The 197,597-nt window shown below is 72.1% G+C and carries 179 protein-coding genes, 3 tRNA genes, 1 pseudogene and 1 riboswitch (1 of these 184 only partly in view); of the genes and pseudogenes, 112 read left to right on the top strand and 71 right to left on the bottom strand.

Going from position 1 to position 197,597, the window contains the following annotated elements; all coding sequences use genetic code 11:
- Nucleotides 1–2,145: DEAD/DEAH box helicase (locus ACGFZN_RS14505; RefSeq protein WP_393858988.1), on the bottom strand; the 2,145-nt coding region annotated here is incomplete at its 3' end.
- Between the two features lie 505 nt (nucleotides 2,146–2,650).
- On the opposite strand from ACGFZN_RS14505, the gene ACGFZN_RS14500 reads away from it, so the two are divergent.
- Nucleotides 2,651–3,388: a ferritin-like fold-containing protein gene (locus tag ACGFZN_RS14500; protein ID WP_393858770.1), complete on the top strand. Its 738-nt coding sequence runs from the start codon at nucleotides 2,651–2,653 to the stop codon at nucleotides 3,386–3,388.
- A 119-nt stretch (nucleotides 3,389–3,507) separates the two neighbouring features.
- Here the strand turns inward: ACGFZN_RS14500 and ACGFZN_RS14495 are convergent, their stop codons facing one another.
- The 4 genes from ACGFZN_RS14495 to ACGFZN_RS14480 form a co-directional block, all read right to left on the bottom strand.
- The gene (locus tag ACGFZN_RS14495; protein WP_393858769.1) at nucleotides 3,508–3,768 is read right to left on the bottom strand and encodes a hypothetical protein; all 261 of its coding nucleotides are present in this window, start codon (nucleotides 3,766–3,768) and stop codon (nucleotides 3,508–3,510) included.
- A 185-nt stretch (nucleotides 3,769–3,953) separates the two neighbouring features.
- Nucleotides 3,954–4,181 (bottom strand): DUF3107 domain-containing protein, encoded by a 228-nt coding sequence (locus tag ACGFZN_RS14490; RefSeq protein ID WP_330337942.1) that lies wholly within the window; start codon nucleotides 4,179–4,181, stop codon nucleotides 3,954–3,956.
- A 138-nt stretch (nucleotides 4,182–4,319) separates the two neighbouring features.
- Nucleotides 4,320–4,961, bottom strand: a complete 642-nt coding sequence (locus ACGFZN_RS14485; protein WP_330337941.1) for a TetR/AcrR family transcriptional regulator — start codon at nucleotides 4,959–4,961, stop codon at nucleotides 4,320–4,322.
- Nucleotides 4,962–5,117: 156 nt separating this feature from the next.
- Entirely contained in the window at nucleotides 5,118–5,342 is a 225-nt protein-coding gene (locus tag ACGFZN_RS14480; RefSeq protein WP_393858768.1) for a hypothetical protein, read from the bottom strand.
- Between the two features lie 192 nt (nucleotides 5,343–5,534).
- Between ACGFZN_RS14480 and ACGFZN_RS14475 the strand changes: the two genes are divergently transcribed.
- From ACGFZN_RS14475 to moeZ, 12 genes are all read left to right on the top strand, one after another.
- Nucleotides 5,535–6,518, top strand: coding sequence for an alpha/beta fold hydrolase (locus tag ACGFZN_RS14475; protein WP_393858767.1), 984 nt, complete (start codon nucleotides 5,535–5,537; stop codon nucleotides 6,516–6,518).
- 289 nt (nucleotides 6,519–6,807) lie between these two features.
- Nucleotides 6,808–8,520, top strand: a complete 1,713-nt coding sequence (locus ACGFZN_RS14470; protein WP_393858987.1) for a DUF3152 domain-containing protein — start codon at nucleotides 6,808–6,810, stop codon at nucleotides 8,518–8,520.
- A gap of 56 nt (nucleotides 8,521–8,576) precedes the next feature.
- Entirely contained in the window at nucleotides 8,577–8,672 is a 96-nt protein-coding gene (locus ACGFZN_RS14465) for an Ms4533A family Cys-rich leader peptide (RefSeq protein ID WP_393858766.1), read from the top strand.
- 189 nt (nucleotides 8,673–8,861) lie between these two features.
- The gene (locus ACGFZN_RS14460) at nucleotides 8,862–10,580 is read left to right on the top strand and encodes an ABC transporter substrate-binding protein (RefSeq protein ID WP_393858765.1); all 1,719 of its coding nucleotides are present in this window, start codon (nucleotides 8,862–8,864) and stop codon (nucleotides 10,578–10,580) included.
- A 4-nt stretch (nucleotides 10,581–10,584) separates the two neighbouring features.
- Nucleotides 10,585–11,631, top strand: a complete 1,047-nt coding sequence (locus ACGFZN_RS14455; protein ID WP_393858764.1) for an ABC transporter permease — start codon at nucleotides 10,585–10,587, stop codon at nucleotides 11,629–11,631.
- Nucleotides 11,628–12,626, top strand: a complete 999-nt coding sequence (locus tag ACGFZN_RS14450) for an ABC transporter permease (RefSeq protein ID WP_393858763.1) — start codon at nucleotides 11,628–11,630, stop codon at nucleotides 12,624–12,626. The genes ACGFZN_RS14455 and ACGFZN_RS14450 overlap by 4 nt, the downstream gene beginning before the upstream one ends.
- Nucleotides 12,623–14,215 (top strand): ABC transporter ATP-binding protein, encoded by a 1,593-nt coding sequence (locus ACGFZN_RS14445; RefSeq protein WP_393858762.1) that lies wholly within the window; start codon nucleotides 12,623–12,625, stop codon nucleotides 14,213–14,215. Before ACGFZN_RS14450 ends, ACGFZN_RS14445 begins: the two co-directional genes overlap by 4 nt.
- Before the next feature lie 284 nt (nucleotides 14,216–14,499).
- The gene (locus ACGFZN_RS14440) at nucleotides 14,500–16,251 is read left to right on the top strand and encodes a DUF3492 domain-containing protein (RefSeq protein ID WP_393858761.1); all 1,752 of its coding nucleotides are present in this window, start codon (nucleotides 14,500–14,502) and stop codon (nucleotides 16,249–16,251) included.
- A 557-nt stretch (nucleotides 16,252–16,808) separates the two neighbouring features.
- A complete protein-coding gene (locus ACGFZN_RS14435; protein ID WP_393858760.1) occupies nucleotides 16,809–17,888 on the top strand; it encodes a hypothetical protein in 1,080 nt (359 codons plus the stop codon).
- A gap of 477 nt (nucleotides 17,889–18,365) precedes the next feature.
- Nucleotides 18,366–19,325 (top strand): NAD-dependent epimerase/dehydratase family protein, encoded by a 960-nt coding sequence (locus ACGFZN_RS14430; protein WP_393858759.1) that lies wholly within the window; start codon nucleotides 18,366–18,368, stop codon nucleotides 19,323–19,325.
- Entirely contained in the window at nucleotides 19,313–20,062 is a 750-nt protein-coding gene (locus ACGFZN_RS14425) for a spherulation-specific family 4 protein (protein ID WP_393858758.1), read from the top strand. The genes ACGFZN_RS14430 and ACGFZN_RS14425 overlap by 13 nt, the downstream gene beginning before the upstream one ends.
- Before the next feature lie 63 nt (nucleotides 20,063–20,125).
- Entirely contained in the window at nucleotides 20,126–21,304 is a 1,179-nt protein-coding gene (moeZ, locus tag ACGFZN_RS14420; RefSeq protein ID WP_330337929.1) for an adenylyltransferase/sulfurtransferase MoeZ, read from the top strand.
- A 161-nt stretch (nucleotides 21,305–21,465) separates the two neighbouring features.
- Here the strand turns inward: moeZ and ACGFZN_RS14415 are convergent, their stop codons facing one another.
- From ACGFZN_RS14415 to ACGFZN_RS14405, 3 genes are all read right to left on the bottom strand, one after another.
- Complete coding sequence (locus ACGFZN_RS14415) at nucleotides 21,466–23,022, bottom strand: alpha/beta hydrolase (RefSeq protein WP_393858757.1); 1,557 nt, start codon at nucleotides 23,020–23,022, stop codon at nucleotides 21,466–21,468.
- 134 nt (nucleotides 23,023–23,156) lie between these two features.
- Nucleotides 23,157–24,707, bottom strand: coding sequence for an alpha/beta hydrolase (locus tag ACGFZN_RS14410; RefSeq protein WP_393858756.1), 1,551 nt, complete (start codon nucleotides 24,705–24,707; stop codon nucleotides 23,157–23,159).
- A gap of 73 nt (nucleotides 24,708–24,780) precedes the next feature.
- Nucleotides 24,781–27,681 (bottom strand): lysylphosphatidylglycerol synthase domain-containing protein, encoded by a 2,901-nt coding sequence (locus tag ACGFZN_RS14405; RefSeq protein WP_393858755.1) that lies wholly within the window; start codon nucleotides 27,679–27,681, stop codon nucleotides 24,781–24,783.
- 186 nt (nucleotides 27,682–27,867) lie between these two features.
- On the opposite strand from ACGFZN_RS14405, the gene ACGFZN_RS14400 reads away from it, so the two are divergent.
- From ACGFZN_RS14400 to nudC, 5 genes are all read left to right on the top strand, one after another.
- A complete protein-coding gene (locus ACGFZN_RS14400) occupies nucleotides 27,868–28,254 on the top strand; it encodes an MGMT family protein (RefSeq protein WP_393858754.1) in 387 nt (128 codons plus the stop codon).
- Between the two features lie 257 nt (nucleotides 28,255–28,511).
- Complete coding sequence (locus ACGFZN_RS14395) at nucleotides 28,512–32,045, top strand: ATP-dependent helicase (RefSeq protein WP_393858753.1); 3,534 nt, start codon at nucleotides 28,512–28,514, stop codon at nucleotides 32,043–32,045.
- 244 nt (nucleotides 32,046–32,289) lie between these two features.
- Nucleotides 32,290–35,994, top strand: a complete 3,705-nt coding sequence (locus ACGFZN_RS14390; RefSeq protein WP_393858752.1) for a UvrD-helicase domain-containing protein — start codon at nucleotides 32,290–32,292, stop codon at nucleotides 35,992–35,994.
- A gap of 53 nt (nucleotides 35,995–36,047) precedes the next feature.
- On the top strand, nucleotides 36,048–37,451 hold the full coding sequence (locus ACGFZN_RS14385) for a dipeptidase (protein WP_393858751.1): 1,404 nt from the start codon (nucleotides 36,048–36,050) through the stop codon (nucleotides 37,449–37,451).
- Nucleotides 37,452–37,593: 142 nt separating this feature from the next.
- A complete protein-coding gene (nudC, locus tag ACGFZN_RS14380; RefSeq protein ID WP_393858750.1) occupies nucleotides 37,594–38,538 on the top strand; it encodes an NAD(+) diphosphatase in 945 nt (314 codons plus the stop codon).
- Nucleotides 38,539–38,645: 107 nt separating this feature from the next.
- On the opposite strand, the gene ACGFZN_RS14375 is transcribed toward nudC, so the two are convergent.
- The gene (locus tag ACGFZN_RS14375) at nucleotides 38,646–38,888 is read right to left on the bottom strand and encodes a mycoredoxin (protein ID WP_330337918.1); all 243 of its coding nucleotides are present in this window, start codon (nucleotides 38,886–38,888) and stop codon (nucleotides 38,646–38,648) included.
- A gap of 183 nt (nucleotides 38,889–39,071) precedes the next feature.
- On the opposite strand from ACGFZN_RS14375, the gene ACGFZN_RS14370 reads away from it, so the two are divergent.
- The 5 genes from ACGFZN_RS14370 to ACGFZN_RS14350 all read left to right on the top strand — a co-directional run bounded on the left by ACGFZN_RS14370 (nucleotide 39,072) and on the right by ACGFZN_RS14350 (nucleotide 43,019).
- Nucleotides 39,072–41,324 carry an ATP-dependent DNA helicase UvrD2 gene (locus ACGFZN_RS14370; RefSeq protein WP_393858986.1) on the top strand — a complete coding sequence of 751 codons (2,253 nt, stop codon included), beginning with the start codon at nucleotides 39,072–39,074 and terminating at the stop codon, nucleotides 41,322–41,324.
- A 164-nt stretch (nucleotides 41,325–41,488) separates the two neighbouring features.
- A complete protein-coding gene (locus tag ACGFZN_RS14365; RefSeq protein WP_361977146.1) occupies nucleotides 41,489–41,809 on the top strand; it encodes a hypothetical protein in 321 nt (106 codons plus the stop codon).
- Nucleotides 41,810–41,981: 172 nt separating this feature from the next.
- A complete protein-coding gene (locus ACGFZN_RS14360) occupies nucleotides 41,982–42,350 on the top strand; it encodes a WhiB family transcriptional regulator (protein ID WP_023546912.1) in 369 nt (122 codons plus the stop codon).
- On the top strand, nucleotides 42,347–42,670 hold the full coding sequence (locus tag ACGFZN_RS14355) for a hypothetical protein (RefSeq protein WP_393858749.1): 324 nt from the start codon (nucleotides 42,347–42,349) through the stop codon (nucleotides 42,668–42,670). The genes ACGFZN_RS14360 and ACGFZN_RS14355 overlap by 4 nt, the downstream gene beginning before the upstream one ends.
- A gap of 136 nt (nucleotides 42,671–42,806) precedes the next feature.
- Nucleotides 42,807–43,019 (top strand): hypothetical protein, encoded by a 213-nt coding sequence (locus ACGFZN_RS14350; RefSeq protein ID WP_393858748.1) that lies wholly within the window; start codon nucleotides 42,807–42,809, stop codon nucleotides 43,017–43,019.
- Nucleotides 43,020–43,085: 66 nt separating this feature from the next.
- On the opposite strand, the gene ACGFZN_RS14345 is transcribed toward ACGFZN_RS14350, so the two are convergent.
- Together ACGFZN_RS14345 and ACGFZN_RS14340 are read right to left on the bottom strand one after the other, a co-directional pair.
- A complete protein-coding gene (locus tag ACGFZN_RS14345) occupies nucleotides 43,086–44,606 on the bottom strand; it encodes an ABC1 kinase family protein (protein ID WP_393858747.1) in 1,521 nt (506 codons plus the stop codon).
- A complete protein-coding gene (locus ACGFZN_RS14340) occupies nucleotides 44,599–45,810 on the bottom strand; it encodes a TOMM precursor leader peptide-binding protein (protein WP_393858746.1) in 1,212 nt (403 codons plus the stop codon). The genes ACGFZN_RS14345 and ACGFZN_RS14340 overlap by 8 nt, the downstream gene beginning before the upstream one ends.
- A 334-nt stretch (nucleotides 45,811–46,144) precedes the next feature.
- Here ACGFZN_RS14340 and ACGFZN_RS14335 point away from each other — a divergent pair, with 334 nt between their 5' ends.
- The 4 genes from ACGFZN_RS14335 (at nucleotide 46,145) to ACGFZN_RS14320 (ending at nucleotide 50,072) form a co-directional block, all read left to right on the top strand.
- Nucleotides 46,145–46,741, top strand: coding sequence for a M48 family metallopeptidase (locus ACGFZN_RS14335; protein ID WP_393858745.1), 597 nt, complete (start codon nucleotides 46,145–46,147; stop codon nucleotides 46,739–46,741).
- A gap of 129 nt (nucleotides 46,742–46,870) precedes the next feature.
- Nucleotides 46,871–48,607, top strand: a complete 1,737-nt coding sequence (locus tag ACGFZN_RS14330; RefSeq protein ID WP_393858744.1) for a TerD family protein — start codon at nucleotides 46,871–46,873, stop codon at nucleotides 48,605–48,607.
- 11 nt (nucleotides 48,608–48,618) lie between these two features.
- Nucleotides 48,619–49,299 carry an AIM24 family protein gene (locus tag ACGFZN_RS14325; RefSeq protein ID WP_393858743.1) on the top strand — a complete coding sequence of 227 codons (681 nt, stop codon included), beginning with the start codon at nucleotides 48,619–48,621 and terminating at the stop codon, nucleotides 49,297–49,299.
- Nucleotides 49,300–49,316: 17 nt separating this feature from the next.
- The gene (locus ACGFZN_RS14320; RefSeq protein ID WP_393858742.1) at nucleotides 49,317–50,072 is read left to right on the top strand and encodes an AIM24 family protein; all 756 of its coding nucleotides are present in this window, start codon (nucleotides 49,317–49,319) and stop codon (nucleotides 50,070–50,072) included.
- Between the two features lie 58 nt (nucleotides 50,073–50,130).
- On the opposite strand, the gene ACGFZN_RS14315 is transcribed toward ACGFZN_RS14320, so the two are convergent.
- Together ACGFZN_RS14315 and ACGFZN_RS14310 are read right to left on the bottom strand one after the other, a co-directional pair.
- Nucleotides 50,131–50,652 (bottom strand): NUDIX hydrolase, encoded by a 522-nt coding sequence (locus tag ACGFZN_RS14315; protein WP_393858741.1) that lies wholly within the window; start codon nucleotides 50,650–50,652, stop codon nucleotides 50,131–50,133.
- The gene (locus ACGFZN_RS14310) at nucleotides 50,649–52,097 is read right to left on the bottom strand and encodes a zinc-dependent metalloprotease (RefSeq protein WP_393858740.1); all 1,449 of its coding nucleotides are present in this window, start codon (nucleotides 52,095–52,097) and stop codon (nucleotides 50,649–50,651) included. The genes ACGFZN_RS14315 and ACGFZN_RS14310 overlap by 4 nt, the downstream gene beginning before the upstream one ends.
- Nucleotides 52,098–52,289: 192 nt before the next feature.
- Here ACGFZN_RS14310 and ACGFZN_RS14305 point away from each other — a divergent pair, with 192 nt between their 5' ends.
- The 4 genes from ACGFZN_RS14305 (at nucleotide 52,290) to ACGFZN_RS14290 (ending at nucleotide 55,508) form a co-directional block, all read left to right on the top strand.
- The gene (locus ACGFZN_RS14305; protein WP_393858739.1) at nucleotides 52,290–53,411 is read left to right on the top strand and encodes an SDR family oxidoreductase; all 1,122 of its coding nucleotides are present in this window, start codon (nucleotides 52,290–52,292) and stop codon (nucleotides 53,409–53,411) included.
- Nucleotides 53,412–53,546: 135 nt separating this feature from the next.
- Nucleotides 53,547–54,008 (top strand): molybdenum cofactor biosynthesis protein MoaE, encoded by a 462-nt coding sequence (locus ACGFZN_RS14300; protein ID WP_393858738.1) that lies wholly within the window; start codon nucleotides 53,547–53,549, stop codon nucleotides 54,006–54,008.
- Between the two features lie 178 nt (nucleotides 54,009–54,186).
- Entirely contained in the window at nucleotides 54,187–54,360 is a 174-nt protein-coding gene (locus ACGFZN_RS14295; protein ID WP_393858737.1) for a hypothetical protein, read from the top strand.
- A 50-nt stretch (nucleotides 54,361–54,410) separates the two neighbouring features.
- Entirely contained in the window at nucleotides 54,411–55,508 is a 1,098-nt protein-coding gene (locus tag ACGFZN_RS14290) for a PDZ domain-containing protein (protein ID WP_393858736.1), read from the top strand.
- A 116-nt stretch (nucleotides 55,509–55,624) separates the two neighbouring features.
- Here the strand turns inward: ACGFZN_RS14290 and ACGFZN_RS14285 are convergent, their stop codons facing one another.
- On the bottom strand, nucleotides 55,625–56,167 hold the full coding sequence (locus ACGFZN_RS14285; protein WP_393858735.1) for a PPA1309 family protein: 543 nt from the start codon (nucleotides 56,165–56,167) through the stop codon (nucleotides 55,625–55,627).
- Nucleotides 56,168–56,330: 163 nt separating this feature from the next.
- Between ACGFZN_RS14285 and ACGFZN_RS14280 the strand changes: the two genes are divergently transcribed.
- From ACGFZN_RS14280 to ACGFZN_RS14255, 6 genes are all read left to right on the top strand, one after another.
- Nucleotides 56,331–59,234 carry a UPF0182 family protein gene (locus ACGFZN_RS14280; RefSeq protein ID WP_393858985.1) on the top strand — a complete coding sequence of 968 codons (2,904 nt, stop codon included), beginning with the start codon at nucleotides 56,331–56,333 and terminating at the stop codon, nucleotides 59,232–59,234.
- Between the two features lie 41 nt (nucleotides 59,235–59,275).
- A tRNA-Met gene (locus ACGFZN_RS14275) sits at nucleotides 59,276–59,349 on the top strand.
- Between the two features lie 203 nt (nucleotides 59,350–59,552).
- Nucleotides 59,553–61,364: a sel1 repeat family protein gene (locus ACGFZN_RS14270; RefSeq protein ID WP_393858734.1), complete on the top strand. Its 1,812-nt coding sequence runs from the start codon at nucleotides 59,553–59,555 to the stop codon at nucleotides 61,362–61,364.
- A gap of 76 nt (nucleotides 61,365–61,440) precedes the next feature.
- Nucleotides 61,441–61,514, top strand: a tRNA-Met gene (locus tag ACGFZN_RS14265).
- A gap of 340 nt (nucleotides 61,515–61,854) precedes the next feature.
- Complete coding sequence (locus ACGFZN_RS14260; protein WP_393858733.1) at nucleotides 61,855–63,135, top strand: ricin-type beta-trefoil lectin domain protein; 1,281 nt, start codon at nucleotides 61,855–61,857, stop codon at nucleotides 63,133–63,135.
- Between the two features lie 91 nt (nucleotides 63,136–63,226).
- On the top strand, nucleotides 63,227–64,426 hold the full coding sequence (locus tag ACGFZN_RS14255) for a beta-1,3-glucanase family protein (protein ID WP_393858732.1): 1,200 nt from the start codon (nucleotides 63,227–63,229) through the stop codon (nucleotides 64,424–64,426).
- A gap of 71 nt (nucleotides 64,427–64,497) precedes the next feature.
- On the opposite strand, the gene ACGFZN_RS14250 is transcribed toward ACGFZN_RS14255, so the two are convergent.
- The 3 genes from ACGFZN_RS14250 to hisN all read right to left on the bottom strand — a co-directional run bounded on the left by ACGFZN_RS14250 (nucleotide 64,498) and on the right by hisN (nucleotide 66,416).
- Complete coding sequence (locus ACGFZN_RS14250) at nucleotides 64,498–64,914, bottom strand: Fur family transcriptional regulator (RefSeq protein WP_330337897.1); 417 nt, start codon at nucleotides 64,912–64,914, stop codon at nucleotides 64,498–64,500.
- Between the two features lie 156 nt (nucleotides 64,915–65,070).
- Nucleotides 65,071–65,466 carry a cyclic nucleotide-binding/CBS domain-containing protein gene (locus tag ACGFZN_RS14245; protein WP_393858731.1) on the bottom strand — a complete coding sequence of 132 codons (396 nt, stop codon included), beginning with the start codon at nucleotides 65,464–65,466 and terminating at the stop codon, nucleotides 65,071–65,073.
- 149 nt (nucleotides 65,467–65,615) lie between these two features.
- Entirely contained in the window at nucleotides 65,616–66,416 is an 801-nt protein-coding gene (hisN, locus tag ACGFZN_RS14240; protein ID WP_393858730.1) for a histidinol-phosphatase, read from the bottom strand.
- 203 nt (nucleotides 66,417–66,619) lie between these two features.
- Here hisN and ACGFZN_RS14235 point away from each other — a divergent pair, with 203 nt between their 5' ends.
- On the top strand, nucleotides 66,620–67,225 hold the full coding sequence (locus tag ACGFZN_RS14235) for a TetR/AcrR family transcriptional regulator (protein WP_393858729.1): 606 nt from the start codon (nucleotides 66,620–66,622) through the stop codon (nucleotides 67,223–67,225).
- Between the two features lie 33 nt (nucleotides 67,226–67,258).
- Here ACGFZN_RS14235 and ACGFZN_RS14230 read toward each other — a convergent pair whose 3' ends face one another.
- The 5 genes from ACGFZN_RS14230 to ACGFZN_RS14210 form a co-directional block, all read right to left on the bottom strand.
- A complete protein-coding gene (locus tag ACGFZN_RS14230) occupies nucleotides 67,259–67,537 on the bottom strand; it encodes a hypothetical protein (protein ID WP_393858728.1) in 279 nt (92 codons plus the stop codon).
- Nucleotides 67,538–67,870: 333 nt separating this feature from the next.
- Nucleotides 67,871–68,194 (bottom strand): DMT family transporter, encoded by a 324-nt coding sequence (locus ACGFZN_RS14225; RefSeq protein ID WP_393858727.1) that lies wholly within the window; start codon nucleotides 68,192–68,194, stop codon nucleotides 67,871–67,873.
- Nucleotides 68,195–68,281: 87 nt separating this feature from the next.
- Nucleotides 68,282–69,292 carry a ribosome small subunit-dependent GTPase A gene (rsgA, locus tag ACGFZN_RS14220; protein WP_393858726.1) on the bottom strand — a complete coding sequence of 337 codons (1,011 nt, stop codon included), beginning with the start codon at nucleotides 69,290–69,292 and terminating at the stop codon, nucleotides 68,282–68,284.
- 9 nt (nucleotides 69,293–69,301) lie between these two features.
- Complete coding sequence (aroA, locus tag ACGFZN_RS14215) at nucleotides 69,302–70,618, bottom strand: 3-phosphoshikimate 1-carboxyvinyltransferase (protein WP_393858725.1); 1,317 nt, start codon at nucleotides 70,616–70,618, stop codon at nucleotides 69,302–69,304.
- Nucleotides 70,619–70,725: 107 nt separating this feature from the next.
- Nucleotides 70,726–71,448 (bottom strand): M50 family metallopeptidase, encoded by a 723-nt coding sequence (locus ACGFZN_RS14210; RefSeq protein ID WP_393858724.1) that lies wholly within the window; start codon nucleotides 71,446–71,448, stop codon nucleotides 70,726–70,728.
- Nucleotides 71,449–71,553: 105 nt separating this feature from the next.
- Here ACGFZN_RS14210 and ACGFZN_RS14205 point away from each other — a divergent pair, with 105 nt between their 5' ends.
- From ACGFZN_RS14205 to ACGFZN_RS14160, 10 genes are all read left to right on the top strand, one after another.
- Nucleotides 71,554–72,369, top strand: a complete 816-nt coding sequence (locus ACGFZN_RS14205) for an SOS response-associated peptidase (RefSeq protein ID WP_393858723.1) — start codon at nucleotides 71,554–71,556, stop codon at nucleotides 72,367–72,369.
- Between the two features lies 1 nt (nucleotide 72,370).
- Entirely contained in the window at nucleotides 72,371–72,997 is a 627-nt protein-coding gene (locus tag ACGFZN_RS14200) for an alpha/beta family hydrolase (RefSeq protein WP_393858722.1), read from the top strand.
- 310 nt (nucleotides 72,998–73,307) lie between these two features.
- Nucleotides 73,308–74,003: an RNA polymerase sigma factor SigR gene (sigR, locus tag ACGFZN_RS14195; protein WP_393858721.1), complete on the top strand. Its 696-nt coding sequence runs from the start codon at nucleotides 73,308–73,310 to the stop codon at nucleotides 74,001–74,003.
- Nucleotides 74,000–74,302 (top strand): mycothiol system anti-sigma-R factor, encoded by a 303-nt coding sequence (rsrA, locus tag ACGFZN_RS14190; RefSeq protein WP_393858720.1) that lies wholly within the window; start codon nucleotides 74,000–74,002, stop codon nucleotides 74,300–74,302. The genes sigR and rsrA overlap by 4 nt, the downstream gene beginning before the upstream one ends.
- 119 nt (nucleotides 74,303–74,421) lie before the next feature.
- Nucleotides 74,422–75,732 (top strand): HD-GYP domain-containing protein, encoded by a 1,311-nt coding sequence (locus ACGFZN_RS14185; protein WP_393858719.1) that lies wholly within the window; start codon nucleotides 74,422–74,424, stop codon nucleotides 75,730–75,732.
- Nucleotides 75,729–77,021, top strand: a complete 1,293-nt coding sequence (locus ACGFZN_RS14180) for an HD-GYP domain-containing protein (protein WP_393858718.1) — start codon at nucleotides 75,729–75,731, stop codon at nucleotides 77,019–77,021. The genes ACGFZN_RS14185 and ACGFZN_RS14180 overlap by 4 nt, the downstream gene beginning before the upstream one ends.
- 100 nt (nucleotides 77,022–77,121) lie before the next feature.
- Complete coding sequence (locus ACGFZN_RS14175) at nucleotides 77,122–78,126, top strand: tetratricopeptide repeat protein (RefSeq protein WP_393858717.1); 1,005 nt, start codon at nucleotides 77,122–77,124, stop codon at nucleotides 78,124–78,126.
- Between the two features lie 87 nt (nucleotides 78,127–78,213).
- Nucleotides 78,214–78,864, top strand: coding sequence for a peptide deformylase (gene def / locus ACGFZN_RS14170; RefSeq protein ID WP_393858716.1), 651 nt, complete (start codon nucleotides 78,214–78,216; stop codon nucleotides 78,862–78,864).
- Between the two features lie 292 nt (nucleotides 78,865–79,156).
- Complete coding sequence (gene cyc1, locus ACGFZN_RS14165) at nucleotides 79,157–80,242, top strand: epi-isozizaene synthase (RefSeq protein WP_393858715.1); 1,086 nt, start codon at nucleotides 79,157–79,159, stop codon at nucleotides 80,240–80,242.
- A complete protein-coding gene (locus tag ACGFZN_RS14160; RefSeq protein WP_393858714.1) occupies nucleotides 80,239–81,645 on the top strand; it encodes a cytochrome P450 in 1,407 nt (468 codons plus the stop codon). Before cyc1 ends, ACGFZN_RS14160 begins: the two co-directional genes overlap by 4 nt.
- 27 nt (nucleotides 81,646–81,672) lie before the next feature.
- On the opposite strand, the gene ACGFZN_RS14155 is transcribed toward ACGFZN_RS14160, so the two are convergent.
- Entirely contained in the window at nucleotides 81,673–82,635 is a 963-nt protein-coding gene (locus ACGFZN_RS14155) for a GlxA family transcriptional regulator (RefSeq protein ID WP_393858713.1), read from the bottom strand.
- 93 nt (nucleotides 82,636–82,728) lie between these two features.
- Between ACGFZN_RS14155 and ACGFZN_RS14150 the strand changes: the two genes are divergently transcribed.
- Nucleotides 82,729–82,944, top strand: coding sequence for a hypothetical protein (locus ACGFZN_RS14150; protein ID WP_393858712.1), 216 nt, complete (start codon nucleotides 82,729–82,731; stop codon nucleotides 82,942–82,944).
- A 21-nt stretch (nucleotides 82,945–82,965) separates the two neighbouring features.
- On the opposite strand, the gene ACGFZN_RS14145 is transcribed toward ACGFZN_RS14150, so the two are convergent.
- The 7 genes from ACGFZN_RS14145 to nagB form a co-directional block, all read right to left on the bottom strand.
- Entirely contained in the window at nucleotides 82,966–83,922 is a 957-nt protein-coding gene (locus ACGFZN_RS14145; RefSeq protein WP_393858984.1) for a ribonucleotide-diphosphate reductase subunit beta, read from the bottom strand.
- A 68-nt stretch (nucleotides 83,923–83,990) separates the two neighbouring features.
- Nucleotides 83,991–86,366: a ribonucleoside-diphosphate reductase subunit alpha gene (locus tag ACGFZN_RS14140; protein WP_393858711.1), complete on the bottom strand. Its 2,376-nt coding sequence runs from the start codon at nucleotides 86,364–86,366 to the stop codon at nucleotides 83,991–83,993.
- Nucleotides 86,367–86,490: 124 nt separating this feature from the next.
- Nucleotides 86,491–86,623, bottom strand: a riboswitch (cobalamin riboswitch).
- Nucleotides 86,624–86,668: 45 nt separating this feature from the next.
- On the bottom strand, nucleotides 86,669–87,175 hold the full coding sequence (locus ACGFZN_RS14135) for a GNAT family N-acetyltransferase (protein WP_393858710.1): 507 nt from the start codon (nucleotides 87,173–87,175) through the stop codon (nucleotides 86,669–86,671).
- Between the two features lie 72 nt (nucleotides 87,176–87,247).
- On the bottom strand, nucleotides 87,248–88,876 hold the full coding sequence (gene mctP, locus ACGFZN_RS14130) for a monocarboxylate uptake permease MctP (RefSeq protein WP_393858709.1): 1,629 nt from the start codon (nucleotides 88,874–88,876) through the stop codon (nucleotides 87,248–87,250).
- Nucleotides 88,873–89,154 (bottom strand): DUF3311 domain-containing protein, encoded by a 282-nt coding sequence (locus ACGFZN_RS14125; RefSeq protein ID WP_393858708.1) that lies wholly within the window; start codon nucleotides 89,152–89,154, stop codon nucleotides 88,873–88,875. The genes mctP and ACGFZN_RS14125 overlap by 4 nt, the downstream gene beginning before the upstream one ends.
- A gap of 154 nt (nucleotides 89,155–89,308) precedes the next feature.
- Nucleotides 89,309–90,073, bottom strand: coding sequence for a GntR family transcriptional regulator (locus ACGFZN_RS14120; protein ID WP_330337871.1), 765 nt, complete (start codon nucleotides 90,071–90,073; stop codon nucleotides 89,309–89,311).
- Nucleotides 90,074–90,239: 166 nt separating this feature from the next.
- Nucleotides 90,240–91,025: a glucosamine-6-phosphate deaminase gene (gene nagB / locus ACGFZN_RS14115; protein ID WP_393858707.1), complete on the bottom strand. Its 786-nt coding sequence runs from the start codon at nucleotides 91,023–91,025 to the stop codon at nucleotides 90,240–90,242.
- A gap of 586 nt (nucleotides 91,026–91,611) precedes the next feature.
- On the opposite strand from nagB, the gene ACGFZN_RS14110 reads away from it, so the two are divergent.
- Nucleotides 91,612–93,087: a PAS domain-containing sensor histidine kinase gene (locus ACGFZN_RS14110; RefSeq protein WP_330337869.1), complete on the top strand. Its 1,476-nt coding sequence runs from the start codon at nucleotides 91,612–91,614 to the stop codon at nucleotides 93,085–93,087.
- 219 nt (nucleotides 93,088–93,306) lie between these two features.
- Here the strand turns inward: ACGFZN_RS14110 and ACGFZN_RS14105 are convergent, their stop codons facing one another.
- Together ACGFZN_RS14105 and ACGFZN_RS14100 are read right to left on the bottom strand one after the other, a co-directional pair.
- Nucleotides 93,307–93,564 carry a WhiB family transcriptional regulator gene (locus ACGFZN_RS14105; RefSeq protein ID WP_003992873.1) on the bottom strand — a complete coding sequence of 86 codons (258 nt, stop codon included), beginning with the start codon at nucleotides 93,562–93,564 and terminating at the stop codon, nucleotides 93,307–93,309.
- A 332-nt stretch (nucleotides 93,565–93,896) separates the two neighbouring features.
- The gene (locus tag ACGFZN_RS14100) at nucleotides 93,897–94,865 is read right to left on the bottom strand and encodes a diacylglycerol/lipid kinase family protein (RefSeq protein ID WP_393858706.1); all 969 of its coding nucleotides are present in this window, start codon (nucleotides 94,863–94,865) and stop codon (nucleotides 93,897–93,899) included.
- 147 nt (nucleotides 94,866–95,012) lie between these two features.
- Between ACGFZN_RS14100 and ACGFZN_RS14095 the strand changes: the two genes are divergently transcribed.
- Entirely contained in the window at nucleotides 95,013–95,459 is a 447-nt protein-coding gene (locus tag ACGFZN_RS14095) for a hypothetical protein (protein ID WP_393858705.1), read from the top strand.
- 17 nt (nucleotides 95,460–95,476) lie between these two features.
- On the opposite strand, the gene ACGFZN_RS14090 is transcribed toward ACGFZN_RS14095, so the two are convergent.
- The 3 genes from ACGFZN_RS14090 to ACGFZN_RS14080 form a co-directional block, all read right to left on the bottom strand.
- Nucleotides 95,477–96,574: an RNA polymerase sigma factor SigF gene (locus tag ACGFZN_RS14090; protein ID WP_393858704.1), complete on the bottom strand. Its 1,098-nt coding sequence runs from the start codon at nucleotides 96,572–96,574 to the stop codon at nucleotides 95,477–95,479.
- 17 nt (nucleotides 96,575–96,591) lie between these two features.
- Nucleotides 96,592–97,008, bottom strand: coding sequence for an anti-sigma regulatory factor (locus ACGFZN_RS14085; RefSeq protein WP_055705999.1), 417 nt, complete (start codon nucleotides 97,006–97,008; stop codon nucleotides 96,592–96,594).
- 324 nt (nucleotides 97,009–97,332) lie between these two features.
- On the bottom strand, nucleotides 97,333–97,593 hold the full coding sequence (locus tag ACGFZN_RS14080) for a UBP-type zinc finger domain-containing protein (RefSeq protein ID WP_393858703.1): 261 nt from the start codon (nucleotides 97,591–97,593) through the stop codon (nucleotides 97,333–97,335).
- Nucleotides 97,594–97,654: 61 nt separating this feature from the next.
- Here ACGFZN_RS14080 and ACGFZN_RS14075 point away from each other — a divergent pair, with 61 nt between their 5' ends.
- On the top strand, nucleotides 97,655–99,250 hold the full coding sequence (locus ACGFZN_RS14075; protein WP_393858702.1) for a Na+/H+ antiporter: 1,596 nt from the start codon (nucleotides 97,655–97,657) through the stop codon (nucleotides 99,248–99,250).
- Nucleotides 99,251–99,252: 2 nt separating this feature from the next.
- On the opposite strand, the gene ACGFZN_RS14070 is transcribed toward ACGFZN_RS14075, so the two are convergent.
- A complete protein-coding gene (locus ACGFZN_RS14070) occupies nucleotides 99,253–100,146 on the bottom strand; it encodes a 1-aminocyclopropane-1-carboxylate deaminase/D-cysteine desulfhydrase (protein WP_393858701.1) in 894 nt (297 codons plus the stop codon).
- Between the two features lie 180 nt (nucleotides 100,147–100,326).
- Between ACGFZN_RS14070 and ACGFZN_RS14065 the strand changes: the two genes are divergently transcribed.
- From ACGFZN_RS14065 to ACGFZN_RS14055, 3 genes are all read left to right on the top strand, one after another.
- Nucleotides 100,327–101,733, top strand: a complete 1,407-nt coding sequence (locus tag ACGFZN_RS14065) for a family 2B encapsulin nanocompartment shell protein (RefSeq protein WP_393858700.1) — start codon at nucleotides 100,327–100,329, stop codon at nucleotides 101,731–101,733.
- A gap of 112 nt (nucleotides 101,734–101,845) precedes the next feature.
- Entirely contained in the window at nucleotides 101,846–103,021 is a 1,176-nt protein-coding gene (locus ACGFZN_RS14060; RefSeq protein ID WP_393858699.1) for a family 2 encapsulin nanocompartment cargo protein polyprenyl transferase, read from the top strand.
- A gap of 463 nt (nucleotides 103,022–103,484) precedes the next feature.
- Complete coding sequence (locus ACGFZN_RS14055; RefSeq protein ID WP_393858698.1) at nucleotides 103,485–103,817, top strand: DUF952 domain-containing protein; 333 nt, start codon at nucleotides 103,485–103,487, stop codon at nucleotides 103,815–103,817.
- A 63-nt stretch (nucleotides 103,818–103,880) separates the two neighbouring features.
- Here the strand turns inward: ACGFZN_RS14055 and ACGFZN_RS14050 are convergent, their stop codons facing one another.
- Nucleotides 103,881–104,297: a VOC family protein gene (locus ACGFZN_RS14050; protein WP_330337857.1), complete on the bottom strand. Its 417-nt coding sequence runs from the start codon at nucleotides 104,295–104,297 to the stop codon at nucleotides 103,881–103,883.
- Nucleotides 104,298–104,373: 76 nt separating this feature from the next.
- A complete protein-coding gene (locus ACGFZN_RS14045; RefSeq protein ID WP_330337856.1) occupies nucleotides 104,374–104,772 on the bottom strand; it encodes a helix-turn-helix transcriptional regulator in 399 nt (132 codons plus the stop codon).
- A gap of 151 nt (nucleotides 104,773–104,923) precedes the next feature.
- On the opposite strand from ACGFZN_RS14045, the gene ACGFZN_RS14040 reads away from it, so the two are divergent.
- From ACGFZN_RS14040 to ACGFZN_RS14030, 3 genes are read left to right on the top strand one after another with little or no spacing between them, the layout of a single operon-like run.
- On the top strand, nucleotides 104,924–106,300 hold the full coding sequence (locus ACGFZN_RS14040) for a rhodanese-like domain-containing protein (RefSeq protein ID WP_393858697.1): 1,377 nt from the start codon (nucleotides 104,924–104,926) through the stop codon (nucleotides 106,298–106,300).
- A 40-nt stretch (nucleotides 106,301–106,340) separates the two neighbouring features.
- Complete coding sequence (locus tag ACGFZN_RS14035) at nucleotides 106,341–106,703, top strand: rhodanese-like domain-containing protein (RefSeq protein WP_393858696.1); 363 nt, start codon at nucleotides 106,341–106,343, stop codon at nucleotides 106,701–106,703.
- On the top strand, nucleotides 106,700–107,452 hold the full coding sequence (locus tag ACGFZN_RS14030) for a sulfite exporter TauE/SafE family protein (RefSeq protein ID WP_393858695.1): 753 nt from the start codon (nucleotides 106,700–106,702) through the stop codon (nucleotides 107,450–107,452). The genes ACGFZN_RS14035 and ACGFZN_RS14030 overlap by 4 nt, the downstream gene beginning before the upstream one ends.
- 38 nt (nucleotides 107,453–107,490) lie before the next feature.
- On the opposite strand, the gene ACGFZN_RS14025 is transcribed toward ACGFZN_RS14030, so the two are convergent.
- The gene (locus ACGFZN_RS14025) at nucleotides 107,491–107,772 is read right to left on the bottom strand and encodes a metal-sensitive transcriptional regulator (RefSeq protein ID WP_010358257.1); all 282 of its coding nucleotides are present in this window, start codon (nucleotides 107,770–107,772) and stop codon (nucleotides 107,491–107,493) included.
- A 78-nt stretch (nucleotides 107,773–107,850) separates the two neighbouring features.
- On the opposite strand from ACGFZN_RS14025, the gene ACGFZN_RS14020 reads away from it, so the two are divergent.
- Nucleotides 107,851–108,417, top strand: a complete 567-nt coding sequence (locus ACGFZN_RS14020; RefSeq protein ID WP_393858694.1) for a rhodanese-like domain-containing protein — start codon at nucleotides 107,851–107,853, stop codon at nucleotides 108,415–108,417.
- A gap of 208 nt (nucleotides 108,418–108,625) precedes the next feature.
- Here the strand turns inward: ACGFZN_RS14020 and sodN are convergent, their stop codons facing one another.
- Entirely contained in the window at nucleotides 108,626–109,021 is a 396-nt protein-coding gene (sodN, locus tag ACGFZN_RS14015) for a superoxide dismutase, Ni (RefSeq protein WP_330337855.1), read from the bottom strand.
- A 145-nt stretch (nucleotides 109,022–109,166) separates the two neighbouring features.
- Between sodN and sodX the strand changes: the two genes are divergently transcribed.
- On the top strand, nucleotides 109,167–109,601 hold the full coding sequence (gene sodX / locus ACGFZN_RS14010; protein ID WP_393858983.1) for a nickel-type superoxide dismutase maturation protease: 435 nt from the start codon (nucleotides 109,167–109,169) through the stop codon (nucleotides 109,599–109,601).
- Here sodX and ACGFZN_RS14005 read toward each other — a convergent pair.
- Entirely contained in the window at nucleotides 109,505–110,134 is a 630-nt protein-coding gene (locus ACGFZN_RS14005) for a CGNR zinc finger domain-containing protein (RefSeq protein WP_393858693.1), read from the bottom strand. The genes sodX and ACGFZN_RS14005 overlap by 97 nt on opposite strands.
- Nucleotides 110,135–110,230: 96 nt before the next feature.
- On the opposite strand from ACGFZN_RS14005, the gene ACGFZN_RS14000 reads away from it, so the two are divergent.
- The gene (locus tag ACGFZN_RS14000; RefSeq protein WP_393858692.1) at nucleotides 110,231–110,989 is read left to right on the top strand and encodes a class I SAM-dependent methyltransferase; all 759 of its coding nucleotides are present in this window, start codon (nucleotides 110,231–110,233) and stop codon (nucleotides 110,987–110,989) included.
- Between the two features lie 68 nt (nucleotides 110,990–111,057).
- Here the strand turns inward: ACGFZN_RS14000 and ACGFZN_RS13995 are convergent, their stop codons facing one another.
- From ACGFZN_RS13995 to ACGFZN_RS13985, 3 genes are read right to left on the bottom strand one after another with little or no spacing between them, the layout of a single operon-like run.
- The gene (locus tag ACGFZN_RS13995; protein ID WP_393858982.1) at nucleotides 111,058–111,810 is read right to left on the bottom strand and encodes an amino acid ABC transporter ATP-binding protein; all 753 of its coding nucleotides are present in this window, start codon (nucleotides 111,808–111,810) and stop codon (nucleotides 111,058–111,060) included.
- Between the two features lie 53 nt (nucleotides 111,811–111,863).
- Nucleotides 111,864–112,802: an amino acid ABC transporter permease gene (locus tag ACGFZN_RS13990; protein WP_393858691.1), complete on the bottom strand. Its 939-nt coding sequence runs from the start codon at nucleotides 112,800–112,802 to the stop codon at nucleotides 111,864–111,866.
- Between the two features lie 32 nt (nucleotides 112,803–112,834).
- Nucleotides 112,835–113,794: an ABC transporter substrate-binding protein gene (locus tag ACGFZN_RS13985; protein ID WP_393858690.1), complete on the bottom strand. Its 960-nt coding sequence runs from the start codon at nucleotides 113,792–113,794 to the stop codon at nucleotides 112,835–112,837.
- Nucleotides 113,795–114,352: 558 nt separating this feature from the next.
- Between ACGFZN_RS13985 and ACGFZN_RS13980 the strand changes: the two genes are divergently transcribed.
- From ACGFZN_RS13980 to ACGFZN_RS13965, 4 genes are all read left to right on the top strand, one after another.
- The gene (locus ACGFZN_RS13980; RefSeq protein WP_393858689.1) at nucleotides 114,353–115,576 is read left to right on the top strand and encodes an NADP-dependent malic enzyme; all 1,224 of its coding nucleotides are present in this window, start codon (nucleotides 114,353–114,355) and stop codon (nucleotides 115,574–115,576) included.
- 196 nt (nucleotides 115,577–115,772) lie between these two features.
- Nucleotides 115,773–116,738 carry a zinc-binding dehydrogenase gene (locus ACGFZN_RS13975; protein ID WP_393858688.1) on the top strand — a complete coding sequence of 322 codons (966 nt, stop codon included), beginning with the start codon at nucleotides 115,773–115,775 and terminating at the stop codon, nucleotides 116,736–116,738.
- Between the two features lie 107 nt (nucleotides 116,739–116,845).
- A complete protein-coding gene (locus ACGFZN_RS13970) occupies nucleotides 116,846–117,055 on the top strand; it encodes a helix-turn-helix domain-containing protein (RefSeq protein WP_111002852.1) in 210 nt (69 codons plus the stop codon).
- A complete protein-coding gene (locus ACGFZN_RS13965; RefSeq protein WP_393858687.1) occupies nucleotides 117,055–117,621 on the top strand; it encodes a Clp protease N-terminal domain-containing protein in 567 nt (188 codons plus the stop codon). The genes ACGFZN_RS13970 and ACGFZN_RS13965 overlap by 1 nt, the downstream gene beginning before the upstream one ends.
- A 30-nt stretch (nucleotides 117,622–117,651) precedes the next feature.
- On the opposite strand, the gene ACGFZN_RS13960 is transcribed toward ACGFZN_RS13965, so the two are convergent.
- Together ACGFZN_RS13960 and ACGFZN_RS13955 are read right to left on the bottom strand one after the other, a co-directional pair.
- Nucleotides 117,652–118,713 carry a PadR family transcriptional regulator gene (locus ACGFZN_RS13960; RefSeq protein ID WP_393858686.1) on the bottom strand — a complete coding sequence of 354 codons (1,062 nt, stop codon included), beginning with the start codon at nucleotides 118,711–118,713 and terminating at the stop codon, nucleotides 117,652–117,654.
- A 1-nt stretch (nucleotide 118,714) separates the two neighbouring features.
- Nucleotides 118,715–119,680, bottom strand: coding sequence for a DUF4097 domain-containing protein (locus ACGFZN_RS13955; RefSeq protein WP_393858685.1), 966 nt, complete (start codon nucleotides 119,678–119,680; stop codon nucleotides 118,715–118,717).
- Between the two features lie 155 nt (nucleotides 119,681–119,835).
- Here ACGFZN_RS13955 and ACGFZN_RS13950 point away from each other — a divergent pair, with 155 nt between their 5' ends.
- Nucleotides 119,836–120,822 carry a hypothetical protein gene (locus ACGFZN_RS13950; RefSeq protein ID WP_393858684.1) on the top strand — a complete coding sequence of 329 codons (987 nt, stop codon included), beginning with the start codon at nucleotides 119,836–119,838 and terminating at the stop codon, nucleotides 120,820–120,822.
- 176 nt (nucleotides 120,823–120,998) lie between these two features.
- Nucleotides 120,999–121,178, top strand: a complete 180-nt coding sequence (locus ACGFZN_RS13945; RefSeq protein ID WP_018544467.1) for a DUF6104 family protein — start codon at nucleotides 120,999–121,001, stop codon at nucleotides 121,176–121,178.
- A gap of 74 nt (nucleotides 121,179–121,252) precedes the next feature.
- Here ACGFZN_RS13945 and ACGFZN_RS13940 read toward each other — a convergent pair whose 3' ends face one another.
- From ACGFZN_RS13940 to ACGFZN_RS13925, 4 genes are all read right to left on the bottom strand, one after another.
- The gene (locus tag ACGFZN_RS13940; protein WP_393858683.1) at nucleotides 121,253–125,059 is read right to left on the bottom strand and encodes a multifunctional oxoglutarate decarboxylase/oxoglutarate dehydrogenase thiamine pyrophosphate-binding subunit/dihydrolipoyllysine-residue succinyltransferase subunit; all 3,807 of its coding nucleotides are present in this window, start codon (nucleotides 125,057–125,059) and stop codon (nucleotides 121,253–121,255) included.
- A 303-nt stretch (nucleotides 125,060–125,362) separates the two neighbouring features.
- Entirely contained in the window at nucleotides 125,363–126,490 is a 1,128-nt protein-coding gene (locus ACGFZN_RS13935) for an ATP-binding protein (protein WP_393858682.1), read from the bottom strand.
- Nucleotides 126,487–127,227, bottom strand: a complete 741-nt coding sequence (locus ACGFZN_RS13930; RefSeq protein ID WP_031163266.1) for a response regulator transcription factor — start codon at nucleotides 127,225–127,227, stop codon at nucleotides 126,487–126,489. Before ACGFZN_RS13930 ends, ACGFZN_RS13935 begins: the two co-directional genes overlap by 4 nt.
- Nucleotides 127,228–127,340: 113 nt before the next feature.
- Entirely contained in the window at nucleotides 127,341–128,018 is a 678-nt protein-coding gene (locus tag ACGFZN_RS13925; RefSeq protein WP_393858681.1) for a spermidine synthase, read from the bottom strand.
- 197 nt (nucleotides 128,019–128,215) lie between these two features.
- On the opposite strand from ACGFZN_RS13925, the gene ACGFZN_RS13920 reads away from it, so the two are divergent.
- Both ACGFZN_RS13920 and lon read left to right on the top strand, forming a co-directional pair.
- A complete protein-coding gene (locus ACGFZN_RS13920) occupies nucleotides 128,216–129,025 on the top strand; it encodes a rhomboid-like protein (RefSeq protein WP_393858680.1) in 810 nt (269 codons plus the stop codon).
- Between the two features lie 108 nt (nucleotides 129,026–129,133).
- A complete protein-coding gene (gene lon / locus ACGFZN_RS13915; RefSeq protein ID WP_393858679.1) occupies nucleotides 129,134–131,554 on the top strand; it encodes an endopeptidase La in 2,421 nt (806 codons plus the stop codon).
- 253 nt (nucleotides 131,555–131,807) lie between these two features.
- On the opposite strand, the gene ACGFZN_RS13910 is transcribed toward lon, so the two are convergent.
- Complete coding sequence (locus ACGFZN_RS13910; RefSeq protein ID WP_393858678.1) at nucleotides 131,808–134,177, bottom strand: SpoIIE family protein phosphatase; 2,370 nt, start codon at nucleotides 134,175–134,177, stop codon at nucleotides 131,808–131,810.
- A gap of 119 nt (nucleotides 134,178–134,296) precedes the next feature.
- Nucleotides 134,297–135,121 (bottom strand): lysozyme, encoded by an 825-nt coding sequence (locus ACGFZN_RS13905; protein WP_393858677.1) that lies wholly within the window; start codon nucleotides 135,119–135,121, stop codon nucleotides 134,297–134,299.
- Between the two features lie 238 nt (nucleotides 135,122–135,359).
- On the opposite strand from ACGFZN_RS13905, the gene ACGFZN_RS13900 reads away from it, so the two are divergent.
- Complete coding sequence (locus ACGFZN_RS13900; RefSeq protein WP_393858676.1) at nucleotides 135,360–135,851, top strand: MarR family winged helix-turn-helix transcriptional regulator; 492 nt, start codon at nucleotides 135,360–135,362, stop codon at nucleotides 135,849–135,851.
- 39 nt (nucleotides 135,852–135,890) lie between these two features.
- Here the strand turns inward: ACGFZN_RS13900 and ACGFZN_RS13895 are convergent, their stop codons facing one another.
- Nucleotides 135,891–136,679 (bottom strand): protein phosphatase 2C domain-containing protein, encoded by a 789-nt coding sequence (locus tag ACGFZN_RS13895; RefSeq protein WP_393858675.1) that lies wholly within the window; start codon nucleotides 136,677–136,679, stop codon nucleotides 135,891–135,893.
- 481 nt (nucleotides 136,680–137,160) lie between these two features.
- On the opposite strand from ACGFZN_RS13895, the gene ACGFZN_RS13890 reads away from it, so the two are divergent.
- The 5 genes from ACGFZN_RS13890 (at nucleotide 137,161) to ACGFZN_RS13870 (ending at nucleotide 143,560) form a co-directional block, all read left to right on the top strand.
- Nucleotides 137,161–140,694, top strand: a complete 3,534-nt coding sequence (locus ACGFZN_RS13890; protein WP_393858674.1) for a nitrate- and nitrite sensing domain-containing protein — start codon at nucleotides 137,161–137,163, stop codon at nucleotides 140,692–140,694.
- Nucleotides 140,691–141,185 carry a roadblock/LC7 domain-containing protein gene (locus ACGFZN_RS13885; RefSeq protein WP_393858673.1) on the top strand — a complete coding sequence of 165 codons (495 nt, stop codon included), beginning with the start codon at nucleotides 140,691–140,693 and terminating at the stop codon, nucleotides 141,183–141,185. Before ACGFZN_RS13890 ends, ACGFZN_RS13885 begins: the two co-directional genes overlap by 4 nt.
- The gene (locus tag ACGFZN_RS13880; RefSeq protein ID WP_393858672.1) at nucleotides 141,185–141,595 is read left to right on the top strand and encodes a DUF742 domain-containing protein; all 411 of its coding nucleotides are present in this window, start codon (nucleotides 141,185–141,187) and stop codon (nucleotides 141,593–141,595) included. The genes ACGFZN_RS13885 and ACGFZN_RS13880 overlap by 1 nt, the downstream gene beginning before the upstream one ends.
- On the top strand, nucleotides 141,576–142,235 hold the full coding sequence (locus tag ACGFZN_RS13875) for an ATP/GTP-binding protein (RefSeq protein WP_393858671.1): 660 nt from the start codon (nucleotides 141,576–141,578) through the stop codon (nucleotides 142,233–142,235). Before ACGFZN_RS13880 ends, ACGFZN_RS13875 begins: the two co-directional genes overlap by 20 nt.
- 71 nt (nucleotides 142,236–142,306) lie before the next feature.
- Nucleotides 142,307–143,560, top strand: coding sequence for a styrene monooxygenase/indole monooxygenase family protein (locus ACGFZN_RS13870; protein WP_393858670.1), 1,254 nt, complete (start codon nucleotides 142,307–142,309; stop codon nucleotides 143,558–143,560).
- On the opposite strand, the gene ACGFZN_RS13865 is transcribed toward ACGFZN_RS13870, so the two are convergent.
- From ACGFZN_RS13865 to ACGFZN_RS13850, 4 genes are all read right to left on the bottom strand, one after another.
- Nucleotides 143,533–144,585, bottom strand: coding sequence for an NlpC/P60 family protein (locus tag ACGFZN_RS13865; protein WP_393858669.1), 1,053 nt, complete (start codon nucleotides 144,583–144,585; stop codon nucleotides 143,533–143,535). The two genes, ACGFZN_RS13870 and ACGFZN_RS13865, sit on opposite strands and share 28 nt — an antisense overlap.
- A gap of 123 nt (nucleotides 144,586–144,708) precedes the next feature.
- A complete protein-coding gene (locus ACGFZN_RS13860; RefSeq protein ID WP_393858668.1) occupies nucleotides 144,709–145,011 on the bottom strand; it encodes a hypothetical protein in 303 nt (100 codons plus the stop codon).
- Between the two features lie 4 nt (nucleotides 145,012–145,015).
- Nucleotides 145,016–145,672, bottom strand: a complete 657-nt coding sequence (locus tag ACGFZN_RS13855; protein ID WP_393858667.1) for a TetR/AcrR family transcriptional regulator — start codon at nucleotides 145,670–145,672, stop codon at nucleotides 145,016–145,018.
- An 86-nt stretch (nucleotides 145,673–145,758) separates the two neighbouring features.
- Nucleotides 145,759–146,697, bottom strand: a complete 939-nt coding sequence (locus ACGFZN_RS13850) for a diiron oxygenase (RefSeq protein ID WP_393858666.1) — start codon at nucleotides 146,695–146,697, stop codon at nucleotides 145,759–145,761.
- Nucleotides 146,698–146,820: 123 nt separating this feature from the next.
- Here ACGFZN_RS13850 and ACGFZN_RS13845 point away from each other — a divergent pair, with 123 nt between their 5' ends.
- Nucleotides 146,821–147,930 carry a ferritin-like domain-containing protein gene (locus ACGFZN_RS13845; RefSeq protein ID WP_393858665.1) on the top strand — a complete coding sequence of 370 codons (1,110 nt, stop codon included), beginning with the start codon at nucleotides 146,821–146,823 and terminating at the stop codon, nucleotides 147,928–147,930.
- 128 nt (nucleotides 147,931–148,058) lie between these two features.
- Nucleotides 148,059–148,934: a hypothetical protein gene (locus ACGFZN_RS13840; RefSeq protein WP_393858981.1), complete on the top strand. Its 876-nt coding sequence runs from the start codon at nucleotides 148,059–148,061 to the stop codon at nucleotides 148,932–148,934.
- 24 nt (nucleotides 148,935–148,958) lie between these two features.
- Here ACGFZN_RS13840 and ACGFZN_RS13835 read toward each other — a convergent pair whose 3' ends face one another.
- From ACGFZN_RS13835 to ACGFZN_RS13815, 5 genes are all read right to left on the bottom strand, one after another.
- Nucleotides 148,959–150,416: a penicillin-binding transpeptidase domain-containing protein gene (locus ACGFZN_RS13835; protein ID WP_393858980.1), complete on the bottom strand. Its 1,458-nt coding sequence runs from the start codon at nucleotides 150,414–150,416 to the stop codon at nucleotides 148,959–148,961.
- 35 nt (nucleotides 150,417–150,451) lie between these two features.
- A complete protein-coding gene (locus ACGFZN_RS13830) occupies nucleotides 150,452–151,810 on the bottom strand; it encodes an FtsW/RodA/SpoVE family cell cycle protein (protein ID WP_393858664.1) in 1,359 nt (452 codons plus the stop codon).
- 421 nt (nucleotides 151,811–152,231) lie between these two features.
- Entirely contained in the window at nucleotides 152,232–153,482 is a 1,251-nt protein-coding gene (locus ACGFZN_RS13825) for an ATP-binding protein (RefSeq protein WP_393858663.1), read from the bottom strand.
- Nucleotides 153,479–154,237 (bottom strand): hypothetical protein, encoded by a 759-nt coding sequence (locus ACGFZN_RS13820; RefSeq protein WP_393858662.1) that lies wholly within the window; start codon nucleotides 154,235–154,237, stop codon nucleotides 153,479–153,481. The genes ACGFZN_RS13825 and ACGFZN_RS13820 overlap by 4 nt, the downstream gene beginning before the upstream one ends.
- Nucleotides 154,238–154,387: 150 nt before the next feature.
- Nucleotides 154,388–154,897, bottom strand: a complete 510-nt coding sequence (locus ACGFZN_RS13815; RefSeq protein WP_393858661.1) for a protein phosphatase — start codon at nucleotides 154,895–154,897, stop codon at nucleotides 154,388–154,390.
- 100 nt (nucleotides 154,898–154,997) lie between these two features.
- Here ACGFZN_RS13815 and ACGFZN_RS13810 point away from each other — a divergent pair, with 100 nt between their 5' ends.
- Entirely contained in the window at nucleotides 154,998–155,798 is an 801-nt protein-coding gene (locus ACGFZN_RS13810; protein WP_393858660.1) for an NERD domain-containing protein, read from the top strand.
- 213 nt (nucleotides 155,799–156,011) lie between these two features.
- On the opposite strand, the gene ligD is transcribed toward ACGFZN_RS13810, so the two are convergent.
- Nucleotides 156,012–156,899, bottom strand: a complete 888-nt coding sequence (ligD, locus tag ACGFZN_RS13805) for a non-homologous end-joining DNA ligase (protein WP_393858659.1) — start codon at nucleotides 156,897–156,899, stop codon at nucleotides 156,012–156,014.
- Nucleotides 156,900–157,028: 129 nt separating this feature from the next.
- Between ligD and ACGFZN_RS13800 the strand changes: the two genes are divergently transcribed.
- A complete protein-coding gene (locus ACGFZN_RS13800) occupies nucleotides 157,029–158,075 on the top strand; it encodes a Ku protein (protein ID WP_393858658.1) in 1,047 nt (348 codons plus the stop codon).
- Nucleotides 158,076–158,092: 17 nt separating this feature from the next.
- On the opposite strand, the gene ACGFZN_RS13795 is transcribed toward ACGFZN_RS13800, so the two are convergent.
- On the bottom strand, nucleotides 158,093–158,554 hold the full coding sequence (locus tag ACGFZN_RS13795; RefSeq protein WP_393858657.1) for an ALF repeat-containing protein: 462 nt from the start codon (nucleotides 158,552–158,554) through the stop codon (nucleotides 158,093–158,095).
- 316 nt (nucleotides 158,555–158,870) lie between these two features.
- Between ACGFZN_RS13795 and ACGFZN_RS13790 the strand changes: the two are divergent.
- A pseudogene (locus tag ACGFZN_RS13790) lies at nucleotides 158,871–159,053 on the top strand (hypothetical protein); the annotation flags it as partial.
- A gap of 304 nt (nucleotides 159,054–159,357) precedes the next feature.
- Nucleotides 159,358–159,738: a DUF6083 domain-containing protein gene (locus ACGFZN_RS13785; RefSeq protein ID WP_393858656.1), complete on the top strand. Its 381-nt coding sequence runs from the start codon at nucleotides 159,358–159,360 to the stop codon at nucleotides 159,736–159,738.
- Between the two features lie 80 nt (nucleotides 159,739–159,818).
- On the opposite strand, the gene ACGFZN_RS13780 is transcribed toward ACGFZN_RS13785, so the two are convergent.
- The 3 genes from ACGFZN_RS13780 to ACGFZN_RS13770 all read right to left on the bottom strand — a co-directional run bounded on the left by ACGFZN_RS13780 (nucleotide 159,819) and on the right by ACGFZN_RS13770 (nucleotide 161,590).
- Entirely contained in the window at nucleotides 159,819–160,448 is a 630-nt protein-coding gene (locus ACGFZN_RS13780; RefSeq protein WP_393858655.1) for a DUF4291 domain-containing protein, read from the bottom strand.
- Between the two features lie 193 nt (nucleotides 160,449–160,641).
- Nucleotides 160,642–161,391 carry a hypothetical protein gene (locus ACGFZN_RS13775; RefSeq protein ID WP_393858654.1) on the bottom strand — a complete coding sequence of 250 codons (750 nt, stop codon included), beginning with the start codon at nucleotides 161,389–161,391 and terminating at the stop codon, nucleotides 160,642–160,644.
- A gap of 127 nt (nucleotides 161,392–161,518) precedes the next feature.
- Nucleotides 161,519–161,590, bottom strand: a tRNA-Arg gene (locus tag ACGFZN_RS13770).
- Between the two features lie 116 nt (nucleotides 161,591–161,706).
- Between ACGFZN_RS13770 and ACGFZN_RS13765 the strand changes: the two genes are divergently transcribed.
- The 26 genes from ACGFZN_RS13765 (at nucleotide 161,707) to ACGFZN_RS13640 (ending at nucleotide 190,096) form a co-directional block, all read left to right on the top strand.
- Nucleotides 161,707–162,321 (top strand): response regulator, encoded by a 615-nt coding sequence (locus tag ACGFZN_RS13765; RefSeq protein ID WP_393858653.1) that lies wholly within the window; start codon nucleotides 161,707–161,709, stop codon nucleotides 162,319–162,321.
- A 185-nt stretch (nucleotides 162,322–162,506) separates the two neighbouring features.
- Complete coding sequence (nrtL, locus tag ACGFZN_RS13760) at nucleotides 162,507–163,550, top strand: ArgS-related anticodon-binding protein NrtL (protein WP_393858652.1); 1,044 nt, start codon at nucleotides 162,507–162,509, stop codon at nucleotides 163,548–163,550.
- 55 nt (nucleotides 163,551–163,605) lie between these two features.
- The gene (lysA, locus tag ACGFZN_RS13755) at nucleotides 163,606–164,997 is read left to right on the top strand and encodes a diaminopimelate decarboxylase (RefSeq protein ID WP_393858651.1); all 1,392 of its coding nucleotides are present in this window, start codon (nucleotides 163,606–163,608) and stop codon (nucleotides 164,995–164,997) included.
- 260 nt (nucleotides 164,998–165,257) lie between these two features.
- Complete coding sequence (locus tag ACGFZN_RS13750) at nucleotides 165,258–166,547, top strand: homoserine dehydrogenase (protein ID WP_393858979.1); 1,290 nt, start codon at nucleotides 165,258–165,260, stop codon at nucleotides 166,545–166,547.
- 6 nt (nucleotides 166,548–166,553) lie between these two features.
- Nucleotides 166,554–167,612 (top strand): threonine synthase, encoded by a 1,059-nt coding sequence (gene thrC, locus ACGFZN_RS13745; protein ID WP_393858650.1) that lies wholly within the window; start codon nucleotides 166,554–166,556, stop codon nucleotides 167,610–167,612.
- A gap of 544 nt (nucleotides 167,613–168,156) precedes the next feature.
- Entirely contained in the window at nucleotides 168,157–169,074 is a 918-nt protein-coding gene (gene thrB, locus ACGFZN_RS13740; RefSeq protein ID WP_393858649.1) for a homoserine kinase, read from the top strand.
- Nucleotides 169,075–169,478: 404 nt separating this feature from the next.
- Complete coding sequence (gene rho / locus ACGFZN_RS13735) at nucleotides 169,479–171,437, top strand: transcription termination factor Rho (RefSeq protein ID WP_393858648.1); 1,959 nt, start codon at nucleotides 169,479–169,481, stop codon at nucleotides 171,435–171,437.
- Nucleotides 171,438–171,671: 234 nt separating this feature from the next.
- Nucleotides 171,672–173,417, top strand: a complete 1,746-nt coding sequence (locus ACGFZN_RS13730) for a trypsin-like serine protease (RefSeq protein ID WP_393858978.1) — start codon at nucleotides 171,672–171,674, stop codon at nucleotides 173,415–173,417.
- Between the two features lie 195 nt (nucleotides 173,418–173,612).
- Nucleotides 173,613–174,749, top strand: a complete 1,137-nt coding sequence (locus tag ACGFZN_RS13725; protein ID WP_393858647.1) for an LCP family protein — start codon at nucleotides 173,613–173,615, stop codon at nucleotides 174,747–174,749.
- 172 nt (nucleotides 174,750–174,921) lie between these two features.
- Complete coding sequence (gene rpmE, locus ACGFZN_RS13720) at nucleotides 174,922–175,146, top strand: 50S ribosomal protein L31 (RefSeq protein WP_014675000.1); 225 nt, start codon at nucleotides 174,922–174,924, stop codon at nucleotides 175,144–175,146.
- Between the two features lie 108 nt (nucleotides 175,147–175,254).
- Nucleotides 175,255–176,322, top strand: coding sequence for a peptide chain release factor 1 (gene prfA, locus ACGFZN_RS13715; protein ID WP_393858646.1), 1,068 nt, complete (start codon nucleotides 175,255–175,257; stop codon nucleotides 176,320–176,322).
- Between the two features lie 43 nt (nucleotides 176,323–176,365).
- Nucleotides 176,366–177,211 carry a peptide chain release factor N(5)-glutamine methyltransferase gene (gene prmC / locus ACGFZN_RS13710; protein ID WP_393858645.1) on the top strand — a complete coding sequence of 282 codons (846 nt, stop codon included), beginning with the start codon at nucleotides 176,366–176,368 and terminating at the stop codon, nucleotides 177,209–177,211.
- A gap of 49 nt (nucleotides 177,212–177,260) precedes the next feature.
- Nucleotides 177,261–177,908: an L-threonylcarbamoyladenylate synthase gene (locus tag ACGFZN_RS13705; protein ID WP_393858644.1), complete on the top strand. Its 648-nt coding sequence runs from the start codon at nucleotides 177,261–177,263 to the stop codon at nucleotides 177,906–177,908.
- Complete coding sequence (locus tag ACGFZN_RS13700) at nucleotides 177,905–178,582, top strand: protein-tyrosine-phosphatase (protein ID WP_393858643.1); 678 nt, start codon at nucleotides 177,905–177,907, stop codon at nucleotides 178,580–178,582. The genes ACGFZN_RS13705 and ACGFZN_RS13700 overlap by 4 nt, the downstream gene beginning before the upstream one ends.
- A gap of 84 nt (nucleotides 178,583–178,666) precedes the next feature.
- Nucleotides 178,667–179,908, top strand: coding sequence for a serine hydroxymethyltransferase (glyA, locus tag ACGFZN_RS13695; RefSeq protein ID WP_393858642.1), 1,242 nt, complete (start codon nucleotides 178,667–178,669; stop codon nucleotides 179,906–179,908).
- Nucleotides 179,909–180,059: 151 nt separating this feature from the next.
- Nucleotides 180,060–181,379 carry an MraY family glycosyltransferase gene (locus ACGFZN_RS13690; RefSeq protein WP_393858641.1) on the top strand — a complete coding sequence of 440 codons (1,320 nt, stop codon included), beginning with the start codon at nucleotides 180,060–180,062 and terminating at the stop codon, nucleotides 181,377–181,379.
- A gap of 302 nt (nucleotides 181,380–181,681) precedes the next feature.
- Nucleotides 181,682–182,119, top strand: coding sequence for a hypothetical protein (locus ACGFZN_RS13685; RefSeq protein ID WP_393858640.1), 438 nt, complete (start codon nucleotides 181,682–181,684; stop codon nucleotides 182,117–182,119).
- A 273-nt stretch (nucleotides 182,120–182,392) separates the two neighbouring features.
- Nucleotides 182,393–183,163 carry a F0F1 ATP synthase subunit A gene (gene atpB / locus ACGFZN_RS13680; protein ID WP_393858977.1) on the top strand — a complete coding sequence of 257 codons (771 nt, stop codon included), beginning with the start codon at nucleotides 182,393–182,395 and terminating at the stop codon, nucleotides 183,161–183,163.
- A 78-nt stretch (nucleotides 183,164–183,241) separates the two neighbouring features.
- Nucleotides 183,242–183,490, top strand: a complete 249-nt coding sequence (gene atpE, locus ACGFZN_RS13675) for an ATP synthase F0 subunit C (protein WP_023546735.1) — start codon at nucleotides 183,242–183,244, stop codon at nucleotides 183,488–183,490.
- 39 nt (nucleotides 183,491–183,529) lie between these two features.
- Nucleotides 183,530–184,081: a F0F1 ATP synthase subunit B gene (locus ACGFZN_RS13670; protein ID WP_360155089.1), complete on the top strand. Its 552-nt coding sequence runs from the start codon at nucleotides 183,530–183,532 to the stop codon at nucleotides 184,079–184,081.
- Nucleotides 184,078–184,893 carry a F0F1 ATP synthase subunit delta gene (locus ACGFZN_RS13665; protein ID WP_393858639.1) on the top strand — a complete coding sequence of 272 codons (816 nt, stop codon included), beginning with the start codon at nucleotides 184,078–184,080 and terminating at the stop codon, nucleotides 184,891–184,893. The genes ACGFZN_RS13670 and ACGFZN_RS13665 overlap by 4 nt, the downstream gene beginning before the upstream one ends.
- Before the next feature lie 127 nt (nucleotides 184,894–185,020).
- Complete coding sequence (gene atpA, locus ACGFZN_RS13660; protein WP_393858638.1) at nucleotides 185,021–186,613, top strand: F0F1 ATP synthase subunit alpha; 1,593 nt, start codon at nucleotides 185,021–185,023, stop codon at nucleotides 186,611–186,613.
- Nucleotides 186,614–186,634: 21 nt separating this feature from the next.
- Nucleotides 186,635–187,552 (top strand): F0F1 ATP synthase subunit gamma, encoded by a 918-nt coding sequence (locus ACGFZN_RS13655; RefSeq protein WP_393858637.1) that lies wholly within the window; start codon nucleotides 186,635–186,637, stop codon nucleotides 187,550–187,552.
- Complete coding sequence (gene atpD, locus ACGFZN_RS13650; RefSeq protein WP_393858636.1) at nucleotides 187,553–188,989, top strand: F0F1 ATP synthase subunit beta; 1,437 nt, start codon at nucleotides 187,553–187,555, stop codon at nucleotides 188,987–188,989.
- Between the two features lie 129 nt (nucleotides 188,990–189,118).
- Nucleotides 189,119–189,493: a F0F1 ATP synthase subunit epsilon gene (locus ACGFZN_RS13645; protein WP_270081641.1), complete on the top strand. Its 375-nt coding sequence runs from the start codon at nucleotides 189,119–189,121 to the stop codon at nucleotides 189,491–189,493.
- Nucleotides 189,494–189,649: 156 nt separating this feature from the next.
- Nucleotides 189,650–190,096 carry a DUF2550 domain-containing protein gene (locus ACGFZN_RS13640; protein WP_393858635.1) on the top strand — a complete coding sequence of 149 codons (447 nt, stop codon included), beginning with the start codon at nucleotides 189,650–189,652 and terminating at the stop codon, nucleotides 190,094–190,096.
- Nucleotides 190,097–190,164: 68 nt separating this feature from the next.
- On the opposite strand, the gene ACGFZN_RS13635 is transcribed toward ACGFZN_RS13640, so the two are convergent.
- Nucleotides 190,165–191,985 (bottom strand): glycosyl hydrolase family 18 protein, encoded by a 1,821-nt coding sequence (locus ACGFZN_RS13635; protein WP_393858634.1) that lies wholly within the window; start codon nucleotides 191,983–191,985, stop codon nucleotides 190,165–190,167.
- 252 nt (nucleotides 191,986–192,237) lie between these two features.
- Here ACGFZN_RS13635 and ACGFZN_RS13630 point away from each other — a divergent pair, with 252 nt between their 5' ends.
- The 4 genes from ACGFZN_RS13630 (at nucleotide 192,238) to ACGFZN_RS13615 (ending at nucleotide 195,128) form a co-directional block, all read left to right on the top strand.
- On the top strand, nucleotides 192,238–192,933 hold the full coding sequence (locus tag ACGFZN_RS13630) for a response regulator transcription factor (protein ID WP_393858633.1): 696 nt from the start codon (nucleotides 192,238–192,240) through the stop codon (nucleotides 192,931–192,933).
- On the top strand, nucleotides 192,930–194,414 hold the full coding sequence (locus ACGFZN_RS13625; protein WP_393858632.1) for a sensor histidine kinase: 1,485 nt from the start codon (nucleotides 192,930–192,932) through the stop codon (nucleotides 194,412–194,414). Before ACGFZN_RS13630 ends, ACGFZN_RS13625 begins: the two co-directional genes overlap by 4 nt.
- Nucleotides 194,415–194,502: 88 nt before the next feature.
- A complete protein-coding gene (locus ACGFZN_RS13620; RefSeq protein WP_393858631.1) occupies nucleotides 194,503–194,910 on the top strand; it encodes a hypothetical protein in 408 nt (135 codons plus the stop codon).
- On the top strand, nucleotides 194,910–195,128 hold the full coding sequence (locus ACGFZN_RS13615) for a hypothetical protein (RefSeq protein ID WP_393858630.1): 219 nt from the start codon (nucleotides 194,910–194,912) through the stop codon (nucleotides 195,126–195,128). Before ACGFZN_RS13620 ends, ACGFZN_RS13615 begins: the two co-directional genes overlap by 1 nt.
- A 67-nt stretch (nucleotides 195,129–195,195) precedes the next feature.
- On the opposite strand, the gene ACGFZN_RS13610 is transcribed toward ACGFZN_RS13615, so the two are convergent.
- The 3 genes from ACGFZN_RS13610 to ACGFZN_RS13600 are packed head-to-tail and all read right to left on the bottom strand — an operon-like array spanning nucleotide 195,196 to nucleotide 197,329.
- Complete coding sequence (locus ACGFZN_RS13610; protein WP_393858629.1) at nucleotides 195,196–195,771, bottom strand: cob(I)yrinic acid a,c-diamide adenosyltransferase; 576 nt, start codon at nucleotides 195,769–195,771, stop codon at nucleotides 195,196–195,198.
- A 13-nt stretch (nucleotides 195,772–195,784) separates the two neighbouring features.
- Nucleotides 195,785–196,534, bottom strand: coding sequence for an ABC transporter permease (locus ACGFZN_RS13605; protein WP_393858628.1), 750 nt, complete (start codon nucleotides 196,532–196,534; stop codon nucleotides 195,785–195,787).
- A gap of 9 nt (nucleotides 196,535–196,543) precedes the next feature.
- Nucleotides 196,544–197,329 carry an ABC transporter ATP-binding protein gene (locus ACGFZN_RS13600; RefSeq protein WP_393858627.1) on the bottom strand — a complete coding sequence of 262 codons (786 nt, stop codon included), beginning with the start codon at nucleotides 197,327–197,329 and terminating at the stop codon, nucleotides 196,544–196,546.
- A gap of 89 nt (nucleotides 197,330–197,418) precedes the next feature.
- On the opposite strand from ACGFZN_RS13600, the gene ACGFZN_RS13595 reads away from it, so the two are divergent.
- Nucleotides 197,419–197,597, top strand: the 5' end (the start) of a protein-coding gene (locus tag ACGFZN_RS13595) for a TetR/AcrR family transcriptional regulator (protein ID WP_393858626.1). 463 nt of this gene lie beyond the right edge of the window; 179 of the gene's 642 nt are visible here — the first part of the coding sequence; its start codon is at nucleotides 197,419–197,421; its stop codon lies off the right edge, out of view.

The following is a 197,597-nucleotide window of genomic DNA, read 5'->3' as shown; positions in this document are numbered from 1 at the left end:
CGGCTTGGCTTCCGTGCCTTCGGCGGTGTCGACGGCCGTCTCGGCGGCGGCTGCCGTCTTCCGGGTGCGGCGGGGCTTGGCCTCGGCCTCGGGGGCGTCGGTCGTCTCCGGGGCGACGGCGGCCTTCTTGCGGGTGCGGCGCGGCTTGGCTTCCGTGCCTTCGGCGGTGTCGACGGCCGTCTCGGCGGCGGCTGCCGTCTTCCGGGTGCGGCGGGGCTTGGCCTCGGCCTCGGGGGCCTCCGTCGTCTCCGGGGCGGCGGCCGCCGTCTTCCGGGTGCGGCGCGGCTTGGTCTCCGCCTCGGCCTTCGCCGGGGCCGTCTCGGTGGCGGCGGCTGCCGTCTTGCGGGTCCGGCGCGGCTTGGCCTCCGTGCCCTCGGCCGTGGCCACGGCCGCCTCGGCAGCCGGCTCGGCCGTCTTGCGCGTACGGCGGCGCGGCTTGGCCTCCGCGGTCTCCACGGGCGCGGCCTCGGCCTGGGGCTCGGCGGCCACAGGGGCCGTCTCCGCCACGGGCGCGGGGGCCGTCTCGGTGACGGCCGGCTCCGCCGACTTGCGGGTACGGCGGCGACGCGGCTTCTCGGGCGCCTCCGGGGCCTCCGGCAGGGCCGGCCCCTCGGCCGTGTCCACCGCCTCGACGGCCGCGTCGGCGGCCTCGGCGACCTGCGCGGTCGCGGCGGCCTGGACGGCCGTATCCGGCTGGGCCGCCGCTCCGCCGCGCGTGCGGCGACGGCGGCGCAGCGTGCGCTGCTCCCCGGCCTGCTCGGTCACCTCGTCGGCACCGGACTCGGCGGCCGGCGTCGCGGTGGTCGCGGTCGCGTCGAGCGGGGCCCCGCCGCGGGTGCGGCGGCGCCGGCGCGGCGTACGGGCCGTACGCTCGCGCTCACCGGTGCCGGACTCGGGACGGCCGTCCCGCCCGGCCCGGCCACCGCGGCCGCGACCGCGGGCGCCGCGCCCGCCGGTCTCGCCGAGGTCCTCCAGCTCCTCCGCGTCCAGACCGGCACGGGTCCGCTCCGAGCGCGGCAGGGTGCCCTTGGTGCCCTCGGGGATCCCGAGGTCGGTGAACAGGTGCGGGGAGCTCGAGTACGTCTCCACCGGGTCGTTGAAGTCCAGCTCCAGCGCCTTGTTGATCAGCTGCCAGCGCGGGATGTCGTCCCAGTCGACGAACGTGATCGCCGTACCCTTCGCGCCCGCGCGGCCCGTGCGGCCGACCCGGTGCAGGTAGGTCTTCTCGTCCTCGGGGGACTGGTAGTTGATGACGTGGGTGACGCCCTCGACGTCGATGCCGCGCGCGGCGACGTCGGTGCAGACCAGCACGTCGACCTTGCCGTTGCGGAACGCGCGCAGCGCCTGCTCGCGGGCGCCCTGGCCGAGGTCGCCGTGGACCGCGCCGGCGGCGAACCCGCGGCGCTGGAGCTGCTCGGCGATGTCGGCGGCCGTGCGCTTGGTCCGGCAGAAGATCATCGCAAGACCGCGGCCCTCGGCCTGCAGGATGCGGGCGACCATCTCCGGCTTGTCCATGTTGTGCGCGCGGTAGACGAACTGCTTGATGTTCGCGACCGTCACGCCCTCGTCGTCCGGGGCGGTGGCGCGGATGTGCGTGGGCCGCGACATGTAGCGGCGCGCGAGGCCGATGACCGCGCCCGGCATCGTCGCCGAGAACAGCATGGTCTGCCGCTTGGCCGGCAGCATGTCGATGATCTTCTCGACGTCGGGCAGGAAGCCCAGGTCGAGCATCTCGTCGGCCTCGTCGAGGACCAGGCACTTGACGTGCTTCAGGTTCAGCTTCTTCTGGCCCGCGAGGTCGAGCAGCCGGCCCGGCGTGCCGACGACGACGTCGACGCCCTTCTGCAGGGCCTCGACCTGCGGCTCGTAGGCCCGGCCGCCGTAGATCGCCAGCACCCGCACGTTACGGACCTTGCCGGCCGTCAGCAGGTCGTTGGTGACCTGGGTGCACAGCTCGCGCGTGGGGACGACGACCAGCGCCTGCGGGGCGTCGGTGAGGGCCTCGGGGGCGGCGCGTCCGGCCTCGACGTCGGCGGGTACGGTGACGCGCTCCAGGAGCGGAAGACCGAAGCCCAGCGTCTTGCCGGTGCCGGTCTTGGCCTGGCCGATGACGTCCGTGCCGGAAAGGGCGACGGGAAGGGTCATCTCCTGGATGGGGAAGGGAGTGACGATACCGACGGCCTCCAGGGCCTCGGCGGTCTCGGGAAGGATCCCGAGGTCTCGGAATGTGGTAGTCAGGGTCATGCCTCTTCTGTGTGCGCGGTGCGAGGCGAGCGCGGGGGTCATGTGCGACCGTGCCGGGGACGTCGGCTGCCGTACGGGCGAGCCACTCAAGGCAAGCCGTATGACACGGGACCTCTGCCGACGCTCTAGCGCTCGTACCGCTGAGGGTGTCCCTCCGGTCGTCGCACGGACTGTGCCGTACGGCCACGGAGGGCTGTCGGGTCGGAGCCGATCGGGCCACCGACCGGGCATCCTCATACGTGCGGCCTGTGCGGAGACGTCGACCATCGTCGACGCACTCTGGCAGGCGCATTACCACCATACCCCGGAATCGCGCACATGCGATGGCCGATTTGGTCACGTCATGGTCGTCACACTGATCCGGCGGCGCCCACCGGCGCCACGCGAGCGGGCTATTGTGCGCCTCATGACTAGCTCTGACAAGCCTGAGAACGAGTCCGCCGCACCCGCCGGCGTCGCCGCCAAGGACTGGACCCAGGCCTCCGCCGACCCGCAGTACCGCGCCGCCGTCGTGGATCTGCTCGGCGCGCTCGCGTACGGCGAGCTCGCGGCGTTCGAGCGGCTCGCGGAGGACGCGAAGCTCGCGCCCACCCTCGCGGACAAGGCGGAGCTGGCGAAGATGGCCTCGGCCGAGTTCCACCACTTCGAGCGGCTGCGGAACCGCCTGACCGAGATCGGCGAGGAGCCGACGGCGGCGATGGACCCGTTCGTGGCCGCGCTGGACGGCTTCCACAAGCAGACCGCGCCCTCGGACTGGCTGGAGGGCCTGGTCAAGGCGTACGTCGGCGACTCGATCGCCAGCGACTTCTACCGCGAGGTCGCCGCGCGCCTCGACTCCGACACGCGTGAGCTGGTTCTCGCCGTCCTCGACGACACCGGGCACGCCGGGTTCGCGGTGGAGAAGGTGCGCGCCGCCATCGACGCCGACCCGCGCGTGGGCGGCCGGCTGGCGCTGTGGGCGCGGCGGCTGATGGGCGAGGCCCTGTCGCAGTCCCAGCGGGTGGTCGCCGACCGGGATGCGCTGTCGACGATGCTCGTGGGCGGGGTGGCCGACGGCTTCGATCTCGCGGAGGTCGGAAAGATGTTCTCGCGGATCACCGAGGCGCACACGAAGCGGATGGCCGCGCTGGGCTTGGCGGCGTAGCGCCCTGTGGGGGGTGGGTGTGGGGAGTTCGCGGCTGCGGGTGCGTCGTGGTTGCTCGCGCCCGCGCGGCGAAGCCGCACATCGAGCGGGGCCCCGCGCCCCTGACGGCTCGGCTTCGCCTACGCCGTCAATGATCGTCGGCGGAGCGGGCGGAGCAGGAGCGACAGGGACGCCGTCGAGATGACCGCGGCGCCCAGGAGGCTCAGCCAGGCGACGCCGGGGCCGAGGGCGGTGTGGGTGACGAAGTCGCCGAAGAGGGCGCCCGCGACGCCCGTGCACAGCACCAGCGGGCGGGCCGGCAGGCGGTGGGACAGCCGGTAGGCCGCCGCCGAGGCGAGGACGAGACCGAGCACAGCGGATCCGAGTGCTTCGAGGATCATCTCCGGGTCCCTCCCACGGCGAATCTGCCTTCGGCGCGTCTGCCTTGACGGTCGTCGTGCGTCCTACCCGTGACCTGCGGAGTTCAATCCTCCGCTGTGGAGGAGTTGTGCTCCGCTTGTGGGTATCTTCCACGCGAAAGGGCCCGGCGGCTCGCGGCCGCCGGGCCCTTGTGCATGATGTCCGCCTACAGCGCGCCGAAGCCCACCTTGCGGACGGTCGGCTCGCCGATGTCCACGTACGCGAGGCGGTCGGTCGGGACCAGGACCTTGCGGCCCTTCTCGTCCGTAAGGCTCAGCAGCCCCGTCTTCCCGGCCAGCGCCTCGGCGACCACACGCTCGACCTCCTCGACGCTCTGAGCGCTCTCCAGAACGATCTCGCGAGGCGCGTGCTGCACGCCGATCTTGACCTCCACGGCTATGTCCCTCCGACGGTCACTGATGTGCGCGATCTTCCGCGCCCTACTTCAGCACACATTAGCCCGGTGAGGGGACGCACACGCTCCCGGCCGGAACGCCATCAGCGAACAGCCGCCGGAGCCCGTACGCGCGCGTCAGTGGTGTTCGCTGCCGTGCAGCGGGAAACCGGCGATGCCCCGCCACGCCAGCGAGGTCAGCAGCTGCACCGCCTGGTCGCGCGGCACGCTGCGGTCGCTGTGCAGCCAGGAGCGGGCCACCACCTGGGCGAGGCCGCCGAGCCCGGAGGCGAGCAGCATCGACTCCGCGCGCGACAGGCCCGTGTCCTCGGCGATGACGTCGCAGATCGCCTCGGCGCACTCGTTCGTGACCTTGTCGACGCGCTCGCGCACCGCGGGCTCGTTCGTCAGGTCCGACTCGAACACCAGCCGGAACGCGCCGCCGTCGTCCTCCACGTAGGCGAAGTAGGCGTCCATGGTCGCCCGGACGCGCTGCTTGTTGTCGGTCGTCGAGGCGAGCGCGCTCCGCACGGACTGGATCAGCGACTCGCAGTGCTGGTCCAACAGGGCGAGGTACAGGTCGAGCTTGCCGGGAAAGTGCTGGTAGAGCACCGGCTTGCTCACGCCGGCCCGCTCGGCGATGTCGTCCATCGCCGCCGCGTGGTACCCCTGAGCGACGAAAACCTCCTGGGCGGCGCCCAGCAGCTGGTTCCGTCGGGCTCGGCGCGGCAGACGGGTGCCGCGCGGGCGTGCCGCCTCAGTTTGCTCGATGGCTGTCACGCCGCCTCCCAAAGTCGTCCATTTCGCGGTGTCGCCGCGCGGCCATCGTACTTTTCGGTAACCGTGCTGTGCGCGGTGCGAGCGCAGAATTTCACGTACCGGACGGCCGCGAAAGCCGCAGCGGCGTGCTCGTGAGGCCGGGGGAGTCGGTCGAGGTCAGCGGTAGTCGTCCTCGTCGAGCGCGACGACGCGCGTCTGTTCGACCAGATCGGCCTCGTTCGCCCGGTCCGGATCCACGGCCGTCAGGGGGTCGTCGCGGTCCGGCGCGATGTCGGCGTGCTGCTCGGCGGCGTCCACCTCGTTGGCTTCGACGCCGATCTCCGGAGCCGTCTCGGCCTCCAGGTCCTCGATCGTGTCGGGTTCGGTGGGGTCATAGGCCATGGTGGGCTCCCTTCCTAGGAACGTCCCTGGAAACAGCAGGGGCCACATACGGGTGCCCTCGATACGAGCCTAGGAGACAGCAGATCCGGACGCCATGCCGTCTCGCCCGTTCGCAGCCCCGACGGCGGCCGGGACTGCGCCTGTGACGGCGAACACATGAACCCCGACGTGATCACCTCGTAACATTGCCGCATGGCTTCGACCGAGTCGCCGTCCGTATCGGCCGCCAGTGTCCTTCCCAGGGTGGCGCCCGTCCGGGTCGGCGAGGGCGAGCGGCTGCGTTCCGTGAGGCTGCCCGGAGTCACCCTGTCGATCCGTTCCCGCCGTCCCGCCCGCGAGGGCCTGCCGGCCGCCCTGTACGTCCACGGGCTCGGCGGTTCCTCGCAGAACTGGTCGTCGCTGATGGCCGAGCTGGACGGCGTCGTCGACAGCGAGGCGGTCGACCTGCCGGGCTTCGGCGACTCCCCGCCCCCGGACGACGGGAACTACTCGGTCACCGGGCACGCGCGCGCGGTGATCCGCTATCTCGACGCGTCCGGCCGCGGCCCGGTCCACCTGTTCGGCAACTCGCTCGGCGGCGCGGTCACCACGCGCGTGGCCGCCGTACGGCCCGACCTGGTCCGTACGCTCACACTCGTCTCGCCCGCCCTGCCGGAGCTGCGCATCCAGCGCACCGCGGCGCCGACCGCGCTGCTCGGCGTGCCCGGGGTGGCCGCCCTGTTCACCCGGTTCACCAAGGAATGGACGGCCGAGCAGCGGGTGCGCGGCGTCATGGCGCTCTGCTACGGCGACCCCACGCGCGTGTCGCCCGAGGCGTTGCAGCACGCCGTGGCGGAGCTGGAGCGGCGGCTGCAACTGCCGTACTTCTGGGACGCGATGACCCGTTCCGCGCGCGGGATCGTCAACGCCTACACGCTCGGCGGACAGCACGGGCTGTGGCGCCAGGCCGAGCGCGTGCTCGCGCCGACCCTGCTGATCTACGGCGGCCGTGACCAGCTGGTCGGCTTCCGCATGGCCCGCCGCGCCGCCCGCGCCTTCCGCGACTCCCGCCTGCTGTCGCTGCCGGACGCCGGGCACGTGGCGATGATGGAGTACCCGGACGTGGTGGCCACGGCGTTCCGTGAACTCCTCGCGGACGCCGCGAAAGCCTCCGCCGACGCGGACACGAGGAGCTGAGGCCGGCGTGGGACGCCACAGCCGCCGCGGACCGGCCCCGAAGAACACCTCCACGGGCACGGCCGCCAGGCCCGCGGACCAGCGCGACTCCCGCGCACCCGGCACGGCCGCACCCGCGGCCCGCGGCGACCGGCCCCTGCTGCCGGGCCAGCGCCCCGCACCGACGCAGCAAGGCCCCGGCGCCACCCACGGACACCCCCCGCGCGGCCCCCAGAGCCCCCAGAGCCCGCCGACCGGCACGCGCGCCCAGGCAGCACCGCGATTCGACGGCACGACGCCTGGGGGTGGGGTGCCGCGTTTCGGTGATGGCACTCCGGCGCGCGGTGTGCCGAGGCTGCCGGACGGGACGCCCGCCCATGGGGTGCCGGGTTTCGGTTATGGCACTCCCGCGCATGGTGTGCCGAGGTTTCCTGATGGGACTCCGGCGCGTGGGTTGCCGCGTTTCGGGGATGGGACTCCGGCGCAGGGGGTGCCGCGTTTCGGGGACGGTACGCCGGCGCATGGTGTCCCGAGGCTGCCGGACGGGACGCCCGCGCACGGGGTGCCGGGTTTCGGTTATGGCACTCCCGCGCAGGGCGTGCCGAGGTTTCCTGATGGGACTGCGGCGCGTGGCGTGCCGCGTTTCGGCGACGGCACGCCCGCGCATGGTGTCTCGAGGCTGCCGGACGGGACTACCGCGCACGTTGCCCCTAGGCTGCCTGAGGGGACTTCTGCGCATGGTGTTCCCGGGTTCCGTGGGGGTGCTCCCGCTCGGGGTGGGCACCCCGAGCAGCGGGAAGGGGGCGGCGGCTGGGGGGAGTTCGCAGGGACGGCCGGGACCAGTCCGGTGTTTCCGCGGCAGCGGGCGGCGGGACCGGGCGCCGTGCCCGGCCCTCGGCAGGAGTATCTCGACGCGTTCACCGACGGCCATGACGGTCGGGACGGCCGCCGCGGCGGTGTCGGCCTGGACGACGACGTGAACGTCTTCGCACCCCGCGCGCCCCGCCCCGGCGGGCCTCGCGCCACCGAGGCGCACCCGGCGAACACACCGAGCACGCCGACCGAGCCGGAGGCGGACGGTGGTGACGGAGTCTCCGTCGGCCCGCCCGCGCAGCGCTCGCGCGGCGGCGACCCGGCAGGCGCCCGGGGAACCGGGCGGGCGACCGCCGCGGACGCGCAGTCGCCCGACGACGCGGACACCGCCCGGGAAACGGCGCCCGGCCAGGACCGGCGCAGCCCCGCGCGGGCCTTCACCGGCGTCGCCGCGGCCGCCATCACCACCGTGCTCGCGGTGGTCGTCGCCGGTCAGGTGACCGGGAAGCACGACACCGGCGCCGCGCAGGCGCGGTCCGCCACCGACCAGGCCCGCGCCGCACGCACCCCGGCCGGTGCGGCCCCGTCGGCCTCGCCCGGCACGGTGACGCTCTCGTACGAGCAGGCGATGGACCGGACGTACCCGCTCAGCCCGACACTGAAGGGCTCGGGGAAGTTCGACACGGTGCCCGGGTTCGACAAGGCTCCGGGCAAGGGGCAGAAGTACACCTACCGCGTCGACGTCGAGCAGGGGCTGGGCCTGGACGGCAAGCTGTTCGCCGAGGCCGTGCAGAAGACGCTGAACGACGACCGCAGTTGGGCCCACGGGGGCGCCCGTACCTTCGAGCGGATCTCCTCCGGCAAACCCGACTTCGTGATCACGCTGGCCAGCCCCGGCACGACCGCCACCTGGTGCGCGAAGTCCGGTCTCGACACCACGGAGGACAACGTCTCCTGCGACTCGGCCGCCACCGAACGCGTGATGATCAATGCATACAGATGGGCCCAGGGCAGCAAGACATACGGGGACAAAATCCACGCCTACCGGCAGATGCTGATCAACCACGAGGTCGGTCACCGTCTCGGCCACGGCCATGTGACCTGCCAGAAGAACGGCGAACTCGCGCCCGTCATGCAGCAGCAGACCAAGTTCCTCGACCATGACGGCATCCACTGTCTGCCCAACCCCTGGCCTTACCCGAAGAGTTGACAGGCGCCGCTCATGTCACATTGACATGAGCGGCCAGGTCGTACATATTTCTGCGCATGTGGTCTAGTCATGCCGAACAGGAGAGCGCAGCCATCGAGCTGGCGCTCATCGGCGTGACCGCGCTCTGCGTGGCCGACATCCACTGTCGCTGACGCCGCCGCCTGGCGCTCGCGTCGCGAATCTCTCTCACCTCCGCCCGTGACCTCCTCACGGCGTTCTCCGACGACCCGGCGCCGAGGCCGACGTCTGCCCGCAGTCGTCTCACTCCTCGTCCACTTGTCTCACTCATCGAGAAATCCTCGATCAGTTTCCTCACGTCACCCCGAGAGGTCGTCATTCCGATGCGTCAACCGTCCGTCATAGCGCGCCGCGTGGCAGCGGCATCCGTCAGCCTGGTCGTGGCAGCGGGCGCCGCCGCCTGCGGCCCGAAGGACAACGATGCCAAGGGCTCCGGTGGCGACTCCGCGCCCCACAAGGGCGGCACCCTCACGGTGCTGAACTCCGAGCCGCAGACCGACTTCGATCCCGCCCGCCTCTACACCTCCGGCGGCGGAAACGTCCCTTCACTGGTCTTCCGCACCCTGACCACCCGCAACCGCGCGAGCGGCGCGGCCGGCGCCAAGGTGGTCCCCGACCTCGCCACCGACACCGGCCGCCCCAGCAAGAACGCGACCGTCTGGACGTACACCTTGAAGAAGGGCCTGGAGTACGAGGACGGCACGCCGATCACCTCCGCCGACATCAAGTACGGCATCGAGCGCTCCTTCGCCCCCGAACTCTCCGGCGGCGCCCCCTACCTGAGGGACTGGCTGGTCGGCGCGGCCGACTACCAGGGGCCGTACAAGGACAAGAAGGGCCTGTCGGCGATCGGGACGCCGGACGCGCGGACCATCGTCTTCCACCTGAACAAGCCCGAGGGCGAGTTCCCGTACCTCGCCACGCAGACGCAGTTCACCCCGGTGCCCAGGAGCAAGGACGACGGCACCAAGTACGAGGCGCACCCGGTCTCCTCCGGCCCGTACAAGGTCGTCAGGAACGAGAACGACGGCGAGCGGCTGATCCTCAAGCGCAACCCCTACTGGTCGTCGGCCGTCGACGACCAGCGCAAGGCCTACCCGGACACCATCGACGTCCGCTCCGGCCTCGACTCCTCGGTGATCAACCAGCGGCTGTCCGCGTCCCAGGGTGCGGACGCGGCCGCGGTCACCACGGACACCAACCTGGGTCCGGCCGAACTCGCCAAGGTCAGCGCTGACAAGGAACTGGCCGCGCGCGTGGGCACCGGCCACTTCGGCTACACGAACTACATCGCGTTCAACCCGACCGTGAAGCCCTTCGACAACCCGAAGGTGCGCGAGGCGATCGCCTACGCCGTCGACCGGTCCTCGGTGGTCAACGCGGCCGGCGGCAGCGCGCTCGCCGAGCCCGCCACCACCTTCCTGCCGGACCAGAAGTCCTTCGGCTACACGCCGTACGACCCGTTCCCGGCCGGCGCGTCCGGCAACCCGGCCAAGGCGAAGGAACTGCTCGCCCAGGCGGGCTACAAGAACGGGCTCACCGTCACGCTGACCCACTCCAACGCCAAGGACTTCGAGACCAGCCCGGAGATCGCGACCTCCCTCCAGGACGCCCTGAAGAAGGCCGGCATCACGGTCAGGCTCCAGGGCCTGGAGGACAACGACTACCGGGACACGATCCACAGCGTGAAGACCGAACCCGGGTTCTTCCTCGCCCACTGGGGCGCCGACTGGCCCTCCGGCGGTCCCTTCCTCGCCCCGATCTTCGACGGCCGGCAGATCGTCAAGGACGGCGCGAACTTCAACACGGGCCTGCTCAACGACAAGTCGGTCAATGCCGAGATTGACGCGATCAACAAGTTGACCGACCTTGACGCGGCCGCCAAGCGCTGGGGCGCCCTGGACAAGAAGATCGGGGAGAAGGCCCTCGTCGTGCCGCTGTTCCACCCGGTCTACAAGCGCCTGTACGGCAAGGACGTCAGGAACATCGTCATCAGCGACTGGACCGGCGTGCTGGACATCTCCCAGGTCGCGGTGAAGTAGACCCGTGAGCGAGGCACTTGCCGCCGTCGAGACCGCCGGGACGCAGCCGTCCGTCCCGGCGGTCTCGGGGGCCCGTCAGTTCTGGCGGCGGCTGCGCGCGCAGCGCGCCGCCCTGGTCGCCGGCGCCGTCGTCGCGCTGCTCGTCCTGGTCGCGCTCGCCGCGCCGCTGCTCACCGCCCTGGAGGGCCAGGACCCCACCACCTACCACCCGTCCCTGATCGACTCCGCGCGCGGAGGGGTGCCCGTCGGCTCCCTCGGCGGCATCGGCGCCGGCCACTGGCTGGGCGTCGAGCCGCAGACCGGCCGCGACCTGTTCGCCCGGCTCGTCTACGGCGCACGGGTCTCACTGGGCGTCGCCTTCGCGGCCACGGTGGTGCAGATCGCCATCGGCGTCGCGGTCGGGGTGGGCGCCGCGCTCGGCAACCGATGGGTTGATCAACTGCTGAGCCGGGTCACGGACGTCATCGTGTCGATGCCGCTCATGATCATGTCGTTGGCCCTGCTGGCCATCGTGCCGGCCGGGTTTCCGCGACCGGTCCTGGTCGCCCTGGTCATCGGCCTGATCGCCTGGGGCAACATCGCCAAGATCGTACGGGCCCAGACGCTCTCCCTGAAGGGGCTCGACTACGTCCTCGCCGCCCGGCTGAGCGGCTGGGGCGCCTGGCGCGTCGCCCGCCGGGAACTGCTGCCCGGACTCGCCGCGCCCGTCATCACCTACGCCGCGCTGCTGGTGCCCACGAACATCACCGTCGAGGCGGCGCTGTCGTTCCTCGGCGTCGGCGTGAAGCCGCCCACCCCCTCCTGGGGACAGATGCTCACCGCCGCCGACGTCTGGTACCAGGCCGCGCCGCAGTACCTGCTGCTGCCGGCCGGCGCCCTGTTCGTCACCGTCCTCGCCCTCACCGTCCTCGGCGACGGCGTACGCACCGCCCTCGACCCACGCGCCGCCTCCCGCCTGCGCGTCGGCACCGGCCGCAAGGACCCGACCCCACCCGGCAAGCCCGAGGAGCCCGGGAAGCCGGGGGAGCCCCGGAAGGAGGCCACCGCATGAGCGGCTTCGGCGGATTCCTGCTGCGCCGCGCCGTCGGCGTCGTGGTGACCCTGCTCGCCATTTCGCTGATCGTCTACGTCGTCTTCTACGTCACTCCCGGCGACGTCGCCCAGATCACCTGCGGCCCGCGCTGCTCCCCGGCACAGGTGCACCAGGTCGCCCAGCAGCTCAAGCTCGGCGACCCCCTCTACCTGCGCTACTGGCACTTCCTGCAAGGGCTCCTGGCCGGACAGGACTTCTCCACCGGCACCGCCGTCGAGCACTGCGCCGCGCCCTGCCTGGGGGAGTCGTACCGCACCGACCAGCAGGTCCTGGACATCATCCTGACCAAGCTGCCGGTGAGCCTCTCGCTCGTGTTCGGCGCCATGGTCGTATGGCTCGTGCTGGGCGTCGGCACCGGTGTGCTGTCCGCGTGGCGGCGCGGCCGCGTCTCCGAGCGCGTCCTGACCGCGATCACCCTCGCGGGCACCGCCACGCCGGTCTTCGTCATCGGCCTGGTGCTGATGATCGTCGTCTGCGGCGAACTGCAGTGGCTGCCCTTCCCGCAGTACGTGAGCCTCACGGACGACCCCGAGCAATGGGCGTGGAACCTGCTGCTGCCCTGGCTCTCGCTCGCCCTCATCGAGGCGGCGGCCTTCGCCCGCCTCACCCGCGCCGCCATGCTGGAGACCCTCGCCGAGGACCACATCCGCACCTTCCGCGCGTACGGCGTCGCCGAGCGCTCCATCGTCGGCCGGCACGCCCTGCGCGGCGCCCTGGCGCCCGTGATCGCGCTGAACGCCAACAACGTCGGCTCGGCCGTCGGCGGCGCCGTCCTCACCGAGACCCTCTTCGGACTGCCCGGCATCGGCCAGGAGCTGGTGCACGCGGTGACCGTCGTGGATCTGCCGGTGGTCGTCGGCATGGTCCTGGTCATCGGCTTCTTCGTGGTCCTCGCCAACGCCGTCGCGGACGTCCTGTACGCGGTGGCCGACCGACGGGTGGTGCTCTCATGAGCCTGGTGGACGTCACGGACCTGACCGTCGGGTTCGGCCCGCTGCGGGCCGTCGACGGCCTCTCCTTCAGCCTGGCGAAGGGCGCCGCGCTGGCCCTCGTCGGCGAGTCCGGCTCCGGCAAGTCCACGGTCGCGGGCGCCCTGCTGGGTCTGCACCGCGGCACCGGAGCCCGGGTCACCGGCTCGGTCCGCGTCGCCGGCACGGACGTGCAGGCCGCCACGGAGGAGGAGCTGCGGCGGCTGCGCGGCGCCGGGGCCGCGATGGTCTTCCAGGACCCGCTGTCCTCGCTGGACCCGTACTACGCGATCGGCGACCAGATCGCCGAGGTGTACCGCGTGCACGCGCGCGTGTCGCGCCGTACCGCACGCGCGCGTGCCGTCGAGGTGCTGGACAGGGTGGGGATTCCCGACGCGGCACGGCGGGCACGGTCCCGCCCGCACGAGTTCAGCGGCGGCATGCGCCAGCGCGCGCTCATCGCCATGGCGCTGGCCTGCGAGCCGGAACTGCTGATCGCCGACGAGCCGACCACCGCCCTCGACGTCACCGTCCAGGCGCAGATCCTCGACCTGCTGCACACGCTGCGCGAGGAGACCGGCATGGGCCTGCTGCTCGTCACCCACGACGTGGGCGTCGCCGCCGAGAGCGTGGACGACGTCCTCGTCATGCGGCACGGCCGCGTCGTCGAGCACGGCCCGGTCGGCACGGTCCTCGCGGCGCCCGCCGACGCGTACACCCGTGAACTCCTCGACGCCGTCCCGCGCGTCGACGCCCGCCGCACCGCCTCCCAGGCCGCCGAGGAGGTCGTCCTGGAAGCCACCGGGGTGAGCCGCGCGTTCGGGCGCGGCAGGCGGGCGTTCACGGCGGTGGACGGCGTCTCGCTGTCCGTGCGCCGCGGCGAGACGCTCGGCGTGGTCGGCGAGAGCGGCAGCGGCAAGACCACGCTCGGCCGCATGCTCGTCGGACTGCTTGCGCCGACCGCCGGCGCGATCCGCTACGAGGGCCGCCCGCACACCGGTGTGAACCCGGCGGTCCAGATGGTCTTCCAGGACCCCGTGTCCTCCCTCAACCCCCGCCGCAGCGTGGGCGAGTCCATCGCCGATCCGCTCCGCGCGCGCGGCGACCGCGACGAGCAGCGCATCCGGGGGCGCGTGACGGAACTGCTGGAGCGCGTGGGGCTCGACAGGGCGCACTACGACCGCTATCCGCACGAGTTCAGCGGCGGCCAGCGCCAGCGCATCGGCATCGCCCGCGCACTGGCCGCCGAACCACGCGTCATCGTCTGCGACGAGCCGGTCTCCGCGCTCGACGTCACCACCCAGGCCCAGGTGGTCGGACTGCTCGGCGAACTCCAGCGGGAACTCGGCCTCGCCCTGGTCTTCATCGCCCACGACCTCGCCGTCGTACGGCAGGTCAGCGACCGGGTCGCGGTGATGCGCCAGGGGCGGATCGTGGAGTCCGGGCCGGCGGACGAGGTGTACGACAGCCCGCGCGAGCCGTACACCAAGCGGCTCCTCGCCGCCGTACCCGCGCTCGACCCGGAGCTGGCGGCCCGGCGGCGCGCGGCCCGGCGCGCACCGGCCGTGGCGTGATGCGTGGTTGAGGCGGAGCGCGGACCGGGCGCGGACCGGAGCGCGGCGCGAGTGCGCCCGGTCCGGGCCCGCCCGAGGCGTAACGTTTCGTGCACGGACGACGACGCCCTGAGCCCCTAGCGCGGCGGAACGCGACCCGCACGCGAAAGTTACGACCGTTCACCCCTTTTGGTGGCGCGATGGACAACCGTCCGTCGCGCCACCGCCTTGTCCGCTTACGTTCGTCCCGCTGCGAGCCACCGGGACAACGGCGGCTCACCGGACGGGAGATCGGGGGTGCACACGTGCGCATCGGACTGCTTACGGAGGGCGGCTACCCGTATGTGAGCGGTGACGCCGGACTCTGGTGCGACCGGCTCGTGCGCGGGCTCCACCAGCACGAGTTCGACATCTACGCGCTCAGCCGCAGCCGGAGCCAGGAGGACGACGGCTGGGTCCCGCTCCCGCCGCAGGTCGGCAGGGTCCGCACCGCGCCGCTGTGGACCGCCGAGGACGACGCGTGGAGGAGCCACCCGAAGGGCGCCCGTGGAGGCGCGGCCGCGGGAGACGAGCGGGCCCTCGGGCGGCGCGCGCGCCGGCGCTTCGCCGAGTGCTACGGAGAGCTGGTCGGGGCGGTGAGCGCCGGGACCGGGGCCCCCTCCGAGGGGGCGTCCGCCGATCTGGCGGACCGTTTCGGCACAGCGCTGTACGGGCTCGCCGAACTCGCCCGCGAGGAAGGCGGCCTGATCGGCGCCCTGCGCTCGGACACCGCCGTACGCACCCTCGAACGCGCCTGCCGCGCCCCCGGCGCGCTGCGCACGGCGCGCGAGGCGCGCGTACCCGAGCTGCTGATCGTCACCGCACAACTCGAACGCGCCCTGCGCCCCCTCTCCCTCGACTGGTACGGCGACGACGCTCTCGGCGCGGCCGATCTCTGCCACGCCACCGCCGGCGGCCCCGCGGCCCTGCCCGGGCTGCTCGCCCGGCACTTCTGCGACGTGCCGCTGCTCGTCACCGAGTACGGCGTGCAGCTCCGCTCGCACTACCTGACCCTCGGCCCCGACACCGCCGCACCCGCCGTGCGCGCGCTGCTCGGCGCCTTCCACAGCCGGCTCGCCGCCGAGGTCTACCGGCGCGCCGAGATCCTCACCCCCGGCAACTCCCACGCCCGCCGCTGGCAGGAACGGTGCGGCGCCGACCGGGCCCGGATCCGCACCGTCTACCCGGGCATGGACGCCACCCGCTTCGCGGAGGTCGGCGAGGCCCCGGACCGCGCCGCCCCGGACACGCTGGTCTGGGTGGGGCGCGTCGAACCCGCCAAGGACCTGATCTCGCTGCTGCACGCCTTCGCCGAGGTCCGCAAGGAGGAGCCCAAGGCACGCCTGAGGATCATCGGCGCGCCCGCCGGACCCGACGGCGCGTCCTACCTCGGCCACTGCCGGGCACTCGCCGCACAGCTCTTCCCGGACGAGGCCGAGGGCGTGCACGCCGTCGGCGACAACCCGGTGTCCTTCGAGGAGATCGGCGCCCCCGAGGCGCCCACGCTCGCCGAGGCGTACGCCGGCGGAGCCGTCGTCGTGCTGTCCAGCGTGGTCGAAGGCTTCCCGGTCGGCCTGATCGAGGCCATGTTCTGCGGCCGGGCCACGGTGTCCACGGACGTGGGTGCGGTGGTGGAGGTCATCGGCGGCACGGGGCTCGTCGTGCCCCCGCGCAATCCGCGGGCGCTCGCCGAGGCGTGCGTGGCGTTGCTGCGCGACCCCGAGCGCCGTGCGCGGCTCGGCGCCGCCGCACGCGCCCGCGCCCTCGAACTGTTCACCGTCGAGCAGAACATCGCGGCATTTCACGGCATTTACCTGCAGATCGTCTCCCGCTGGCCGGTCCGCCGCGTCGTCCTCGACGAGTCCGGCGAGCCACGGCCGTTCGCCAGCCCCGCCGAGTCCCACGTACCCGGCCACTGGACCGGCCCCACGGCCCGCGTACTCCCCCGGGGCCTCCCCGGCTGGGCCACGAGCACACCGGTACGCGCCACACCGCTGGCCACCGCGGAGGGGGCGTGATGGAGGTTCGGAACGACCGCAGCGAGGGCCGCGGTGGCGAGCACGGGGTGGGGGGCGGTGCTGAGCGGGGTGCCGGGCGCGGGGTGGGGGGCGGTGCCGGGTGCCGTCTTGGGCTCGGTGCTGTGGGCGAGTTGAGCGAGCGGGGCGTCGTGGGGGAGCCGGACGCGCTGCGGGCGGGGGTGCCGGGTGGGCTTGATGTGCTGGGCGCGCGGGTGCCGGGTGGGCTGGACCGGCCCGGGATGCCTCGTGGCGGCGAGCCCTGGGGCGCCGGGGCGGCAGAGCGGTCCGGGGAGGGGGACGGCGGCGAAGGAGACTTGTCCGGCGAGGACAGCCCGTCCGGCGAAGCCTTGTCCGGCGAGGAGACCTTGTCCGATGGGCATGGTTTGTTGCGCAAGCAGAGCGTGAGCAGCGAGGAGGGCCTGTCCCGCACAGAGGGTGCGTTGAGTAACGGGGGACCGGACGACACGAGGGCGGGGCGGGCCGGTGACGGGGATTCCGGGGGCTCGGACTCCGACCGGCGGCGCATCGCCGCACCCCGGCGGGGAGCCGTCGACCCCGTGAAGGCCCTGTTGCACCGGCACCGTGAGCTGTGCGAGCGGGCCGTGGACCCCTTGGAGATCGCCGCCGGGCTGGAGGCACACGGCGTCACCGACCGGACCGCCGCACGTTTCCGCCACCGCGACGTCTTCTCGCTCGCCGAGGAGCTGTACGCGCGCGTGCCGCGAGGCGCCGAGCCGAGCCCGGAACCAGAGCCCCTGCCCGTACCGCGGGTCCGCGCCGGCTGGGTCCTGCTCACGCTGCTGCCCGGCGTCCTCGCCGCCGCCACCGTCGCCGGGCTGCGCCTCACCCACGGCGAGCTCCGGCTGCTCGCCGTCGCCGCCGGCGTGACCGCCGTAGCCCTCGCCACACGTGCCGCGCTGCGCCACGGCCCCCTCGCCGCTCCGGCCGGCACGCGCGCGTGGCGCACGGCGAACGCCACGCGCGCGTGGACCCTCTGGCTGCTCGGGTACGCCCTTTTCGGCGACGGCCTCCTCGAAGCCGTGATCACGGGCGGCCCCGACACCCTGCCGACCGGCGCCCCGGACGGCCCGTGGCCCACGGCCGTCGCGCCCGTCCTGGCCCTCGTCCTGGCCTGCGCCCCGGCGGCCTGCTGCGCCCACCTGCTCACCGCGGGCGCCCGCCGCAGGCTCGCCGGCAGCCGGGGACTGGAGGACTTCACGGCCGCCGCCACACCGCTGCTGTTCGGCACGTTCACCCTGTTCCTGGGCGCGCTCACCGCGGTGCTCCTGGTGTGCGCCACCGTCCTGCACACACCCGCGGCCTACCCGCAGACCTTCGCCCTGGGTGCCGTGCTGCTGCTCGCCCGTCTGCTCGTCGTGCACCGCCACCGGCACGCCCCGGCCGTGGCGCTCGGCGCCGCGGCGGGCACGGAGGCGGCGGCGCTCGCCCTGCCCCTCGCCGGAAGGCTGCCGGGCTGCGCCGTTCTCGCGACCCCGGTGCAGGCCGTGGTGGACGCCTGGGGGGTGGGCGCCGTGCCGGCCCTCACCTGCGGTGCCGCCGCGCTGGCTCTGCTGTGCCACGCGGCCCGCACCCTCACCCGGGCCACGGCACACGCGCCCACGGGAGTCCCCGAATGACCGTCCGCCGCCGGCCCGGGTCACCGCCGGAGGCGACCGCACCACCCCTTTTGAAGGAGAAAGCCAGATGACCACCTCCCGACCCGGAGCGTCCGGGGCCCCCGGAACCGCCGGTGCGTCCCCAGCCGCCGCAGGCACAGGCGCCGCCGGGACCGCCGGAACCGGAGTCCGGGGAACCACCGGATCCGCCGGCACCGTGAACACGGGCGGACCCACTACATCGTCCGGATCCGCCGGCACCGTGAACACGGGCGGACCCGCCACACCGTCCGGCCCCACCGCACGGCCCTGGCCGACCGCACTCTCCTGGCCCACCACGCCGAACCGGCCCAGCGCAGGGCTGCGCGCCGGCGGTCACGTGGCCGACGCAAGTGGCGCAGGCCTCAGCGGGCACACCGCGCCTGCCGGTCGAGCCGCCACCCACCCCCGCCACCGGCCAGCCGGCCACACCGGCGCATACACCCCGGGAGCCGCCCGATGAGGGTTCTGCTGATCGGAGCCAACGGATACATCGGCCGCTTCGTCGCCGACCGCCTGCTCGCCGACCCGGCCGTCCAGCTCACCGCGCTCGGCCGCGGCGACGACGCCGACGTCCGCTTCGACCTCGCCACCGGCAGCCCCGGCGCGCTCACCCGCTTCCTCGACGCGGTCCACCCCGGCGTCGTCATCAACTGCGCCGGCGCCATCCGCGGCGGCGCCCGCGAACTGACCCGGCACAACACCGTGGCCGTCGCCACCGTCTGCGAGGCCCTGCGCCGCAGTGGCTGCGGGGCCCGGCTGGTGCAGATCGGGTGCGGCTCCGAATACGGGCCGAGCCAGCCCGGCTCCTCCACCGCCGAGGACGCCGTACCGCGCCCCGGCGGCCCGTACGGCGTGAGCAAGCTCGCCGCGACCGAACTGGTCCTCGGCTCCGGCCTGGACGCCGTCGTGCTGCGGGTCTTCTCGCCGGCCGGACCCGGCACCCCGGCCGGCTCCCCGCTGGGCCGGCTCGCCGAGGCCATGCGCCGCGCCATGCAGTCCGGCGACGGCGAACTCAAGCTCGCGGGCCTCGGCGTGCAGCGCGACTTCGTCGACGTGCGCGACGTCGCCCGCGCCGTGCACGCCGCCTCGCTCTCCGCCGCGCAGGGCGTGATCAACATCGGCTCCGGCCGCGCCGTCCGGCTCCGCGACGCCGCCGCCGTCCTCGCGCGCGTGGCCGGATACGGCGGCGCCCTGCACGAACTCGACGCCCCGCCCGGACCGCTGCGCAGCGCCATCGGCCACCCCCGCGGCGACGCCGACCACACGGCCCCGGTGGCATACCCGTACCCGGACGGCTGCGGCAGCTGGCAGCAGGCCGACGTGCGCACCGCGCGCGACCGGCTCGGCTGGCGGCCCCGCATCAACCTCGAAGAATCCCTGGCCGACATCTGGATGGAGGCGGCATGCCGCATCTGACCAGCACCACCGCGGGCGCCACGAGCACCGGCCTGCGCACCGCCCTCGGCATCCCCGGCTACGCCCACCCCCTCGTGGCCCCCGCCCAGTGGGACGAACTGGCCCGCCCGGGCGTCCCCCTGGACTGGGTGGTCCTGGACGTGGCCCAGGGCCCCGGCACCCGTCCCGACCCGCACTGCCTGGAGGCGGCGGGCCGGCTGCGGGGCGCCGGCGTCCGTGTCCTCGGTCACCTGGACCTCGTCCACGGCGCCCGCGCCTTCCCCGACCTGATCTCCGACGCCCACCGCCACCTCGACTGGTACCGGGTCGACGGCTTCCTGCTGGACCGCTGTCCCACCGAGCGGACCGTGCTCGCCGAGGTCCGCCGCGCGGTCACCACGCTCCGGGCGATCAGTGACTCCGCCCACATCGTCCTCGGCCACGGCAGCCATCCGCACCCCGGTTACGCGGAGAACGCCGACCAGCTGGTGACCTTCTCCGGCGCCTGGTCCGACTACCGCTGGTCGCAGGTGGCCGAGTGGACCGCCGACTATCCGCCGGACCGCTTCTGCCACTTCGTGCACGGCGTGCCGCGCGGCCACCTGGAGGAGGCCCTGCGCATCGCCCGCTGGCAGGGCGCCGCGACGATCTACTTCACCGACCGCACGGACCGCGGCGGCCGCGCCGACCCGTGGGAGACGATGCCCGGCTACTGGGACGAAATCGTCTCGCGCATCGGAACAGGTGTCTCGGAATGAAGAAGGCCGTGGCAGTGTTACGGGGAGAACAACTGTAGTGATTGACCGACCAACGGAGTCCCCGTGTCGCTGCCACCCCTGGTCGAGCCAGCTCCTGAGCTCACCGTAGACGAGGTCCGCAGGTACTCCCGCCACCTGATCATCCCCGACGTGGGCATGGACGGGCAGAAGCGGCTGAAGAACGCCAAGGTGCTCTGTGTGGGCGCCGGCGGCCTGGGCTCGCCGGCGCTGATGTACCTGGCCGCCGCGGGCGTGGGCACCCTCGGCATCGTGGAGTTCGACGAGGTCGACGAGTCGAACCTGCAGCGCCAGATCATCCACAGCCAGTCCGACATCGGCCGCTCCAAGGCGGAGTCCGCCCGGGACACCGTCAAGGGCATCAACCCGTACGTGAACGTGGTCCTGCACGAGGAGCGGCTCGAGGCCGACAACGTGATGGACCTGTTCAGCCAGTACGACCTGATCATCGACGGCACGGACAACTTCGCGACCCGCTACCTGGTCAACGACGCGTGCGTGCTGCTGAACAAGCCGTACGTGTGGGGTTCGATCTACCGCTTCGACGGCCAGGCCTCCGTCTTCTGGTCCGAGCACGGCCCCTGCTACCGCTGCCTCTACCCGGAGCCCCCGCCCCCCGGCATGGTCCCCTCCTGCGCCGAGGGCGGCGTCCTGGGCGTGCTGTGCGCGTCCATCGGCTCCATCCAGGTCAACGAGGCCATCAAGCTCCTCGCTGGCATCGGCGAGCCGCTCGTCGGCCGCCTGATGATCTACGACGCCCTGGAGATGACCTACCGCCAGGTCAAGGTCCGCAAGGACCCCAACTGCGCGGTCTGCGGCGAGAACCCGACCGTCACCGAGCTCATCGACTACGAGGCCTTCTGCGGCGTCGTGTCCGAGGAGGCCCAGGCGGCGGCCGCCGACTCCACGATCACTCCGAAGCAGCTCAAGGAGTGGATCGACGACGGCGAGAACATCGAGATCATCGACGTCCGCGAGCCGAACGAGTACGAGATCGTCTCCATCCCCGGCGCCCGGCTGATCCCGAAGAACGAGTTCCTCATGGGCACCGCCCTGGAGACCCTGCCGCAGGACAAGAAGATCGTCCTGCACTGCAAGACGGGCGTCCGCAGTGCGGAAGTCCTCGCGGTCCTGAAGTCCGCGGGCTTCTCCGACGCCGTCCACGTCGGCGGCGGCGTCATCGGCTGGGTCAACCAGATCGAACCGCACAAGCCGGTCTACTGATCCAACCCGCCGGCCGACCAGCACGGCGACGGAAGCCCACGGCCCTGCCCAGCGCGGACGCCGTGGGCTTCTGCCGTTTCCGGCCGCCGCCGACCGTTCCCGGACGGTGGCGGGGCGGAACCGTCGGCGGCGCTCCGGGCGGGTCCAGGCCTCCGGTCGGGTCAGGAGCAGACCGTGCCGTCCTTCGGCACCGTCCCGTTGAGCAGGTAGGCGTTCACCGTGGAGTCGACACAGTCGCTGCCGTTGCCGTACGCCCCGTGGCCCTCGCCCTTCCAGGTGAGCTCGATGCCGACGCCCTTGCCCAGTTCGTCGGCCATTCTGCGGGCGCCCTCGTAGGGTGTCGCCGGGTCGCCGGTGTTGCCGACCAGCAGGATCGGCGCCGCTCCGGGCGCGCTGACCTGCGGGGTGGCGTACTGGCCCGGTACCGGCCAGTCGTGGCACCAGCCGGCGGTGTCCCAGCCGAGGAAGTCCCCGAACACCGGCGAGATCTGCTCGAAGCGCGCCAGCCGCCGCTTGGTCTCGGCGAGCGTCGGCCGCTCCCTCTCGTCCAGGCACGATATGACCCGCTGGGAGTGGGACGTCGTGCCGTAGTGGCCTGCCGAGTCCCGTTCGTCGTAGTCGTCGGCGAGCGCCAGCAGCGACGAGCCGTCGCCCTTCTCCGCCGCGTCGAGGGCAGCGGTCAGCCTCGGCCAGCTGGACTCGCTGTAGAGCGGGAGGACGATCCCGGTCACCGCCAGAGTCTCGGTCAGCTTCCGCCCGGACGACGTCGGCAGGGGGCGCGCGTCGATCCGCTTCAGCAAGGCCGCGATCTGCCGGGTGCCCTGGCCGGGATTCCGGCCGGTGGACTCCAGGTAGTCGTCCAGCGCCCGCTGGAAGCCGCGGGTCTGGTTCTCGGCCTGGCCCACCGTGTCCGCGGTCGGGTCTACCACCGCGTCGAGGACCATCCGGCCCACCCGCTTCGGGAACAAGTGGGCATACACACCGCCGAGTTCGGTGCCGTAGGAGATGCCGAAGTAGCGGAGCCTGGCGTCGCCGAGGACCTGGCGCATCAGGTCCATGTCGCGGGCGGTGTCGGTGGTGGACACATGGGCCAGCAGCGGGCCGGCGGCCTTCTGGCAGCCCCTGCCGAAGCCGGCGGCGTCCTGGAGGAACGCCTTCTCCTCCTCCGGGGTGTCCGGCGTGGCGTCCACGTCCTCGGCGGCCTCGATCTGCCGGTCGCTGCGGCAGCGCACGCCCCCGCTCGCGCCTACTCCGCGCGGGTCCCAGCTCACCAGGTCGTAGCGCTCGTGGAGCTTGGAGACGGTGCTTGCGTAGTACGGCATCATCTCCAGGCCCGAGCCGCCGGGGCCGCCGAAGTCGAACAGCAGGGAACCGGCGCGGTTGCCTCCGGTCGCCTGGGCGCGGATCAGCGCGAGGCCGATCGTCGTACCGTCCGGCCGGGACCAGTCGAGGGGCACCTTGAGGGTCGCGCACCGCCAGTCGTCGCCTGGTGCGGGGGAGTCGCCCCGGGCCGTGCAGCGGTGCCAGTCGAGGCGCTGGGAGGTGAGGGAGGCGGGCAGGTCCGTCGCCGCAGCCGGCGGGGGAGCGGCGCTCGCCATCCCGCCGGGGGCGTCCCCGTGTTCCTTGGCGTCGCCGCCCCCGCCCGACGAACCGCCGCCGCAGCCGGCCATCAGCAGCGCCGCGGCCACCGCGGCCGTCCAGCGCAGGAATCGCCTCATGGGCACCCCCCTCACGGGCCCGTCGCGTCGTCCCGCGCCGGGCGTTCACGCCATGGTAGGCACAGTGGCCGGAGCCCCGGGCGGCCTGTGGATAACCGTCTGACCTGGGGTTTCCCGGTGGAGGAGGGTGGGTGTCAGGAGCAGACCGTGCCGGCCTTCGGCTCCCGTCCGTCCAGGAGGTAGCCGTTCACCGCGCTCTGCACGCATCGGTTCTTGCTGTCGTACGCACCGTGTCCCTGGCCCTTGTACGTCAGCTCGACGGCGACGCCCTTGCCGAGTGCGTCGACCATCTTCCTCGCCCCCTCGTACGGGGTGGCCGGGTCGCCGGTGTTGCCGACCACGAGAATCGGCGCGGAACCGGGGGCGCTGACGTCGGGGTGGTCGGCGGCGCCCGCCACGGGCCAGTCGGTGCAGCTGAGCATGCCCCAGGCCAGGAAGTCCCCGAACAGCGGGGAGGCGGAGCGGAATTCGGGCAGCTTCTGCTGGACCTGGCCGACGGTGTACCGCTGCTTCTCGTCCGCGCAGTTGATGGCGATGTTCGCGGCGGTGATGTTGCTGTACTCGCCGTCCTGGCTGCGGCCGTTCATGGCGTCGGACAGCAGCATCAGGACCCTGCCGTCACCGGCGTAGGCCTGCTCGAGGCCCTCGGTGAGGTACTCCCAGAAGTCCTTGGAGTACAGGGACTGCGCGATGCCGTTCGTCGCGGCGGTCTGGGTGAGCGGACGCGGCGGAATGCCCGGAATCGGCTTCTTGTCCAGGCTGTTCAGCAGTTTCGCGATGCGGTTCTTCACGTCCTGCGGGGTGGAGCCGACCGGGCATTCCGTGGTCTTCGAGGTGCAGTCCTCGGCGAAGTTGTCCAGCGCGAGCTGGAAGCCCTTGGCCTGCCCGAGCGCGCTCTGCTCGGGGTCCTGCGTGGGGTCGACGACGGCGTCGAGCACGGCCCGGCCGACGTGCCGCGGGAACAGGTGGGCGTACACGCCGCCGAGTTCGGTGCCGTAGGAGATGCCGAAGTAGTGCAGCTTCGCGTCACCGAGGACCTGGCGCATCAGGTCCATGTCGCGGGCCGCGTCGGTGGTCCCCACGTGCGGCAGGATCTTCTTGGAGTTCGCCTCGCAGGCGGCGTTGAACTGCTTGGTGCGCTGCAGCAGCGCGGCGCGCTCCGCGCTGTCGTCGGGGGTTGCGTCCTGCTGGAAGTACTCGTCCAGCTGGGAGTCGCTCTCGCACTTCACCGGCGCGCTGCGGCCCACCCCGCGCGGGTCGAAACTCACCAGGTCGTAGCGGGTGCGCAGGGTCTCGTAGTCCGAGGCGAACGCGGGCAGCGAGCTGACGCCGCTGCCGCCGGGGCCGCCGAAGTTGAACACGAGCGAGCCGATCCGCCGGCTCGCGGGGCCGCTGGCCCTGGCGCGGATCAGCGCGATGCCGATGGTGTCGCCCTTCGGCTTGCTCCAGTCCAGCGGCGCCCGCATGGTGGCGCACTGCCAGGTGCCGCCGTGGGGCAGCGGCGACGGGGCGCTGCCGCCGCCCTCAGCCTCGGACGGGGCCGGGCAGTCCTTCCAGTCCAGCTTCTGCGTCGCGAGGTCGCCGTCGCCGTCCTGGGCGCCGTTGCCGCATCCGGTCAGCAGGCCGGACAGCAGCAGGGCGGAGCCGGCCAGGGCGGCGGCGCGCAGCCGGGAGGGGTTCGCCATGCTCCCATCCTGGGGGCGCGCACGCCGGGGCGCGCGGGGCGCGGGCCGTACGAGGTACGTCCGCCGCGTGCCGTCACAGGGCTCCCTTGCGGGTGAGCTGGTTGAAGGCGAGCCAGCCCGGCAGCACCGGCAGCCACAGGGTCAGCAGGCGGTACAGCAGGACGGCCGGGGCGGCGACCTCCTTGGGCAGGCCGACGGCGATCAGGCCGACGGTCAGGGTCGCCTCGACGGCGCCCACGCCGCCCGGGGTGGGCGCAGCGGACCCGAGGGCGTTGCCGGCGAGGAACACCACCGCGACGCTGGCGATGCTGAGCGAGGCCGAGCCGTGGCCGAACGCGCGGATGGAGGCGTCCAGGCACATCACGAAGCAGAACGTCAGCAGGAGGATGCCGCCGATGCCGGTGATCAGTTTCTGCGGCCGCTGCAGCACGTCGAGTATGCGGGGCACGACACCTGCGAAAAGCGAGCGCACGCGCGTGACGACGAATTTCCGCAGGAACGGCACGGACGTCACGACGAGCACCAGCACCGCCACCGTCAGCAGGCCCGCGATGACCGTCCGGGACGGCGACAGGGACGGCGTCTTCTCGGTGCCGGTGAGGTAGCCGAAGGACAGCAGCATCAGGATGTGGAAGCCGAGCCCGGCCAGCTGGGAGGCGCCCACGCTCGCCACCGCGAGCCCCGGACGGATGCCCGCGCGCTGCAGATACCGCGTGTTCAAGGCGACGCCGCCGACCGCCGCCGGTGCCACGATCTTCACGAACGACCCGGCCACCTGGGCTCCCACGGCCCGCAGGAACGGCACCCGCTCGGGCACGAACCCCAGAAGCTGCATCGCCGCCGCCACGTAGCTGAGCGCCGAGAAGAGCACGGCCGCCACGACCCAGCCCCACTGGGCGCCCGCGATGAGCGGCCCGAACTCGATGTGCGTGAGCTGCGTCAGCAGGAAGTACGCGCCGATGGCGCCGGCGATGAAACTGATCAGCGTGCGCGGCCGCACCCGCTCCAGCCGGGCGGGCTCCACCGGCGCCTGCGGCCTGATCCGCAGCACCTCGTGGCGGATCTGCGTGAGCAGATCCTCCTCACGCGCTTCCTCCAGGGCCTCGTCGATGGCCCGCTTCTCGGCCCGCGCCTGCGCGCGTACGGCCTTCTTGTCGGCCTTCTTGAGGGCGTCCGTGCCCTGCGCACCGGCTTCCTCCGGGCGCGTCTGCTTGGAGTGCCGGGAGGCCTCCAGCACCGCCTCGCGCTCGCGCTGGGCCTGTTCCCGGGCCAGTTTGCGCAGCGTCGCGCGCGTGGAGCGCGTCAGCGCGATCGGCTGGAGCAGCGGCAGGCAGTCGGCGACCGCGTCGGGCCCGAGCACACGGACCGCCGAGGCCACCGCCCGCTGCGCGCCCACCCGCAGGGCGAGCGTCGTGACCAGCTGGGCCACGTCCATGCGCAGCAGCAGCTCACCGGCCGCGATCTCGCCGCCGCGCAGTTCGGTGAGGATCACATTGCCGGAACGATCCACCAGGATCGCGTCACCCGCGAGCCTGCGGTGGGCGATGCGCCGCGACTGCAGCGCCCGCACCTGCTGCCAGGCCTTGTGCAGCAGCTCGTCGGTGATCTCCTCGTCGGCCAGCGAGTCGAGCGTGCGCCCGCCGGTGTGCTCGTAGACGAGCATGACGGCGTCGGGGCCGAGCTCGGAGGTGGCGATCAGCTTGGGCGCGCTGGCGCCGGCGGCGATGGCCGCGTAGGCCAGCAGCGCCTCCTGTTCCAGCGCCTGGCGCAGCGACTGGAGGCTGGAGCGGGTGGCGAAGCCGCGCAGGGTGAGATTGCGCCACGCGCGGTAGAAGAAGCCCTGGGCCTGCTGTTCCCGGTCCACGACCGTGACGTCCAGCGGCGGGCCGTCCTCCAGGGTGACGAAGTAGCGCCGGCCGCGGTCGCCGTTCTCCGACTCCACGGCCTCCTCGCGGGCCGCGCTCACCGGGTGGAAGCCGACGTGCCGCAGGCCCGCCATGAGCGTCTGCCCGGTGGGGCGCACATTGGGGGAGCCGACCGCGTACAGCGTGCCGTAGGCGACGGTCCAGCCGATCAGCACCGTCAGGATGATCGAGAACGGGGTCGTGTAGCCGGTGACCAGCATCGAGAACGCGTCGAGCAGCAGGACGATCCACAGCACCGCGCGCCATCTGGGTCTGCGTGACATGCCGACGGCCGTCATATAGGCGATGACGGGCGCCAGATAGCCGTGTACGGGATCGGTCAGGGCGTGCAGGTCGCTCGGGGAGGGCTGGGTGAGCGCCTCCTGGATCGAGCCGGGGGCGGCGCGGGCGACCCACAGGTCGGTCGCCAGGGTCACCCCGTGGGCGAGGACCGCGGCGAGGACGCCGTCGGCGATGCGCAGACCGTCGCGTTTGATCAGCCGTTCGATCGCGAAGGCGACCGGCACGAGCAGGATCGCGATGCTGGACGCCAGCCCCGCGATCTTGATGAGCAGGTCGGGGGCCTGACCGGTGCCCTTGTTGATGTCCTGCTCGAAGCCCGAGGTGGTCCCGTGGGCGAACGCGGCGATCGCGAGCAGCACCGCGATGGCGAGCACGCCCACCAGGAGCCGCATGAGATCGGAGGGGCGGTGCACGCGCGCGGGGAGCAGCGGTTCGTCGCCCTCCACCGCCTCGGCGTGCGGATCGCCGTCCCGGCCCGGACCGTGATCGGCAGGCGCGTCCTCCGGGACGTGCGAGTCCTCGGTGTCAGCGTCGGCGTCGGTACGGTCCTCACGCGCGCGCGTGCCGTCGTCCTCGCCGGACGGCTCGTCCCCGGGCGTGGGCGGGCCGGCGTTCTCCGCGCTCTCGCGCGGGCGTGTGCCGTCGTCGGTGCCGGTGGCCGGACCGCTGTCCTGCCGCGCGTCGCCACTGCCCCCGGCCGCCTCGGAGCGCGCGGCGGCGTCAGGGGTGCCCGCCGCGCCTTCGGGGTGCACGCCCTGCTGCTTCATGGTCTCTTCTTGGTCTCGTATCACCAGTCACCGCCCGCACGATGGTGGCATGCCTGACCGGCACACGCGGGCATCAGGGTGCGGATGCGCGGGCGCACAGTCTGCCCCACGCGCCGTCCGCGGGCGAGAGGGCCGCTGCCCGCGGTCCGCGCGGCGATGTCGGTGGGGTGCGGCAGGATGGGGCGAATGAGCGAGCAGAGCCCTGCCCAGGACTCCCACGAGGAGCATGCGGACGCGCTTCCGGAGTACGCCGAGCGGGTCCTCGAGGTCGCCGAGCGGATCCCGCCGGGGCGGGTCATGACGTACGGCGACGTCGCCGAATGGCTCGAGGAAGGCGGACCGCGCCAGGTCGGCCGGGTGATGTCGCTCTACGGCGGCGCCGTCCCGTGGTGGCGGGTCGTCCGGGCCGACGGAGTGCTGCTGCCCGGCCACGAGCTGCGCGCGCTCGCCCACTACCGCGCCGAGGGCACGCCGCTGAAGCAGGCGGCCGCAAGCGCCGAGGGGCACCTGCCGCGGCTCGACATGCGGCGGGCCCGGTGGGACGGCGGGGCGAGTGCGGAGGGTCACACCTGACAGCTTCCGCCATCCGATGCCCCCGATGAGAGGCGCTAGCCCATTCGGGTGACGTCGGGGACTTCCGTGGCATGACGTACGTTCGAGGGATGTGGGACCCGCGTGGCCTGAGCGCTTCGAGGGAAGAAGCGGAAGCCCTGCTTCCGTCCGGTGCGGCGGCGTAGCGTCGGCTGCACGGGTCCCGCTCACCCCGCGGCCACCGTCACGCGCGCGTGACCGCCCGCCCACCAGCACGCACACCAGGACCGGCCGATCACGTGAGCTCCTCCTCCACCGCCAGGCGACTGCCGCACCCCCCGGCGCGGCAGGGGAGCCGTGGCGCGTACCGGCTGGTCCGGACCCCGCCGGCCACGGCGGCTCCCCCTCGTCTGGACGCGGCACAGCGCGCCGTGGTTGACCACCGCAGCGGCCCCCTCCTCGTCCTCGCCGGACCCGGCACCGGCAAGACGACCACCCTCGTCGAATCCGTCGCCGCGCGGATCGCCCGCGGCGCCGACCCCGAGCGCATCCTGGTGCTGACCTTCAGCCGCAAGGCCGCCGTCGAGCTGCGCGACCGCATGGCCCTGCGCATCGGCGCCGCCCGCGCCCCCCGGGCGACCACCTTCCACTCGTACTCCTACGCGCTGGTCCGCGCCCACCAGGACAGCGGCCTGTTCGCCGAGCCGCTCCGGCTGCTGTCCGGCCCCGAGCAGGACGTCACCGTCCGCGAGCTGCTCGCCGGGCAGCCCGACCTGCAGCGGCTCGGGCTGGCGCATGTGCGCTGGCCCGACGAGCTGCGCGCCTGCCTGACCACGCGCGGATTCGCCGACGAGGTCCGCGCGGTCCTCGCGCGCAGCCGGGAGCTGGGCCTGGGCCCCGAGGCGCTCGACGCCTTCGCCCGTCGCATCGGCCGCCCCGACTGGCGCGCCGCCGCCGCGTTCCTCGCCGAGTACCTCGACGTGCTCGACATGCAGGGTGTCATCGACTATGCGGAACTGGTCCACCGCGCGGTCCTGCTCGCCCGCCGCCCCGAGAACGCCGTACGGCTCGCCGCCCAGTACGACGCCGTGTACGTCGACGAGTACCAGGACACCGACCCCGCCCAGGTCCGGCTCCTGCACGCACTGGCAGGCGACGGCCGTACCCTGCTCGCCTTCGGCGACCCCGACCAGTCGATCTACGCCTTCCGGGGCGCCGACGTGAACGGCATCCTCGACTTCCCGGCGGCCTTCCCGCGCGCGGACGGCCGGCCCGCCCCCGTCGAAGTGCTGCGCACCTGCCGCCGCTCCGGCGCCGCCCTGCTGGCCGCCACCCGCCTGATCACCCAGCGCATGCCCCTGCCCCGGCTGCCCGCCGACAAGGTCCGCGCCCACCGCGAGCCGGCCGCCGTACGGGACGGGGGCCGCGTCGAGGTCTACACGTACCCGACGGCCGGTACGGAGCTGGACAACATCGCGGACATCCTGCGCCGCGCCCACCTGGAGGACGGCGTCGCCTGGAGCGACATGGCCGTCCTGGTCCGGGCCGGCTCCCGCAGCCTGCCCACCCTGCGCCGCGCCCTCACCGCGGCCGGCGTCCCGCTGGACATCGACGGCGACGACCTGCCCCTGCGCCACGAGCCGGCAGTGGCCCCCCTGCTGACGGCCCTGCGCGCGGTGGCCACGGCCGAGGCGCGGCGCCACGAGGAGCACACAGCCGCGGCCGGCGCCGAGAGCGACCGCGCGGCGGAGGAAGCCGAGGATGCCGAAGAGACGGCCTCGGAAGCGGAACGGGAGACCTCGGAAGCGGGGCGGGAGGCCTCGGAAGCGGGGTCGGAGGCAGCCGCCTCCGAAGAGGCCATCGCCGCGGGCAACGCCTCCGGGATGACCGCGCCCGAGATCCCCGCCGCCGAAGACGGCGCCGAGCCGGAGGACACCGCCGAGCCGGCCCCGGACCCCTGCTGGCTCGACACCGAGACCGCGCTCACTCTGCTCGCCTCCCCGCTGGCCGGCATGGACCCGGCCGACCTGCGCCGCCTGGGGCGCGCTCTGCGCGAGGAGGAACGGGCGGCCGGGAACCCGCTGCCGCCCCCGTCCGACGTCCTGCTCGCCCGGGCACTCGCCGAACCCGAACGCCTCGCCGTGCACGACCCGGCGTACGCGCGCGGGGCGCAGCGCCTCGGCGCGCTGCTCCGCAAGGCCCGCGAACGCCTCGCGGGCGGCGGTACGGCCGAAGAGGCGCTGTGGGAACTGTGGGAGGGCACGCCGTGGCCCGCCCGTCTGGAGCGGGCCGTCCGGCGCGGCGGCGCGGCCGGCCGCAACGCCGACCGGGACCTGGACGCGGTGTGCGCGCTGTTCGCCACCGCCGCCCGCGCGGAGGAGCGCACCGGAGGCCGCGGCGCGCTGAACTTCCTGGAGGAGATCGAGGCCGAGGACATCGCCGCCGACACGCTCACGCACCGCGCGGTACGCCCCGACGCCGTGCGCCTGATGACCGCGCACCGCTCCAAGGGCCTCGAGTGGCGGCTCGTCGTCGTCGCCGGCGTCCAGGAGGGGCTGTGGCCCGACCTGCGCCGCCGCGGCTCCCTCCTGGAGGCCGACCGCATCGGCCGGGACGGACTGGCCGAACCGCTCCCGCCGGGCGCACTGCTCGCCGAGGAGCGCCGGCTGTTCTACGTGGCCGCCACGCGCGCGCGCGAACGCCTTGTCGTGACCGCCGTGAAGGCGCCGGCCGACGACGGCGACCAGCCGTCCCGCTTCCTCACCGAGCTCGGCGTCGAGCCGAAGGACGTCACCGGCCGCCCCCGCCGCCCGCTGTCGGTGGCCGCGCTCGTCGCCGAGCTGCGCGCCACCACCGTCGACCCGCGCGCGTCCGCGGCCCTGCGCGAGGCCGCCGCCCACCGCCTGGCCCGGCTCGCCGCCCTCACCGACGAGGACGGCCGCCCGCTGGTGCCGTCCGCGCACCCTTACCGCTGGTGGGGCATGTACGACCCGACCGAGAGCAAGGTGCCGCTGCGCCACCGCGACCAGCCGGTCGTGCTCTCGGGCAGCGCCTTGGACCAGCTCGCCAACACCTGCGCGCTGCAATGGTTCCTCGGCCGCGAGGTGAAGGCCGACGCCCCGGCCACCACCGCGCAGGGCTTCGGCAACGTCGTCCACGTCCTCGCCGACGAGGTCGCCTCCGGCCGCAGCCCGGCCGACCTCGACGTCCTCATGGAACGCCTGGACTCGGTGTGGAACGCGCTCGCCTTCGACGCGCCCTGGAAGTCCCGGCAGGAGAAGGACAACGCGCGCGCCGCGCTCGAACGCTTCCTGAACTGGCATGTGCTGGACCGCACCGGGCGCACCCCGGTGGCGAGCGAGCAGGACTTCGACATCACCCTCGAAGCGGGCGACTACCAGGTCCGCATCCGCGGCCAGATGGACCGCGTGGAGACGGACGGCGAGGGCCGCGCCTACGTGGTGGACTTCAAGACCGGCAAACAGGCCCCCAGCGCCGCCGAGGTCGCCCGCCACCCCCAGCTCGCCGTCTACCAGCTCGCCGTCCGCGAAGGCGCCGTCGACGAGGCCTTCGACGGCGTGCGGCCCGAACCCGGCGGCGCCGAACTGGTCCACCTCAGACAGGGCGCCGCGCAGCGCGACGGCGGCGAGCGCCTGCCCAAGGCGCAGACCCAGGAGCCGCTGTCGGGGGAGTGGGTCGGTGAACTGCTGGCCACCGCCGCCGGCAAGGTCCTCGACGAGCGGTTCACGCCGACCACCGGCCAGCACTGCACGCACTGCGCGTTCCGCGCCTCGTGCAGTGCCCGGCCGGAGGGGCGGCACGTGGTCGAGTGAGGACGCGCGGTGCCGTACCGCTTCAGGGCCCTCGTCATAGGGGGCACGTACCGCGCGTACCGCACCCGGCCTTCCGTTCCCTGTGACGTCCGGCACCAGAGCCTCCGGCACCTGAGCGACGTCCCGCCCCTCGGCGTCCGTATCCGGGTGACGTACCGCACCACACGCCCTGACCTGCGCTTCTGTCTCTCCGCCGGGCCGATGCGTCCTCGACTGTCAGTGGCCGCCGCTAGCCTCTTTCGACATGCCCGCCCGTATCACCGACCCCGAGCAGCTCAAAGAGCTCCTCGGCATCCCGTTCACCCCGGAGCAGACGGCCTGCATCACCGCGCCGCCCGCCCCGCAGGTGATCGTGGCCGGAGCCGGTTCGGGCAAGACCACCGTGATGGCCGCGCGCGTCGTCTGGCTGGTCGGCACCGGCCAGGTCGCCCCCGAACAGGTCCTCGGCCTGACCTTCACCAACAAGGCGGCCGGTGAGCTGGCCGAACGCGTCCGCAAGGCGCTGATCAAGGCCGGCGTCACCGATCCGGACGCCCTGCCGTCACCCGACCGCCACCGGGCGGCGGCGCCCGGCGCCGACTCCTTCCTGCCGGACCCGGACAACCCGCCGGGCGAGCCGCTGATCTCCACGTACCACGCCTTCGCCGGCCGCCTCCTCACCGACCACGGCCTGCGTCTCGGCCTGGAGCCCACCTCCCGGCTCCTCGCCGACGCCACCCGCTACCAGCTCGCCGCGCGCGTCCTCCGCGAGGCCCCCGGCCCCTACCCCGCACTGACGCGCTCCTTCGCCGATCTGGTGAGCGACCTGCTCACCCTCGACTCGGAACTCGCCGAACACCTCGTCGAGCCCGAGGAACTGCGCGCCTGGGACGCGGATCTGCTGCACACCCTCCAGGGCGCCAAGCTGACCAACGCCGACCTGCGCAAGGTCCCCGAGACGGCCGCCGCCCGCCGCGAACTGGCGGACCTCGTCCGCCGCTACCGGACCGCCAAACGCGAGCGCGACCTGCTCGACTTCGGCGACCAGATCGCCCTGTCCGCCCGCCTCGCCCGCGTCCCCGAGGTCGGCCGGCTGCTGCGCGAGGAGTTCCGCGTGGTCCTCCTGGACGAGTACCAGGACACCTCGGTGGCCCAGCGCGTCCTGCTGGCGGGCCTGTTCGGCGGCGGCACCGGCCATGCGGTGACCGCGGTCGGCGACCCCTGCCAGGCCATCTACGGCTGGCGCGGCGCCTCCGTCGCCAACCTGGACGACTTCCCCGCCCACTTTCCGCACGCCGACGGCCGCCCCGCCACCCGGCAGGCGCTCAGCGAGAACCGCCGCAGCGGCGGCCGCCTCCTGGACCTCGCCAACCGTCTCGCCGAGCCGCTGCGCGCCATGCACGCGGGCGTGGAGGCCCTGCGCCCCGCCCCGGGCGCCGAATACGACGGCATGGTCCGCTGCGCCCTGCTGCGCACCCACGCCGAGGAACTCGACTGGCTCGCCGACTCCATCGCCCACCTCGTGCGCACGGGCACGCCTCCCGGCGAGATCGCCGTGCTGTGCCGTACGGCCACCGACTTCGCCGAGATCCAGGGCGCCCTCGTGGCCCGGGACGTCCCCGTCGAGGTGGTCGGCCTGTCCGGACTGCTGCACCTGCCCGAGGTCGCCGACCTCGTCGCGGTCTGCGAGGTCCTGCAGGACCCGGGCGCCAACGCCTCCCTGGTACGTCTGCTGACCGGCCCACGCTGGCGCATCGGCCCCCGCGACCTCGCCCTGCTGGGCCGCCGCGCCCGCCTGCTGGTCGCCCACGCGCGCGTGGACGGCGCCGACGACCCGGACCGCCGGCTCGCCGCCGCCGTCGAAGGCGTCGATCCGGCCGAGGTGATATCGCTCGCGGACGCCCTCGACACCTTCCTCGAAGCGCCCATGGACGCCGAGGCGGACGACGACGGGCTGCCGTTCTCACCGGACGCGCGCGTGCGCTTCGCCCGCCTGGCGGCCGAGCTGCGCGACCTGCGCCGCTCGCTGTCCGACCCGCTGATGGACGTGCTGCACCGCGTCCTCGCCGTCACCGGCCTGGAGGTCGAGCTGTCGGCGTCCCCGCACGCTCTCGCCGCCCGCCGCCGCGAAACACTGTCCAACTTCCTCGACGTCGCCGCCTCCTTCGCGGCGAGCGACGCGGAGGCCACCCTGCTCGCCTTCCTCGGATTCCTGCGCACCGCCGCGCAGTACGAGAAGGGCCTCGACAACGCACTGCCGGGCGGCGAGAACACCGTCAAGGTGCTCACCGCCCACAAGTCCAAGGGCCTGGAGTGGGACGTCGTGGCGGTTCCCGGGCTGGTCAAGGGCACGTTCCCCAGCGCGCAGGGCCGTGAGAAGTGGACGGCGCAGGCCAAGGTGGTGCCGCACGCCCTGCGCGGCGACGGTGACACCCTGCCCGACGTCGACAGCTGGGACGCGCGCGGCATGAAGGCCTTCCACGAGGCCATGAAGGACCACCAGCACACCGAGGAACTCCGCCTCGGCTACGTCACCTTCACCCGGCCCCGCTCCCTGCTGCTCGGCTCCGGCCACTGGTGGGGGCCCAGCCAGAAGAAGCCGCGCGGCCCTTCCGACTTCCTCCGGGCCCTGCACGACCACTGCGTCGCCGGGCACGGCGAGATCGAGGCGTGGGCTGAGGAGCCCGCCGAGGACGAGGAGAACCCCGCGCTGCACAGGGCCGGCGCCGACCAGGTGTGGCCGCTGCCGCTGGACGCCGGCGCGCTGGCCCGTCGCCGCGCGGCCGCCGAGACCGTCCTCGCCCACCTGGACGCCCTCGCCGCCGGAAGCGGCCACCCGCCGTCCACCCACGAGACCGCCGCCCCCGACGACCCGGAGTGGCCCCCGCCCCCGGACGACGACCCCTACGACGACCTGTACGCGGACAGTGACGGTCCGTACGGGGAAGGTGACTTTCCGTACGGTGAGGACCCGTACGGCGAGGATCCGTACTCCGACGCCGCTTTCCCGTACGACGACGTGCCGTACGAAGAGGGCGGCGCGGACGCGCCGTACGGCGAGACCGCCGGCGCCGCGGCCTCCGCCGCCTTGGCCGACGAGGAACCGCCGTACGCCGCCCCCGCCCCTGCGCCGCACGGCCCGGCCGAGCGGGGCGACCGGAGAGCCGACCGGCCCACCGTCCCGCACCAGGCGCCCGCCCCGGGGCACGGCGAGCGCCTCGCCGAGTCCCGAAGCTCGCACAGCCTCACCCCTGAGGAGGCCCGTACCGTCGCCTCCTGGGACCGTGATCTGGACGCGCTGACCGGAGAGCTGCTGCGCGCCCGGCAGGCCGTCACCGAGGTTCCGTTGCCCGCCACGCTCACCGCGTCCCAGCTGCTGCGCCTGGCCGAGGACCCCGACGGGCTCGCACAGGAACTCGCGCGCCCCATGCCGCGACCCCCGCAACCGGCCGCGCGCCGGGGCACCCGTTTCCACGCCTGGGTCGAATCCCGCTTCGAGGAACTGACCCTTCCCCTGCTGGAGCCGGACGAGCTGCCCGGCAGCGACGCCGAGATCACCGACGAACGCGACCTGGAAGCGCTGAAGGAGGCGTTCGAACGCACCGAGTACGCCCGGCGCACCCCCTACCGGGTCGAGGCGCCCTTCCAGCTCACCCTCGCCGGCCGTGTCGTGCGCGGCCGCATCGACGCCGTCTACAAGCACGGCGAAGGCCACACGGCCACGTACGAGATCGTCGACTGGAAGACCGGTCGCACCCGCACCGCCGACCCGCTCCAGCTCGCCGTGTACCGGCTGGCCTGGGCCGAGCAGCAGGGCGTCCCGCCCGAGTCGGTCACGGCCGCCTTCCTGTACGTACGCACCGGCGAGGTGGTACGGCCGCGGGACCTGCCGGACCGGAGCAGGCTGGAACGGCTCCTCGGCGACGGAACCGGAGCGGAAGACTCCGAAACGGCGCACCGCGTGGTCTGAGTGTGACGAACCGCCCGCCGAGGATGTCGGTGCGGGCCGATAGGCTCGTGAGCATGAGCCAGACCCCGGACAGCGCCGTCCGCACGTACATCGAGCAGCACCGCGCCGCCTTCCTCGACGACCTCGCCGCATGGCTGCGCATCCCCTCCGTGTCGGCCCAGCCCGACCACGCCCCCGATGTACGGCGCAGCGCCGACTGGCTCGCCGCCAAGCTCGAGGAGACCGGCTTCCCCACCGCCGAGGTCTGGCAGACCCCCGGCGCCCCGGCCGTCTTCGCCGAGTGGCCCTCGGACGACCCGGAGGCGCCCACCGTCCTCGTCTACGGCCACCACGACGTGCAGCCCGCCGCCCGCGAGGACGGCTGGGACAGCGACCCCTTCGAACCGGTCGTCCGCGGAAACCGCCTCTACGCGCGCGGTGCGGCCGACGACAAGGGCCAGGTGTTCTTCCACACACTCGGCGTCCGCGCCCACCTCGCCGCCACCGGCCGCACGGCCCCCGCCGTCCACCTGAAGCTGCTGATCGAGGGCGAGGAGGAGTCCGGCTCCCCGCACTTCCGCGCCCTGGTCGAGGAGCACGCGGCACGGCTCGCCGCCGACGCCGTGGTCGTCTCCGACACCGGCATGTGGTCCGAGGACACCCCGACCGTCTGCACCGGCATGCGCGGCCTCGCCGAGTGCGAGATCCGGCTGTACGGCCCCGACCAGGACATCCACTCCGGCTCCTTCGGCGGCGCCGTACCCAACCCGGCCGCCGCGGCCGCCCGCCTGGTCGCCGCCCTGCACGACGAGCACGCGCGCGTGGCCGTCCCCGGCTTCTACGACGGCGTCGTCGAGCTGACCGACCGCGAGCGCGAGCTGCTCGCCGAACTGCCCTTCGACGAGGAGCGCTGGCTGGAGACCGCCAAGTCCCGGGCCACCCACGGCGAGGCCGGATACAGCACCCTCGAACGGATCTGGGCCCGCCCGACCGCCGAGGTCAACGGCATCGGCGGCGGCTACCAGGGCCCCGGCAGCAAGACGATCATCCCGTCCTCCGCCATGGTGAAGCTGTCCTTCCGGATGGTCGCCGGCCAGGACCCCGAGCACCTGGAGAAGGCCGTCCGCGCCTGGGCCGAGGAGCAGATGCCCGCCGGGATCCGGCACGAGATCCGCTTCGGCGCGGCCACCCGCCCCTGCCTGACCCCGCTCGACCACCCCGCGCTCCAGTCCGTGGCCCGCGCCATGGGCCGCGCCTTCGGAAAACCGGTCCGCTTCACCCGCGAAGGAGGCTCCGGACCCGCCGCCGACCTGCAGGAAGTCCTCGGCGCCCCGGTGCTCTTCCTGGGCATCTCCGTCCCCTCCGACGGCTGGCACGCCCCGAACGAGAAGGTGGAGCTGGACCTCCTCCTCAAGGGCGTCGAGACCAGCGCCTACCTCTGGGGCGACCTGGCCGAGCACTGGCGCACCGCGCCCTGACCGGCCGGCGCCGCACGGGAGGGCACCGTGCGCGGGGCACACTGGAAGGACCGTCCCGCCCGCCCGGCCCGGTGGCACGCCGCCCACGCCCCGCCGAACCGTCCGCCGAACGAACCGCCGCACTGGGGGATTGGAAGCATCCGTGACCACCTGGACCGACGACACAGCCGACCGACCCATCTCGCTGACCGCCCCGAGCGGCATCGACCGCGCCGCCCACCACCGGCTCGACGAGGCCTGGCTCGCAGCGGCGTGGAGCCACCCCACGACCCGCTGCTTCGTGGTCTCCGGCGGCCAGGTGCTCATCGACGAGACACCGGACGGCCGGACCGAACTCGTCATGACGCCGTCGTTCGAGGCGCCGCTCACCGAAGCGCACCGCTACTTCCTCGGCATCGACGAGGACGGCGTCAGCTACTTCGCGCTGCAGAAGGACTCGCTGCCCGGCCGCATCGACCAGTCCGCCCGCCCCGCCGGGCTGCGGGAGGCCGGCCTGCTGCTCTCGGCACGCGACATCGGGCTGATGGTGCACGCGGTCGGCCTGGAGAACTGGCAGCGCACCCACCGCTTCTGCTCCCGCTGCGGCGAACGCACGGTCATCGCCGCCGCCGGCCACATCCGCCGCTGCCCGGCCTGCGGCGCCGAGCACTACCCGCGCACCGACCCGGCCGTGATCATGGCCGTGACCGACGCGGACGACCGCATCCTGCTCGGCCGCCAGGTCCACTGGCCCGAGGGCCGCTTCTCCACGCTCGCCGGCTTCGTCGAACCCGGCGAGTCCATCGAGCAGGCCGTGCGCCGCGAGGTGTCCGAAGAGGTCGGCGTCACCGTGGGGGACGTGGAATACGTCGCCAGCCAGCCCTGGCCCTTCCCCTCCAGCCTGATGCTCGGCTTCATGGCCCGCGCCACCACCACCGAGATCGAGGTCGACGGCGACGAGATCCACGAGGCCCGCTGGTTCTCCCGCGAGGAACTGCACGACGCGTTCGAATCCGGCGAGGTGCTGCCGCCCTACGGCATCTCCATCGCGGCCCGCCTGATCGAGATGTGGTACGGCAAGCCGCTGCCGACGCGCAGCTTCGTGTGACCCGCGCCCCCGCCGCCCGCGGCAGGGCCCGGACACGACAGGGCGGCCCCTGACCAGGTCAGGGGCCGCCCCGCTCGGCTGCGCTCACCGCGGACACCCGCGGCGCGTCACGCCGCGAGCTTCTGCTTCACCTGGGCGAGCGACGGGTTCGTCAGCGTCGTGCCGTCCGCGAAGAGCACGGTCGGAACCGTCTGGTTTCCGCCGTTCGCCTTCTCCACGAAAGCGGCGGACTCGGGGTCCTGCTCGATGTTGATCTCGGTGTAGGCGATGCCCTCCCGGTCCAGCTGGCTCTTCAGCCGCCGGCAGTACCCGCACCAAGTCGTGCTGTACATCGTCACAGTGCCCTGCATGTCTCTCGCGCTCCTCAGGCAGCTCGGAAAGTCGTACGGGGGAAGAACGCACGCGAGCCGCCGGCCATTCCCACCCGGGGTATCCACGTCACCCGGCCGCCGCCTGCTCCCGAAGGGCCGTTCCCGTCCATCCCCGCATATCCACAGGCCCCTGTGACGCCTGCCGCATTGGTACGACTATCGATACCCGCCTGTGGACAACCGGCACGGCAGTCCCGGGCGACCTGGCAGCATGGCCATGTGACAGCAGCAACGCACTCCACCCTCTTCCCGCAGGCACCGGTCTCCGCCGACGCGGTGCTGGACGGGCTCGACCCCGAGCAGCGCGCGGTGGCCACCGCCCTGCACGGACCGGTGTGCGTCCTGGCCGGAGCGGGCACGGGCAAGACCCGGGCCATCACCCACCGCATCGCCTACGGCGTACGCGCCGGCATCCTCCAGCCCTCCAGCGTCCTCGCCGTCACCTTCACCAACCGCGCCGCCGGCGAGATGCGCGGCCGGCTCCGCCAGCTCGGCGCCCACGGCGTCCAGGCCCGCACCTTCCACTCCGCCGCCCTGCGCCAGCTCCAGTACTTCTGGCCGAAAGCCATCGGCGGCAGCATGCCCCGGCTCATCGACCGCAAGATCCAGCTCGTCGCCGACGCGGCAGCCCGCCTCGGCACCCGGCTCGACCGGGGCGAGCTGCGGGACGTCACCGCCGAGATCGAATGGTCCAAGGTCACCCAGACCATCCCCGCCGACTACCCGTACGCGGCCGCGAAGGCCGGCCGCGAGACCCCGCGCGACCCCGCCGAGATCGCCCACCTCTACGCGGCCTACGAAGACCTCAAGCGCGACCGCGCCGTGATCGACTTCGAGGACGTCCTGCTGCTGACCGTCGCCATCCTCCAGGACCGGCACGACATCGCCGACCAGGTCCGCGCCCAGTACCAGCACTTCGTCGTCGACGAGTACCAGGACGTCAGCCCCCTGCAGCAGCGGCTGCTGGAGCTGTGGCTCGGCGACCGCGACAACCTGTGCGTCGTCGGCGACGCCAGCCAGACCATCTACTCGTTCACCGGAGCAACGCCCGACCACCTGCTCGACTTCCGCGTCCGCCACCCCGGCGCCACCGTCGTCAAACTCGTCCGTGACTACCGCTCCACCCCCCAGGTCGTCCGCCTCGCCAACGGCCTGCTCGCCCAAGCCCGCGGACGCGCCGCCGACCACCGGCTGGAACTGATCTCCCAGCGCCCCCCGGGCCCCGAGCCCGTCTACACCGAGTACACCGACGAGCCCGCCGAGGCCGAAGGCGCCGCCCGCCGCATCCGCGAGCTGATCGACGCCGGCGTCCCGGCCGCCGAGATCGCCGTCCTGTTCCGTACGAACGCCCAGTCCGAGACCTACGAGCAGGCCCTCGCCGACGCCGGCGTCCCCTACCAGCTGCGCGGCGCCGAACGCTTCTTCGACCGGCCCGAGATCCGCAAGGCCGGCATCGCCCTGCGCGGCGCGGCCCGCTTCGGCGGCAACGACTCCCTGCTGAACGACACCGTGGACCTGCCCTCCCAGGTGCGTGCCGTCCTGTCCCAAGAGGGCTGGACCACCGAGCCCCCGGCAGGCTCCGGCGCGGCCAGAGAACGCTGGGAGTCCCTCGCCGCCCTGGTCAACCTCGCCCACGACCTCGCCGCCGCCAGAGCCGGCGCCACCCTCGCCGACTTCGTCGCCGAACTCGACGAGCGGGCCAACGCCCAGCACGCCCCCACCGTCCAGGGCGTCACCCTCGCCTCCCTGCACGCGGCCAAAGGCCTCGAATGGGACGCCGTCTTCCTCGTCGGCGTCGCCGAGGGCATGCTGCCCATCAGCTACGCCCGAACGGACGAACAGATCGAGGAGGAACGCCGGCTCCTGTACGTCGGCGTCACCCGGGCGCGGGAACGGCTGCACCTTTCCTGGGCGCTGTCCCGCTCACCCGGCGGCCGCCCCAACCGCAGACCGAGCCGCTTCCTCGACGGGCTGCGCCCCGGCACCACCGCCACCGTCGGCCACACCGGCGCCGCCGCCACCGGAGGCATCGAGCGCGGGACGGCCGGAAGCACCACCCCCGCCCCGCGGCGCGCCCAGCGCAGCCCCGCCCGCTGCCGGGTCTGCGGCCGCACCCTCACCGACGCCGGCGAGATGAAGCTGATGCGCTGCGAGGACTGCCCCTCGGACATGGACGAAGCGCTCTACGAACGGCTGCGGGAGTGGCGCGCGGTCCAGGCCGAGCGCACCGGACAGCCCGACTTCTGCGTGTTCACCGACCGCACCCTCATGGCCATCGCCGAGGCGCGACCGGAAAACTCCGCCGAACTCTCCCGCATCCCCGGCGTCCTCAGCCGCAAGCTGCGCAGCTACGGACCCGACGTTCTGGCCATCTGCGCAGGCCAAGAGACCGGCGACGGAGACGAGGACGACTGATGCGAACTCGTCGAAAAAATAGTTTGCGCGGGCCCCGGCAATCCCCATAGGTTCTAGGCACGGAAGCGGCGGCCTTCTCCAAGGCCCCGGTTCCGTGATGTACTTGCACATCCGAGCGGACTGGCTCACCCCAGTCCCCAAGACGCCGAGAGGAGGCGAGTCCAGTGATCAGCATCAACACCAGCACCATCAGCACGGCCAAACTGACCGATCGCTCGGCCGTCTCCCTGTGCATGCTCGGCGCCTCTCACCAGGGCACCGGTCTGTCCGGCATTCGTGCCGTCCGTCCGGCGTCCTCCCACGCTCTCGCGGGCCTTCCCGTCCGTGAGCGCAATGAGCGACCGACCAAGGCACTGGAAGCGGTAGCGGCACAGGCGCAGGCCTATGCCTTTGCGGCGGCCGGTGCCGGATTCCGGAAGCAGACGACGCAGCACCACCTGATGTGGGCCTTCCGTGGGCCAGAACCCTGGAGTGATCCAGCCTGATCCGATCAGGCCGGCGCCTTCAGGGCCGCGGAACCCCATCCGGGATCCGCGGCCCTTCTGTTTTCCCCGAACGGGGACGACGGAGCGAAGGGGCCTCGGGACAAGAAAAGAACCCGGTACCAAGCCGACACCCGGTCAACCGGCCGGAACGACCAGACGAGGAAGACACACCGTGCAACTCGAAGCGCACGCCCCGTCCGTACCGCCTTCGCAAACGATCCCCCCGCCCGGCCTCACGGAGGACTCCACCTTGACCCCCCTGACCGCGCTCACCGCGCTCGACGACGCCATCGAGAACCTCGGCGTACCCGTCCCCTGCCGCTCCTACGACCCGGAGGTCTTCTTCGCCGAGTCGCCCGCGGACGTCGAGTACGCCAAGTCCCTCTGCCGCACCTGCCCGCTGATCGAGGCCTGCCTCGCCGGCGCCAAGGAGCGGCGTGAGCCCTGGGGCGTCTGGGGTGGCGAGCTGTTCGTCCAGGGTGTCGTCGTCGCCCGGAAGCGGCCGCGTGGCCGCCCGCGCAAGAACCCGGTCACGGCATGAACACCACAGGAACGATCGACCGCCCCCTCACGCACGACCCCCAGAAGCAGGCCCCGATGAAGCCGTCCACCAACGAGCCCGCAGGCTCCGCGACCGAAGACGTCACCACCACCGGCGCGACCGAAGCGCGCCAGAACAGGAACCGAGAGATGCAACTCATGCAAGAAGCCCTGGCTCGTGCGCATATGCACAACCGACTCCATGACGCCTCGCGGGAACGCCGGGCCATGCGCCTGGCGGTCGCCCAGCGGATGCAGCGCCGGGCCGAGCGCGCCTCGCTGCGCGCCCGGCGCGCGCTCGCCATGGCCGTCATGCAGTAACGATCACGCCGACCGAAGCGGTGGCCTCCCGAGCCGGGAGGCGAAGTCTTCGTGGCGGGGGCCGGTCCGGCCGAACGGACCGGCCCCCGCGGTGCGTTGTGCGGCGATCGGCCACCGGCGGAGTTATGGTCGCCAGGTGACGAGTCTTCCCGGAGGAAGCGATCAGGGCGGCCCCGCCGCGGAGCGCCGCATCCACGTCTGCGCCCGCTGCGGCACCGCCGCCGACGGCCCCCCGCCGGCCACCTGGACCTGCTCCGTGGAGAACGGCGTCCGCGAGTACTTCTGCGACGCCTGCTCCCGGCAGAACCTGAGAGCGATCGAGGGCCGCCTGGACTCGGCCTGGTGGTGAACCGCCTCTCCCGGGGGCCCCTCCCCCCCGCCCCTCCCCCCCGCTCCGCACCCCCGCATCCGGGGATCACGCCTCCGCTGCGGACTCCTCCTCGGGCAGGTCGGCGTCCGTGTCGTCGGGACCGCCGGCGATCTCGGTGACGCCGCTCACGCCCGCAGCGCCCGCCGTGCTCTGAGTGACCGCAGTGCCTTCCGTGGCGTCCGTGCCTCCTGTGACCTCTGTGACACCGGTGTCCTCGGAGACGAAGCCCTGGTCCTCCGAGAGGAAGCCCGGCAGCCACTCCTCCAGCTCTTCGCGGAGCCGTACCGTGGCGCCGAGCTGGCACAGGACGCCGATCGTGCTCAGGGTCACCCGGTGGATCAGCAGGTAGGCAGGCGGCAGGTTGAGCCGCTTGCCCAGCTGGTACGCGGGGGAGCGCGGGTCGGCGATCCGGGCGGCCTGGTTGCGCATCCAGCCGCGGCTGAAGGTGAACGCCTCGACCCGCGCCGGTTCGATGATCGGCAGCAGGTAGTCGAGGACCGCGTCGGGGTCCAGCTCTATGGACTCCTTCACGAAGCCTTCCTCGCAGAGGAGTTCGTAGACCGTCTCGGCCTCGCCGTTCAGCGTCATGCGCAACGAGACGCCGATCGGCAGCGGCAGTCCGCCGGGCAGCCGGTCCACGGTGCCGAAGTCCAGGACGCCCAGGCGCCAGTCGTCCTCGCCGGCCGGGCCGCCGGGCAGCAGCCGGAAGTTGCCGGGGTGCGGGTCGGCGTGCAGCAGGCCGGTGCGGGCCGGGCCCGAGAACAGGAACCGGGCCAGGAGCTGCCCGGCGCGGTCCCGCTGCCCGGGGGTGCCGTCCGAGATGATCTCCGACAGCGGGATGCCGTCGATCCACTCGGTCACCAGGACCTGCTCGCACTGGTGCACGACCGCCGGGACCACCACGTCGGGGTCGTCCGCGAACTCCTCCGCGTGCGCGGTCTGGGCCTGGGCCTCCAGGGCGTAGTCCAGCTCCTCGGAGACCCGGTCCCTCAGCTCCGCGATGAGCGGCTTGATGTCCATGCCCGGAATCAGCGGCCCGAGCAGCCGGGCGAAACGGCTGAGTTGGCCGAGGTCGGAGAGGAGGGCCTCGCCGGCGCCCGGGTACTGCACCTTGACGGCCACCTCCCGGCCGTCGTGCCACACGGCCCGGTGCACCTGGCCGATCGAGGCCGCGGCGGCCGGCTTGTCCTCGAACTCCTCGAACAGATCGCGCCAGTCCTCACCCAGCCGCTCCGCCAGCACTCCGTGCACCGTGCGGGTCGGCATGGGCGGGGCCGCCTCCTGGAGCTTGGTCAGCGCCGCGCGGTAGGGACCGGCGATCTCTTCGGGCAGCGCGGACTCGAAGACGGACAGGGCCTGCCCGAACTTCATCGCACCGCCTTTCAGCTCGCCCAGCACCTTGAACAGCTGCTCCGCCGTGCGCTGTTGCAGTTCCCGGCCGACGATCTCCGCGGACTCGCCCACGATCCGCTTGCCCAGCCCCCAGGTGGCCCGGCCGGCGAAGCCGAGCGGGAGCGCGGCGAGCTTGGCGGTCCGGGTGACCGCCTTCCGGGGAAGATCAGACATGCGCCCTCCAAGTCACAGTCGGCCGCGCCGCGCCCGCTGTGCGTCGTTGCGTCGACGGCCGTCGCACCGCCATTGTCGCGCGTGCCGCGCCGTCGGTTGAGGAGTGCTCCTCCTCAGGTCTGTCCGCAGCGCCGCATCCGCATGCCGGATGCGGCCGCACCGGTCGGGTCCGCCAGTCCAGAGCGGGGGTGGAGACCTCCCAGCGGGTGCCGGTACCGGACGGCGCGTGCCCGTCGAGGAAGGCGAGGGCGTGTGCCGCGGCCAGTCCCGCGACCGCTGTGGCCAGCGTCACATCGCAGGCTCCGGCGCGGCGCGATCTGGCGCACCGCCACTGGGCGGTCAGCCGGGGCCAGGCCGGATCCCGGTCCGTGCGGTCGAGGTGCAGGCAGCCGGCGCAGCCGGATTCGCCGGGCAGGACGAGCGGCCCGACGACACCGGTGCCCTCGACGACGCCCGCGTACAGGTGGGGCGTGCCGGAGGCCATGAGCGGCTCGGCGTCGGCCGGGTCGGGGGCGTGCACGGCCACGTCGTCGCGGGGGGTGAGGATCACGAGGGCGTGTCCGGGGTCCGGGGCGCCGGATCCGGGGGAGTGGGCGCGGCGCGGTGGGCGGTCGGGCGCCGCGCGGCGCACGGCGGCCCGGGCCGCCGTCTCCCGGCGCTCGCCGACCGCATCGGCGGGCAGCCCGCCCGGCGCCACGTCCCACGGCTCCACGCGACCGGTGTCGCGCACGTCGACCTCGCCGACCCCGGCGGCCGACAGCACCGACGCCAGGAGCGCGCCGACCCGGCCCGCGCCCCGTACCTGCACGCGCAGGGCGCGGCGGGCGGCCAGCCGGGCGAGCGCGCCGCCCGGCTCGGCCGTGGTCAGGGACAGCGCGGCGAGGTCGGGGCGCAGCCGCCGCAGGACGTCCGTCCGCTGGCGCAGCGCGTCCGCGGCGGGCCCGCCGCCGCGCGCGTCGTCGATCAGGCCTGCCCGGGTCAGCCGCTCCAGCAGGGTGTCGACCCGGCCGGCGGGGAGGTCCATGCGGCGGGCTTCGTCGCGCAGCAGCGGCAGCCCGCGTGTGCCGTTGAACAGGTCCAGGAGGTCGTGCGTCGCCGAGTCCATCGGTCCCAGTGTCAGCGCGTGCCCGGGCGTCATCCCGAACTGGACGGTGTGGCGGTCACGCCAGCCGCGCCGCAGCGCGGGCTTCACCACCGGATGCATGACGGTCCCCCGTATCCGTTGAAAGCATCCCGGAGCATCTGGAACGTCCGGAACCTCGCTTCACCGGCGGAACCGGTCATGTTCCGCCGACGCCTGCCAGCATGCCCTGTCCGGGCGCCGGGTGCCGAGAGTTATCCACAGGCTGGGGGTATTGGTCGTACAAGCCGACGGCGTGAACGCGGCGGTGTGAGCCCGGTGAGCGGGCCCGGTAAAACGGATAAACCGGATGTGTGATCAGTCGCGGAATCACAGGAATCAAACGCATGGTGGGGGATCGGCATCGAACCGTTCCGGAGCCGGGACTTCGGCCGTGCCCAGCGGGTAACGTCGGGGCGTGCCCGCCGACCCTCTGCACCGCGCCGGAATGCCACAGCGCAGCACGACGAGCCAGCCGCCCGGCGGCTCGGGGGCGAGCGCGATCGAGGTCCGCAGGAGTTCCCGGCGCCGCCGGACGGTCTCCGCGTACCGCGAGGGCGATCGCACCGTCGTACTGATCCCCGCCAGGATGTCGAAGGCGGAGGAGCAGCGCTGGATCACCGTCATGCTCGACAAACTCGCCGCCCAGGAGAGCAGGCGGCTGCTCGGCGACGCCGAACTGGCCCGGCGGGCCGAGCGGCTGTCGGCGCAGTACTTCGACGGCCGGGCCCGGCCCGCCTCCGTGCGCTGGGTCACCAACCAGAACACGCGCTGGGGTTCGTGCACCCCGGCCGAGGGCAGCATCCGGCTCTCGCACCGGCTGCAGGGGATGCCCGAGTACGTCGTCGACTACGTCCTCTGCCATGAGCTGGCCCATCTGCTGGTCCCCGGTCACGGGCCGGACTTCTGGCGGCTGCTGGAGGCGTACCCGCGCACCGAGCGGGCCCGCGGCTACCTGGAAGGGGTCGTCGCGGCGGACCGGCTGCCGCATGTCCCCGGGGCGCGCCGGCGGTGAGCCGCCGTCCCTGAGTCCGTCTCCGGGCGCGGTTGTGTACCGGGTCTGTACCGGTTGCGTCCGATCCCGCACCGAGCCGTTAGCCTGACGCGACGCACTCACATTCGGGATGGGGGACGGTCGTTACGCATGGCCAGGGAATTCCAGCGCGGCCACAAGGCCAGGATCAGTGACCTCACGGCGGGCACCGATCTGTACGTAGGCGTGCAGATCTCCGCCCCCGGGCTGACCTTCGACATCAGCTGCTTCGGTCTGGACGCCGACGAGCGCCTCTCGGACGACCGGTACTTCGTCTTCTTCAACCAGCCGAAGTCCCCGGAGGAGTCCATCCAGCTGCTCGGCGCCCAGGCGGGCGACACCGAGTCGTTCCGGGTCACGTTGGACCGGATCCCGCCCCACATCCACAAGCTGTCCTTCACGGCGACCATCGACGGCGCCGGGCAGATGTCGCAGGTCGCCCCCGGCTATCTGCGCATCGTGGCGGGCGGTGAGGAGGTCGCGCGCTACTCGTTCAGCGGCGCCGAGTTCTCCACCGAGCGGGCCGTGATGCTCGGCGACATCTACCTGAAGGACGTGTGGCGGTTCGCGGCCGTCGGACAGGGCTTCGACGGCGGACTGGAGGCGCTGCTGAAGAACTTCGGCGGCGAGGTGCTGGAGGAGGCGCCCGCCGCCCCGCAGCAGCCGCAGCCCGGCGCCGCCCCCGGCTTCGCCCCGCCCGCCCAGGCCACGACCCCGCCCCCGTTCGCCGCACCGGCCGCCCCCGTCCCTGCCCCGGCGGCCCCCGCCCCCGCGGCCGGCGTGCCCGCGCCGCAGCCCGCCGCGCAGGGCTTCGCCCCGCCGCCCGGAACCGCGCCCCCGCAGGGCTTCACGCCGCCCGGCCACACCCCGCCGCCGGCGTCCGCGCCGGACGTGCACGCCGCGCCGACGGTCATCGCCCCCCTGACCCCGCCCGCCGGCGGCCCGGTCCCCCCGCCCGCCCCGGCCCCCGCGCCGTACGGCGGGCCCGGCCCGCAGCAGCCGTACGGCCACCCGCCCCAGCAGCAGCCGTACGGCGGCCCGCCGACCGCGCCGATGCCGCCCGGCTACGGCCCGCAGCCGCCCTCGCCCGGCGGACAGCCGGCCGCGCCCATGCCCCCCGGATACGGGCAGGTCCCCGGCCAGTCGCCCGGCGCCTACGCGGTGCCGCAGGGCGCGCCGCAGGCCGGCGCCGGTGTCACGGCCGCGCTGCAGATGTACAAGGAGACGCCGACCGGGCAGCGCTGGACGCAGCAGAACAAGAAGCTCATGCGCGTCGACCTCGGCGTCGGCGGGCAGCCGGTGCTGGCCAGGCAGGGCAGCATGGTGCTCTACCAGGGCAAGGTCGACTTCGGCTACAAGGGCGCGGGCTTCGCCGGGCGGATCGTCGGCAACGCCACCGGCCAGGAGATGCAGCTGATGCGCTGCACCGGCAACGGACAGGTGTTCCTCGCCGAGAACTCCACGCATCTGCACCCCGTGGAACTGCAGGGCGACGCGATCTGCGTGTCCGCGGAGAACGTCCTCGCCTTCGACGAGAGCCTCCAGTACGAGGTCCGCCGCATCGAGGGGCACGGCATCCCCGGCGGCGCGCTGTTCACCATGCAGTTCCAGGGCACCGGCACGATCGTCGTCAAGACGCACGGCACCCCCGTGGTGCTGCCGGTCACCCCGACCACCTTCGCCGACTGCAACGCCGTCGTGGCCTGGTCGGCCGCCTCCCAGGTGATCGTCTCCAGCCAGGTCCGCATGCGCCGCAACGCCTACCCGGGCGACACCGGCGAGAGCGTCAACCTGCAGTTCCGGGGCGCGCCCGGCAACTTCATCGTCGTCCAGCCCTACGAGGTCTGAGGGAGCCCGTCATGAACCAGCCGCTCGCGGGCTTCGCCCCCGCACCCGTCACCGCCCGCATGGAGAACCACGGCAGCCACATGCTGAAGGTCGCCATGCAGACCGGAAACGACCTCCTCGCGCGCGTGGGGTCGATGGTCGCCTACGAAGGCTTCGTGCAGTACGAGCCCAACCCGCCCGCCGTCCGCCAGATCGCCCGCGACTGGATCACCGGCGAGGGCGCACCCCTGATGAAGTGCTCCGGCGACGGACTGCTCTACCTCGCCGACTACGGCGCCGACGTCGTCGTGATCAATCTCAATGGTGACGGCATCTCCGTCAACGCCACCAACCTGCTCGCCTTCGACGCCCACCTCACCTGGGGCGTGGAGCGCGTGAAGGGGCTCGCCAAGTTCGCCGGGCAGGGCCTGTGGAACACGAGGATCTCCGGGCAGGGCTGGGTCGCGCTGACCTCCCGGGGCACGCCGATCGTCGTCGACTGCGGCGGCGGCGAGGACGAGACCTACGTCGACCCGGACGCGCTCGTCGCCTGGTCGCCCAACCTCAAGGTGAAGGGCAAGCGCAGCTTCAAGGCGCAGTCGCTGATCGGCCGGGGCAGCGGCGAGGCCTACCAGATGGCCTTCTCCGGTCAGGGCATCGTCGTCGTCCAGCCCAGCGAGGACAGCACCGACCGTCTCCGGGTCCGGGGCTGAGGGGGAGTCAGAAAACCATGCAGAGCCCCCTTTTCGCGTACAACGACCTCCAGACGCAGGAGCGCTGGGCGTTGCAGAACGCGCAGCTGCTCCGGGTCACCCTGGAGGGCCACGACGACATCCTCGCCCGCAAGGGCACCATGGTCGCCTACCAGGGCCTGGTCGAGTTCGACGCCGAGTACCGCAGCAACAGCCAGGCACGCGCGCGTGCGTACACCGGCGAGGGCCTGGACCTGATGCGCTGTCACGGGCAGGGCACGGTGTACCTCGCCAACCTGGCCCAGCACGTGCACATCATGGACGTCGAACAGGACGGGCTGACCGTCGACAGCTCCTACGTCCTCGCCATGGACTCCTCGCTGCACCACGAGGTCGTCGCCGTCGACAGCCTCTACGGCATCTCCGGCTCGGGGAAGTACCAGCTGAACATCACCGGGCGGGGCAAAGTCGCCCTGATGACCTCGGGCGCGCCGCTGCTGATGCAGGTCACGCCGGACAAGTACGTCAACTGCGACGCGGACGCGATCGTCGCCTGGTCCACCGGGCTGCGCGTGCAGATGCAGGCCCAGACGCACTCCTCCGGCGTGTGGCGCCGGCGCGGCAACACCGGTGAGGGCTGGGAGCTGAGCTTCATGGGCTCCGGGTTCGCGCTGGTCCAGCCCAGCGAGCTGCTGCCGCCGCAGAACGCCGTGATCGGACAGGGCCTCGCCGCGCAGTTCGGCATGGGGCAGCACGGCGCGCGCGGGCAGAACCAGGGCAACGTCTGGAGCTGAGCGTCCAGCGAGCGAACGAAAGGGGGCGACCGCCGAGGAGGTCGCCCCCTGCGCGCGTTCAGAGCCTGGCGCGGGCCGCTTCCAGCAGGCGTACGACCGACTCGTCGGCCACGCCGGGCACCTCGTCGTAGGGGAACCAGCGCAGGTCGAGAGATTCGTCGCTGATCGCCTGGACGGCTCCGGGCGGTGCCACGGCCGCGTACTGCACGTCGAAGTGCCAGTGGCAGGGCGCCGGGATGGGGTGCCGGTCGAGCCGTACCGGGCCGCCGGGCAGCAGGGTCAGCCCGGCGACGCCCGACTCCTCGGTGGCCTCGCGCAGGGCCGCGGCCCGGAGGGAGGTGTCCTCCGGCTCGCAGTGGCCGCCCATCTGCAGCCACATCCGCAGCTTCTTGTGGAGGGTCAGCAGCACCCGCCCGCGCGAGGGGTCGATCACCAGCGCGCTCGCCGTGAGGTGCCCGGCCCCGCAGGCCTTCCACATGCCGTCCGGGTGCGCCTGCAGGTGGTCCAGGTAGGCCTGGCGCAGCTCTTCCTGGTCCCCGTACTCCTTCAGCACGAGGACCGCGTCGTCGTGGAGGCTCACTCGGCCTCGTCGCCCTCGGCCTCGCCGTCGCCCTTCTTGCGCAGGTCCGGCTTGCCCTGGTCGGGCTTGTTCGCCGCCTCGCCGAGCATCTTGTCCAGCTCGGAGAAGTCCAGCTGCTCGCGGTGGACGAAGCCGTCCGGGTCGTCCAGGTCGGTCGCCGTCGGCAGCATGTCCGGGTGGGCCCACAGGCCGTCCCGGCCGTCGACCCCGCGCGCGTCCGTGAGCGAGGCCCACAGGCGGGAGGCGTCGCGCAGCCGGCGCGGGCGCAGCTCCAGGCCGATCAGCGTGGCGAACGTCTGCTCGGCCGGGCCGCCCGTGGCCCGGCGCCGGCGCAGGGTCTCCCTCAGGGCGTCGGCGGACGCCAGGCGGGGCTTCGCGGCCGCGTGGACCACCGCGTCCACCCAGCCCTCGACGAGCGCCAGCGCGGTCTCCAGACGGGCCAGGGCGGCCTTCTGCTCGGGCGTGTCCTCCGGCTGGAACATGCCCTGCTGCAGCGCGTCCTGCAACTGTTCGGGGTTCTGCGGGTCGAACTGGCCGACCACGTCCTCCAGCTTGGCGGTGTCGACCTTGATCCCGCGCGCGTACCCGTCGACCGCGCCGAACAGGTGTGAGCGCAGCCACGGGACGTGCGCGAACAGGCGCTGGTGGGCGGCCTCGCGCAGCGCCAGATACAGCCGGACCTCCTCCTGCGGCACGCCGAGATCCTTGCCGAACGCCTCCACGTTGGCCGGGAGCAGCGCCGCCTTGCCGGCCGGGCCGAGCGGCAGGCCGATGTCGGTGGAGCCGACGACCTCGCCCGCGAGCACGCCGACGGCCTGCCCGATCTGCGTGCCGAACATGGCGCCGCCCATCGAGCGCATCATGCCGATCAGCGGGCCCGCCATGGCCTGCATCTCCTCCGGCAGGACGTCGCCCATGGCCGCGCCGACCCGCTCGGCGACCGGGTCGACCAGCTCCTGCCAGGCGGGCAGCGTCGCCTCGACCCACTCCGCGCGGGACCAGGCCACCGCCGAGCCCGCGCCCGACGGCAGGGACGTCGCGTCGTCCAGCCACAGGTCGGCCAGGCGCACGGCCTCCTCGACCGCCCTGCGGTCGGCCGGGCCCACGCTCGCGTCCTTCGAGCCGTCCTGGGCGCCCTGGGCGACCGTCTGGCGGGCGATCTGCTTGGCCATGTCCCAGTTCACCGGGCCGCCCTCGTAGGAGAGCATCTGGCCCAGCTGCTGGAACGCGGCGCCCAGATCCGTGGGGTTCAGCGATCCGAACATCGCTGCGAGCGGATTGTCGGCGCCGGGGCCGCCAAAGCCTCCGGCTCCGGGCAGGCCGCCGAAGCCGAACGGGTTGGCCGGTCCCTGCCCACCACCGCTCTGCTGGTCCTTCTTCTTGCCCTCGTCGCCGTCCTCCGGCTCCTCCGGCGGAAGGCCGAAACCGAATGGGGTGTCACTCACGGGAATCCTCGGCTGGTAAGGCCGCCGGTCTCTCTCCGGCGGCGCGGCTGCCCGACAACACCACCCAGCGTAGACACCCGGACCCGATCGGGCCTCGGTGCTTCGCCCACAGCAGGCCTGCGGCAGGATGGATGCACCTGGTACGTACGCGTCACTCGCGCTCGTACTGAAGACAACCGCTGGAGACGCCCGGTGAGTTCCCCAGATCCTCAGGTTCGCGCAGCGCGAAACGCCTCAACCCCGTCCGCGGCCCCCGGCGTGCGCGGACCCGTCGTCGCGGTCACCGGAGCCGCCCGCGGCGTCGGCGCCCAGCTCACCGAGCGGCTCGCCGCCTCCGAGGAGATCAGACAGGTCGTCGCCATCGACGAGCGGCGCGGCGACTGCGCCGACGCCACCTGGCACATCCTCGACGTGCGCGACCCCGCCATCGCGGACAAGCTGCGCGGCGCCGACGTGGTCGTCCACCTCGCGCTCGACCTCGATCTGGAGACCGATCCGGCCGCCCGCAGCGCTTACAACGTCCGGGGGACGCAGACCGTCCTGACCGCCGCGGCGGCGGCCGGCGTGCACCGGGTCGTGCTGTGCACCTCGGCGATGGTCTACGGCGCGCTGCCGGACAACGAGCTGCCCCTGTCGGAGGACGCGGAGCTGCGCGCGACCGCCGAGGCCACCGGGGTGGGCGACCTGCTGGAGATCGAGCGGCTGGCCCGGCGCGCGCCGCGCGCGCACCCGGGGCTGAACGTCACCGTCGTACGGCCCGCCGTGCTGGTCGGCGGCACGGACACCGCGCTGACCCGGTACTTCGAGTCGCCGCGCCTGCTGGTCGTCGCGGGGTCCCGGCCCGCGTGGCAGTTCTGCCACGTCGAGGACCTGTGCAGCGCCCTGGAGTACGCCGTCCTGGAGAAGGTCGACGGGGAACTCGCCGTCGGCTGCGACGGGTGGCTGGAGCAGGAGGAGGTCGAGGAGCTGAGCGGGATCCGGCGGATGGAGCTGCCGTCGGCGGTCGCGCTCGGCGCGGCCGCCCGGCTGCACCGGATCGGCCTCACCCCGTCCCCGGCGGGTGACCTGGCCTACACCATGTACCCGTGGGTGGTCAGCGGCAGCCGTCTGCACGACGCCGGGTGGCGGCCGAGGTGGACCAACGAGGAAGTGCTCGCAGAGCTGCTGGAGGAGGTCTCCGGACGGCACACGGTCGCCGGTCGGCGCCTCGGGCGCAAGGACGCCACGGCCGCCGGCGCCGCCGGCGCGACGGTGGCCCTGCTGGGCGCCGCGGCCGTCGTACGCCGGGCCCGCAAGGCCCGGCGCCGGGTGTGAGGCCGCCGCACGGCTCCGTCGCAGGGAACCCCACCCGCCGCGCGGCCGTGTCGTAGGAGACTCCGAAACCGTGCACGCGCGCGCGTGGTGAATCTCGTATTCCCCGCTGTCACAGGCGTGCGGCACGATGGGGGCATGGCACACACGAACGAGCACCCCGGTGAGCAGGCGGCGCAGGATCCCATCAAGCTGATCGCCGTCCGGGAGACCGCGCTCTCGGTGGACGAGGTGTTCCAGGCCGTCGGGGACGCCGCCGCCGGGGGCATCGCCCTGTTTGTGGGAACCGTGCGCAACCACGACGGGGGCGCGGACGTGGACGCGCTCGGCTACTCCTGCCATCCCAGCGCCGAGGCGGAGATGCGGCGCATCGCCGAGAAGGTGGCGGCCGACCATCCGGTGCGGGCGCTGGCCGCCGTGCACCGGGTGGGGGACCTGCGGGTCGGGGACCTCGCCGTGGTCGTCGCCGTCGCCTGCCCGCACCGGGCCGAGGCCTTCGACGCCTGCCGCAAGCTGATCGACGACCTCAAGCACGAGGTCCCGATCTGGAAGCACCAGAGGTTCTCCGACGGCACGGAGGAATGGGTCGGGGCCTGCTGAGGTGCGGGCCCGCTGAGTCCGGTCACGCTGCGTGCGCGGGCGGCCCGGGTGTACGTCACCTGGAGCACACGGGCGATCCCGTGTTGCGTAACCGGACCCCTCGCGTGAGCGTTGTCACTGCGGACGGTTAATCTGCTCATCAGTCAGTCGCGGACGCTCACAGCGTTGGGAGGTCGGCATGGGGGCGCTTGTCTGGCTGCTGATCCCGCTCATCGCCGCGATCGGCGGCGGGCTGTGGGGCAGTTGGGCCAACAGGACGCGCAAGGTGCGCGGTGACGGTCCCGAGCTGGACGGTTATGCCCGGTTCCGGGAGGCCATGGAGCGGTCCCACACGGGCGCCGGCAGACCGTGACGAGGGAGCCCTGAAGGTGCGCTGACAGAGGCGTCCCGTACTGTCGTGACATGCCACGCCGCACCGCGACGATGCTCGCCTCCACCCTGATGCTGATCGCGCTCCTGTGCGCGGGAGTGCTCATCCCCGCGCCGTACGCGGAGATGTCCCCCGGCCCGACCGTGAACACGCTGGCGGACCACGACGGCGAGCCGGTGCTGCAGATCTCCGGGCACAGGACCTACCCGACCGACGGCAACCTGAACATGACCACGGTCCGGGTGACCAGCGCGGACTTCCGCATGAACCTGGTGGAGGCGGTCTACGGCTGGCTCGACCACGACACCAAGGTCGTGCCGCACGACACGCTCTACCCGGACGGCAAGACCGAGCAGCAGTCCACGCAGGAGAACGCCGAGGAGTTCAGCCAGTCCCAGGAGAGCGCCAAGGTCGCCGCGCTGAAGCAGCTGGGCATCCCGGTGAAGTCGTGGGTGATCGTCTCCACCGTCGTCAAGGGCACCCCGGCCGAGGGCCGGCTGCATGCCGGTGACGTGATCAAGGCCGTCGACGGCACGGCCGTCAAACAGCCCACCGACGTCGCCAAGCTGGTCACCAAGCACGAGCCCGGACAGAAGGTCGTCTTCACCGTCGTCCCCGCCAAGGACCAGGCCGCCGCCGTGAAGGCGCACAAGACGGCGACCGCGACCCGGGACGTCACCCTCACCACGAAGACGTCCGACGACACCGGGCCCAAGCGGGCCATCGTCGGGATCTCCGCCGGGACCGACCACACCTTCCCGTTCACCATCGACATCAAGCTCGCCGACGTCGGCGGCCCCAGCGCCGGGTTGATGTTCGCCCTCGGCATCTACGACAAGCTCACCCCGGGCAGCCTGACCGGCGGCAAGTTCGTCGCCGGCACCGGCACCATCGACGACAACGGCACCGTCGGCCCGATCGGCGGCGTCGAGATGAAGACCGTCGGCGCGCGCGCCAAGGGCGCCCAGTACTTCCTGACGCCGGCCGACAACTGCGCGGCCGCCGCCAAGGACACCCCGAGCGGGCTCCGGCTGGTGAAGGTCAAGACGATCAAGGACGCGCTGGACGCGCTGAAGGACATCCGCACCGGGAACACCGCGGCGCTGCCGCAGTGCACCACCGAGGGCTGACCGGCACGCACGCGCGGCCCGGCGGGGACGGGAACGCTCCGTCGGCCGGCACCCGGCACGGCTGGGGGCGCCCCATGAGCACGAGGGGCGCCCCCATCGCCGTACCGCGTGAGGACTCAGTCCTCGAAGGTCGCCGTCAGGGCCTCGGCCAGCCCGGGCACCAGGTCCGGGCCGGTCAGGACCTCCGTCGGGGAGTCCTTCTCACGCAGCCGCAGCGCCGAGTCGCGGCTGCCGTCGCGCAGCACCGCGACCGTCATGCGCACCTCCTGGCGCTCGGGGTGCTCGGCCACCCACTTGGTCAGCTGGGCCTCGCTCAGGTCCTTCGGGACCTGCGCCTCGGCGGACGGCGGCAGCATCAGCCGCTCCACCGAGAGTGCGCAGCCGGTCACCGCGTCGGGCCAGGCGATGGTGCCGAGGAACTCGTCCAGCGGCTTGCCGGCCGGGATCTCGTCCTGCTCGATCGGGGTGAGACCGGCGGACGCGGACTCGTCCTCGAGACCCAGCTGGGCCGCGAGCGCGGGTTCCTGGGCCCGCAGCCGTGCGGTGTCGACAAGGGCGAAGAGGCGGGCGGGCTGGTCCCAGCCGAGGCCGGAGACGTACTCGTCGATCTCGAGTACGGCCCGGGTGAGGGGGCTCGCTGCCATGGGAGTGTTGGACATGGTCACAATCCTGCCTCGTTCAGGGCCGGAATCGGGAACCGAGCAAACCGTGAGTAAGTTGCATAGGTGTGGGTCCGCGATCACGGGGGGCCACGGCCGGCCCGCGACCAGTCGGGCCTGACGGATCGACAGCGACTTCGAGGTGCGCACCTTGGCTTTCCAGATGCCGGACCGCGGCGGAGGCCCGACGGGGCCACGGATCAGAGCGGGCCGCCCGTCCCGGGGGGTACGGACCCTGCTCATGACACTGGGCGTCCTGGCCGTCCTCGGCATGGCGTTCACCATGTTCGCGGGCTTCTGGACGGACTGGCTGTGGTACCGGTCGGTGCACTACTCGTCCGTGTTCACGACCACGCTGTGGACCAAGATCGGCCTCTTCTTCGTCTTCGGCCTGCTGATGGCGGTCGCCGTGGGGGTCAACATCTGGCTCGCGCACCGCCTGCGGCCCCCGCTCAGCGCCATGTCCATGGAGCAGCAGAGCCTCGACCGCTACCGGATGGGCATCGCGCCGTACAAGAAGTGGCTGCTGCTCGCCGTCACTGCGCTCGTCGGGCTGATCGCCGGCGCCTCCGCGGCCGGCCAGTGGCGGACCTGGCTGATGTGGGTCAACGGCGTGCCCTTCCACCAGAAGGACCCCCAGTTCCACCTCGACGTCTCCTTCTACGCCTTCGACCTGCCCTGGTACCGCTTCCTGCTCGGCTTCGGCTTCGCCGCCGCCGTCCTGTGCCTGATCGCCGCCGCGCTCACGCACTATCTGTACGGCGGGCTGCGCGTCACCAGCCCCGGCGCGCGGGCCACCGCCGCCGCGACCGGGCACCTGTCCGTGCTGCTCGGCGTCTTCGTCGCCCTCAAGGCCGTCGCCTACTGGCTCGACCGGTACGGCCTGGCCGTGAAGTCCAGCGACTTCAAGGCGACCGGCCAGTGGACCGGCCTGCGCTACGTCGACGCCAACGCCTATCTGCCGGCGAAGACGATCCTGTTCTGCATCGCCGTCATCTGCGCGCTGCTGTTCTTCGCCACGCTGTGGCGGCGCACCTGGCAGCTGCCGGTGATCGGCTTCGGCCTGATGGTCCTCTCCGCGATCCTGATCGGCGGGCTGTACCCGGCGATCGTGCAGAAGTTCCAGGTCGAGCCCAACGAGCAGGCGAAGGAAGCGCCGTACGTCCAGAAGAACCTCACGGCGACCCGCGCGGCGTACGGCATCGACGACACCAAGGTCACCGAGTACGACGGCAAGTCCACGACCACGGACAAGGCCAGGCTGCGAGCCGACGCGGACGACGCGGCCAGCATCCGCATCATGGACCCGAACATCGTCTCGCCGACGTTCCAGCAGGCGCAGCAGATGAAGAAGTACTACGCCTTCCCGACCAACCTGGACGTCGACCGGTACCCCGCGAAGGACAGCGGCGGCGGGGAGCAGGACACGGTCATCGGGCTGCGCGAGCTGAACCTGGACGGCGTCCCGAGCAACAACTGGATCAACGACCACTTCCGCTACACGCACGGCTACGGCGTGGTCGCCGCCAAGGGCACCGAGGCGGACGACCAGGGCCAGCCGGTCTTCACCGAGTCCAGCCTGCCGTCCAAGGGCGACCTCGGCAGCTACGAGCAGGCGGTCTACTACGGCGAGAAGACCACCACCTACTCGATCGTCGGCGGACCGCAGAAGGAGGTCGACTACTCGAAGGACGACGGCACCGAGAAGACCACCAGGTACACCGGCAAGAGCGGCGTCAACCTCGACAACCCGCTCAACCGGGCCGCGTACGCGGTGGCGTTCGACGAGCCGCAGATCCTCTACTCCGGCGCGATCGGCAAGGGTTCGCGGATCCTGTACAACCGCACGCCCAAGGAGCGCGTCGAGGCGGTCGCCCCCTGGCTGACCATCGACGGCGACGCGTATCCGGCGGTCGTGGACGGCCACATCCAGTGGATCGTCGACGCCTACACGACGTCGAACGGCTACCCCTACTCCTCCCGCACGACCCTGGGCGACACCACGGCCGACTCGCTGACCGCCGCCAACAACAACCGCGCGGTGGTGGCCCAGCAGAACCAGGTCAACTACATCCGCAACTCGGTGAAGGCGACCGTCGACGCGTACACCGGTGAGGTCAAGCTGTACCAGTGGGACACCCAGGACCCGGTGCTGAAGACCTGGATGAAGGCGTTCCCGGGCACGGTGCGGCCGAAGAGCGCCATCTCGACGGACCTGCTGGCCCATCTGCGCTATCCACAGGACCTGTTCAAGGTCCAGCGCGAGCTGCTCACCCGCTACCACGTCACGGACGCACAGACGTTCCTCACCGGCAGCGAGGTCTGGCAGGTGCCCGACGACCCGACCAACGACTCGGGCAGCGCGGTGCCGCCGTACTACCTGAGCATGAAGATGCCGGACCAGAAGGCGCGGGCGTTCTCCCTGACGACGACGTTCACGCCGAACGGCCGGGACAACCTCAGCGCGTTCATGGCGGTCGACTCCGAAGCGGGCACAGGCGACTACGGCAAGATCAGAATCCTGAAACTGCCGGCCAGCACGACGGCCGACGGCCCGCGGCAGGTGCAGAGCCAGTTCAACTCCCGCCCGGACATCGCCGAGACGATCAGTCTGCTCACCCGCGGGCACTCCAAGGTCGAGTACGGCAATCTGCTCACCGTGCCGCTCGACGGCGGACTGCTGTACGCGGAACCGGTCTACGTCCTCGGCGGCAACAAGCTGAAGTACCCCTTGCTGGGCAAGGTGCTGGTCACCTACAACGGCAAGACGGCGTTCGAGGACACCCTCGACGAGGCGCTCAACAAGGTGTTCGGCGTGGCGGGTTCGACCACTCCGCCACCGGACACCGGCACCACCAGACCGCCGTCGTCCGCCAACCCGTCCGTCCAACAGGCCCTGTCCGACGCCCAGAAGGCCTTCGACGCGGGCCAGCAGGCCCTGAAGGATCCGAACGGCCCGGACTGGACCGCGTACGACAAGGCCCAGAAGGACCTGAAGGCCGCGCTGAAACGGGCCGCGGACGCGGAGGCCAAGGCCGGCAGGAACGGGACCGGGAAAAAGAGTTGATCAAGAGTCCCCCGCGCCGTGATACGGTTGACAGGCAACGGCGCGGGGTGGAGCAGCTCGGTAGCTCGCTGGGCTCATAACCCAGAGGTCGCAGGTTCAAATCCTGTCCCCGCTACTGCGATCGAAGGCCCGGATCCATGGGATCCGGGCCTTCGTGGTGTGCGAACTCATGTGCTGAGGGGAGGGACGGCCGCGCCGCCGTGGGGAGTTGACCGGTCTGTGTTTGACTTGTCGTCCTGTGGGCATGTCGACAAAACGCTGAAGTGACCTCACGGGCTGCGGTATACCGGGTGTACCAAGGTTGCAGGTGGTGCGACGATGGACGTTATGGGGGACAAGGCAACTCTGTTCGAGTCAGGGCGATTTGTGCAGCCTTCCGGCGAGGAGCCCACCCGCGACGAGCTGAGCGAGATGGGGGACGCCGCGGAGGAGGTGCGCCTCGGGCTGGCCGCGCAGGGCGGCGACGCCGAGGCGGCGAGCGTCCTCGGAGCCCTGCTGCTGCGCCGCGGCGACCTCGACGGAGCCGAACCCCATCTGCGCGCCGCCACCGCGGCCGGTGACCGGGCGGCCGCCAACAACCTGGGCGTCCTGCTGCACCAGCGCGGCTACCCCGAGGAGGCCGCCGGCTGGTGGCGCATCGCCGCCGTCGCCGGGTCCGCGGCCGCCGCGCACGCACTCGGCCGCTACCACCGTGAGCGCGGGGACGAACCCGCCGCCGAGTACTGGCTGCGCCAGTCCGCCGAGCAGGGCCATGTCCTCGGCGCGTACGCGCTCGCCGACCTGCTGGAGCACCGCGGGGACGTCGGCGCCGAGCACTGGATGCGGGCCGCGGCCGAGCGCGGGCACCGCGAGGCCGCCTACCGGCTGGCCCGCGCACTCGACCGGCGGGCCGGACGCGAGGACGGCTCCGCGGCCGACAACGCTGTCGCCGAGGCCGAGCAGTGGTACCGGCAGGCCGCCGCGCGCGGCCACCGGCGGGCCGCGCTGCACCTCGGCGCGATCCTGGAGAAGCGCGGCGAGCTGAAGGAGGCCGGGCGCTGGTACCTGACCTCCGCCAAGGACGGCGAGCCCCGGGCCGCCTGCGCGCTGGGCTTCCTGCTGCGCGACGCCGGGGACACCGAGAGCGCGGCCGTGTGGTGGCTGCGCGCCGCCCAGGAGGGCGACGGGAACGCGGCCAACGCGCTCGGCGCGCTGCACGCCGAGCGCGGCGAGACGCAGACCGCCGAGCGCTGGTACCGGGCCGCGCTGGACGCCGGCGACGACAACGGCGCGTACAACCTCGGGCTGCTCTGCGCCGAGCAGGGGCGCACCGCGCAGGCCGAGCAGTGGTACCGGCGGGCCGCCTACGCGGGCCACCGGGAGGCCGCGAACGCGCTCGCCATCCTGCTGCTCCAGGGCGGCGACGCGACCGGCGCCGAGCCCTGGTTCTCCAAGGCGGCCGAGGCGGGGAGCGTCGACGCGGCGTTCAACCTGGGCATCCTCTACGCCGGCCGCGGCGAGGAGGCCACGGCGCTGTGCTGGTACGAGCGGGCCGCCGCCGCCGGCCACACCGAGGCCGCGCTGCAGGTCGGGATCGCCCGGCTGCGCGAGGGCGAGGAGCAGGAGGCCGAGCGGCATCTGCGGTGCGCGGCGGGCGGGGGCAGCGCGGAGGCGGCGTACCGGCTGGCGGCGCTGCTGGACGCGCGGCGGCCGCCGGAGCCGGCGCACGAGCTGGGCGAGATCGTGCACGAGAAGACCGAGTGCGAGGAGTGGTACGAGCGGGCGGCGTCCCAGGGGCACCGGCGGGCCCAGGTGCGGGTCGGGATGCTCGCGGCGGCGCGGGGCGACGTGGTCGAGGCGGCGCGGTGGTACCGGGCGGCGGCGGAGGCCGGGTCGCGCAACGGCGCCTTCAACCTCGGGCTGCTGCTGGCACGGGAGGGCAGCGAGCCGGAGGCGGCGGTGTGGTGGGCGCGGGCCGCGGACGCCGGGCACGGACGGGCGGCGCTGCGGCTGGCCCTCGTCTACGCGCGTCGGGGAGAGCTGGCGGAGGGGCAGCGCTGGGCCGACCGCGCCGTCGAGCTGGGTCCCGCGGAGGTCGCGGAGCGGGCGGGGCGGCTCCGGGACGCGCTGCGGGAGGAGCTTTCGGCCTGAGCACGTGAGCCCTGCCACGTCACCGGTATCCGATTTGCTTCCACCGACCCCCCTCACGTAATGTCGTGTTCACCGACGCGGGGTGGAGCAGCTCGGTAGCTCGCTGGGCTCATAACCCAGAGGTCGCAGGTTCAAATCCTGTCCCCGCTACTGAACGCCGAGGGCCGGAATCCAGAGATGGGTTCCGGCCCTCGGCGTGTGTGCGTGTCCGGGCCCTTCGCGGCCCCCTGGCGCCTTAAGTGAGCTTTAAACAAGTCTTAAACCTCTTTCGGGCTCGCTCTATTATCCAAGGTAACAGCAGGTCAGAGCCCATTTGGAGATATCGCGTTCCGCTTGGCAGAGGTGCCGGTCGTGCGTATCGTCTGGCTTCGCCGACGGCCGTCCGCCGCAGTCAGAGAGCGCTCTCAGAACGTGTCTGCCCGCGCACTCAGCGCAGCGCCCGGTGCCGGCCGCGGAAATCCCCCACGACGACGACAAGGTGAATGCCCCCATGGCTGCTCATCGCGCCCGCAGATGGTCGTTAGGAGGGCTGGCGGTCCTGCTGTCCGCCGCCCTCGCCGGCGCCGTCCTCATCAGCACCTCCGACTCGGCGACCAACCGCGCGAACGCCGCCACCACCATGACGTGGTCCGACGACTTCGACGGAGCCGCGGGCAGCGCGCCCAGCGCGTCGAAGTGGACCCTGGAGACGGGCGGCGGCGGCAACGGCAATCACGAGCTGCAGTACTACACGAACAGCACGGACAACGCCGCCCTCGACGGCAACGGCCACCTGGTCATCACCGCCCGCAAGAACACGGACCCCGGACTGCGGTGCTGGTACGGCACCTGCCAGTACACCTCGGCACGACTGAACACGGCACGCACCTTCACGCAGAAGTACGGCCACTTCGAGTCCCGCATCAAGATCCCGCGGGGCCAGGGCGTGTGGCCGGCGTTCTGGATGCTCGGTGACGACCTCGGCAGCGCGGGCTGGCCCAACAGCGGCGAGATCGACGTCATGGAGAACGTCGGCAAGGAGCCCGGCACCGTCCACGGCACGATCCACGGCCCGGGTTACTCCGGTTCGGGCGGCCTCGGCGCCGCGTACACCCTCCCCAACGGCAAGTCCTTCGCCGACGACTTCCACGTCTTCGCCGTCGACTGGAGCCCGTCCGCGATCACCTGGTCCGTCGACGGCCAGGTCTACGAGACCCGCACCCCCGCCGACGCGGGCGGCAACAAGTGGGTCTTCGACCACCCGTTCTTCATCATCCTCAACTTCGCGGTCGGCGGCGACTGGCCCGGCAGCCCCGACTCCGGCACCTCCTTCCCGCAGACGATGACCGTCGACTACGTCCACGTCACCACCTCGGACCCCGGCACCGGCACCGGTTCCGGCGGCACCACCCGCACCGGCGCCATCAAGGGAATCGGCGGCATGTGCGTGGACGTCGCAGGGGCCGGCACCGCCGACGGCACCCCGGTCCAGCTGCACGACTGCACCGGCAACGACGCCCAGAAGTGGACGCCCGGCGGCGACGGCACCGTGCGCGCGCTGGGCAAGTGCCTGGACGTACAAGGCGGTTCGCACGACGACGGCGCCGCCGTGCAGCTCTACACCTGCAACGGCACCGAGGCCCAGCAGTGGACCTACACCGCTGCCCGCGACCTGACCAACCGCGGCGCCGACAAGTGCCTCGACGCCAAGGACGGCTCCTCCGCCGACGGAACCCGTCTGCAGATCTGGACCTGTTCGGGCAATCCCAACCAGAAGTGGTCCTTCGGCTGAGCCTCCCCCGCCGAAGCGCCCCACCCCCCACACGTCCCCACGAGCGGCCCGGCTCCCTCCCCAGGCGCCGGGCCCCGAAGGAGCACCCCTCATGGCACCTCGCCACCAGCGCAGCCTCACCCGCCGCAAGATGCTGTTCGCCCTCGGCGGCGCGGCCGTCGCCGTCCCGGCGACAGCCTCCCTCGCCCCGTACGCCCTCGCCGGCCAGAGCTCGGGCCCGGCGACCGCGGCGAGCGGCTCCCTCCCGGTCACCGTGGTCAACAACAGCGGGTCGTTCGGCAACGGCTCGGTGCACCTGTACGTCGTCGGCAACGCCGACGGCAAGCAGGTGCGGCTCACCCCGGACGGCACCGTCGCCCCCGTCGCGCTCTCGGACAACGGCGCCGACGGCTTCACCGACTACGCGATCCCGCTCGCGAGCAGCGGCGAGACCAAGCTGTCCCTGCCCTACATGTCGGGCCGCATCTACGTCTCACTCGGCCAGAAGCTCAAGTTCAAGGTCGTGACCGACGGCAACGGCAACGCCGCTCTGCAGTACCCGGCCGGCTGGGTCACGTCGGACCCCAACTACGGCATCCTGCACGACTGCGCCGAGTTCACCCACAACGCGTCCGGCATGTTCTGCAACACCACGATGGTGGACATGTTCAGCGTCCCGATGAGTCTGCGCCTCACCGGCGACAAGGACCAGACGACGGGCGCCCTGCGCGACGGCGGCCGCGCCGCGGCCTTCGCGGCGGTCAAGAAGGTGGCCGAGTTCGCCCCTCTGGTCGTGGACGACACGCGGATCATCGCCCCCGGCCACGGCCTGGACGCGGGCATCTTCCCCAAGGACTACTTCGCCTCGTACATCGACGAGGTGTGGAGCACCTACACCGGCAAGGACCTCAAGGTGACCACGAACGCGGGCACGTTCACCGGCCGCGTCCGCGGCGAGCGCCTCACCTTCGACGGCCCGGCGTCGGTGTCCTTCGCCAAGCCCTCCACCCGTGACGTCCTGTTCTGCGACGGCAACCTCGCCGCCCCCAACGACGGCACCACCGGACCGGTGGCGGCGGTCCTGGGTGCGGCGTTCAACCGCTCCACCCTCGTCAGCAACCCCGCGCAGCCCACCACCGACCCGGCGACGTTCTACCAGGCGGCCCTGACCAACCACTACGCGCGGGCCGTGCACGCGGCCACCGTCGACGGCAGGGCCTACGGCTTCGCCTTCGACGACGTGGCGGACTTCGCCTCCTACATCCAGGACACGAATCCCTCGGCCCTCACCCTCACCCTGACGGCGTTCTGAGGGACGCCGGCCCACGGCGGAAGGGCACCGCACTCGGGGAGTGCGGTGCCCTTCCGGTGGGTCGTGAGAGGTTACGCGGCGGCGCAGTCCGGGCACAGGCCGCGGTACGTCACCTCGACGTCCGACACCGTGAAGCCGAAGCGCTCCGTGTCGGGGAGGTCGGCGAGCGGGTTGCCCGTCGGGTGGACGTCGCGGATCGCGCCGCAGTGGGCGCAGACCAGGTGGTGGTGCGGCCGGTGCGCGTTCGGGTCGTAGCGCTTGGCGCGCTTGTCCGTCGTGACCTCCAGCACCTCGCCGAGCGAGACCAGCTCACCCAGCGTGTTGTACACGGTCGCCCGGGAGATCTCCGGCAGCTTCGCGACAGCCCGCGCGTGGACCTCGTCGGCCGTCAGATGGACGTGCTCGCCGTCGAGGACCTCGGCCACGACGCGTCGCTGCGCGGTCATCCGCCATCCGCGTCCACGCAGCCGTTCCAGAAGGTCGCTCATGGCTACCAGCCTAACAGCAGGCGGGACCAGGATGGGAACAGGTGTGATATTGGATCCGCAATGGACTTAGAGCGTGTCCAAGGTAGGATCTTGGTGCCGAGAAACGGCTGCCGGGCCGGACCCCACGGTGCTCGGGGTCCGGCCCGTTCCGCATGCTCAGAGCACCGGCGCCGGCTCGCGGGCCGGGCTCCAGCAGCGGATGATGTCGCGCACCGAGACGATGCCGGCGACCTCGCCGCGGTCGAGGACGATCAGGTGCCGGAAGCCGCCGTGGGTCATGGCGCGGGCGGCCTGCTCCAGGGTCCAGGTCGGGGCGGCGAAGACGACGTCGGTGGTGGTGTGGGCCGAGGTGTGTTCGGTGTCCGGGTTCTGGCCGAGGCCGACGGAGTTGAGGATGTCGCGTTCGGTGAGGATGCCGATGCCGCCGGCGTCCGGGTCGTGGACGACGGCTGCGCCGACGCGGCGGGCGGACATCAGGTTCGCCGCCTGGCGGAGTGTGTGGGCGGGGCCGACGGTGAGGATCACCGTGCTCATGGCGTCGCGGACGAGCATGGGTGGGGCCACCTCCTAGGAATCCGTGAAGCTCGTTCAAGGATTCACAAGTTCACAAGTGGGGGTGGGCCCAGACTGCCAGGTAAAGCAGGGGTCAACAAGAGGGCGCGCGTGGTGAGTTGAGGGCGTGCCCGGGTTCCTCTCGTGGCTCAGTGGCGCTGGTTGAGATACCCCAGCAACTCGTCGTGCAGCAGGCCGTTGGATGCGGCGGCGTTGCCGCTGTGCGGTCCCGGGCGGCCGTCGAGGCCGGTGAAGACGCCGCCGGCCTCCGTGACGATGATCGCGTTCGCGGCCATGTCCCACAGCGACAGCTCCGGCTCCGCGCAGATGTCCACGGATCCCTCGGCGACCATCATGTACGGCCAGAAGTCGCCGTACGCGCGCGTGCGCCACACCTGGCGGGTCAGGTCCAGGAACCCGCCGAGGCGGCCCTGCTCCTCCCAGCCGGAGAGGGAGGAGTACGCGAACGAGGCGTCCGCGAGCCTGCCGACGCCGGAGACACGCAGGCGGCTCGCGGAGGTCAGACTGCGGCCGGTGAAGGCGCCGTGCCCCTTCGCGGCCCACCAGCGGCGGCCGAGCGCGGGCGCGGAGACGAGCCCGACGACGGGCTGGTAGCCGCCCTCCGCCGCCTCCATCAGGGAGATGAGCGTCGCCCAGACCGGGACGCCGCGGACGTAGTTCTTGGTGCCGTCGATGGGGTCGATCACCCAGCGGCGCGGGCCGGAGCCCTCCACGCCGTACTCCTCGCCGAGGACCGCGTCCCTCGGGCGGGCGCGCTGGAGCTGGCCGCGGATCAGTTCTTCCGCCGCCTTGTCCGCCTCGCTCACCGGCGTCATGTCCGGCTTGGTCTCGACCTTCAGGTCGAGCGCCTTGAAGCGGTCCATGGTGGCGGCGTCGGCGGCGTCCGCGAGGACGTGGGCGAGACGCAGGTCGTCGAGGTAGTCCGGCATGAAGGGAACGGTATCCGCCATGCTCGGCACGGGGCCACCAGGGCGGGCGCGGCGTGGCGGCCCCGTGCCCCGGGCGGGGGCACGTGAGGCGCGCGCGGACACCGGGCCCGCCGCCGTACGGCCGACAACCCTCCCGAACCCTTGACAGTGCATACAAGCGCGTCAAATCTGGGCGCAGAGCCGCTCCGCCCAGGGAGGCGACGATGCCTGCTGCCCGGGATTCCCTACTGGACGCCGCCTACACGGCGCTCGCGCGCCGGCCCTGGTCCGCGGTGCGGATGGTCGACGTGGCGGCGACGGCGGGGGTGTCCCGGCAGACCCTCTACAACGAGTTCGGCAGCAAGGACGGGCTGGCCCGGGCGCTGGTGCGGCGGGAGGCGGACGGCTACCTCGCCGGAGTGGAGCGGGCGCTGGCCGGTCCGGGCGAGCCCACCGCGCGGCTCACCGCCGTCGCCGAGTGGACCGGCTCCGCCGCTTGGGACAACCCGCTGGTACGGGCCCTGCTCACCGGCTGCTGGAGCGAACGGCTGCCCGCCCCGCCGCTCGCCGCCGTGCAGTCGGTCTCGTCGGTGCCGGCGCAGCGCCGCGCGGACGGGCCGCTGCCGACGCCCCACGACCTCGTGCGGATCGTCCGGGACCGCGCGGTCGGCGCCCTCGCGGGTCCCGGCACCACCCCCGCCGACGCCGCCGAGCTGGCCCGCTCCTGCGAGCTGGCGGTGCGCCTCGCCCTGTCCTGCGTCGCGGCGCCCCCGGCGGAGGGCGGCATGGCGGACCTGATCCGCGCGGTCGCCCCGCGCCAGACGGTGTGATCCTCTCCGCACGGACTCCGGCCGTCCGCACGGTCACCCGCAGCCTCGTCTCCGTCTCCCTACGGCCTTCCCGGCACGGCCGGCGCCGCGCCCGCGGGCGGCGTCCGAGCGGTCGGCGGGAGCCGAGCGGCCCGACAGGGTGCGCAGGCGTTCCAGGCCGGCCAGCACCTCGGCGCGGTGGCCGGACTCCTTCATCCACCGGGGCAGGCGCGGGAACATCGCCTGCGTGGCCCCGGTCCCGCCCTCACGCAGCATGGCGCCGGCATAGGCGGCCAGCGCGTCGACGTGCTCCTCGTCGTACGCCCACAGCACGCGCCCCGCGCACCGGGTCCGAAGCCACAGGGGGCCCGGAAGAACGGGTCCTCGGCGCCGCCCAGCCGCACTCCGATCAGCGCGCCGTCCCTCAGCTCCGCCCGCCACTCGGCGGTCGCACCGCACCCCTGGCAGACGAGCCGGCGCGGCCGGAACCTCAGCTCGCTGCAGTACCTCAGCGGGGGCAGGCCGGGGCGCTGGACCACCTCCGCCCGCCCGCCGCAGCGGGGGCAGACGACCAGGATCCGGCCGGCGTACCGGCTGAGCCCCTGCCCGCGGTCCCGGTGCCGGGCCGGGCCGGCGTGCTGCCGCTCGGAGTCCACGCGGCCGCCCTCAGTGCGCCGATCCGGACAGCTGCAGCCCGATCACCCCGACGATGACCAGGCTGATGGAGACGATCTTCAGGGTGGACACCAGGTCGCCGAGGAAGACCATGCCGTAGATCGCGGTGCCCGCCGCGCCGATGCCGGTCCACACCGCGTACGCGGGGCCGACGTCGAGCTTCCTCAGGGACAGGGTGAGCAGGCCGAAGCTGCCGAGGGCGAAGGACGCGAAGGCGACCGTGGGCCACAGGCGGGTGAACCCGTGCGAGAGCTTCAGGCACACGGCGAAGCCGGTCTCCAGCATCCCGGCCACGATGACCAGCAGCCACGCCATGTGCGGTCCTCCCGTTGATCCGGATCTCCGGCTCGGTGCGATTATGCACTTACCGAGCCGGGGCCCCGGCAAACAATGGGAGGCCCGTCAGTCGCCCTCCTTGCGCTCCCGCGTGGCCAGCAGGCGGCGCAGCGAGTACAGGCGCGCCGGGTCCGTGTGGCCCTCCTCGACCCAGGCGTCCAGCGCGCAGTCCGGCTCGTCGTGGCTGCACGCGCGCGGGCAGCCCTCCGTGCCCGGTTCCAGGTCCGGGAAGGCGTGGATGACGCGGGACGGGTCGATGTGCGCCAGGCCGAAGGAGCGGATGCCGGGGGTGTCGACGACCCAGCCGTCCGCACCGGACAGCGGCAGGGCGAGGGCGGACGTCGTGGTGTGGCGGCCGCGGCCGGTGACCGCGTTGACGTGTCCCGTCGTACGCCGCCGGTCCTCGGGGACCAGCGCGTTCACCAGTGTCGTCTTGCCCACGCCGGAGTGGCCCACGAACGCCGTGACCCGACCGGCGAGGTGCTCCCGCACCCGGTCCGCGGCGTCGCCGTTCTCCAGTTCCCCGCGGCTGGTGACGACGTGGGGGATGTCGAGCGGGCCGTACAGCTCCAGCAGTTTGTCCGGCGGGGCCAGGTCCGACTTGGTCAGCACCAGCAGCGGCTCCAGGCCGCCGTCGAAGGCCGCGACCAGGCAGCGGTCGATCAGGCGGGGGCGCGGCTCCGGGTCGGCCAGGGCGGTGACGATCGCCAGCTGGTCCGCGTTGGCGACGACCACGCGCTCGTACGGGTCGTCGTCGTCCGCGGTACGGCGCAGCACCGACGTGCGCTCCTCGATGCGGACGATCCGGGCGAGGGTGTCCTTGGTGCCGGACAGGTCCCCGACCAGGGCCACCCGGTCCCCGACCACCGCCGCCTTGCGCCCCAGCTCGCGCGCCTTCATCGCCAGGACGGTCCGGTCGCCGACCAGGCAGGTCAGCCGGCCGCGGTCGACCGTGAGCACCATGCCCTCGGCGGCGTCCTCGTGCTTGGGCCGGATGTGGGTGCGCGGCCGGGTGCCCCGGCGGCCGGGACGGCTGCGGATGTCGTCCTCGTCGGTGTGCTTGCCGTAGCGGCGCATGGTGTGTCCCTACTGCCCGAGCATCCCGGTCCACAGCTCGGGGAAGTCCGGCAGGGTCTTCGCCGTGGTCGCCACGTTCTCGATCCGCACGCCCTCCACCGCGAGGCCGATGACCGCGCCGGCGGTGGCCATGCGGTGGTCGTCGTAGGTGTGGAACACGCCGCCGTGCAGCCTCCGCGGGCGGATGTGCAGGCCGTCGGCGGTCTCGGTGACGTCACCGCCCAGCTCGTTGATCTCCTTGGTGAGCGCGGCCAGCCGGTCCGTCTCGTGCAGCCGCAGATGGGCGACGCCGCGCAGGGTGGAGGGGGAGTCCGCGAGGGCGGCGACCGCCGCGATGCCCGGGGTCAGCTCGCCGACGTCGCCGAGGTCCACGTCGATGCCGTGGATCGCCCCCGCACCGGTGAAGACCAGGCCGTACTCGGTGAGTTCGCAGGAACCGCCCATCTCGGTGAAGATCTCCCGCAGCCGGTCACCCGGCTGGGTGGTCCGCTCCGGCCAGTCCGGGATGAGCACCTTGCCGCCGGTGACCAGGGCCGCCGCCAGGAACGGCTGCGCGTTGGACAGGTCCGGCTCGACCGTCAGGTCCCGGCCGAGCAGCGCGCCCGGCGTCACCCGCCACACGTTCGGCTCGCCGCCCGACTCCGGGGTGTCCACCTGGGCGCCGACCGCGCGCAGCATGTCCACTGTCATCCGGATGTGCGGCAGGGAGGGGAGCGTCGCGCCGGTGTGCCGTACCTCGACGCCCTGGTTGAACCGCGGACCGGAGAGCAGCAGGGCGCTGACGAACTGGGAGGACGAGGACGCGTCGATCGACACCGGTCCGCCGTCCAGGGCGCCGCCGCCGTGCACGGTCAGCGGCAGCGCGCCCCTGCCGTCGTCGTCGATCCGGGCGCCGAGCTGCCGCAGCGCGTCGATCACGCCGTGCAGCGGACGCTCGTACGACCGCGGGTCCCCGTCGAACCGGACGGGGCCGTCGGCCAGCGCGGCCACCGGCGGCAGGAAGCGCATCACCGTGCCGGCGTTGCCGACGTCGACGGTGGCCGGGCCGTGCAGACCCGTCGGCAGCACCCGCCAGGCCTCGCCGGTGCCGTCCGGGCCGACCCCTTCCTCGATCTCCACGCCCATCGCGCGCAGCGCACCGGCCATGAGCAGGGTGTCGCGGGAGCGCAGCGGGCGGCGCACCCAGCCCGGCTCGGAGGCGAGGGCCGCCAGCACCAGGGCGCGGTTGGTGACCGACTTGGACCCGGGCACGTGGACCGTCGCGTCGACGGCTCCGCTCGCGTGCGGGGCGGGCCAGAGGGCGGTGTGTGCGGGGTTCTCGGTCATGCGCACCACTTTAGTGGCTGGGGACGGCCACAGATCTCGATCAAAAGCGGCGAAACCCCAATGAAAAAGGGGCGTGAACGGTCGCGCGCGGGCGCCCGCGCCGGTGTTCACACCTCCAGCAGCCAGCGCCCCCCGCCGATCAGCGAGCACAGCGACACCGCGTGGAACAGGAACAGCCACAGCCCCGCCGGCACATGCGTCAGCCGGGCCAGCTGATCGGCGTCCGAGTCCCCGGCCCCGCCGCCCGACCGCTTGCGCTGCAGCTCGAACGGCGGCCGCACCCCGCCCAGCAGCAGGAACCACACCACCGCGTACGCGAACGCGGCCTGCACCTGCGGCCCGGTCAGCCAGGACACCAGCAGGAAGGCGCCCCCGGCCAGCACCACGGTCAGCACGCCGTAGGCGTTGCGGATCATCACCAGCATCGCCGCCAGCATCGCCGTCGCCGCCCACAGCATCAGGGTGATGCGGCCGGCCGCCAGCAGCGCGGCGCCGCCCAGACCCAGCAGCGAGGGGGCGGTGTAGCCCGCGGCGGCCGTGAGGATCATGCCGAGCCCGTACGGCTTGCCCCGGCTGAGCGTGAGGCCGCTGGTGTCGGAGTGCAGCCGGATGCCGGTGAGCTGCCGGCCGGTGAGCAGCGCGACCAGTCCGTGCCCGCCCTCGTGCGCGATGGTGATCGCGTTGCGCGCCATGCGCCACAGGGTGTGCGGGACGACGACGGCGAGCGCGGCCAGCGCGGTGGCGAGGACCACCCACACGTCGGGGTCGGGCTGGGTGCCGGTGAGCCGGTCCCATATGTCGGGCAGCGCGGTGGCGGCGAGGCTGTCCATGTGTCCGAGTGGCTCCCTGTCCTGGAGATCAATAGGGGTCGGCGCGGAGCGCCGTCGTTGAGGGGTGGTGGCCGGGTGACGGGTGGGCCTGGCAGTGTGGCACGTATGTGCGGACGGTATGCATCGAGTCGTAGGCCCGAGGATCTCGCAGGAATCTTCGACGTCGAGAAGTGGGAGCCGGAGGAGACCCTGGAGCCGGACTACAACGTGGCTCCCACCAAGGACGTCTACGCCGTCCTGGACCGCCCCCTGAAAGACGCGGACTCCCCGCGTCCGGTTCGCCAGCTGCGCAAGCTGAAGTGGGGACTGGTGCCCTCCTGGGCCAAGACGCCCGAGGGCGGCGCCCGGATGATCAACGCGCGCGCCGAGACCGTGCACGAGAAGCCCGCCTACCGCCGCGCCTTCGCGGCCCGGCGCTGCATCGTGCCCGCCGACGGCTACTACGAGTGGGTCACCGGCAAGCAGGAACGGGACCTGGAGGTCGAGGGGAAGAAGAAGCGGCCGCGCAAGCAGCCGTACTTCGTGCTGCCCGCCGACGGCTCGGTGTTCGCCATGGCCGGGCTGTACGAGTTCTGGCGCGACCGCACCCTGCCCGACGACCACCCGCAGGCCTGGTGGGTGACCTGCTCGGTGATCACCACGGAGGCGGAGCAGAGCCCGCTGGCCGTGGCCCCCGCCGAGGGCCCGCACGCTCTCGCCGACATCCACCCCCGCATGCCGCTGATGCTCACCCCCGACCGCTGGGACGCCTGGCTCGACCCGGGCCGCACCGACCCCGACGACCTGCGCGAGCTGCTCGCCCCGCCGCCGCCCGGCCTGATGCGCGCCTACCCGGTCTCCACCGCCGTCAGCAACGTCCGCAACAACGGCCCGGAGCTGCTGAAGGAGCTCGCGGCGCCGGAAGAGGGCACACTCTTCTAGCGTGATCGAGATTGTCGAGACCGACGCCGGATGCGCCCGCATCACCTGGCGCCGGGCGGAGGACCCCCGGCTGGTCCTCGCCGTGAGCCACGGCGCGGGCGGGGGCGTCGAGGCCCGGGACCTGCAGGCGCTCGCCCGGGTCCTGCCCGCGCACGGCGTCACCGTGGCCCTGGTGGAGCAGCCCTGGCGGGTCGCGGGCCGGAAGGTCGCGCCCGCGCCGAAGACCCTGGACACCGGCTGGCGCGGCATCTGGCCGGCGCTGACCGGGATGGAACTGCCCGTGATCTCCGGCGGGCGCAGCGCGGGAGCCCGGGTCGCCTGCCGTACGGCGGCGGAGCTGGGCGCGCACGCCGTGCTGGCGCTGAGCTTCCCGCTGCATCCGCCGGGCCGGCCGGAGAAGTCCCGTGCGGCGGAACTGCTGGGCGCCGGGGTGCCGACGCTGGTCGTCCAGGGCGGCAACGACCCCTTCGGCAGGCCGGAGGAGTTCCCCGAGGGGCCGTACCGGCTGGTGGAGGTGCCGTACGGCGACCACGGGTTCGCGGTCCCGAAGCGCGCGGAGATCACCCAGGAGCGGGCGCTGGAGATCGTCGCCGAGGGTGTCGTGGAGTGGATCGCGTCACTCGGGTGAACCCCGGGAATGTTGCGCGGTGACCCTCTGTTGTGGCGGACAGAAGTGCTGAGGCCTCGGCACCGACGTCGCAGGAGAGGAAGTCCGCCGCATGGGTTCGACCATCTGCCCTCCCGTCGCCCACCACCGCCCTTCCGGCGACGCGCTGCGCGCGGCCTCCCCCGATTCCCGCAGCAGCCGTTCCGAGCTGGACTGGACGGTGCTGCACGCGGCCAAGGCCGCTCCTATTCGAGGGGCGGCAGGCACGGGTCGTGTTCTATCCTCCGAATCGAGTGGGACCGCTCTCGGTCCTGCCCGGGATCTTGAGGAGGTGGGTCCGGTCACCGGTACCGACGCAGGGACCGACAACGGCCAGGCGGAGCAGCCCGAGGGCCAGGGCGTGAACGCGGAGGCGGCCGACGAGTCGACCGCTCAGCGCAGTGCGCGCTTCGAGCGGGACGCGCTGGAGTTCCTCGACCAGATGTACTCGGCCGCGCTGCGCATGACGCGCAACCCGGCCGACGCCGAGGACCTGGTGCAGGAGACGTACGCCAAGGCGTACGCGTCCTTCCACCAGTTCCGCGAGGGCACCAACCTCAAGGCGTGGCTGTACCGGATCCTCACCAACACCTTCATCAACTCCTACCGCAAGAAGCAGCGTGAGCCGCAGCGCTCCGCCGCGGAGGAGATCGAGGACTGGCAGCTCGCCCGCGCCGAGTCGCACATGTCGACGGGTCTGCGCTCCGCCGAGTCGCAGGCGCTCGACCACCTGCCCGACTCGGACGTGAAGGAAGCGCTCCAGGCGATCCCCGAGGAGTTCCGCATCGCCGTCTATCTCGCGGACGTCGAGGGGTTTGCCTACAAGGAGATCGCGGACATCATGGGGACACCCATCGGTACGGTGATGTCCCGGCTGCACCGGGGCCGCCGTCAACTGCGCGGCATGCTGGAGGACTACGCCCGCGAGCGCGGGCTCGTCCCCGCCGGCGCCGGGGAGTCGAACGAAGCGAAAGGTTCGGGCTCATGAGCTGCGGCAAGCCGCACGAGACGGACTGCAGTGAGGTCCTCGACCATCTGTACGAGTTCCTCGACAGTGAGATGCCGGACGTCGACCGCGACAAGTTCCAGCAGCACTTCGAGGAGTGCTCGCCGTGCCTGGAGAAGTACGGCCTGGAGCAGGCCGTGAAGAAGCTGGTCAAGCGGTGCTGCGGCCATGACGACGTGCCCGCGGACCTGCGTGCCAAGGTCATGGGACGGATCGAGCTGATCCGCTCCGGCCAGACCGTGCCCGAGCACGACGTGACGAAGACGCCGCAGGAGAGCTGACCGTCCGGTCAACCCCCGCCGTCACCCGAACGTGCTAATCCTCAGGTCATAGGCCCCGCACCCCCGATCCCCGTCCTAGGCTCCGATGCCCGGGACAGGCATGGTCGGGGAGGGGCGCGATGGAGGCGGTACCGGCGCGAGCGCGCGGCTGTGTGGCCGCCGCCGCCCTGCTGGCGCTGCTCTGCCTGCTGCCGCTGCCGGCGACACACGCCCCCTGGTGGGCGCTCGCCCTGCTCTGCGCGCTCTACGCCGGCTGCGAGCAGGTCGTCCGCCGCCGCTTCGGCGGCACCTTCTGCCCCGTGCTGCTCGCCGGTGCCTTCCTGCTGCCGCCGCCGGCCGCCGCGCTGGTCCCGCTGCCCGCCGCCCTGCTCCTGCCGGGCGGACAGCCGGGCGCAGACGGCCCCGCACTCCCGCGCCGCCTGTGGCGGGCCGCGCGCCCCGCGCTCGCGGTGTGGGGCGCCGCCCGGGTGCACTGGGCGCTCGGCGGCCGGGACGCGGTCGTCGCCTCCGACTTCCCCTACGCGCTGCTGCCGGCCGGCGCGGCCGTCCTCGCCTTCTGCCTGGTCCTCACCGCCCTGGACGGCGGCATCCGCGCGGCCGCGCTCGGCGTCCCGCTGCGCCGGGCCTGGCGCGGGCTGCTGTCGCGCTCCCTCGCGCCGGTCGCCGTGCACGGGCTCGCCGGACTGATGATGGCCGTGCTGTGGCGCAGCCCGTACGGCCCGCTCTCCGCGCTGCTCGTGCTGCTGCCGATGTGCGTGTCCTGGTGGATCTTCGCCCAGTACCACCGCGAACGCGCCGCCCACCAGGCCACCATCCGCGCCCTCGTGCAGGCCGTCGACATCAAGGACGGCTACACCCGCGGCCACAGCGAACGCGTCGGCCAGGCCTCCGTGATGATCGCCCGCGAACTCGGCATGGACGACGAGCGCGTGGAGGTGCTGCGCTTCGCCGGCATCCTGCACGACGTCGGCAAGCTCGGCGTCCCGACCCGGCTGCTGCGCAAGGACGGCCCGCTGACCCCCGAGGAACGCCGGATCATCGAACTGCACCCCGAGTACGGCCACGAGATGGTCCGCGGCATCTCCTTCCTCGGCGAGGCCCGCGCCGCGATCCTGCACCACCACGAACGCCTCGACGGCAGCGGCTACCCGTACGGCCTCGTCGGCGACCGCATCCCCGAGTGCGCCCGCGTCGTCGCCGTCGCCGACGCCTTCGACGCGATGACATCCACCCGCTCCTACCGCCGGGCCCGGCCCGTCGAGGCGGCCGTCGCCGAGCTGGAGCGGTGCGCGGGCACGCAGTTCGACCCGCGCATGGTCACCGCGCTCGCCCGCGCGCTCGGCCGCCACGGCTGGCGCCCCACCGTCACCGCCGAGGAGACGCCCGGCCCGAGCGAGGGCCCGAGGGCGGTCACCGGGACACCCCGATGACCCCGCTGCGGCTCGTGCACGGCGCCGCCGCCCTCGCCGCGGCCGGCTCCCTTGCCGTCACCCTGTCGACCGGTCTCGACGACCGGGGCGTCGCGCTCGCCTTCGGGGTGCTGGTCGTCCTGGGCGAGCTGACCCGCTGGAGCGACGCCGGGACCCGGCAGGCCGCCCCCGTCGCCACCGCGGGATCCCTGTCGTACGCGCTGCTCGGCGCGGACGCCGGACACCCCGCGCACCACGGCCCGGCGCAGGTCGTCACCGTCGTCCTCGCCGCCGCCCTGCTCGGCGCCGTCCCGCACATCTGGTCCGGGCGCACCCCCACCCTCGACCATCTCGCCCGTCGCGTGCTCACCGTCGGCTTCGCCGCCGTCTGCTTCCAACCCCTGTACGCCAAGGGCCTGTTCCCCGCCTGGGACGGCCCCGCCTACGCCCTTCTGCTGGTCGCCCTGCTCGGCCTGACCGCCCTGTGCGACGCCGTCCTGGCCGCCGCCCTCGCCCACGCCCGCACCGGCTGGCCGTTCGGCCCGCTGCTGCGCGAGGAGCTGCGCGGGCTGCTCGGCATCGGCTCCGCCGTCTGCGCGACCGGCGCGGTCATGGCGCTCGGGGTGGCCGTCGCCGGGCTGTGGGCGCTGCCCGTGTTCTGCCTGCCCCTGCTGCTCACCCAGCTGTCCCTGCGCCGGTACGCGGCCGTCCGCGCGACCTACCGGCAGACCATCGCCTCCCTCGCCCGCGCCACCGAGATAGCCGGCTGCACCCCCGCCGGGCACGCCCGCCGGGTAGCCGCGCTCAGCCTCGCCGTCGGCCGGGACCTCGGCCTGACCGGGCCCGAACTGACCGTCCTGGAGTACGCGGCCCTCATGCACGACATCGGCCAGCTCAGCCTCGTCGACCCGGTCCCGGCCGGCGCCACCGCGGGCCTGCCCCCGCAGGCGCAGCGCAGGATCGCGCTGCTCGGCGGGGCCGTCGTACGCCAGACCGGGGTGGCCGCCGCCGTCGCCGTGGTGGTGGAGCGGCAGGCGGACCCCTACCGCGAACAGCCGCTCGCCGCCCGGATCGTCCGCGCCGTGAACGCCTACGAGGAGAAGACGCAGGACGCCGGCCCAGAGGGGCCCCTGCGGGCGCTGGAGGAGCTGCGCCTGGGCACCGCCGAGGACTACGACCCGGACGTGGTGGAGTCCCTCGCCCGGGTGCTGGCTCGCCCGCGGGCCTGGGGGGAGAGCGCGCCGGCGGCGGGCGCCGGGAGACGCACGGCACTGTCTGACCCCGCGCCCGGCTGGGTAACCCATGGGTAATGAGCGCCTTTCCCGGCGTACGTGGTTGGATGCGAGGGAGAGGGTGTCCGGGGGCACAAGCCAGCCCACTGTGCGGAACTGGAACTGGCAGGCGGGAATCGTGAGGATCTTCGGCAAGGGACGGCACCGGCCCTCCGCCTCCTGGCGGCAGGCCACCGACCGGGCGTTCACGCTGATCGGCGACGGCCGGTACGAGGACGCGGGCGAGCTGCTGACACGGGCCGCCGATCTGGAGCCCTGGCTGTCGGAGTCCTGGTTCAACCTGGCCCTGCTGCACAAGTTCCGGCACGACTGGGAGCAGGCGCGGGCCGCGGGGCTGCGGGCGGTCGCCCTGCTGGACCGGGAGACCGGGGCGCCCGACTGGTGGAACGTCGGCATCGCCGCCACCGCCCTGCAGGACTGGCCGCTGGCCCGCCGCGCCTGGCAGGCGTACGGCCTGAAGGTGCCTGGGGGCGCCTCCCGGCCGAAGGCTGGGGGAGGGGCCGCGGCCGGGGAACCGGTCGGCATGGAACTGGGCAGCGCGGCCGTGCGGCTCTCCCCGGAGGGCGAGGCCGAGGTCGTGTGGGGGCGCCGGCTGGACCCCGCGCGGATCGAGGTGCTGTCCATCCCGCTTCCCTCGTCCGGGCGACGCTGGGGCGAGGTCGTGCTCCACGACGGCGTCCCGCACGGCGAACGCACCACGTCCACCGGGCACGCGTACCCGGTCTTCGACGAGATCGAGCTGTGGGCGCCCTCGCCGGTGCCGACCTGGGTGGTGCTGCTGGAGGCGGCCACGGAAGCGGACCGGGACGCGCTGGAACAGCTGGCCGCCGACGCGGGGTTCGCCGCGGAGGACTGGTCCTCCTCCGTGCGGCTGCTGTGCCGGATGTGCTCGGAGTCGCGGATGCCGTCCGACGAGGGCGAGGGGCTGCAGCTGGACCCGCACGACCACAGCGAGCCGGGGCACCCCGGGCCGCTCGGGCACCGCACGGACGGGCAGCTGTGGGTGCCGGAGCGGGAGTGCGGGGTGGCCGCGCCGGCCTCGCTGGTGCGGGGGCTGCTGGACGGGTGGGTCGCGGACAGCCCGGACTCGCGGGACTGGCGCGATCTCGAAGAGGTTTGCTGAGCCTGAGGTGACCTGCCGCCTTTAGGCTGTACCCCGAGACTTCTCACTCGGACTTTTCGCAGGTTTGCAGGAAGGCGTACGTCGGTCATGGCGCAGCAGGACACCGATCAGCAGCACGCGGGCGTGCTCCCCGTCGACGACGAGGGGTACGTCGTCGACACGGAGGACTGCGAGGGGCGCGAGAAGGCCTGGCGGGAGCGCGGGACCTCGCGGCCGATCACGGTCGTCGGCAATCCGGTGCTGCACACGGAGTGCAAGGACGTCACCGAGTTCGGCGAGGAACTTCAGCAGCTGGTCGCGGACATGTTCGCCAGCCAGCGGACCGCCGAGGGCGTGGGCCTGGCCGCCAACCAGATCGGCGTCGACCTGAAGGTCTTCGTCTACGACTGCCAGGACGACGAGGGAGTCCGGCACGTCGGCGTGGTCTGCAACCCGAAGCTGGTCGAGCTGCCCGCCGAGCGGCGCCGGCTGGACGACAGCAACGAGGGCTGCCTGTCCGTGCCGGGGGCGTACGCGCCGCTGGCCCGTCCCGACTACGCCGAGGTGACCGGCCAGGACGAGCGGGGCAACCCGGTCAAGGTCCGCGGCACCGGCTACTTCGCACGGTGTTTGCAGCACGAGACCGACCACCTCTACGGCTACCTCTACATCGACCGGCTGTCCAAGCGGGACCGCAAGGACGCGCTGCGGCAGATGGCCGAGAACGAGCCACGTTATCCGGTGGTCGCCAACGACTAGCCGCCGCCTTGCGGTCGGGGCGCCCGGCCGGGGATCACCCCCGGTCGGGCGCCCTTTGCGTTGCCCCGGTTCGCTCGTCCGTGCGTCGTACAACCGGTCTCTCCCGTGCGTCTAGTGATCCTTAATCGGTCACGCAAGAGGGGATTCTCGGCACCTTGGGGTAGTGAGTGGAGCAAATCCGTTCCCATGGCGGTCAGTTGTGGTGCTGAATGGAGTTGCGGGGATACGCAACGGCGCACGCCCGGTACTACGGCAGGGGTGTGCGCTCCTGGCGGCGGAGAGGGGTTTGTACGTGCATGCTTTCCGACACGGCACCACAACGACGCCCACGGCGGTCGTAGTACCACCCTCGCTGGCACTCCCGGTGATCGAGTCCGCGTTTCCTCGGCAACTGCACCCGTATTGGCCGCGACTGCAGGAGAAGACGCGGCTGTGGCTGCTGGAAAAGCGGCTCATGCCGGCGGACAAGGTGGAGGAATATGCCGACGGCCTGTGCTACACGGACCTCATGGCGGGCTACTACCTCGGTGCCCCCGACGACGTCCTGCAGGCCATCGCCGACTACAGCGCATGGTTCTTCGTCTGGGACGACCGGCACGACCGGTACGTCGTCCACGGCCGGCCCGACGACTGGCGGCGCCTCAGGCACCGCCTGCACACGGCACTCGACGCACCCCGGCACCATCTGCACCACCCGGACCCGCTGGTGGCGGGGTTCGCCGACAGCGTGCTGCGGCTGTACGGCTTCCTGCCGCGCACCTGGAACCAGCGGTTCGCCCGGCACTTCCACGCGGTGATCGAGGCCTACGACCGCGAGTACCGCAACCGCACCGAGGGACGCATACCCGGCGTCGAGGAATACCTCGCCCTGCGCCGGCACACCTTCGCCCACTGGATATGGACGGACCTGCTGGAGCCGAGCGCCGGGTGCGAACTCCCGGATGCCGTGCGGAAAAACGCGGCCTATCGCCGGGCCGCACTGCTCAGTCAGGAATTCGCCGCCTGGTACAACGACCTGTGCTCGCTGCCGAAGGAAATAGCGGGCGACGAGGTGCACAATCTCGGTATCAGTCTCGTCACGCACGAGAATCTGACGCTCGAGGAAGCGGTGGACGATGTCAGGCGGCGCGTCGAGGAATGCATCAGTGAATTCCTCCGGGTCGAGCTGGAAGCGCTGCGATTCGCCGACGGCCTCGACGACGGCACGGTCCGCGGAAAGGAACTGAGCGGCGCCGTGCGCGCCTGCGTCGGCAATATGCGGAACTGGTTCAGCTCCGTCTACTGGTTCCACCACGAGTCCGGCCGGTACATGGTCGACACCTGGGACGACCGGTCCACGCCCCCGTACGTCACGAACGAAGCGGCAGGTGAGCAATGACCGTCGAGTCTGTGCAGCCCCAGACCCCCGGGACGTCCGGGACCGCGGAGGCGCCCGACGCCTCCGGGACCACCGCACTGCGCGAACCGCCGCTGGCCCCGGGCGCCGCCCCAGGCCTCGGACACGGCCTGAAACTGGTCCGCGACCCGCTCGCGTTCATGTCCCGGCTCCGCGACCACGGCGACGTCGTACGCCTCAGGCTCGGCCCCAAGACGGTGTACGCCGTCACCACCCCGGCGCTCACCGGCGCGCTCGCCCTCAACCCCGACTTCAAGATCGCCGGACCGCTGTGGGAGTCCCTCGAAGGGCTGCTCGGCAAGGAGGGAGTGGCCACCGCCAACGGCCCCCGGCACCGGCGCCAGCGGCGCACCATCCAGCCCGCGTTCCGGCTGGACGCCATCCCGGCCTACGGCCCGGTCATGGAGGAGGAGGCGCACGCGCTGACCGAGCGCTGGCGGCCCGGCTCGACCGTCGACTGCACCTCCGAGTCCTTCCGGGTGGCCGTCCGCATCGCCGCCCGCTGCCTGCTGCGCGGCGAGTACATGGACGAGCGCGCCGAGCGGCTCAGCGTCGACCTCGCCACCGTCTTCCGCGGGATGTACCGGCGCATGGTCGTCCCGCTCGGACCGCTGTACCGGCTGCCGCTTCCGGCCAACCGCGAATTCAATCGCGCTCTGGCCGATCTGCATCTCCTGGTCGACGAGATCGTCGCCGAGCGAAGGGCATCTGGTCAAAAGCCGGACGATTTGCTGACGGCATTGCTGGAGGCAAAGGACGACAATGGCGACCCCATCGGGGAACAGGAGATCCACGACCAGGTCGTCGCGATACTCACCCCCGGCAGCGAAACCGTGGCGTCCACGATCATGTGGCTGCTCCAGGTCCTCGCGGAACACCCGGAACACGCACGGAAGGTACGCGACGAGGTCGAATCCGTGACCGGCGGCCGGCCGGTCGGATTCGAGCACGTGCGCTCACTCAGGCACACCAACAATGTCGTCACCGAAGCCATGCGGCTCAGGCCGGCCGTATGGATTCTGACGCGGCGCGCGGTGACCGACACGGCACTCGGCGACTACCGCATTCCGGCCGGGGCGGACATCGTCTACAGCCCCTACGCCATCCAGCGCGACCCCCGCTCGTACGACCGCCACCTCGACTTCGACCCCGACCGGTGGCTGCCGGAGCGGGCCGGGCAGGTGCCGAAGTACGCCATGAGCCCGTTCAGCGTGGGCAACCGCAAGTGCCCCAGCGACCACTTCTCCATGACCCAGCTGAGCCTGATCACGGCGGCGGTCTCGGCGAGGTACCGCTTCGAGCAGGTGGCGGGGTCGAACGACAGCACCCGCGTGGGCATCACGCTCCGCCCGCACAACCTGCTGCTCAGGCCCGTGGAGTGGTGACGGGCGACTCCTGATACCGGCGCGCGCTCAGGCGGCCTGAGGGCCCCGGAACGCGCGCCGGTAGGCGTTCGGGGTGGTGCCGAGCGCCCGGACGAACTGGTGCCGCAGCGCCGCCGCCGTACCGAACCCGGTGCGCCAGGCGATGGAGTCGACGGTCTCGTCGGTCGCCTCCAGCAACTCCTGCGCCCGCAGCACCCGTTGGCGCAGGATCCACCGGTAGGGCGTGGTCCCGGTCTCCTGCTGGAAGCGGCGCGCGAAGGTGCGCGGCGCCATGTGCGCGCGGGCGGCGAGCTGCTCCACGGTCACCTCCTGGTCGAGGTGCTCCTCCATCCACACCAGCACCTCGCCGACGGTGTCGCACGGCCCCTTCGGCAGCGGCCGCTCGATGTACTGCGCCTGCCCGCCGTCCCGGTGCGGCGGTACGACCATCCGGCGGGCGATCTTGTTGGCGACCTCCGGGCCCTGCTCCTTGCGCACGAGATGCAGACAGGCGTCGATGCCGGCGGCGGTGCCGGCCGAGGTGATCACGGGGTCCTCGTCGACGTAGAGCACGTCCGGCTCGACGGTCAGCCGCGGATACTGGCGGGCCAGCTCCTCGGCGTGGTGCCAGTGCACCGCGCAGCGCCGGCCGTCCAGCAGCCCGGCGGCGGCAAGCACGAAGACGCCCGAGCAGACGCTGAGCACCCGGGCGCCCCGGTCCACCCCGCGGCGCAGGGCGTCGAGCAGCTCGGGCGGAAACTCCCGGGAGTCGTAGCGGGACCCGGCCGGCACCGCGATCAGGTCGGCCGACTCCAGCCGCTCCAGGCCGTGCTCCACCGTCAGGGAGAACCCGGCGTTGCAGCGCAGCACCGGGCCCTCGGCCGAGGCGACCGCGAAGTCGTACACCGGCAGGCCGTCGTCGCTGCGGTCGATGCCGAAGACCTCGCAGACGACGGCCATCTCGAAGGGGTTCACGCCGTCCAGCAGCACGGCCACCACGTTCTGCAGCATGCGGCCAGTGTGCCTCGCCGGTGGCAGTAAATCGAGGGCATACGGCAGTCCTGCCACTCCCGGTAAGGACTGTCCGGAGCGACAGTGGTGTCCATGAACGGGACACAAGCAGAAGGACTGCTCGGAATGATCGCCGTGATCGGGATCCTGGGCCTCCTGGTCCTGCCGGCGCTGATCGGCGTCGTCCACGACGCGATCATCGACCGCCAGATCAGGAGGGCACAGCGAGAGGAGGTGGCGCAGAGCCCCGCGGAGCCGGCCCGGCCGCACCGGCCGCACCGGCGCCATGGCGCGGCCCGCCCCGTCTGAAAGACGTCAGGTCACCGCCGGTCAGAAGTCCTCGTCCAGGTCCACGGTGCCCTCGACCGCGACCTGGTACGCCGACGGGCGGCGCTCGAAGAAGTTCGTCAGCTCCTGGACACCCTGCAACTCCATGAAGGAGAACGGGTTCTCCGAGCCGTACACCGGGGCGAAGCCCAGCCGGGTGAGCCGCTGGTCGGCGACGCACTCCAGGTACTGCCGCATCGACTCGGTGTTCATGCCCGGCAGGCCGTCGCCGCACAGGTCGCGCGCGAACTGCAGCTCGGCCTCGACGGCCTCCTCGAGCATGCCGGTGACCTGCTGCCCGAGCGCGTCGTCGAACAGGTCCGGCTCCTCCTTGCGGACGGTGTCGACCACGTCGAAGGCGAAGCTCATGTGCATGGTCTCGTCGCGGAACACCCAGTTGGTGCCGGTGGCGAGGCCGTGCAGCAGGCCCCGGCTGCGGAACCAGTAGACGTACGCGAACGCGCCGTAGAAGAACAGCCCCTCGATGCACGCGGCGAAGCAGATGAGGTTGAGCAGGAAGCGGCGGCGGTCGGCCCTGGTCTCCAGCCGCTCGATCTTCTCGACCTCGTTGATCCACTTGAAGCAGAACCCGGCCTTCTCGCGGATGGAGGGGATGTTCTCCACCGCCGCGAAGGCCGCCGCCCGGTCCTCCGGGTCCGGCAGGTAGGTGTCGAGCAGCGTCAGATAGAACTGGACGTGCACGGCCTCCTCGAAGAGCTGCCTCGACAGGTACAGCCGCGCCTCGGGGGAGTTGATGTGCTTGTAGAGCGTCAGCACCAGGTTGTTGGCGACGATCGAGTCGCCCGTCGCGAAGAACGCGACCAGCCGGCCGATGAGGTGCTGCTCCTCGGGGGTCAGCTTCGCGAGGTCGGCGACGTCCGAGTGGAGGTCGACCTCCTCCACGGTCCAGGTGTTCTTGATCGCGTCCCGGTAGCGCTCGTAGAAGTCGGGGTAGCGCATGGGGCGCAGGGTGAGTTCGAAGCCCGGGTCGAGCAGGCTCGCGTTACGGGTGGCGGTCGGAGGGGTCGTCACTGGCAGGCCTCGCAGGACTCGGGGTTCTCAAGGGAGCAGGCGACCGCGTCGGGGTCGGCGACCTGCTGCACGGGGATGGTCTTCTGCGCCTGGGCGGCGCGGGCGATCCGGGTCGCCGGGCGCGAGCGCAGGTAGTACGTCGTCTTCAGGCCCGACTTCCAGGCGTACGCGTACATCGAGGAGAGCTTGCCGATGGTCGGCGTCTCCAGGAAGAGGTTCAGGGACTGCGCCTGGTCCAGGAACGGGGTGCGGGCCGCGGCCATGTCGATCAGACCGCGCTGCGGGATCTCCCACGCCGTGCGGTACAGCCGCCGTACGTCCTCGGGGATCCAGACGAAGTCCTGCACCGAGCCGTTCGCCTCGCGCAGCGCCTCACGGGTGCGCGCGTCCCACACGCCGAGCTTCTTCAGGTCCTGCACCAGATAGGAGTTGACCTGGAGGAACTCGCCCGACAGCGTCTCGCGCTTGAACAGGTTCGACACCTGCGGCTCGATGCACTCGTACACGCCCGCGATGGAGGCGATGGTGGCGGTGGGCGCGATGGCGAGCAGCAGGGAGTTGCGCATGCCGACCGCCGCGATCCGCTCGCGCAGCGCCGCCCAGCGCTCGGGCCAGGTCAGCTCCACGCCGTAGTGGTCGGGGTGCAGCACGCCCCGGGCCGTTCGGGTCTTCTCCCAGGCCGGCAGCGGGCCGTTGCGCTCGGCCAGGTCGGCGGAGGCCTCGTACGCGGCGAGCATGATCCGCTCGGCGATCCGCGTGGACAGCGCCCTGGCCTCCGGCGCGTCGAAGGGCAGGCGCAGCTTGAAGAAGACGTCCTGCAGCCCCATCGCGCCGAGGCCGACGGGACGCCACTTGGCGTTCGAGCGGCCCGCCTGCTCGGTCGGGTAGAAGTTGATGTCGACCACGCGGTCGAGGAAGGTGACGGCGGTGCGGACGGTGTCGTCCAGCCGCGCCCAGTCGATGTCGCCGGCCTCCGTGTCGACGAAGGCGCCGAGGTTCACCGAGCCCAGGTTGCACACGGCCGTCTCGCCGTCGTCCGTGACCTCCAGGATCTCCGTGCAGAGGTTGGAGGAGTGGATCACGTGCCCCGGCAGGGCCGTCTGGTTGGCGGTGCGGTTGGCGGCGTCCTTGAAGGTCATCCAGCCGTTGCCGGTCTGCGCGAGGGTGCGCATCATCCGGCCGTACAGCTCACGGGCGGGCAGGGTCTTCTTCGCCAGGCCCGCCTGCTCGGCCTTGCGGTAGGCGGCGTCGAACTCCTCGCCCCACAGGTCCACCAGCTCCGGCACGTCGGAGGGGGAGAACAGCGACCACTGCGCGTCGTCCTGCACCCGGCGCATGAACTCGTCCGGCACCCAGTGCGCGAGGTTCAGGTTGTGCGTACGGCGGGCGTCCTCGCCGGTGTTGTCGCGCAGCTCCAGGAACTCCTCGATGTCGGAGTGCCAGGTCTCCAGGTAGACCGCTGCGGCGCCCTTGCGCCGGCCGCCCTGGTTCACCGCCGCCACCGAGGCGTCCAGCGTCTTCAGGAACGGGACGATGCCGTTGGAGTGCCCGTTGGTGCCGCGGATCAGCGAACCGCGGCCGCGGATGCGGGAGTAGGACAGGCCGATGCCGCCGGCGTGCTTGGAGAGCCGGGCCACCTGGTGGTAGCGGTCGTAGATGGAGTCCAGCTCGTCCTTGGGGGAGTCCAGGAGGTAGCAGGAGGACATCTGCGGGTGCCGCGTGCCGGAGTTGAAGAGCGTGGGGGAGGAGGGGAGGTAGTCGAGGCGGCTCATGAGCCCGTAGAGCGCGGCGACTTCGTCCACCGAGCGGGCGGTGTCGTCCTCGGCGAGGCCGGCGGCGACCCGCAGCATGAAGTACTGGGGCGTCTCGACGACCTTGCGGGTGATCGGGTGCCGCAGCAGGTAGCGGCTGTGCAGGGTCCGCAGCCCGAAGTAACCGAAGCGGTCGTCGGCCGCGCGGTCGACCAGCGCGTCGAGCCGCTCGGCGTGCAGCCGCACGAACGCGGCGGTCCGGTCGGCGATGAGGCCCTCGCGGTGCCCGACGGCCACCGACTCGGTGAAGGACGTCACGCCCTGCGAGGCGGCCTCGGCGCGGATGGAGCGGGTCAGCAGCCGGGCGGCCAGCCGGGAGTAGGCGGGGTCCTCGGAGATCAGCCCGGCGGCGGCCTCCGTGGCCAGCTCGCGCAGCTCCGCCTCGTCGGCGCGGGCCGACCGGCCGCGCAGCGCGGCGGCGGCGACCCGGCCGGGGTCGGCGTCGGGGAGGTCGGCGGTCAGCTCGGTCAGGGTCCGCAGCAGCGCGGCGCCGGGACCGTCGGTCTCCACGGCGGCCGGGATGCCGCTGTCCGAAGCCGGATCTGCTGGCGCGATGGTCACGTGGGGCTCTCCCTCGCTCGGCACGGGGGCCTTCGCGAGGGCAGGGGGCAGCCACGAGCGCACACGGCGTCGCGTCCACCGGCCCATTCCACGAGGCCCGGACGTCTGGGGGCACCCGGACCGGACGGCCGGGTGCGCTGCCGGCAGGTCCTCGGACTGACTCCTGGGCGCAGACGCGCACAAGTACACCGTTGCGGGACAGTTCCGGATTCGCACCGGATTCCCCTGCGGCGACAGCGAGCATGAGCATACATGTAGTGCCGGGCTGTCGCGTCACCCCCAGATGTTGTGTCGGGGCGGTGTCACAGTGTCAACTCATAGGTGAGCAGGGTGATGTCGGCCAGCTCCGGCAGGGGCTTCCAGTCCCGCTCGGGAGTACGGACGAAACCCAGGCGTTCGTAGATGCGGTGGGCGGCGCGCATGGTGCGCTGGGTGGACAGGACCACGGCCCGGCAGCCCCCGGCGGCGCGTGCGCGGTCGACGCAGGCCCGCACGAGGGCCTCGCCCGCCCCCTGGCCGCGGGCGGCCGCGGCGACGGCGAGCATCCGTATCTCGGCCTCGCCCGGGCGGGCGATGTCGGCCATCGGACCGGGGCAGGGCACGAAGGTGACCCCGCCGAGGAGGGTGCCGTCGCGCACCGCCGCGAGAACCTCGGCTGCTGCCGCGCGCCGTGCCACGTCTCGCAGTTCACCGAGGTAGGCGTCGCTCTCGCCGAAGTCCAGGAGACCGTCGTGGAGATAGGCCCGGGCGGTGATCTCGCCCAGGGCGTCGTACTCGCCGGGCGTGGCCCGCCGGATCACGATGTCCATGGCACCGAGTGTGCCGGAAGGGTACGACGAGGGGCCGCCGGAATGTCCGGCGGCCCCTGGTACGGCGGTCGGTCAGTGACCGGCGCCCGCGGTGGCGGGCGGCAGCTCCACCTGGACTCCCGGGTCGCCGGCGTCCGCCGTGTAGTCGTCCGGGCTGGTCTCGTCCACGCCCTCGGGGGCCTTCACGGCCCTGAGGACGACGGTGAGGACCACGGTGACCACGACGTTGAGGACGAACGCGGTCAGGCCGATGTAGCCGATCTCGCCGATGCCCGGGATCTCCTTGGCCGAGCCGCCGAAGTGCTTCTGGGTCGGGGAGGCGACCCCGTACGCGGCGAGCGTGCCGTACACCATGCCGACCGCCCAGCCGGCGAGCAGCGCCCAGCGGTGGAACCAGCGGGTGAACAGACCGCCGACCAGCGCGGGGAAGGTCTGCAGGATCCAGATGCCGCCCAGCAGCTGGAAGTTGATCGCGACCGTCTTGTCCATGGTGAGGACGAAGACCAGCGCGCCCACCTTCACCAGCAGCGAGACGACCTTGGAGACCTGCGCCTCCTGCTTCGGCGTGGCGTCCGGCTTGATGAAGTCCTTGTAGATGTTGCGGGTGAACAGGTTCGCCGCCGCGATCGACATGATCGCCGCCGGCACCAGCGCGCCGATGCCGATCGCCGCGAAGGCCACGCCCGCGAACCAGTCCGGGAACATGTCCTCGAACAGCTGCGGGATCGCCAGCTGCCCGTTGGTGACCTTCACCCCGGCCGCGATCGCCATGAAGCCCAGCAGGGCCAGCAGGCCGAGCATCAGGGAGTACAGCGGCAGGATCGTGGTGTTGCGGCGGATCACCTCACGGCTCCTGGAGGAGAGCGTCGCGGTGATCGAGTGCGGGTACATGAACAGGGCCAGGGCCGAGCCGAGCGCCAGCGTCGCGTAGGTCCACTGGCCGGCCTCCGGAGGCGCGAGCGCGCCGCGCGGCTTGCCCGTCGCCGGGTTGACCTGGCTGAACGCGTGCCCCGCCTTGGCGAAGACGTCGTCGAAGCCGCCCAGCTTGATCGGGATGTAGATGATCGCCACCGCGATGACGATGTAGATCAGCGCGTCCTTCACGAACGCGATGAGGGCCGGGGCCCGCAGGCCCGACGAGTAGGTGTACGCGGCCAGCACACCGAAGGCGATCAGCAGCGGGAGGTCCTTCACGAACCAGTTCGTGTTGTCGCCGCCGCCCACGCCCATCACGTCCAGCACCGCCTGGATGCCCACGAGTTGCAGCGCGATGTACGGCATCGTCGCCAGGATGCCGGTCAGCGCCACGGCGAGCGACAGCCCCTTGGAGCCGAAGCGGCCCCGGACGAAGTCGGAGGTGGTGACGTAGCCGTGGCGGTGGCTGACCGACCACAGGCGCGGCAGGAACGTGAAGATCAGCGGGTACACCAGGATCGTGTACGGCACCGCGAAGAAGCCGGACGCGCCCGCCGCGTAGATCGCCGCCGGCACGGCGACGAAGGTGTACGCCGTGTACAGGTCGCCGCCGAGCAGGAACCAGGTGATCCAGGTGCCGAACGACCGTCCGCCCAGGCCCCATTCGTCCAGCGTGTGCTCGTTCTCGGCCCTGCGCCAGCGAGCGGCGAGGAAGCCTATGACCGTGACGGCCAGGAAGAAGAAGATGAAGACGCCGAGCGCGACGCCGTTGACACCGGTCTTCACTTCGCCTCACCGCCCGTCGCGGCGGCGGAGGAGCCCTGCGCTGCGCGGGAGCGCTGGTCGTGCTGCCACAGCTTGTACGCGGTCATGGTGAGCGCGGTGGAGATCAGCACCCAGGCCATCTGGTACCAGTAGAAGAACGGGATCCCGATGAAGGCGGGGTCCGTCTTGGCGTAGGAGCCGACCCACAGCATCGCCACGAAGGGCGCGACGAGGCACAGGCCGATGATCACCCGGACCGGCGTCACAAGCGGAGGTCTCACTTCAGGACTGCTGGACATGGCACGGCTCTCCGTCCCCTCGCTGATCACCTGATGTAATGCGCAGGCAATCTAGGTGACGGTGTCCCGCCAGCGGAAGACCTCGTTCACATATCGGTATATCGATTCAGCGAAGGCCCGCGCGCCCCACTCCGCGGGCCTCACATCACGCGTCTCACTCGGCGGGCCGCTTCAGCCGCGCCACGAACTTGTAGCGGTCACCCCGGTACACGGACCGCACCCACTCCACCGGCTTGCCCTCGCGGTCCAGGGAGTGGCGGGAGAGCATCAGCATCGGCAGGCCCACGTCGGTGCCGAGCAGGCCGGCCTCGCGCGGGGTGGCCAGCGAGGTCTCGATGGTCTCCTCGGCCTCCGCGAGATGGACGTCGTAGACTTCGGCCAGCGCCGTGTAGAGGGAGGTGTACTTCACCAGGGAGCGGCGCAGGGCCGGAAAGCGCTTGGCGCTCAGGTGCGTGGTCTCGATGGCCATCGGCTCGCCGTTGGCCATGCGCAGCCGCTCGATGCGCAGCACCCGTCCGCCGGCGGCGATGTCGAGCAGCCCGGCGAGCCGGTCGTCGGCGGTGATGTAGCCGACGTCCAGCAGCTGCGAGGTGGGCTCCAGGCCCTGGGCGCGCATGTCCTCGGTGTAGGAGGTGAGCTGGAGCGCCTGGGAGACCTTGGGCTTGGCGACGAAGGTGCCCTTGCCCTGGATGCGCTCCAGGCGGCCCTCGACCACCAGCTCCTGCAGGGCCTGGCGGACCGTCGTGCGGGAGGTGTCGAACTCGGCCGCCAGCGTGCGCTCCGGCGGGACCGGCGTGCCCGGCGCCTGCGTCTCGGTCATGTCGAGCAGGTGCTTCTTCAGGCGGTAGTACTTGGGCACGCGCGCCGTACGGACGGTCGTCCCGGCCTCGTTCTCCGCACTGCTGACGTCGGTGCTCATGCTCTGCCTTCCCGGCTCCGGTGCCGACAGCGACCGGCAGCCCACCGGTCACGGCTCACATCGTGGCACGGGTTCTTCTGTCAGGACTCCACCCGCACGCTCCGTGATTTCCTCTATATACAGTGGTGACCAAGGCTGGTCTAGTCCAACCGGCGGCCGGGTGGGGTCAGATGCCCTGCCAGTCCGGCTTGCCCGCGTAGGTGTGGCGGAAGTAGTCGGCCAGCTTCAGCTTGGACGCGGCCGCCTCGTCGACGACCACCGTGGCGTGCGGGTGCAGCTGGAGCGCGGAGGCCGGGCAGACCGCCGCGACCGGCCCCTCGACGGTGGCGGCGACCGCGTCCGCCTTGCCCTCGCCGGTCGCCAGCAGCACCAGGTGCCGGGCCTCCAGGATGGTGCCGATGCCCTGGGTGATGACGTGGTGCGGGACCTGCTCGATGTCGCCGTCGAAGAAACGCGCGTTGTCGATCCGGGTCTGCTCGGTCAGCGTCTTGATCCGGGTGCGCGAGGCGAGCGAGGAGCAGGGCTCGTTGAACCCGATGTGCCCGTCGGTGCCGATCCCGAGCAGCTGCAGGTCCACCCCGCCGGCCTCGGCGAGCGCCCGGTCGTACGCCGCGCAGGCCGCCTGGACGTCCTCGGCGGTGCCGTCGGGCCCGAGGAACTTGTCCATGCCGATGCCGAGCGGCTCCAGCACCTGGCGGCGCAGCACCGAGCGGTAGGACTCGGGGTGGTCGGCGGGCAGCCCCACGTACTCGTCGAGCTGGGCGATGCGCGCCCGCGAGGCGTCGACGGCGCCGGAGCGCACCTTGGCGGTCAGCGCCCGGTAGACGGGCAGCGGGGTGGAGCCGGTGGCCACGCCGAGCAGGGCGTCGGGCTTGCGTCGCAGCAGCTGCGTCATGGCCTCGGCGATCAGCTCGCCACCCGCCGCGGCGTCCGGAACGATGACAACTTCCACGCTGGGCCTGCCGTTCTGAAGTGGGCTCTGGGCGTCACTATGTGGTTTAGACCAATCTAACAGAAGGGGGTCCGCCGGACACGACCCCCGCCCTGTTCTCGATCGTGCCACCGCGCCGGACCGCGCGCCCCCGGCCTCCGGGAAGCGCCGCGGGCATGTCCGGGCGGAACCGCGACGGCGTGCGCCGGCAGGCGCCGGGGCGCTCGCGGAAATTGCCGCGGCCATCTGGCCCCGCGGCCGACCGAGGCGGGCTAGGCTGCATGGCATCGGGTGCCATGCGCCGGGTCGTTCAGGGGGCGCCATGCCGGTCAGGGCATGGACACAGCCATGTGGTCTAGTCCACAATCGACACCGGGCAGCCAACTGAACAAGCCTCCGCCTTCCCCGCACAGGAAGGCGGACCGAGGAACCGGAGCTCTCTGCCCTGACTGCCCCGGCTCCTCGACCTTCGGCCGACCGGGACCGCACACCCCACGGCCGATGATGCTCCGGGCTGCGGTGCCGGGAGGGTTGAGGGTCCCTTCCAGGCGCCGCGGCCCGCGGGTGTTTTTCGGCCACGTTCGAACGTGCGGGTACGCTCGCAGACGTGCCCTCCATGAACGAACTGGTCCGCCAGCACACCGCCCTCGACGACTCCGACCTCGAGTGGCTGCACCTGCTGGTCTCGGAGTGGCAGCTGCTCTCCGACCTGTCCTTCGCCGACCTGGTTCTGTGGGTCCCCACCCGGGACGGCACCCGGTACGTCTCGGTGGCCCAGATGCGCCCCAACACCGGCCCCACCTCCTACCAGGACGACATGGTCGGCCACCTCGTCCCGCGCGGCCGCCGGCCCATGCTGGACGCGGCGCTGGACGAGGGCCGGATCGTGCGCGAGGGCGACCCGGAGTGGCGCGAAGAGGTCCCCGTACGGGTCGAGTCCATCCCCGTCCGGCGCGAGGGCCGTGTCCTCGGCGTGATCGCCCGCAACACCAACCTGCTGACCGTGCGCACCCCGAGCCGGCTGGAGCTGACCTACCTCCAGAGCGCCTCCGACCTGGCGCAGATGATCGCGGCCGGCTCCTTCCCCTTCCCCGACCAGCAGGTCGACATGGACGCCTCGCCGCGCGTCGGCGACGGCCTGATCAGGCTGGACGCCGACGGGATCGTCCAGTACGCCTCGCCGAACGCGCTGTCCGCCTACCACCGCCTCGGCCTCGCCGCCGACCTGGTCGGCCACCACCTCGGGCAGACCACCGCCGAACTCGCCCCGACCCGCGGCCCGGTGGACGAGGCGCTCGTCAAGCTCGCGAGCGGCTGGGCGCCGCGCGAGTTCGAGATCGAGGCCAACGACGGCGTCATCCAGTTCCGGGCCATCCCCCTCAAACCCAAGGGCACCCGGATCGGTTCGCTGGTGCTGTGCCGGGACGTCACCGAACTGCGCCGCCGCGAACGGGAGTTGATCACCAAGGACGCCACCATCCGGGAGATCCACCACCGGGTGAAGAACAACCTCCAGACGGTGGCCGCGCTGCTGCGGCTCCAGGCCCGGCGCATCGACTCCGAGCGCGGCCGGGAGGCCCTGGAGGAGGCCGTCCGCCGGGTCGGCTCCATCGCCATCGTCCATGAGACGCTGTCTCAGAACCTGGACGAGCGGGTGGAGTTCGACGACATCGCCGACCGCGTGCTCGCGATGGTCGCCGAGATCTCGCCGGGCAAGGTGACCGGCCGGCGCAGCGGGCGCTTCGGCATACTCGACGCCGAGGTCGCCACCCCGCTGTCGATGGTCCTCACCGAGATCCTGCAGAACGCCCTGGAGCACGGCTTCCGGCAGGGCGACACCGGCACGGTCGAGGTCTCCGCGGTCCGCGGCGGTACGGCGAAGGAGGCCCGCCTGCTGGTCACCGTCCAGGACGACGGGGTCGGCCTGCCCGAGGGCTTCGACCCGCACCGCTCGGGCAACCTGGGCCTGCAGATCGTGCGCACCCTGGTAGAGGGGGAGCTCGGCGGCGCCTTCGACATGGTGCCGGCGCCGGGGCGGGGGACCAGGGTGATCCTGGACATCCCGGTGCGGGCGCAGAAGTAGCCCGCCCCAAACGGCGTACATCCGGGGCCGGTTGACCACCCGGGCCCGTCCGGGCACAGCAAAAAGCCCCGGACCGCCGTCGGTCCGAGGCTCGTGCTCGTTGCTGCTCCGCGTAGTGCTAAGCGCATCGGGGGTTACTGCGCGCTGCGGCTCGGGGGCGGGAGATGCGTGCGTGCTGCACGCGCCGCCAAGCTCAGGCTGTCAGCAGGGGTGGGTGTGTCAGGCGGAGGCCTGACGAGCCCGGTTGCGGGCGGCGCGGCGCTTCATGGCGCGGCGCTCGTCCTCGCTGAGACCACCCCAGACGCCGGAGTCCTGACCGGACTCGAGCGCCCACTGCAGACACTGCTCGATCACCGGGCAGCGACGGCAGACGGCCTTGGCTTCCTCGATCTGCAGCAGCGCAGGACCGGTGTTGCCGATGGGGAAGAAGAGCTCGGGGTCTTCCTCGCGGCAAACGGCGTTGTGACGCCAGTCCATGGCTGCTACCTCTCCTAGGTTCTCTGTACGTATGACGTGCAGGTTGCTTGTGAATGTGAACGCTTTCACGAATCCCTCAACAAGTGAAGGGCCGACCGCCGAGTCTTCCCCGGCGTGGTCCTGTGATGTGAAGAGGGGTTCCGGTGATCAGTGGAGGCCGGTGTTGCGGGCCGTCCCGATCGCCACGTAGAGACTCGCAAACCTCAGCGGCGGATACAACCCCTTCCGGAAAGTTTTTTTTGATTCCTCGGTGTCGACTAGGTCACAGCCGTACTTCCATGGGGTGGATCCTGGCCTAAACGTTCGAGTGAAAGGACTTTTGCCTCTTCCGCTCACACAATCACACGCAGTGCACGGCGTACACCTGTGAACGTCACGCTCGTACGCAGTCCCAGGTGGTCTCCGTCCATCTGCAGGGGCAGAGGAGCCTTCGAATGCAAGGTGAAGTGATCCAGATCGTGCAGTGAGACCACGTGCTTGCCATGGGGTCCACGCTCGGGGGACGAAGTGAGCAACTGGGTGCCATACCGGGCAACCGCGGCCGTCGACAGACGGCTGAGACCGAGCACGTCGACGCCGGTGTCGAACGAGGCCTTGGGTGACGTGTACATGGGGCGATTGCCGAGATACGTCCACGGGGACGTGTTCGAGACTATGGCCACCACCAGATCGGTGACCGGGTCCTCGCCGGGCCGCTCCAGGGTGATCGTGCCGTGCCGGCGGTTCGGCTCGCCGAGGAACTGCCGGACCACCTGACGCACGTACAGCGCATGGGTCGACTTCTTCCCGCGCTCCCGCTGCTGCTCGACCCGTCCGACGACCCCCGCGTCGAACCCGAGCCCCGCGTTGAAGGTGAACCAGCGGTCCGGGACCGCCTCGTCCTCGGTGCCGGGCGTGCCGGAGGTCAGACCGAGCCCGACGATCCGCTCCCTGCCCTCCCGCAGCGCGTCCAGCAGGGCGCCGGTGGCCTCGACCGGGTCGTTCGGCAGGCCCAGGGCGCGCGCGAAGACGTTCGTGGAGCCGCCGGGCACCACCGCCAGACCGGGCAGGCGGTCCAGTGCCGGACCGGCGTGCAGGAGACCGTTGACGACCTCGTTGACCGTGCCGTCGCCGCCGAGGGCCACCACGAGGTCGATGTCCTCGCTGTCCGCCGCCTGCCGGCCGAGGTCGCGCGCGTGGCCGCGGTACTCGGTGGTGACCGCCTCCAGCTTCATCTCGCTCGCCAGCGCGTGGATCAGCACGTCACGTCTGCGTGCGCTTGTGGTGGTTGCCGCCGGATTGACCACGAGAAGTGCACGCATGCAGGGCAGCGTACCTACTGGGGGGTACCTGGCCCAGACCGAGGTAGGGATCCGGTAAGAGACGCAGGCGTGAGCCTGGCCACGTGGGGCCCCGCCGCGCCGGAGCCGCCCGTCGGACACCGCCCGGGCCCCGGCTACCCTGCTGGGGTGAGCAGTCAGCAGAAGCCCGCCCAGGACACCGCCGAAGCCCCCGCCGGCCCCCGGCCCCGCCGGCTGACCTATGCCGCCGTGCTGGCCGGGCTGGAAGGCGTCGCGCTGGTGGCCGGCGGCCTGTGGGTGCTCGTGCTCGGGATCGCCGGCGACCCGGACGACCGGCAGCAGGCCGTGACCCTCGGCGTCACGCTCGTCGTCCTCGCCCTGCTGCCGCTGCTCGCCGCGCGCGGACTGCTGCTGCGGCGCAGCTGGAGCCGCGGGCCGGCGGTGATCACCCAGCTCATGGCGCTGCCGATCGCCTACAACCTGCTCAAGGCGGACAGCATGGCCATCCCCGCCGGTGCCGTCATCGCGGTCGTCGCCGTGGCGGCGCTGGTGCTGCTCGTCAACGGCGAGACGACCCGGGCCCTCGGCATCAAGGGACCGGGCCGCGCCGAGTAGCCCGCGCTCTCGTCCTGCTACTCCTCCACCAGCAGCTTCTCCCGCAGCTGGGCCAGGGTGCGGGCCAGCAGCCGGGAGACGTGCATCTGGGAGATGCCGACCTCCTGCGCGATCTGCGACTGGGTCATGTTCCCGAAGAAGCGCAGCAGCAGGATCCGCTTCTCGCGCGGCGGAAGGTCCTCCAGCAGCGGCTTGAGCGACTCCCGGTACTCCACGCCCTCCAGCGCCTCGTCCTCCGCGCCGAGGGTGTCGGCGACCGCCGGGGACTCGTCGTCGGTGTCGGGGACGTCCAGGGACAGCGTGGAGTACGCGTTGGCGGACTCCAGGCCCTCCAGGACCTCCTCCTCCGAGATCGCGAGCTTCTCGGCCAGCTCGTGGACCGTGGGGGAGCGGCCGTGCAGCTGGGACAGCTCGGCCGTCGCCGTGGTCAGCGACAGGCGCAGCTCCTGCAGCCGGCGCGGCACCCGGACCGCCCAGCCCTTGTCCCGGAAGTGCCGCTTGATCTCGCCGACCACGGTCGGGGTGGCGTACGTGGAGAACTCCACGCCGCGCTCCGGGTCGAACCGGTCGACGGACTTGATCAGACCGATCGTGGCGACCTGGGTGAGGTCGTCCAGCGGCTCGCCGCGGTTGCGGAACCGGCGGGCCAGGTGCTCCACGAGCGGCAGGTGCATACGGACCAGCTGGTTGCGCAGCTCCGCGTACTCCGGGCTGCCCGGGTCCAGCGCGCGCAGCTTCACGAACATCGCCCGCGCCCCGCTGCGGTCCGCCGGGTCGTGCTGCACGGCCGGTACGGCCTCCGTGTTCAGCGCCTCGTCCCCGGCGTACCGCTCGTGCTCGCTCATCGTCCCGCCCGTAGCCCTTCTGCGAGCCCTGGCCCCCGTGCGGCCGCGGGGCCCTGCCGGTGGTGCGTCCTGGACGGCGCCGTCACCACCGATCCGCGCGGAGTCGTCCTCCGGATGCGGCCTGGCCTGCTCGGGGATGCCGTCGACGCCGTCCGTCATGCGCCGGGACATGCCCGGGGCAGCCGCCCCGGAGACGTCGTCCGTGCTCGGCCAGGGGGCACCCCCGTCCCCGGCCGGCAGCTCCCGTGTGCCGCGCTCTTCGTCCCGCACCGGACCGTCCCCGTTCCTCACGCCGGGCCGGGGCCCGCGCCGCGCTGTTTGTAGAGGCTGATCGACACGGTCTTGTCCTCGTCGACGGCGGACGAGACCTTGCCCGCGAGGGCCGAGAGCACGGTCCAGGCGAAGGTGTCCCGCGACGGGGCGTGACCGTCCGTGGTCGGCGCCGAGACCGTGACCTCCAGCGAGTCGTCGACGAGCCGGAAGACACAGCCGAGCACGGAGCCGGGCACGGCCTGTTGGAGCAGGATCGCGCAGGCCTCGTCCACGGCGATGCGCAGGTCCTCGATCTCGTCCAGGGTGAAGTCCAAGCGGGCCGCGAGACCGGCCGTGGCCGTCCGCAGCACCGACAGGTAGGCACCCGCGGCCGGCAGCCGGACTTCCACGAAGTCCTGATTCGCCGCGGGCTCGCCTGCGATCTGGGACACCCTCACCTCCATGGTGGTACAAGCTCTACGGGGCCGAGGGTCGCCCCCCGGGGTAACGCGTACGTGGTTCCGCGGTGACGCTATCGCGCTCCGAACGGTCCTGTCCCGGGACCCCAACCCCCCTGGCGTCACTCACAGTAAAGCTGTGTATACGCTCCGTGTCTAGAGGGTTCGCGCCCCCAAATGGGAACAGCGCGCGCCGGATTGACGTACCCAGACGTCAGACGCCCGAACCGTCGCCAGGCGGCCACCGCATGCAGTGTCACACGACGACGGGGTCGAACGGGAACACGATCCCGGGAATCCCGCCGACGGCCGGGGCGCTCAGACCAGCACGTGGTCGACGAAGCACCACCGCCAGTCCTCGCCGGGCTCGAACGTCCGCATCACCGGGTGACCGGAGTCCTCGTGGTGCCGTGTCGCGTGCCTGCCGGGCGAGGAGTCGCAGCAGCCCACGTGGCCGCAGGAAAGGCACAGGCGCAGCTGGACCGGGTGCGTGCCGTCCCGGAGGCACTCCGGGCAGGTGCGGTCGAGCGGCTCCGGCTCCGGGTGCGGCAGCGCGTCGGCGTGCGTGCACTGTTTCATGATTGCCAGATTACGACGGGCGTGCGGGTGACCGCGCGGAAAACGAGGGTGGGCGAGGTCCATGGACGTGATGCCGCTGCTGTTGCTGGTGGCGGGCAGTGCGGCGGTCGCGGGGGCCGCCCGGCGCACCCCGGTGCCGGCGCCGCTGCTGCTGGTCGCCGCGGGCCTTGCGGTGTCGTACCTGCCCGGGGTCCCGCACTACACCCTGGACCCGGACATCGTCCTGCCGCTGGTGCTGCCGCCGCTGCTGTACAAGGAGGGCACCGAGAGCTCCTACCTGGATCTGCGCGCCCAGATGCGGCCCGTGGGGCTGCTGTCGATCGGGTACGTGCTGTTCGCGACCTTCGCCGTCGGCTGGGTCGCCTACCTCGTCGTACCGGGGCTGCCGCTGCCCGCCGCGCTGGTGCTGGGCGCGGTGGTCGCGCCGACGGACGCGGTCGCGGCCGCGTCGATCGCGCGCCGGGTCGGCCTGCCCTCCCGGATCACCACCATCCTGCAGGGCGAGTCGCTGCTCAACGACGCCACCGCGATCACCGCCTACCGCGTGGCGCTGGCCGCCGCCGTCGGCGAGGGCGCCACCTGGGCGGGCGGAATCGGCGAGTTCCTGCGGGCCGCCATCGGGGGCGTCGTCGTCGGCCTGGTGCTCATGGTGCCGATCCACTGGCTGCGCACCCACCTGAAGGAGGTCCTGCTCCAGAACACCCTCTCCCTGCTGATCCCGTTCGTCGCCTACGGCGTCGCCGAGCAGTTCCACGGCTCCGGCGTCCTCGCGGTCGTGGTGGTCGCGGTCTATCTCGGGCACCGCGCGTGGGAGGTCGACTTCGCCACCCGGCTGCAGGAGGACGCGGTGTGGCGGATGGTCGCCTTCCTGCTGGAGTCGGCGGTGTTCGCGCTGATCGGCCTGCAACTGCCCACCGTCCTCAAGGGACTGGGCGACTACCGGGGCGCCGAGGCTGCCTGGTACGCGATCGCGGTCTTCCTGGTGGTGGTCGCGGCCCGCTTCGCGTGGGTGTTCCCGGCGACGTTCCTGCCCCGCGCGCTGTTCCGGCGCATCAGGGAGCGGGAGCAGGACACCACCTGGCGGGCGCCGGTGGTGACCGGGTGGGCCGCCATGCGCGGGGTGGTCTCCCTGGCCATCGCGTTCTCCATCCCGCTCACCGTGCACGGCGGGGCCCCCTTCCCGCAGCGCAACCTGATCCTGTTCCTGACCTTCACCACGGTCATCGGCACCCTCGTGGTGCAGGGCCTCACCCTGGCGCCCCTGATCCGGCTGCTGCGGTTCCCCGGCCGCGACCCGCAGGCCGAGACGCTCGCCGAGGCCAACGCCCAGGCACAGGCCTCCCTGGCCGCCGCGAAGCGCCTGGACGACCTTCTCGCCGACGAGCGCAACACCCTGCCCCCGCCGCTCGCCGACCGGCTGCGCACGGTCCTGGAGCGCCGCCGCAACGCCGTCTGGGAGCGCCTCGGCCAGACCAACCCGATCACCGGGGAGTCCGTGGACGACACCTACCGGCGGCTGTCCCGCGAGGTGATCGGCACCGAACGCGCGGTCTTCGTCAGGCTCCGCGACCACCGCTACATCGACGACGAGATGCTGCGCGCGCTGCTCAGGCGCCTGGACCTGGAGGAGGCGGCGGCCTACCGGGAGGCGGAGTAGCGCTACGGGAACGGGCGCCCGGTGACGACGGCGGCGACCGTCGTCCCGCGCGGGAAGGCGCCCTCCTCCGCGAGGGCGACCAGTCCGTAGAGCAACTTGGCGACATAGAGACGTTCGACGGGCAGGTCGTGACGGTCCTCGAAGTCGTCCGCGAACGCGTGCAGCGCGGGCGTCGTACGGGCGTACCCGCCGAAGTGGAAGCGCTCGTCCAGGGACCAGTCGCCTCTGCGTCCGCCGAAGGCACGTTCCTGCAGCGCCTCCACCTCCGCGCCCAGGAAGCCGCCCTTCAGGACCGGGACGCCGAGCGCGCGCTGCCCCGGTCCCAGGCCGGCGGCCAGGCCCGCGAGCGTGCCGCCGGTGCCGCAGGCCACGGCGGCCACATCGGCGTGCCCGCGCAGTTCCTCGCCCAGCGCCCGGCACCCGCGCACGGCCGCGCCGTTGCTCCCGCCCTCGGGCACGACGTACGCCCCCTCGGCGCCGGCCGCGCGCAGGAGGGACGTCAGCGTCTCCGGCTCGTGCTTGTGCCGGTACGTCGATCTGTCGACGAAGTGCAGCCGCATGCCGTCCGCGGCGCACCGGGCCAGGGAGGGGTTCAGCGGCCGGCCGGCCAGTTCCTCGCCGCGGACCACGCCGGTGGTGTCCAGGCCCAGGATGCGGCCCGCGGCGGCGGTGGCCCGCAGGTGGTTCGAGTACGCCCCGCCGAAGGTGACCAGCGGCCGGCCCCGCGCCGCCTCGATGTTCGGCACCAGCTTGCGCCACTTGTTGCCGATCAGCTCCGGGTGGATCAGGTCGTCGCGCTTGAGCAGCAGCCGCAGTCCGCGCCGCCCGAACCGCTCGTCGTCCACCTCGTGCAGGGGGGAGGGCAGGCGGGGGCTGAGCGGGGCAGGGCTGGTCACCGGTCCATTGTCCGCACCCGCACACACGGTGCGCGAGATCCCTCTTCCTGCCCAGTAGTCCGATGATCCATTCCCGCTCTTTCAGGTAATTGAGCGATGACGCTCCGTGCTGGAAGGCTCGGTGCCGAGACCGGTGCCCCCTGCGATTCGGCGCCGGGCATACCTGGGAGGCAATTCTCTATGTCGGTAGGCGAAGAGGTCCGCACGGATCAGGGCAAGCCGCAGCAGTCCCTCGGGACGGCGGCAGCGCGGAACCTGGCCACCACCACCAAGTCCGTTCCGCAGATGCAGGAGATCAGCTCCCGCTGGCTGCTGCGCACACTCCCGTGGGTCGACGTCCAGGGCGGCACGTACCGGGTCAACCGGCGGCTCGCGTACGCCGTCGGCGACGGCCGCATCACCTTCGTGAAGACCGGGGACCGGGTCGAGGTGATCCCGGCCGAACTCGGCGAGCTGCCGGCCCTGCGCGGCTACGAGGACGAGGAGGTGCTGGCGGAGCTGGCCCGGCGCTGCCGCCAGCGCGACTTCGCCCCCGGTCAGGTGATCGCCGACTTCGGCAACCGCACGGGCGAGGTGTACCTGCTGGCGCACGGCAGGGTCGAGAAGATCGGCACCGGCCCCTACGGCGACGACGCCGTCCTCGGAGTCCTCGCCGACGGCGCCTACTTCGGCGACCAGGCGCTGCTGGACCCGGACGCCATCTGGGAGTACACCGTCCGCGCGGACACCCCGACCACCGTGCTGATCCTCAGCCGCGACGACTTCGAGCGGATCGCGGAGCGCGCCGACAGCCTGCGCGACCACCTCCAGCGGCTGCGTTCGACGCCGGAGCAGCGGACCAACAAGTACGGCGAGAAGGAGGTCGAGCTGGCGGCCGGCCACTCCGGCGAGCCCGACATCCCGCACACCTTCGTCGACTACGAACCCCGGCCCCGCGAGTACGAGCTGAGCATCGCCCAGACCGTGCTGCGCATCCACACGCGCGTGGCCGACCTGTACAACCAGCCGATGAACCAGACCGAGCAGCAGCTCAGGCTCACGGTCGAGGCCCTCAAGGAGCGCCAGGAACACGAGCTGATCAACAACCGCGACTTCGGCCTGCTGCACAACTGCGAGTACGACCAGCGGATCCAGCCGCACGACGGCGTGCCCGGCCCGGACGACATGGACGAGCTGCTCAGCCGCCGCCGCAGCACCAAGCTGTTCCTGGCCCACCCGCGCGCGATCGCCGCGTTCGGGCGCGAGCTGAACAAGCGCGGACTGGTCCCGGAGACGATCGAGATCGCCGGCAACCGCATCCCGACCTGGCGCGGCGTGCCGATCTACCCGTGCAACAAGATCCCGGTCAGCCCGCAGCGCACGACCTCGATCATCGCGATGCGCACCGGCGAGCAGGACCAGGGCGTCATCGGCCTCAGGCAGTCGGGCATCCCGGACGAGATCGAGCCGAGCCTGTCCGTGCGGTTCATGGGCATCAACGAACAGGCCGTCATCAAGTACCTGGTGACGGCGTACTACTCGGCCGCCGTGCTGGTCCCCGACGCGCTCGGCGTGCTGGAGAACGTCGAGATCGGCCGGTGGAGGTGACGTTTCCGCACTTCGCGGCCGTGTCCCCGCCCGCCGGGCGGGGTAGACCCTCGGAATATGCGTCCGGCCGGGCCGGCGACGCCGGTGTCCGCGGACCTGTCGAGGGGGAGACATGGCCGAGTTCATGACGGAGACCGAACGGCGTTCCCCCGCCGTGCCGCACCCGGGCACGGCGGGGGACCGGCGGGCAGGGACCGGCGACACCGGTGCGGGCCCGCTCGACCGGCACGCCGGGGGACGGCGCGAAGGACACCCCGACACACCGGAGGCGGCGGTGCTGCTCGAGCGCACCCGGGCCGCCGTCGACCCGGAGCTGCGCGCGGCCCTCGCCTCGCTGCCCGGACCGCTGCGCCGTATCGCGCTCTACCACTTCGGCTGGCAGAACGCGGACGGCACCGCGGCGGCCGGCAACGCGGGCAAGGCGATCCGGCCCGCGCTCGTCCTCGCGGCGGCCGAGGCCCTCGGCGGACCGGCGGCCCGCACGGCGGCGGTCCGGGCGGCGGTGGCGGTGGAACTGGTCCACAACTTCACGCTGTTGCACGACGACGTGATGGACCGGGACACCTCCCGCCGGCACCGGCCCACCGCCTGGACCGTGTTCGGCGCGGCCGACGCGATCCTCGCCGGCGACGCCCTCCAGGCGCTGGCCCTGCGGCTGCTCGCCGAGGACCCGCACCCCGCCTCCGGGCCGGCCGCGGCCCGGCTCGCGGGCTGTGTCGTGGAGCTGTGCGCCGGACAGCACACCGACACGGACATGGAGCACCGGGCGCCGGACGAGGTCACCCTCGACGAGGTGCTCGCCATGGCCGAGGCGAAGACCGGCGCCCTGCTCGGCTGCGCCTGCGCCCTCGGCGCGCTGTACGCGGGCGCCGGGGACGACGAGGTGGCGGCGCTGGACGGCTTCGGCCGTCAGGCGGGGCTCGCCTTCCAGCTGATCGACGACGTCATCGGCATATGGGGCGACCCCCGGCACACCGGGAAGCCGGCCGGCGCCGACCTCGCGGCCCGCAAGAAGTCGCTGCCCGTGGTGGCGGCCCTCGCCTCCGGCACCGAGGCGGCGGCCGAACTCGCCGAGCTGTACGGCAAGCCGTACGTCTCGGGTGACGACGAGGGCATCGCGCGCACCGCACGGACCGTGGAGCGGGCGGGCGGCCGGGACTGGGCCCAGGCCGAGGCGGCCGACCGGATGGCGCGCGCCGTGCAGGAGCTGTCCCGCGCGGTGCCCGTCCCGGAGGCGGCGGGCGGTCTGCTGGCACTCGCCGAGTTCGTGACCCGGCGCAGCAGCTGACCCCGAGAACCCGGAGCCCGGGCGCGCGCGGAACCTGACCCCGCACGCCCGTGCCTCCGGCCGGGCGGCACCCACCACCCCCTCCCGGCGCTCCGGACGGTTCCGGCCCTTTGCGCGGGCACCGCGTGAGCGGCGGACCCGCTCCGTGGGGTGTGCGGGGACGTGGGCGCGCGGGTTCGGCGGCGCGCTGGATCGCTGCCCGGCCTACCCTTGAGGGTATGGACGGCGAGGATCACGTCTGTCCCGTCTGCGGGCAGCCCGTCGACACGGTCGTAGGGCGGCGCAAGACGCTGGGCGCCTGGGTGCCGGTCTGGGGGCCCGGCCCCTGCCGGAACCCCGGCTGCGCCGCTTCCCGGGAGCCTTCCGGGGCCCCGGTCCGGGCCGACGGAACCGGGCAGCCGCGCCCCGGCGGTTCCGCGGCCGGAACCTCCTGAGCTCACGGCAGACGCCGTAGCGTGGGCGCATGCCGAAACTGCCCCGCATCTTCCACATCACCGAGCGCTCCCTGTGGGAAGCGGCCCGTGAGCGCGGCGCCTACGAGGTGTCGACCCGTGGCCGCACCCTGCGGGAAGAGGGCTTCATCCACTTCTCCACCCGCGAACAGCTGCCGCGCATCGCCGAGTTCCTCTACGGCGGCTACGACGGCCCGGACGAGCTGGTGGTCCTGGTGGTGGACCCCGCGCTGGTCGGAGCGCCGGTGAAGTACGAGGCCGCGGAACCGGGCGGGGAGGAGTTCCCGCACGTCTACGGGCCGGTGCCGGCGGACGCCGTGGTGGAGGTGGAGCCCTGGGGATGACCGGCGACGGGCCGCCTCAGGGCTCGGCGTGCGGGCGCGAACTCCCCGTACCCGCCGGGGGTTTCACTCCGCGGGCCGCTGGAGGAAGCGCAGCTGGTTGCCCGCCGGGTCCCGGAAGGCGCAGTCGCGCACCCCGTACGGCTGGTCCGTCGGCTCCTGGAGGACGTCGGCGCCGGACGCCCGCACCCGCTCGAAGAGCGCGTCGCAGTCCTCGGTCGTGAAGATGACCCCCCTCAGCATGCCCTTGGCCAGCAGCTCCGCGAGCGCCTGCCGGTCGGCGGGGGAGGCGTCCGGGTTCGCGCCGGGCGGCTCCAGCACGATCTCGACGTCCGGCTGGAGCGGCGAGCCCAGCGTCACCCAGCGCATGCCCTCGAAGCCCACGTCGTTGCGGACCTCCAGGCCGAGCACGTCACGGTAGAAGGCGAGCGCCTTGTCATGGTCGTCCACCGCGATGAAGCACTGCTTGAGTTTCACGTCCATGGCCACACGCTAGGCCCATCCGCGCGGGTGCGCGCGCGAGTGGACGAGGCGGGCGCGGACGCCGGGCACCGGACGCTCAGTAGGGCCTGCGGCGGGGCCGGGTGAACGTACGGGCCACGCAGGACGGGATCACCGCGCTCTCCTGGTGGTCGCGGGCCCGGTAGGCGCTCGGCGTCTCCCCGACCAGCTCGGTGAAGCGGGAGCTGAAGGAGCCGAGCGACGTACAGCCCACGGCCAGGCAGACCTCGGTGACGGTGAGGTCGCCCCGCCGCAGCAGCGCCTTGGCCCGCTCGATCCTGCGGGTCATCAGATAGCTGTACGGCGTCTCCCCGAAGGCCTTGCGGAAGCTGCGCTGGAAGTGGCCCGGGGACATGTGGGCGCCGCGGGCCAGCTCGGTCATGTCGAGCGGCTCGGCGTACTCACGGTCCATACGGTCGCGCACCCGCCGCAGCCGTCTGAGGTCGTCCAGGGTCACGTCGACAGCTTGGCACACGGCACCGACAGCGCGGCCGTGCCCGCGTTCACGACCGTCATCGAAAGGCGCCGGAATACCCCCCTGGGTATAGCTGTTAGGGTGGGGGACAGATACCCCCGGGGGTACTTCCTTCCGAAAGGAGCCGTGCGCCGTGTTCTTCGTCGACACCCTGGAGGCCAAGGGCCTGGGAAACCGCAGCTACCTGGCCGGCGGCCCGCGCACCGCGGTGGTCGTGGACCCGCCGCGGGACATCGACCAGGTCATCGCCGCGGCAGCCCGCCGCGGGGTGCGCATCGCCTTCGTGGCCGAGACCCACGTGCACAACGACTACGTCACCGGCGGCCTGGAGCTGGCCCGCGTCACCGGCGCCCGGTACCTGGTGCCGGCCGGGGCGCACGTGTCGTTCGCCCGTACCCCGATCGCCGACGGTGACACCGTGACGGTGGACGAGGGCCTGGTCCTGCGCGCGATCGCCACTCCCGGGCACACCCCGCACCACACCTCCTACGCCCTGACCGAGGACGGGCACGGCGTGGCGGCGTTCACCGGCGGGTCGCTGCTGATCGGCACCGTCGGCCGCCCCGACCTGGTGGAGCCGCGGCTGACCGGTCAGCTGGCCCGGGCCCAGCACGCCTCCGCCCACCGGCTGGCCGACGAGCTGGCTGACGAGGTGCCGGTGCTGCCCACCCACGGGTTCGGCAGCTTCTGCTCCTCGTCCCAGGCCGAGGGGGACGCGACCACCATCGGCAGGGAGCGCGAGACGAACGACGCGCTGACCCTGGACGTGGACACCTTCGTCACCCGGATGCTCGCCGGGCTGGACGACGTGCCCGCCTACTACGCGCACATGGGCCCGGCCAACGCCGCGGGCCCCGCACCGGTCGACCTCACCGCGCCGAGCCCTGCGGACGCCGAGGAGATCGCCTCCCGGCTGGCCGCCGGGGAGTGGGTGGTGGACCTGCGCAGCCGCACCGCCTTCGCCGAGGGGCACGTGGCCGGTTCGTTCAACTTCGAGGGCGACGGCAAGCTCGCCACCTATCTCGCCTGGCTGATCCCGTGGGGCAAGCCCGTCACCCTGCTCGCCGCCACTGCGGAGCAGCTCGCCGCCGCGCAGCGGGAACTGGCGCGGGTGGGCATCGACCGCCCGGCCGCCGCCGCCACCGGCGACCCGGCCGGCTGGGTCCGCGAGGGCGAGCGGCTCGCCTCCTTCCCCCGCGCCCGCTTCGCCGGCCTCGCCGCCGTCCGCGAGCGAGGCGACGACGTGGTCGTTCTGGACGTGCGCCGGGACTCCGAGCGCGCCGGCGGCCACATCGACGGCTCGGTCCACATCCCGGTCCACGAACTGCACGGCCGTATGGGCGAGGTGCCGGACGGGGTGGTGTGGGTGCACTGCGCCGGCGGGATGCGCGCGGCGATCGCCGCCTCCCTGCTCGACGCCGCCGGCCGCGACGTGGTCGCCGTCGACGACGGCTTCGAGGCCGCCACCGAGGCCGGACTGACCCTCGTCCGCCCCGAGCGCACCGACTGACACGCCCCCCACGCGCCACCCGCACGAAAGTGATCGCACGATGTTCTCGTTCCTCCGCCGCGGCCCCGGCCGCCTCACCCCCCGGCAGGCCCGTCAACGGGCCGGCGACGGCACCGCCGTCCTGCCGGACGTCCGGCACACACCGGAGTGGCGCGCCGGGCACGCGCCCGGCGCGCCGCACCCGCCCCCTTCCCGCCTGACGGCCCGGGCACCGCTCCCGGCGGTCGCGCAGGGCAGGCCGGTGGTCACGGTCCGCCGCTCCGGTCACCGCTCCCGGCAGGCCGCGCGCCTGCCGGCCCGGCGCGGCGCTCAGCCCACGGACGTCATCGGCGGCATGACCGCCCGGGCGGGTGCGGGCCTGCCGGTCACCGGCCAGGGCGGCAGCGGCGGGGGCATGGCGTGAGCGCGGTGATCCTGGCCCTGATCGCGGGGGCGGTGGTCGGGCTGGCGCTCGGCGCGCTCGGCGGGGGCGGCAGCGTCCTGGCGGTACCCGCGCTGATCTACCTGCTCGGTTTCACCCCGGCCGCCGCCACCACCGCCGGCCTGGTCATCGTCACGTCGACCTCGCTCACCGCCCTGTACGCCCACGCCCGCGCCGGCAACGTCCGCTGGAGAGCCGGCGCCCTGTTCGCCGCGGCCGGACTCCTGCCCGCCGCCGCGGCCGGAGCCGCCGCGGGCCGCCTGCCCCAGCCGGTGCTGACAGCCGCGTTCGCCGCCGTGGCAGCGCTCGCCGCCGTCCGGATGCTGCGTCCCGGCCGCACCGCCACCGGCCCGGCGGCCGGCGGGTCACGGCCCGCCAAGGCCGCCGGCACCGGCGCGGGGCTGGGCGCGCTGACCGGTCTGCTCGGTGTCGGCGGGGGCTTCCTCGCCGTCCCGGCCCTGGTCACCGTGCTGGCGTTCGAGATGCAGGCCGCCGTGGGCACCAGCCTGCTGGTGATCTCGGCGAACTCGCTGGCGTCCCTGGCCACCCGTGGCGCCACCACCGCCGGCATCGACTGGGCGGTGACCGGCCCCTTCACCGGGGCGGCGATCCTGGGCGCCTGGGACGGCAAACGCCTGGCCGCCAAGGTCACCGGCACCCTGCTGCAGCGCACCTTCGCCGTCGTCCTGCTGGCCGTCGCCGCCTTCATGCTGACCGACGCCCTCACCTGAACGGCCGGACTGATGACTCGGCGCCGGGGCGGCGCGGCTCACGCCAGGGAGAGGAACAGCTTCTCCAGCCGGGTCCGCATCTGCTCCCGGTCGCCGGAGGCGGCCATGTCCGCGTCGGTCAGGCAGTGCTGCAGTCCGGTGGCGATGATCGCGAAACCCGCCTTGTCCAACGCCCGGGACGCCGCCGCGAGCTGCGTGACCACGTCCTCGCAGTCCCGCCCCTCCTCGATCATCTTGATCACACCGGCGATCTGGCCCTGCGCCCGGCGCAGCCGGTTGACCACCGTCTTCAGTTCCTCAGCAGCCATCGCCAGTTCCACAGCCCCACGCTCCTTCGAGATACCCCCGCGGGTATCCTATCGAAGGGGGTAACCCGAACCATGCAAAGGAAAATCCCCGTGGCACCCATCACCGCCCTCACCGTCGACCAGGCCGACGCCCGCCTGCACGAGCTGACCGTCATCGACGTGCGCACGCCGGGCGAATACGCCTCCGGCCATCTGCCCGGCGCCCACAACATCCCCCTGGACCACCTCGATGCGGCCGTGCCCGCCCTGAAGGCCGCCGCGGACCGCGGTGATCTCCTCATCGTGTGCGCCTCCGGCGCCCGTTCCGCGACCGCCTGCCGGCGCCTGGCCGACCAGGGCATCGCCGCGGCCACCCTCACCGGCGGCACCGCGGCCTGGACACAGCTCGGCCACGACACCCACCGACCCGCCGGCGCCCGCACTCCCTGGGCCATGGACCGCCAGGTCCGGCTCGCCGCCGGAACGCTGGTCCTGACCGGCCTGATCGCCGGACGACGCTGGAACGCGGCCCGCTGGCTCTCCGCGGGCGTCGCGGGCGGTCTGGTCTTCTCCGCCCTCACCGACACCTGCGGCATGGCGAAGATCCTGGCCAGGCTCCCCCACAACCAGCCGAGGGCCACCGACCTGGACGCCACCCTCGCCGCCCTGACGGGCTGACGCCACGACGCGCGCCCGGCCCGCGAGTTACACGCCGTCAGTTCACCGTGGCGGCGGGCGAGCCCGTCAACTGCAAGACCGCACCCGGTCCGTGCTGCACGCCGTGTTCGGCGGACAGCCGCCCGCCGTGCTCGGCGGACAGTGGACCGGGTGCGGACCGGAAGACCTGGCGACCAGGAAAGTCGCCGGCCGACGGCATGATCCGAGATCAGGCCTTCTTCGTCTCCCAGAAGATCTTGTCGATCTGGGCGATGTAGTCCAGAGCCTTCTGGCCCGTCGCCGGGTCGGTGGACGCCTTGGCGGCCGAGAGGGCCTTCAGGGTGTCGTTGACCAGCTGGTGCAGCTCCGGGTACTTCTCGAAGTGCGGGGCCTTGAAGTAGTCGCTCCAGAGGACGGAGACGTGGTGCTTGGCCAGCTCCGCGCGCTGCTCCTTGATGACGGTGGCACGCGCCTGGTAGTGGGGGTCGTCGTTGCCGGCCATCTTCTCCTGGATGGCCTTCACCGACTCCGCCTCGATGCGGGCCTGGGCCGGGTCGTACACGCCGCAGGGCAGGTCGCAGTGGGCGCTGACCTTGACCTTGGGGGCAAACAGGCGGGAAAGCATGGAGCATTCCTTCCTCGTGATCGTCTTCTCAGGTGCGACATTACTCCCTGGGGAAGGCGATTTCTCGGGTGCCCCCTAGGGCTTAGGACAAAAGTCCAGGGTCAGACTGAGACTGGTGGAGGAACGGACCGGGGAGGTGCCGGGCATGCCGGAGCTGTCGCAGGAGACGGAGCGGGGGAGGGCCGTTGCGCCGTTCGGACTGGCCGAGGTGACGGGCCCGTCCATGGTGCCCACGCTCCTGCACGGGGACCGGCTGCTGGTGCAGTACGGCGCGCTGGTCAGGCCGGGGGACGTCGTCGTCCTGCGTCATCCCTTCCAGCAGGACCTGCTCGTCGTCAAGCGCGCGGTGGAGCGCCGCGACGGCGGCTGGTGGGTGCTCGGGGACAACCCGTACGCGGGCGGGGACAGCACGGACTACGGGGTCGTGCCCGACGAGCTGATCCTCGGGCGGGCGCGCTTCCGTTACCGGCCGCTGCCGGGCGGTCAGCGCTCGCCGCTCGCGCTGGTGCGCTGGGCGCTGTCCGCGGCGAGGCCGCTGCTGCCCGACCGGTCGGCCTCCAGGCGCTTGCGGGCGCGGTAGGCGGCCACGTTGGCGCGGGTCGCGCAGCGGTCGGAGCAGTAGCGCCGCGAGCGGTTGGTGGACGTGTCCAGGAAGGCGTTGCGGCAGGGGGCGGCCTCGCACAGGCCCAGGCGGTCCACGCCGTACTCGGTGAGGTGGAAGGCCAGGCCCATCGCGGCGATCGCCGCGTACCCCGCGGTCGCGTTCGACGGGTGGTCGGCCAGGTGCATGTGCCACAGCGGGCGGCCGTCCTCGTCCCGGTAGTCGTGGCCGGAGATCTGCGGCGAGACCGGGAACTCCAGCAGCAGGGAGTTCAGCAGGTCCACCGCGAGGGTCTCGTCGCCCTTGTCGGCCGCCTCGAAGACCGCGCGCAGCCGCGCCCGCACCGAGCGGAAGCGGGTGACATCGGCGTCGGTGGCGCGGCGGGCCGCCGACGCGTTGGCCCCGAAGAGGTCGCGGACGGCCTCGACCGAGGTCAACGAGTCCTTGCCCCGGGCCGGTTCCTCGCTGTTGACGAGACGGACGGCGTAATCCGAGTAATAGGCCAGTTCCACTTGTAGTCCTTACGAGGGCGCTTTATGGTCGTGTCTGCGGTCGGTAACAGCCGGTCGTGCTTCCAGGGTATTACGCAGGCGAGGGGGGCAGGCTTCATGACGACGACTACGGGCACCGACTGGGCCGCGTGGCAGGAGAGCTGGGACCGGCAGCAGGAGTGGTACATGCCGGACCGCGAGGAGCGCTTCCGGATCATGCTCGACATGGTCGGGGCGCTGGTGGGCACGGCCCCGCGCGTCCTCGACCTCGCCTGCGGCACCGGCAGCATCACCGCCCGGCTGCTGCGCCGCTTCCCGCAGGCCACGAGCACCGGCGTCGACCTCGACCCGGCCCTGCTCGCCATCGCGCGCGGCACCTTCGAGGGCGACGAGCGCGTCCGTCTCGTCACCGCCGACCTCAAGGACCCCGGCTGGACGCAGCGGCTGCCGCACGACTCGTACGACGCCGTGCTGACCGCCACGGCCCTGCACTGGCTGCACAGCGAACCCCTCGCGACCCTCTACGGCCAGGTCGCGGGGCTGGTCCGCGACGGCGGTGTCTTCATGAACGCGGACCACATGATCGACGACAGCACGCCCCGGATCAACGCGGCGGAGCGCGCCCAGCGCCACGCGCGCATGGATCAGGCCAAGCGGGACGGCGCCCTGGACTGGGCCGAGTGGTGGCAGCTGGCTGCTGAGGACCCGGTCCTCGCCGAGCCCACCGCCCGCCGCTTCGAGATCTACGGCGAGCACGCCGACGGAGACACGCCGAGCGCGGCCTGGCACGCGCGCGTGCTGCGCGAGAAGGGCTTCGCGGAGGCCCGGCCGGTGTGGTGCTCGCCCTCCGACACGCTGCTGCTCGCCCTCAAGTAGCGGCCGGCCCGGGCACACGCGAAGGGGCGGCACGCCCATGGCGTGCCGCCCCTCGCCGTGCGGGCCCGCTACAGCACCTTGGACAGGAAGGACTGCGTCCGCTCGTGCCGCGGGTTCGTCAGGACGTCGCGGGGGTGGCCCGACTCGACCACCACGCCCTCGTCCATGAACACCAGGCTGTCGCCCACCTCGCGGGCGAAGCCCATCTCGTGGGTGACGACGACCATGGTCATGCCCGACTCGGCGAGGTCCCGCATGACGTCCAGGACGTCGCCGACCAGCTCCGGGTCGAGGGCCGAGGTCGGCTCGTCGAACAGCATCAGCTTCGGGTCCATCGCGAGCGCACGGGCGATCGCCACCCGCTGCTGCTGGCCGCCGGAGAGCTGCGAGGGATAGTGCCCGGCCCGGTCGGCCAGGCCCACGCGCTCCAGCAGGGCCATCGCCCGCTCCCGCGCCTCGGCCTTGCTCCGGCCCTTGACCTGCACCGGCGCCTCCATGACGTTCTCCAGCGCCGTCATGTGCGGGAACAGGTTGAAGCGCTGGAAGACCATGCCGATGTCCCGGCGCTTCATGGCGACCTCGCGGTCGCGCAGCTCGTACAGCTTGTCGCCCTGCTGGCGGTAGCCGACCAGCTCGCCGTCGACGTAGAGCCGGCCCGCGTTGATCTTCTCCAGGTGGTTGATGCACCGCAGGAAGGTCGACTTGCCGGAACCGGAGGGGCCGATCAGGCAGAACACCTCGCCCGGCTTCACCTCCAGGTCGATGCCCTTGAGCACCTCGACATGGCCGAAGGACTTGTGCACGCCCTGCGCCCTGACCATGGGGACCGAGCCCTTGGACGGCACGGTGTCCTGCGTCTTGCCCGGGTTGCCGGTCATGCCATGCCTCCCTTCGGGCGGCCCAGGGAGAACATGTTCGCCTTCACCTTCTGCCACGGCGTCGGCGGCAGCTGGCGGCTGGAGCCGCGGGCGTAGTAGCGCTCGATGTAGTACTGGCCGACGCTCAGGACGGACGTCATGATCAGGTACCAGGCGGCGGCGAGGAAGTACATCTCCACCGGGGCGCCGGAGTTCTGGCCGATGTCCTGCGCGTAGCGGAACAGCTCGGGATACTGGACGGCCGCCACGAGCGAGGTCGTCTTCAGCATGTTGATGACCTCGTTGCCGGTCGGCGGCACGATCACGCGCATCGCCTGCGGGATGATCACCCGCCGCAGCGTCTTGCCGTGGCTCATGCCGAGCGCGTGGGCCGCCTCGGTCTGGCCCTCGTCCACCGCGAGCAGGCCCGCCCGGCAGATCTCGGCCATGTACGCCGCCTCGTTCAGACCCAGGCCGAGCAGCGCCGTCAGCAGCGGCGTCATGAAGTTCGACCAGTAGTCCTTGTAGAACGGCATCAGGTTGACGTACTCGAAGACCAGGCCCAGGTTGAACCACAGGAACAGCTGGACCAGGACCGGGGTGCCGCGGAAGAACCAGATGTAGAACCACGCGATCGACGAGGTCACCGGGTTCTTCGACAGCCGCATGACGGCGAGGACGATGCCGCCGACGATGCCGATCAGCATCGACAGGACGGTCAGCAGCAGCGTCTTTGAGACGCCGGTCATGATGCGGTGGTCGAAGAAGTAGTCCGGCACCGCATGCCAGTTGATCTTGCCCTGGCCGAAGGCGTAGACGATCGCGACGAGGATCGCGATGGCTATGAGGGCGGAAACGTATCGCCCGTAGTGGCGGACCGGGATGGCCTTGATGGCCTCCGGGCCGCCGGCCGGGGCAGCGCTCTCCTGCCCGGCCGTCTTCTCGATGTCAGTCACGGGTGGTGCCTCTCAGTGGCCGCCGGCGCGGGTCACTTGCCGCCGTTGATCACGGACTCCTTGACGGCGCCGTCCTGGGCGCCCCACTTCTGGAGGATCTTCGCGTACTCGCCGTTCTTGATGATCGCGTTCATCGCGGCCTGCAGCGCGTCGCGCAGCTGGGTGTCCTTCTTCGCCACGGCGATGCCGTACGGGGCCGCCTCGACCTGCTGGCCGACGATCTGGAAGTCCTTGCCGCCGCCGGAGGTCTTCACCGCGTACGCGGCGACCGGGAAGTCGGAGGAGGCCGCGTCCACCCCGCCCGAGCGCAGCCGGGTCTGGGACTGCTGGTCGTCGTCGAAGGGCTCGATGGTGAGCTTCTTGCCGCTCGGACACTTCTTGGCCTCCTGCTTGGCCAGGTCCTCCGAGACGGTGCCGCGCTCGACGGCGATCTTCTTGCCGCACAGGTCCGACCAGCCGGTGATGCCCTGGGTGTCGCCCTTGCGGGTGTAGATGGAGACGCCGGCGGTCAGGTAGTCGACGAAGTCGACGCCCTCGCCGACCTTCTTGCCCGTGTCCGGGTCGACGCCCTCCTGGCGGTTCTTGTTGTCCGTCATCGCCGACATCGCGATGTCGTAGCGGCCGGAGCGCAATCCGGTGAGCAGGGCGTCGAACGTGCCGTTCTGGAACTCCAGCTTCACGCCGAGCTGCTTGCCCATGGCCGCCGCCAGGTCCGGGTCCAGGCCGACGGCCTTGCCGGAGGAGTCCTTGAACTCCACGGGCGCGTACGCGATGTCCGAGCCGACCTCGATCCTGCCCTTGTCCCGGATCTCCTTGGGGAGCTTGCCGGCCAGCGGCGCGGAGGCCGTCGACGCGCTGCCGGAGCCCTTGGTGTCGTTCTTGGTCTGGTCACCGCAGCCGGTGAGCAGCAGGGCGCCCGCGACCGCGATCGCACCGGCCGCTGCCAGACGGGAGCGAGCGGCGGTCGTACGAGGGGTGGAGCTTGCGGTCATCGTGGTTCCTCCGGCGGCTGGGAAGACGTGCGATGGGTCGGCGAGAACACACACCTTCGGGTGTCGCGACCTCGTGGGTTTACCGCATCTTGCCATTCGGACTACGCCATCCAGGTGTGTGCCTATGTCAAAATCGGATAACGGGTCACCCCCGAACCGCATCAGTTCGGTACATCCTTGGTCGTTCACCACCGAACCATCTGCGGAACTCCAGCCCTCCGGCCGGAAAATCTTCGGTGCATCTCACGATGCGGTCAGCGTGTGCGTCCGCATACCGGTGCCTTCCGTGCGCTTGTCGCGGCCGTCAGCCGCGCGTCATCTCCGTGTGGCTTTCTGGTTCCGAGATGTGACCTTGCACCTAATGGACTCGTCGTGAGCGCCGTCCGTCCGGTAAGAAGGTTCTTTACACCCCTCATCCGGGGCTCAGGGCGCGTGTGCGGCGCGCCCGTCGCGTACGGCCCGTACGTATCAGCAAATCCGGGCGGTACGCGGTGCCCGCCCACCCCTCACCAGGAGTGGTCGACCCTCAAACCATGCATACCTAAGGGGTACAACGAAGTGGCAGCGGAGATCGTCAATCCTCGCAGCGACAGCACAACGGACCAGGACGGCGGGGCCGAGCCCCTCGATTCCTTCGATCCGGCGTTCGCGCTGCACCGCGGCGGCAAGATGGCCGTGCAGGCCACCGTGCCGGTCCGCGACAAGGACGACCTTTCCCTCGCGTACACGCCCGGCGTCGCGCGCGTGTGCACCGCGATCGCGGAGCAGCCGGAGCTTGTCAACGACTACACATGGAAGTCCTCCGTCGTCGCCGTCGTCACCGACGGCACGGCCGTGCTCGGACTCGGGGACATCGGTCCCGAGGCCTCCCTCCCGGTGATGGAGGGCAAGGCCATCCTGTTCAAGCAGTTCGGCGGCGTCGACGCGGTCCCGATCGCGCTCGACTGCACCGAGGTGGACGACATCGTCGAGACCGTCGTCCGGCTCGCCCCGTCCTTCGGCGGAGTGAACCTGGAGGACATCTCGGCCCCCCGGTGCTTCGAGATCGAGCGCCGGCTCCAGGAGCGCCTGGACATCCCGGTCTTCCACGACGACCAGCACGGCACGGCCGTCGTGACGCTCGCCGCGCTGCGCAACGCGGCACGGCTCAGCGGCCGGGAGATCGGCCAGCTGCGGGCCGTCATCTCGGGCGCCGGCGCGGCCGGTGTCGCCATCGCCAAGATGCTGGTCGAGGCCGGCATCGGCGACGTGGCGGTGGCGGACCGCAAGGGCGTCGTGTCGGCCGGCCGGGAGGACCTCACCCCGGTCAAGCGCGACCTCGCCGGGTTCACCAACAAGGCCGGCCTCACCGGCTCGCTGGAGGACGCCCTCGCGGGCGCGGACGTCTTCATCGGCGTCTCCGGCGGTACGGTCGCGGAGGAGGCCGTCGCCTCCATGGCGAAGGGCGCCTTCGTGTTCGCGATGGCCAACCCGAACCCCGAGGTGCACCCGGACGTCGCCCACAAGTACGCGGCGGTCGTGGCGACCGGGCGGTCCGACTTCCCGAACCAGATCAACAACGTGCTGGCGTTCCCGGGCATCTTCGCGGGCGCGCTGCAGGTGCGGGCCACCCGGATCACCGAGGGGATGAAGATCGCCGCGGCCGAGGCGCTGGCCGCGGTGGTCGGTGACGACCTCGCCGCCGACTACGTGATCCCCTCGCCGTTCGACGAGCGGGTCGCTCCGGCGGTCACGGCGGCGGTCGCGGCTGCCGCTCGTGCCGAGGGCGTCGCCCGTCGCTGACGTCGCGCCGCATGGCCCCGTCCGTTCGGGCGGGGCCATTGCTTTTCCGCCCGCCCGCCCGAACCTTTGCGTGGCAGAGGCGCCCTTCGACGGCGCCGGGGGCGGCCTGCGCTGGACGGGTGGCCTTGCGCAAGAGGGCATGTGTCACAGGCCCGCGCGGTTCCGCTGGCTGATCGGCGCACCTATCGTCGGCTGCATGTTCGCTGTCTACGCCGCCCGAATCGACCGCGACCAGCCGCTCACCGGCCTGGAGTTGGGGGAGCGTCCGGCCCCCGAGGCACGGCCCGGCTGGAGCACCATCGATGTGCGCGCCGCCTCCCTCAACCACCACGACCTCTGGTCCCTCAAGGGCGTCGGCCTGCCGGAGGACCGGCTGCCGATGATCCTCGGCTGTGACGCCGCCGGAATCGACGAGGACGGCAACGAGGTCGTCCTGCACTCCGTCATCGGCCAGACCGGCCACGGCGTCGGCCCGAACGAGCCGCGCTCCATCCTCACCGAGCGCTACCAGGGCACCTTCGCCGAGCAGGTGGCCGTCCCGACCTGGAACGTGCTGCCCAAGCCCAAGGAGCTGTCCTTCGCCGAGGCCGCCTGTCTGCCGACGGCGTGGCTGACGGCGTATCGGATGCTGTTCACCAACGCCGGGGTACGGCCCGGCGACTCGGTGCTCGTGCAGGGCGCGGGCGGCGGGGTCGCCACGGCCGCGATCGTGCTCGGCAAGGCGGCGGGCCTGCGGGTCTTCGCCACCAGCCGCGACGAGGCCAAGCGGAAGCGGGCCCTGGAGCTGGGGGCCGTGGAGGCGGTGGTACCGGGGGCGCGGCTGCCGCAGCGGGTGGACGCGGTGATCGAGACCGTGGGCGCCGCCACCTGGTCCCACTCGGTGAAGTCGCTGCGGCCCGGCGGCACGATCGTCATCTCCGGGGCCACCAGCGGCGACCGGCCCTCGCATGCCGAGCTGACCCGGATCTTCTTCCTGGAGCTGAAGGTCGTCGGCTCCACCATGGGCACCAAGGACGAGCTGGAGGACCTGCTCTCCTTCTGCGCGGCGACCGGCGTCCGGCCCGTCATCGACGAGGAACTGCCGCTGGACCGGGCCCGCGAGGGCTTCGAACGCCTCGCGTCCGGCGAGCAGTTCGGAAAGATCGTGCTCACCCACTCCTGACTGCGGTCGGAGGTTCGAGGCGGGCCGGGGTGTTCCGGCCCGCCTTTTCCGTACCCCGCTCGTCAACCTTGGTTGACACCGGCCGATTGTCAACGTAGGTTGACATCATGACCGAGGCAACCGATCTCGCCGAGCGTGCCGGCGACCGTGATCCGCGGGTGGGACTGCGTGCCGTGGCCGCGCTGCGCAGGCTGCTGGAGCAGCTGGAGGCGGTGCAGGTGCGCAGCGCGCGCAATCAGGGCTGGTCGTGGCAGGAGATCGCCGCGGAGCTCGGCGTCAGCAGGCAGGCCGTGCACAAGAAACACGGGAGGCAGTGATGTTCGAACGCTTCACCAAGGACGCCCGCGAGGTCGTGAAAGGCGCGTTCCTCCACTGCGAGAACACGGGCGAGCAGACCGTCGGCGCGGAGCACCTGCTGCTCGCCCTGCTCGACCGCGAGGGCAGCCGCGCCTCCTTCGCCCTGGGCGCGCTCGGACTGTTCGGCCGCCGGGCGTCCGTACGGGAGGCGCTGGACGAGGCGCGGCGGCGCGGCGGGCTGTCCCGGGCCGACACGGACGCGCTGGCGGGCCTGGGGGTCGACGTCTCCGAGATCGTCGCCCGGGTCGAGGAGGCGCACGGCGTCGGCGCGCTGTCCGGTGACCCGGAGGACCGGCGCCGACGGCCGGCCCGCCGGCCCGGCTTCGGCCGGGACGCCAAGGCCGCCTTGGAGAGGGCGCTGCGCCTCGCCGTCGGCCGGCGCGACCGGCACATCGGCGACGAACACCTCCTACTGGCGCTGACCGTCCTGCCCGGCCCGGCGGGCGAGGTGCTGGCAGACCACGGCGTGACATACACCGCGGTGAACCGAGTCCTGTACGGCCGACAAGAAACACAGGCCGGCTGAGACCCCGACGGGCCCACGCCTCTTGGGTGGTCAGGCCTCCTGGTCGGCCTTCGGGGTGCGTAGGACTGCGGCGATGTGGGCCGCTGCCGTGGACAGGTGGCGCCGGGTGTCGCGGAGTTGGTCCGGGGTGACCCCGTGGTCGCGGGCCGCGTCGCGGATGTCGTCGCGGAAGCGGTCCAGCAGGCGGTCCAGGTCGCGGGCCGGGTCGCCGGTGAACTCCTCGTGCGCCCAGGCGGGTTCGTACTCGGCGGGGAAGTCCTCGGCCGGGAAGTGCGGGGCCGTCGGGACGTCGTGGTCCCGCACGCGGCCGGTGTGCTTCGGGGCCGGTTCCCCCGAAGTGCGGGAGGAGTTCCAGTACTTGCCGAGGTCGCCCAGTTCCTTGGCCAGTTCGGACAGGCCCTCGCGCAGGCCCGTGGGCCAGTCGCCCTGGGCGAAGTGGTCCTGGACGCGGTCCTGGACCTGGCGGGCGATGCGCTGCACCTCCTCCTGCGCCTGGGCCCGCGCCCGCGCCTGCGCCTCCTGGGCCTGACGGCGCGCCCGCTGGGCCTCCTCGCGGGCCCGGCGGCTCTCGTCCTTGGCGCGGCGCGCCTGCTCCTTCCACTCCTGCCTGACCCGGCGCATCTCCTCCTTGGCGGCCTTCCAGGCCTCCTTGTCGGTGAGGTCGCCGTACTCCCCGAAGGGGCCCGGGGAGCCGCTCCTGGCCCGGCGGGCCTCGGAGGCCGCGGCGCGCATCTCACGGCGCAGATCGCCGGCCGCGCCGCGCACGTCGGCCTGTATCTCGGCGGCCAGTTCGGCGACCGACTCGCGGATCTCCAGCTCCAGGTCGGCCAGTTCGCCGCTGCGGTCGGCCAGTTCGGCGCGGCCCGCGTCCGTGATGGCGTACACCTTGCGGCCGCCCTCGGTGGTGTGCCTGACCAGGCCCTCGGCCTCCAGCTTGGCCAGCCGGGGGTAGACGGTGCCCGCCGACGGGGCGTACAGCCCCTGGAAGCGCTCCTCGAGCAGTCTGATGACCTCGTAGCCGTGGCGGGGGGCCTCGTCGAGCAGCTTGAGCAGGTACAGGCGCAGGCGCCCGTGGGCGAAGACGGGGGGCATGTCAGAGCACCTTCTTGTCGGTCGTGCCGTCGGAATTGTCCCCCGAGGCGGACGGGGCGCCGGCGCCGGGGCCGGTGCCGGGGCCCTGTGGGGACCCGGACGGGCCGGAAGGGTCTGCGGGACCGGCGGGCTCGGACTCCCACGGGGTGTCCGGCTCGTCCTCGCGTGGCGGGCGGCGCAGCAGGGCGATCGAGCCGGAGATCGTGGTGGCCTTCAGTCTGCCGGTGCCGGCGCCCAGCCGGCCGGTGATCTTGTGGGCGCCCCACTGGCCGTGCACCCGCAGCCCGTCGAAGGCGTTGGAGATCGTGCCGCTCGCGGTGTTCGCCTCCACCTCGGCGTCCGCCGGATGCGGCAGGCGGATGGCGATCTCACCGGAGACGCTGGTCAGGGTGACGTCCGTCGGGCCGTCCGGGTCCAGGTCGACGATCATGGAGCCGCTGACGGAGTCGGCGCGGACGGAACGGCCGGAGCCCTCGACCACCGTCAGGTCTCCCGAGACCGAGTTGAACCGCAGGTCGCCGGTGACCGCCTGGGCCTCCACGTTCCCGGACACGGTGTCCGCGCGGACCTGGCCCGAGACGCCGACCAGAGTCGTGTCGCCGGTGACCCCCTTGACCACGGCCGGGCCGCGGATGCCGGAGACGACGGCGCCGGCGCCGATCACGCCCACCTCCACGCGGGTGTCGGCGGGGACCGCCAGGGAGACGACGGCGCTGCGCCGCCAGCCCTTGCGGTCGAGCCACTTCAAAAAGCCCTTCCAGGGCAGGTCCTCGTAGGCCACCGTGAGGGTGTCGCCCATCTGGGTCACCACCAGGGGTGGTCCCTCGATCTCCGAGATCTCCAGGCGCGCGGAACCCTCGTCCGTGCCCACCACGTTCACCGTTCCGTTGACGATGCGGACCTGAAGGTCGCTCACGCGGGTGTCGAAGGTGAGCTTCTGGGGCTCGCTGACGGACCACTCGGGCATGGGACCTCCTCGGTCGGGCAGGGTGCGCGACACGCCATATCGCGTCCTCTGTGAAACACGATATATCGTGGCCCTTGGAAGTCAAGGCACTCTTTCGCGTGAGCACCTGCGGCTCATATCGGGCGTGATCGGGACGGCATGCCTAGCGTGTTGGCATGTCGACGCGTGCGTTCCACCGCGGCTCGCATGCCGCCCCCGCCACCGGTGCGCTGCTTCTCTGCCGGGCCGAGCCGGACTCCGTCGGCCTTCTCGCGCCGCTGCTGCGCGAGCGGATGGCGCTCACACGCGCGGGCGAGCAGTGGAGCGTGCTGGTGCCGGAGGGCCGGCCATGGCGTGCGGACGGCGCCGGGAGCGAGCCCGTCGACCGCGTGCTCACCGGATGGGCCTCCGCGCTCGCCGTCGGATCGTCCTGGCCCGTGCTCGCGCTGTGGTGGGACGCCGACCGGGTCGGTTACACCCTCGCCTCCGGCTTCCGCCGCCCGGTGGGGTACGTCTGGCTGGCCAACGGCACACCGGCCGGGGAGCACGAGGCGATGCACACCTTCGCGGAGCGGCTGGGTCTGGATCCGGTACGGGATGTGCGGGCCCTGGACGCGCTGACGGCGCCGGCCTCCGACGCGGACGGCCCGGCACGGCTGCGGAACCTGGTCGCGGTCCTCACGCACGCGGGAGTCGCACTGCCTCCGGGCCTGTCCCCGGGAGAGAGCGCCGACCGGCTGCTGCACGCCGTGACCGAGGCGCCGGGCGGGGTGCGGTGGATGCCGGGGGCCGACCGGGCGGAGACGGCAGGGCCGGTGCCGGTGGCCGGAGAGGAGGGCAGTGGCGGGCGGCGGGAGGCGATCCGGGCGGAGCCGGAACGGACGCCGGCCGAGAGGGACGGGGGCGGCACCTGGCAGGCGGCGGTACGGCCCCGACCGGTGGCAGGGGAGAAGGCCGGCGGCGGCACGGGGCTCGGGGCGTGGGCGCCGGGGTCCGGGGATCCGCGGGCCCGGTGGCTCGGGATCGCCCAGGTCGGGGTGGGGCTGCCGGTGACCCTGTGGGGGATCCGGCGGCGGAGCGGCGGATGGGTGGCGGCGGGGGCGCTGCTGCTGGCGCACGGGGCACTGGCGATGACGTACGAGGGCGCGCGCGGGCGCGGATGACGGTCCACCCGGGGCGGGCTCGCGGACCAGTCACAGCGCACCCGCACCCGGCAACGGCCCACCGGCCCCGCTCGGACCCTCAGACCTCGGACGCTCAGCCCCGCACGGTCCGCCCCACCGTTGCATACGCTGTCCCTGTAGCCACCACCGGCATGTTCACGCAGGAGACGCACCCCATGTACTTCACCGACCGCGGTATCGAGGAGTTGGAGAAGCGGCGCGGCGAGGAGGAGGTCAGCTTTGAGTGGCTGGCCGAGCAGCTTCGCACGTTCGTCGATCTGAACCCCGACTTCGAGGTGCCCGTAGAGCGGCTGGCCACCTGGCTCGCCCGGCTCGACGACGAGGACGACGAGTAGGACAGGCCCAAGGGCCCGGTACCGAGCGAGAACTCGGTACCGGGCCCTTGGCTGCCTCGGGCGGTCTCCGGGGCCTACGCCTCGAAGACCTCGCGCACCAGCTGCTCCTGCTCGGCCTGGTGGCGCTTGGCGGAGCCCACCGCCGGCGACGAGGAGTGCGGGCGCGAGATGCGCCGCAGCCGCTCGCCGTGCGGGACGTCCGCGCCGACCGCCAGGTCCAGGTGGTCGATCAGGTTGAGCGCGATGAACGGCCAGGCACCCTGGTTCGCCGGCTCCTCCTGCGCCCACAGGTACTTCTCGGCGTTCGGGTACTTCTTGATCTCCGCCTGGAGCTCGGCACCCGGCAGCGGGTACAGCCGCTCGATGCGGATGATCGCGGTGTCCGTCGCGCCGCGCTTCTGGCGCTCGGCCTCCAGGTCGTAGTAGACCTTGCCGGCGCAGAAGACGACCTTGCGGACGGCGGCCGGGTCGACCGAGCCGTCGCCGATGACCGGGCGGAACTCGCCGCTGGTGAACTCCTCCGCCTTCGAGGCCGCGGCCTTCAGACGCAGCATCGACTTCGGGGTGAAGACGATCAGCGGCTTGTGGTGCGGGTTGTGCACCTGCCACCGCAGGAGGTGGAAGTAGTTCGACGGCAGCGTCGGCATCGCGACCGTCATGTTGTTCTGCGCGCAGAGCTGCAGGAACCGCTCCGGGCGGGCCGAGGAGTGGTCCGGGCCCTGGCCCTCGTAGCCGTGCGGGAGCAGGAGCACGACGCCGGAGGTCTGGCCCCACTTCTGCTCGGCGGAGGAGATGAACTCGTCGACGACCGTCTGCGCACCGTTGGTGAAGTCGCCGAACTGCGCCTCCCACATCACGAGCGCGTCCGGGCGGGCCAGCGAGTAACCGTACTCGAAGCCCATGGCCGCGTACTCGGAGAGCAGGGAGTTGTAGACGTTCAGGCGGGCCTGGTCGTCGGAGAGGTACTGCAGCGGGGTGTACTCCTCGCCGGTCTCCCGGTCGATCAGCACCGCGTGGCGCTGGCCGAAGGTGCCGCGCTGGGAGTCCTGGCCGGCGAGCCGGACCGGGGTGCCCTCCAGCAGCAGGGAGCCGATGGCCAGGGTCTCGCCCATGCCCCAGTCGATGGTGCCGTCCTCGACCATCGCCGCACGGCGCTGCAGCTGCGGCTGCAGACGCGGGTGGACGCTGATGCCGTCGGGGATGTTGACCTGGGACTCGGCGATCCGCTTGACGACCTCGGCGGAGACCGCGGTCGGGACCGCGACCGGGAAGCCGTCCTGCGGCGCCTGGGCGTCCGCGGCGGCCGGCTGCGAGGTGGCCTCGCGGACCTCGGTGAAGACCTTCTCCAGCTGGCCCTGGTAGTCCTGCAGCGCCTGCTCGGCCTCTTCCAGGGTGATGTCGCCGCGACCGATCAGGGACTCGGTGTACAGCTTGCGCACCGAGCGCTTCTTGTCGATCAGGTCGTACATCAGCGGCTGGGTGAAGGCCGGGTTGTCCGACTCGTTGTGACCGCGGCGGCGGTAGCAGATGAGGTCGATCACCACGTCCTTGTTGAACGCCTGGCGGAACTCGAAGGCCAGCCGGGCCACGCGGACCACGGCCTCCGGGTCGTCGCCGTTCACGTGGAAGATCGGGGCCTCGATCATCCGCGCCACGTCCGTCGCGTACATGGAGGAACGCGAGGACTCCGGGGCGGCGGTGAAGCCGACCTGGTTGTTGATGACGATGTGGACCGTGCCGCCGGTGCGGTAGCCGCGCAGCTGGGACATGTTCAGGGTCTCGGCCACCACGCCCTGGCCCGCGAAGGCCGCGTCGCCGTGGATCGCCACCGGCAGGACGGTGAAGTCCGTGCCGCCCTTGTTGATGATGTCCTGCTTGGCGCGGGAGACGCCCTCGAGGACGGGGTCGACCGCCTCCAGGTGGGAGGGGTTGGCGACCAGGGAGACCTTGATCTGCTCGCCGTCGAGGCCGGTGAAGGTGCCCTCGGCGCCCAGGTGGTACTTCACGTCGCCGGAGCCGTGCATCGACTTCGGGTCGAGGTTGCCCTCGAACTCGCGGAAGATCTGCGCGTACGACTTGCCGACGATGTTCGCCAGCACGTTCAGGCGGCCGCGGTGGGCCATGCCGATGACGACCTCGTCGAGCCGGGACTCGGCCGCGGAGTCGATGACCGCGTCGAGCAGCGGGATGACGGACTCGCCGCCCTCCAGGGAGAAGCGCTTCTGGCCGACGTACTTGGTCTGCAGGAAGGTCTCGAAGGCCTCCGCCGCGTTCAGCCGGCGCAGGATCCGCAGCTGCTCCTCGCGCTCCATCTTGGAGTGCGGGCGCTCCACGCGGTCCTGGATCCACTTGCGCTGCTTGGGGTCCTGGATGTGCATGAACTCGATGCCGGTGGTGCGGCAGTACGAGTCGCGCAGCACGCCGAGGATGTCGCGCAGCTTCATCATCGACTTGCCGGCGAAGCCGCCGACGGCGAACTCGCGCTCCAGGTCCCACAGGGTGAGACCGTGCTCGACGATGTCCAGGTCGGGGTGCTTGCGCTGCTTGTACTCCAGCGGGTCGGTGTCGGCCATGACGTGGCCGCGGACCCGGTAGGAGTGGATCAGCTCGAAGACGCGGGCGGCCTTGGTGACGTCGTCGTCGTGGCTGGCGTCGATGTCCCTCAGCCAGCGGACCGGCTCGTAGGGGATGCGCAGGGCCTCGAAGATGTCGTCGTAGAAGCCGTTCTCGCCCAGCAGCAGGTTGGCGACCTGGCGCAGGAACTCGCCGGAGGCGGCGCCCTGGATGACCCGGTGGTCGTAGGTCGACGTGAGCGTCATGACCTTCGAGATGCCGAGCTTGTTCAGGGTGTCCTGGCTGGTGCCCTGGAACTCCGCCGGGTAGTCCATGGAGCCGACGCCCATGATCACGGACTGGCCGGGCATCAGGCGCGGCACGGAGTGGACGGTGCCGAGGCCGCCGGGGTTGGTCAGGGAGACGGTGACGCCGGTGAAGTCGTCCATCGTCAGCTTGCCGTCGCGGGCGCGGCGGACGATGTCCTCGTAGGCCTGCCAGAACTCGAAGAAGTTCAGCGTCTCGGCCTTCTTGATGGCGGCCACGACGAGCTGGCGGTCGCCGTTGGGCTTCACCAGGTCGATGGCCAGGCCGAGGTTGACGTGGTCCGGCTTGACCAGGGTCGGCTTGCCGTCCTTCTCCGCGAAGGAGTAGTTCATCGACGGCATGGCCTTGATGGCCTGCACCATCGCGTACCCGATGAGGTGGGTGAAGGAGATCTTCCCGCCCCGGGCGCGCTTGAGGTGGTTGTTGATGACGATCCGGTTGTCGAACAGCAGCTTCACCGGGACCGCGCGGACCGACGTGGCGGTCGGCAGCTCCAGGGAGGCGTTCATGTTCTTCGCGACCGCGGCGGCCGGACCGCGCAGGGTGACCAGCTCCGGGCCCTCGGGGGCCTCGGGGGCCTTCGCGGCGGGCGCGGCGGCCTTGGGCTTCGGCTGGGCCGGCGCCTGTGCGGGCGTCGCCGGCCTGGCCGGGGCGGGGGCCGCGGCCTTCGCCGCGGGGGCGGGGGCCGGTGCGGGGGCCGCGGCGGGCTTCGGGGCCGCCGGAGCCGGTGCGGGGGCGGCCTGCTGGGGCTGCGGGGCCGAGGTGGGGGTCTCTGCGGCCCCCGTGGCCGCAGCACCCGCCGGAGCCGGGGTGGCAGGAGCACCGGGCTTGTAATCGGCGAAGAAGTCCCACCAGGCGCGGTCTACCGAATTCGGGTCCTGGAGGTACTGCTGATAGATCTCGTCGACGAGCCACTCGTTCGGACCGAACGCGGCTGCGGGGTTCTTCCCGGCTTGGTCGTCGGTGGAGACACTCGGGTTACTGGGGGACTGTGGCGACACGGCGGCAACCGCCCTCTTCCGCTTCACAAGGTGATGGACAGCGGGAATAAAGGCTACGCCTCCCCGGCGGTGAAGGTCAGGTCGGGCAAGGTCATCGTCGCGTAAGTCACACCAGAAATCTTGTTTCAGGGCTTGATATGGCGGGAAACAAGCGTGGTTCCGCAGATGAGAGGGTGTGTCGGCCCGGACCCGGCGCATATGCGTTCGACCGATCGCGCGGGCCTGCCCCTGATCACACGTGTCCAGCTGCGCGACTGCGGCGCGGACGCTCGTGGATCTTGTGCTTCCGGTTCGAACCCTACGTCAACTCGAAGCGGAGGGGAGTCCCGGAAGGGTGACGATGATCCGGCAGCCGCGCTCGGATTCGGCCACACCGATCCGGCCGCCGTGCAGATCCACCGCCCAGCGGGCGATCGCCAGACCGAGCCCCGTGCCGCCGTCGCTGCCCGGCCCGTGCGGCCGGGTCACGGCGCCCCGGTTGAACCGCTCGAACACCCGGTGCCACTCCGACCGGGGGATGCCGGGCCCCTCGTCCAGGACCTCCAGCTCCAGCGACTCCGGCCGCGGTCCGCGCCGTGCCCGCACGGTGACCCGGCCGTGCGGCGGGCTGTGCTTGACCGCGTTGTCGATCAGGTTGGCCACGACCTGGTGGATGCGCTCGGGGTCCGCGTGCGCGGTCAGCTCCGGCGGCGAGACGTCGAGGTGCAGATGCACGTCGGTGCGGGTGTGGCTGCCGGATCCGGAGGCGATGCCCGCGCGCGCCGAGGCCACCATGTTGGCCTCCTTCAGCACGCCCGAGAGGTACGGCCACACCTCGAAGCGGCGCATCCTCAGCGGTACGACGCCGTTGTCCAGCCGGGACAGGTCCAGCAGGGTCTCCACCAGCCGGCCGAGCCGCTCGGTCTGCTTCAGCGCCGTGCGCATGGTCTCGGGGTCGGCCTCGGTGACCCCGTCGACGATGTTCTCCAGCACCCCGCGCAGCCCGGCGATGGGGGTGCGCAGCTCGTGGGAGACATTGGCCACGAGTTCCTTGCGCTGGCGGTCCTGGGCCTCCAGCTCGTCCGCCATGACGTTGATCGTGCGGGCCAGGTCGCCCAGCTCGTCCCGGCGGCCCTCGCTGACCCGGCGGGTGTAGTCGCCCTCCGAGATGGACCGCGCCACCGTGTTCATCTCGTCCAGCGGCATGGTCAGCGAGTGCGCCACGAACTGCGTGATCAGCAGCGTGGCGATCATCGAGAAGACCGTGATGAAGCGCAGCTCGGTCTTGGTGTGCACCGCGATCACCGAAAGACCGGTGGTGATCAGCACCGCGATGACGACGAGCGCGCCCAGCTTGGTCTTGATCGAGAACGGGCGTACGCCGCCCCAGGGGTGGTCCTCGGCGAGGTTCCCGGGGCTCCTCCGTGCGGCCTGGCGCCCGTCACCGCTCATGGGGTGGGCGTCTCCAGGGCGTACCCGACGCCGTGCACGGTGCGGATCCGCTCGGCGCCGATCTTCCGGCGCAGCGCCTTGATGTGGCTGTCGACCGTGCGGGTGCCGGAGGCGTCCGCCCAGTCCCACACCTCGGCCAGCAGCTGCTCACGGGAGAGCACCGCGCGCGGGGTGTTCGCCAGGCACACCAGCAGGTCGAACTCGGTGGGCGTCAGATGGACGTCCTCCGACTTCACCCGCACCCGGCGCTGGGCGTGGTCGATCTCCAGCTCGCCGAGCCGCAGGATGCCCGAGCGCGGGGTCGCGGCGGCGAGGGCCGCCCGCTCCACGCGGCGCAGCAGCACGTGCACGCGCGCCGCCAGCTCCCGCATCGAGAACGGCTTGGTCATGTAGTCGTCGGCGCCGACGCCGAGACCGACCAGCATGTCCGTCTCGTCGTCCCGCGCGGTCAGCATCAGCACCGGCACCGGGCGCTGCGCCTGCACCCGCCGGCAGACCTCGAGGCCGTCGAAGCCCGGCAGCATGATGTCGAGGATCAGCAGATCGGGCTGCCAGGCCTCGGCCGTGTCGACCGCGGCCGGGCCGTCGGACGCCGTCTGCACGAGAAATCCCTCGGCGCGCAGCCGGGCCGCGATGGCGTCGACGATCGTGGGGTCGTCCTCGACGACCAGCACCCGGCGCTGTGCGCCCGGGGTGGTCGTCGCCGCGCCGCTCTGGGAGGTGTGTGTCTGCTCCATCGCCCGCCCCTGCTTGTTGCTTTCCGGAACCCGTGGGGTGATCCCATGTCTGCGATTGACGCTTGAAAGATCCGCGTCAGGGCAGCACATTACGGGGATCCACCGCGCTGTCGCTATCCAGGTCGGACGGCGATGTGCACGGCGTCCGGAACGCCCCGGGCAACGGGCACCTCTTCGGTACGCACCTGACGGAACCCGGCATTCCGCAAGGTTCCTTCAAATTCCGGAGAGGGTTCGGCGGACCATACGGCCAGCACTCCGCCCGGGTTCAACACCCTTGTGCAGGAGGCGAGTCCGGCCGGTGAATAGAGCGTGTGGTTGCCGTCGGTGACGGTCCAGCCCGGGCCGTTGTCGATGTCCAGACAGAGCGCGTCGAACGTGTCGGATGTCTCATTGACGAACGCCACGAGGTCGTCCTGCACGATCTCGGTGCGCGGATCGCGGAGCGCGTCGGCGGACAGCTCGGCCAGCGGCCCGTCGCGGTGCCAGTCGACGACGGCGGGCTCGCGCTCCACGACGGTGATCCGCCCCCACCGCGGGTCCGCCGCGGCGTGGGCGAGCGAGAACCCCACGCCCAGCCCTCCGATCAGCACGCTCGGCTCCGGGCGGCCGTCCAGCGCCTCGTACGCGGCGTCGACCAGCAGCCGCTCCGAGCGGCCGTCGGAGGTGTCCATGAGGAAGCAGCCGTTGGCGATGATCTGCAGCAGTCCTCCGTGCCGGCGCAGCACCACCTCGCCGTAGGGGCCGTCGCGCCGGTCGAGGACCACGGGGGAGTCGTACACGGCAGTCATGACCCTCATCCTGCTCGAACGCACCTCGGCCGGCACGGGAATTACGGGGGCGCACTGATGTGCCCCCGGGGGAGCGGGAGCGCGGACGCGGCCGGAACGTAGGAGGTTGCTGTGAATCGCCTCTCGCGTGGCGTCGGTCATAGACAGCGGCCCCGGGAGCGCCAAGGGTTGACCCGGACGGAAGGAGTGCCGCGAACGTGGAACGGACCGCGACGGGCCCCGCGACGGCCGCGTCCCCGCCCCCGACGGGCGCGCCCCTCCCCGGTGGCTCCGCCGCCACGGTCCCCGTGATCGCGGACCTCCTGGACGGCATGCCGCGCCAGCGGGACGCCCCGGCTCCCGCTCCCCGGCCCGCCGCCCCGGCCCCGGCCGCGCCGCCGCGGCTCGCGTTCCCCCGGCTGTGGCGCCTGCTGCCCACCCCCGCCGGCGCCCCGTTCACCTTCGGCTACACGGCTCTGCTGACCCTCACCTCCGTGGTCGCCGCCCTCGCCGACCCCGCCCTGGTGCACGCCCTCTACCAGGCCTCCAGTACGGACGTGGCCCACCTGGTGCGCTCCCCGGCCGTGGTGCTGCTGGCGAGCGCGCTGTGGATCGCGGGCGGCGTGCTGTCGCCGTTCGCGCTCGCGTTCTTGCTGGTCCTCACGGCGCTGGAGCGGCGGATAGGCGGCGCGAGAGCCGCCTGCGTCTTCCTCGCCGGGCACGTCCTGGCCACGCTCGCCACCGAGGTCCCGGTGGGCCTGGCCGTCCTGGCCGGCCATCTGCCGGCCACGTCGCTGCACCGCCTCGACTACGGCATCAGCTTCGGCGTCGCCGCCTGCATCGGCGCCCTGTCCGGCCTCCTGCGCCCCTGGCTCGGCCTGCCCCTCCTCGCCCTGACGGCCGCTGAACTGGTGAGCGACCTGGTCGCCTTCCAGGACCCGATGACGAACTGGGGCCACCTGATCGCGCTGACGGCGGGAGTGGCGAGCCGGCCTCTCGTACGCCGGTGGGCGCGGGCATCCGCCTGAGCGGGCCCGCGCGGATCTGATCGCTCACAGCGAACAAGTGGAGGGAACACCTGCCTGCGCCCGGCAGTTGAGTCGGTACAACTCAACTTGACTGCCGAAGGGGAGATCATGGCTGCTGAGTCACCGGCGTTCACGCTCGTCCTGCCCGTGCTGCCCTTGGACGACGAGGTCGTACTGCCCGGCATGGTGGTTCCGCTGGACCTGAGCGACGCCGAGGTGCGGGCCGCGGTGGAGGCCGCGCAGGCCGCCGCCCGGTCGGAACCTGGCAAGCCCAGAGTGCTGCTGGTACCGCGGATCGACGGCACGTACGCGAAGACGGGTGTGCTGGGCACGGTCGAGCAGGTCGGCCGGCTGGCCGACGGCGACCCGGGGGCTCTGATCCGCGGCCGGAGCCGGGTGCGGATCGGCGCCGGCACCACCGGTCCCGGGGCGGCCCTGTGGGTGGAGGGCGCGCGCATCGAGGAGACCGTGCCGGACCCGCTGCCCGGACAGGTCGCCGAACTCGTCAAGGAGTACAAGGCGCTCGCCACCGAGTGGCTGAAGAAGCGCGGCGCATGGCAGGTCGTGGACCGCGTCCAGGCCATCGACGACGTCTCCGCGCTGGCCGACAACTCCGGCTACTCGCCGTTCCTGACCACCGACCAGAAGGTCGAACTGCTGGAGACCGCCGACCCGGTGGCCCGGCTGAAGCTCGCCACCCAGGCGCTCCGCGACCACCTCGCCGAGCAGGAGGTGGCCGAGACCATCGCCAAGGACGTCCAGGAGGGCGTGGACAAGCAGCAGCGCGAGTTCCTCCTGCGCCGCCAGCTGGAGGCCGTCCGCAAGGAACTGCGCGAGCTGAACGGCGAGAAGGACGGCGAGGAGTCCGACGACTACCGCGCCCGCGTGGAGGCCGCCGACCTGCCGGAGAAGGTCCGCGAGGCCGCCCTCAAGGAGGTCGACAAGCTCGAGCGGGCCAGCGACCAGTCCCCGGAGGGCTCCTGGATCCGCACCTGGCTGGACACCGTCCTGGAGATGCCCTGGAACGAACGGACGGAGGACGCCTACGACATCCAGGGCGCCAAGGAGATCCTGGACGCCGAGCACGCCGGCCTGGACGACGTGAAGGCGCGCATCACCGAGTACCTGGCCGTCCGCAAGCGGCGCAGCGAACGCGGCCTGGGCGTCATCGGCGGCCGGCGCGGCGGAGCCGTCCTGGCCCTCGTCGGCCCGCCCGGCGTCGGCAAGACCTCGCTCGGCGAGTCCGTCGCGCACGCCATGGGCCGCAAGTTCGTCCGCGTCGCCCTCGGCGGCGTCCGCGACGAGGCCGAGATCCGCGGCCACCGCCGTACGTACGTCGGCGCGCTGCCCGGCCGGATCGTGCGGGCGATCAAGGAGGCCGGGTCGATGAACCCGGTGGTGCTGCTCGACGAGATCGACAAGGTGGGCTCCGACTTCCGCGGCGACCCGGCAGCGGCCCTGCTCGAGGTCCTGGACCCGGCGCAGAACCACACCTTCCGGGACCACTACCTGGAGGTCGAACTCGACCTGTCCGACGTGGTCTTCCTCGCCACGGCCAACGTCCTGGAGGCCATCCCCGAGGCGCTCGCCGACCGGATGGAGATCGTCCGCCTGGACGGCTACACCGAGGACGAGAAGATCGTCATCGCCCGCGACCACCTGCTCCCGCGCCAGCTGGAGCGGGCCGGCCTGGACCGGGACGAGGTCACCATCAACGAGGGCGCGCTGCGCAAGCTGGCGGGCGAATACACCCGCGAGGCGGGCGTGCGCAACCTGGAGCGTTCCGTCGCCCGTCTGCTGCGCAAGATCGCCGCCCAGCACGAACTGGGCGAGCGGGAACTGCCGTTCACGGTGACGCCGGACGAGCTGCGCGGCCTGCTCGGGCGCCCGCACCACGTGCCCGAGTCCGCCCAGGACCCGGCCGAGCGCCGTACGGCCGTCCCCGGCGTGGCGACCGGCCTCGCGGTCACCGGCGCGGGCGGCGACGTGCTCTTCGTCGAGGCGTCCCTCGCCGACCCGGAGACGGGCGCGGCGGGGCTGACCCTGACCGGCCAGCTCGGCGACGTGATGAAGGAGTCGGCGCAGATCGCGCTGAGCTTCCTGCGCAGCCACGGCGCCGAACTGGAACTCCCGGTCGGCGACTTGAAGGACCGGGGGGTGCACATCCACTTCCCGGCGGGCGCGGTGCCCAAGGACGGCCCGAGCGCCGGCATCACGATGACGACGGCCCTCGCCTCGCTCCTGTCCGGCCGGCTGGTCCGCACGGACGTGGCCATGACCGGCGAGGTCTCGCTGACCGGCCGGGTGCTGCCCATCGGCGGTGTGAAGCAGAAGCTGCTCGCCGCCCACCGCGCCGGGGTGACCACCGTGATCATCCCCAAGCGCAACGAGCCCGACCTGGACGACGTCCCGGCGGAGGTGCTGGACAAGCTCGACGTCCACGCCGTGACCGACGTCCGCCAGGTCCTGGAGCTGGCGCTCGCGCCCGCGACGAGCGGTGCGGCGCCGGAGGTTCCCGTGGCGGCGTGACGGACGCCGCGGGAGAGGCGGGGCCCGGGTTCCGTGAGGGATGCCCGGGCCTCCGCCATGCCCGCCCGCGCATCCGAGCCGCATGCCCATAAGCGGATCACTCGGTCGAATCCAGACGTGAGTTGACGCGTAGGCCGAGGCCGCGACGGCCGGTCGGTGGGGGCGCGACGCGCAAGTCCGGAGGGGAGCGGGGTACCGGCTGGATGCCGGTCGTGTGGTCGTGGTCGTGGGGCGGGACGGCGGTGGCGGCGGCTCAGCCGGTGGCCGCGGACAGTGACTGTTCTGCCCAGACCGTCTTGCCCACCCGGTCGTGCCGGGTGCCCCAGCGGTCGGCCAGTTGGGCGACCAGCAGCAGGCCGCGGCCGCCCTCGTCGAAGATCCGGGCGCGACGCATGTGCGGGGTGGTGCCGCTGGCGTCGTACACCTCGCTGATCAGCGTCGCGTCCTGGTGGATCAGCCGGAGCCGGATGGGCGGGCGGCCGTACCGGATGGCGTTGGTGACCAGCTCGCTGACCATCAGCTCGGTGGGGAAGGCGGCCTCGCCCAGGCCCCACGCGGACAGCTGGCCGCAGGCGAGGTGGCGGGCGCGGGAGACGTCTTCGGGGTCGTCCGCCAGCTCCCAGGCGGCGACCCGGTCCTCGTGCAGCACCCGGGTGCGGGCGACGAGCAGGGCGATGTCGTCGTCCGGGCGATGGGTCAGCAGCTCGGTGAGCACGTGGTCGCAGACGGCGTCCAGCGACCCGGCGGGCCGGACCAGCGCGGCGAACAGCTTGTCCAGCGCCTCGTCGATGTCGTGGTCGCGGGCCTCGAACAGCCCGTCGGTGTAGAGGACGAGCAGGCTGCCCTCGGGCAGTTCGCTCTCGACGGCCTCGAACGGCAGCCCGCCGAGCCCCAGCGGCGGCCCCGCGGGCACGTCCAGGAAGCGCGCGGCGCCGTCCGGCATGACCACGGCGGGCGGCGGATGACCGGCCCGGGCGGCCGTGCAGCGGCGCGACACCGGGTCGTAGACCGCGTACAGGCACGTGGTGCCGATGCCGCCGGCGGTCTCCGCGGCCGGGTCCGTGCTGCCCTCGTCGGCGGCGAGCCGCAGCACCAGGTCGTCGAGGTGGGTGAGCAGCTCGTCGGCCGGGAGGTCGACGTCGGCCAGGGTGCGTACGGCGGTGCGCAGCCGGCCCATGGTGGCCGAGGCGCGGATGCCGTGGCCCACCACGTCGCCCACCACGAGCGCCACCCGCGCGCCGGACAGCGGGATCACGTCGAACCAGTCGCCGCCCACCCCGGCCCGGGTCGCGGCCGGCAGATAGCGGGTGGCGATCTCCAGGGCCGCCTGCTCGGGCAGCGTGTGCGGGAGCAGGCTCCGCTGCAGGGCCATCGTCGTGGTGCGGTCGCGTGCGCCGGTGCGGGTCTGCCGGATGCCGGCGGCCGCCTTCCCCGTGAACTCGCCGGCCAGCCGCACATCGTCCGCGCCGAACGCCTCACGGCCCGGGCACCGGCCGAACAGCGCGACCCCGAGCGTGCTGTCCTGGGCGACCAGCGGCAGCACCAGCAGCGAACGCGCCCCGGACGCGCGCAGCCAGGCCGCGCCCGGATCCGTCGCCGCCCACTCGGCGACCCGCGGGTCCGCCGTGTCGTACAGCAGCGGGCGGCCCGCCGCCAGGCACTGGGCCGGCGGCGAGTCCACCGGGCAGACGACCGCCTCGCCGACACCGGAGCCGTGGGCGGCCGGGACGCTGTCCGGCACGGCGCGCAGGGCGGCGCGGCGCAGCACGAGAGGACCGGGCGGCGGGACGGGTTCCGCGCCGGCCTCGCGCGGGGAGTCGAGCAGGTCGACCGCCATCACGTCGGCGAGCCGGGGAACCGTGACCTCGCCGAGTTCCTGCGCGGCCCGCGCCTGGTCGGCGGCCGGGCCGACCGGCGTGCCGTGCTCGGCCGGCGGCCGCTGCCCGGCGCCGGAGTCCCGCGCGGGCGCCTGCGTGGACAGGCAGACGGCGCGCACCTGGCCGCCGGCGTCCTTCAGCGGGGTGAGCACGGCGCCGGAGCCGAGTTCCACGCCGAGCCGGGCCTCCTGCGGGCGGCCGGTCTCCAGCGCGACCCGCATCGACCGGGCGGCCCCCTCTCCGGCGGCGCCGGGCATGATGTGCGGCAGCCGCAGTCCCCGCATCGCCGACTCGGGCAGGGCGAGGGCCTGCTCCATCCGGCGGTTGGCGCGCACGAGCCGCAGGTCGGCGTCGAAGATGGCCAGCGGGAAGGGAGACTGCAGGAAGGTCCACTCCTCCAGCGGCTCGCCCCGGGGCGGCTGTGTGCGGGCGGTCACCGCGCTCACCACGAGCCAGTCGCCGGCGCCGGCGCCGGAGGTCCTGCGGTGGGCGAGCACGCCCAGCTCCACCCGCCGGCCGTCGCGGTGCCGCAGCGGCACCGTGCCGTTCCAGCGGTCCCGGCCGGCGAGGATCCGGCGGGCCGCCGTGCCGCCGGTGGCGAGGAGCGCGCTCGCGGGGCGGCCGAGGACGGCCGGTGCGTCGTAGCCGAGCAGCTGCTCGGCGCCCGCGCTCCAGCCGGTGAGGATGCCCCGCTCATCGATGGTGGCCGTGGCCGTGTACGCCGACTGTCGCTCCTGTCGCTCCATCGCCGCTCATCCGCCCTCGCTCGGCAGGCTCTCCTGACCAGCATGATCCCGGGCGGCGCGGAGCACCAACGCAGCACGGTGCCCCCTGCCCGCACCGGGCAGGGGGCACCGGAGAAGCGTCAGCCGTTGGCCAGGGCCTGGACGCGGTCGAGGGCTCCGTTGAACTTGTCGTGGTCGCCGACGGTCGGGCCGGAGGAGGTGTACTGCCACATCGTGTAGTACGACCAGCCGGCCGGCAGGGTGCCCGGGTCCGAGGCGTAGCGGGCGATCCACAGCGGGTTGTTCGCGGCGAAGCCGCCGTAGTTGCCGGTGCAGTCGCTCCACCAGCTGGTCGCCGTGTAGATCACCGCGTCCCGGCCGGTCAGGGACTTGTAGGTGTTCAGGAAGTCGGCGATCCAGCTGACCATCGCGCTCGCCGACTTGCCGTAGCACTCGGCGCCGTACGGGTTCCACTCGATGTCGAGCGCGCCGGGCAGCGTCTTGCCGTCCCTGGACCAGCCGCCGCCGTGGCTGACGAAGTAGCTCGCCTGGGTGGCGCCGCTGGTGGTGTCCGGGGTCGCGAAGTGGTAGGCGCCGCGGATCATGCCCACGTTGTACGAGCCGTTGTACTGCTGGGCGAAGTAGGGGTTCGTGTAGTACGTGCCCTCCGTCGCCTTGGTGTAGGCCCAGCGCACCCCGCCGTTCCACAGGGTGGACCAGGCGACGTTGCCCTGGTAGCCGGAGACGTCCACGCCCTCGGTCTGGGTGACGTCACCCGATGTGGGGGTGCCGGCCCTGCCGTCGTGCGCGAGGACGCCCATGCCCATGTAAGCGGAGCCGCGGGCGGGGGTCGTCGCGGCGTGCGCGGAGGTCAGGGGCAGGGTGAGGGACAGTGCCGCGAGCAGGGCCGTCACCAGGACGGCGAGGGGGCGCGGGCGGATGGAGCCGGGTCTGTGCACGGGCATGACGTGCCTCCGGGGAGTGGGGTGGGGAGAACGTGACCGTGACCGTGTACCGGATGCCGCACTGGCGTGGGCATGCCATTTCCTTGCCTGCTGAAGAAGCTACGCACGTAGACAACGGCGTGGGAAGAGGGTCCGGACACCGCCGTTGGTCTAGCCCTGCGAAATACTGACGGAGCTGCGGCAATGACGACTTTTGGCAGAAACTTTCAGGACCGCGAAACCGAGCAGGGGTGCTGACGTGCACGAGGACGGAAACGGCGACGCACAGCGCGGCGCCGAGGAGATGACACCCAGTGGTGCAGACCGGGAATTCCTGGCTCTGGAACGGGAGTTGACCGTGCTGCTGAGGCGGGCCAGGGCCAACCAGGGCGAGATGGCCCGCGAGGTCCACCCCGACCTGGAGTCCTCCGCGTACGGCCTCCTCATCCGCCTGGACGAGTGCGGCGGCCGGCGCGCCACGGAACTCGCCGCCTACATCGGCGTCGGCAAGGCCACCATGTCCCGCCAGCTGCGCGCCCTGGAGGAGCTGGGCCTGATCGCCCGCGAACCGGACCCGGCCGACGGACGCGCCTGGCTCGTCACTCTCACCGACGAGGGGCGCCGCCGGGTCGGCAAGGTCCGCGAGGCGCGCCGCGCCCGTTACGTCCGCCAGCTCGCCCACTGGGACCGCCGCGAGGTCGCGGAACTGGCCCGGCTGCTGCACCAGTTGAACGGCGGCATGGAGAAGTAGGCCCGCCGCGGGGCCGCACGGGAGCGGACCGGCGGGCGCTCACAGCTCCGCGTACACCGCCGTGGCGTCGTCGTGCGTCTTGCCGCGCTGCAGGAACGCCCGCTCCCGCCGGTCCGCCGTCTCCAGCTCCCGCACCCGGTCCACCAGCGACCGGGCGCCCTCCTTGGCGACCAGCTCGAACAGGGCCTGCCAGTCGCCCTCGCGGAACACTTCCGTCCAGCGGGCCGCGCCGTCCGTGAGCGCGGCCAGCGCCCGCACCTCCCGGCGCGGCAGCGTGCCGGCGACCGCGCGGGCCGCCACCGAGGGATCGGCGGCGGCCGTGAAGAAGCCGCCCTCCCGGTTGCGCAGGGTGGCGTCCACCAGGGCGTCGGAGGCGAGCGCGGAGCGCGGGAGCCGGGCCAGCCGGTCGTCCAGGACCGCCGTGACCGTGCCGTCCGGGTCCTGCAGCAGCAGCGCGGAGTCGGACAGCACCAGGTACTCGACGGTCTCGGCGGACCAGCGGGCCAGGGCCACGGTTGCCTGGGGGGTTCGCGGGTGAGAAAGCTCACAGGTGTCCGCGTGTGCCCCGGCGGTCCGGGTGATCGCCCGCGCGAGAATCTCCGGGAGCGTCAGATCTGTGGCCGAAACGGTCAGTTCGGTCAGCGCGCCGCCCAGTCGCCCGGTGAACCAGGGGACGGAATGCAGACAGCCCGTCTCGCCCCGCGGCGGAGTCACTCCGTCCAGGACCACCACGCAACCTCCCTGTCCGCAGGCGGGTAGTCCGACGGCGGCGAAGTCCTCGTTGGGTCGGTGGGCGTCGCCGGGTTCCGAAACGAGATCGGTTCGCATTCAGCCAGTCTGCACGAGGCCTTCACAGGATGCTCCAAAGGCTGGCAACCGCCGCCGAATTGACGCGTCCATGCAGGTCAGCCGCCTGGTTTGGGGTGGAATGGTGTACTCCGGGAAGGCGTGGTGGCGAATACTGCCAAAGCCAGCCGCGCGCGTCCAACCGGCGTGCCGCCGAACCGCCTCGCACACGCCGGAGGAACTTGCCCGCCAACTCCCCTCCGATGTTCACTCCTTCGGGTGGCGGGTCAGGTGATGCGCGACCACTGCCCACCGGCGCTGGGAGGGTCGGGAACCGTACGAACCGGGTGTAGGCACCACTTGGCAGCCGAGATGGCCGGGCCCTGCCGGGCACCGGACATGACAGGACGCCACCCGGGCCCTTGGGTAGACGAGTTCAGGAATGCGAGCACCGGTGCAGATGAAGCGGCCTCGGCGCACAGGCAGGCAGACGGCCCCCACGGGGACCGCCCAGCAGACCCCCGTGGGCACCGGCCGCCCCACGCATGTGCGCACCCGGCTCATCGTCGCGGTCGCCGTGGTGGCCGCCGCCGTCGCGGGAGCCGGCGCGCCCTCCCTGCTCACCGCCTCCCAGGACCTCGGCGACTCCCAGGACCTGGTGACGCTGGCCTCGCGCACGCAGGACGCCCTCGCCCTGGCGAACTCCCTCGCCGACGAGCGCGACGAGGTCACCTCCTACATCGCCTCCGGGCGTGACAAGTCCAAGGCGCCCGACGAGGACCGCAGCGCCCGCGTCGACCGGCAGGTCGAGGACCTGCGCGCCGAGGACGACACCCCGGCGAGCCTGCGCGGCGACCTCGACGGCATCGCCGCCGTCCGCCGGGCCGCGCTCACCGGCAAGACCACGGCCCTGCAGACCCAGCAGGCCTACTCCGACACGATCGCCGAACTGCACCGGCTCGCCGAGCAGCTCGCCGACCGGACGCCCCCGCGGGCCGGCTCCGGCGCGCACGCGCTGGCCGAACTCGACACCGCCGTCCAGCAGTCCGCAGCCGCCCGCGGCCTGCTGCTCGCCGCGCTGAACGTGCCGTCCACCACCCGCACGGTGATCAACCCCGTCACCGGCGTGGCCACCACGACCTCCAGCACCTCCGCGGCCGACCGCAGGCAGCGCGACCAGCTGACCGCCGCCGCCCAGCAGGCCCGGCTGCGCGCGGACGCGGCCCTCGCCGGCTTCCGCGCCGACGCGCCCAGGTCGGCCGTCGAGTCGTACGACTCCACCGTCACCGGACCCGAGGTCAACTCGGCCGAGAAGTACCTCGCCACGCTCACCGACCAGCCCACGCTGGCAGACAGCGAGCTGACCACCAGCACCAAGAAGCTGGACGCGGCCCTGTCCGCCCGCGTCGACCTGATGCGCGGCGCGGAATCGGCCCTCTACGACCACCGCACCAAGGAGCTGGCGAAACTCCGCGACGACGATGTCACGGCCCTGGAGATCCGCATCGCCGTCGTCGGCGCGCTGATGCTGGTCGCCGTGGGCCTCGCCACCGCCATGGCCCGCACCCTGACCCGCCCGCTGTCGGTGCTGCGCCGCGGCACGGCCCGGCTCGCCGAGTCCGAGGACCCGGCGGCCCAGGAACCCATCGCCTTCACCGGCCGCAACGACGAGTTCGCCCAGGTCGTGCGCTCGGTCAACGCCCTGCACGGACACGCGGTGGCGCTGCGCGACCGGGCTGCGGCCCTCCAGGACCGCGTGGCCACCCTGGAGACCGACCGCAAGCACCTGGTCGGCCAGCGCCAGCAGATGGCCGACGCCCGCGAGGAACTGCGCGCCGAACTCGCCGAGTCCGCCGCCCGGCTGGAACGGCTGCGCACCAGCGTCGGCGGCACGTTCGTCAACCTGGCCCTGCGCACCCTCGGCCTGGTCGAGCGCCAGCTGGGGGTCATCGAGGGCCTGGAGGAGCGGGAGCAGGACCCCGAGCGCCTCGCCACGCTCTTCAAGCTGGACCACTTCGCCACGGTCATGCGCCGGCACAGCGAGAACCTGCTGGTCCTCGCCGGTGCCGAGCACGTGCAGCAGCATCACGCACCGGTGCCGCTGGTCGACGTGGTGCGCGCGGGCGTCAGCGAGATCGAGCGCTACGAACGGGTCCGGATCGCGGCGCTGCCCCCGCACGCGCATGTGGCGGGCTTCGCGGCGGACGACCTCTCCCACCTCCTGGCCGAACTCATGGAGAACGCCACCTCGTTCTCCCCGCCGGACCTGCCGGTGGAGATCTCCGGCTGGCTCCTGGAGTCCGGCGAGGTGATGCTCTCGGTGCAGGACGAGGGCATCGGCATGGCGGCCGACCGCCTGGACCGGCTCAACGCCCGGCTGGCCGACTTCGACCCCGAGTCCGGCTACGACGACGACGGCGACGACGGCCTCGGGCTCGGCCTGTACGTCGTCGCCCGCCTCGCGCACCGGCACGGGGTCCGGGTGCAGCTGCGCGAGCAGAAGCAGGGCGGTGTCGCGGCAGTGGTGGTCCTCCCGGCCGCCCTCGTCACCGACCCGCCGTCCACCGCGTTGCCCCCGCACGCCGCGTCGCCCAGCGGCACCGGCACCTTCTCCCTGCCGGGCGCCGACGCCGAGGTCAACTCCAACGTCCTGCACGCCCGCACCAAGCACCAGGACCCCCTGGTCACCCTGGCGGAGGAGGCAGTCCGCCAGGCCTCCACCGACTCCCTTTCCCGCACACAGGAACCGCCCGCCTCCGGCGATACGACGGAGAGCCCTGCGAGTGCCTTCGGCGATCCGGCGGAGGGTCCTGCGAGGCCCTTCGGCGATGCACCGGAGGAGTCGGCGAGCGCCTTCGGCGGCGCAGCGGAGCGGTCTGCGAGTGCCTTCGGTGATGCGGCGGAGGGGCCTGCGACGGGCTCCGACGACCGGGCCGGCGGGCACGCGTCCGGCTTCGCCGATGCGGGTGAGCGGTCTGCGAGTGCCTTCGGCGATGCGGGTGAGGGTTACGCACCGGTCTCCGACGACCGGGCCGGCGGGCACGCGTCCGGCTTCGCCGATGCGGGTGAGCGGTCTGCGAGTGCCTTCCGTGGCGCGGCCGAGGGGCCTGCGACGGGCTCCGACGACCGGGCAGGGGGCGACGCGACCGCGTCCGGCGATGCGAGCGTGCGGCACGGGGGTGCCTTCGGTGTCGGCGCCGAGGAGCCCGCGGATGCCTTCGGCGATCGCGCCGGGGATACCGCCGCATCCGGCAGCCCTGCGTCCGAGCGCCGGGCCGCCGCCTCCGGCGATGCGGCAGACGGGTCCCAGGGTGTCTCCCGTGACCTGACCGGCGAGACCGGCGCCGGACGGGCGCACGGCGAGACCGCGCACGCCTTCGGCGGGCAGGCCGGGGAGCGGGCGGTGCCGGGCCTCTCCCGCACCCCGGCGGACCACGGCTCCGGTGCCGGTCCCGGCGGGCAGGGCAATGACGCGGCGCGGGACGCCTTCCGCACCCCGGCGGACCGGGGCGCCGGTGCCGGTCCCGGTGGGCCGGACGGTGACGCGGTGCGGGACGCCTTCGGTGGGCCGGCGGAGCGTACGGCGGGCGGTGCCGGTGAGCGTGCCGTACATGAACAGGCCGGGGCCGGGGGCCGGGACACGGAGACGCGGCCGAAGGCGCCGGTGGAGACCTTTGCCGAGACGACGATGGAGCTGCTGCTCCCGGACCTGACGCGGGAGCCGACCGGCCCGCAGGGGGACGGCGGTAGCGGTGCCCCGCAGGAGCGGCCCGCAGCCGACGACGGCGGCCGCGGCCACGCGCGCGCCGAAGATGAAGCCGAGGCGGAGCCCGAGGAGCAGGTCACCGCCAAGGGCCTCCCCAAGCGCACACCGAAGATCACCGTACCGACCCAGGCCCCGCGCCAGCGGCCCCGCTCTGTGGACGCCGAAGCCCTTCGCCGCAGGCTCGGCGGCTTCCGCCAGGGCGCCCAGGCCGGCTACCGCGACGTAGAGGCAGAGATCGCGGAACGTACCGAAAACGTCACGGGGGGCACAGCCGAGGAGGCAAGCAGTTGACCGCGCCGAGTACCTACGGACTGAGCAGCGAAGCCCGCAACCTGCACTGGCTGCTGACCAACCTGGTCGAGGAAGTCCCCGGCATCCAGTCCGTCGCCGTGGTCTCCTCGGACGGACTGCTGCTGCTGTCGTCCGACCCGGCCCACACCGAGCAGTCCCGTCAGAACCGCCCCGCGAAGGGTCCCCGCGGCTCCGCCGCCGACCTGGCCACCATCGTCTCCGGCATCGGCAGCCTCACCGTCGGCGCCGCGAAGCTGATGGACTTCGGCGGCGTCAAGCACACGATGATCGCGATGGAGGAGGGCAGCCTGTTCGTGATGTCGATCAGCGACGGCTCGCTGCTCGGCGTGCACGGCAGCGCCGAGTGCGACATGAGCGTGGTGGCGTACCACATGGCGCTGTTCGTCGGCCGCGCCGGACACGTCCTCACCCCGGAACTCCGCAGCGAGCTGCGGAAGTCCATGGAGGCCGACTCGGCGGGGAGCGCCTGATGAGCGGCACATCGAAGAAACTCCCCGTGCGCGGCGGCGAGCGCAAACCCGCCCGCGTCCGCCCCTATTCGCTCACCGGCGGCCGCACCCGCTTCGGCCACGTCCTCCTCGTGGAGACCTTCGTCGCCGCGCTGGAGGCCCCGGAGGAGCGCAAAGAACTGACGAACGGTTCCCTCGCCACCGGCGTGATGCCGGAGATGCGGGCCATCGTCGAACTGTGCCGCCGTATGCGCACGGTGGCCGAGATCGCCGCGCTGCTGAAGATGCCGCTCGGCGTGGTCCGCGTGCTCCTGAGCGACCTCGCGGACCAGGGAAAGATCCGGGTGTACGGCACCGGAACCGGTCACGGCACCGGCCGCCCGGACCGCGCTCTGCTGGAAAGGGTGCTGCATGGACTCCGCCGTCTCTGACGCCGCCGCCTCCGCCGTCTCGGGCGCCCCGCTCGTCGCCGGGTTCGCCGAGCCCGACGAGGACCTGAAGTCCTGGCAGACGGACCGTACCCGGGCCCCCATCGCCACGAAGATCGTGGTGGCGGGGGGCTTCGGAGTCGGCAAGACCACGCTGGTCACCTCCGTCTCGGAGATCACGCCCCTGCAGACCGAGGCGCTGATGACCGAGGCGAGCGAGGGGACCGACGACCTCACCGCCACGCCGGGCAAGCTGACCACCACCGTGGCCATGGACTTCGGCCGTATCACGCTCGACGACGACCTGGTGCTCTACCTGTTCGGCACGCCGGGCCAGCAGCGGTTCTGGTTCATGTGGGACGACCTGGTGCGCGGCGCGATCGGCGCCGTCGTCATGGCCGACACCCGCCGGCTGAAGGACTGCTTCCCGGCACTGGACTACTTCGAGAGCACCGGGCTGCCGTACGTCGTCGCGGTCAACCACTTCGACGGCAGCGAGCTGTTCGAGCCGGAGGACGTACGGGAGGCGCTGACGATACCCGCGCACATCCCTGTCATGATCATGGACGCGCGGCGCAGGATCTCGGTCATCGAGACACTGCTGGCCCTGGTCGGCCACGCGCTGGACGAAACCCCCGAGTAGTCCGGCCCGGCGGCCGCCGCGCGGTCCCCAGTGCAGTCCCCGAGCAGTTCCCGTAAGGAGTCCCCACCCGCATGCGGAAGATACTCGTCGTCGGAGCCGGCCAGTCCGGCCTCCAGCTCGCCCTCGGCCTGCAGTCGCACGGCTACGAGGTCACCCTGATGTCGAACCGGACCGCGGACGAGATCCGCAGCGGCCGGGTCATGTCGACGCAGTGCATGTTCCACACGGCGCTGCAGCACGAGCGCGATCTGAAGCTGAACTTCTGGGAGTCCCAGGCCCCGAAGATCGAAGGACTCGGCGTCTCGGTCGCGGCCCCCGGCTCGCACGACCCGGGCCCCACCCAGCGGGCGATCGACTGGGTCGGCAAGCTGGACGGGTACGCCCAGTCCGTCGACCAGCGCGTGAAGATGGCCGGCTGGATGGAGACCTTCGCCCAGCGCGGCGGCCAGCTGGTCATCCACGGCGCGGCGGTCGGCGACCTCGACTACTTCTCCCGTACGTACGACCTCGTCCTGGTCGCCGCCGGCAAGGGCGAGCTGGTCCAGATGTTCGGTCGCGACGCCTCCCGCTCGCCGTACAGCGAGCCGCAGCGGGCGCTGGCGGTGTCGTACGTCCACGGGCTGGGCCCGCGCCCGGAGCACCCTGACTTCCTGGCCGTCCGCTGCAACCTGGTCCCCGGCGTCGGCGAACTGTTCGTCATGCCGACGCTCACCACGTCCGGCCCGGCCGACATCCTGTTCTGGGAGGGCATACCCGGCGGCCCGCTCGACGTCTTCAACGGCGTCAAGGACCCGGCGGAGCACCTCTCCCTGACCCTGGAACTCATGGAGAAGTTCACGCCCTGGGAGTACGCGCGGGCCACCAAGGTGGAACTGACGGACGCCGGCGGCACGCTGGCCGGCCGCTACGCCCCGACCGTCCGCAACCCCATCGGCCGGCTGCCCGGCGGCGGCCTGGTGCTGGGCGTCGCGGACGTCGTCGTGGCCAACGACCCGATCACCGGCCAGGGCTCCAACTCGGCCTCCAAGTGCGCGGCCGCGTACCTGGCGTCCATCCTGGAGCACGGTGACAAGCCGTTCGACGAGGAGTGGATGCAGGCCACCTTCGACCGCTACTGGAAGACGGCCCAGCACGTCACCAAGTGGACGAACGCGATGCTGGCCCCGCCGCCGGAGCACGTCCTGAACCTGATCGGCGCGGCCGGACAGCTGCAGCCGGTGGCGGACCGCTTCGCCAACGCCTTCAACGACCCGGCCGACTTCGAGAACTTCTTCTACGAGCCGGAGAAGGCCGAGGCCTACCTGGCGTCGGTGGCGGGGGCCTGACCGTCCGGTCGTACGGCGCCGAGCACCGGATACGACGCCAGGGGTGACACCTGGATCCTCGCTCCGGGTCTCGGCGCCTGTACGACCTTCCCGTTCCCGACGTACATCGCCACGTGCGTCGCGTCCCGGAAGTACACCACCAGGTCGCCGGGGCGCAGCCGGGCGAGCGGGACGCGGCGCAGTCGGCGCCACTGCTCCTGGCTGGTGCGGGGAATCGGCCGGCCCGCGTGCCGCCAGGCCTGCGCGGTCAGGCCCGAGCAGTCGTAGGAGCGGGGGCCCTGGGCGCCCCACGCGTACGGCTTGCCGACCTGGTCCAGGGCGTAGCGGACCGCGCGGGCGCCCTCCGGGGAGGCGGTCCGGTTCGCGGGCAGGGAGCCCGCGGTGGTGAGCTTGTGCTGGGCCTCGGCGACGCCCCGCTGTTCGAGCGCGGCGACCGCGGCCAGCTGGGCCGGGGTGAGACCGGCCAGCAGGCGTTCCACCGCGGCCAGCTTGGACCGCACCGCGTCCTGCTGCTTCTTCTGCTGCTCGGCGAGGGTGAGCTGGGCGTCCAGGGCCCTGCGGGCGGCGCGGGCCACGGCGTCCCTGGCCCGCTCGGTGGCGCTCAGCCGGTTCACGGTGCGGGCCTGCGCGCGCGCCAGCTCGCCGACGACGTGGCCCTCGTCCAGCGCGGTCTGCGGATCGGGCGCGAGGAGCACGCGGACGTAGGGGCCGAGGCCGTCGGCGCTCTGGTACTGCCGGCGGGCCAGCAGGCCGGCGTCGGACCGGCTGTCCAGCAGGGCGAGGCGGGCGCGGGCCAGTTCGCCGTCGAGACGGGACACCACCGCGCGCTGGCGGGCCAGCTTCACCGCGGTGGCGTTGTAGGTCTCGGTGGCCTGCTCGGTCTGCCGGTACAGGGTCTGAAGATCCGTCAGCAGCTGGGAGACGGACTGCTGGGGCTGCGGCGCGGCGGCGGCCGGTGCGGGCACGAGGACGGCCTGGGTTGCCACCGTGGCCGTACAGGCCAGGCGCAGAAACGTTCCTGACACGTCATCACCTCGGGTGCGGGGGAGAATCCCGGCGGGCGGGCTGGTCGCCTCCTATCGCACCGCGATAATCAGATGTATGCGTGGGGGGCGCGCGCCCGGTGTGCGCGGTTCGGCCCACGTCTGTCACCCGTCGGTGTCATCCGCCCGGCCCGGCGGCGTGGCGCCCGGCCTCGACCAGGGCCACCGCGGCTTCCCGCCGGAGGCGTCCTCCGGGTCGTACCGGTACTTCCACCCCTGGACGAGCCCCAGCCTCCTGCTGTGCCCGCGCGGCACCCGGCGGTAGACGAGCACTGTGGGCTCCTTGCCGTCCGGGTCCGGGACGGGGATGCGGTACGTCTTCGGGGGGTGCCCGGTGGGGCCGACCAGCACCGGCAGCACGCGCCCGTCCATCGGGCCGCCCTCGAAGGGGGTGTCCTGACTCTTCACCGCTTCAGTCTCCGCCATCCGCGGCCAGCTCGCCGACGACCGCGGCCGTCTGCTGGTCCCGGGCGGCGGTGACCGTGAGGATGGCCACGAACTGCTCCACCAGCCAGTCGCGCAGCTCCTCCACCGGGGGCTGCTTGCCCTCGTCCAGCCAGATCAGGGAGGCCGCCTCCACGGCCGTGATCCAGGTCCGCACGCTCATGCGCAGCCGCGGGCCGGGCCCGGCGACGCCGAGGTGGCGGTAGATGTGCTCGGCGGCGGCCCGGCGCACCCCGTCGACGATGGCCGTGGTCCGCGAGGTCTCCACCACGCTGCCGCCCTGGAGCAGCGCGCTGAAGCCGGTGTCGTGCTCGTCCACGAAGCTCAGGTACCGGTCCAGGGCCCGCGACAGCCGGGGCAGCGGCGGGCCCTCGCGGGGCTCGTCGAAGCACAGCTGCAGCTCCTCGGCGGCCGACCGCAGCGCGGCCTCGTACAGCTGCTGCTTGCCGCCTGGGAAGTACCGGTACACCAAGGGCCGCGACACTCCGGCCGCCTCCGCCACGTCGTCCAGCGACACGTCCTCCGGGGCGCGGTGGGCGAACAGGCCCAGGGCGGCGGCGAGGAGCTGGCTGCGCCGCTCCTCGACGCTGAGGCGGCGGTAGGCGGGGGTGGCGGCGGGGGTCATGGCCGTCAGCCTAATCGCCGCGGCGATGCCGTCGGCTGCGCGGCGCCTCACCGCGAGCGGTGCGCGACCCCCTGCCCGGGCCGGCCCTACGCCAGCAGCCCGGACGACTTCCACAGCCGCCGGCCGACTCCCCGCAGGACCCCGATGTCGTCCAGGAAGTCGGTCAGTCGCTTGGCGCCGGTCTGCATGACCTCGCGGCGGTGTCCGCTCGCCTTCACCTGGGCCATCGCCTCCCGCTTGTCCAGGCCGACGTTGGTGTAGACCTCGGGGTTCACGAACGCGACCGAGAAGACGCGGGCGAACTCGCCGGAGGTGATCCGGGTGAACTCCTGGGACCACTTCGGCGCCGTCACCATCTGGCGCCGCAGCTCCTCACGGGCGTACCGGACGTGCCGGGCCTCCTCGACCACGTGGATGCGCGTCACGCCCCGGATCAGCGGCTGGATCCGCTCGTCCGGGAAGGTCAGGCGCTGCATCCAGTCCAGCACCTCCTCGCCGAGCAGCGTGGCGGTGAAGGAACCGGGCGTGGTGGAGATGGTCTTGAACAGCCGGCCGAGGTTCTGGTGGACCTTGCTCACCGGGTACCAGGGCGTGCCGCCGTGCGAGATCAGCCGGGCGAACATCTTCGAGTGCCGGCACTCGTCCTCGATCTCGGTCAGGGCGTAGCGGACGTGCGCGCTCGTCGCGGCCTTGTCGTAGATGTGCCGGACGAGCAGCTGCATCAGGATGATCTCGAACCAGATGCCGAGCGAGGCCAGCGCCGCCGCCTCGTGCTGGGAGAGCAGGATCCGCTGCTCCTCGCTCATCCGCTTCCACATCGGCGTGCCGTACAGCGAGACCAGCTCCGGCGGCCAGAACCACTTGCCCTCCTCGAAGGGCGCGTCCCAGTCCAGCTCCTCGTCCGGGTCGAAGGAGTGCTTGGCGGAGGAGACCAGCAGCCGCTCGGCCACCTGCTCCCGGTCCTTGAGCAGGCCGAGCGCATCGCGCAGGCCGTCCAGCGCGTCCGCTTCCGTCAGGGTCGTCATGGCTCCGTCACCTCGTTACCCGGGGGTAGTCTTCCTTCCTCTTATGAGACTGCCTGTCAGCAAGGGCGTCAATCCCTTGCGCATGACTTGTTGACTTCCCGTCTACGTGTGAGCCTGCGGGGTATGCCGACCCATGACCTGTACGCCAACGCCCCCTCAGACTCCCCCTGGCAGGTGCCCGCGAGCGGTGCGGCCCGGTTCAGCTGGGAGTACGACGACGGCCGCGAACGCCTCCTCGCCCTGTACCAGAAGGGCAAGGACAAGCAGTGGGACGGGCAGCAGCGCATCGACTGGGACCTGGAGGTCGACCCGTACGACGCCCTCGGCACCCCCGACGAGGCGATGAGCCTGTACGGCACCCCGTACTGGGACAAGCTGACCGAGAAGGACAAGGGCGAGCTGCGCCGGCACTACGCCTCCTGGCAGTTCAGCCAGTTCCTGCACGGCGAGCAGGGCGCGATGATCTGCGCCGCCCGGATCGTGGAGTCGGTGCCCGACCTGGACGCCAAGTTCTACTCCGCGACCCAGACCATGGACGAGGCCCGGCACGCCGAGATCTACGGCCGCTTCCTGCACGAGAAGATCGGGCTCGTCTACCCGATCAACGACAACCTGCAGTCCCTGCTCGGCGACACGCTCAGGGACAGCCGCTGGGACATGCCCTACCTCGGCATGCAGGTCCTCATCGAGGGGCTGGCGCTGGCCGCCTTCGGGATGATCCGGGACACCACGAACAAGCCGCTGCCCAAGCAGATCCTCACCTACGTCATGCAGGACGAGGCACGGCACGTGGCCTTCGGCCGGCTCGCCCTCAGGGACTACTACAAGCAGCTCACCGACGCCGAACTGCGCGAGCGCGAGGAGTTCGTCATCGAGGGCTGCTACCTGATGCGCGACCGGCTGCGGGGCGTGGAGGTCCTGGAGAACTTCGGCATCCCCAAGGCCGAGGCGGAGGCCCTCAGCGAGCGCTCCGAGTTCCTCCAGCTGTTCCGCAGGCTGCTGTTCAGCCGGATCGTGCCCTGCGTGAAGGACATCGGCCTGTGGGGCAAGCGCCTGCAGCAGGCCTACGTCGACATGGGCGTCCTCGAACTCGGCGACTCCGACCTGGACCTGCTCATGAGGCAGGACGAGGAACTGGCCGACCAGCTCGACGCCCAGCGCTTCGCCACCGAGGAGCGGGAACGCGTGGCGGAGGTGCAGGAGGCCATCGAGGCGGGAGCGGCGGAGAGCTGAAGTGGCGGGTTCCGGGGTGGTGGAGAGCTTGAGGCGGCGGGGTCCGGGGCGGCGGAGGTCTTGAGGCCGCGCATTCCCGGGCGGCCGCGGGGCCGTTCACCCGGGTGCAGTAGCGTTCCGGCGTGTCCATGCCTCCGCCACCGCAGCAGCCGTACCCCAACGGCCCCCAGCAGCAGCCGAACCCGTACGGCCCGCCCCCGCAGGCCGCCCCGGGGCCGTACGGCCCGCAGCCCCCGCAGGCGCCCTACGGTCAGCAGCCGCCGTCGCCCGCCCCCGGCCCCTACGGCTCGCCCTACCCGCCGCAGCAGCCCTACCCGCCCCAGCCCTACGGTCAGCAGCCGTACGGCGGCTGGGGCGCCCCGTCCATGGCCCCGCTGCCGAAGAAGCGGCGCGTCGGGCTGATCCTCGGGATCTCGGGCGGCGCCGTCGCGGCGATCGTCGTGGCGCTCGCCGTGATCGGGATGGCGGTCGACAGCGGCTTCCCGGAGGCGAAGAACAAGCTGACGCTGCCCAAGAGCCTCCTCGACGACAAGTACCGGCTCGCCCAGGACATGTCCGGCACCGAGGGCAGGAAGGTCGAGAAGGAGGCCGACGGCGCCTGGGACGCCAAGGACATCCACGCCGTCACCGCCCGCTACAGCCCCGGCGGCGACAGCACCAAGGGCATGCTGCTGGTCTCCGGCATGTACGGCCGGTTCAAGAACAAGGACGCCGTGCGGCGCAGCATGCTCAAGGGCGCCACCGAGGCCGAGAGCGTGACCGTGGAGCAGGCGCCGCGGGACGTCACCCCGTCCGGCTCCGACGTCACGATCAGCTGCGAGGTGCTGACCCAGAAGGCGGCCCTGGTGACGATCACCTACCCGGTGTGCGCCTGGGCGGACGGCAACACGGCGGCCGTCATCGGCGAGGCCGCCCTGCCGGCGCCCGACCCGTCCGACGTCGACCTCGACGCCGCCGCCCGGCACACGCTCCAGGTCCGTTCGGAGATGCTCCGGCCGGTCTGACCGGCCCGGCCCCTGGGCCGGTGCTCACCGGCCCAGGACCGCCCGCATCACGTCCCGCGCGATCGGCGCCGCGTCGCCGCCGCCGCTGATCTCGCCCCGGTTCGCCGACGCGTCCTCCACCACCACCGCGACCGCCACCTGCGGCTCCAGACTGTCGTCGGCCTGCGCCCAGGAGACGAACCAGGCGTACGGCACACCGGAGTTGCCGACCCCGTGCTGCGCGGTGCCGGTCTTGCCGCCGACCAGGGCGCCGCGGATGGCCGCCCGGGTGCCGGTGCCCTCCCGGACCACGTCGGCCATCAGCTCCTTCAGCCGCTCGGCCGTCGAGGGGTTCATCACCTGCCGCACCGGATGCGGCCCGCTCCCGTCGACCGGCTCGCCGTTTCTCCGGGTCGTCCGCTCCACCAGGTACGGCGTCCGCAGCTGCCCCCGGTCGGCGACGGCCGCCGCCACCATCGCCATCTGCAGGGGCGTGGCCCGCGTGTTGTACTGCCCGATCGACGACAGCGCCAGCTGCGCCTGGTCCACCCGTGGGTCGAAGGTGCTCCGCGCCACCCAGAAGGGGATGCGCAGCCCGGTGTCGTTGAAACCGAATGCCTCCGCCGTGGCCACCATGTCCTTCACCCCGACGTCCACGCCGAGCTTGGCGAACACCGTGTTGCAGGACCATTCGAAGGCCGACCGCAGCGAGGCGTCCGCGCAGTCGTCGGCCTCGTTGGTCAGCCGGGTCCTGGTGCCCGGCAGCCGGTAGGGGTCGGGAGAGTGGGTGCGCGCGTCCACATCGGTGACCACCCCCGCGTCCAGCGCCGCCGCCGCGGTGACCACCTTGAACGTGGAACCCGGCGGATAGGTCTGCCGCACCGCCCGGTTGAGCATCGGCTTCTCCGGGTCGTGGGTGAGCCGCGCCCACGCCGACGCCACCGCCTCGCCGTTGCCGGACAGCTCCCCGGGGTCGTACGACGGACTCGACACCAGCGCCAGGACGCGGCCCGTCGTCGGCTCGATCGCGGCCACCGCGCCCTTGCGCCCGGCGAGACCCCGGTACGCCGCCTCCTGCGCGGCCCGGTTCAGCGTGGTGACGACGTTCCCTGCCGGGCTGGCGCCGCGTGTCACGTCCTGCCACAGCGGCAGCGGCGACAGCATCGGATCCCTGCCGGAGAGCACCCCGTCCCCGGAGTGCTCCAGGAACGCCGTGCCGTACGACTGCGAGGAGAAGCCGGTGACCGGCGCGTACAACGGGCCGTTCTTGTAGGTGCGTTCGTAGCGCAGCTGCTCGCCGGTGTCCACGGAGCCGGTGACCGGCTCGCCGCCGACGAGGATGTCGCCGCGCGGCCGGGCGTAACGGGCGATCTCGGCACGCCGGTTGTACGGATTGTCGTCGTACACCCCCGACTGCACCACCTGCACCCGGGCCGCGTTGGCCAGCAGCGCCGCCAGCAGCAGCGTGCAGAACGCGCAGGCGTGCCGGATGTACCGGCCCATCGGGCGCTCGCCCTCGTGGAAGCCGCCGTACCCGCTCACCGCGCCTCCCGACCGTCGTACTGGTGGCGCGCCTGGTCGCTCACCCGGATCAGCAGCGCCACCATCACCCAGTTGGTGACCACCGACGAGCCGCCCTGGGCGAGGAACGGCATCGCCATGCCGGTCAGCGGGATCAGCCCGGTGACGCCGCCCGCGATCACGAAGACCTGCAACGCCAGGATCGAGGCCAGCCCGACCGCGAGCAGCCGGCCGAAGGGCTCGCGCAGGGCGAGGCCGGCCCGGTAGCCGCGCTCCACCAGCAGCGCGTACAGCAGGATGACCGCCGCGAGCCCCGCGAGCCCCAGTTCCTCGCCCGCCGTGGCCAGGATGAAGTCCGACTTGGCGGCGAAGCCGATCAGGACGGAGTGGCCGAGCCCGAGCCCGGTGCCGAGGACCCCGCCCGCCGCGAAGGCGAACAGCGACTGCGAGAGCTGGTTCGGACCCTGCCCGGCCTCGATGGTGGCGAAGGGGTGCAGCCAGTCCGTGATCCGCTGGTGCACATGCGGCTCGGTCCGCCCCACCGCCGCCGCGCCGACGACCGCGAGCAGCAGCCCGACCGCGATCCAGCCGGTCCGGCCCGTGGCGACGTACAGCAGCACCACGAACAGCGCGAAGAACAGCAGCGAGGTGCCCAGGTCCCGCTCCAGGACCAGGACGCCGACGCTCAGCAGCCAGATCGTCACGATCGGCCCGAGCACCCGCCCGGTGGGGAACTGCAGCAGCCACAGCCGCCGGCCCGTGTAGGCGAGCGCGTTGCGGTTGGCGGCCAGATAGGCGGCGAAGAACACCGCGAGCAGCACCTTCGCGAACTCGCCCGGCTGAATGGAGAACCCGGCGATCCGGATCCAGATCCGGGCGCCGTTGACCGGCGGGAACAGGATCGGCAGCGCCAGCAGCCCGAGCGCGACGGCGACGCAGACGTACGCGTACCGCTGGAGCACCCGGTGGTCGCGCAGCACCAGCACCACGCCGATGAACAGCCCCACCCCGAGCGTGGACCACACGAGCTGCGCCGGGGCGGCCTCGCGACCCGGTGTCTCCAGGTCCAGCCGGTAGATCAGGACCAGCCCCAGCCCGTTGAGCAGCACGGCGATCGGCAGGAAGAGCGGATCGGCGTACGGCGCCCGGATCCGCACCGCCACATGCGCGCACAGCGCCAGCACCCCGAGCCCGGCGCCGTAGCCCACGGCACCGGGCGGCACGGCGCCGGCCCGGGCCATCCCGACCGCGCAGTAGCCGTACACGGACAGCAGGACGGCCAGCATGATCAGGGCGAGCTCGATGCCACGGCGCCGGGGAAGGCGTACGACGGGCGGGGAAGCCTGCGCCGCCAGGGTGGTTCCGGCCTTGGTCATGCCCGGAACCTACCCAAAGCGGATTTCTCCGTTGCTCGGACGCGCCTCGAGAGCCCCGAGACCGTATCAATGTGCGGCACCCCGCCGGGAAGGGGCGCGGGGAACGGCGCGGGAAGCCACAAGGACTCGCACCCGGCGACCCACCGGCGGACCCGAGCTCTCTCCCGCTGCCCGCCCCGTTCGGCAGGACGAGCGTGGTGAGGGCCTGGCGTGCCCCGAAGGGGCGCGGGGAACGGCGCGAGAAGGCACAGCCGGCCCGCGCCCGGCGACCCACCAGTGGACCCGAGTTGTCTACCGCTGCCCGCCCCCGTCCGGCAGGACGAGCGTGGTGAGGGCCCTGGCGGCCCCGAAGGGGCGCGGGGAACGGCGCGGGAAACCCCAAGGACTCGCACCCGGCGACCCACCGGTGGACCCGAGCTGTCTACCGCCCGCCCCCGTCCGGCAGGACAAGCGTGGCGACCGCCCCGCCGTCCACGGCGTTCGCGAAGGACAGCCGCGCCCCCAGCACCTCCGCCTGCCCCACGGCGATGGTCAGCCCCAGCCCGTGCCCGGTGGCCCCGCCCTCCGTACGGAACCGCTGCGGCCCGTGGGCCACCAGGTACTCCGGGTATCCGGCCCCGTGGTCCCGGACCGTCACCACGGTCCCGTTCACCGTCAGCACCACCGGCGGCCCCCCGTGCTTGTGCGCGTTGGCGACGAGGTTCCCCAGCACCCGCTCCAGGCGCCGCCGGTCGGTCTCCACGCGCGCGTCGGCGAGGACCCGCACCTCGGTGTCGGTGCCCGAGGCCCGTACCACCCGCCGGGCCAGCGCGCCCAGCTCCTCGGTGTCCACGGCCGGCTTCTCCCGCCCGGTGTCCAGCCGGGAGATCTCCAGCAGGTCCTCGGTGAGGGTGCGCAGCGCCGCCACCCGGTCGCGCACCAGCTCCGTCGGCCGCCCCGGCGGCAGCAGCTCGGCCGCCGCGTGCAGCCCGGTCAGCGGGGTGCGCAGCTCGTGCGCCACGTCCGCGGTGAACCGCTGCTCGCTCAGCAGCTTGCTCTGCAGCGTGGCGGCCATGGTGTCCAGGGCCGCCGCCACCGCGGCCACCTCGTCCTGCGGGCGGGACGGGTCCTTGGTGCGCGGGTCGTGCACGCGCGCGTCCAGGTCGCCCGCGCTGATCCGCCGGGCGACCTGCGCGGTGCCGTGCAGCCGCCGCGTCACCCGGGTCACCGCGAACACACCGACCAGCACCGTCGCCCCGATCGCCAGCCCCGACGACCACAGGATCGAGTTGTCGAGGCCGGCGATGGTGCGGGACTGCTGCGAGTAGTCGACGGCCACCGCGATCGCCCGCTGCCCGGCCACCGGGCCGGCCGCCCACATGGTGGGCCGCCCGTCGTACGAGGAGACCATGGTGCCGCGCCGGCCGGCCGCCGCGAGCCGCCGCAGCCGCGCGGGCAGGCCCCCGGGGTCCACACCGGCGTTCGGCGGCAGCGCGTCCCCCGCCTCGTACGCCGCGGTGGCGTCCGCGAGGCGGGACAGCGCCCGCGCGCGGGCCTGGCCGACGGTCTGGTTGGTCACCGAGACGTGCACCAGGACGCCGAGCAGCGCGGCCAGCGCACAGCACATCACCGTGATGAAGGCGGCGGCCTTCACGGCGAGCGGCCCGGCCCAGCGGGGAAGCGCGAACCTCATGGCGCGCTCGCCGAGAGGGAGGGGGAGGGGGAGGGGGAGCCGGACGGGGACGGCGAGGGCGAGGGCTTCTTGGCGTGCCGGCCGCCACCGGTGTGCAGGTACTCGTCGCGGGAGAAGACCATCGCCCGCTGCCCCGGGTCCCACACCCAGGTCGTGCGGTACTCGTAGCCGGAGATGTCGGCGGGGGAGCGCTCGATCAGCGTCCGGCCGGCCAGCTCCACGCCGATGATCGCGTCGTTGTCGGACAGCACCTGCACCAGCCGGTGCTTCTCGACGGTGTAGACCCGTACGGCCGTCTGGTTGGTCGGGTAGAGCCGGAAACCCAGCGTCATGTCGTCCCGGCCGTCGCCCGTGAGGTCCCGGTAGTACGGCGTCAGCAGCGGGCAGCGCGCCCGGTCGCCGCCGGCCCGGCAGTCCCCGAGCCGCTCCACGGTCGCGTGGTACGGCCCCTTCGGCCCGTAGTCGTCCGGATGGGCCCTGACCTCGGCCTCGACCACGTCCACCGGGTCCACCTTGCGGATGTCGTCACCGGGGACCGCGACGCCCTTGACGACCTCCCGGGTCGCCACGTCGTAGGGGTAGGCCGGGCTGGACGCCGGGCGCAGGCCGGGCCAGAGCCTGGCCGGGCTGACCGCGGGCGGCGTCGCCCCGGCGCTCCGCAGCCCTCCGGCGTCCCCGCAGGCCGTCGCGGTCGCCGCGAGCAGCGCAACGGCGGCCGCGGTGACGGCGGTGCGCGCGGGACGGCGGGCTGGCACGGTGCTCCTGGGGTGTCGGGGCCGGGGTGGGCCGGTCGGGGCCGGTCGGGGCCGGTACACCTTACGCATGGACGGGTAAATTTCCGATGTAAGTACTTTTGTACCCGTGAGGATGACGCCGGTGTGTCCGGTGTGGCGCAGGTGGAGAGGCTACTCGGCCAGTTCCTCCAGCAGCCGTACGGTCGACAGGCCAGCGCGCAGGTACTCCACGAACAGCTCGTTGTGCAGCGCCCACGCCGAGCGCCGGGACCGGATCAGCTGGATCACCTCGTCGGGCGAGGCCCGCCCCCGCTGCAGCAGGGCATGCGCGACGACGAGACCCGAGCGGTTGTACCCGTGATAGCAGCGCACGAGCACCCGGCGGCCGGCGTCCAGCGCCTCGTTCGCCGCGCGCGCCAGCCGGATCACCCCGGCCAGCTGGGTCCCGTCCAGCGGCCCGTCCGGGATCGGCCACACATGGTGCTCCACGCCCGGATCGGGGCCGTACCCCGGCAGCCGCAGCAGCGTCTGCACCACATCGAACTCGTCATGGACGACGGCGAGCTCCGGCCGTCCCGAGCGGCCCCGGAACTGGTGCCCGCCCATCCACAGGCCGGGCACGATCTCGTTCCACGGGCTCTCCGGAGCCGGTACGTCGGGCTGCTTTCCGCGGATCCGCAACGGCGCCTCCCCAACTCCCCCTCGCGGGGCCGCCCTCCACGGTAACCGGTCTTGCCCCGGGAGCACCCCGCCTGTTCCCATGGTCGAGGGGTGATGGCGCATGAGCGCACTGCGCGTGGTGCCGGCCAATCGGCACGGCCGGGAACGGCTGTACGTCTGCCGCCCGGACGGATCCAACGTCGCCTGGTACGACCGTGAGACCGGCCGGGTCAACCTGCTCGGCGAGGACAGCAGGGACGCCGTACTGCAGGCCCTGAAACCCTTCCTGACCGGCCCGGTCACCGTGGGCCCGCCACCGGTGCCGACCCCCGCGGAACTCGCCCGGCTCACCCTGCACCCCGACGACGACCTGGCGCCCAACCGCCCCGGCGAGGCCCTCCTCGTCGCCCTCGACCGCGACCCCGCCCACCACCGGCTGCGCCCCGACCCACGCCGGCGTGCCCTGACCGCCGAGGAGACCGTCGGCACGGCCCTGGACGGCCTGGAGGACGCCGGCTGGCACACCCTCCACTCCATAGCCCTGCCCGGCGGCGACCGCATCCACCACCTCCTTCTCGGCCCCGGCGGCCTGTTCGCCGTACACGCCCTGTACGCCCGCAAGACGCGGGTGCGGGTCGCCGACCCGATGGTCACCGTGGGCCGCCGCGAGCCCGAGCCCCTGCTGCGCCGGCTGCGCGCCGTCGCCGACCGGGCCTCCTACGCCCTGACCGCCGAGGTCCACCCGCTCCTGGCCCTGACCGGCCCGGCCGACGTCACGATCACGGTCCAGCCGAGAACGGTACGGATCCTCCAGGACACCGAGCTGCCCGGCCTGGGCCGCCTCGGAGGCGTGCTGAAGCCCGCGGACGTCGAGGCGCTGCACGCGATGGCACGGGACCGGAGGACGTGGGGGAGGGTGTAGCGGCTGCCCCTGCCCGAGGCGACGGCCGACGAGCTTGCTCGTGGACCGGGGAAGGCGACCGGCGGGGACTCCCTGGTCGGGCGTGTGGCGACCGGCGTGGACCTCTTCGTCGGGGGTGGGAGGCGACTCGTCCGGGGTGGGAGGCGACTCCTCGGGCATGGAAGGCGACTCGTCGGGCGTGGAAGGCGGCCGTGAGGACCGACCACCCTCCCGTCAGGGCAGCGGCGTGGCCGAGCCCGCGTCCAGCAGCGGCGCCATGAGGTCCCCCAGGTCCTGGAGCCGGGGCGCGATGTCGCCGGCCTGGAACTCCAGCTGCGCCGGGCTGCGGCACTGCGCGACCTCCTCCCAGGTCACCGGCGCGGACACCAGCGGAACCCGGCGGGCGCGCAGCGTGTAGGGCGTGGCCGTGGTCTTGCGGGCCGCGTTCTGGCTCCAGTCGACGAACACCTTCCCCGGTCGCAGGCTCTTCGTCATCCGGTGCACCACCAGCCGCGGCATCGCCCGCTCGGCCTCCACGGCCAGCGCCTTCGCGTACTCGCTGGTCCGCTCCGAGGACGCCCCCCGCACGGAGGCCAGCAGATGCAGCCCCTTCGACCCGGCCGTCTTCGGGTACGCCTCGATGCCGTCCGCAGCGAGCCGGTCCCGCAGCCACAGGGCGACCTCGCAACAGTGCAGGACGGTCGCGGGCGCACCCGGGTCGAGGTCGAAGACGAGCCGGTCGGCCAGGTCCGGCGACTGCACCAGCCACTGGTGGGTGTGGAACTCGGTGACGAGATTCGCCGCCCAGACCAGGCTCGGCAGATCCTGTACGACGACCATCCGGGCCGGGCTGTCGGCCGACGAGCGGGGCACCTCGGCGGTCGTGACCCAGTCGGGCGTACCCGGCGGGACGTTCTTGGTGAAGAACAGCTGCCCGTCCGGGCCGTCCGGATAGCGCAGGAAGGACACGGCCCGGTCGCGCAGATGCGGCAGCAGCGCACCGGCGCTGGTCGCGTAGTAGTGCACCAGCTCCGCCTTGGTGAAGCCGGTCTCCGGATACAGCACCTTCTCCAGGTTGCTGAGCGCGACCCGCCGCCCCTCCACCTCTGTGATAGGCGTCATACGATGACAATCCCACACAAACCAGTGAAATCGCCGTGGCCACCTGATCGCTGTGATCGCTGTGATCGCCCGATCTCCACGATCGCCCGATCTCCGCGGTCGGCCATCGGCGTAGGAAGGGTGCGGCTCGTGCGATCGATTTGGAACGGCGCCATCTCCTTCGGGCTCGTCAGCATCCCGATCAAGCTGGTGAACGCCACGGAGAGCCACTCGATCTCCTTCCGCCAGATCCACACCGAGGACAACGGCCGCATCCGCTACCGCAAGGTGTGCGAACTGGAGGACCGCGAGGTCAGCCAGTCGGAGATCGGCAAGGGCTACGAGGACGCGGACGGCACGATCATCCCGATCACCGACGACGACCTCTCCCACCTCCCCATCCCGACGGCCCGCACCATCGAGATCGTGGCCTTCGTGCCGGCCGACCGCATCGACCCGCTCCAGCTGGACGCGGCGTACTACCTCGCCGCCGGCGGAGCCCCGGCAGCCAAGCCGTACGTCCTGCTCCGCGAGGCCCTCAAGCGCAGCAACAAGGTGGCCATCGCCAAGTACGCCCTGCGCGGCCGCGAACGCCTCGGCATGCTCCGTGTGGTCGGCGACGCGATCGCCATGCACGGCCTGCTGTGGCCGGACGAGGTCCGCGCACCCGAGGGCGTCGCCCCCGACACCAACGTCACCGTGCGCGACAAGGAACTCGACCTCGCGGACGCCCTGATGGACACCCTCGGCGAGGTCGAGCTCGAGGACCTCCACGACGAGTACCGCGAGGCCCTGGAGGAGGTCATCGCCGCGAAGGCCTCCGGCGAGGCCCCGCCGGAGGCCCCCGAGCCGGCCGCCGGTGGCAGGGTCCTGGACCTCATGGCCGCCCTGGAGAGCAGCGTCCGCGCGGCACGGGAGTCCCGCGGCGAACCCCCCACCGGAACGGACGCCGAGGTCAGACCCCTGCCGCGCAGGGCGGCCCCGAAAGCGGACGGCGGCAAGAAGTCGACCGCCACGGCCAGGAAGACCACCGAGAAGAAGCCGGAACCGGCCCGGAAGTCGACGTCCAAGACGGCTCAGGGCACGAAGAAGACGACGGCTTCGAAGAGCGCGGCGGCGAAGAGCACGGCGGCGAAGAAAACCGCAGCGAAGAAGACGACGGCGAAGAAGACGCCGCCCCGCAAGCGGACGGCGTGACGCCGGAGCCGGTCCGGCTAGCCGTTCACCTCGTACTGGCCGACCTCGAGGAAGTAGCGCAGCGCTTCCGGAGTGTTGTCGTCCAGAGCCGCGCTTGCCGCCGCACGCACGGCGTCGCTGGTGCTGGGGTCGGCGAGGATCTTGAAGATGGCGACACGGTCGTCCTCCGCCTGAGCGAGCCGGTACCCGCTCTCGAGCCAGGCGCGCATCTCCTCAGCGGTACCGCTCTCGAGCAGAGCGTTGCCCTCCTGGGTCACCCGCTTGCCGCTGTCGGGATCGGCGAGGATGCGGAGTATCGCGATGCGCAGGTCGTCCACGTCCATGCCGTCGTAGGGGGAGCCGGCCTGCGACGCGGTGACGGCGGCCGAGGACGCACCGGCGCCGGAGCCGGACGCGGCGGCGTAGGACGGAGTGGCGAGCAGTAGGGCGGGGACGAGAGCGCCACCGGCCACGGCGAGGGTCACACGGGTCAGTCTCATGAAGAGCACCACCTTTGTCGTATTCACGAAACGGTGCGGCAGAGCGCGCGACGGAGAGATCGTTCCAAAGAAGCGCAGCCGGATCGCTACCAGAACCAAGCAGTCTTGACAGCGCTCACCTTGCCGAGCCCAGGCAGCCGGTGCGGTCTCGATCCCTGTGCCCGGCAGACAACGACAAACCACGGCATGGCTCAGCCAATTGCCGGCATCGGCACAGAACTGCGGACCTGTCGCCGGAACGAACCCGGTCTGGGCCCCTCACCGCTGCCAGAGGAAAGCGGCCTCGCTGCAGGGGTGGCACTCAAAAACGTATCCCCGCATGATCGGCTTCCGCCTGTCGCTGAGCAAGAGCATGGGCAGCAGCCGCGGCAACGCCGAGTCGGGCTTCATCCGCAGCGTCGACGACGCGGTGCACCGCTTCTACTCCACCGTGGTGGTCGACCTCGACCGCGCGGTACCCCGCCGAGCATCGTCCAAGGCGGAGGCGGCGACGGGCTGAGCCGCCACCATCACGCCGGCCGGCAGGCCACGCGCGGCTGCAGCCGGCAGTCGTAGACGCCTGCCGGCGAAGGAGGCCACAGTCAACCCGGGCTGCAGTCAATCCGGGCCGCGCGGGACCAAGGCAGTTGCCCCCAGCCTGTCGCGCTGGGGGCAACTGCAGTATCCCGGCCGCGCCTCCTCGGCCGGTGGTTGCTGACTGCACCTGCCGCGCCGTATTCCGTTTCATCAGCACACCACCGCCCCAGGCGTCCCGTCCGGTCCGCGCTCTACGCACAGACCGCCGAGGCGCCCACCCTCGCCCTATGGGGGCTTTGGAGAAGGCACCGCGTCGGCTGGGCAGGGAGCAGTCGCGTTGCCCGCACTGCGGCTTACCGCAAGACCGGGTAGCCACGCTGGAACACGACTGGGTGATGCTGGAACCGGACATGGCCCCACTGGCCCACGCCGTTCCGGCAGAACACCGGTGGATCGAACTGTCGGACGGACGGGTGACCGTTTACGGAGTCTGCCCACCGGACCAGTTCCAGCGGTGCCGTATCGAGCACCGCCTGGCCTGCCCGGCCCAGCCGCTGCCGGATCTGTGGCCATGGCTGACGGCCCTGCGAGAGGAGAACGCCCGGCAGGCGGAGCGGGACGAGCCGGAACCACCTCCGCCCCCTGAGCAATGGCCGCACGCCGGCTGACGGCCCGTTCGCATTGCGCTCTTGTGCCCTCGTCTCTGCTGGCACAGCACTTACGAGGACCTCTCAACCGGTGACTGGACTCATAGGCCCAGGTGGTCCAGGACTCCGTCGGGCACCGGGTAAGGGGATTCATGGGGAAGAAGTTGCCGGGCGGTGTCCAGGTCGCCGCCCCGAACGTACCCGTGGATCTCGTGCGCGAGGCCAGTGATGTCGGTGATGGAAACGGTCCACTCGTCTGCGTACCGGTGCGTGGCTTCGCCGACGAGGCCGAGCTGCAGCGCGCGGTAGGGAAGGGGCTGCAGATGCACATCGCGGTCGGGGTCCCATTGGACACGTGCCGAGGCCCGCTTCAACTGCCCGTTCCAAGCTGCCCGGTCGGAGTGCAGTCCGCGCTCGTAGTGGGACAGGCACGCGTGCTCCAGCGCCCATTCGAAGCCTTCGCGGGTGATCTCGACTGCCAGGACGGTCTCCTGCCCTTCCTTGGCTCCCCATCCGCAGCGATACATCATCCAGAGGAAGGACGGCTTGATCCACGTCATCCGGTCGCGCTTCCAGGCCGCCGGGAAGCGACCCTCTCGGGCGGCGGACAGGCCGATCTCTGGCGCGTAAGCCTGATAGACGATGACTGTGGAGTCGGTGTAACGGGCGCGGATCCGGTGCTTGAGTTCTGCCACGATGCCAGCGTGCGTACCCTGCCTGATGCACGCCATCGAATTACTTGGCACCGGTTGCCGAGCCTCTGGTGGCTGATGGTGGTAGCGGTGATGGCGGTGAAAGCCAGAAAGTGTTCCGCTTTGCGCTCGTAGTGACCTGGCAAGCTTGGAGCGAGGCCGGATTCGGTGCGCCTCAGCGAACCGCCGTTCACCTCAGTCGTGTGTCGTGGCGCTGATCGACGGCCGTGGCTCAGGCGTCCCAGCGATGGGTGATGGCTTCCGCGACGCTGAAGACCTCATCGCACTCGGTGCACTGTGCTTCGCCGAAAACGTAAGTCAACTTATGCGCGACAGCGGTCTGGCCATCTGCTAGTGCGCGCCTGTGGAGTCTTTGGGCCAGCCCCTCCAGAGTGGAGGCGTCCGCAGGCCGTAGAGGCACCTTCTTCGCCGCGGTCTCATTCATGTACATGCTGTCCGTCGTCGAGAAGCAGCCGTACTCGCCGAAGGCTATGAAGTTCTCCGCACTGCATGAGGGGCAGGGGACTTCGTATTCGCCGTCGTTCAGTCCGTCGAGCTGTTCGCCCCATACCTTGACCCCCTCGAAGCTGATGAGCGCGGCCAGCAAGTAGACGTAGGTGCCCGGGTCATCCCCGAGGGCCGGGTCTCCTAGGGCTTCCTCGGTCAGTTGCGCCAGGTCGCACATCTCCGAGGCGTAGACCACGTGAGGATCTTGCTCACCGTATGGCTGATCAGTGCCGGCCGCGATGGCGCCGGCCAGCAGGATCGGCATCTGCCTGTCCGTGGGCGACCAACGGCGGGCCATGTCCCGCAGGGTTGGCAAGGCCGCATGGCTCGCTGAGTAGACCGTGCCCTGATGGCACAGCCTGGACCAGAGCTCGGTCCAGCCCGAATCGTTTGCTGCCGGGCTCACTGCGTCGAGCAGGCCGGGAACGTCTTCTGCCGTGCCGTAGGCGTGGTGGAGCTGGGACCAGTCCGTCATATCAGCGATCCAAGCAGTCGGATGCCGCGGGCTTCGCGGCTGGGGCCCGCGCACGCCTGCACATACGCGAAGACCCCGGCCTCAGCGTTTTCGCTGGTGACGGGGTCTTTGGGCACCTCATGCTGGGTGCCCCCGGCAGGATTCGAACCTGCGCACACGGCTCCGGAGGCCGTTGCTCTATCCCCTGAGCTACGGGGGCGTGTCTGCTGCGGAGCTTCTCGCTCGCGGCGACGGGTAGAACACTAGCAGGTCCGGCGGGGTGATCAGGAATCCGTTTCCCGGGGTGCCGGGTGGGCGGGTCCACTCTGTGCCGGAGTGGGTCCCCTGTACGGGGTGGAAGTGGGGAAAACCCGGACGCGGTGGCCGGTCCGGACCTACTCTCGACTTGTGCCAGGCGCTTCGGGCCGGGTGCTTGTTGTGGACGACAACAAGGTCATCCGGCAGCTGATCAGGGTCAACCTCGAGCTGGAAGGGCTCGAGGTCGTGACCGCCGCCGACGGTGCCGAGTGTCTGGATGTGGTGCACCAGGTGCAGCCCGACGTCGTGACGCTCGATGTCGTCATGCCCCGGCTGGACGGTCTGCGGACCGCCGCCCGGCTCCGTGCCGATCCGCGTACGCATCATCTGCCCCTCGCCATCATCAGCGCGTGCACCCAGTACGAAGTCGACACCGGTCTCGGCGTCGGCGTGGACGCCTTCCTCGCCAAGCCCTTCGAACCCGCCGAGCTCGTCCGGCTCGTCAAGCAGCTCATCGAGCGTGGGGGCGGTGACGGCGCCGGTGGAGACGGCGGTGGGGGAGCAGGTGGGCATCGTGGTGGTGGGGACGGAGATGCTGACGCGGACGGGGATGGGGATGCGGATGGAGAAGGGGGGCAGGGCGGCGTAGGCGGTGACCATCGGGTTCCGGGGGGTATCTCCTCCGGTGGGTGAGGGCTGGGGGTGGTGTCGGTCTCCGTCAGGGTCCCCCCTGGTTCCAATGGTTTCCCTCGGGTCACTCGGCCGTGGTCGCATCGGCCCCGGGATGCCGGTCCCGCGCCCACCCCGTCGGTGCCACCGCCGTCCCACAGTGAGAACCGCCTCGCCTACCCACCCCCTCCCTCCCCTACGCTTGTCCCGTGACCCCCGTCGAGCTGTCCCGCACCGTGCTGCACGCGGTGCGTCGTGCTGTCGAGGACGGGGAGCTGAGTGTGACCGTGCCCGAGCGGGTCGTGGTGACCGAGCCCGGGGCCGGGGGGTGCGGGGACTTCGCCACGAACGTCGCTCTGCAGCTCGCTCGGCCCGCTGGGCAGCCGCCCTTGCGCGTTGCCGAGGTTCTGCGCTCCCGGCTGGCCGGCGCCGACGGCGTCCGTGATGTCGTCGTGACCGGGCCGGGGTTCCTCAACATCAGCCTCGACTCCGCGGCCGATCTCGTCACCGGGCTCGTGCGCGAGATCCGGGAGCGTGGTGCCGCGTACGGGCACGGCGACGCCCTCGCCGGGCAGGTCGTCGTGCTCCGAGTGCCGTACGAGGTCCGGGCCGAAGTCGTCGCCGACGCGGTCGTACGGATCGTCGCCACGCAGGGCGGCCGGGCCGTCGTCGAGCACGGCGAGCCCGTCGATCTGCGGCCCGTGCCCGCGCCGGAGGACCCCGCCCCGCTCGGCCCCGACGCCTCCCGGTGGGCCCTGCTCCATCCCGCGCCGCACGACCGGCCCCGGATCACCGCGGACCACCTCGTCCAGCGGGAGAGCAATCCGCTGTTCCGGGTGCGGTACGCCCATGCCCGCATCCGGTCCCTCAGCCGTAACGCCGCCCGCCTGGGCTTCACCGCCGAGCCCGGGCCCCTCGGCACACAGCCGGCCGACCCCGCCGTATCCCACCCCGCGTCGGCCCTCTCGACGCCTGGCGCCCAGGGCATCGCCCCCCACCCCCTCCTCACCCCCCTGGCCGACCACCCCCGCATCCTCCTCGCGGCTGCCACGCACCGTGCCCCGGACCGGCTTGCGCGGCATCTCGTCGGTGTTGCCGATGCCGTGTTGCCCTTCCTGCCCTGTGTGCTTCCCCGTGGTGAGGAGAAACCCTCGGCCGCCCACCGCGCCCGGCTCGCGCTTGCCGAAGCCGCCGGGACGGTGCTGGCCGGCGGCCTGTCCCTGCTCGGCATCGACGCACCCGAACATCTCTGAGGGCCCGAGAGCAGATGCGCCCCGGAGAGAGACAGAGAGTCTGAGAGCCACCGTCATGAGCCGTTCCGCCCACCCCGCCGGGCCCCGCCACGCCGACGTCCTGCCCGAGGGGCACTACACCGCGCCGCCGGCCGATCTCAACGTCCTCGACCACAAGGTCTGGGCCCAGACCGTAGGGCGCGCCGACGACGGGGTCGTCACCGTCGGCGGTGTCGACGTGAAGACCCTCGCCGAGCGCCACGGCACGCCCGCGTACATCCTCGACGAGGCCGACTTCCGGGCACGCGCGCGTGCGTGGCGTACGGCGTTCGGGGCCGAGGCCGACGTGTTCTACGCCGGGAAGGCGTTCCTGTCCCGTGCCGTCGTGCGGTGGCTCCACGAGGAGGGGCTCAACCTCGACGTGTGCTCGGGGGGCGAGCTGGCCACCGCCCTGTCCGCGGGCATGCCGGCCGAGCGGATCGCGTTCCACGGCAACAACAAGTCCTCGGACGAGATCCGGCGCGCCGTCGAGGCCGGTGTCGGACGGATCGTGCTCGACTCCTTCCAGGAGATCGTGCGCGTCGCCCACATCGCGCAGTCCCTGGGCAAGCGGCAGAAGGTGCAGATCCGGATCACGGTCGGTGTGGAGGCTCATACGCACGAGTTCATCGCCACCGCTCACGAGGACCAGAAGTTCGGCATTCCGCTGGCGGGCGGCCAGGCCGCGGAGGCCGTGCGGCGGGCGCTGCAGCTCGACGGGCTGGAGCTCATCGGCATCCACAGCCACATCGGGTCGCAGATCTTCGACATGTCCGGGTTCGAGGTCGCCGCGCACCGGGTGGTCGGACTGCTGAAGGACATCCGCGACGAGCACGGGGTCGAGCTGCCGGAGATCGACCTCGGCGGCGGGCTCGGGATCGCGTACACCAGCGACGACGATCCGCGTGAGCCGCACGAGATCGCCAAGGCGCTGACCGAGATCGTCAGCCGCGAGTGCGACGCCGCCCGGCTGCGCACGCCGCGCATCTCCGTCGAGCCGGGGCGCGCCATCGTCGGGCCGACCGCGTTCACGCTCTACGAGGTCGGCACCGTCAAGCCGCTGGAGGGGCTGCGGACGTACGTGTCCGTCGACGGCGGCATGTCCGACAACATCCGGACGGCGCTGTACGACGCCGAGTACAGCGTCGCCCTCGTCTCCCGCGCCTCCAGCGCCGAGCCGATGCTGGCCCGGGTGGTCGGCAAGCACTGCGAGAGCGGGGACATCGTGGTCCGGGACGCGTTCCTGCCGGCGGACCTGGCGCCGGGCGACCTGATCGCCGTACCGGCGACGGGCGCTTACTGCCGGTCCATGGCCAGCAACTACAACCATGTGCTGCGGCCGCCGGTCGTCGCCGTGAAGGACGGCGAGTCCCGGGTGATCGTCCGGCGCGAGACGGAGGAGGACCTCCTGCGTCTCGACGTCGGCTGAGGAGGGTCCGCACGCCGGCGCCGGGCGCGTCGGCCGAGGACCGTCCCGACGCCGGCGCCTGGCGTGCCGGCCGAGGGCGGTCCGGGCGCCGGCGGTGGGAAACCGCGGCTGACGTCGGGCGATGGGGCTGGAAGATCTCCGGTCTGCCGGGCCCGCACAAGTGAAATACGAGTCTCAGGATCCGGACGAAGGGGAGAAACTTCCGTCCGGTGAGTGAGACTGGTCCAACCGTAGACGGTATGAGGAAACGAGGTCGGATGATGCGTACGCGTCCGCTTAAGGTGGCGCTGCTGGGCTGTGGGGTTGTCGGCTCAGAGGTGGCGCGCATCATGACGACGCACGCCGACGACCTCACGGCCAGGATCGGGGCCCCCGTGGAGCTCGCGGGGGTCGCGGTACGGCGGCCGTCCAAGGTCCGCGAGGGCATCGACCCGGCCCTGGTCACCACCGATGCCACCGCCCTGGTCAAACGCGGCGACATCGACGTGGTGGTCGAGGTGATCGGCGGCATCGAGCCCGCGCGCACCCTCATCACCACCGCCTTCGAGTACGGCGCGTCCGTCGTCTCCGCCAACAAGGCCCTGCTCGCCCAGGACGGTGCCGCCCTGCACGCGGCGGCGGAGCAGCACGGCAGGGACCTCTACTACGAGGCCGCCGTCGCCGGCGCCATCCCGCTGATCCGCCCGCTGCGCGAGTCCCTCGCCGGCGACAAGATCAACCGGGTGATGGGGATCGTCAACGGCACGACCAACTTCATCCTCGACAAGATGGACTCCACCGGCGCCGGGTACCAGGAGGCGCTCGACGAGGCCACCGCCCTCGGGTACGCCGAGGCCGACCCGACCGCCGACGTCGAGGGGTTCGACGCAGCCGCCAAGGCCGCCATCCTCGCCGGGATCGCCTTCCACACGCGCGTGCGCCTCGACGACGTCTACCGCGAGGGCATGACCGAGGTCACCGCCGCAGACTTCCGCTCGGCGAAGGAGATGGGCTGCACCATCAAGCTGCTCGCCATCTGCGAGCGGGCAGCGGACGGCGGCTCCGTCACCGCGCGCGTGCATCCCGCGATGATTCCGCTGACCCATCCGCTCGCCTCCGTGCGCGGCGCGTACAACGCCGTCTTCGTGGAGAGCGATGCCGCCGGTCAGCTGATGTTCTACGGCCCCGGCGCCGGGGGTTCCCCGACCGCCTCGGCCGTGCTCGGCGACCTGGTCGCCGTCTGCCGCAACCGGCTCAACGGCGCAACGGGGCCCGGTGAGTCGGCGTACGCCGCCCTGACCGTCTCGCCCATGGGCGAGGTCGTCACGCGCTACCACATCAGCCTCGACGTCGCGGACAAACCGGGTGTTCTCGCCCAGGTCGCGACCGTGTTCGCGGAGCACGGGGTGTCGATCGATACGGTGCGCCAGCAGGGCAAGGACGGCGAGGCCTCTCTCGTCGTCGTCACCCACCGCGCGTCCGACGCCGCCCTGAACGGGACGGTCGAGGCGCTGCGCAAGCTCGACACCGTGCGGGGTGTCGCCAGCATCATGCGGGTTGAAGGAGAGTAACCAGCAATGACCCACCAGTGGCGCGGAATCATCGAGGAGTACCGGGACCGGCTGCCGGTATCCGACACCACGCCGGTCGTGACGCTCCGCGAGGGCGGCACGCCCCTCGTGCCCGCGCAGGTGCTCTCCGAGCGCACGGGCTGCGAGGTCCACCTGAAGGTGGAGGGCGCCAACCCCACCGGCTCCTTCAAGGACCGGGGCATGACCATGGCGATCTCCAAGGCCAAGGAGGAGGGGGCGAAGGCCGTCATCTGCGCCTCCACCGGCAACACCTCCGCCTCGGCCGCCGCGTACGCCGTGCGCGCCGGCATGGTCTCGGCCGTGCTCGTGCCGCAGGGCAAGATCGCGCTCGGCAAGATGGGCCAGGCCCTCGTGCACGGCGCGAAGATCCTCCAGGTCGACGGCAACTTCGACGACTGCCTCACGCTCGCCCGCTCGCTGAGCGAGAACTACCCGGTGGCGCTGGTCAATTCGGTCAACCCGGTGCGTATCGAGGGCCAGAAGACGGCTTCGTTCGAGATCGTGGACATGCTGGGCGACGCGCCCGACATCCACGTCCTCCCGGTGGGCAACGCGGGCAACATCACCGCCTACTGGAAGGGCTACAAGGAGTACGCCGCCGACGGCATCGCCACGAAGACCCCGCGCATGTGGGGGTTCCAGGCCTCCGGCAGTGCGCCGATCGTGCGCGGCGAGGTGGTCAAGGACCCCTCGACCATCGCCACCGCGATCCGCATCGGCAACCCCGCCTCCTGGCAGTTCGCCCTCGCCGCGCGCGACGAGTCGGGCGGTGCCATCGACGAGGTGACGGACCGTGAGATCCTGCGCGCCTACCGCCTGTTGGCCGCGCAGGAGGGCGTGTTCGTGGAGCCCGCCTCCGCCGCCTCGGTGGCCGGTCTGCTGAAGGCCGCCGAGCAGGGCAAGGTCGACCCCGGCCAGACGATCGTGTGCACGGTCACCGGCAACGGTCTGAAGGACCCCGACTGGGCCGTCGCCGGCGCCCCGCAGCCGGTCACCGCCCCCGTCGACGCGGCGGCCGCGGCCGAGCGCCTGGGCCTCGGCTGAGCGTCGCCCGAGCGCCGGTCCGGCCGTGGGTGAGCGTCGCCCGAGCGCCGGTCCGGCCGTGGGTGAGCGTCGCCCGAGCGCCGGTCCGGTCGCGGGTGAGCGTCGCCCGAGCGTCGGTCCAGCCTCGGATGAGGACCGGCCCGAGCGGCGCCCGGCCACGGCTGGGCATTGCCCGAGCGGCGTCCCGGCCACGGCTCGGCCTCGCCCGAGCGGTGTACCGGCCTCGGCCGGCCGTCGTTCGGGCGGCGTCCCGGCCGCGGCCGGGCGTCGCGCGAGCGGCCGGCGCCGCTTCCCGCGCGGTGCCGGCCGGGGTTTTCCCTGACAGGGGGCACAAGGGGCTTGCGACACGCATCGTGCGCCTCCTGTGCGCCCTATGTCGCCACAGAACCTTCCTTCGATAGGCTGTACCGAACCCGCCCGTTGCATATGCCCGTCCCAGGGCTGTGCATCGGGGCAGCGCCGCGCCGTCTGCGCGGCCCGAGGGTCTCCCGTACGTCATCGAATGTCTTCGACAGTCACGCAGCTCAAGGAGAGTCAACGAGCGATGGCCGGTCCAGCGTTCCGCGCCGCCGCCGTCCGGGTGCGCGTTCCCGCCACCAGCGCCAATCTCGGCCCGGGCTTCGACGCCCTCGGCCTCGCGCTGGGGCTCTACGACGACGTCGTCGTCCGGGTGGCCGACTCCGGGCTGCACATCGACATCGCGGGGGAGGGCAGCGAGACCCTTCCGCGTGACGAGTCCCACCTTCTCGTCCGCTCCCTGCGCACCGCCTTCGACCTGCTGGGCGGACAGCCCCGCGGGCTGGAGATCGTCTGCGCCAACCGCATCCCGCACGGCCGCGGCCTCGGCTCCTCCTCCGCCGCCATCTGCGCCGGCATCGTCGCCGCCCGCGCCGTGACCATAGGCGGCGAGGCCCGTCTGGACGACGCGGCGCTGCTGGCCCTGGCCACCGAGATCGAGGGCCACCCCGACAACGTGGCCCCGTGTCTGCTCGGCGGTTTCACCATCGCCTGGATGGAGGCCGGCGCCGCCCGCGCGATCCGGCTGGAGCCCGGCGATTCCATCGTTCCGGTGGTTTTCGTCCCCGGAAAGCCGGTCCTGACCGAGACCGCCCGCGGCCTGCTGCCGCGCACCGTGCCGCACGTCGACGCCGCCGTCAACGCGGGCCGTGCCGCCCTGCTCGTCGAGGCCCTCACCCGGCGCCCCGAGCTGCTGCTGCCCGCCACCGAGGACCGCCTGCACCAGGAGTACCGCGCCCCGGCCATGCCGGAGAGCGCCGCGCTGGTGGAGCGGTTGCGGGCCGACGGCATCCCCGCCGTGATCTCCGGCGCCGGCCCCACCGTCATGGCGCTGGCCGACGCCGGCAGCGCCGACAAGGTCGCCCACCTCGCGGGTGAGGGCTGGGCCGCCAACCGGCTGGACCTCGACGTCCAGGGAGCGAGCGTGCTGCCGCTTGCGACCTGACACACGGTTGCCGGATTTGGAGAGGGGGAATGTTTGTTGGATCCGGTAGTGTTAACCTCGAGTCTGCACCCGACCCCACCATGGCGAGGTGCCTCGTGTCCCAGTCCGGGACAGACATTCTTCCGGGAGTCTCCCACGCCACTCCGTGTTCCGTGCGCCGTACCTGGGCAGTACGTCGTATGCGGGCACTGAGCGGGTCGCCGGGCACGCTCCGGAATCGGTGCTACCACGCCACGTGACACTGGGTGCCACGATCCGCGGAAGCGCCATCACCGCACATTTCCTCCGCCGCTTTGGCGGACCACCGCCCCGGCACGGTTCGCGGAAAGCAAGAACCGTAGCCGGACAGCACAACCGGTCGCCGAGCCAGACAGGCCGACGTCCGCTCCAGGGAAGGACCCTTCGTGAGCGACACCACCGATCTGATGGGCGCACGTGTCGAGGAGACCGCTGCCGCGCCCGCCACGGACGCCTCCGCGCCTGCCACCGGTGCCGGCTCCCGGCGGCGCCGCGGTACCGGCCTCGAGGGCATGGTGCTGGCCGAGCTGCAGCAGGTCGCCTCGGGCCTCGGCATCAGGGGCACCGCGCGGATGCGCAAGAGCCAGCTGATCGAGGTCATCAAGGAAGCGCAGGCCGCGGGCGGCACGGCCGCCAAGGCCGAGACCGCCGCCTCCGCCGAGACCAAGCCCAAGCGCCGCGCCACCTCCAAGGCCCGTACGGGTGAGGCCGCCGTCGACGGCGAGAAGAAGGCCGAGGCCCCCGCCGAGAAGGCCGTGGCCCAGCAGCAGATCGAGATTCCCGGCCAGCCGGCCTCCGACGAGCCGGCCGAGCGCCGCCGTCGCCGTGCCACCGCCGAGGCCGGCAGCCCCGCGCCGAGCGGTGCCGAGACCGTCTCCGCCGAGGCGAAGGCCGAGCCCAAGGCCGAGACGCCCGCCCAGCAGCAGGGCGAGGCGAAGGGCGACGCCGGTGACGGCGAGGGCCGTGGCCGCCGCGACCGCCGTGAGCGCGGCCGCGACCGTGACCGTGACCGCCGCAACAAGGGCGACGACCAGCAGGGCGGCGGCCAGCAGCGTCAGCAGCAGGGCCAGCAGCAGGGGCGTCAGGACGGCCGGCAGGACGACGACGACTTCGAGGGCGGCCGCCGCGGCCGGCGCGGCCGCTACCGCGACCGCCGGGGCCGGCGCGGCCGCGACGACATCGCCGAGCCGCAGGTCGCCGAGGACGACGTCCTGATCCCCGTCGCGGGCATCCTGGACATCCTCGACAACTACGCCTTCATCCGGACCTCCGGCTACCTGCCCGGCCCGAACGACGTGTACGTCTCCCTCGCCCAGGTCCGCAAGAACGGCCTGCGCAAGGGCGACCACATCACCGGCGCGGTCCGCCAGCCGAAGGAGGGCGAGCGCCGCGAGAAGTTCAACGCGCTGGTCCGCCTCGACTCCGTCAACGGCATGGCGCCCGAACACGGCCGCGGCCGCCCGGAGTTCAACAAGCTGACCCCGCTCTACCCGCAGGACCGCCTCCGCCTGGAGACGGACCCGGGCGTGCTCACCACCCGCATCATCGACCTGGTGTCGCCGATCGGTAAGGGCCAGCGCGGTCTGATCGTGGCCCCGCCGAAGACCGGCAAGACCATGATCATGCAGGCGATCGCCAACGCGATCACGCACAACAACCCCGAGTGCCACCTGATGGTCGTCCTCGTCGACGAGCGTCCGGAAGAGGTCACCGACATGCAGCGGTCGGTCAAGGGCGAGGTCATCTCCTCGACCTTCGACCGCCCGGCCGAGGACCACACCACGGTCGCCGAGCTGGCCATCGAGCGGGCGAAGCGACTGGTGGAGCTGGGCCACGACGTGGTCGTCCTGCTCGACTCCATCACGCGTCTGGGCCGCGCCTACAACCTGGCGGCGCCGGCGTCCGGCCGCATCCTTTCCGGTGGTGTCGACTCCACCGCGCTCTACCCGCCGAAGCGGTTCTTCGGTGCGGCGCGCAACATCGAGGACGGCGGTTCGCTGACCATCCTCGCCACGGCGCTCGTGGACACCGGCTCCCGCATGGACGAGGTGATCTTCGAGGAGTTCAAGGGCACCGGCAACATGGAGCTGAAGCTCGACCGCAAGCTCGCGGACAAGCGGATCTTCCCGGCCGTGGACGTGGACGCCTCCGGCACCCGTAAGGAAGAGATCCTGCTGGGCGCCGAGGAGCTGGGCATCGTCTGGAAGCTCCGCCGCGTCCTGCACGCGCTGGACCAGCAGCAGGCGATCGAGCTGCTTCTCGACAAGATGAAGCAGACCAAGTCGAACGTCGAGTTCCTGATGCAGATCCAGAAGACGACGCCGACGCCGGGCAACGGAGACTGAGCGACCACCGTTCCCCGCACCCCCGGGTGTCGAGGCCGCCCCCCGTCAGCAAGTGACGGGGGGCGGCCTTTTGGCGCTGAGAGGTAAGGGAGCGCATCAGGCGCCCCGTCTTCCTCGTCTCTCCCTGGGGGAACTCCCTTGCCCAAGCCCCTGCCCGGGCGCCACAGACGTCGTATACGCGTCGGCCTGCCCCTCGCCGCGGCCGGTGTCGCCGCGGCCGTCGCCGCCGCGCTCATGACGTCCTCCGCCGGCGCCACGACGGCCTCGGCCTCGCCGACCGTCAAGCCCGCCACCAGCTCCGCGTCGCTCTCCGCGCTGACGGACCGCGTAGCGGGCGCGCTCGCCACCGACAAGGACTTCAAGAAGGCCTCGAAGACCAAGGACACCGGGAGCGGGACGACGTCGTCGCCGTCCTCCTCCGCCACGGCGTCCGGCACCGGGACCGTCAGCCCGATGATCATCGGCGGCACCACCACGAGCATCACCTCGGCCCCGTGGATGGCCCAGCTCTGGTACTACGACGACAAGGGCACCAGCGACACCGGTGACGACCTCGGCTTCTTCTGCGGCGGTGCCGTGGTGGCGCCGACGAAGATCCTCACCGCCGCGCACTGCGTCAAGGGCTACGACTGGCACGCCAACGGCGCCGTCGTGACCGGCACCGACCAGCTGCCCACCACCGACTCCTCCGGCTCCACCGACCTGCACGGCGGCACCGTCTCCGGCGTCTGGCGGCAGTGGAACCACCCGTCGTACAACGCGACGACCATCGACAACGACATCGCCGTGCTCACCCTGCCGAACCCGATCAAGGCCACGCCGATCCGCATGACGACGTCGACCGACACGGCGTCCTACGCGGCCGGCACGAGTGCCAAGGTCTACGGCTGGGGACGCACCAGCTCCACCAGCGACGACATCTCGCAGACGCTGCGTACGGCGACCCTGCCGATCCAGTCCGACGGCACCTGCTCGGGCGCCTACGGCAGCGACTTCGTCGCGGGCCACATGGTCTGCGCGGGCAAACCCGCGACCGGCAGCGACTCCGGCACCACCGCAACCTGCAACGGCGACTCCGGCGGCCCGCTGGTCGTGAACAACCGCATCGTCGGCGTCGTCTCGTGGGGCGTGCAGAACTGCGTCGCCAAGGGCGCCTACAGCGTGTTCAGCAAGGTGAAGTCGTACGTCGGCGCCGCCTATCCGCGCATCGACGACACCAACCTCAGCGGCGACCACAAGGCCGACCTGTTCGTGCGCGAGCACTCCACGAGCACCGGCTTCGAGAAGGACTCCAAGGGGACCTCGTTCGCGTCCCGGGTCTCCTGGGGCAGCTTCTCGGGCTACAACACGATCCTGCAGACGGACCTGAACCGGGACGGCTACCAGGACTTCGTGCTGCGCCGCAGCAGCGACGGGGCGGTCTTCTGGCTGCACTACGTCCCGGCCACGCAGAGCTGGAGCAAGAAGGAGATCTTCAGCAACTGGAAGACCCGGAAGTTCACCGTCGCCCCCGGTGACGTCACCGGCGACTACCTGCCCGACCTGCTCTCCGTCGACTCCTCCGGGATCCTGTGGATCTACCCGGGCAAGGGCGACGGCTCCTTCTCCGCCCGCGTCGAGGTCGGCTCCGGCTGGGGCCAGTACAACTCCCTGCGCGCCCACGGCGACTTCACCGGCGACGGCAAGGCCGACCTGATCGCCCGCAGGAGCAGCACCGACGACGTGTACCTGTACCCCGGCACCGGCACGTCCGGCTCGGGCGCCTTCGCCTCCCGGATCAAGGTGCGCAGCGGCTGGACCGGCTACAACGCCTTCGACGCGGTGGGCGACGTGACCGGCGACGGCAAGGCCGACTTCCTGGCCCGCACCTCCGGCGGCACGCTCTACCTGTACCCGGGCACCGGCAAGGCGACCAGCGAGATCTTTGCCACAAGGATCTCGGTCGGCACCGGATTCCAGGCGTACGACATCTGGGGCTGAAACCCCAGGTGAGCAAGGCTCACCGCTGTGACCCGGTGACGCACAGTGCCCATCGCCCCACGCGATGGGCACTCTGCGTTGTGCAACTCTGTCCCGAGTTTCTCCGTCTGACCATACGGAGCGACGATGGAGCGGTACCGACCGCGCCTGACCCTGAAAGCAGGGGGTAACCGACCGACGAGACCTAGGAGCGCTGTGACCGCCGAGAGCACGCCGGAGCCCGCGATAACCGAGCCGGGCGACACCGGCCCCCGCAAGCCGGGCAAGGGCCGCCGCCGCAGGGCCGCCGGCAAGGGCCGCCGGGCGCTGCGCGCCGCGGCGTGGACGGCCGCCGGTGTGGTCGTGCTGGGCGGTACGGGCGCCGGGTACCTGTACTTCAAGCTCAACGGCAACATCCGCAGCGTCGACATCAACCAGGCCCTCGGCAACGACCGGCCCTCGAAGGCGGCGGGCGGCTCCGAGAACATCCTGGTCCTCGGCTCGGACACCCGCTCCGGCTCCAACCGGAAGCTCGGCGGCGGCACCGACGACGGCAGCGCCCGCTCCGACACGGCGATGATCGTCCACGTCTACCGGGGCCACAGGAAGGCCGCCGTCGTCTCCATCCCCCGGGACACCCTGATCGACCGCCCGGCCTGCACGGACACCAAGGGCGCCACGCACCCGGCCGTGACCGGCACGATGTTCAACGAGGCCTACTCCACCGGCGGCGCGGCCTGCGCCGTGAAGACCGTGGAGTCCCTCACCGGCATCCGCATGGACCACTACCTCGAGGTCGACTTCGCCGGCTTCCAGAAGCTCGTCGACGACCTCGGCGGCGTCCCGGTCACCACGACGAAGGCCATCGACGACCCGCAGAGCCACCTGCGGCTCAAGGCCGGCACCCACACCCTCAGCGGGCGGCAGGCCCTCGGCCTGGTCCGCACCCGGCACGGCGTCGGCGACGGCTCCGACCTGGGCCGCATCCAGCTCCAGCAGGCATTCGTCAAGGCGCTGATCAGCCAGGTCGAGCACGTCGGAGTCTTCAGCAACCCCAAGAAGCTCTACGACCTCGCCGACACCGCCACCAAGGCCGTCACCACCGACTCCGACCTCGGCTCGGTCAACTCCCTGATCGACTTCGCCGACGGCCTCAAGGGCATCGGACCCGGCCGCATGACCATGATCACCATGCCGGTCCGGTACGACCCGGCGAACCCCAACCGCGTCCTCATGGAGAAACAGAAGGCCCAGCTGGTGTGGGGCGCCCTGAAGAACGACCGGCCCATCCCGAAGAGGGCGACGGCGGGCACGGCCGGCGGCGAGGCCAACGGCGTGGTGACCGCCCCGTAAGGGACCCCGGAACGCCCCGCAGCGGTCCCCGCAGGGACCCCCGGAATAAAGAACACCGGCCCCCGGTTTTGGGGGATGGCGCCAGTCCTGGCAGACTGGTACGTCGGCTCCGGTTCACGCCCCCGCACCCCGCGGCGGCGACCCGGCGCCCTCCCGAAACCTAGGAGACACCTTGAAGCGCGACATCCACCCCGCGTACGTCGAGACGCAGGTCAGCTGCACCTGCGGCGCGTCGTTCACCACCCGCAGCACCATCGAGTCCGGCACCATCCGGGCCGAGGTCTGCTCCGAGTGCCACCCGTTCTACACGGGCAAGCAGAAGATCCTCGACACCGGTGGCCGTGTGGCCCGCTTCGAGGCCCGCTTCGGCAAGGCTGCCGCCGGCTCCAAGAAGTAGCGAGCCCCATTTCGCCGGTCCACGGCCGTACGCCCACCGAGGCGTGCGCCGGGACCGGCGTTTTTGGTCGCCCGCCCTTCCCTCTTCACCGCAGTACAGGAGCCCAAGATGTTCGAGGCCGTCGACGAACTCGTCGCCGAGCACGCCGATCTGGAGAAGAAGCTCGCCGACCCGTCGGTCCACGCCGACCAGGCGAACGCGCGCAAGCTGAACAAGCGCTACGCCGAGCTGACCCCGATCGTCGCCACGTACCGCTCCTGGAAGCAGACCGGCGACGACATCGAGACCGCGCGCGAACTCGCGGCCGACGACCCGGACTTCGCCGCCGAGGTCAAGGACCTGGAGAAGCAGCGCGAGGAACTGACCGAGAAGCTCCGCCTGCTGCTGGTCCCGCGCGACCCCAGCGACGACAAGGACGTGATCCTCGAGATCAAGGCGGGCGCGGGCGGCGACGAGTCGGCGCTGTTCGCCGGCGACCTGCTGCGCATGTACCTGCGCTACGCCGAGCGCGTCGGCTGGAAGACCGAGATCATCGACGCCACCGAGTCCGAGCTGGGCGGCTACAAGGACGTCCAGGTCGCGGTGAAGGCCCGCGGGCAGATCGAGCCCGGCCAGGGCGTGTGGGCCCGGCTGAAGTACGAGGGCGGGGTGCACCGCGTGCAGCGCGTGCCGGCGACCGAGTCGCAGGGCCGCATCCACACCTCCGCCGCCGGCGTCCTCGTGACCCCGGAGGCCGAGGAGGTCGACGTGGAGATCAACCCGAACGACCTGCGGATCGACGTCTACCGCTCCTCGGGACCGGGCGGCCAGTCCGTGAACACCACCGACTCCGCGGTCCGCATCACCCACCTGCCGACCGGCGTCGTCGCCTCCTGCCAGAACGAGAAGAGCCAGCTGCAGAACAAGGAGCAGGCACTGCGTATCCTGCGCTCCAGGCTGCTCGCCATGGCGCAGGAGGAGGCCGAGCGGGAGGCCGCCGACGCCCGCCGCAGCCAGGTCCGCACGGTCGACCGCTCCGAGAAGATCCGCACCTACAACTTCCCGGAGAACCGCATCTCCGACCACCGCGTCGGCTTCAAGGCGTACAACCTCGACCAGGTCCTGGACGGCGACCTCGACGCGGTCATCCAGGCCTGCGTCGACGCCGACTCGGCGGCGAAGCTGGCGGCCGCGTAGGACGCGCACCCGCACCAGTACGAGCACGACACGGAGGACTCGCGTGAACCTGCTGCTCGCCGAGGTGGCCCAGGCCACCCAGCGGCTGGCCGACGCCGGCGTGCCCTCGCCGCGCACCGACGCGGAGGAGCTCGCCGCGTTCGTGCACGGGGTGAAGCGCAGCCAACTGCACTCCGTGAAGGACTCGGACTTCGACGCCCGGTACTGGGAGGTCATCGCCCGGCGCGAGCAGCGCGAGCCGCTGCAGCACATCACCGGGCGGGCCTACTTCCGGTACCTGGAGCTCCAGGTCGGGCCGGGCGTCTTCGTGCCCCGGCCGGAGACCGAGTCCGTGGTCGGCTGGGCCATAGACGCGGTGCGCGCCATGGACGTCGTCGAGCCGTGCATCGTCGACCTGTGCACCGGCTCCGGCGCGATCGCGCTCGCCCTCGCCCAGGAGGTGCCGCGCTCCCGCGTGCACGCCGTGGAGCTGTCCGAGGACGCCCTGGTGTGGACGCGGAAGAACGTCGCGGGGTCCAGGGTCGACCTGCGGCAGGGCGACGCCCTCACGGCCTTCCCCGACCTCGACGGGCAGGTCGACCTGGTCATCTCCAACCCGCCGTACATCCCGCTCACCGAGTGGGAGTACGTGGCTCCCGAGGCCCGCGACTACGACCCGGAGATGGCCCTGTTCTCCGGTGAGGACGGCCTGGACCTCATCCGGGGCATCGAACGCACCGCGCACCGTCTGCTGCGCCCCGGCGGCGTCGTCGTGATCGAGCACGCCGACACCCAGGGCGGCCAGGTGCCGTGGATCTTCGCCGACGAGCGGGGCTGGGCCGACGCGGCCGACCACCCCGACCTCAACAACCGGCCGCGCTTCGCCACCGCCCGCAAGGCCCTGCCGTGACCCCGCAGACACATTTCCCGCAGTACGCGTACGAGGAGGCCCGCTGAAGATGGCACGGCGATACGACACCAACGACGCGACCGACCGCGCGACGGGTCTGCGCGAGGCCGCGTCCGCCGTCCGCCGGGGCGAGCTGGTGGTGCTGCCGACCGACACGGTGTACGGCATCGGCGCCGACGCGTTCTCCTCGGAGGCGGTCGCCGACCTGCTCGCCGCCAAGGGCCGGGGCCGCACCATGCCCACCCCCGTCCTCATCGGCTCCCCGAACACGCTGCACGGCCTCGTCACGGACTTCTCCGAGCAGGCCTGGGAACTGGTCGATGCGTTCTGGCCGGGCGCCCTCACGCTCATCGCCAGGCACCAGCCGTCCCTGCAGTGGGACCTCGGCGACACCCGGGGCACGGTGGCCGTGCGCATGCCGCTGCACCCGGTCGCCATCGAACTGCTCACCGAGGTCGGCCCGATGGCCGTCTCCTCCGCCAACCTCACCGGCCACCCGGCGCCGGAGGACTGTGACGCCGCCCAGGAGATGCTCGGCGACTCCGTCTCCGTCTACCTCGACGGCGGCCCCACTCCGGAGAACGTGCCGTCCTCCATCGTGGACGTCTCCCGCGAGGTGCCGCTGCTGCTGCGCGAGGGCGCGATCTCGCCGGAGGAGCTGCGCAAGGTCGTACCCGACCTCGAGGTGGCGAATTGACGGCCCCTGAGGCGGGGCGTGGCATAGGCACCGGGGAGAGCGCGGCGGAACAGACGACGACGTTCGGTTTTCCGCGCGACACCTTCCGCATCCTCCACGTCAGCACCGGCAACGTGTGCCGCTCGCCCATCACCGAGCGGCTGACCCGCCATTTCGTCGCGGAGCGGCTCGGCGTGCTCGGCGGCGGGCTCATCGTGGAGAGCGCGGGCACCTGGGGCCACGAGGGCGCCCCGATGGAGGCGAACGCGGAGACCGTGCTGGCCGAGTTCGGCGCGGACGCCTCCGGGTTCCACGGCCGCGAGCTGCTGGACGAGCACGTGATCAGGGCCGACCTGGTGCTGACGGCCACCCGCGACCACCGCGCCCAGGTCATCTCCATGGGGCACTCGGCGGGCCTGCGCACCTTCACCCTGAAGGAGTTCACCCGCCTGGTCCGGGCCATAGACCCCGCCACGCTCCCGCCGCTGGAGGACGGCGTGGTCATGCGCGCGCGGGCCCTGGTCCGCGCGGCCGCCGCTCTACGCGGGTGGCTCCTGGCCCCGACGGCCGAGGCGGACGAGGTGTACGACCCGTACGGGGCGCCGCTGCCGTTCTTCCGGTCCATCGGCGACGAGATACGGGAGGCGCTGGACCCGGTGGTGACGGCGCTGACGGGGGTACCGGCGCGCACATAGGCCACAGGACGCAGATACCGGGCACAGCGGACATCGCAGGCCTACATTGGACCTACGTCACCACCGACCGCCCGGGAGCCCGCCATGTCGGTCACCCCCACCCTCGAGACCGACGTCCTGCGGAAACAGGACCCGGCGATGGCCGAGATCCTCCTGGCCGAGCTGCACCGGCAGTCCACCACCCTGCAGCTGATCGCCGCCGAGAACTTCTGCTCGCCGGCCGTGCTCGCCGCCCTCGGCTCGCCGCTCGCCAACAAGTACGCCGAGGGCTATCCCGGCGCCCGCCACCACGGCGGCTGCGAACTCGCCGACGTCGCCGAGCGCGCCGCCATCGACCGCGCCAGGGAACTGTTCGGCGCCGACCACGCCAACGTCCAGCCCCACTCGGGCTCCTCGGCCGTCCTGGCCGCCTACGCCGCCCTGCTGCGCCCCGGCGACACCGTCCTCGCCCTCGGCCTGCACTACGGCGGCCACCTCACGCACGGCTCGCCCGCGAACTTCTCCGGCCGCTGGTTCGACTTCGTCGGCTACGGCGTGGACGCGGAGACCGGGCTGATCGATCACGACCAGGTGCGCCACCTGGCCCTGGGCCACCGGCCGAAGGCGATCGTGTGCGGTTCGATCGCCTACCCCCGGCACATCGACTACGCCTTCTTCCGCGAGGTCGCCGACGAGGTCGGGGCCTATCTGATCGCCGACGCCGCCCACCCCATCGGGCTGGTCGCGGGCGGCGCGGCGCCGAACCCGGTGCCGTACGCCGACCTCGTGTGCGCGACCACCCACAAGGTGCTGCGCGGCCCGCGCGGCGGGATGATCCTGTGCGGTTCCCCGGAACTGGCCGAGCGGGTCGACCGGGCGGTGTTCCCCTTCACCCAGGGCGGTGCGCAGATGCACACGATCGCCGCGAAGGCCGTCGCGTTCGGCGAGGCGGCGACGCCGGCGTTCGCCGCGTACGCCCGTCAGGTGATCGCCAACGCGCGCGTGCTGGCCGGTCACCTGGCCGCGGAGGGCCTCACCGTGGTCACCGGCGGCACCGACACCCACCTGATCGTCGCGGACCCGGCCCCGCTCGGCGTGGAGGGCCGGACGGCCCGCGGCCGGCTCCTGGCGGCCGGACTGGTCATGGACTGCTGCGCGCTGCCGCACGGCGACGGCCGGGGCCTCAGGCTCGGTACGGCCGCGGTGACCACCCAGGGCATGGGGGAGCCGGAGATGGTGCGGATCGCCGCGCTGACGGCGGCCGTGCTGCGCGGGGAGACCGAGCCGGCCGCGGCCCGGGAGGAGGTGCGCGGTCTCACAGCCGCTTTTCCGCCGTATCCGGCCTGAACGGGGGTAGGCGGGCTGACGTACACCCCGGTGTGCGACGTGGTCCACAGCCACCCGTGCAACCATCGTGGCTACCCGGAAGTCCCCATCCATATACGTCCATCGCTAGGGTGTGGGGCTGTGATGGCCAGCGAGACCCGTGGGGAAGCCTGTGCGTGAATACCTGCTGACGCTCTGCATCACGGCCGCGGTGACGTACCTGCTGACAGGGCCGGTGCGGAAGTTCGCGATCGTGGCCGGGGCGATGCCGGAGATCCGGGCCCGTGACGTGCACCGGGAACCCACTCCGCGGCTCGGCGGTATCGCCATGTTCTTCGGATTGTGCGCGGGCCTGCTGGTCGCGGACCACCTGACCAACCTCAACGAGGTCTTCGCGAAGTCGAACGAGCCGCGCGCCCTGCTCTCCGGCGCGGCGCTGATCTGGCTGATCGGCGTCCTGGACGACAAGTTCGAGATCGACGCGCTGATCAAGCTGGGCGGCCAGATGATCGCCGCGGGCGTGATGGTCGTCCAGGGTCTGACGATCCTGTGGCTGCCCATCCCCGGCGTCGGCAACGTGGCGCTGACCCAGTGGCAGGGCACGCTGCTGACCGTGGCGCTCGTCGTCATCACGATCAACGCGGTGAACTTCGTGGACGGCCTGGACGGTCTCGCGGCGGGCATGGTGTGCATCGCGGCGGGCGCGTTCTTCCTGTACGCCTACCGGATCTGGTACTCGTACGGCATCGAGGCCGCCGCTCCGGGCACCCTGTTCGCGGCGATCCTGATGGGCATGTGCCTGGGCTTCCTGCCGCACAACATGCATCCGGCGCGGATCTTCATGGGCGACTCCGGCTCGATGCTGATCGGGCTGGTGCTGGCGGCCGGTGCGATCTCGATCACCGGGCAGCTCGACCCGGACGCGCTGAACCTGTACGTGGGTTCCGAGAAGGCCGCGGTGCACGCGACGGTTCCGGTCTACATCCCGCTGCTGCTGCCGCTGACGATCATCGCGGTGCCGGCCGCCGACCTGGTGCTGGCGATCGTCCGGCGCACCTGGCGCGGCCAGTCGCCGTTCGCGGCCGACCGCGGGCATCTGCACCACCGGCTGCTGGAGATCGGCCACTCGCACAGCCGGGCCGTGCTGATCATGTACTTCTGGTCGGCGCTGATCGCCTTCGGCGCGCTGGCGTACTCGGTCAACTCCGCCTCGATGTGGATCGTGCTCGGCGTGGTCTTCCTCAGCGCGGTCGGTCTGGTCCTGCTGCTGCTTCCGCGCTTCACGCCGCGGGTGCCGGTGTGGGCGCAGCGGTTCGTGCCGCCGCGGTACCGGCCGCGGCGCCGGGCGGCCGAGGCGGCCGTGGCGATGGAGTCCGGCGAGCAGCAGGAGACCCAGGAGACCGCTCGGCGGGCGCCGGTCACGGCCGGGGTCTCGGGCGTCAACGGAGCGACGGCGCTGGGCGCCCGTTCGCGTTTCGTTGACCGTGACTGAGACGCTCAAGGTAAGAATCTGACTAGAGCATTGCCAAGTCGTGGGGGAACATAGCCCCCATTACCAGACAAATGGGCCCGGTTTCTGCACAGACGCGCAGGGTCACTCTCATGTGTGAGAGTAAGCACACGTCACGGGTAAAGACCTCATCAAATAGTTTGTGATACGGTTCACGAGAACCCGGAGAGAGTCGAAGGACCCAAGTGCGTGGGCCCCTCGGCCTGAGGAGTTCGATCACTCAGCCCGGGACTACGCTCGTCCATGACGACACCCTGCCCCCTTGTGAAAGCGGAGTTGCCGCCATGCCGTCCAATGACGTCCGGAACCTTGCGCAGATCGCTGTGCCCGCAGCGGCTGCCGGCGTGATCGCCGTCGCCGTGAGCGCCGCGGTCGCGGGGGGCAAGGGCGCGCTCGGCGCGGTCGTCGGCACGCTGCTGGCGATTCTGTTCATGGGGATCGGCCTGTACGTGCTCCAGTGGACGGCAAAAACGCTCCCGCAGCTGTTCCAGATGATGGGCCTGTTGCTCTATGTGGCGCAGCTGCTGCTTCTCCTGATCTTCGTCGCTGTTTTCAAGGACACCTCTCTCTTCAACGCGAAGACGTTCGCCGTGTCGCTCGTCGTCGCGACCGTCGTGTGGATGGCCGCGCAGGCGCGCGCCCATATGAAGGCCAAGATCTTCTACATCGACCCGGACTCCCGGAAGAGCGAGAAGCCCGAGAAGACAGGGCCGTCGTCGTGAGGAGTAGGGGCGGGATAAAGGCTTGTGAGATCTCCTGCTATCGTCCGGTGCCAACTGCGGCATCGCGGGCGCGGGCATCTGAGCTGACGCCTGCTCTATCGCGAGGCTCGATGCCCCCCAGCCGCCCCCACATCCGTAACACCAGTCCGGTGCCGATCCGCGGCCGTGCGCCGCGCCGACACAACGAGGTTGCCGTACCCATGCGTCATGCCGAAGGAGCCCGCGGTGAGTGCTGACCAGACCCAGCTCGCCTTCGACTGGAGTTGTCGGGTCATGTCCGACAACGGATGCGGCTTCCCGGCCCCGGGCCTGCAGTCCTTCCTGTTCAAGCCGCTCGCCACGGTCGGGGGCTTCGAGTTCAACAAGGTGATGCTGCTCGCGCTCGTCACCACCGTGCTGATCGTCGCCTTCTTCTGGGCCGCTTTCGGCAAGGCGAAGGTCGTCCCGGGCAAGCTGCAGATGATCGGCGAGGCCGGCTACGACTTCGTGCGCCGCGGCATCGTCTACGAGACCCTCGGCAAGCGCCAGGGCGAGAAGTACGTCCCGTTCATGGTCTCGCTGTTCTTCTTCATCTGGATCATGAACGTCTGGTCCGTGATCCCGCTGGCCCAGTTCCCGGTGTCCTCGGTCATCGCCTACCCGGCGGTCCTCGCCGCGGTCGTCTACATCACCTGGGTCTCGCTCACCTTCAAGAAGCACGGGTTCGTCGGCTTCTTCAAGAACGTCACGGGCTACGACAAGTCGCTCGGCGCCGTGCTGCCCCTCGTCATGGTCATCGAGTTCTTCTCGAACCTGCTGGTCCGCCCGTTCACGCACGCGGTGCGACTCTTCGCCAACATGTTCGCCGGTCACCTGATGCTGGTCATGTTCACCGTGGCCTCCTGGTACCTGCTGAACAGCTGGCTGGTCGTGGGCGCCGGCGTCTCCTTCGTGATGACGATGGCCATGATCTGCTTCGAGCTCTTCGTCCAGGCCGTCCAGGCGTACGTCTTCGTGCTGCTGGCCTGCTCCTACATTCAGGGCGCTCTCGCCGAGCACCACTGAGTCGTACCACCTCCGCCAACCCCCCAGACGTCCGGTGGCCAACCCCCACCGGTCCAGTAAAGAGAAGGAAGAACCGGCATGTCCGCTGCTCTTGAGACCCTCGCCGCCACCGCTGGTGTCCACGGCTCCGTCGGCTCGATCGGCTACGGCCTCGCTGCGATCGGCCCCGGCATCGGCGTCGGCATCATCTTCGGCAACGGCACCCAGGCCCTCGCCCGTCAGCCCGAGGCCGCCGGCCTGATCCGTGCCAACCAGATCCTGGGCTTCGCCTTCTGTGAGGCGCTCGCCCTCATCGGCATCGTTATGCCGTTCGTGTTCGGTAAGTAATCACCCCTTACCTGACACGAATCGACGAAAGGCACTGATGTGATCGCCAACCTGGTACAGCTGGCGGCCGAGGAGACCGAGCAGAACCCGCTCGTTCCCCCGGGTCCCGAGCTGCTCGTCGGCACCATCGCCTTCGCCATCGTGTTCTTCTTCTTCTGGAAGAAGCTGCTTCCGAACATCAACAAGGTTCTGGAGGAGCGCCGCGCGGCGATCGAAGGCGGTATCGAAGAGGCCGACGCCATGAAGGTCGAGGCCCAGAGCGTCCTTGAGCAGTACAAGGCCCAGCTCGCCGAGGCCCGGCACGAGGCCGCGCGCCTGCGCCAGGAGGCGCAGGAGCAGGGTGCCGCGCTCATCGCCGAGATGCGGGCCGAGGGCCAGCGGCAGCGTGAGGAGATCATCGCCGCCGGCCACGCCCAGATCGAGGCCGACCGCAAGGTCGCCGCTGCCACGCTCCGGCAGGACGTCGGCCGGCTCGCCACCGAACTGGCCGGCAAGCTCGTCGGCGAGTCCCTCGAGGACCACGCCCGCCAGAGCCGCGTGATCGACCGCTTCCTCGACGAGCTCGAGGAGAAGGCCGAGGCCACGCGATGAACGGAGCGAGCCGCGAGGCCCTGGCAGCCGCACGTGAGCGTCTCGACGCGCTGACGGACTCCACGTCCGTCGACGCCACCGCGCTCGCCGACGAGCTGGCGGCCGTCACCGCGCTGCTCGACCGCGAGGCCGGGCTGCGCCGGGTCCTCACCGACCCGGCGAAGTCCGCGGAGGCCAAGGCCGGCCTCGTCCAGCGTCTGTTCGGCAGCCAGGTCAGCGGGCCCGCCGCCGACCTGGTCGCCGGGATGGTGCGTTCCCGCTGGTCGCAGCCGCGCGACCTGGTGGACGCGCTGGAGCAGCTGGCGGACGTCGCCGACCTCACGGCCGCGGAGAAGCGGGGCAACCTCGACGAGGTGGAGGACGAGCTGTTCCGGTTCGGCCGGATCGTCTCCTCCAGCACCGACCTGCGCGCCGCGCTGACCGACCGTGCCGCCGCCCGCGAGGCCAAGACCGAGCTGCTGCACCGGCTGCTCGGCGGACGGGCCAAGCCGATCACCGAGCGTCTGGTGACGCGCCTTGTGACCGCGCCGCGGGGACGTAGCCTGGAAGCGGGACTGGAGTCCCTGTCCAAGCTGGCCGCCGAGCGACGGGACCGTGTGGTCGCCGTCGTGACCTCGGCGGTGCCGCTGAGCGACGGCCAGAAGCAGCGCCTCGGCGCCGCCCTCGCCAAGCTCTACGGCCGTCGGATGCACCTCAACCTGGACGTGGACCCCGAGGTGATCGGCGGTATCCGGGTGCAGGTCGGCGACGAGGTCATCAACGGCTCCCTCGCGGACCGGCTGGACGACGCCGCCCGTCGCATGGCGAGCTAGCAACTCAAGAGTCAGTACTTACTTACGGCCCTGGTTGGGCCGTGCAGAGGATTCACCTCCTATTGGGGGGTGTGCCCATACCCCCCAAGTGAAACTTCGGGCCCAACAAGGAGAGCAGGGAACCCAGATGGCGGAGCTCACGATCCGGCCGGAGGAGATCCGGGACGCACTGGAGACCTTCGTCCAGTCGTACAAGCCGGACGCGGCCTCGCGCGAGGAGGTCGGTACGGTCACCCTTGCCGGCGACGGCATCGCGAAGATCGAGGGTCTTCCCTCGGCCATGGCCAACGAACTGCTGAAGTTCGAGGACGGCACCCTCGGCCTCGCCCTCAACCTCGAGGAGCGCGAGATCGGTGCCATCGTCCTCGGTGAGTTCAGCGGCATCGAGGAGGGTCAGTCGGTCTCCCGCACCGGCGAGGTCCTCTCCGTCGCGGTGGGCGAGGGCTACCTCGGCCGCGTCGTCGACCCGCTCGGCAACCCGATCGACGGCCTCGGCGAGATCGAGACCGACAGCCGGCGCGCGCTGGAACTGCAGGCCCCCACGGTCATGCAGCGCAAGTCGGTGCACGAGCCGATGGAGACCGGTTACAAGGCCGTCGACGCGATGACCCCGATCGGCCGCGGTCAGCGTCAGCTGATCATCGGTGACCGCCAGACGGGCAAGACCGCCCTGGCCGTCGACACGATCATCAACCAGCGCGACAACTGGCGCTCGGGCGACCCGAAGAAGCAGGTCCGCTGCATCTACGTCGCCATCGGCCAGAAGGGCTCCACCATCGCCGGCGTGCGCCGCTCGCTGGAGGAGAACGGCGCCCTGGAGTACACGACCATCGTCGCCGCCCCGGCGTCCGACCCGGCCGGCTTCAAGTACCTGGCGCCGTACACCGGTTCGGCCATCGGCCAGCACTGGATGTACCAGGGCAAGCACGTCCTGATCATCTTCGACGACCTGTCGAAGCAGGCCGACGCCTACCGCGCCGTGTCCCTGCTGCTGCGCCGTCCGCCGGGCCGCGAGGCCTACCCGGGTGACGTCTTCTACCTGCACTCCCGGCTGCTGGAGCGCTGCGCCAAGCTCTCCGACGACATGGGCGCCGGCTCGATGACCGGTCTGCCGATCGTCGAGACCAAGGCCAACGACGTCTCGGCGTTCATCCCGACCAACGTCATCTCCATCACCGACGGCCAGTGCTTCCTGGAGTCGGACCTGTTCAACGCCGGTCAGCGTCCCGCGCTGAACGTCGGTATCTCCGTCTCCCGAGTCGGCGGTTCCGCCCAGCACAAGGCGATGAAGCAGGTCTCCGGCCGTCTGCGCGTCGACCTGGCCCAGTTCCGTGAGCTGGAGGCCTTCGCGGCCTTCGGTTCCGACCTGGACGCCGCGTCGAAGGCGCAGCTGGAGCGCGGTCAGCGCATGGTCGAGCTGCTCAAGCAGGACCAGTACCAGCCGATGTCCACCGAGGACCAGGTCGTCTCCGTGTGGGCCGGCACCACCGGCAAGATGGACGACGTCCCGGTCGTCGACATCCGCCGCTTCGAGAAGGAACTGCTGGAGTTCCTGCACCGCAAGCACCAGCCGCTCATGACCTCCATCAAGGAGGGCGGCAAGATGTCGGACGACACGCTCACGGCCGTCGCCGACGCGATCGCGGAGTTCAAGAAGCAGTTCGAGACGAGCGACGGCAAGCTGCTCGGCGAGGACGTTCCTGCCGCTGCCGCCAAGTGACGTAAGGAAGGGACCTGACTCATGGGAGCCCAGCTCCGGGTCTACAAGCGTCGCATCCGATCCGTCAGCGCGACCAAGAAGATCACGAAGGCGATGGAGATGATCGCCGCCTCGCGCGTCGTCAAGGCGCAGCGCAAGGTGGCGGCCTCCACGCCGTACGCGACCGAGCTGACGCGCGCGGTCACGGCGGTCGGCACCGGCTCGAACACCAAGCACCCGCTCACCACGGAGGCGGAGAACCCGACCCGTGCCGCGGTCCTGCTCCTCACGAGCGACCGTGGCCTGGCCGGCGCCTTCAACTCCAACGCCATCAAGACGGCGGAGCAGCTGACCGAGCGCCTGGAGCGCGACGGCAAGCAGGTCGACACGTACATCGTCGGCCGGCGCGGTGTCGCCCACTACAACTTCCGTGAGCGCAAGGTCGCGGAGTCGTGGACGGGCTTCACCGACGAGCCGACGTACGCGGACGCCAAGAAGGTCGCGGCGCCCCTGATCGAGGCCATCGAGAAGGAGACGGCGGACGGCGGCGTGGACGAACTCCACATCGTCTACACCGAGTTCGTCTCGATGATGACGCAGACGGCGCTGGACGCCCGGCTGCTGCCGCTGCGCCTCGAGGAGGTCGCGGAGGAGGCCGCCCCCAAGGGGGAGATCCTCCCGCTGTACGACTTCGAGCCCTCGGCGGAGGACGTCCTCGACGCCCTGCTGCCGCGCTATGTGGAGAGCCGCATCTACAACGCGCTGCTCCAGTCGGCCGCTTCGAAGCACGCCGCCACGCGGCGCGCGATGAAGTCGGCCACGGACAACGCCGGAGAGCTCATCGAGACGCTCACCCGGCTTGCCAACCAGGCCCGCCAGGCCGAAATCACCCAGGAAATCAGCGAGATCGTCGGTGGCGCCAGTGCCCTGGCCGACGCGACCGCGGGGAGTGACCGATAAATGACCACCACTGTTGAGACCGCGACGGCTACGGGCCGCGTCGCCCGGGTCATCGGCCCGGTCGTCGACGTGGAGTTCCCCGTCGACGCGATGCCGGACATCTACCAGGCCCTGCACGTCGAGGTCGCCGACCCGGCGAACCAGGGCGAGAAGAAGACGCTGACCCTGGAGGTCGCCCAGCACCTGGGTGACGGCCTGGTCCGCGCGATCTCCATGCAGCCGACCGACGGTCTGGTCCGCCAGGCCCCGGTCGTCGACACCGGCGCGCCGATCACCGTGCCGGTCGGCGACTTCACCAAGGGCAAGGTGTTCAACACCCTCGGTGAGGTGCTGAACGTCGACGAGACCTACGACGGCGAGCGCTGGCCGATCCACCGCAAGGCCCCGAACTTCGACGAGCTCGAGTCCAAGACCGAGATGTTCGAGACGGGCGTCAAGGTCATCGACCTGCTCACCCCGTACGTCAAGGGCGGCAAGATCGGTCTGTTCGGCGGCGCCGGCGTCGGCAAGACGGTGCTCATCCAGGAGATGATCTACCGTGTCGCCAACAACCACGACGGTGTCTCCGTGTTCGCCGGTGTCGGCGAGCGCACCCGTGAGGGCAACGACCTGATCGAGGAGATGTCCGACTCGGGCGTCATCGACAAGACCGCGCTGGTCTTCGGCCAGATGGACGAGCCCCCGGGCACCCGTCTGCGCGTCGCGCTGGCCGGCCTGACCATGGCCGAGTACTTCCGCGACGTCCAGAAGCAGGACGTGCTGTTCTTCATCGACAACATCTTCCGCTTCACGCAGGCCGGTTCCGAGGTCTCCACGCTGCTCGGCCGTATGCCGTCCGCGGTGGGTTACCAGCCGAACCTGGCCGACGAGATGGGCCTCCTCCAGGAGCGCATCACCTCGACCCGCGGTCACTCGATCACCTCGATGCAGGCGATCTACGTCCCCGCCGACGACCTGACCGACCCGGCCCCGGCCACCACCTTCGCCCACCTCGACGCGACGACGGTTCTGTCCCGTCCGATCTCCGAGAAGGGCATCTACCCGGCCGTGGACCCGCTGGACTCCACGTCCCGGATCCTGGACCCGCGCTACATCGCGCAGGACCACTACGAGTGCGCCATGCGCGTCAAGGGGATCCTGCAGAAGTACAAGGACCTCCAGGACATCATCGCGATCCTCGGTATCGACGAGCTCGGCGAGGAGGACAAGCTCGTCGTCCACCGCGCCCGTCGCGTGGAGCGCTTCCTGTCCCAGAACACCCACGTCGCCAAGCAGTTCACCGGCGTGGACGGCTCGGACGTGCCGCTCGAGGAGTCGATCGCCGCGTTCAACGCGATCTGCGACGGCGAGTACGACCACTTCCCCGAGCAGGCGTTCTTCATGTGCGGTGGTCTCGAGGACCTGAAGAAGAACGCGAAGGAGCTGGGCGTCTCCTGAACTCGCCGAGTTCATGTGAGAGGGGCGCGGGCGCACCCGTCGGGGTGTGTCCAGCCCCTCTCTCCACGCCCACTAGAATTGACCCCAACACCCGGCACCCCCGCCGGGTGGTGACCCGAGGAGCCACCCTTGGCTGCTGAGCTGCACGTCGAGCTGGTCGCCGCCGACCGCCAGGTCTGGTCCGGCGAGGCCACCCTGGTCGTCGCGCGCACCACGTCCGGCGACATCGGCGTCATGCCCGGTCACCAGCCGCTGCTCGGTGTGCTGGAGTCGGGCCCGGTGACCATCCGTACGAGTGAAGGTGGAACGGTCGTCGCCGCGGTGCACGGCGGTTTCATCTCGTTCGCGGACAACAAGCTGTCCCTGCTGGCCGAGATCGCCGAGCTGTCGGACGAGATCGATGTCCAGCGGACGGAGCGGGAGCTGGAGCGCGCGAAGGCGGAGGGCGACGCCGCCGCCGAGCGCCGCGCGGATGTCCGCCTGCGTGCGGCGGCGGCGAGCTGAGCCCACACTCGTCCGCCGTATGACGTCACTCAGCCGCGGCCGGCCCGGAGCAATCCGGTGCCGGTCGCGGCTGAGGCAGATGTGGGTGTTTTTTCCGTTTCATTACTCAAGCGCAGAAGCAGTTCCACTACCGAGGAGACGAGGAGGTCGGTGCCGATGGTCCTCGCTCTGACTGTGTGCGGGATCGTGGTCGCGCTCGTGGTGGTGGGGTTGTTCCTCTTCGGGCTGCGGCGCAGGCTGATCCAGCGCTCCGGCGGGACCTTCGACTGCTCCCTGCGCTGGGACGTGTCCGAGAAACCGGACGCGGGCGGCAAGGGCTGGTCCTACGGCGTCGCCCGCTACAACGGCGACCGGATCGAGTGGTACCGGGTCTTCTCCTACGCCTTCCGCCCGCGCCGCACCCTGGAGCGCGCGCAGATCGAGGTGGCCGGCCGCCGGCTGCCCGAGGGCGAGGAGGAACTGGCGCTGCTCTCCGACGCGGTGGTCCTCGCCTGTACCCATCGGGGCACGCGCCTCGAACTCGCCATGAGCGAAGACGCGCTGACCGGATTCCTCGCGTGGCTGGAAGCAGCCCCGCCCGGACAGCGAGTGAATGTGGCGTAGCCGCATTCACCCTCCCCCGGACGAAGCCGAGGGGGAGCGAACGCGGCCACTGAGCGGAGACTGCTCGCCTACAGGTTGCTGCTGATGGCGTTCACCAGTTCGCCGTTGCTGGTGTCGCCGCTGAACTCCCAGAAGAAGGCTCCGCCGAGCCCCTGGGACTTGGCCCAGCTCATCTTCCCGGCGATGGTCGACGGGGTGTCGTACGACCACCAGTTGCTGCCGCAGTGGGCGTACGCCGTGCCCGCGACGGTGCCGGTGACCGGGCAGGACGACTTGAGCACCTTGTAGTCCTCGATGCCCTGCTCGTAGGTGCCGGCCGCAGGTCCCGTGGCCGTGCCGCCCGGGGCGTCCTGGGTGACGCCGGTCCAGCCGCGGCCGTAGAAGCCGATGCCGATGAGCAGCTTGCTCGCGGGGACGCCGACGGACTTGTACTTGGCGATCGCGTCGGCCGTGTCGAAGCCGGCCTTCGGGATGCCGGAGTACGAGGTGAGCGGGGAGTGCGGGGCGGTCGGGCCCTGGGCGTCCCAGGCGCCGAAGAAGTCGTACGACATCACGTTGTACCAGTCGACGTACTGGGAGGCGCCGGCGTAGTCCGCGGCCTCGATCTTGCCGCCGGAGGAGCCGTCGGCGGTGACCGCCGCGGTGACCAGGGCCTTGGAGCCGAACTTGGCGCGCAGCGCGGCCATCACGTTCTTGAAGGCCGCCGCCCCGCTGGTGTCGCAGGACAGGCCGCAGGCGTTGGGGTACTCCCAGTCGATGTCGATGCCGTCGAAGACGTCGGCCCAGCGCGGGTCCTCGACCAGCTTGTAGCAGGAGTCGGCGAACGCCGCCGGGTTGGCCGCCGCCTGGGCGAAGCCGCCGGACCAGGTCCAGCCGCCGAAGGACCACAGCACCTTGAGGTTCGGGTACTTGGCCTTCAGTTCGCGCAGCTGGTTGAAGTTGCCGCGCAGCGGCTGGTCCCAGGTGTCGGCGACACCGCTCACCGACTGGTCGGCGGTGAAGGCCTTGTCGTAGTCGGCGTAGGAGTCGCCGATCGCGCACTGGCCGTTCGTCACGTTGCCGAAGGCGTAGTTGATGTGGGTGATCTTCGCCGCCGAGCCGGACGTCACCAGGTTCTTGACGTTGTAGTTGCGGCCGTAGATGCCCCACTCGGTGAAGTAGCCGAGCTTGACCTTGTCGCCGGTGGTCGGGGGAGTGGTGGTGCCGCCGGTGGTGTGCACCTTGACCGCGCCGCTGACCGGGCCGGTCTGGTCGGCGGTGTCGCGGGCCTGCACGGTGTAGGAGTAGTCGGTGCCGGCGGTCAGGCCGCTGTCCGTGTACGAGGTCGTCGTCACGGTGCCGACGACCTTGCCGTCGCGCAGGACGTCGTAGTTCTTGACGCCCTTGTCGTCGGTGGCCGCGCCCCAGGAGAGCTTGACCGAGGTGTCGGTGACGTCGGAGGCGGTCGGCGTGCCGGGCGCGGAGGGCGCCGCGTCACCGGGGACCGTCGTACCGTCGCAACTGTCGCCGTTGAGCTTGCAGTTGCTCGGCGAGCCGGAGCCGGAGCCGTTGAAGCCGAAGGAGACGGAGGCGCCGGGGGCGATGGTGCCGTTGTAGGACTTGTTCTTGGCGGTCCAGTGGGTGCCGGAGCTGGTGACGTCCGCGTCCCAGGCGGAGGTGACGGACGTCCCCGAGGGGAAGTCCCACTCGACGGTCCACGAACTGATGCTGGTGGAGCCGGTGTTCTTGATGGTCCACTGACCGCCGAAGCCGGTACCCCAGTCGCTGGACTTGGTGTAGGTGGCCGTGGCGTTGGTCGCGGCCTGGGCGGGGCTCGCGAGACCGACGAGGCCGGCCAGGGGGAGCAACAGGGTCGCGAACCCTGCCGCGGCTCTGTGTCTGAAGCGCATGCTGCGCCTCCTCGCTAGGGGGAGTTGAGGATGTCGTGAGCATGACTGAGCCTTCACGCCCACGGTGCTGCGAGAGTAGAAAGGTCTGGACCACGGGTCAATAGGTCTGGACCACTTGGCCGGTACGGCTCGCCTGATCCCCAACTCCCGCGCCGCAGCCGCCGCTTGCGCCCCCCGCACCGGATCGCCCACCTGGCCTGCCGCGCTCCCGGCACCGGGTCGTACGCTGACCCGGCGGACGAGGAGGGGCACATGACGGACGCGGCGGGGCAGGGCGCGGTGCTGGTCGTCGACGACGACGCGGCCATCCGGCGCTCGCTGGAGCGCGGCCTGAGGCTGAGCGGGTTCGCGGTGCGGACCGCCGCCGACGGGCCGCAGGCGCTGGCCGCGATCCGGGACGTACCGCCCGACGTGCTGGTGCTGGACGTGTCGATGCCCGGCATGAGCGGCATCGAGGTGTGCACCCGGCTGCGCGACGAGGGCCGGGACCTGCCGGTGCTGATGCTCTCCGCGCTGGACGAGACCGCCGACCGGATCGCCGGCCTCCAGGCGGGCGGCGACGACTACCTCGTCAAGCCCTTCGCCCTGCAGGAACTGGTGCTCCGGCTGCGCGCCCTGCTGCGCCGCCGCCCGCCGGCCGGCCGGGATCGGCTCAGGGTGGCGGACCTGGTCGTCGACCCCGCCGCCCGCACCGCCGAGCGGGACGGCAGCCCGCTGGACCTCACCCGGCGCGAGTTCGAACTGCTGGAGGTGCTCGCCCGCAACGCCGGCCTCGTCCTCACCCGCGACCAGCTCCTGGAACGGGTGTGGGGCTACGACTTCGACGTGCGCACCGACGCCGTCGACACCTTCGTCAGCTATCTGCGGCGCAAACTGGAGGCCGAGGGGCGGCCCCGGCTGATCCACACCGTGCGCGGCGTGGGCTTCGTGCTGAGGGAACGGCCATGAGGCTCTCCACCCGGATCGCCCTCGCCGTCGGCTGCACCGTCCCACTGCTGGTCCTCGCCGCCGGCGGACTGCTGCTGGGCCTCGTCGCCCGGGATCTGCACCGGGCCGAGGACCGGCACCTCCAGCAGCGCGCCGTGGCCCTGGGTCCCGAGGCCCGCGCCCTGCTGCGGGCCTCGGCGAACGGCCGGCCCAAGGCCGCCGACACCCGCGAGCGGCGGCTGTTCAGCACGGCTCTCGACGTCGGCGTACGGCTCGTCGGACCGGGCGCCGCCTTCAGGGGCGGCCCCCAGCCGGACCCGTCCGTGACCCTGCCCGAGAAGTCCGCCGGCTTCGTCACCGTCCGCTCCGGCGGGCGCAGTTGGCGGGCCCTCGTCCGGCAGATCCGCACCCCCGGCGCCTCCGGCACCCTGTGGCTGTTCGCGCCCGACAGCGTCGACCGCGCTCAGGTCCGGCTCGTCCGCAACCGGGTGATCCTCAGCGCCGTGCTCGCCGCGCCCCTGTCCGGACTGCTCGCCTGGGGCCTGGCCGCCGGGGCGAGCGCGCCCCTCGCCCGCCTCACCCGTCGCACCGCCGGACTCGATCCGCGCACCAGCACCGCCCGGCTGCCGGAGGAACGCACCGGCGTACGGGAGGTCGACGAACTCGCCGCGACCCTCAGGACCGTCCTCGCCCGCTACGACGAACAGGCCGCCCGCACCGGCCAGGCCCTGGACACCGCCCGCTCCTTCTCCTCGGCCGCCGCGCACGAACTGCGCACCCCGCTGATGAGCATGGGCACCAACCTCGACATCCTCACCGCCCACCCCGGTCTGCCGGCGGCGGAGCGCGCCGAGGTGCTGGCCGACCTGCACCGCGAACACGCCCGGCTGCTCGGCCTGCTGGAGATGCTGCGGGACCTGGGCCGGGCGGATCTGGTGGAGGCCGACGCGTTCCGGCCCGTCGACCTCTCCGACCTCGCCGACGCGGCCGTGGCCGAGGCCCGCCGCCGATCCCCGGACGCGGACATCACCCTCGACGCCGCACCCGGGCTCACCGTGCACGGCTGGGAACCGGGCCTCAGGCTGCTGCTGGACAACCTGCTCGGCAACGCCCTCGCCCACGGCCGCGACGCCGCGGGCCGGGCACGGGTGCGGGTCGGCGTGACCGGAGCCGAGGACGGGCTCCTCGTCACGGTCGACGACCAGGGTCCCGGCGTGCCGCCCGACGCCCGCGCCCGGATCTTCGATCGGTTCCGGCGGGGCCCGGACAGCGCGGGCTCCGGGCTCGGCCTCACCCTCGTCGCCCAGCAGGCGGCCCTGCACCGGGGGAGCGTCACCGTCACGGACGGCCCGGACGGCACCGGCGCCCGCTTCACGGTACGGCTGCCCGCGGACGGCGGTGGCCTGCCCGCGGAGGGCGGGGCACTGCCGGCCCGACGCGACTGGCTGATCGGCGCAGCCGGGGCAAACCGGTCACAGAGTTTCCCCAAAGACCGTCCCTAGCCTCCGTCCCGTACGGACGGCGACCCGCCCGTCCGGAAAGCGGCCGGACCGGCGACCGGGCCGGTCCGGGAGGGAAACGGAGAGACCGATGAACGCACGACGACGTACGCGCACGCTGCTCGCGGGCGGCGCGATGGCGGCCGTACTGGCGGTGGCCGGCACCGCCGGGACCGCGTCGGCCGACAGCACGCCGAAGCCGGCCCCGACCGGCGACGGAGCGCAGAAGCTGTGCAAGCGGGTGCCGAGGATCGACCGCCGGATCGAGCGCGCCCTGAAGCGGCTGGACGCCGGGCCCGGCACCCGTGGCTCGATCGCCCGGCTGCAGCAGCGGGTGGACAACGCCGAGAAGGCGGGCCACACCGCGGTCGCCACCTTCCTCAAGGACCGGCTGGAGTTCCGCAAGTCTCTGGTGACCACCCTGAAGCAGCGCCAGAAGGACCTGGGCGACGTGCGCACCTGGTGCCAGGCCGACGGCGGCGGGAAGGCGGCGAGCTGATGCGGGCGCGGCGGGCGGCGGCCGCCCTGCCGGCGGTGGCCCTGCTCGCGGCGCTCACCGCGGGCTGCGCCCACCACGACGCCGCCTCCCCGAAGACGCCATCGGTGTCCGGCACGCCCGCGCCCTCCGGCTACGCGGAGATGCGGAAGAAGGTGGACGCGGCCGAGTCGGCGGCCGCGGCGGCCGACCGGGACGCCGCGAGCGACACCGCCCGCTGACCCGCGCGGGCCCCGGTGGGCGCGGCCGGCTCTGCCCACCGGGGTCCCACGGTGCCGGAGGGCCGGCTCAGCCGCGCTCCCCGCCCGGCACCCACAGCACGTCCCCGGTCTCCTTGTTCGCCACGCGGGCCAGGATGAACAGCAGGTCGGACAGCCGGTTGAGGTAGGTCGCCGTGAGCGGGTTCATCGTGTCGCCGTGCGCCTCCAGGGCCGCCCAGGTGGAGCGCTCGGCGCGGCGTACGACCGTGCAGGCCTGGTGCAGCAGGGCCGCGCCCGGGGTGCCGCCGGGCAGGATGAAGGAGCGGAGCTTGTCCAGCTGCTCGTTGAAGCGGTCGCAGTCCGCCTCCAGCCGGTCGACGTAGAACTGCTCCACCCTGAGCGGCGGGAACTGCGGGTTCTCCACCACCGGCGTCGACAGGTCCGCGCCCACGTCGAACAGGTCGTTCTGGACGCGCGTGAGCACCTTGACGACCTCCGCGTCCAGGCCGCCCAGCGCGATCGCGGTGCCGATCACCGCGTTGGCCTCGTTGGCGTCGGCGTAGGCGGAGATCCGCAGATCGGTCTTGGCGACCCGGCTCATGTCGCCGAGCGCCGTGGTGCCCTTGTCGCCGGTCCTGGTGTAGATGCGCGTCAGATTGACCATGCGACCAGCGTAGTTACGCCCCGGCCGTCCGGAACACCCGTGTGCCCACCGTCACCGCCGCCGCCGCGAAGGCGACGGCGACCAGGACGCCGTAGAGCATGTGCGCGCTGGTGTACTGCCCGACGTACGCGTCGCGCACCGCGTCCACCAGATAGCGGAACGGCACGAAGTGCGACAGCACGTCCAGCCAGGCGGGCGCCAGGGTCATCGGGAGCATCAGGCCGGACAGCAGCATCGACGGCATCGACACCATGTTGATCAGCGGGCCGAACTCCTGCGGTGTGCGGACCCTCATGCCGAGCGCGTACGACAGCGAGGCCAGCGACAGGGTGAGCAGGGCGACGAAGCCGAAGCCGATCAGGACGCCGGCGAGCGGCGCGCGCAGCCCCATCGGCAGCGCGGCCAGCACCAGCAGCACCGCCTGGAAGACGAGGACCGTCGCGTCGCGCAGCACCCGGCCGAGCAGCAGCGCGAGCCGGCTGACCGGGGTGACCCGCATCCGCTCCACCACCCCCTGCCCCTTCTCCACGATGACCGCGAACCCGGAGAACAGGGCACCGAACAGGCCGAGTTGGAGCAGCAGGCCGGGCACGAGCACCTGCCAGGAGCTGCCCGCGCCGCCGAGCGGCAGACGCGTCAGCAGCGGACCGAAGAAGACCAGGTAGAGCAGCGGCGTGAGCACCCCGAACAGCAGGGCGAACCGGGAGCGCAGCGACTGGCGCAGATAACGGCCGTAGACGAGGGCCGTGTCGTGCAGAAGCATCGGGGGTTCCTAGACGGCTACGGGGACGGAGTCGGCCGGGACCGGCCCGCGTCCGGTGATGGCGAGGAAGGTGTCCTGGAGGGAGGCGTCGATGGATCCGCCGTACCGGAGCTTGAGCGCGGACGGCGTGCCCTCGGCGGCGACCGCGCCCCGGTCCACGACCACCAGGCGGTCGGCGAGGGCGTCGGCCTCGTCCAGGTAGTGGGTGGTCAGGAAGACGGTCGTGCCGTGCTCGTCGCGCAGCCGGCGGACCAGGTCCCACAGGTCGGCGCGGCTGCCGGGGTCGAGCCCGGTCGTCGGCTCGTCCAGGAACAGCACCTTCGGCCGGTGGGTGAGCGCCATCGCGATGTCCAGCCGCCGCCGCTGCCCGCCGGAGAGGGCGCCGGCCTTCCGGTCGAGGAACCCGGTGAGGCCCAGCTCCCGCGCCAGGTCCTGAGCGCGCCGCGCCGCCTCGGCCTTCGGCAGGCGGTACATCCGCCCCTGGGTGACCAGCTCCTCCCGCACGGTGATCTGCGGGTCGACCCCGCCGGACTGGGCGACGCACCCGATCGCGGCGCGCACCCCCGCCGGGTCCGTCGCCAGATCGTGCCCGGCGACGGTGGCCGCGCCGCCGGTCGGCTTCAGCAGGGTGGTGAGCATCCGCAGGGTGGTCGTCTTGCCGGCGCCGTTGGGTCCGAGGAAGCCGAGGATCTCGCCCTCCTGGACGGCGAGGTCGACACCGCGCACGGCCTCGACGGGGCCGGTCTTGCTCTGGAAGGTGCGCGCGAGTCCCGCCGCGCTGATGACTGCTGCCATGCCCCCAGAAAAACAGAGCCACCCAAAAATTGCAATGTCACCAACTTTTCATAGCCACCAAGTCAGCGCTGCCGATCTACGATGACGCCATGGCAGAGGGGCTCAGGGAGCGGAAGAAGCGCGAGACCAGGCAGCGCATCTCGGACATCGCCACAGGGCTGTTCATCGAGCGCGGCTTCATGGCGGTGACCATGGCGGACGTGGCCGAGGCGGCGGACGTCTCCGTGAACACCGTCTACAACTACTTCCCCGCCAAGGAGGACCTCTT

Origin of the sequence: Streptomyces sp. NPDC048192 (assembly GCF_043202415.1) — a bacterium.
In the GTDB taxonomy this organism is placed as follows: domain Bacteria; phylum Actinomycetota; class Actinomycetes; order Streptomycetales; family Streptomycetaceae; genus Streptomyces.
Note: the sequence above shows the minus strand (reverse complement) of the source record. Positions and strands in the feature narration are given on the sequence as shown.

Coding starts and splice junctions, on each gene's coding strand:
- ACGFZN_RS14050 (WP_330337857.1), bottom strand. CDS start 104,297: ATGGACGTGAAACTCAAGCAGTGCTTCATCGCGGTGGACGACCATGAC.
- ACGFZN_RS14390 (WP_393858752.1), top strand. CDS start 32,290: ATGCCCGCCCGTATCACCGACCCCGAGCAGCTCAAAGAGCTCCTCGGC.
- ACGFZN_RS14285 (WP_393858735.1), bottom strand. CDS start 56,167: ATGTCCAACACTCCCATGGCAGCGAGCCCCCTCACCCGGGCCGTACTC.
- ACGFZN_RS14295 (WP_393858737.1), top strand. CDS start 54,187: ATGGGGGCGCTTGTCTGGCTGCTGATCCCGCTCATCGCCGCGATCGGC.
- ACGFZN_RS14300 (WP_393858738.1), top strand. CDS start 53,547: ATGGCACACACGAACGAGCACCCCGGTGAGCAGGCGGCGCAGGATCCC.
- ACGFZN_RS14465 (WP_393858766.1), top strand. CDS start 8,577: ATGTGGTCTAGTCATGCCGAACAGGAGAGCGCAGCCATCGAGCTGGCG.
- ACGFZN_RS13975 (WP_393858688.1), top strand. CDS start 115,773: ATGTTCGCTGTCTACGCCGCCCGAATCGACCGCGACCAGCCGCTCACC.
- ACGFZN_RS14495 (WP_393858769.1), bottom strand. CDS start 3,768: ATGATCCTCGAAGCACTCGGATCCGCTGTGCTCGGTCTCGTCCTCGCC.
- ACGFZN_RS14105 (WP_003992873.1), bottom strand. CDS start 93,564: ATGGACTGGCGTCACAACGCCGTTTGCCGCGAGGAAGACCCCGAGCTC.
- ACGFZN_RS14410 (WP_393858756.1), bottom strand. CDS start 24,707: ATGGCGAACCCCTCCCGGCTGCGCGCCGCCGCCCTGGCCGGCTCCGCC.
- ACGFZN_RS13635 (WP_393858634.1), bottom strand. CDS start 191,985: ATGCGCTTCAGACACAGAGCCGCGGCAGGGTTCGCGACCCTGTTGCTC.
- ACGFZN_RS14180 (WP_393858718.1), top strand. CDS start 75,729: ATGACCCCGCTGCGGCTCGTGCACGGCGCCGCCGCCCTCGCCGCGGCC.
- ACGFZN_RS13830 (WP_393858664.1), bottom strand. CDS start 151,810: ATGACCAAGGCCGGAACCACCCTGGCGGCGCAGGCTTCCCCGCCCGTC.
- thrB (WP_393858649.1), top strand. CDS start 168,157: ATGGCCGGTCCAGCGTTCCGCGCCGCCGCCGTCCGGGTGCGCGTTCCC.
- ACGFZN_RS13910 (WP_393858678.1), bottom strand. CDS start 134,177: ATGGAGCGACAGGAGCGACAGTCGGCGTACACGGCCACGGCCACCATC.
- ACGFZN_RS14325 (WP_393858743.1), top strand. CDS start 48,619: ATGAACCAGCCGCTCGCGGGCTTCGCCCCCGCACCCGTCACCGCCCGC.
- atpA (WP_393858638.1), top strand. CDS start 185,021: ATGGCGGAGCTCACGATCCGGCCGGAGGAGATCCGGGACGCACTGGAG.
- ACGFZN_RS14160 (WP_393858714.1), top strand. CDS start 80,239: ATGACCGTCGAGTCTGTGCAGCCCCAGACCCCCGGGACGTCCGGGACC.
- ACGFZN_RS14320 (WP_393858742.1), top strand. CDS start 49,317: ATGCAGAGCCCCCTTTTCGCGTACAACGACCTCCAGACGCAGGAGCGC.
- ACGFZN_RS14100 (WP_393858706.1), bottom strand. CDS start 94,865: ATGCGTGCACTTCTCGTGGTCAATCCGGCGGCAACCACCACAAGCGCA.
- ACGFZN_RS13625 (WP_393858632.1), top strand. CDS start 192,930: ATGAGGCTCTCCACCCGGATCGCCCTCGCCGTCGGCTGCACCGTCCCA.
- ACGFZN_RS14270 (WP_393858734.1), top strand. CDS start 59,553: ATGGACGTTATGGGGGACAAGGCAACTCTGTTCGAGTCAGGGCGATTT.
- ACGFZN_RS13930 (WP_031163266.1), bottom strand. CDS start 127,227: ATGGAGCAGACACACACCTCCCAGAGCGGCGCGGCGACGACCACCCCG.
- ACGFZN_RS14345 (WP_393858747.1), bottom strand. CDS start 44,606: ATGTCTGATCTTCCCCGGAAGGCGGTCACCCGGACCGCCAAGCTCGCC.
- ACGFZN_RS13615 (WP_393858630.1), top strand. CDS start 194,910: ATGCGGGCGCGGCGGGCGGCGGCCGCCCTGCCGGCGGTGGCCCTGCTC.
- ACGFZN_RS14135 (WP_393858710.1), bottom strand. CDS start 87,175: ATGGACATCGTGATCCGGCGGGCCACGCCCGGCGAGTACGACGCCCTG.
- prfA (WP_393858646.1), top strand. CDS start 175,255: ATGTTCGAGGCCGTCGACGAACTCGTCGCCGAGCACGCCGATCTGGAG.
- ACGFZN_RS14355 (WP_393858749.1), top strand. CDS start 42,347: ATGAACACCACAGGAACGATCGACCGCCCCCTCACGCACGACCCCCAG.
- ACGFZN_RS13730 (WP_393858978.1), top strand. CDS start 171,672: ATGACGTCCTCCGCCGGCGCCACGACGGCCTCGGCCTCGCCGACCGTC.
- ACGFZN_RS14145 (WP_393858984.1), bottom strand. CDS start 83,922: ATGCGCTACCCCGACTTCTACGAGCGCTACCGGGACGCGATCAAGAAC.
- ACGFZN_RS14235 (WP_393858729.1), top strand. CDS start 66,620: ATGCCTGCTGCCCGGGATTCCCTACTGGACGCCGCCTACACGGCGCTC.
- ACGFZN_RS13620 (WP_393858631.1), top strand. CDS start 194,503: ATGAACGCACGACGACGTACGCGCACGCTGCTCGCGGGCGGCGCGATG.
- ACGFZN_RS14065 (WP_393858700.1), top strand. CDS start 100,327: ATGTCGGTAGGCGAAGAGGTCCGCACGGATCAGGGCAAGCCGCAGCAG.
- ACGFZN_RS14330 (WP_393858744.1), top strand. CDS start 46,871: ATGGCCAGGGAATTCCAGCGCGGCCACAAGGCCAGGATCAGTGACCTC.
- ACGFZN_RS14035 (WP_393858696.1), top strand. CDS start 106,341: ATGTTCTCGTTCCTCCGCCGCGGCCCCGGCCGCCTCACCCCCCGGCAG.
- atpE (WP_023546735.1), top strand. CDS start 183,242: ATGTCCGCTGCTCTTGAGACCCTCGCCGCCACCGCTGGTGTCCACGGC.
- ACGFZN_RS14475 (WP_393858767.1), top strand. CDS start 5,535: ATGGCTTCGACCGAGTCGCCGTCCGTATCGGCCGCCAGTGTCCTTCCC.
- def (WP_393858716.1), top strand. CDS start 78,214: ATGGCGCAGCAGGACACCGATCAGCAGCACGCGGGCGTGCTCCCCGTC.
- aroA (WP_393858725.1), bottom strand. CDS start 70,618: ATGACCGAGAACCCCGCACACACCGCCCTCTGGCCCGCCCCGCACGCG.
- ACGFZN_RS13750 (WP_393858979.1), top strand. CDS start 165,258: ATGCGTACGCGTCCGCTTAAGGTGGCGCTGCTGGGCTGTGGGGTTGTC.
- ACGFZN_RS13840 (WP_393858981.1), top strand. CDS start 148,059: ATGCCTCCGCCACCGCAGCAGCCGTACCCCAACGGCCCCCAGCAGCAG.
- ACGFZN_RS14205 (WP_393858723.1), top strand. CDS start 71,554: ATGTGCGGACGGTATGCATCGAGTCGTAGGCCCGAGGATCTCGCAGGA.
- ACGFZN_RS13600 (WP_393858627.1), bottom strand. CDS start 197,329: ATGGCAGCAGTCATCAGCGCGGCGGGACTCGCGCGCACCTTCCAGAGC.
- ligD (WP_393858659.1), bottom strand. CDS start 156,899: ATGACGCCTATCACAGAGGTGGAGGGGCGGCGGGTCGCGCTCAGCAAC.
- ACGFZN_RS13970 (WP_111002852.1), top strand. CDS start 116,846: ATGACCGAGGCAACCGATCTCGCCGAGCGTGCCGGCGACCGTGATCCG.
- ACGFZN_RS14225 (WP_393858727.1), bottom strand. CDS start 68,194: ATGGCGTGGCTGCTGGTCATCGTGGCCGGGATGCTGGAGACCGGCTTC.
- ACGFZN_RS13905 (WP_393858677.1), bottom strand. CDS start 135,121: ATGCCCGTGCACAGACCCGGCTCCATCCGCCCGCGCCCCCTCGCCGTC.
- ACGFZN_RS14405 (WP_393858755.1), bottom strand. CDS start 27,681: ATGAAGCAGCAGGGCGTGCACCCCGAAGGCGCGGCGGGCACCCCTGAC.
- ACGFZN_RS13640 (WP_393858635.1), top strand. CDS start 189,650: ATGGTCCTCGCTCTGACTGTGTGCGGGATCGTGGTCGCGCTCGTGGTG.
- ACGFZN_RS13630 (WP_393858633.1), top strand. CDS start 192,238: ATGACGGACGCGGCGGGGCAGGGCGCGGTGCTGGTCGTCGACGACGAC.
- ACGFZN_RS13610 (WP_393858629.1), bottom strand. CDS start 195,771: ATGGTCAATCTGACGCGCATCTACACCAGGACCGGCGACAAGGGCACC.
- ACGFZN_RS14290 (WP_393858736.1), top strand. CDS start 54,411: ATGCCACGCCGCACCGCGACGATGCTCGCCTCCACCCTGATGCTGATC.
- ACGFZN_RS13845 (WP_393858665.1), top strand. CDS start 146,821: ATGCCGACCCATGACCTGTACGCCAACGCCCCCTCAGACTCCCCCTGG.
- ACGFZN_RS14340 (WP_393858746.1), bottom strand. CDS start 45,810: ATGCATCCGGTGGTGAAGCCCGCGCTGCGGCGCGGCTGGCGTGACCGC.
- ACGFZN_RS13985 (WP_393858690.1), bottom strand. CDS start 113,794: ATGACCGCAAGCTCCACCCCTCGTACGACCGCCGCTCGCTCCCGTCTG.
- ACGFZN_RS13855 (WP_393858667.1), bottom strand. CDS start 145,672: ATGACCCCCGCCGCCACCCCCGCCTACCGCCGCCTCAGCGTCGAGGAG.
- ACGFZN_RS13960 (WP_393858686.1), bottom strand. CDS start 118,713: ATGCCCCCCGTCTTCGCCCACGGGCGCCTGCGCCTGTACCTGCTCAAG.
- atpD (WP_393858636.1), top strand. CDS start 187,553: ATGACCACCACTGTTGAGACCGCGACGGCTACGGGCCGCGTCGCCCGG.
- lon (WP_393858679.1), top strand. CDS start 129,134: ATGGCTGCTGAGTCACCGGCGTTCACGCTCGTCCTGCCCGTGCTGCCC.
- ACGFZN_RS14460 (WP_393858765.1), top strand. CDS start 8,862: ATGCGTCAACCGTCCGTCATAGCGCGCCGCGTGGCAGCGGCATCCGTC.
- ACGFZN_RS14080 (WP_393858703.1), bottom strand. CDS start 97,593: ATGAAACAGTGCACGCACGCCGACGCGCTGCCGCACCCGGAGCCGGAG.
- ACGFZN_RS14060 (WP_393858699.1), top strand. CDS start 101,846: ATGGCCGAGTTCATGACGGAGACCGAACGGCGTTCCCCCGCCGTGCCG.
- ACGFZN_RS13810 (WP_393858660.1), top strand. CDS start 154,998: ATGAGCGCACTGCGCGTGGTGCCGGCCAATCGGCACGGCCGGGAACGG.
- sodN (WP_330337855.1), bottom strand. CDS start 109,021: ATGCTTTCCCGCCTGTTTGCCCCCAAGGTCAAGGTCAGCGCCCACTGC.
- ACGFZN_RS14415 (WP_393858757.1), bottom strand. CDS start 23,022: ATGAGGCGATTCCTGCGCTGGACGGCCGCGGTGGCCGCGGCGCTGCTG.
- ACGFZN_RS14075 (WP_393858702.1), top strand. CDS start 97,655: ATGGACGTGATGCCGCTGCTGTTGCTGGTGGCGGGCAGTGCGGCGGTC.
- ACGFZN_RS14280 (WP_393858985.1), top strand. CDS start 56,331: ATGCCGGACCGCGGCGGAGGCCCGACGGGGCCACGGATCAGAGCGGGC.
- sodX (WP_393858983.1), top strand. CDS start 109,167: ATGCCGGAGCTGTCGCAGGAGACGGAGCGGGGGAGGGCCGTTGCGCCG.
- ACGFZN_RS13880 (WP_393858672.1), top strand. CDS start 141,185: ATGAGCGGCACATCGAAGAAACTCCCCGTGCGCGGCGGCGAGCGCAAA.
- ACGFZN_RS13850 (WP_393858666.1), bottom strand. CDS start 146,697: ATGACGACCCTGACGGAAGCGGACGCGCTGGACGGCCTGCGCGATGCG.
- ACGFZN_RS13705 (WP_393858644.1), top strand. CDS start 177,261: ATGGCACGGCGATACGACACCAACGACGCGACCGACCGCGCGACGGGT.
- ACGFZN_RS14450 (WP_393858763.1), top strand. CDS start 11,628: ATGAGCGGCTTCGGCGGATTCCTGCTGCGCCGCGCCGTCGGCGTCGTG.
- ACGFZN_RS14260 (WP_393858733.1), top strand. CDS start 61,855: ATGGCTGCTCATCGCGCCCGCAGATGGTCGTTAGGAGGGCTGGCGGTC.
- ACGFZN_RS13655 (WP_393858637.1), top strand. CDS start 186,635: ATGGGAGCCCAGCTCCGGGTCTACAAGCGTCGCATCCGATCCGTCAGC.
- ACGFZN_RS13950 (WP_393858684.1), top strand. CDS start 119,836: ATGTCGACGCGTGCGTTCCACCGCGGCTCGCATGCCGCCCCCGCCACC.
- rsrA (WP_393858720.1), top strand. CDS start 74,000: ATGAGCTGCGGCAAGCCGCACGAGACGGACTGCAGTGAGGTCCTCGAC.
- lysA (WP_393858651.1), top strand. CDS start 163,606: ATGAGCCGTTCCGCCCACCCCGCCGGGCCCCGCCACGCCGACGTCCTG.
- ACGFZN_RS14400 (WP_393858754.1), top strand. CDS start 27,868: ATGAGCGAGCAGAGCCCTGCCCAGGACTCCCACGAGGAGCATGCGGAC.
- ACGFZN_RS14000 (WP_393858692.1), top strand. CDS start 110,231: ATGACGACGACTACGGGCACCGACTGGGCCGCGTGGCAGGAGAGCTGG.
- ACGFZN_RS13825 (WP_393858663.1), bottom strand. CDS start 153,482: ATGAGGTTCGCGCTTCCCCGCTGGGCCGGGCCGCTCGCCGTGAAGGCC.
- rsgA (WP_393858726.1), bottom strand. CDS start 69,292: ATGCGCCGCTACGGCAAGCACACCGACGAGGACGACATCCGCAGCCGT.
- ACGFZN_RS14245 (WP_393858731.1), bottom strand. CDS start 65,466: ATGCTCGTCCGCGACGCCATGAGCACGGTGATCCTCACCGTCGGCCCC.
- ACGFZN_RS14255 (WP_393858732.1), top strand. CDS start 63,227: ATGGCACCTCGCCACCAGCGCAGCCTCACCCGCCGCAAGATGCTGTTC.
- ACGFZN_RS13995 (WP_393858982.1), bottom strand. CDS start 111,810: ATGGTCAGGGCGCAGGGCGTGCACAAGTCCTTCGGCCATGTCGAGGTG.
- ACGFZN_RS13775 (WP_393858654.1), bottom strand. CDS start 161,391: ATGACGGACTGGTCCCAGCTCCACCACGCCTACGGCACGGCAGAAGAC.
- ACGFZN_RS13955 (WP_393858685.1), bottom strand. CDS start 119,680: ATGCCCGAGTGGTCCGTCAGCGAGCCCCAGAAGCTCACCTTCGACACC.
- ACGFZN_RS14055 (WP_393858698.1), top strand. CDS start 103,485: ATGCCGAAACTGCCCCGCATCTTCCACATCACCGAGCGCTCCCTGTGG.
- ACGFZN_RS13835 (WP_393858980.1), bottom strand. CDS start 150,416: ATGGGCCGGTACATCCGGCACGCCTGCGCGTTCTGCACGCTGCTGCTG.
- ACGFZN_RS14385 (WP_393858751.1), top strand. CDS start 36,048: ATGAGCCAGACCCCGGACAGCGCCGTCCGCACGTACATCGAGCAGCAC.
- ACGFZN_RS14445 (WP_393858762.1), top strand. CDS start 12,623: ATGAGCCTGGTGGACGTCACGGACCTGACCGTCGGGTTCGGCCCGCTG.
- ACGFZN_RS14120 (WP_330337871.1), bottom strand. CDS start 90,073: ATGAGCACCGACGTCAGCAGTGCGGAGAACGAGGCCGGGACGACCGTC.
- ACGFZN_RS13665 (WP_393858639.1), top strand. CDS start 184,078: ATGAACGGAGCGAGCCGCGAGGCCCTGGCAGCCGCACGTGAGCGTCTC.
- ACGFZN_RS13895 (WP_393858675.1), bottom strand. CDS start 136,679: ATGCGAACCGATCTCGTTTCGGAACCCGGCGACGCCCACCGACCCAAC.
- ACGFZN_RS14500 (WP_393858770.1), top strand. CDS start 2,651: ATGACTAGCTCTGACAAGCCTGAGAACGAGTCCGCCGCACCCGCCGGC.
- ACGFZN_RS13795 (WP_393858657.1), bottom strand. CDS start 158,554: ATGAGACTGACCCGTGTGACCCTCGCCGTGGCCGGTGGCGCTCTCGTC.
- ACGFZN_RS13605 (WP_393858628.1), bottom strand. CDS start 196,534: ATGCTTCTGCACGACACGGCCCTCGTCTACGGCCGTTATCTGCGCCAG.
- hisN (WP_393858730.1), bottom strand. CDS start 66,416: ATGCCGGACTACCTCGACGACCTGCGTCTCGCCCACGTCCTCGCGGAC.
- ACGFZN_RS13685 (WP_393858640.1), top strand. CDS start 181,682: ATGCCGTCCAATGACGTCCGGAACCTTGCGCAGATCGCTGTGCCCGCA.
- ACGFZN_RS14155 (WP_393858713.1), bottom strand. CDS start 82,635: ATGCTGCAGAACGTGGTGGCCGTGCTGCTGGACGGCGTGAACCCCTTC.
- ACGFZN_RS14425 (WP_393858758.1), top strand. CDS start 19,313: ATGCCGCATCTGACCAGCACCACCGCGGGCGCCACGAGCACCGGCCTG.
- ACGFZN_RS13785 (WP_393858656.1), top strand. CDS start 159,358: ATGGGGGCTTTGGAGAAGGCACCGCGTCGGCTGGGCAGGGAGCAGTCG.
- ACGFZN_RS13780 (WP_393858655.1), bottom strand. CDS start 160,448: ATGGCGTGCATCAGGCAGGGTACGCACGCTGGCATCGTGGCAGAACTC.
- ACGFZN_RS14375 (WP_330337918.1), bottom strand. CDS start 38,888: ATGCAGGGCACTGTGACGATGTACAGCACGACTTGGTGCGGGTACTGC.
- ACGFZN_RS13945 (WP_018544467.1), top strand. CDS start 120,999: ATGTACTTCACCGACCGCGGTATCGAGGAGTTGGAGAAGCGGCGCGGC.
- ACGFZN_RS14150 (WP_393858712.1), top strand. CDS start 82,729: ATGAACGGGACACAAGCAGAAGGACTGCTCGGAATGATCGCCGTGATC.
- ACGFZN_RS13965 (WP_393858687.1), top strand. CDS start 117,055: ATGTTCGAACGCTTCACCAAGGACGCCCGCGAGGTCGTGAAAGGCGCG.
- atpB (WP_393858977.1), top strand. CDS start 182,393: ATGTCCGACAACGGATGCGGCTTCCCGGCCCCGGGCCTGCAGTCCTTC.
- glyA (WP_393858642.1), top strand. CDS start 178,667: ATGTCGGTCACCCCCACCCTCGAGACCGACGTCCTGCGGAAACAGGAC.
- ACGFZN_RS14185 (WP_393858719.1), top strand. CDS start 74,422: ATGGAGGCGGTACCGGCGCGAGCGCGCGGCTGTGTGGCCGCCGCCGCC.
- ACGFZN_RS14430 (WP_393858759.1), top strand. CDS start 18,366: ATGAGGGTTCTGCTGATCGGAGCCAACGGATACATCGGCCGCTTCGTC.
- ACGFZN_RS14210 (WP_393858724.1), bottom strand. CDS start 71,448: ATGGACAGCCTCGCCGCCACCGCGCTGCCCGACATATGGGACCGGCTC.
- ACGFZN_RS13870 (WP_393858670.1), top strand. CDS start 142,307: ATGCGGAAGATACTCGTCGTCGGAGCCGGCCAGTCCGGCCTCCAGCTC.
- ACGFZN_RS13935 (WP_393858682.1), bottom strand. CDS start 126,490: ATGAGCGGTGACGGGCGCCAGGCCGCACGGAGGAGCCCCGGGAACCTC.
- ACGFZN_RS14480 (WP_393858768.1), bottom strand. CDS start 5,342: ATGGCCTATGACCCCACCGAACCCGACACGATCGAGGACCTGGAGGCC.
- thrC (WP_393858650.1), top strand. CDS start 166,554: ATGACCCACCAGTGGCGCGGAATCATCGAGGAGTACCGGGACCGGCTG.
- ACGFZN_RS13875 (WP_393858671.1), top strand. CDS start 141,576: ATGGACTCCGCCGTCTCTGACGCCGCCGCCTCCGCCGTCTCGGGCGCC.
- ACGFZN_RS14250 (WP_330337897.1), bottom strand. CDS start 64,914: ATGAGCGACCTTCTGGAACGGCTGCGTGGACGCGGATGGCGGATGACC.
- ACGFZN_RS13925 (WP_393858681.1), bottom strand. CDS start 128,018: ATGACTGCCGTGTACGACTCCCCCGTGGTCCTCGACCGGCGCGACGGC.
- ACGFZN_RS14125 (WP_393858708.1), bottom strand. CDS start 89,154: ATGTCCAGCAGTCCTGAAGTGAGACCTCCGCTTGTGACGCCGGTCCGG.